The sequence below is a fragment of the Ruminococcus flavefaciens MA2007 genome (assembly GCF_000621845.1).
Classification (GTDB): Bacteria; Bacillota; Clostridia; order Oscillospirales; family Ruminococcaceae; genus Ruminococcus; species Ruminococcus flavefaciens_E.
In genome coordinates, this window is sequence record NZ_KK211354.1 from 144,404 (window position 1) to 344,278 (window position 199,875).

Here is a 199,875-nt window from a genome sequence, read left to right on the forward strand (position 1 = left end):
CAACGCAAAGCGCTCCGACAAGGCTTTCCCCATGAAGTCTCCCGAGATATGCATGGAGCTGGGCGGAAAGCTTCTTGAAAAGTTCCCGCACCTGTCCGTTGACGTCAAGAACCCCGAAGTTACGGTAACTGTTGAGATACGCGACGAGAACGCCTTTGTTCACGCAGAGAACATCAAGGGAGCAGGCGGACTTCCCGTTGGCAGCAGCGGCAAGGCTATGCTTCTTCTTTCGGGCGGTATCGATAGCCCCGTTGCAGGCTATATGATGGCAAAGCGCGGCGTTCACATCGCGGCTATCCACTATGTCAGCCCTCCCTACACATCTGACCGAGCACAGCTCAAGGTCGAGGAACTCTGCCAGAAGCTTACCGACTACTGCGGAGGTATCGCATTCTACTGCGTACCTTTCACGGAGCTTCAGGAGGCTATCAAGGACAACTGCCCCGAGGAGTTCTTTACTATTATAATGAGAAGACTCATGATGGAGATAGCTCAGCGTATCGCCGCAAAGGACAACTGCCTTGCCCTTATCACAGGCGAGAGCGTGGGACAGGTGGCAAGCCAGACAATGGCGGCTATGGTCTGCACAGACGCGGTATGCCGCATACCTGTGTTCCGTCCCTGCGTTGGCATGGACAAGACCGAGATAATCGAGATAGCACGTAAGATAGACACATTCGATATATCGGTACAGCCCTATGAGGACTGCTGTACAGTATTCACCCCACGTCACCCCAAGGTAAGACCTCAGCTTTCAGACATCGAAAAGGCACAGAACAGCTTCGATTTTGAACCGCTTATACAGAAGGCTGTTGAAAACACAGAGATGAAGACCTTTAATTTTGGAGATTGATTTTTTAAGTATTTTACAAAACTATCACTTAATTTTTGTGGAATGTTGACTAAAGAAAGAGTGAGTATTTAGTGGTAAGCAGTAAATTTTCTGAATGTGACACCGAAAAACTTGACAAGACCGTTGAAAATGTTGTAAAATTATTAGAACGAAAGGGTTTGACTATTGCTACAGCGGAGAGCTGTACGGGAGGACTCCTTTCGGAGCTTATAACATCAGTATCGGGCGCGTCTGCGGTCTTTGAGCTTGGGATATGCACATATTCTCAGCGGATAAAGACAGAGTTTCTGGGAGTTCCCGCCGAGGTCATACAAGAGTTCGGCGTGGTGAGCGAGGAAACAGCACTGAGCATGGTCAAGGGACTAAAAAAACGCTCGGGAGCAGATGTGTGCGTTTCCGTAACGGGTATCGCAGGTCCATCGGGCGGAACTGCGGATACTCCTGTGGGAACGGTGTATATCGGTTTCGATATCTGCGGCAGTCAGTTTGTAAGACTGCCAGAATTATGGAAGCTGAGCGATATGAGCAGAACGAATATCAGACGATGTGCGGCTGCTTATGCGTTTGGTACGATTGAAAAAATACTGATGGAGGCGAGTAAAGACTGATGAGCGAAAAAATAACCGACGGCAGCTCAGAAGCTCAGCGCAGAGCTGAGAAGATAAAGGCTATCAGAAGGTCTATCCGCAGTGAAGCGGAAGTCGCTCCGATGACTTATGAAAATAAATCAGACAGCGAGCGCTCTGAGAGCATGGCTGACCGCATTGCAAGAGTAAAGGAAAAACATAATGCAACTGCGGCGGATATACTTGACGAGCTCGACAAAGCAATAGCAAGAGAAAAGGCAGACGCAGAAAGATTAGCTGCACAGCAGGCAGAGGCTGAAGCAAAGGCTAAGGCAAACGCTTCTCCCGATATCTCTGATATACTCCCTGCACTGGAAACTCCCGCACATGAGGAACTCCAGGAGCTGGCGGAGGAAGTAGCCGAGGACTTCACAGAGGTCAGCGGTGATATCACGGGATATACGGAGGACTTTACCGAGGCTGAGGCAGAGGCGGAAGCTTGCGAAGCAGAAGTAAACAACGCGTATGCACAGGAGGCAGAGACTGAAAGTGTGACGGAGGAAAAGGACGAAGAAACTATGATCTTTACTCCGATCAGTCATGCTGCCGAAACAAAACAGACGGAAGAGCCTGTTCGCCCTCTTCATCGTGTACATGAGGACAAAGCTCCTGAGCCAATTATTCGGGCGGCTGCGGAGACGACCTCCGAAGAGACGAAAAAGCCTTCCAAAAAGAAGAAAAAGAAGAAGAAAAAAACCTTTAAACAGCGCCTGCTGGACCTGTTCCCTCAAAAGGGGGACAGGCTCGGTGAGCGCATAAGAAAGATCGTTTTCCTCGGTTCTGTCGTTGCGATAGTTGTCTGCGGCTACATAGTAGGAGACTACTACTATGACCTGTGGTCAAGCAAGCGCAAGACCAGAGACCTTATGGAAATGTATGAGATATACGGAGATCAGGAGGCTCCCAAGGAGGAGCAGCCCATTGATGACCGTGTGAGATATCTCGATATGCTGCCCGGCGCACGCAAGCTCTGGGAGCAGAACCACGATATCGTCGGAGTCATCACTATCCCCAATACCCCGATAAATAACCCTGTCATGCAGGCAGAGGACAATTACAAGTATCTGGATAAGAAGTTCGACCTGTCAGATAACATTGCAGGCGAGCTGTTCCTTGATTACAGAAACCATTTCGATGAGGTCGGCGAGGACGGCTACTTAACGTGCGAGAACTCGGATAACCTTATCATCTACGGACATAATATGTACGACGACCAGATGTTTGGCTGTCTCAAGTATTATAACTGGAGAGAGGATTATTACGGATTACACCCCGTTATAAACCTCAGATCAAATTACGAAAACTACAAATATAAGATATTCGCATTCTTTATTCTTGACGCAGAGGACGAATCGGATACAAAGTTCGATTGCTGGAACAAACTTGACTTCGACGGCGAAGAGGATTTCTACAACTTCGTCAACGAGGCTAAGAGAAGATCGATACGCCTTAACAAGGTGGACGTTAAGTACGGCGATCAGCTGCTTACCCTTTCAACCTGCAATACTACTCTTGCAGATGAGGAAAGAGGACGTATCATTATAATGGCAAGACGTGTGCGCGAAGACGAGGATCCTATTGCAGGTACTCAGGACAGCGTGCGTAACCCAAATATAAAGTGGCCTAATCTCTATTATGAGAACCATTCGGACGCAAGATATGATCCGAATGCTCCATTTGAGCCATACGGACCTGCGGAGGCGAAGGATAAATAATGAACAAACCTGTAAAAATAATCTCAGCCTGTGCTGCCTGTGCAGCGGCTGTAGGACTTGGCATCTACGCTGTAGTGATAAGCAAGGACAAGAAAGCTGTCCCGATATACAGCGATGTAGTCGAGACCACTGCTACTGTGGAGGCTACAACAAAGGAGCTTCCCGATGACCTTGCTGAAAAATACGGTTATGTGCCGTCTCAGCTTGGCATGACGGACAGAGCAAAGTCCCTCATGCACGTCAATAAGGACGTCGTAGGCTGGATAAAGGTAGACGGTCTTCAGATCGACTACCCCATAGTCAAGGATCCGGGAAGTATCTCCTCGGATATGGCTTTTTACGGCGGAAGGGACTACTACCCGAACTTCTTCTACCTCGATAATGATCTTTACAGACAGTACGACGAGAGAGGTTCGCTGTTCCTTGATTACCGCGACAATTTCGGCGCTTTGGAAAGCGAGCAGTCCGAGAATCAGGTGATATACGGTCACGCTTGGTGGAACGGCGAAATGCTTGGCTGCACAAGAGAGTACCGACTGAATCCCGATTTCTACTGGAAGAACCCGTTCATTCACGTAAGCTCCAATTACAAGGATTACGATTACGTTATCTTCGCTATCCTTGTTACCAGCGGAACCTACGATGAGACAGACTTCCACTACTGGGATATGGAAGACCTGAGCTCGGAGGAGGATTTCAATTTCTATGTCGACAAATGCAAGAGCCGCTGGCTCTATGATACAGGAGTCGATGTGAAATACGGCGACAAGCTCATTACCCTGTCTACCTGCTATTCGGACGTGGATAATTCACGATTCCTCGTTGTGGGAAGACGTCTCAGGGACGGCGAGGTCGCAGGCGATACAAATTCGATAAAGCGTACTGAGTCATGGTTACAGGCTCAGAAAGCAAAGGAAGCCGAAAAAGCAGCTGAGGAACAGGCTCAGCAGTAAGCGAACTCTTATATTTTTTCAATAAAGGAGAGCGTTATGAAGGTACAGACAATGCTTAAACGAGCGGCAGCTGTGGCTTCGGGAGTACTTGTGCTCTCGGCGTCTGTTAGCATGAAGACTGCGGACAGCTCTTTGTCAGCCGAGGAAACTTCGGCTGCGGAAACTGCTGCGGCAGAAAGCGAAACAGCTGCGGAGACCGAAACAGCTTCTGAGCTGGCTTCGGAGAACGCAGAGGAAGAGCCGAAAATGCCTGAGGATTGGGAGAAAGCTGATATCAGCGATTACGATTCCAGCCTCACTCTTATAAGCTATGAGCTCGCAACGCCTGAAATGGCGAAGGTGGGCGAACCTGTTGATCCATATGCAGGGCTTTCCGAAGAAGAGCGCAAGGCTCTTGAGGAAACAATTGCCAAGAAAAAGAGCGCGTTGAAAAAAGCAACGCCTACATTATCAAAGAATGCGGCTAAGAGCCGCACCAAAGAGCCTACAGCAGTCGATATCAAAACTTCGGGTGCGGCAGTAGGCGATATACCGCCGTCTCAGGAAGGTCAGAGCGTTGAAGCCAAGCCCGGTGAATTCGCATTCGTGACATACGGTTGGGGACACGGCGTCGGTATGAGCCAGAACGGCGCAAACTTCTATGCAAGCTGCGCAGGCTGGACATATCAGGATATCCTGTACCACTATTATCCTGGTACAGAACTTATGAATACAGGAATGACCGATGAGGAGGAGCTGACGATCGCTCATGAGCCCGCAGGCGATACCCTCAAGGTCGTATCTGAGATAGTTAACCGCGAGGTTGGCGGTAGCTTCGCATATGAAGCTATCAAGGCCCAGGCAGTTGCAGTATATACTTATATAAAGTATAACGGCGACGATTCAAAGGACCTGAGAGGCAAGGCCGATCCTCCGCAGATAGTCATCGACGCCTGCAATGAGGTCCTCGGCGAGGCTCTTTACTATGAAGGCGATTATGCGCTGACAGTATTCTCCGCTTCAAGCGGCGGCTGCTCCGCAAATTGCTATGACGTATTCTATGAGGATCGTCCGTACCTCAGAAGCGTTCCAAGCGACTATGACGCCGCTTACGATCCGCACTGGGGAACAGTTACATATATGACTGCTGACGCGGTGAAGAAAAAGCTTGAAGCAGCTTACCACATCACCCTCTCAGATGATCCCGCAAACTGGATACAGCCCGTTTACTCAGAGGAGACAGGCTACGTTACTTCTGTAAACATAGACGGACAGACAACTGCGAAGGGCTATCCCTTCTCAATGATGATGGGACTTAAATCATCGAAATTCAATCTGACATATACATATGATTGATACGGCTTAAAGCCGAATGATACAAGGAACAAAAGGAATAAGTCTTTGGATAGTGGGGCACAGTCTCATTATATCCGAAGGCTTATTTCTCCTTTTGGGTGAAAAAAGGTGGAGCCGTGAGGTGAAAAAAACTGTTTTTGACCTTGAAAGGTGAAGAAAGGTGAAAACTTTAAAAATAATTTAACAAAGATAAAAACGTTTGTTTCGTTTCTCTTTAAACAATGGTTAATGATTAAACAAAATCCATAAAAAATAGCCTTTTTTGTGGAGTAATATTGGAAATACCCACCATTGACCTTATCTCTAAATAATGATAAAATATGTTTAGGGTGAAAAAAGGTGATTGGATGTGAAATTTTCCAAATTAGGGTGAATCATTCCTAAGGTTAAAGAGAAAGCGAGGCGAAATTCTATGGCAGATCTGTTATGCGGTACATATTACCCAAGTATAGATCAGAAGGGCCGTATGAGTTTCCCGACTAAGCTCCGAGACGTACTTGGTGCTGAGTTTTTCCTTTGCCAGGGACATGATGACGCCTATATCGCCGTTTACTCGCCGCAAGCATTCCAGGATTACTGCGAAAAGCTTAATTCTATTAAAGGTAAGAATGGTTCTGACATTAGACGTAAGCTTCTTGCAGGTGCTGATAAGCAGGTCCCCGACAAACAGGGACGTATCTTTATCACACAGCAGCTCAGAGATCATGCCGGTATAACTGACGAAGTCGTTGTTATCGGCGCTAATAACAGAGCTGAGATCTGGAATAAGTCCAAGTGGGAAGAATTCAACAGCAGTATCACTCAGGACGAGATCAACGATGCTCTTGCTGACCTCGTTATCTGATACAGACGTTTTTGTCTTTGTTGCCGATCAGTTTCGGAAATAAGGAGAGTTTTGCTTGATGGAATTTACCCATATACCTGTAATGCTTGAGGAATGTATTGAAGGGCTTAACATTCGTCCCGACGGTATCTATGTTGACGGTACTGCGGGCGGTGCAGGTCACTCCTCTGCAATCGCCTCTCATTTGAATGAAAATGGAAGGCTCATCGCTCTTGACAGAGATCCCGACGCAGTTGCTGTTGCAACAGAGCGCCTGTCGGTCTACAAGAATGCAATGGTAGTTCACAGGAACTATTCAGAGATAAGAGCGGTCCTCGATGAACTTGATATAGACTATGCCGACGGTATCCTTATGGACCTTGGCGTTTCGTCATTTCAGCTCGATGAGGGAAGCAGAGGTTTCTCGTACCACTCCGACGCTCCGCTCGATATGAGAATGAGCAAGGAGGGAATGAGCGCTGCCGATGTGGTCAATACTTATTCCGAGCAGGAACTGGCAAGGATAATATTTGAGTACGGGGAAGAAAAATTCTCCCGAAAAATAGCCTCAAATATAATCCGTGCAAGAGAAAGCTCGCCGATAATGACTACTACTCAGCTGGCAGACATCATCAGAGAAAGCGTTCCCCAGAAGGCGAGACGTGAAAAGAACCCATGCAAAAAGACCTTTCAGGCAATAAGAATTGCAGTCAACGGAGAATTTGAGCACCTTGAAAAAGGGCTCGACGACGCATTCCACAGTCTGAGGGCAGGCGGACGCCTTGCAGTAATAACCTTCCATTCCCTCGAAGACAGAATAGTAAAGAAAAAATTCGCGGAATGGTGCAAAGGCTGCATTTGTCCACCGGATTTTCCCCAGTGTGTATGCGGACACAAGCCGCAGGGAAAACTTGTAAACAGAAAGCCGTTAGAGGCTAAAGAAAAGGAACTCGAAAGAAACAACAGAAGCAGAAGCGCGAAGCTCAGAATAATAGAAAGGAGTGCGGAAAGCAATGGCTGAAAACACTGTACGCTATTATATGGATGAAAGCTATGACGATGCCGATTCGGACGAGATGACCGAAGCAGGTGACGCTATGCAGAATGACTCTGAGCAGAAGCCCGAGATACAGATGAGAAAGACCGAAGCCCGAAGCGGTTCGGTTTTCAAGATAATATGTGTATCACTGTTAGCTGCCGCGCTGCTGGGCTCGGTTATCTATTCTCTTGACAAGAGAAATACGGCATACAACAAGGTGTCGGCTCTTCAGGAGAAGCTTGATAGCGTCGCAGCCGAAAATGTAAGACTCCAGTCTGAACTTGACGGAAAAATGTCGGCTAAGAGCATAGAGGAATATGCAAAGTCGATAGGAATGGAAAAGATAGATTCCACACAGATAAAATACATCCAGATTCAGACAGGCGACGTCGTTACTATTCCAGAGCAGGAAAAAGGCATAATTGCGAAAATAAAGTCCTTTTTCGATAAATGCGTGGAATATTTCAGAGGGTAGTACCAATATATATATAACAAAAGGGCTGCCCGCATAATTAATGAATACTATCGGCAACGAAAAAATATATATTAATGCCGAGGTCATATGTAGAACACGGAGATACAGCGGGTGATCGGAATATCGGATGTGCAGTTCCCGGGCTCTGGGCGAAATAGGGCTCGGGGACGGTATGTCCACGCTTGAATAGCGATAAATCCTTCGTCGTATCAAAACAAAAGGACATCCTGAAAAGATAAATAAGATGTTCAGAGGCGGGGCACATTACAACCCTGCCCTTTTTATTTATATAAATTGTCACGGAAAGGAAGTTTCTCAGTGATAAATACAAATCCCTCAAATGCAATGAGGTTCAGATCAAAGATAGTTATGACTGCCGCTTTCAGTGTGCTTTTTGCGGCTGTAGCAGGCAATTTTTTCAAAATATCAGTTCTTGACAACAAGAAATATCAGAATATGGCTAACGACCAGCACTTCGGTTCGGTAAGCATATCAGCCCACAGAGGCTCTATCTACGACTCAAAGGGCGTTGCTTTTGCCAAGAGCGCTACGGTTTATAAGATATTCATAGATCCCAAGAGCTTCAAGGAGGACCTTGAAAGACTGGAAAAGCTTATAAACAAGCGTACAGTGGATATAGCCAACGGCACATATACTCCCGTTCTTGATGAGGCAGGCAACGACAAGAATAAGCTCCCTGCGTCCATTGACGAATTCAAGAACGACGCAGTGACCTTCCTCTCGGTAAAGCTTGGCATAACTCCTGAGGAGATAACAAAGGCTATGGATCAGGACACCCAGTATATCGTTCTTCAGGAACAGGTTGAAAAGCCTATCGCTGACGAGATAGACAATTACTTCAACGAGTGGGGCTTTGTTTCCATAAGAAACGAGGAAGACACAAAGCGCTATTATCCGCAGAAGGACCTTGCCGCTTCTGTTATCGGCTTTACTAACGGAAACGTTGCTTACGGTATCGAGTCTTCTTATGATAAGTATCTCTCTGGTGTTGACGGCAGGACCATATCCGCTGTGGACTCAAACGGAAATGCTCTCCCTTACAGATATTCCAAGACCTTTGAGCCCAAGGAGGGCAACGACGTATACCTTACTATAGACAGAGAGATACAGTATATACTTGAAAAGAACTTAGAGGAAATGGTAAGGACTCATTACGTCAAGAACCGTGCCTGCGCTATCCTTATGGATCCGAAAACAGGCGCTGTTTACGGTATGGCTACATATCCTACCTTTGATCTCAACGAGCCGTTCAAGATATCGGATCAGACTATATTCAATAAGATATTCGCAGAAAAGAATATCACCGATCCTACGGAAAAGGATTTCAAGGAATATACTCCCGAAGCCAGAGAGCGTATGTGGAAGAATAAGTGCATAACAGAGACCTATGAGCCCGGTTCTGTATACAAGGTCATTACAAGCTCTGCGGCTATCGAGGAGAATGTCATAGATATCGAGCATGACAGCTTCTACTGCGAGGGCTTCAAGAAATTTGAAGGTCATAAGGCTAATATCGACTGCTGGAAGCTTCCTCCCGGTCATGGTATGCAGACATTTCAGGAGGCTCTTACAAACTCCTGCAACCCTGCTTTCATGGATATCGGCGCAAAGCTGGGCAAGGATAAATTCTGCTATTACTTTGACGCATTCGGCTTCAGAGAGCCTACAGGAATAGACCTTCCTGCCGAGGTAGGCGGCAACAATATCAGCGCTGATAAAATGTCTCCTGTCGATCTTGCAGTTAGTGCTTTCGGACAGTGCGAGACTATCACTCCTATGGAAATGATAACAGCCTGCTGTGCTTCAATAAACGGCGGATATCTGCTGAAGCCTTATGTAGTTGACAAGGTAGTCGACAGCGACGGAAACATCGTTTTCAAAAACGAGCGTACCGTTAGGAGACAGGTAATATCCGAGGATACCTCCGCTAAGATGAGGAACGCTCTCTACAACGTTGTAGTCGGAAACGGCGCAGGCAACGTTAATATCAAGGGCTATGCTATCGGCGGCAAATCTGGTACATCTCAGCGACTCAGCGAGACCTCCCGTTACGAGGAGATAAAGGAGCAGGAGGACGCTGCTTTGCAGGAATACGGCGCTTCGTATGTGTGCTTTACTCCTGCGGACGATCCCGAACTGATACTTCTGGTACTGGCGGATATGCCTGACAAGAACGGCGACCTCTACTACGGAAGCAAGTGTGCTGTGCCTACTGCAAGAGAGATACTCACAGAGGTACTCCCGTATCTCGGCAAGAGCCCTGAGTACAATGAGCAGGAGCTCAAGAATCTTGACGTCAAGGTTCCGCTTCTCAAGGGCGCAAGCATTGACGACGCGATAAAGACTCTTGACGGCATGGGTGTTAAGTATGAGAAGATAGGCAACGGCATCGAGGTAGTCGAACAGTCTCCGCTGACAGGAAAGGCTATAGCCAAGGACGGCTGTGTATACCTGTATACCGAAAAGGTGAACTATGCGGATACTCTGGTGACAGTTCCTTATCTGTACGGCTGCTCGCCAAGCGTTGCAAACCAGATAATCAACGACAGCGGTCTGAACTATACCACAAAGGGCGCTTCTATCGAGCGTGACGGCGCTACGGTAAACAGCCAGTCCATTCAGGAGGGCAAACAGGTTCCGAGAGGTACTACCATAGAGCTTGAATTCATGGTAAACGAGATGAGCGACTGATTTATTCAGCCAAAAAACTATTACAGATAAAATAAATATTACTGAACAAAAGAAAGACAGGAGGCAGACACAATGAAATTATGCGATCTTATCGAAAACAACGCCGTTACTGCTATAGGCGATACCGAGATAAGCTCAGTTACCGACGACACACGCAAGGTCACCGAGGGAAGCCTCTTTGTCTGCGTGAAGGGCGGCAGCTTCGACGGACACACAGCAGCTAAAGAAATGCTGGAAAAGGGCGCGGCGGCTGTAGTCTGTGAGCGCGACCTCGGGCTGGGAGACAGGCAGATAATCACAGAGAACTCCCGAAAGCTATACGGTCAGATATGCTCGGCATGGTTCGGTCACCCCGAGCGCAAAATGAAAATGATAGGCGTTACGGGAACTAACGGAAAAACTACTATCACCAATGTAATAAAGCATATCCTTATGAAGAACGGGCATAAAACAGGGCTCGTCGGAACGATACAGAACGAAATAGGAGATGAGATACTCCACACTGACAACACAACTCCGATGGCGTATGATTTCATGGGGCTGCTGGCAAAGATGGCAGATGCGGGATGTGAGTATGTTGTCATGGAGGTCTCCTCCTTCGGTCTGTGTCAGTACAGGATAGGCTCCTCATATTTCGATGTGGCTGTGTTCACAAATCTCACTCAGGATCATCTGGACTACCACAAGGATATGGAGGACTATTATCAGGCAAAGAAAATGCTCTTTGATATCTGCGACTGCGCTGTCATCAATGCGGACGACGACTACGGCAGACGTCTCTTCGGCGAGGTGAGCTGCAAGAAGCTGGGCTTCAGCGTCAGAGAGAATGCGGACTTTTATGCCGACGGCATAAAGATAAAGTCCACAGGTTCCAGCTTCTGGTTCTGCAACGGCGACAAGTCACACCTTATCAAGACAAGAATGCCGGGACTTTTCAATGTATCGAACATTACGGCAGCGATCGCTGCCTGCCTCGAAGCAGGTCTGACTATCGAGAATATCATACCTGCTGTTGAGGAATACAACGGAGTCAAGGGACGGTGTGAGGTGATCCCCACAGGCAGGGACTTTACAGTAATCTGCGACTACGCGCACACTCCCGACGCTGTGGAGAATATCCTGCGGAGCGTTAAGGAGTACACCGAAAACGACCTTATCTGCCTTTTCGGCTGCGGCGGAAACCGCGACGCGGCTAAGCGCCCGAAAATGGCTAAGGCTGCGGCGAAATACGCCGACAAGCTCATAGTTACATCGGATAATCCCCGAAATGAAGAGCCCGAAGCTATCATCAAGGATATCCTTGCAGGTCTTGAGGGCACAGATGTGAACTATGATGTTGTAGTTGACAGAAAAGAAGCGATTTTTCATGCCTTGAAAATTGCTGAGAAAGGTGATATAATAGTACTTGCCGGCAAGGGACATGAGGATTATCAGATACTTGCAGGCATGGAGCACATACACTTCGACGAGCGTGAGATAGTCGCCGAAGGGTTAAAGCTTCTTGATAAATAAAATAAAACTGGAGTTGTTATTTTAAATGTCTTTCTGGGTAGTAAATCTCATAACTGCACTTTTATCATTCGTTATTGCAGGAGTTTCGGGTATTTTTCTTGTTCCGTTCCTGCATAAGATCAAATTCGGTCAGCCGATAAAGACTGTGGACGGTCCGAAATGGCACGAGAAGAAGCAGGGAACTCCTACAATGGGCGGTTTCATGTTCATAATCTCAACTGTCCTGACCTCAATTGCAGGCTATTGGATATACAGGTGGAAAACAGGGATCGACACAACGGATAAGGCGAGCTTCAAGCCCTTTTATCTGCTGCTGGCGGTAGTTCTCTTCTCTGTAGCATTCGGCGTTATCGGTTTTATCGACGACTATACAAAGGTTGCCAGAAAGAACAACGACGGACTTACTCCGTGGCAGAAGATAGCTATCCAGCTTGTGGTATCAGTTGGATTCCTTGCTGCCATACACTTCTTCGGTGACGGTGCTACAAGTATCGACCTCGGCTTCTGGAGAAGCCCCTCACTGGGAATATTCTATTATATATTGATGATACCTGTGATTATTTACCTCACAAATGCGGTAAACCTCACAGACGGCGTGGACGGTCTCTGCGGCTCGGTAACATTCGTGGCAATGCTGATATTCACAGTATGCTGCTCTATCCTCAAGCAGAATGAGATGACCTGCTTCACAATGGCTCTTGCAGGCGGCTGTCTGGGATTCCTTCTCTGGAACCTCAACCCTGCAAAGTGCTTCATGGGCGATACGGGCTCTATGTTCCTCGGCGCAGCCGTAACAGGCATGGGACTTATCCTCCACAAGCACCTGCTGCTTCTCCTTGTTGCTCTCGTGTACATTATCGAGGCGCTTTCTGTTGTTATACAGGTCAGCTATTTCAAGTACACAAAGAAGAAGTACGGAGAGGGCAGACGTATATTCAAGATGACTCCTATTCACCACCACTTTGAAATGAGCGGATTCAGCGAGTACAAGATAGTGATAACTTTTTCGCTCTTCGGCATTATTTTCGGAGTTCTGGGCATAATTACACTGTTAGTTTTCTGAATCACATATATTTAAGGAGAAAAAATGGCGTCAAGCAATTCACAGACACAAAGCCGCTTTGCCAAGTATAATCCCTTTTCGGGAGGCAGGCGCGGAGACCTGAGCCTTTCGTTCTTCGCTTATGTTATGATCTTGCTGGTCGTGGGTATCGTAATGATGTCCTCGGCAAGCTATGCATGGGCATACAGCGAGCACGGCGGCGACGGTCTGTTTTATGCAAAAAAACAAGCGAAAAATGCCTTAGTCGGCTTTGCCGCTATGCTTTTTTTTATGAAAATGGACTATCACAACTTCAAGAACCTGAAGCTGCCCGTACTTAAAAAGCTTAACATAGCAAGCCTTATGTATATCGTCGGCGCAGTACTGCTGATAGCCGTTCTTTTTATCGGTAACGACGAGGGCGGTACTATGGGCGCACGACGCTGGATAGACATCGGACCTCTGAACCTACAGCCCTCCGAGGTGGCGAAGCTGGCACTCATCATCTTTTTTGCCTACAGCATGGAGCGCGACGGCAAGAATATGAACACCTTCAAGACAGGTATCCTCAAATATTCGATGATACTGGGCTTGTATGTGCTGCTCATCGGTCTTGAGAAGCATATCTCGGGTATTATCCTTATCAGCACTATCGCCGTAGCTATGATACTCTGCGGCGGCGTCAACAAGAAGCATTTCATCGGTCTCGGAGCGGCAGTTCTCGGACTGGCGATAGCCTATATTTCATGGCAGGCACAGGTCCCCGACAGCTACGTTGCGGTACGTATAAAGTCATGGAAGGATCCCTTTGCCGATAAGCTCAACGATACATGGCAGACCGCAAACTCACTTATCGCTATCGGCTCGGGCGGACTTTTCGGTCTTGGTCTGGGAAACTCCCGTCAGAAGTACCTCTACCTCCCTGAGACAAAGAACGACTTCGTTTTCCCCATTGTCTGCGAGGAGCTTGGCTTCGCAGGAGCTCTTGCTATCATAATCGTATTCTTCCTTCTTATTGTTGAAGGCTATTCTATCGCAGTCCGCTGCAAGGACCGCTTCGGTATGCTCATCGCAGTCGGCATAACCACTCAGATAGGCATACAGACTGTCCTCAACCTTGCCGTTGTAAGCAATCTGATACCGAATACAGGTATCAGCCTGCCGTTTTTCAGCTACGGCGGAACGGCGCTTATCATGCAGCTGGCGGAAATGGGTATCATGCTGAATATTTCTCAGCACAGGTATTATCCCGACGAAGCGCCCAAACAGAAAAAGACTAAGAATGCGGCTCAGAGCAGTCCCAAGGCAGAGCCGAAAGGAGCATAAGTATGAGAGTTCTCATTGCCTGCGGAGGCACAGGCGGTCATATAAATCCGGGGCTTGCCATTGCTGATATCATAAAGAGCAAGTATCCCGACGCGGAGTTCCTATTTGCAGGCACTCCTAAGGGCATGGAAGCAAAGCTGGTCCCTGCGGCAGGCTACAAGCTTGAAACTATCAAGGTGGCAGGCTTCCAAAGAAAGATATCCCTTGAAAATATCGGCAGGAACGCCAAGGCAGTGGCTTACCTTGTTACCTCGGGTTCAAGAGCAAAGCAGATAATAGAGGGCTTCAAGCCCGATATCGCTATCGGTACAGGCGGCTATGCGGCAGGTCCTGTGATACGCAAGGCTGCAAGAATGGGCATACCTACCGCTATCCATGAGCAGAATGCCTATCCGGGCGTAACGAATAAGCTCCTCTCGAAAGAGGTGGACTACGTTATGCTCACAGTTAAAGAGGCTCTCAAGTTCATGGACGAGAGCAAGTTCGAGCACAGCGTTACGGGACTTCCCGTAAGAAGCAATATCAACACCATGAGCCGCGAGGAGGCACGAAAGAAGCTGGGCTTTGACGACAGTTTCACTATACTTTCATTCGGCGGCAGTCTCGGTGCAGGCTGTATTAACGAGACCATGACCGAGGTCATCAAGTGGCACACAGGTAAAAAGCTTAATATAAACCATATCCACGGCTACGGCGGCATGGGAAAGGAGACCTTCCCGCAGGCTATGAAAGCCGCAGGCATACCGCTGAAATCCGACAGGCTTCGCATTACCGAGTACATAAACGATATGGACGTTTGTCTTGCGGCGGCTGACCTTGTTATCTGCCGCTCGGGAGCTTCCACACTGGCGGAGCTTGAAGCCGCAGGCAAGGCTTCGATACTTATCCCGTCGCCTATCGTTGCAGGAAATCACCAGTATCACAATGCAATGGTTCTCGGCAACGCAGGAGCTGCTGTAGTTATTGAGCAGAAAGACGTTACCAACGAGCGCATGATAGCCGAGATAGAAAAGCTCTACGGTGACAGCGCAAAAGTAAAGTCCATGTCCGAAAGTGCGGCAAAGCTGCATCTTACGGATACAAATGAACGCATACTTGCGGTAATTGAGAAATTACTTGCAAAAAACAAATGAATCAAAGTTGAGAGTTAAGAATTGAGAGTTGAAAGTTATGGTGTCGTCTGCGACGACAAAATTTAAATAATGTGAGCGAAACGAACACATCAACTCTCAACTCTACACTCTCAACTCTCAACTGTAAATCATTTTTGTAACATATCTCTCATTTGAAGCATACTATACATAAAAATGCTGTGAGGTGGTATGATGCAGAAATTTGTAATTACAGGCGGCAGACGCCTTTGCGGTGAGCTTGCCCTACAGGGCAGCAAAAACAGCTCCCTGCCAATAATGGCGGCGGCGCTCCTGTGCTGCGGCGATTGTACGCTGCACAGCTGTCCCAAGCTTACCGACGTTTATGCAGCCGCAAGGATACTCAACTGTGTGGGCTGCAAATGCAGCTTTGAGGGCAATACCGCGGTGATAAACTCCGAAAACATCGGAAGTACCGAGATATCCGAGGAGCTCATGCGTGAAATGCGCTCGTCCATAATCTTTATGGGAGCTATGCTTGGCAGGGCAGGAGAATGTACTGTCAGCGTCCCGGGGGGCTGCGAACTGGGACCTCGTCCCATAGATATGCACCTTGCCGCTCTCAGAAAAATGGGAGTGGATATCCGCGAAAGCGGCGGCAGTATCATCTGCAAGGCTCCTTCGGGCAGAGCAAAGGGAGCTAAGATATCCCTTGCGTTCCCGTCGGTGGGAGCTACCGAAAATATCATACTCTGCGCGGTTACGGCAGACGGTGAGACCGTCATAAACAATGCCGCCCGTGAGCCCGAGATATGCGACCTCTGCGGCTTTCTGCGAAGCTGCGGCGCTGACATATCAGGGGACGGCGAAAGCCGTATCATAATCAACGGAAAAAAACAGCTTCACGGCTGTGAATATACAATAATGCCCGACAGGATAGTCTGTGCGACCTATCTTTCAATGGTGGCGGCGACAAAGGGCGAGCTTATACTTACAAATGCCTGCGTTCCCGAAACAGAGCCTTTTTTATCGGTTCTGGAGCAGACGGGGTGCAGTATTTATACATCTGAAAAGAAAATATACCTTCGCAGCGGTTCGCGGCTGAGAGCCGTCAGAGACAGGATAAGGACCATGCCCCACCCGGGCTTTCCCACTGACGCTCAGGCTGTGCTAATGGCTGCGCTTTGTGTTGCTGACGGCACCAGCGTTTTCGAGGAGAATATCTTCGACTGCCGCTATCGTCATGCCGACGCTCTGGTAAAAATGGGCGCGGATATACAGGTGCTGGGCAAGGTGGCTGTCATAAAAGGCAGGGAAGGCCTCCACGGGGCAAACGTTGAGGCTACAGACCTGCGGGGCGGTGCAGCTATGGTCATCGCGGCTCTCTGTGCAGAGGGGAGTTCCGAGATAAGCCGTATCTGCCACATTGACAGAGGATATGAAAAAATGGAAGAAGCCGTAGGACTTCTCGGCGGAGCTATGCGCCGCGTCTGAGGCGGAAGGAATCAGGAGAAAATATGAAAGACGTCGAAAAAACAAATGTGGAGAGGCAGAACAGCCGCAAGCGTATCAGACGCCGCAAACGTATGATGAATGTTTACGGTCTTGTAGTGCTTCTGCTGGTGCTTACTGCGGGTATAACCATAAGCTATACGTTCTTGTTCAATATAAATGAGATACGTGTGGCAGGTCAGTCGGATATGTATTCCGCTGAGGAGATAGTTGCGGCTTCGGGCATCAACAAGGGAGACAATCTGCTGAGGCTTGACTGCGAAAAGAGCGAGCAGATGATACTTGACTCGCTTCTCTACGTTGAGACAGCAAAGGTGGACAGAGACTTCCCGTCATCGCTGGATATCACAGTAACAAAGTGCATACCTGCATTTAATGTCAATTACGGCGAGGGAACACTTCTTGTCAGCAAAAAGGGCAAGATACTGGCTGATAACGGCTTCATAACCGACGGACTTCCTATTATATACGGCTTTGATCCTGCAGATCATACTCCCGGTAAGGCTGCCGCTTCGGAAAACGAGCACAAGAACGACGCCTTCCATGAGCTTATATCAAGCATGACTGCCAAGAACGACAACAGTATAATGACCGTTGATATGAGCGACGAACACGCTATCATAGTAAACTACAAGAACGGCATGATATTCAAAATGGGCAACTGGAACGACGTTGAATACAAGCTGAATCTTGCCGATACTGTAATGCAGGACGAGACAGTCAAGGGCAAAAAGGGCTATCTGACTATGATAGGCACCAAGCAGTGCAGCTTCAGAACCAGCGACGGTCCTGTGGCAGTGCCCGGTGCGGAGGAGGCTACAACTCAGCCTATGACCGACGAGTACGGTTTCCCTGTGATAAAGAGCGAGCACGATCCGAAGCAGGAGGAAATGCTCAACGATTTCAATAATAACCGTGCTACTACAGAGCCGACTACAGCCGCACAGCAGTGGACAGACAACAGCGTATATAACGACGGAAGTCAGTGGAGCGACAACAGCTATCAGCAGGATAACCAGTGGACTGATAACAGCCAGTGGACTGCCGATAACAGCTGGACCGACCAGAGCACTCAGTGGTCTGACAACAGCGGAGATACAGCAAATTATGACAGCAATTCTGTAAATCAGTGGTAAACGGCTCTTAATGAGTGTAAAAAAACATGAGAATTTACCGCCTGTTATTGTTTATTTCGCTGAAAATAAAAAATGTTTTATTAGGACTTGAAAAAATCATGCCATTATGCTAAAATATAAAGTGTATTTATAGGCTAATATATAAATTTGATAAATTAAGGATAATTTAAATAGTAGGAGGAGTTCAAATGTCAGATTTCAATTATGAGGAAACACTCGAACCCGATGTTAATATAAAGGTCATCGGTGTCGGCGGCGGCGGCGGAAACGCTGTAAACTGCATGGTAGATTCGGGTGTCAATAATATAGAGTATATCGCTATAAACACAGACGCCAAGGCTCTCAACAAGTCAAAGGCTACTACAAGAATACCGATCGGTGCTAAGCTCACAAAGGGCAGAGGCGCCGGAAACAAGCCTGAGATCGGTCAGCGCAGTGCTGAAGAGAACCGCGACGAGATCGAGACACACCTCAAGGGTGCTGATATGATCTTCATCACAGCCGGCATGGGCGGCGGTACAGGTACAGGAGCTGCTCCTGTAGTTGCTAAGATCGCTAAGGAAATGGATATCCTTACTGTTGCTGTTGTTACAAAGCCTTTCCTCTTCGAGAGAGAGCAGAAAATGGCACAGGCTGAAAGAGGTATCGCAGAGCTCAGAAAGTATGTTGATTCTCTTATCGTTATCCCTAACGAGAGACTTCTCGTTGGTCTCGATAAGCCACTTACAATGCTCCAGTCATTCGCACTTTCAGATGACGTGCTCAAGACAGGTGTAAAGAGCATCTCTGATCTTATCGTAGAAGAGGGCTACATAAACCTCGACTTCGCAGACGTTTCAACTATCATGAGAAACGCAGGCTATGCTCACATGGCTATCGGTCACGGTACAGGCAAGGACAAGGCAAGAGACGCAGCAAACGCTGTTATCTCCAGCCCGCTTCTCGAAACATCTATCTCGGGTGCTAAGAGACTCCTTATCAATATCGCAATGTCAGAGGATATTCTTTCTTCCGATGTTGACGCAGCTACAAAGATGATCACAGATACAGCTGCTGACGGTGTTGAGTTCATCTTCGGTACAGCATTCAAGGAAGATATGCAGGACGAGATGACTATCACTGTTATCGCTGCAGGCTTCGACGATATGGACGCTGCAAACGACGCTGCTGTTGAGGGAGCTTCAGTTGAGAATCCTGAGGACGAGATAATCCCTATAGACAATCCTCTTATTGACGGACTTGGCTTCGGCGCACCAAGCGCATCAAGCGCACCTGCAAAGCCTGCTGCTTCAAATCAGGATTACGACCTTGACGACATCTTCAAGATGCTCGGCAACTAATAAGAAAATGAGCGGCTCGAATGAGCCGCTTTTTTATTTGAGCATGAATATGCTCCTGAGCCCGAGGACAGTCCTCGGGCTTTGGCTTTTTATAAAAATGCACAAATCCATATTTCGTATAGCATTTGTGTTTACAAATTGTAACTATTTACATTAATATAACGTATTAAGCTAAAGGAATTGACTGTAAATTTAACACGTAGTATATTTTAAAGCAATTTTATAGTAATTTGCACTAAAATCAATCCAAATTTTCTACATTTCAATAGTTGAAATAATATAATTATTATGATATAATTTATATAAGGCAAAATCATCAGAACCTGTATTCATGGACTGTGAAGGCTTTTTTATATGCAATATCACCAAAGCGGAACCTTCACCGAATCTGAATATGGGTTCTTATTCCTTAATTTTTTACCTCGGTATCAATCGAGGGGAATGGAGAGTACCATGAGCGAACCAACACCAACCGTATTAAGAGAAACCAAGATCGGTCAGAAGGGATTTATCAAAGAGGACGTTATTACATACCTCGATGAGCTTAATTCTAAGATAGTTGCCCTTGAGGACGAGCTTAAAGCGTCTAAGGAAAGCAGTTCATCTGCTGATCCCGAGGAGATAACTAAATATAAAAATCAAGTTGAGAACCTTCAGGAGAAGCTCAATACCTCCAACAACGCTCTCAGAGCTGCTAAGAAGGAAAATGAAGAGCTCCAGAAAACTATCAATCAGCTCAAGGCACAGGGCGGCGGTGCAGGAAATGCACAGGCTACTGCTGCTTTAGAGGCTGCTAAGAAGGAAATAGACGCACTCAAGGAACAGCTCAAGAATGCTGAGGCTAAGGCTGCTCAGGGTGCTGCTAATCCTCAGGCTAACGCTCAGACAACTGCTGCTCTTGAAGCTGCTAAGAAGGAGATCGAGGATCTCAGAAACAGACTCAGAGCTGCTGAGCAGAAGGCTGCTCAGGGCGGTGCTGCCGTTGCTGCAGGCGGAGCTGCTGACGCAGAGCTTGCAAAGGCTAAGCAGGAGATCGCTAAGATCTCAGAAGAGCTGGCTGCAAAGACAAAGCAGATCGCTGACATCAATGCTAAGCTTGAGGCTAAGACTCGTGAAGTAAACGACAAGAATACAGAGATATCCAAGCTCAACGACGAGATCGCTGATCTCAAGGAGAACTCTGCTCCTACATTCGATATGGGCGCACTCTTTACCGAGGCTCAGAAGAACGTTGTTCAGATCCAGAACAAGGCTAAGCAGGAGGCTGAAGCTGTTACCAAGGAGGCTAACGATAAGGCTGCTCAGGTAACTAAGGAGGCTGACGAAAAGGCTGCCCTCGTTACTAAGGAGGCTAACGACAACGCTGCTAAGGTAACCAAGGAAGCTAACGACAAGGCTGCTCAGGTTGTCAAGGAAGCTAACGCAGAGGCTGAAAAGGCTGTTGCTAACGCTAACCGCGCTGCTGAGACCTGCATCAAGGAAGCTAACGATCAGGCTCGCAATACTGTAAACGAGGCTAACGCTCACGCTGATAAGGTAAACGAGATGTCCAAGACAGTCCGTGAAATGCTCCTTACAGAGATCGAGAGCATCAACAGCAAGTTCACAGATATCGCTTCTGTTCTCAATAACCTTACAAACCAGTGCTCAGGCAGAATGAACGACGCTCAGAATATCATCGGCGAAGCTCGCAAGGCTATCGACGTTCACAAGAATGAGCCTGCTGTAAAGAAGATGGATCCTCCAAAGGCTGAATTCACACCTTCAAAGGCTCCAAAGGCTGACGCTGAGACTTACGCTAAGACAGCTGCTGAGATCAAGACTCCTGATCCGTTTGCAGGCGTAGGCAACTTCAATAAGAACAATAACAACAACAATAATAATAACAACAATAACTTCAACAACAATAATAATAACAATAACAACAAGCCTGCACAGAACAACAACGTTCAGAACGCTGCTCAGAATCAGCAGAACAAGCCTCCGCAGGGCAACAAGAGCGCTAACTTCAACTTTGATATGGCTGAGCTCTTAAAGGCTGCTGAGGAAGAGGCTGCTAAGGAATCAGAATAATCAATAAACGTTATTTCCTGTTCCCTCGGGATATTCCCGAGGGGCGGGGATAATATCGACTTGTATGGGAAATGCAGATTGTTGGGTGGATATCTTGCTTGATTTGGATTTCAATTTGAATGAATTGAACAGCAAAACAGATGAAGAGCTGGCTGTGCTCGGTAAGACCGATAAATCAGCTTCCGCAGTCCTCATCTCGCGCTTTTCTAAGCTTATTTTTATTAAATCGGAAATTTATGCAAACTCAGAGACCGACAGCGATGACCTGTACCAGGAGGGCATGATAAGCCTTTTAAAGGCTATCGAAGCCTTCAATCCCAAAAAAGGCGTGAAATTCTCTACCTTTGCCGAGGTCTGTATCGTCAACCGTATGAGAACAGTGTCTAAAAAATCGGTCAGGGACTTCTCCTTTGCCGAAAGGATAGACGACGAAGAAGCCGCTGATGTGCTGTCAGATGAGGAAACTCCCGAAAGCATTTATTTTTACAAAGAATTTTTTTCCGAGCTGTGGAAGGACATCTGCTCGGTGCTTTCTCTTACTGAGCTCAATGTGCTCACCCTCTGCGTGCAGGGAATGAGCTACAGAGACGCCGCTGAAAAGCTGGAGATGACAGAGAAATCTGTTGATAATGCCATGCAGCGTGCAAGAAGAAAAATACGTGCGCTCATGCATGATACAAATTGAAATATGACCGTGTAGCTCAACCCAGAAGAGCGTTGTTTTACAAAGATGTGGGTGTAAATCCAACCGTGGTCGAAAATAATTAAGCGAGGTATTGTACTATGTACGAAGACAAGACATTAGTTTGCAAGGAGTGCGGAAACGAGTTCATTTTCTCCGCAGGCGAACAGGAATTTTATGCAGAGAAAGGCTTCGTGAACGAGCCCCAGAGATGCAAATCATGTCGTGATGCAAGAAAGAACGCAGGCAAGGCTGAGCGCACGATGTACACAGCAGTTTGCGCTTCATGCGGCGGCGAAGCAAAGGTTCCTTTTGAGCCAAAGGAAGGCCGCGCTGTTTATTGCAGCGATTGCTTTGCCAAGATGAACGAGGCATAATTAATGAGACCGAAAGCACAGTCGGAAACGGCTGTGCTTGGTTTTGTTTATGCGTACTGCTCGGCAGTGCGCTATTTTAATGATAATGAGGTACAATAATGCTTGATAACAGACTGAAAAAAATTGCCGAGCTGGTAAGCGGCGAGGGTATCGCCTGTGATGTGGGAACAGACCACGCTTATCTTGCGGCTGAGCTCATAAACAGCGGAAAATGCAGCAAGGTCATCGCCTCCGACGTTAAGGAGGGACCGCTTGAAGCTGCAAGGAATACCGTGGAAAGGTACGGTATACAGGACAAGGTTGAGCTGGTGCTCTCCAACGGACTTGAAAATGTTGACCTTAATGGCGTTACCGATGTTGTCATCGCCGGTATGGGCGGTGAGACTATTGCCGATATAATCGGTAATTCCACAGCTGAAAAGCCCGATGATCTGAGGTTTATCCTACAGCCTATGACAAAGTCGGAGCTACTGAGAAAAAAGCTCAATGAATATCAGTACGAGATCACGGCGGAGTACGCTGTTGAGGAAAAGGACAAGATATATGTCATTATGGTCGCCGAGAGGTCATCGGAGTGGACTAAGCTTACCGAGAGCGAGGCTCTGTACGGCTTTTTTGACGACAATGACGAGACAGCAAAGAAATATCGCCGCCGTGAAGCCGAAAGGCTTGCGAAGGTAAGCGACTCACTCAAAAAGGCAGGAGATGCGAATGGGGCAGGACATTATTCCGCACTTTCGCAAAAAATGGAGAGCGGAGCTGATATCGCAGAGATATCGGAAATATACTGCTTCCTTGATAGCATTTATCCCTTCGGAGCACAGGAAAAGTGGGATAACTCGGGACTTCTTGTGGAGAATTACGATATGAAGTGCAGCAAGGTCCTGCTGTCTCTGGATATCACAAATAAGGCTATAAACGAAGCTTTTGAAAAGGGTGCGGAGCTTATCATTTCCCACCACCCTGTTATATTTGAGCCGAGAAAACGCATTACACGAAACGATCCTGTATACAGGCTTATCGAGAACGGCATAGGAGCTTTATGTATGCATACGAACCTTGATATCGCGGCAGGCGGTACCAACGGCGTTATACTGCAAAAGCTCACCGAAAAGCTCGACATTTCAGGCGAGCCTGAGCCTTTTGAGGAGCTTGGCGGCGATAATTCGCTGGGCTGGATAATCGAGCTCAATGAAGAGATATTGCCGAAGAAGCTGGCTGAGCTCTGCAAGGGCATATTCGGCTGCGAGTACGTCCGCACAAGCAAAAGAGTGAGAAGAATAAAAAAGCTTGCTTTCTGTTCGGGCTCGGGCGGCTCTATGCTTGGACTTGCGGCTGAAAAGGGCTGCGACGCCCTCATAACAGGCGACGTGAAGCACGACGTATGGATAGACGCCAATAACATGGATATAGCGGTTCTGGACTGCGGACATTTCCACACCGAGAACCTTGTGCTCTGGGAGCTCCGCCGTGTACTGGAGGAGAGATTCCCGCGGCTTGATATCGAGATAGCAGAGAGCTCTGCCGATCCCTGCGAGTATGTCTGAGGTGAGACCATGAGTGTATTCATATGCCCCGTATGCGGCGAAAAGCTGGAAATTACGGGAAATACATACCTGTGCTCAAAGGGGCACAGTTTCGACAGGGCAAAGAGCGGCTATGTGAATCTGCTGCTATCAAAGCATATCGGCAAGACCGTCCACGGCGACAACAAGCTCATGGTGCAGGCGAGGAGAAGCTTTCTCGACAAGGGCTACTATGCGCCCCTGTGCGACGCGCTGTGTGAAGCTGTGATAAAGAACATAAACGGACAGACGATTCTTGACGCAGGCTGCGGTGAGGGATACTACACCTCCGCAATAATTGGTAAGCTTGAAGCCGAAAATAAAGCGGCTCAGGTCTGCGGCATAGACATCTCAAAGGCTGCTGTGGAGTACTCCGCGAAACGATGTAAGTCCGCAGAGCTTGCCGTTGCAAGCGTTTTCCACATACCCGTGGCTGAAAGCTCCTGTGATATGCTGGTGACTCTTTTTGCGCCCTACTGCGGCGAGGAGTTCCTTCGCGTGCTGAAAAAAGACGGCGTAATGATAATGGCTATACCCTCCGCAGACCACCTGTGGGAGCTGAAAAAGGCGATATACGATACTCCCTACAAGAACGAGGTGAAGCCCTACGAGCTGGAGGGCTTCGGGCTCATTGAGAAGAAGCATATCAAATATGACATGGAACTTGATTCGCAGGAGGATATCGACGCGCTGTTTTCCATGACTCCCTACTATTACAGGACAGGCAGGGAGCAGCAGGAGCGACTTGCAGGCTTAGGACAGCTTACAACAACGGCTGATTTTGAGCTCCTTGTATACCGCAAATTTTGATTAGCAATATTTCGCACAAAAAGCTATAATATAATTGTAATGAACGGCTTTTGTGCGGAGCAATAAGAACGCAGCGATGCTCAGGCTTCTGCGTTCATTTTTATGTAAAGGAATGATTCTATGGCTCTGGACGGAGCTTTCTTATATGCTGTTAAAAGCGAGCTCATGCCTCTTATCGGCGGCAGAGTGGAGAAGATACATCAGCCCTCCCGTGAGGAGGTCATCATCTCCATACGCACCCGAAGCGGCAGCAAAAAGCTTTATATCTCGGCGAATGCGGGCAGTGCAAGAGTCCACATAACAGAGAATAATGTGGACAATCCCCAGACGCCGCCTATGTTCTGTATGCTGCTGCGAAAAAGGCTTGGCAGCGGCAAGCTCATCGACATCAGGCAGGACGGCTTGGAGCGCATACTCTTTCTGGATTTTGAGTGCGTAAACGAGCTTGGGGATATCGTGACCATAACTCTTGCCTGCGAGATAATGGGACGGTGTTCAAACCTCATTATCATAAACAGCGAGGGAAAGGTCATCGACAGTATCAAGCGCGTAGACGAGGATATGTCCCGTGAGCGACTGGTGCTACCGGGCATGAAGTACACACTTCCGCCGAGAGACGACAGACTGAATTTTCTCACGGCTGAGCCCGAGGAAATTGTTTCAAGACTGAAAAACACTGAGCCTAAGGAGCTTTCAAAGGCTCTGATACGCATTTTCGAGGGAATCTCCCCCATACTTGCAAGAGAATGGGCGTTTTTTGCGGGCAGGGGAGCACACATCGAAACTGACACCATAACAGCTGACCAGCAGGACAGGCTTCTCTTTGCTGTTAAGCGCACACGCCAGCAGCTAACGAGCGGCGAATGTTGTTTCTCGGCGGTCAGCGACAAGGAAGGACAGCTAAAGGACTTCTCATTCATTCGGCTTTCGCAGTTCGGCACCCTCATGTACACCAAGGAGCTGGGCAGCGCTTCGGAGCTTCTGGACTATTTCTACTCCGAGCGTGACCGTGCAGCCCGTACAAAGCAGCGTGCCAACGACCTGTTCAAGCTGCTTATGAACCTCACAGACCGTACTTCAAGACGTATCGCTGCGCAGCGGGACGAGCTGGCAGCCTGCGCCGACAAGGAGCACGCAAAGCTGTGCGGAGACCTTATCTCGGCTAATATGTACCGTATCCAGAAGGGCGACAGCTCAGTTACCGTAGAGAACTTCTACGACGAAAGCTGTCCGCAGGTGACTATTTCTCTGGACGTGAGAAAGACGCCTGCACAGAATGCGCAGCATTACTACAGCGAGTACAAGAAATCCGTTACCGCAGAGGAAAAGCTTGCAGAGCAGATAAGCAAAGGCGAGGAGGAGCTGCAATATCTTGAAAGCGTCTTCGACGCGCTGACAAGAGCTTCTTCCGAGAACGACATAATACAGCTCCGACTGGAGCTGAAGGAGCAGGGCTATGTCCGCTATGCAGGCGGCAAGGCTAAGCCTCCCAAGGCACTGCCGCCTGTGGAATACAAGTCAAGCGACGGTTTTTCTATACTGGTGGGCAGAAACAACAAGCAAAACGACCAGCTGAGTCTGAAATTTGCCGAAAAAACAGATATATGGCTCCATACTCAGCTCATCACAGGCTCTCACGTACTGATACTCACAGACGGCGAGACGCCGCCCGAAAGAACTATAGAAGAGGCGGCAGTCATAGCGGCTGTGAACAGCAAGGGCAGGGATTCGGGACTTGTGCCCGTTGACCATTGTCTTGCAAGATACGTCAAGAAGCCTGCTGGCGCAAAGCCGGGAAAGGTCATATTCACAAACTACAAGACCATATTTGTCAAGCCCGATACAGAGCTTGAACAGAGATTGAAGGTGTGATATGAACAAACGGCTCGACGCGGAATTTTTTCACAGGGACGTGCTGGAGGCGGCACCTGACCTTGTGGGAAAGATACTTGTCCATAAGCTTCCCGACGGCACCGAGCTCCGCGAGCGTATCGCAGAGACAGAAGCCTACAGAGGCGAGGAGGACAAGGGCTGCCACGCTGCAAAGGGCAGAACAAAACGCACAGAGCTCCTCTACGGAGAGAGCGGCGTTATTTACGTGTACCTGTGTTACGGTATGCACTGGCTGATGAACGTCATTACAGGCGAAAATGACCAGCCGCAGGGATTACTTATTCGGGCAGGCAAAAAATATAACGGACCTGCCAAACTAACAAAAAATATGAAAGTCGACGGAAGCTTCAACGGTGTTTCACTCAGAGATAATGAGGAGATATGGTTTGAGGACGACGGATACCGCCCGAAGATAAGGACTGCTCCGCGTGTAGGCATAGATTACGCAGGAGAGTACTGGAAAGATATAGAGTGGCGGTTTATAGACGACGGGGAGTTGATACTGTGAACATACGCTGTATAGGCTGTAATTCTATTTATGACAGCAGCTCTGTATTTCGCAGAGCCGCGGCTAATGAGTATATGCTCATGCTTATGCACAGCCGCTGTAGGTTTGACATCAACGGGCTTACTATGAGAACGCCCGCAGACACACTTATCGTGCTGGACGGAAGATATCCTGTGGTGTACTCCGCCGAAGAGAGCCCTCTCGTTTGCGATTGGGTATGCTTCGACGCTGAGGACGAGCAGGAATTCATGGATTCGCTGGAACTTATGTATAACCGCCCTCTTAACGCTGTGGACACGGAGTTTGTTTCCCAGCTTATAAGAAATGTAGCCAATGAGTTCTATTCGCTTGAGTCGCGCAGACTCAAAATGCTGGACAGCCTCATGAGGATACTTCTTGTAAAGGTGGGAGAGACCACGGTGCGCAGAGAGGCGCCTGTGCAGACTGCCGAGCCCCATTACGGGCTGCTGGTTGAGCTGCGCGAGAAGATATACCGCAATCCGCAGATGAAATGGAATGTGGACGCAATGGCGGCATATGTGAATATGTCCCGTTCATATTTCCAGCATCTCTACCGCGAGACCTTCGGCGTTTCATGCATCGCCGATGTGATAAGCGGCAAGATAGAAAAAGCAAAAGAGATACTCAGTGAGACAGGCTGCACCGTTTCTCAGGTGGCTGCAATGTGCGGCTATGACAACGAGGAACACTTCATGCGCCAGTTCAAAAAGGTAGTGGGGATAACCCCGACTAAATACAGAAAACAGGCATAATCGGCTAATATTCCCCATTTATTGCTTACACTGTTCAATTATTGCTCAATTTGCGCTTTTTCAAGCTTGTTTATTAATACTAAATTCATAAAGTTTAAGATGTGATAGACAAGTGAACGGTTTTTCAGATATTTTCCACATACGGTTTTGTGCAATTTTTCAAGGCTTATTTTGCTTGTATTTCTGAAAAATCGCGCAATATAGCCAGATATAGAAGTTATAATATTTAATTTAGCAACAAATCAAAAAATGGTGATTTTTTGGAAAAATTAAGACTATTTTAAGAAAAGGCTCCTATAATATAATCAAAAGATACGAAAGGAGTGTGAGCTCCGAGCAGTTAGGTACTGCTGCGGAGGCGATTATGGCTATTAATACATTCGCTCGCAAAGAGATAAAGTTTCTCCTTAATATGGATCAGTATCACGGGCTTATGGAGGTCATATCCGAGTATATGAACCCAGATAAGTTCTGTATTGGCGGCAAGGAATACGGCATCTACAATATTTACTACGATACACCCGACGATTACCTCATCAGAGAATCACTCTCCAAGCCTTACTATAAAGAAAAGATAAGGCTGCGCAGTTATTATTCACCTGCTGCGCCCGACGATACGGTATTTCTTGAGATAAAAAAGAAAATAGGCGGTATCGTTACCAAGAGAAGAGTTTCAATGACGCTGGAGGAATCCGATGCGTATTTCCGTGACCGCTCAAAGCCTGAATTTACCAAGTATATCACAGAGCAGGTATTCAGAGAGCTCGATGTGTTTCTTGACAACTATCCAATAGCTCCCAAGCAGTACATCAGCTACCAGAGAGAAGCATTCTTCGGTAAGGACGATCACGATTTCCGCCTTACATTCGACAGAAAGATCACCGAGCGCCGCTATGACCTCGGATTAAACTACGAAAGCTACGGCAACTACATAATAGGCGCAGACCAGAGACTTATGGAAGTCAAGGTATCAAATGCGATCCCTGATTGGCTTGTAAAGAAGCTTTCGGAGCTTCAGATCTACAAGACAAGTTTCTCAAAGTACGGCAGGGCATACCAGAATTTTGTAAAGAGTCAGCTTGAGGACGCTCAGCAGACCGACGGTCGCAGACGTATTTACATTTCGGGTATTTCTATGATAAAAAATAATGTTTTGATGAACAGGAGCGTTTGATTTTTATGTTTGAACACGGTTTTTTTGGAAATGTACTTTCAAAGTACTATGAGTCTGATTCGATAATCAACAGCAGCGATTCGGCTCTTGGCACTATCAAGCCCGGAGAATTCTTCCTCTGCGTTGGTGCGGCACTCTTGATAGGATTCCTTATCAGTCTTATCTACATCGTTACTCACAGAAAGGAAGGCTACTCTCAGAGCTATGTTCTCACAATGATCATGCTTCCTACTATAGTATCGCTTATCCTTCTTCTTATCAACACCACAGCAGGAGCTCTCAGCCTTGCAGGTGCATTCACACTTGTCAGGTTCCGAAGCGTTGCGGGCGATCCGAAGGACATAGCCTACATATTCTTTGCAATGGCAGCAGGTGTTGCCTGCGGTATCGGCTACCTCGGATTTGCTATCGTATTCTTTGTTATCCTCGGCATTGTAATGTTTATCCTCAGTGAGACAGACTTCGGCGGCTGCAAGAAGAGACACATGACTCTCAAGATAGCTATCCCCGAGAACCTCGATTATCAGGGCGTTTTCGAGCCTGTACTTGCAAGATATACTACTTTCCACAAGCTCAGAAGAGTTAAGACAACTAACTTCGGTACTCTCTTTGAGCTCATCTACAGCGTTGATGTTCTCGACAACATCGACCAGAAGAAATTCGTTGACGAGCTCCGCGCACTCAACGGCAATATGACTATCAATCTTGTCTTCTTCAAGTATGACGACAAGATCTATGAAAACTAATAAACAGACTAAATACTATAGAAAACCCTCTCCTACGTTTGCCAGACTTAATAACCTTTATTGAGTCTGGCAAATTTTATATCAGGGGGCTTCTAAAGGGGAAAAGGAGAAATTATTATGAAGTATTCAAGACTTTTGGCAGCAGCGGCAGCAGTAACAATGATATTCAGCGGCTATTCCTGCGGAAAGGACGACAATAAAGCATCGTCTGACGTCAACGACAGCACTGTTTCAGACAGCGCAGAGACTACCGAAAAGAAGAGCTCAAAGGACTCGAAATCATCTAAAACAGACAAAAAAGACGGCGAAAAGACAACTACCGAAAAGAAAGACGAGAAATCAGACAAGAAGACTACCACAACAAAGGCAGGGGAGAAGAAGTCAGATACGACTACAACTGCCAAGAAAGACAGCTCCGACAAGGGCGGAAACAACTCAGGCGGCGGTTCTTCAAATAATAACGATAATAATAACTCCTCACAGGGCGGCTCCAATAACGAGAGCGGCGGCTCAGGCGATGAGGTAAAGGAATATACCGCGGAGATAACTCTCGGCGGAACTCCAAAGGTAACAGGCAGCAACGTAAAGGTAGACGGCGGTGTTGTGACTATCACAGCAGGAGGAGACTATCTCTTCACAGGCAATATGGATAACGGACAGATACGTGTTAATACGGGCGCTTCCGAGGACAAGGTAACAGTAGTCCTCAACGGCGTCAATATCTCAAATCCAAGCGCTCCTGCTATATTCATAGAGGAGGCTAAGCGCTGTACCATAAAGCCAAAGGAGGGCTCTGTAAACTACGTCAGCAGTGACGTGGCTAAGAAAGGCGTACAGGATACGGGAGCTATCTTCTCCAACGATACCGTAAGGCTCAAGGGCAACGGCGAGCTTAACGTTACAGCTACAGCTTCTCACGGTATCAACGCAGACGACGATGTTGTCATCGAAAGCGGTACATATAATATTGACTCCAGAAAGTCAGGTATTATCGCAAACGATGATATTACAATAAACGAGGGCAGACTTAATATAAAGGGCGGTACGAACGGTCTCAAATCCAAGGGCACTATCAATATAAACGGCGGCTACAGCGTTGTTTCAGGCGGTACCAAGGAGGAGAAGAGCTCTATCTACGCAGGCAGCACCTTCAGCTACACAGGCGGCTATCTCTATGCCGCAGGCAACAAGGTCTCTGTGCCCACATACAGCGAGACTCCGTACATCGTGGCTGATCTGGGCGAAACAGTTGGTGCAGGCGGCTCTGTTGAGTTCTTCCTTAACGGAAACAGCATGATAACCATGAATCCTCATAACGATTTCCGCTGCGTGATGATGCTTGCTCCCGAGGTGAGCGGCGGCAGCAGTTTTGCTGTATCAGTAAATGGAAACAGAAGTCAGGATTTCAGCGTTTCCAATGAAGCAAATCAGTTTTCATTAAAATAAAAAAATGATACTTGATATGCTTGCTTTGTGTAAAGCAGTTAATGAGTGTCAAAGCTGAAATGGAAAAGTCAAAAATAAACTAAAAGTTAATAAGTAATATCCTAAAACATATTTACAAAAAATTAACTGTGAAAAATGCAAAAATTCAAGTAAAAGTACACTAAAGTATATTTTAGTGTACTTTTCTTTATTGTAAAGAACGCGGATTTGCAATATAATAATATCAGCAAATGAAGATTATTGGTATTCAATATCAAGTACCCTCCCCTCTCATGTGCTTGATATTGTGTATTAGTTCACTTGCACGCCATAGAAATAGTTTTGTCAAGTAATAAAACTAACCCCTTTCATTTGTAATTTTTTCATGTTTTCTATTCTCAATAACTTTTTTTAACTTATTAATCTATGGCTCGACCTACAGTGCTAAGCGATGAAAATCGTTTGGGTCGAATTCTCCGCTCCTTGTGAGCGGACTTTTTTTACTCTGTGAAACTTGCGTGAAATATTATATAATCCGCTTGACAAATTCTATAATCCGTGATATTATATATATAACAACAGAAGGGAAGTGATGTACCCGTGAAAAAAAGCGTTTACAGTCTCGTCCTTATGGACGACGTTATAAAAGCCGTAGACCAGCAGGCGTACAGGCTGGGGACGAGCCGCTCCAATCTCATAAATCAGATACTTGCCGAGCATTTATCCTGCGTGACTCCCGAAATGCGTATGAGGGAGATATTCGGTCAGGTAGCTGAGCTGGTCAGCAGCAGCTTCTGCGTGCAGGAGCAGCGCTCACCGTCGCTGATGACGGTTCGGACGGCTCTGGAATACAAATACCGACCTACCATTAATTATAAGGTTGAGCTTGAACGTGCTCCTGCGGAGTATCTCGGTACTCTGCGAGTGAGTATCAGGACTCAGAGCGCGGCGCTGATAGATATGTTCCACAGCTTCTTTGCCTACAGGGCAAAGCTGGAAAACGCCTATCTGTCAAGGCTTGGCGTGGACAGCTACAGCTGTGAGATAGGTGAGGGCAGCTTCGCAAGAAAGCTTATAAATACCCGTACCCTTGGTCCCGAGGAGGCAGGTGCCGCAATAGGCGAGTACATCAAGGACCTTGACCGCGCGGTAAAGACTTACTTTGCCGCACCCAAGGAGTTCGGTGAAAGCGCTCCCTTACTGGAAAAAAATTACCGCTCTATGCTTGAAAAGTACATTATTTAGTAAAGCGGATAAGAGCTTATATAAGTATTGAAAGGAGAATAATTATGAATGCTGAAAAATTAACTCAGAAGTCCATTGACGCCGTTAGAAAGGCTCAGAGCATAGCCGTTATGAAGTCAAATTCCGTCATTGAGCCCATACATCTCCTTGCAGGACTTGTTCGGCAGGAGAACGGTCTTATCCCTCAGCTTCTGAAAAAAATGAATATAGACGAGGATATTTTTGACGGTGAGATTGAGAAGAAGATAGATACTCTCCCAAAGGTCACTGGAAGCGGCAGAAGCAGTAATCTCGGTATCTCTGCGGAGTGTGACCGTGTTCTCACAGCCGCCGAGAGTATCGCTTCAAATATGAAAGACGAGTACGTTTCTGTGGAACACCTGATGCTTTCACTTATTGACAGCAAGGACAGGGACGTTTCACAGCTTCTTACTACCTTTAATATCACTAAGGACTCGTTTCTCAGCGCTCTTATGTCCGTCAGAGGAAATACCAGAGTCACCAATGAGAACCCCGAGGACACCTACGACGTCCTCACAAAATACGGTCAGGAGCTTGTCGGGCTCGCCCGCAGAAACAAGCTCGATCCCGTTATCGGACGTGACAGCGAGATACGAAACGTTATCCGCATACTGTCAAGAAAGACGAAAAACAACCCTGTGCTCATCGGTGAGCCAGGCGTCGGAAAAACTGCCATTGCAGAGGGACTTGCCCTGCGTATCGTGGCAGGAGACGTTCCCGACAGCCTTAAAGACCGCAAGGTCTTCTCACTTGATATGGGAGCTCTCGTCGCAGGAGCAAAGTACCGCGGCGAGTTCGAGGAGCGTCTGAAGGCTGTCCTCAATGAGATAAAGAACAGCAACGGTCAGATACTTCTGTTTATTGATGAGCTTCACACTATCGTCGGTGCAGGCAAGACCGACGGCGCTATGGACGCAGGCAACCTCTTAAAGCCTATGCTGGCAAGGGGCGAGCTCCACTGCATCGGCGCTACCACACTCAACGAGTACCGTCAGTACATTGAGAAAGATCCTGCACTCGAAAGACGTTTCCAGCCTGTTATGGTTGACGAGCCAAGCGTTGAGGATACTATTTCTATCCTCCGTGGTCTGAAAGAGCGCTACGAGGTATTCCACGGCGTTAAGATAAGCGATAACGCGCTTATTTCTGCGGCTGTGCTGTCCAACAGATACATCACCGACAGATTCCTCCCCGACAAGGCTATCGACCTTATAGACGAAGCCTGCGCTACTATACGTACCGAAATGGACTCCATGCCTACTGAGCTGGACGTTATCTCCCGTAAGATAGTTCAGCTTGAAATTGAAGAAGCCGCCCTCAAAAAGGAAAGCGACAATATCTCACAGGAGCACCTTGAGGAAATTCAAAAAGAGCTTGCAGAGCTTCGCGAGAAGTTCAAGGGCATGAAGGCAAAGTGGGAGAACGAAAAGAACGATATTTCCGCTGTTCAGAAGCTCCGTGAGGAGATAGAGCGCACAGGCGGCGAGATAGAAAAGGCAGAGCGTGAGTACGACCTCAACAAGGCGGCAGAGCTGAAATACGGCAAGCTCCCACAGCTTCAGAAAGAGCTGGAGGAGCTTGAAAAGCAGGCTGAGCATGATGTTGAAAACGGCAGACTGCTCCGTGACAAGGTAACTGAGGACGAAATTGCAAAGATAGTATGCCGCTGGACGGGTATCCCTGTTTCAAAGCTCATGGAGGGCGAAAAGGAGAAGATACTGGGACTGGAGGGACTGCTCCACAAGAGAGTCATCGGACAGGACGAAGCGGTCACAAAGGTCAGCGAAGCTATACTCCGTTCAAGGGCTGGCATACAGGCTCCCGACAGACCTATCGGCTCGTTCCTCTTTCTCGGACCTACAGGTGTGGGCAAGACCGAGCTTGCAAAGGCGCTTTCCGAGATACTTTTTGACGACGAGAGAAATATTATCCGTATCGACATGAGCGAATACATGGAGAAATTCAGCGTAAGCCGTCTCATCGGAGCGCCTCCAGGATACGTTGGCTATGACGAGGGCGGTCAGCTCACAGAAGCAGTCCGCAGAAAGCCTTATTCGGTAGTTCTCTTTGACGAGATAGAAAAGGCTCACCCCGATGTGTTCAATATACTGCTGCAAGTTCTTGATGACGGACGTATCACCGATTCACAGGGCAGAACAGTGGATTTCAAGAACACTATCATTATTCTGACTTCTAACCTCGGTTCGCCGTATATCCTTGATGGTATCGACGAAAACGGCGAGATAACCGATGAAGCCCGCGCACAGGTGGAGGGACTGCTGAAAACGCAGTTCAGACCAGAGTTCCTCAACCGTCTTGATGAGATAATCTTCTACAAGCCGCTGGCTAAGACGGAGATAATCAAGATAGTTGACCTTATGCTGGCTGACCTGCAAAAGCGTCTTGACGACAAGCATATCCGCATAAATGTCAGCGAAGCGGCTAAGAACTACATCGTTGACTGCGGCTACGATCCGAACTTCGGTGCAAGACCGCTGAGAAGATTTATCCAGCGCAACGTTGAGACTCTGGCGGCAAAGCGTATCATAGGCGGTAATCTGACAGCAGGTGACGTCATTGATATTGACCTTGACGCAAACGGCAAGCTTGCTGCAACATGATAAAAAAGCTCCCGAGAGCAATACGCTTTCGGGAGCTTTTGTTTGTATGCTGAATCCATGAACGGGATTCCAAAGGGACTGTGTTCCTTTGGCAGAGTCCAGAGGCAGCGCCTCTGGTGGGGTGTGGGGCAAAGCCCCGCAGTTACGAAGCGCTCCGCAAGAGAGGGCGTCCCTAATATTACTTTAAGCGCCTTTTACAAGCAGCTTTCTCAGTGCAACGAGGTCGAAAATGTCAATATTTCCGTCGCCGTTTACGTCGCCCATATCAGGCGTTGTAAGCTTTCCTGCGCCGATGATGTACTTCTGGAGCATTACAAGGTCTGCAACCTTTACTTCGCCGTCGCCGTTTACGTCGCCCATTACCTCAGCGCCCTTTGTGCCGTATACTGCAAGCTCCGCGATATTGCACAGGAACACATCGTCCTTGCTCAGCGGACTTGTGGGAGCTCCCGTAGGCACCTCATAGCGCACATAGCGGGCTTTCAGATTCTCGAACTCTTCGGTATAGTTCATTCTGTAAGCAGGCTTGTTTTCCACGGTATAAACCTTTGTCCAGCTCTGTCCGTCATTTGACACGCTTATGAATCCGTCTATCATGCGGTACTCATAGCCCTCACGAGGGCAGAAGCCGATATTGCCGATGCTGCAAACGCTGCCCAGATCGAGCTGTACGTAGCCGCCTTCAAGACCGTCGAAGTATGTGCTGAGGTCGCCGTCGTAAGCCTTTTCGTAGCTTACAGAAGCCGTATCCTTCCATGATTTGCTGCCCTCAGCGGCAACAGGTGTGAGTTTGTCGTACTTTGGCTTTGTGCTCTGTGAAGCTTTTGTTCCGTAGAGAGCTATCTCCGCGATGTTGGCGCAGTATGCGCTGTCTGGATTGTCGCTGTTCTGCGGAGCTCCTGTCGGCACTTCATACCTTATATAACGAGCCTGCGTATCCCCTGAAAGTGCAGTCGCATAATGCATACCCGAAGATGGTTTGCTTTTCACGGTATAAAGTGTGGTCCAGTTTGTGCCGTCCGCAGAAGCCTTGAACATTCCGTCTGTCATGCGGTATTCGTAGCCGCCTCTCGGAGCGTAGCCTATAGCGGTAATGTCATAAAGCTCGCCTAAGTCTACCTGTAACCAGCCGTCAGCGACACCGTCAAAGTAGGTGCCTGTGCTGCCGTCGAAAGCCTTGGCATAGCCTGTTGAAGCGTCGCTCTTCCATGAGTCGGAGCCGCTTATCATGCCTGATGTGATGTCGATTTTATCGGTGAGAGTTGTTCCGCCCTTGACTCCGTCGATTATGAAAGTTGTAACGGAATTGCCTGCAAGGGAAGTCTTGAGGGCTCCGCCGCTGATGTCTATAGTACCTGCGTCAGCCCAGTTCTCGGAATTGCTTGTGCGTATCACCTTTGCGCTTGTACCGCACTGGCTGAACTGTGAAAGGTCATAGACCATATCCGACTTGCCCGATGAGGTATTATATGATACGATGACCAGCTGTCCGTTTTTCGCGTCAAAGGCAGCCAGTGTATTGCCCGAGGATTTCAGCATTGTCATACCTGGACGGATATATCTTGTGTACTGTCCGAAGCAGTAGTACTTCTTGGAGAGAACTATCTCGTTCTTGTCGTGGTCTGCAACGGCTGTGCCCCAGAAGCCCTTGGTCATATCAACCATGCCCGAGTCCTTTTTGCCGTTGTAGCCTGTTGAGCTAACGTGCTTGTCGATTACCTGCCAGAGTATCCACGCTGACGAATTAAGTCCGTTGCAGTCAGTGGTGATACGCTCCGAAAGCCAGAGTCCGGGAGCCATAGCACCTGCATTCTGACCTGCTGTGCCGTTGCCGTCCACCTCGCTCATCCAGAGATTCCTGCCTGCGTTAATGGCAGTATTTTTCAGCTGTGTACGCTGACTTCCGCCGTATGTATGTGTGTCGATACGTCCGATAAGAGCCTTTGTGGTATCGGACATCTTGTTCCAAGAGCTTATCTGAGTGTCGATGATAGACTCGTCGTTTGCGCTTATGATAATATCGTTGAGATTGCGTTTTTTCAGTGACTTTGCAAGCTCCTGATATATCTTGTCCATGGAAGCGCCCTGGTCGAAGTGACAGCCTTCCTGCTTAGCGCTGTAGGCGCCCCAGTAGTTGGTGTAGGGCTCGTTCATGGGAGTGATACTCTGAACGTGAATGCCCCAGTCGTTTTCGTAGTGGGCAGTTACTTCCGCGAGGTACTCCGCAAAATCTGTATATTTATCGTCGCGGAGATTATTCTTTCCCGAGTTCTTATTTCCTGAGCTGCAGCCGCTCTGCGTCATGTAGTAGGGCGGAGAGTTTGAGAACATCTCCACTATCATGTCGTCGCCTGCGGCTTCGATACATTTGCGGAGCACGTTACGCTGATTGGCGTCAGCGTTCCAGTCGTAGGTGACTGCGCCGTTGTTGTACTTGGTATAGCCAGGCATATTGGAGTCTGTACGTGTGATGTGGTCATGAGTAGGATCATCGCCTCCGCCTATATTGAAGCGAGCGATATTAAGGCGCAGACCGTTGTCGCCGTAGAAGGTGTCGGCGGCTTTCTGCGCGAGGGTGTCCGAATAGCCCACACGGTTCGCCCACCAGCACAGAGAGGTGCCCCAGCCCTCGAATTTACCGCCGTTTATGTCGTAAACGTCGTAAGGTGAAAGGCTGATGTTAGTTGCAGCACTCGCTTCAAATGCAGGCAGAGCAGAAGTCATAGATGTCAGGACTGCGATTGCCGCAGCAGCCGAACATATCTTGCGTAAAATTTTCATTTCCCAATTCTCCTTTATTTTAAATTTCCGTCCGCGGATACAAATCCTATATATATTATACCGCAACATTTGGAAAAAGTAAATAAAAAACCGCAATAATTGAGAATTATATGATATGATTTTTCTAATACAGCATAAATAATATATATTATGCACAATATGTTATGTCAATTATGACGCTCTCAGCCTATAGCATAGTTTGCTGCCGTGGCAGCTGTTCTATTTGGTTTTATGTTATAAGCAAGGTGCCTGTACTGCTTTTAGGCACTGAGATAAATTGATGATATAGTTTTTTTGCTGTGCTTGTTGCTATTTGGGGATTTATATGCTATAATCAAAATTGCAGTGCCGTCGCCGTGCAGAGGCGGAGCGGAGCTCCGCCTGACGGTTTCGCACATTATAAAAAATGAAAACTTTGTATTCGGCAGCGAAACCGTCGGACGCAGGCGTCCCTGCACGGCTTCAATGCTGCTATACTGCAATAAATACAAGCTTTGAGAAAGGAAAACTATGAGCGCTTACGTTGAGTTTAAGAATGTAAAAAAGACCTACAAGTCGGGCGAGGTAGAGGTCCACGCCCTTAACGACGTAAACTTTGAGATAAACAAGGGAGAGTTCTGCGTTATAGTGGGAGCTTCGGGTGCAGGAAAGACAACTATCCTCAATATACTTGGCGGAATGGACACGCTTACCTCGGGCAGCGTATTCCTTGATGGTACGGAGATATCAGCACTGAGCAAGAAGAAGCTCACTGCCTACAGGCGTTATGATGTGGGCTTTGTGTTCCAGTTCTACAATCTTGTCCAGAACCTGACTGCGCTTGAAAACGTGGAGCTTGCAGCTCAGATATGCCGCGAGCCCCTTGACGCCGCAAAGGTTCTTGAACAGGTGGGACTTTCCGAGCGTACCAAGAATTTCCCTGCACAGCTTTCGGGCGGCGAGCAGCAGCGAGTTGCAATAGCGCGAGCTCTCGCCAAGAATCCTAAGCTCCTGCTCTGCGATGAGCCAACAGGCGCTCTGGACTACGCTACAGGCAAGCAGGTACTGAAGCTTTTGCAGGACACCTGCCGCAAAAACGGCATGACAGTCGTGGTCATCACCCACAATCAGGCACTTACGCCAATGGCTGACCGCATAATCACAGTCAGCAGCGGAACTATCTCAGGCGTGAAAATGAACGACAATATCGTAGATATTGCCGATATCGAGTGGTGACGCTATGGGTTCGGCAGTAAGAAAGAACGCTCTCCGAGAGATAAGGGGAACGTTTGGCAGATTCTTCGCAATAATGGCTATAATAGCTCTTGGAGTAGGCTTCTTTACGGGAGTAAGGATAGTTACTCCTGCTATGGTGAATACGGTAAACAAATTCCTTGATGAGAATCAGTTTTATGATTACAGGCTTCTCTCGTCCATTGGCTGGGAGGAAGAGGACGTTGAGGACTTCAAAAGCCGCCCCGAGGTTCGCTATGCTGAGGGCTCATATACCCTTGATATACTCACGGCTGGCTCACGGGAGTACGTTCTGAGAGCTCATTCACTTACCGATAATCTCAATGGTATCCGCCTTACTGAGGGCAGACTTCCGCAGAATGAGAATGAGTGCGTTATCGAGAACGGCAAATTCAAGATCGGCGGGACAATCACTCTTTCCGAGGATAACTCCGACAGCGTGAAAAACGCGCTGAAAAGCGACAAATTCACCATTGTCGGCTATGCGGATTCCTCAATGTACATCAATTTCGAGCGCGGAACGACTTCTGTCGGAAACGGCGAGATATCCGCATTTGTCTATCTTCCTAAAGAAGCTTTCGACCTTGACGTTTATACCGAGGTCTATGTGCGTTTTGCTCAGGATCTCGAGATATACTCCGACGAGTATGAGACATTTATGGAAGGCAGGGACAAGCAGTGGGAGGATTACTGCCGTGAACGTGCTGATCTGCGCTTCGACAGGCTTTACAGCGAAGCCGAGGACAAGCTCAGCGACGGCAGACATGAGCTTGAAAAGAACCGCGCAGACGGTCAGGAAAAGCTTGACAAGGCAAAGTCCGACCTTGACAGCGGCAAGGCTCAGCTGGATGAGCAGCTTGCACAGCTTGAGCAGATAAAGGACATAGCTCCCGACCAGTATTCCGCCGGCATGGAGCAGTACAACGCCGCCTATGCCGATTACGAAAAGGGGCTTGCGGACTATGAGAGCTCCAAGGCTGACTTCGACAAGCAGATAGCCGACGCCGAAGCGGAGCTGAAAAAGGGCGAAAACGACCTGAGCTCACTGAAAAAGCCCGATATTTACGTCCTTGACAGAAATACCAACATCGGCTACGCCTGCTTTGAGAGCGATTCCGAGATAGTCGCGCAGGTAGCCCGTGTTTTCCCCATATTTTTCATTCTGGTTGCAGCTCTGGTCTGCATGACCATAATGAGCCGCATGGTTGAGGAGCAGCGCACTCAGATAGGCGTTTTCAAGGCGCTGGGCTACTCCGAGGGCACTGTTATGGGCAAGTTCATATTCTATGCAGGACTTGCGGCTATAATTGGCTGTGTGCTGGGCTACAGCCTTGGCACCTACATCTTCCCGAAGATAATCTGGAAGACCTACACCCTCATGTACATTCAGCTGCCTATCGGCTACCTGTTCGATAAACAGCTTGCCCTCATAGCTCTGGCAGTATCGCTGATATGCTCGGTGGGCGTGACATGGTTCAGCTGCCGAGTGGAGCTCTCCGAGACAGCGGCAAGCCTTATGAGACCAAAAGCACCAAAGGCAGGCAAGCGCGTACTTCTTGAATACGTGACACCTGTGTGGAAAAGGCTTAAATTCCTGCAAAAAGTCTCAATACGAAACATTTTCCGCTACAAAAAGCGTCTGTTTATGATGATACTTGGTATCGGCGGCTGTACGGCTCTGCTGGTGACAGGCTTCGGACTAAAGGACTCTATCGCAGGCTTTGCGGAAACTCAGTACAGCGAGATACAGGTCGCCGACGCATCGGCTAATCTCCGCAATGTAGGAGATGTTCTCCCCGAGGAGCTGACTAACGTGCTCAATGAGAATACCGAGGACTACACTCTGCTTTATACGGGAGCATGGGATCTGCTCTACGGCAAAAAGGTCAAGAGCGTCACTGTAAATGCTGCGGATTCCTTTGATAGTATGGAGAAATACTTCGACCTCCACACGGTCAAGGGGGAGAAGCTGATTCCGCCTGCTGAGGGCGAGGCTATCGTCAGCCACAGTATTGCGGAGCGCTACGGCATAAAAACGGGCAGTATGATGAAGCTCCGCGACGAGAATATGCGCGAGCTCAATGTAAAGGTCACGGGAGTTTTCGAGAATCACGTATATAATGTGGTATTTCTCGGCAGGGAGACTATGGAAAAGCAGCTCGGCGAGTCCGTTCCCGTGAACTACGCTTTCCTCAACTTCAAGGAGGGGGCTGACACCTACAAAACCACGGCTGCACTGTCGAAAAACGGCAATATCACCGCAGTTATGGTCTTTGCCGACCTCAAGGAGCGTCTCAGCAAAATGATGAGCAGCCTTGACTACATCGTGCTTATAGTTATCGTCTGCGCCGCAGGTCTGGCATTTATCGTTCTGTACAGTCTTACCAATATAAATATAACAGAACGTGTCCGCGAGATAGCCACAATTAAAGTTCTGGGCTTTTTCAGGCATGAGACATCATCTTATGTGCTCCGCGAAAATCTGGCGCTCACCGCCTTTGGTACGATAGTAGGACTGGGCGTGGGAATACTGCTCCATGCCTTTGTAATGGCTCAGATACGGGTGGACTTAGTGGACTTCAGCGTCCGTATATTGCCGAAAAGCTTCCTTTTCAGCACCCTGCTCACATTCCTTTTCAACTTCATCGTTGACCTGTTCATGGTACTGAAATTGGAGCGCATCAACATGGCTGAATCACTTAAATCTATCGAGTAGCTTAAATGCAAGATTGAAAATCACACCTCATTCAAATTGAGGTGTGATTTTTTGTGCAAGGTTCTGAATATACACAATAAATCATAGCGCTAATTGACATTTTGGTAGATTTGTGATATAATATGGTTGAGCCAATATGGGGCTCTGGGGATTGTATCGATGTTATCGATAAGGAGAAAACTGAATGAATTACAAGATCAGAAGAGGCGTACTCAAAAGGTACAAAGACGAAAAAGGCGTTACCGAGATCTTTATTCCCGATAATGTCGGAATTATCGACGAGGGCGCTTTCAGTGGCTGTACGAACCTTGTAAGGATACTTGTACCCGAGACAGTGCAGGTCATTTCGGATACTGCGTTCAGCGGCTGTGAGAACCTCAGGTCTATCAATCTTCCTGAAAGCACTATCAGGCTTGGTTGGTACGCATTCCGTGGCTGTCATCATCTTGCTGATCTCACCATTCCCTCCACTTTACAGGAGATAGGTCAGCACGCCTTTGCAGGCTGCAGCGATCTTTCCACAGTAAAGGTCATTCACGATGACAGAGTGTATGAATTCGTGATAAATGGTGAGCTTGACAACAAAAAGTGGCAGCAGATAAGACACTCGTTAAGCCACGAAAACAAATCAATAGCTGTATAACTTAACCCCCGTCCGTAATAATGGGCGGGGTGTTTTCTTGCCATAGGATTGACAATTCTGTCAGCCTATGGTATTATTTTTTCCGTAGGAAAAATTTTTTTTGAAATTTCTGTAACGTTTGTACGCGGACGGAGTCTTATAGTTGAAGGCGGTGAGAAGTTTGGACAAGATCGAAGAGCTCTATAACGATTATTTCCACGATGTATACCTGTATATACGGTCACTGTCCGCGGACGAACATCTCGCCGAGGACATCACACAGGAAACTTTTTTCAAGGCGATGAAGTCCGTTGACAGCTTCCGCGGAGACTGTGATATAAGGGTATGGCTGTGTCAGATAGCAAAGAATCTGCTGTTCACACACAGCAAAAAGAGCAAGCGGTTCACGGGAGAGGATATCCCCGAGACCGTTCCCGACAGTACAGTATCCGTAGAGGAAAGACTTGCTGATACTCAGCAGACTATGGAGATACATAAAGTGCTCCATAAACTGAGTGAGCCATACAAGGAAGTCTTTACCCTGAGAGTTTTCGGGGAACTGAGCTTCCGTCAGATAGGCGACATATTCGGCAAGACCGAGAGCTGGGCGCGAGTGTCCTTCCACCGTGCAAAGCTGAAGATAATAGAAGAACTGGAGGTACAGAAATGAGCAAGAATTGTGATATGATAAAGGACCTGTTGCCACTGTATGCCGACGATGTGTGCAGCGAGGAGAGCAGAAAAGCAGTCGAGGAGCACATCAAAGAGTGCGCAGAATGCAAGGGTGAGCTGGAAAAGCTCCGCAGGAGCGTCACTGTAAGCCCTAAAAACGACGCAGATGTGCTAAAGCGTATAAAGAGACGCCTGCGCATCGAGAAGCTTGTAGTGGGACTTATAAGTGTTCTGGCTATATGCGGAGCGTTGATAATAGGACTTGTGTATCTTATCAATTCCGACACGTCAATGGATATGGAAAAGTATGACATACTTAACAATGTTTCCGTGACAGAGCATGATAACGCAGTATGGCTCAATATAAAGGGCTCTGCTGTGGGATTTTTCAGAGTTCACCCCACAATAAGCGATACTGATGGTAAACATTTACTATATGATGAGGATTTTGACAGAAATAAGAAAAACGGCTACGGTGTCACCCTTATGCAGCGTAAGATAGACAGCTTTGCTATTTCTCGCCAAGGATCGCCGTTCGGCGTTGAGCAGAAGCTGTTTGATCTGGACGAAAAGGAAAGTATGACTAAGGTATTTTACTATGATGACAAGAACAATAAAGAATATATCTTATGGGAGCGTGGTACAAATGACTGAGAGAAAATTCAATATACCGCTGATACTGCTTGCGGCAGCTTCATTTGCAATAGGCTTTTTCGGATTTGCTGTAGAGAGCATAGTCCTTGCTGTGGGAGTTATTATAGCTTCGGTAAAGCTTCGTGAGAAGTATCTCATAAAGATACCTGTGTCCATATGTATTATATCTATTGTTGCTTCGGGAGCTTTCCTTGCGCTTATGATATATCATTCAAGTCAGGGTATGTCTTCTTCAAGCTATTGGCTGATAAAGCTTTTATTCGGCAGTCCGTAATAAAAGAGCGAGGGTTTAATCGCAATACTTATATAGAAGCTTATAGTTAATTATGGGGGAAACCTTTCTGAGGAAAGGTTATCCCCCATACCCCTTTCCAAAGACTTTTATCTGGTTTTTTCGCAGATAGGGCGCACCATAAATAAAAAAGACCTGCAAAAATGCAGGTGCGCCCTATCTGAGAAAAAACAAAACGAAAGTTTTAGGGAGAGAGTTTGAGAGAAGCCCCTTTTTCAAAAGGGGTTCTCTCAATAATAATTATAAAATTTCTGTATGAGCACTGTGGTTAAAACTCTCGCTCTTTTATACTGTAAGTTCTAGCTGATTTCCTTCAATGCCGATGATACAGCTCTCGTAATAGCCGTCGCCTGTAGTCCGCGGACCGCTGAGGACTTTATATCCGTCGGCTTTCAGACGCGCTGTCAGCTCATCGACTTTTTCCTTGCTGCCGAGACTGAATGCTATGTGGATATATCCCGTCCTTGCCACAGCATTTTCGCAGCTTTCAAGCTGCGGACGAGTCATTATCTCCAGTCTTGCTCCGTCGTCGAAGCTGAGAAAATATGAGCGGAAATCCGTAGTTTTATTATGGTAGCCGCTGTTTGATGAAGCTCCCAGATACTTCACAAAGAAGTCCCTTGCTACTTCAAGGTCGCTGACGTACATAGCAATGTGTTCTATCTTCATAATATCATTCATATTGGGCAAGAATACGCTGAGCCACCTCAAGACGAGTCTGGCGGTTGTTCATTGCCTGTTTTTCGATGTATTTGTGAGCCTGTGGTTCGGTGAATTTAAGGTATTTCATAAGTGTAGTCTTGGCGCGGTTGATAGTCCTCATTTCCTCGATACGGCTGAGTATATCCGCGCTTTCCTTTTTGACTCCTGCCATACGGGCACGGGCGGAAAGCACCAGCCTGATAGTACGCTGCAATATCTCACGTGTATAAGGTCTGGCAATGACGTTCACGCCGCTGTCGGAGACTCTGTCGGCTATCTCGTCCGTAGCATCTCCGCCGCAGATGAGTATAATTCCTGCCGATGTGGTCTCGGCTATCATTTCCGCAAGCTCCTGTCCGAATTCGTCGGGCAGGGGCGTATTTATTATGACCAGCTCGGGCTCACTCTCGTTTTTCACAAGCCGCCGCGCTTCACTTCCGCTGACCGCTGAAGCTATCCTGCCGCAGCCCTCAATGCGCAGAAGCTGCTCGGCAAGCTCTGTTATCTCCTGCCTTGCTGATACTATAAGCGCTCTGTCCATTGCTTACCTCACACGAATTTGAAATAGGAATCTTCCTCGAATTTATCCTTGTCGGCAGCAGCTGCGTAGTCGCGGAGCTGTCTGTCCAGCTGAGCAAAAATGCTGCTTCTTATCTCAGGGGAGAGAGTGCGCTTTACGAAGTCGCTTTCCTTTGCGATAGCGGCAGCCTCTTCGAGAGAGGAGGGGAGCTTCTGGAAAAGGTCGCTTTCCTCGCCGCTGTGCATAGCGCTTTCAAAGAGAGCACAGTCCTTTGACTGTATACCCTCGATACCTGCGGCAAGAATCAGCTTGAATGTAATATACGGATTGCAGCAGGCGTCTGCGGAGCGCAGTTCAATTCGGGGAGTTATACCCACGGGCTTAGGTACGCGGATAAGCTGTGCGCAGTTTTCCGACGACCAGTTGATATACTTGGGTGCAAATCCGATTCCGAAGCGCTTGTAGGAGTTAGTGGTGCTGTTGAGAAATGCGGTTATCTCTCTCATTCTGCCGAGTATGCCCGAGATGAAGCACCTGCCCTCAAAAGGCATAGCGTCGATATCGTTGCCGATGATGTTCTCGCCGCCCTTTTTGATACTTATGGAAATGCTGATAGCGCTTCCGTGCTCGTCGGGGAGGGGCTTGGGCATGAACGAAGCAAAAAGACCGTTCTGTGCGGCAATGGACTTAACTACGGTCTTGTAGTGTACCATATTGTCAGCCGCTGTGATAGGCTCGCTCTCGCGGAACTCTATCTCGTTCTGCGCAGGACCGTGCTTATGACATGAGCTTTTAGGGCTCATGCCCATTTCTTCAAGTGAGAGACAAATCTCACGTCTCGCATTCTCGCACTTGTCAAGGGGAGCAACATCGAGGTAGCCGCCCTTGTCGTGAGGTATTTTTGTAGGCTCGCCGCGCTCGTCCAGTTCAAAGAGGTAGAACTCGCATTTCGTGCCCATTTCGCAGGAATACCCGTCCAGACGGAGCTGATTGATGTAGTTGGTAAGCTCAGTACGCATATCGCCCACGTAGTCGCTTCCGTCGGTGTTTTTCAGCGAGCAGAAGAAGCGGACAACGCGTCCCGACTTAGGTCTCCACGGGAGAACGGAAAGAGTGGAGATATCGGGCACAAGGAGCAGGTCCGAGCAGCCCTCGGCGATACATGAAGCGTCGAAAGGGATACCGTATTCAAATGCTCTCGGCAGCTCGTTGGGCATGATAGCCACGTTTTTAAGGTTGCCGAACATATCGCAGAAAGTAAGTCTTATAAATTTTACGTCGTTCTCTTCAACGAATTTCAGTATCTCTTTAGGAGAAAAGCTCATTGAAAGACCTCCAATTAAAATTTGTAGGGGACGGCGTCCTCGACGTCCCGTCAGCCCTTAGCCTTTAGCCGTTAGCTATTAGAACTAAGAGCTAAGAACTAAGAACTATTGTAAGGGCGAGTTCTGCTCGCCCGTGTTTAACGCTGCAAATTAAGAAAAATCAATTGTAGGGGACGGCGTACTCGGCGTTCCGCCAGCTATTAGAATTAAGAACTATGCAGGTATGGTGTTTATTTATCCTTATCCATAAATACTCTTGAACCCGTTGCGCCTTTTTGTCCCTGATACTTTCCGCAGTAGGGATTCAGCGCATGGTCGTCCATTTTAGCGAACACAAGCTGTCCGACTCTCCGTCCGCACTGAAGCTCTATAGCGCAGCGGTTGGCGTTGAAAAGCTCCAGAGTTATCTCGCCCTTGAAGCCGGGATCAACCCAGCCTGCATTCTGTATAAACAAGCCCATACGTCCGAGGGAGCTCCTGCCCTCTACAAATGCAGTAAGGTCGTCGGGGAGCTCGAAATACTCCATAGTCGTTGCAAGGACGAACTGCCCCGGCAGCAGGAGATATTTTTCTGCGGTAATGGTCTTGTACTTTATCTCACTGCTCAGAGTGATTATGCCTGTTGGAGTATCCTCCACAACGCTGAATGTGTTGCCGAGTCTTACGTCAACGCTTGCAGGCTGTATCTGATCGTCGGTTATCGGTTCGATGACAAGTGACTTTTCTTTGAGCATTCGGGAGATAGTTTTATCGGATAATATCATAAGTGAAACCTTTCAGTAGTATTCAGTGAATTTCGTTTATAGCTTAGCCTCATATTCTTCTCTGAGTATGGAGAAGTAGTGTCTGCCCACGTATTCGCCGTTCATAAAGAAATAGTCACGCAGAGTACCCTCATATGTAAAGCCGCATTTCTCTATAACACGCCTTGAAGGCTTGTTGATAGTCTTGGTGCATATCTGGACCTTGTGCAGATTTATCCTGTCGAAGCCGAAAGCGATAACAGCCTTTGTAGCTTCGGTAGCATATCCTCTGCACTGGAACTCGGCGCCGATACAGTATTCTATCTCGGCGAAATGGTTCTTGCTGTCCACAAGGAAATACGCGATCTGACCTATGCACTCGCCCGAAGCTTTTTCAATTACAGCCCAGCGGTAATAGTCAGGTCTTTCGTATGAGCCGATGTATTTGTCCAGCAGTTCTTTAACTTCTTCTTTTGTGGAATATACAGGCTCTGAATACATGGACTGGATTTTCTCGTCAGCTATCCAGTTCCTCAGCATTGAATCATCGTCTGAGTATTCAAATCTCCTGAGTATGAGCCTGTCTGTTGTAATAGTATCTGTACCGTTATGAGTAAGCATTTTTTTCTCCATTCGATATGATATTTAGTGCGGATACTATCCGCACTAAAACTAATAACTCAGATCACACATTGAAGCGGAACAGAACTATATCTCCGTCCTGCATAACGTATTCCTTGCCCTCAAGGCGTACAAGTCCCTTTTCCTTGGCGGCAGCCATGCTTCCGCAAGCCATAAGGTCATCGTAGGAGATTACCTCCGCACGGATAAAGCCCTTCTCAAAGTCGGTGTGTATCTTGCCTGCTGCCTGCGGAGCCTTGGTGCCTTTTGTGATAGTCCATGCGCGGACCTCCTGCTTGCCTGCGGTAAGGTAGGAGATAAGACCGAGAAGCGAATAGCCCTCCTTGATGATACGGTTGAGACCTGATACCTCAAGACCGAGCTCGCTGAGGAACATAGCCTTGTCCTCGTCGCCCATGTCGGAGATCTCAGCCTCTATCTGTGCGCAGATAGGCAGTACAGCTGAGTGCTCCTCCTCTGCGAGAGCGCAGACAGCCTTGTAATTCTCGTTTGTTTCGATATTGTTAGTGAAGTCGTCCTCGCTGAGGTTGGCCGCATAGATAACGGGCTTTGCGGACAGCAGGGGAGTTGACTTTATAAGCTCGCGCTCTTCGTCTGTGAAGTCAAAGCCTCTTGCGGACTTGCCGTTTTCAAGGTGAGCCTTTAATCTTTCAAGGAACTCAGCCTCTGCAAGGTACTTCTTGTCGCCCTTTGCAGCCTTCTTAGCGCGGTCGATACGTCTTTCAACCATTTCGATATCGGAGAAGATGAGCTCTAAGTTGATAGTTTCGATATCGCGGAGAGGATTGATGCTGCCGTCAACGTGAATGATATTAGGATCCTCGAAGCAGCGTACAACGTGAACGATAGCGTCCACCTCGCGGATATCCGCAAGGAACTTGTTTCCCAGTCCCTCGCCCTTTGAAGCGCCCTTTACCAGACCTGCTATATCAACGAATTCCAGTGTAGCAGGAGTGAACTTATCAGGCTCGTACATCTCAGCAAGCTTGTCCAGTCTCTCATCGGGAACTGATACAATGCCTACGTTCTTCTCGATAGTACAGAATGGGTAGTTCGCAGATTCTGCACCTGCGTTTGTGAGTGCGTTAAAAAGTGTGCTTTTGCCTACATTAGGCAAACCGACCATACCAAGTTTCATATTTGATTCTTACCTTTCTTATCATATGTTTCCCCGCTTTGACTATGATGTTTATACAGGGATTTTTTATCTGCTCATTGAGAGAACCCCTTTTGAAAAAGGGGCTTCTCTCAAACTCTCTCCCTAAAACTTTCGTTTTGTTTTTTCTCTGATAGGGTGCACCTGCATTTTGCAGGATTATTTCATTTATAAAGCGCCCTATCTGAGAAAAAAACAGATAAAAGTCTTTGGAAAGGGGTATGGGGGTGACTCCCCGCAGTGCGGGGAGATGTCACGCAGTGACAGAGGGGCGCGCCTCCGTCAGAGGAACCTTTCTTCAGAAAGGGTTCCCCCGATAAGTGATTATAAGTTCCTGTATTAGCATCATAGCTAAAGGCGGGGAAGATTAAACATTAAGTGCTTGCGTAAGTTATTCTCTTGTTATTTACAAGTGAACTTACTGTGGAGTTCTGTATCTGGACATCGCCGCTGCTTGTGCCGATATCCTTAGGATTGCCTGCGTTGACAGTCATGGACACCTTAGAGTCGATGATAGTGAGGTTTCCTGAGCCCAAAGCGTCTCCGATACCTGTTACCTCATCGCCCTCGGAGTCAATGGTTATCTCCGCATTTTTTATCTTAGTATTGACGCTGCCCTTCATAGCACCGATACAGGAGTGCTTGCCCGAGCGCATTTTCATATTGATAGTACCCTGCTTGATGTAGATACTGCCTTCGCCCTCTTCGAGAACGCCGATACCTACTGCCTGAGCGCCTGTGCATGACATGGTTATATCCGCACCTGAGCTTATGGTAGCGATACCCTTGCAGCTGCCGATACCCGTTACCTTGATACCCGAGATAGTGATATCCAGCTTGCAGTTCTCACCGATATCGATATTGGCGTCGCCGTTGAAACTTCCGACAGCAAGTCCGTTATGGGAGTACATGAATATCTTTATATTGCCCGAGCGCAGGTCGATATCCGAATCGTCATCGTTATGACCTCCGCCAATGCACATGGACTCGACGCTGTTGGAGATTATCTCAAGATTTCCGCTGAAATCAATGATTATATCGCCGTAGCCGTGGTCGTAATCGTTGCCGATACCGATACCCTCAGAGGCGTAGCAGTCGATAGTGAGGTCGCCCTTGCCGCCGAGAACGAACTGTGAGCCCATAGGCACGTAGATACCCGAGTAGCTCAGCTTGTTGCTCTTGACAACGTTGAGCTCCAGACGCGCGTACTCGCCCACGGAGATAGTAGGCTTGCTGTTGCCGCTTATCATGTTTACGTTTTTCAGCGTAAGCTCGCAGCTGTGATTGTCCATAATGGAGATATTCATCTTCACAGGCTTGTCGGGGTCGCCGACGATAGTTAGCTTGCTCTGATAAATGTGGATATCGGTGTATTTTTCCAGCGCCAGCTTCAGGAGGTCGAGCTCCGTATCATTCTGTGCTGCGTAAATCTTCTTTACGCCGTCGGGACGTGTTTCAAGATTGGTCTTGATTATCTCGTCCTTGATATCCGCAGATATGCTGTTGAGAAGCAGGGGCTTAGGCTTTGAAGTGTAATAGCCCTGCACAAGGTCAACGCCGAGACGGATAACGGTTTTCAGCTCCTGCACGGTCTCAACGCCCTCAGCAAGGGATTTCAGCTGATTCTCGTGACAGAATTCGATTACAGACGTTACCAGCTGCTGCTTTTTCAGGTCGTTCTGGATATCGCTTATGAGGGAGCGGTCTATCTTTATGTAATCGGGAGAATAGTGCAGCAGGTTTGACGAGTTGGAATAGCCTGTGCCGTAATCGTCTATAGCAAGGGTAGTGTGTGCAAAGCCGCAGCGCTTTTTAAGCGTTTCGATGCTCTCTGCCGTAGCCGCAGATTCCTCGACGATCTCGATAACTGTCTTTTCAAGGAGCTCGCCGTAGGTCAGGTACAGCTCGTTGAAGTCCTCATCGGAAAGGAGATTGTTTGAAAGGCAGTTTATAAACAGCTTGCGGTTCTCGAAAACCTGCTGATTATCGCTGAGAAGCTTCATAACGTTGAAGAAGGTCAGCTTCTCGATAGCGTAAAGGTCGTTCTGTGCCGCAGCTATTTTAAGTATCTGATTCGGCGTCATCTTGATATCGCCGATAGTTCGCATAAGAGCCTCATATCCTACGATCTCGCCCTTCTGAGTTTCAACGATAGGCTGGAGATGATATGTAAGGAGATTCTCCTGCACTATACGGGAGAATGTCTGGGCATTGCGGTAAGAGTCCTTTTCGTGGACGTAATTCTCCTCGGAGAACCAGTTTATAACTGCGCGTTTTGAGGTCTTAGCCTCGAAAAGTGCGAACTCCGAGTAATTTACCAGCATATTGAAGTCAGAGGCTTCCTCGGGATATGAAGCGCAGCCGATGGACAGGCTTATCCTGCTCTTGTCGGAGATGTCGATTATCTCGCCGAAATCATCGGTGAGGATACAGTTCTGCACAGCCTCGTCCATGCTGTTGAGGATATTGTAAATGCTCATCTTGTCGCTGTCGCGGAAGAAGACGCATATCTCATAGTTTGACTTTGAGCCGATTATGAGAGTATCGCTGGCAAAGCCCTTCAGCGCTTCGGCTACCGATGTTATGCAGCTGTTGGTGTTGTCAACAGTGAGATAAGAGCCCAGCTTATCTATGCCGTTTATGTAGATAGTGGCAAGGCAGCCGTGCTGAACATCGGGGAGTATCTGCTTTATCTTCTGTGAGAACGATGGGAAAGAGGGCAGTCTTGTGATAGGATCGTACTCCACAAAAGCCTTCTTGTCGCTGAGTTCTGACATCTGGCGGGTAAAGTCCTGAATGAAGCCCAGCCATTCGTCGCTGCTCTCATAGATGTTCATTTTTATAAAACGAGTTGTATTTCCGTCAGTAAACTTGTAAATGTGTTTTTGTCCCTCTACAGGGCATTTTGATATCTTTTCGAGAAGATTGAAGAACTCGAATTCGTTTATCTTTTCACTCGGGCAGCCGAGCATATGACAGGCGGCTGAATCAAGATAAGCAGCCTTGTCCTTTGCAATATATGTAAATGCACCAATATTGCCGACAAACTGCTGGAATACCTGCCAATCATGGCTTAACACGGGCGGAGTCTGGCTAAAATCAAATATACTCATACTCACTCCTTTTTGCCTGCGGATAAGGTGATTTTCCGCGGCGCTGCCTGACTTCTGACGGTGAACAGGCGACCGTGATAACGTACATTCTATACATATTCATTATACCACATTGTTTCGGAAATAGCAATACTCGTACCCAAAACTATAATGTAAATTTTTTGCGGTCAGAAGCCATTAGTCCTTAGCCCTTAGCCTTTAGCTTGTAGGGGGCGATGCCCACATCGCCCCGTGTGACTTTATATTAATAAACGGGCTGATGTGGGCATCAGCCCCTACAACACTCTCAGCTCTAAACTGAAAAAGCCGCCATTTCTGGCGGCTTTGGAAATACTGATATATGTATCAGTCAAGGAAGTCCTTGACCTTTTTGCTTCTGCTTGGGTGACGGAGCTTTCTCAGCGCCTTTGCCTCTATCTGGCGGATACGCTCACGGGTTACATCGAAGCGCTGTCCTACCTCTTCAAGAGTACGTGACTTGCCGTCCTCAAGGCCGAAACGGAGCTTCAGTACCTTTGCCTCACGGTCTGTAAGTGTAGCGAGGACTTCATTGAGCTGCTCCTTGAGGAGAGTATGTGAAGCTGCCTCGGCAGGTGCCGGAGCGTCATCGTCGGGGATAAAGTCACCAAGGTGGCTGTCCTCCTCCTCACCGATAGGAGTTTCAAGGGATACAGGATCCTGAGCCACACGCATTATCTCACGGACCTTGTCCACAGGCATATTGAGCTTGTCTGCTATCTCCTCGGGGCTTGGATCGTGGCCGTTCTCGTGGAGAAGCTGGCTGGAAACCTTCTTGACCTTGGTGATAGTTTCTACCATATGAACAGGGATACGGATAGTTCTTGCCTGATCTGCGATAGCACGGGTTATAGCCTGTCTTATCCACCATGTAGCGTATGTGGAGAACTTGAAGCCCTTGGTGTAGTCGAACTTTTCAACAGCCTTTATAAGACCGAGGTTGCCTTCCTGAATGAGGTCGAGGAACTGCATACCTCTGCCTACGTACTTCTTGGCGATAGATACAACAAGACGGAGGTTAGCCTCGGAAAGTCTCTTCTTAGCGTAAGGATCGCCCTTAGCCATTCTCTGGGCAAGCTCGATCTCCTCCTCGGTTGTAAGAAGCGGAACTCGTCCTATTTCCTTGAGGTATATCTTTACAGGATCGTCGATAGCGATTCCCTCTGTTGAGAGAGCCATTTCCAGATCGTCTGTCAGTGTGGAATCCAGACCTATTTTAAGGTCTGCGTCAAGGTTCATATCCTCGACTATCTCGATATTGAGGTTTTCACAGTTGTCATAGAAGGTATTTATCTGGTCAACGTCAAAGTCAAGCTCCTCCAATGCGTCGGTTATCTCCTTTGTGGTGAGCTTTCCGTTGGTTTTGCCCTGTTCCATTAAGGCTTCGATAGTATTTTTCTTTTCCATATTTTATATCCTCCTATTTGTTTTTAGAGCGGAAGAGCTCCAGCAGCTCATCGTTGCTGAGTTCTCCGTCTGCTTTGGGTATGCTGCTTTTCAGTACCTGTGCGCAGTCCGCAACAACGTCCCGCGTTACTGCGACTTCGCGCTTTTTAGCTGTTATTCCGCTTATTCTTCCCATTTCCTCCGTGGAAAATTCATCGGAGAGAAGTGACATTGAGAATTTATCGGAATTTTTCATTCGCTCCAGCAGCGCCTTGTAGACCTTTTTATTGAATGCGGTCACGAAGCACTCTGGGGGCGCCAGCTTTTCCACGTCCTCATATTCCTGAGGGCGCTTCAGCAGGTAGCTGATTATAGTTTCCTCGGCACGGGCTTCCTTTTTGTTGGAAACGGCGTCGGGGTTGATATCATCGCGTATGTACGAGGTCTTAGCCTTTATGGCACGCCACTCGCTGTTCTTGGCGTTTTTGCTGTTCTTTTGCAGCATTGCGTCAATATGGGTTTTCAGTACCTGTACGGGTATATCGCACTTTTTGGACGTTCTTGATATGTAGACCTCGCGTTCAAGGGGCGATTCTATGCCTGCAAGGACTCTTGATGTTCGTTTGAGGAGCTCCACTCGTCCTATTTCGGTGGTAAGGTCGAGACCGTCCTCGCACTTGTCCAGCATGAAGTCGTTGGCGTCGTTGGAGCTGTCGATGAGCATTCGGAAGCGGTCACGCCCGAATTTTTTGATATACTCGTCGGGATCCTTTGCGCCCTCCATGTGGAGTATCTTGGTTCGCAGACCAACGTCTGCAAAGTGATTGATAGCCTTTTGAGTAGCCTTTTGTCCTGCGCCGTCGCTGTCGTAGGCGACTACTACTTCCTCGGCGTAATGGCTTATGAGCCGCGCCTGATCGGGAGTTATGGCAGTTCCCAGCGTAGCCACAACGTTCTCGAAGCCTGCCTGATTCACGGCTATTACGTCCATATATCCCTCGCATAGTATCAGCCGCTTGGCGTTTGAGTTCTTTGCGAAGTTCATGGAGAACAGGTTAGAGCCCTTGTCGAATACGGGAGTTTTTCCCGTGTTCAGGTATTTCGGCTGTGAGTCGTCAAGGACTCGTCCGCCGAAGCCGATTATGTTGCCGCGGAGGTCAACGATAGGGAACATAACGCGCTTTCGGAACATATCGAAGGTGCGTCCGTTCTTCATTCCTGCCAGCCATGCGTCAGCCATTTCCTCGTCGGAGTAGCCTTTGGAGCGCAGTACATCGGTGAGCTCATTCCATGAGTCGGAAGCGTAGCCGAGACCGTACTTCTTTATGGTCTGGGGAGTAAGCTTTCTGTTTGCGAAATATTGCAGTCCTGCCTTGTCCTTGCCCTTGAACAGGTTGGTGTAGTAGAAATTTGCGGCAATGCGGTTCATCTCGTAGATACGGGTTTTACGCTTTGCGTAGCCGCTGTCCTTATTGCCGTAGGCAGGGACTTCCAAACCTGCCCTCTGCGCAAGAAGCTTTACAGCCTCGGGAAAGGTCAGGTTCTCTATCTTCATTATGAAGGTGATGACGTCGCCGCCTGCGCCGCAGCCGAAGCAGTAAAAGTTCTGGGTATCGGTGAAAATGGTGCAGGAGGGAGTTTTTTCGGAATGAAATGGACAGGAGCAGACATAATTGCGCCCTCGCCTTATGACATTGACGTAGCCGCCCATAACTGTCTCGATAGGGTTGGCATTTCGCAGATTATAGAGAAATTCGTCGTTCTGAGGCATATCCTACCTCACTTCCAGAATTTCGGCACGAAAAGCTCTGTATACAGGTCAACGGCGTACTCGTCGCTCATTCCCGATATGTAGTCGCAGACAGCTCTGTCAGGATCTGAGAGCTTGATGATGTTGCGGTATTCTTCAGGGAGCTTGTCCGTGTGCTCGATAAAGTAGGCATAGAGCTTGCGCACAAGCTGTTCAGCCTTGCCCTCCTCCTGTTTAGCGGCAGGATTGGTGTAGACCTTGTCGAACATGAACTTTTTGAGCTCGTCGTGAGCCTTTCGTATATCGGGCGCAAAATCTATATCCACAGCTCCGTGCCCGATAACGGAGGCTATGAGAGTGGTAATTCTCTTGGTCTTGGTATTCCCGAGGGCTATAACACAGCTTCTTGGCAGGTCGTTTGGTGAGAGTATGCCTGCACGGATAGAGTCCTCGATATCATGGTTTATGTAGGCGATAGTGTCAGCAAGACGGACTATATTGCCTTCTTTGGTGTCAGCTACCATATTTGTGTGGCAAAGTATGCCGTTTCTGACAGCATGAGTGAGGTTAAGTCCCTTGCCTTTTTTTTCAAGGACTTCCACCACGCGGACGCTCTGCTCATAGTGCTTGAAGCCGTGGGGGCATATCTCATTGAGAGTTCTCTCGCCGCAGTGTCCGAAAGGGGAGTGCCCTAAGTCGTGACCGAGGGCAATAGCCTCTGTCAGGTCCTCGTTTAGGCGCATACCTCGGGAAATAGTCCTTGCTATCTGTGATACCTCAAGGGTATGGGTAAGGCGTGTTCTGTAGTGGTCTCCCACAGGGGACAGGAAAACCTGAGTTTTACGCTTTAGCCTGCGGAATGAATTGCAGTGGAGTATGCGGTCGCGGTCACGCTGGAACTCGGTGCGGTAGGGGCACTTGTCCTCATAGCGGTCGCGCTTTGTGCCGACCTCGTCTATGCTTGCGCAGGCGTATTTGCTGAGTATACCTGCTTCGCTTATCTCGATCTGTTCGCGTACTGTCATACTTGCTCCCCCACTTTGCAGAAAAATTTAAGCGGAAGATCATCCGCCGAAAAAGTGCCTACATAATACTTATACTAAAACGGGACAAAAAACCCTTTATTTTTATCAGGAAATTTTTTTCACAGAGGAAAAATCTTCAAAAAGCTCGCCCATATCCTCGATTTCGGCAGTTCCGTTGGTCACCTCGGTGAGCTCTTTTTTCAGGGCGTCAAGCTTTTCCGAGAGAACAAGTATCTCAAGGGTGACATCGCTGCCGAAGTCAGAATCCACGGTGATAGTGTCGTAATTGGGCAGGAGATAGGATATCTTGCCGTACATACCGTAGTCTGCGGTTATTTTCAGGCGGTGACACAGGCACATATCCATGATGTGAGCCGCGTCGCAGGCAAGAGAAGCCGCATGAGAGTAGGCTCTCACAAGACCGCCGCCGCCAAGAAGTATTCCGCCGAAATAACGGGTGACTACCACACAGACATCGGTGAGACCGCGCTTTTTCAGCACGTCGAGCACGGGGACTCCTGCGGTGCCCTGAGGCTCGCCGTCATCGGAATAACGGGAAATATTGTCCTCGCGGAGGATATATGCGTAAACGTTGTGCTTAGCCTTGCGGTGCTCGGCTTTTATGGAATTTATAAAGGCTACCGCCTCGTCGTTGGTCTTAACAGGGGAGATATAGCCGATGAACTCCGAGCGCTTTTCTATGAACGAAGCCTTGGCATTTTCGGAAATTGTCAGATAGTTCATAATACTTACCTATGTACGAAAAGCCCCGTCAATGACGGGGCTTGTGGATTACTTGTCCATATTGAAACGCTTCTTGAATCTGTCAACACGTCCGCCTGTATCAACAAGCTTCTGCTTACCAGTATAGAAAGGATGGCACTTTGAGCAGATTTCAACCTTGATGTTTTCCTTTGTAGACATAGTCTCGATCACGTTACCGCAGTGGCAGGTAATTGTGGTCTTCTTGAACTCAGGATGGATTCCCTCTTTCACGATTTTCACCTCTTTACATTAATTTGTAGATCGTGCAGCCCATCATTTCCCTTAGACAGTAGTGCCGAATATACATTACAGTAATAAATTATATCACACTGTGCCGTGTGTGTCAAGCCTTTTATGATTTTATTTTATTTTTTAACTCTTGCGGCTTTAAATTCTCCAAGATCGTAGAATGTCATATTGCTTGTATCCTTTGGTATATTCTCCTCGGTGAAGAACACATACAGGGCGTCGCTTCTGCCCTTGCCCGATGTGAGGAGCCTGTACTGCTCGTCGGCGTATTCGGCAAGAACATCGTAATCGGAACGCGCAAGATAGAAGCTACTGAGCTTTATCTTATCTTCTGAAGCGAGAGCTGCTGTCTCGAAATACAGACTCATATAGGTCTTGTAATCCTGCGGAAGCGGCAGGAAAATGATCTCATCTGCGCCCTTTGAAGCCTTATCCCATTCCTCTCTGCTGATAGAGATATAATTGTCATTTGGGACGTTGTACTGTTTGTTCAGCTCGCTTTGATAGTTGCGGAGATCCATTATATTGAGCCATACGCATATGGTTACTGCGGCGGCTGCCGAATGTCTGTCCAGCTTGTTCACCAGCCACAGCGCTGTTGTCATGACGATCATACAGGGCAGCCATATGAATCTTCCTGATGCGCGGAATATGGAGAAAGCTCCGAGTATAAGGCGCGGAAGCTTTATATCTATGAGGACGTTCTGATTTATCACAACGGTAGTGCTGACAGCCCACATAAAGCTTACGATGAACACCAGCAGGAATGTGTTTATCTGTACGCGGTGTGTTTTGCGGTATTCACGGATATTCTTCAAAGCCCTGCCCTCTCTGCGTTCAAGGCGGCTCAATGCAATTATTATACCGAGGAAACAGCATACCAGCATACCAAGTCCGAGGTAGCCGTAGCCCTCGCCCTGATCTCTTGCGGTATTTAGCATACGAAGGTACTTTGAGTGTCCCATGCTGTTGAAGAAGGTATTGAGATTTGCGGAATACATACCGAATCCGCCGTCAACGTAGTTTCCGCTGCCGTAAAATGCTCCTATTATCCATAGGCTGAGTACGGAACAGATTGTTGATGAACCGAATGTGATAACGGCGCGCAAACGGTTTTTGTCTATGAACACAGTGAGTATCATATATCCGACCATGACGATGTATATCATCGGCAGGAAATAGATGTGTACAAGTGTTGCCAGTACGCATAGAGCCGACCATAAGGCAACAGATGTGAAGCGGTGCTTGTACTGCTTCTTGTGGTCGAGAGCAAGTATCAGCGCCGCGATTATGAGCCATATTGCGGCAAGAGTGTTGTGCTGACCTACTCGGTTTATGGACGGGAAGAACGCTGAATAGAACAGCGAGCCGACAGATGTGAAATAAATGCTCGGGTTTATGCGCCTCAGAAGCGAAGCTCCCATTCCGCCGTTAAGAGCAAAGCATACCACGCCCCAGAGTCCGAAATACTGGAAGTTCTCGGGGATAACAGGGGAGAGAAGCTTGAATATTATGGCGAACAGCGGCAGTGAATCGGTATACATACATGAGACCATGCCGTCGGAGCTTATACCGTCGGTGAGTCCTATGGGGAATGTCCACGGAGTGTTTCTGAAATATACCCAGCCAAGGTGGTGCTGAGTGACATCTCCTATATTCTTGAATATCCAGCACGTATTTGTAGGATCGATGATATTTATACCGAATATCCAAATGAATACAATAGCGCCGAGAATAGCTCCGATGAGAAATGTCAGGATCGGTGGTTTGTCTTTTTTCATTCTGTTTCTCCTGTTGTTTAAATGTGATTGAGCAGCAGTGCATGAACTCAGCTCTTTTCTGTAATAAAGGGCGGACTTCAGTCCGCCCTGTTATTTATTATTATTACTTCATGCTCTGTGTGAAATCTGCGTATATCTTCTGCTCGATAACTTCGGCTTCTGCCTTTGAAGCTGCCTTTGCAGTGATATATGTCTTTATCTTGGGCTCTGTACCCGATGGACGAACTATAGCCTTGCAGCCGTTCTCCAGATAGAATGCAAGAACATTTGACTTTGGAAGTGTGAGCTCCTTGACCTCGCCTGTAGCGATATTCTTGGATGTGCTTGCCTTGTAGTCCTCGAAGCGTTCTACCTTTAAGCCGCCGATGGCTGTGGGGTGGTTGTTGCGGAGACCTGTCATTATCTCTTCCATGTGCTTCATTCCGCTCTCGCCATCGAACTCGAAGCTGTAGAGAGTCTGGAGGAACATACCGTACTTTTTGTACATATTCTCGCGAGCCTGAATGAGAGTGATGCCCTGTGTGCGGTAGTATGCAGCCATTTCACAGATAAGCATCGAAGCGTCAACTGCGTCCTTGTCTCTTACGTAGCCGCCCGAAAGGTAGCCGTAGCTCTCCTCAAAGCCGAATATATAGCGGTTCTCCTCGCCCTTAGCCTCAAGGAAGCCGATCTGCTCGCCGATGAACTTGAAGCCTGTGAGGACATCTATTACCTCTACGCCGTATTCCTTTGCGATGAGGTTTACGATATCGGTAGTAACTATAGTTTTTACTGTGATAGGATTTTTCGGCATTGTGCCCTTCTTGATACGCTGTGAGCAGATGTACTCAAGAAGCATAGCTCCTACCTCGTTGCCCGAGAAGAGAGCGTAGCCGCCCTTGCCGTCGGGAACTGCGATACCTACACGGTCACAGTCGGGATCGGTAGCAAGAAGAAGGTCGGGCTTTACCTTTTCGCAGTAGCTGAGACCTACCTGTAATGCCTCGCGTATCTCGGGGTTCGGATAAGGGCAGGTAGTGAAGTTTCCGTCGGGATTCTCCTGTTCCTTTACTACTGTTACGTCTGTAATGCCGATGCGCTTTAAGATCTCGCGTACAGGCTTGTTTCCTGTGCCGTTGAGAGGAGTGTATACAACTTTGAGTCCGCTTGAAGCACAGAGATCTGTGTTTATACCCTCTGCAAGGACTCTCTTGTAGAATTCCTCGATAACGCTGTCGTCTATATAAGAAATATTGCCTGCGGCTAACTCCTTGTCGAAATCGGAGTGCTTTACGCCGCTGAACATATCCAGAGAATTTATCTTTTCAAGGATTATCTCGGCACCTCTGAGAGTTATCTGGCAGCCGTCCTCGCCGTAAACCTTGTAGCCGTTGTACTTGGCCGGGTTGTGGCTTGCTGTTACCATGATACCGCCCTGACACTTGAGTGCGCGTACTGCCCATGAAAGGCATGGTGTAGGCATTAACTGCTTGTAGATATGTACCTTTATGCCGTTTGCTGCAAGTACCTCTGCGGCAGCCTTTGAGAACACGTCGCTCTTGATACGGCTGTCATAGGAGATAGCTACGCTTGGGTTCTTGTACTCCTGATTGAGGTAGTCCGCAAAGCCCTGTGTAGCGCGTCTTACGGTATATATATTCATTCGATTGGTTCCTGCGCCGATAACACCTCTCAGACCGCCCGTACCGAATTCGAGGTCACGGTAAAATCTGTCGTTGATCGCTTCGCTGTCGCCCTTAATCCCCTCGAGCTCAGCCTTTAAGTCGGGATCTTCCTTTGCGTTTTCACACCAAAGGCTATAAAGTTCCATTTCTGACATTATAATACCTCCTGAACAGATATATAGATATTATAGCACATAATAACAGTTTTGGGAATAGCTTTTTTTGAAAATTTCCAAATTTTTTGATTTAATCAGTTCACAATCGCTGCTATATGGCTAAATATAAAGGTTTGACAGCGTTATATCAAATTTAAATATAAGTATTTTTGATTGTATATAATACTACTTGTATACGCAAAATTGGCAGCCCAATTGGGCTGCCAAAGTGTCTTAATCGCCGAAAGATACGCCGATATCGCGTGCTGCGATGACCAGATGATTCTCTGTATCGACGAATTTTGTCTTTCCTGCTATGTCCTCAAGCTTGTTTGAGGTTATTTTATTGCCTATTTTAGCCACTGTTCTGCCATAGCGCTCCTTTGCTATGAGGTAGGCTGCGTGAACTCCGAACTGAGTGGAGAGTACGCGGTCATAAGCGCTTGGAGCGCCTCCTCTGAGCATATGTCCGGGGACGCATACACGGGCTTCAAGGCCTGTATTATGCTGTATCTGAGCTGCAATGCGGCTTGTAGCCGTGAGTATTCCTGCCTCTGCACGCTTCTTTGCACGTTCCTTTTTCTTCATCTGAGCCTCGTTGATATCGAAAGCTCCCTCTGCAACAGCAATGATTGAGAATGTCTTGCCGCTGGCGCTTCTTGCCATTACAGCGTCGCATACCTTGTCGATATCATAAGGTATTTCGGGGATTATGATAACGTCCGCGCCGCCTGCGATACCTGCATTCAGTGTGAGCCAGCCAGCCTTATTTCCCATTATCTCGCAGAGGAGAACTCGCGAGTGGCTTGCGGCTGTGGTGTGAAGTCTGTCAAGAACATCTGTGGCGATGTCAACTGCGGTATGGAAGCCGAAGGTAACATCTGTGCCGTAGATATCGTTGTCGATAGTCTTGGGAAGTCCGATAACGTTGAGTCCTTCATCTGAAAGGAGCTTGGAGGTCTTGTGAGTGCCGTTTCCGCCCAGTGTAAGGAGACAGTCCAGCTTCTGCTTCTTGTAGGTCTCCTTCATATTTTTGACCTTGTCGATGTTATCCTCGCCGATGACCTGCATCATCTTGAATGGCTGACGCTTTGTGCCGAAGATAGTTCCGCCCTGTGTGAGTATTCCCGAGAATGAGGAAGGGGACATCTCCTTGCAGAGATTGTTGATAAGTCCGTAATAGCCGTTGGAAATTCCGACTATCTCAACATTGTCCTCGCCGAAGCGCTCGTAGCAAGCCTTTGCAACGCCGCGTATAGTTGCGTTGAGTCCCGGGCAGTCACCGCCGCTTGTGAGGATTCCGATACGTCTTTTCATAGTAATGACCTCCGTGATAACGTGATAATTCTAAAGCGCTATCTTTTTGTGTCGATATCGCGCCTTACATTCTGTTCAAACAGTTCCTGTATCTTTTCAGGGGGCATAGGCTTGCCGTAGAGGTAGCCCTGTCCGTAGTCACAGCCTGCGGAACGCAGGATACTCTGCTGTCCGTTGTTTTCGATACCCTCTGCGATAGTCTCTATCTTCTTGGATTTTGCGATACGTATTACCGCTGAAACTATCTCAAAGGAGATATTGTCGTGCTCGATGTCGATTATGAACGAGCGGTCCAGCTTCAGCAGGGTAATAGGGAGTATCTGGAGATATCTCAGTGAAGAATAGCCTGTGCCGAAGTCGTCCATGGCAAGCTTTACGCCAAGCTCGCGGAGACGGTTCATCTGGTCTATTGCAAAGTCGATATCCTTGAGTGCGAGAGTTTCGGTAAGCTCTACTTCAAGCCACTGAGGCGGCAGAGCTGAACGCGCGAGGGCTTCGTAGACCTTGTCCTTGAGGTCGGTCTGATAGAAGTCTGATGACGCGAAGTTTATTGACATGACTATAGGCGGATAGCCCATTTTCTGCCACAGCTTGTTCTGACGGCAGCCCTCGTTAAGCACAAATTCGCTTATCTTTCCGATAAGGTGAGAGCTCTCCGCGATAGGCACGAATGCATCGGGAGAGATAACGGTGCCGTCTGGCTTTATCCAGCGGATAAGAGCCTCTACGCCCATTATCCTGCCTGTATTGAGGTCTATCTTAGGCTGGTAGTAGAGCTGGAGCTCGTTGTTCTCGATAGCAAGAGCAAGAGCCTTTTCAAGCTCAGTATCACCGATAATAGAGTCGTGCATACTCGGCTCATAGCCGCAGATGCTGCTCTGTGTGCCGTCATTGGATTTGAGTGCAAATTCGGCGTGCTCCATAACTTCGAGGAAAGACCTGCCGTCCTCGGGCATTTTGGAGAAGCCTGCCGAGCAGGTAAGGCTTATTGAAGCAAGCTCGTCGACTGCAAGCTTTGCAAACTCGTCCTGTATGGACTTAACAGTCCTTGTGGGCATTTCGTCGTCACCGTAGTCTCTCAGCAGCAGGGCGAAATTATCGCCGCTTATTCTGGCTGCAAGACCGCCGGGAGTGACGAATTTATAAAGTATATGAGCAAAGTTTTTCAGAATATAGTTTCCGTTTGAATAGCCGCAGGTATCGTTTATGATGTGGAAGCGGTCTATATCCAGAACGATTATCCAGAATGAATAGTCCAGCACCTTGCAGGAGTCGTAAATCTCCTGTCCTGTAACCACAAGCTTGTTGCGGTTGGCAATTTCGGTGACCTCGTCGATGTACGCAAGGCGCTCGATGAGGATATCCTTTTCATGCTCCTCGGTAACATCGATAACAGCTCCGCCGAAAAGCGGCAGGCTGTTGCCTGTACTGGTTATTGACTTGAAGCGGTGTGAGAACCAGCGGTAGTTGCCGTCGGCGCTTCTCAGCCTTATCTCGATGTTCTTGACGTCGGAGGTATCGCGGCTGCGGACTGCTCCGTCAAACTGTATCCTGTCGTTGGGGTGTATCAGAGCGCGGTATTCGTTGATATTGACCGTACCGCTCTTCAAGCCCAGCATATTGACCATTTCGGGTGAGACTCTGAACACCTTCTTATCGGTGCTCATTACAAGTCCTATCTCTGCAAGCTCCATAGCCGAATGGAAGAAGTCGTTGGCGTTTGCAAGATTTACACGCATTTTCTTCAGCTCGGTGAGGTTGAAGCCTGTGCTGAGATATACTGCACGTTTTTTATATTTCTTGACCTGTGAGGTGCTCCATGCGATAGAAACGAATGCGCCGCTGGGATTGCGGAATGTGGACTCATAGGAGTTGCTGCCCACTATCTTGCTGAGAGCTGTGGGATCGGGAGTATTTATGCCGAATGCAGTCCATACGCCCTCCTTTTTGTCCGAATAATCCGCTGTAATGCCTAAAAGGTCGCGGAGCTTTTTATTTATATAGACATATTCAAAGTCATCTGACCAGATTATCATCTCTGTATTGAGATTTTCGGTTATCTTGATTATGTCCTTTTCGTCCACAGAGGTCTTTTTATTCTTATATATCCAGCCCGATATCGCAAGTATCAGAGTTGCGCATACCATTGTACAAACGTAAATGATAAGCGCCATTCTGGCGTTTTCGGGAACATTTATGCAGTAGCCTATTACGACAGCGCTTGCAGCAACGATGATAAGAGCGGCTGCAAGGGGATTGAAGCTTCGTGTACGTGAGCTGCTTCTGAGTTTCTGCTGTGCTTGGTTATTCATAGGCACCGCCTCCCTTCGTTTACACTTACCCAAGTACATTATAGCAAAAATTACTGAAAATGTCAATTGTAAATTTACGGGCTCTAACAAATTTGATAAAATTGACGGAAAAACTCATAAAAATATCACTTTATATACACTTTTATCAGATATAATGTTATAATATAAACGTAGGACAGCGAAAAGCTGTTCGTTGTATGTTTTAGACAGAATTGTTAAATTCAAATACACGGAGGGAAAAATATGGCACACATTTTAGTTGTTGACGACGAAATAAACATAAGAAAGGTCGTGCGCGAGTATGCCGAATTCGAGGGATATGAGGTAACAGAAGCCGAAAACGGCATGGAGGCTGTGAATTTCTGCCACGATAACGACTATGACCTTATCATTATGGACGTTATGATGCCGAGACTTGACGGCTATTCCGCCTGCAAGGAGATACATAAGACCAAGAATATCCCCGTTATCATGCTTTCTGCAAGAGGCGAGGAGTACGACAAGCTCTTCGGCTTTGAGATAGGCGTTGACGATTATGTGGTAAAGCCTTTTTCTCCAAAGGAGCTTATGGCTCGTGTAAAGGTAGTTCTCAAGAGGAATACCCACAAGGAGGAGGAAGCTGTTCCCGATAAATTTACATTCGAGGGACTTGAAGTGGATATCGCAGGACGCGAGGTCTATGTAAACGGTCAGAAGGCTTCCATGACTCCCAAGGAGTACGACCTGTTATTCTACCTTGTAAAGAACAAGAATATCGCTCTTTCAAGGGACAGGCTCCTTGAAGAAGTATGGGGCTATGACTTCTTCGGCGACGACAGAACTGTTGATACCCATATCAAAATGCTCCGCAACAGTCTCGGAGAGTACCGTAAATACATCGTTACACTGAGAGGAATGGGATATAAGTTTGAAGCCGATTAAGCAGTTCAGGCGCGTAGGCAGCAGGATACCGCTCCGCTTTACCATATGGCTGTATTTCGTGCTGTTTACCGTTGCAGTATTTGCGCTTATCTGGGTATTTCAGATATTTTTCTTCGAGAAATTCTACGAAAAGATGAGGATACAGTCAACGGCTGCAAGCATGGACTCCATAGCCGAGATCTATAACAGCGCAGACAGGCAGAATAACTATGAGACTGTTCTGGAGATACTGTCAGATGATGAAGAGAAGGAAAAGCTCTATGCTGCCGTTGTGGATACGGGAGACGACGAAGACCTCTGCGTTGAGGTACTGGACAAATACGGCCGTGAGATGATGAAAAAGCACGTCATGGGCGAATGTATCATACACGACAGGGGCATAAACAGCGGCGTACTGTTAAACAGTATTGATGATTCGGAAAAAGGCGTCATCATAAAGAAGGTCAAGCACCCCCGAAGCGGCAGCTATATGCTGGTATACGGCTGTGCTCTCGGTGATCCTAAAGCTCCCGACGGTTATCTGCTGTTAAATGCGGCTCTCGTACCTGTGGGAGCTACAGTAAAGATAATCAAAAGCCAGCTCATGACCATTACTATTATCTTAATAATACTGGCATTTATCATATCGCTGTACCTGTCAAAGAGGATATCTGCTCCTATAGACAGGATAACAAAGTCTGCGGAGATACTGGCTAAGGGCGATTTCAATACGAAATTCGACGGAAGGGGCTATCTCGAAGCCAAAAAGCTGGCGGATACCCTTACCTATGCGGAAAAGGAGCTCTCAAAGGTGGATACCATGCAGAGAGACCTTATCGCCAATGTTTCCCATGACCTGAGGACTCCGCTGACCATGCTGAAAGCCTATGCGGAGATGATACGCGACCTTTCGGGAGATAACCCCGTCAAGCGCAACGAGCACCTTGAAATTATCATCAGCGAGACCGACAGACTGGCGCTTCTTGTAAACGATATGCTTGACCTGTCAAAGCTGGAGAGCGGCAAGCAGAAGCTGAATCCTACAGAGTTCGGCATAAGTGCAAAGCTCAGCGAGATAATGGACAGATTCAGGGGACTTTCAGAGAAAAACGGCTATCATATACATTTTACTCCCGATGAGGAGAGAATGGTGTACTGCGACGTGGTCAAGATAGAGCAGGTAATCTACAACTTGATAAACAATGCGATAAACTACACAGGCGAGGACAAGCAGGTATTTGTCCGTCAGATAAATACCGAGGACGGCGTACTTGTTGAGGTAGAGGATACGGGCGACGGTATCGAGGAGGACAAGATAAAGCTCATCTTCGATAAGTATTATCGCTCCGAGAACCATAAACGAGAGGTAGTGGGCACAGGTCTGGGACTTTCTATCGTCAAGGCTGTGCTGAAAATGCACAATTACGATTACGGTGTGCGCAGTACTCTCGGAAAGGGCTCTACATTCTGGTTCAAAATAAGCGATGTGAAGAAATAAGCGGCGTTCCTTTGAACCTGTAAAGAGTTACATTCAAGCAGAAAATGTAATAACTGGGACTAATTCGGTTACAATTCTGTACGGCTGGTATAAATAAGGTGGACACAGGAAATTTGTATTGTGCATAATCAATAGTATTCAAAATTTTATGTTGATAAGTTTCTGTTCTGTTCTGCTGACAATTTCACAAAAAATACATAATAATATGCTATAATATAATTGCTGAGGGAGAAGAATCCCGAAGCTGATTTTCATGGTAGTTTAATGTTTACCCCAACATTAAATTATTAAATCCCCAATAATCCCTATATCATGGCAGATGAGCTTCCTTAAAAGGAGGCTCATTTGTTTTGCGGAAAAAAATTGTTGCACTCGGGAAATATCCTATTGACAAATTTCCGACAATAGTGTATAATACATTGGAAACCTTATCAAGAGCGGCGGAGGTACAGGACCTGTGAAGCCGCAGCAACCCGAACGTAATGAGTCGAAGGTGCTAATTCCTGCGGTTTTATCCGAAAGATGAGGACATTGGGCAACTATGGCTTCTCTTCGGAATGAGAAGTCATTTTTTATATTTCAGGAGGTTTTTTTATGAGTAAATGCTTTTTCACATCTGAATCGGTAACTGAGGGACATCCCGATAAGATCTGCGACCAGATCTCTGACGCTGTTCTCGACGCTATCCTCGAGCAGGACAAGCTGGGACGTGTTGCCTGCGAGACCTGCGTAACTACAGGTATGGTCCTCTGTATGGGCGAGATAACTACATCGGCTGATATCGATATCCCTAAGATAGCTCGTCAGGTAATCATCGACATCGGCTACGACAGAGCTAAGTACGGCTTCGACGGTCACACCTGCTCTATTCTCACATCTATCGACGAGCAGTCTCCCGATATCGCTATGGGTGTAAATGAGGCTTTCGAGTACAGAGAGGAAAACGACAAGTCCGACGGACTTTCAAACGGCGCAGGCGATCAGGGTATCATGTTCGGTTATGCCTGCAATGAGACTCCAGAGCTTATGCCGCTTCCTATCTCACTGGCTCACAAGCTTGCTCTGAAGCTTACAGAAGTACGCAAGGACGGCACACTCCGTTATCTCCGTCCCGACGGAAAGTCACAGGTTACTGTTGAGTACGACAACGGCAAGCCCGTAAGAGTTGACGCAGTTGTTGTTTCTTCTCAGCATTCTGCCGATATCTCCCTCAAACAGCTCCGCAAGGACATCGAGGAGTACGTTATCAAGGCAGTTATCCCTGCTGACCTTATGGACAAGAACACAAAGATATTCATCAATCCTACAGGACGTTTCGTAGTAGGCGGTCCTCAGGGCGACAGCGGTCTTACAGGACGTAAGATAATCGTTGATACATACGGCGGATATTCACGTCACGGCGGCGGAGCTTTCAGCGGTAAGGATCCGACAAAGGTCGACAGAAGCGCTGCTTATGCTTCACGTTATATCGCTAAGAACATCGTTGCAGCAGGTCTTGCTGACAAGTGCGAGGTTCAGCTCTCATACGCTATCGGCGTTGCTAAGCCAATTTCTATCCTTGTTGATACATTCGGCACAGGCAAGGTAGACGAGGAGAAGCTCTCAGAGGCTGTTTCAAAGGTATTCGACCTTCGTCCTACAGCTATCATCGAAATGCTCGACCTCAGAAAGCCCCAGTACAGACAGCTTGCTGCTTACGGTCATATGGGACGTGAGGAGCTCGGCGTTGCATGGGAAAAGACAGACAGAGTTGACGCTCTCAAGGCTGCTCTCAAGTAATTGCATATAAATATTGCTCGAAGTCGGTTGACTTCGGGCTTTTTGCTTGTTGTTGACTTTTTATTTTGTCCATGATATAATTTCAATATAGTAAAATAGTTATCGGAAAATCTCTTTTAAGGAGTTATTTATGGGTATACCGTTTAGAAATACGGCTGGATTTGGAAAAAGAATGGAATACAATCTGGTTGGAAAAATGTTAATGGAAGGATTAGATGTTTATCTTCCATTAGTTGATGACCATGGAGTTGATTGTGTCATTAAGAAACAAGATGGTACTTTTATAGAGGTACAAATAAAAGCCCGTTCAAGAGAAGTAGCAAAGGGAGATGCCGCTTTGTTTGCTGCTATTTCTCATAAACCTACTGAAAATTTCTATTTTGTTTTTTATTCTGAAAGACTTGATACGATGTGGATTCTTTCATCTGAGGAGTTTTTGCAGGAATGTATTACAAATAGAACTGGCAAAAATGCGGGAAAACACAGTATATGGTTCAACGGGAGTAAAAAAGACAAAGCTGCTAATGATAAGACCGAATACTGTAAACCTCAATTTGAAAAATATATTGAAACAGATTTTTCGAGATTCCATTGAATTAACTTTAAAGTATGTTAGCCGCCTGTCTGAGACAGGCGGCTTTTCATTGACATTTCCGCGGCATTGTGATATAATTCCCGTATATCGGGAGAATGAACTCCCGAAAAATCAAAATATCGGAGGTTATTATGAGATTAGACGGTTTCGGACTATTAGTTGAAGATATGGGAAAAATGATAAGATTTTACAGGGATGTCCTTGGTTTTGAAATAAAAGAGGACGAAAACACCTCAAATGTTTATCTGCTCAAGGACGGTACGCTGTTCCTGCTTTATGGGCGTAAGGACTTCGAGAAGATGACCAATCGAAAATACGAATACCTCAAGGGCGTCAACGGACACTTTGAGCTTGCCCTCTATGTGGATACCTATGAGGAGGTTGATAAGGAGTACGAAAGAGTCATCGGAATGGGTGCGAAGCCCATATTAGAGCCTACTACAGAACCGTGGGGACAGAGGACCTGCTATATCGCCGATCCCGAGGGCAATCTTATTGAAATTGGCTCGTTCAACAGACCGTTTCAGCATTGACAGCTAACGGCTATTTATAGCCCTTTACGCCGTCGGGCTTCATTTCGGGGAGAAGTCCGCTTGAACGTATTGAAAAGCCGCCCTCAGCGCCGATGATTATATGGTCTGCAAGAACTGCTCCCAGTGTGGAGAGGGCTTTCAGAGCATTGCGGGTGAACAGCATATCGCTGTCCGAGGGCTTGGCTTCGCCGTGTGGGTGATTGTGGGCTATGAAGAATATGTCGCAGTCGCTTTTTATGGCAAATTCCGCGATATCCCGATAGGAGGACGATACACGGGAGGCTGTGCCGAATGCGAGCACCTTGGTAGCGCATATGCGGAAACGGCTGCTCACCGCCGTCATTATCAGCTTTTCGCCTACAGCTCCGATAAAATGGCTGGCGAAATAATCAATTGCCGCCCTGGAGCTGTTGAGAGTCTTTATTGCGAAGCGCTCTGAGTACAGAGAACGGCTGATACAGGGGATAAGCCGCAGAAGAACGGCGGTCTGCTCGTTGACGCGGTTATCCTTCATAAGAAGCGTGGTGTCTGCGTCGGCAAGTGCGTTCACGCTGCCGTATTCGCCGAGAAGCTCCGCGGCAAGCACAGCAGGCTCGTCTGCCTGTGCATAAGTGAGCAGGAGCTCCAGTCTTTCGTGCTCTGTGAGCCCGTCAAAGCCGTCATTATGATATTTTTCGAGAAGCTGCTCCCTGCGCAGCTTTTTATTTTTGTCAGCCATATTCAGAACGCAAATGCGCCGCTGCCGCGCATTGAGAAGCATCTGCCGCCGCCGTATATGACCAGGTCGCTGAAGCCTATGCCTATTGCCGACAGCAGCTCCCCGAAAATACAGGCGATACGGTAGTCCTCATCTTTGGGTATGGCAATGCCTTTTCCGTGGTTTATGCCGATACAGACTGCGGCGGCTCCGCTTTTCAGCAGCATTGCCGCAAGCTCCTTTGGTGTGATGCTGTCGCTTAAAAGCTCGTCTATGGGCAGAGTTACGGTGCGCATTAGCTCGGAGCGTGTTGAAAGGCAGAGAATATTGCATATTCTGGCATTTATGCCCTTGAATTGCTGTGAAATGCAGTCGCAGAGCTGTTTGCGGTCGGAAAGAGTCTCACTGCTGTGGGAGCTCCGCATATAGCTTAGTCCGAAGTCGTTTATGAGTTTGAGGAATACAGCGCCGCCTGCGCCTACGCCTTTGACTTCGCGGAGCTTTTCCTCGCCTGCTGAAAGCACCTTGCTGAGATTGCCGAATTGGTCGGTAAGGTCGTGGGCGATACCGTTGGTATTTACCACGGGACGGGCATAAAACAGTATCAGCTCTAAAAGCTCATGCTCAAAGAGCCCGTCCTGCCCCGAGGAGAGAAAGCGCTGTCTCATGCGGCTTCTGTGTCCTGCGTGAGTATTTTTGTCGTTCATATATATTACTCCTTGATGAAATCAGAACTCAGTGCTGTTTTGGCTTGTTCAGCTCCTTGATGTTTGTCCTGCCGAGGATGTAATCCACGGAAACGCCGTAGAAGTCTGCGAGTATCAGCAAATGCTCCACGGGAATAGTCTGGAAGCCTCTTTCATAGCGTGAATAAACGGTCTGACTTGTGTGCAGGAGCTGGGCTATCTTGGTCTGGGATAAGTCCATATCCTCACGCAGGTCTCTTAATCTTTGAAAGTGCATATTATCACCTCGTAATGTCAGGCTTTAGAACCTTTTGGTACTATTGACTTTAACACATACAGAGGTCAATGTGCATATTTTAGTACTTGCTGGTACTAAAAAGCTTGCTGACAGCCCGAAAACAGTCTGATTCCGAGCCTTTTCTCCGCGCTGTGAATATAAAAACGGAATTTTTTTCCGTGAATGTTGATATGTTCATAATTTTATGCTATAATGATATAAATATATACTCTGTTTGCGCTTTTTTATATCAAACTGTCATAAAAACTGCACTTTTGCTTCAAATCAGTTTTTCTTCTATTCGCTTCATTTCTGTAAACAAAACTGTATATAGCCAAGGGGGGGACAGAGATGATCAGATATACTGATTTCTGTTTTGGTGTTGCATTGTCAGCTTTATTGATCTGTTTCGGAAATCTGGCGTTTACTATACTTGACGGTCATACAAGAAAGCCGCAGAACCGTATTTATATGTCGCTTCTTATGCTTCTTGCCGTCAACGCCGTTTGCGAAATGATCAACGTCCGCGTGGGAGAATATGATATGAGCTCGGAAGTGGCTTTTATGATAACGCGGTCGTCAAAATACGTTTATTTCCTTAGCCACGGTCTTATTGCACCTGTGCTGTACTACTACCTGTCCTTTGTTATAGGACGTTCTGTAGGCTTTAGGTGCAGTTCCGGTGCTTCGCGGAAGGAAAAGCTCCGTGTGATGATCTCATGGGCGATAGTTATCGTTTCCGAGTTTATTGTCGCCATAAATCCGCTGACGCACTGGAGCTGGTACTACACAGAGGAAAGAGTTTTCCACAGAGCATGGGGCGAATACATATTTATCTATATCACTTCGGGCTTATGGATAATCGCAGCCTTTATAATGTGCATGAAGTCGTGGAATATCCTTTCTAAGGGGCGCAAGCGCTCTATCGCCATATGCTTTCTGCTGGCTGTAGTGGGCGTGTGCTTACAGCTCTTCATACCGCAGCTCAGAGTAGAGATACTCATTGAATCTATAGGCTTTTCGGGAGTCCTGCTCTTTATCGAGAACGAGGACGACCGCAAGAACGTTGAGCTTGACGTTTATAATTCGGCGGCTTTCGAGCTTGACCTTAAAGCCAATCTGAAAAACAAAATACCTGTAAAAATACTTATAATACGCAATATCCGCTTCGATAAGACTGCAAATACAGTCGTTTTCGGAAGAATGAACCGTGACCTTATCATAAAAGAGGTATCGGAATACCTTGGAACTGTGATACAGCGCTATTTTATCTATTCTGTGGGACACGGCAGATTTGCTCTTGCTCTTTACGATTATACCGATAAAGAGGCACATGAGCTTGCAGAGACTATCAATAAGCGCTTTCAGCAGCAATGGAATGTAAACGGTATTGATATCATCGTTTCTTCGAGAATTATGCTTGTAAATGTTCCCGAACGTGCTAAAAACGTGGAGGAGGTCATTTATATCGCCGAGTGTCCTATCCCCGAGCTTATGGAGGAGCGTATCATCGAGGGCAAGTCCCTTGACTGGATAATCCGCCGCTCCGCTGTTGAAAAGGCAGTTACCCACGGTCTGGACAAGGGCAGCTTCGAGGTCTATTATCAGCCTACATACAATATCGACAAGACACTTCACGGCGCAGAGGCGCTTCTGCGCATGAACGACAAGGACATGGGAATAATCTATCCCGACGAGTTCATACCTATTGCTGAACAGCTCGGTATCATCGATGTTATTGACGAATTTGTGCTGAAAGAGGTCTGCAAGTTCATATTTACGGGCATTCCTCAGAAAAACGGCATGGACTGCATAAATGTCAATCTTTCGGTGCTGGAGTGTATGAAAGAGGGCTTTGCGGAATATGTCAGCGGAGTTGTTGAAGCCGAGGGCATACGCAAAAAGATGATAAACTTTGAGATAACCGAGTCCGTTGCCGCAAAGGACTATGACCACCTTGCCGATGTCATCGAGCAGCTAAAGCGTGAGGGATTCAAGTTCTCTATCGACGATTACGGTACGGGATACTCAAATATGTCGTCGCTGTTCTCGCTGGGAGCTGATATCATAAAGATAGACAAGAGCATACTCTGGAACGCCGAAAAGAGCGAGCTGGGCATGACTCTGCTGAAAACTTCTATAGATATGGTCCATAAAATGCAGAAAAAGGCTCTCATGGAGGGCGTTGAGACAGAGCAGCAGATAGAGATACTTAAAAAGCTGGGCTGCGAGTATCTGCAGGGCTATTACTTCTCAAAGCCGCTGCCAAAGAATGAATTTATAAGGCTTATCGAGAATAACTGAGAGCATTTGCTGTTACAGGCATAAAAAAGCTTCGTTTTACACAAGTAAAACGAAGCTTTTATGTTTTTATGCGCTTATACTCTGTCGGCAATTTCGAGTATCATCTTTTCGGTCTTTTCCCAGCCGATACACGGATCGGTAATGGACTTTCCGTAGATGTGCTCGTCTACCTTCTGGTTGCCGTCCTCGATGTAGCTCTCTATCATGAAGCCCTTTACAAGCTTGCGGATACTGTCGTTGTAATTGCGGCTGCTGAGGACTTCCTTGACGATACGTGGCTGTTCGAGGTGCTTCTTGCCTGAGTTGCAGTGGTTTGTGTCAACTATGCAGGCAGGATTCTGGAAGCCCTTTGACTCGTAGAACTCGTTGAGGAGCTGGAGATGCTCATAGTGATAGTTTGGCATACTCTGGCTGTGGTGGTTCTCATAGCCTCTGAGGATAGCGTGAGCAAGGGGATTGCCCTCGGTAACTACCTCCCAGCCTCTGTAAAGGAAAGTGTGTCCCGACTGAGCAGCTTCGATAGAGTTCATAAGAACAGGCATACTGCCGCTTACGGGGTTCTTCATTCCGACAGGCACGTTGAGTCCGCTGGCTGTGAGTCTGTGCTGCTGGTTTTCAACAGAACGTGCACCGATAGCAACATAGCCTAAGAGGTCGTTGATATAGCGGTGGTTCTCAGGGTAGAGCATTTCGTCGGCACAGGTGAAGCCTGTCTCCTGTATAGCTCTCAGGTGCATTCTTCTGATAGCAACGATACCCTTGTACATATCGGGCTTCTGGCTGGGATCGGGCTGGTGGAGCATTCCCTTGTAGCCCTTGCCTGTGGTACGGGGCTTGTTTGTGTATATTCTTGGTACGATGAGTATTCTGTCCTTGACCTTTTCCTGAACGCCTCTGAGACGTGTGATGTAGTCTATAACGCTGTCCTCGATGTCAGCTGAGCATGGTCCGATGATGAGAAGCAATCTGTCGTTTTCGCCTCTGATGACTTGTGCGATCTCTTCGTTTCTCGCAGCAATTACCTTGCTGAGCTCTTCCGATACGGGGTATTCGCTTTTGACCTCGGCAGGTATCGGGAGCTTGCACTTGAAATTCATATTCATAGCTTTTTTATCCTTTCTGGCGCAATGCAAAATTTCTAAATCATTATAGCACATATATTTTGAAATAGCAATACTCGCGGTGAATTCTATGTCATTATTATTGCTTTAGTACGAAAAAATGAGCTTTACACCTTGCTATTCATCTAAATTTGTGGTACAATTATATGGTAAATAATATGCTGAAAGGCTAAGGGGGAGCTTTTTATGTCAGAAGTGAACGTATTAGATAATACCACAGGCTGGGTGTTTATCCTTGTCGGGATATTGGTGATTCTTATCGGAGCAGTTATGCTCGCGGTTTTTGTGTGGCTGGGGTTCAAGCGTCCCAAGTACAGAAAAGAGCATTTTACAGGGCATACAACGGGTACTGTTGAGCGTATGTCGAATATTTACAGCTGTAATATCCGCGTACCGCTTGTAAGCTATTCTGTGGAAGGACAGACCTATAAAGTGGCAGGTCCGCGCTTTGCAGCCTGCACCACAGTATTTGCCGATGTGGCAGGTATGCAGGTGCTCAGCGGCGGCTCGAATATCACCGTTGACGGGGAGCTTCCCACTGTGGTGAAAATGAAGGGCAATGCGGCTGCGGCACAGGCGGCTATGGAGTCAAGATACCCCGTGGGAAAGAGCGTTGATGTTTTCTATGATCCCGATAAACCGAAGAAAGCCTTTGTTGAGCGTGACGCTCCGCTGTCGAAAACACTTTCAACTATTCTTTCCGCTGTCAGCGCCGCAGTGAGTGTGATCGGACTTGTGATCCTTATCATCGGCATTGTCGCTCTCACAAGATAAAAAGTACATATCAAGCCGCAGAGTTTGCGTTCTGCGGCTTTTTCATTGACAGGGGAGAGCTGCTGTGGCACAATTCCAATATAATAACAGAACGGAGAACGTTTATGAGTGATATCTGGGGAGCATTCCGCTTCATGGTTGCAGGTACAAATAAAGTACATATAATATGGTTCGGCGTGATACTGCTTGTAATGCTGATACTGGCTGTGCTTCATCACCGCTGGAAGCATTACGAAAAGGAAATGAAGCTTTGGAAAAAGCTTTGTCTCATACCGCTGGGTATAACTACAGTCCACTATTTCATATATGTTTCGGGAGACGATTCTTTCCTGCAATGTTATACTTCTATTTATCTCACGGCTATATTGGCGCTTCTCCCTATGCTGTGCGCAGATATGAAAAAGGGCTACAGAGTAACTGCGGCGATAGTCGGAGTTATTTCCGCTGTATTCTTTCTGTTTTTCAGCACATCGGCGATTGATCCCAATAACTTTGCACGGAAAAGCTACACAAAGTCCTTTCACGCATTGGTTAAGGAGCTTGACAGGAGCTACGTGCTGAAAGAGTGGAAAGAAATAGACTTTTTCGCACTTGAGGAGAAATATATGCCGCAGGTAAGTGAAGCGGAGCAGGAGAAGGATCCTGCCAAGTTTGCCGACGCGGTGGATATGTTCTGCATGGAGCTTCACGACGGTCATGTAAGTGTGCATTGTCATTACGACCATGATAAGTACCAGTCTGCATTTTTGATGAGGGACTACGGTCTTTCCATGATAAAGCTTGACAGCGGAGAGGTCATTGCTGTATGTACTGATAAGTCGGTCAATGAGCTTGGCATAGAGGACGGAACTGTCATCACCCAATGGGACGGCGAGGACGTTTTGCAGGCTGCGGAGAGCATGGAATGCGGTCAGCCTGTAAAAGAAAACGATGATAGAGAAGCATTGTTGGAGCTGTCGGGAAAAGGCGGCGAAACTGTTAAGGTAACGTTTGGGGATAAGAACGGCAGGGAGCAGACCGCGGAGCTCCACGCTCATGACGATGAACATACTTATGACGACGCCTTCAATGCCTTCATGCACTGTCCCGAGAGTTTAGGAGAGCTGGTAAATTCTAATTTCAGCACGAAAATGCTGGACGACAAATGCGGATATCTTGTGCTCAGCGTCGAGACCACAGGCGGCAGTATCCATGATAAAATCTGCTTCAACAAAGGGGAGTGCAAGTGGGCAAGAAAGATGTTCCGCGAAAAGCTGAGCAGACTGAAAGAGCAGGGAATGGAGTACCTTGTTATTGATATGCGCAATAATATGGGCGGCTGCGGAGCTGTGGGCTATGAGCTCTGCGCACTTCTCGGCAGTGAGGATATCTACGCCACAGGCTTGGGCGTCCGCAAAAACGGTGAATACAAACGCTTGACCACTCAGACGATACACTGCACAGGCGAATTTGCCGATTTAAAGGTGGTTGTTCTCACTAACGGCGGTTGCATAAGCGCAGGGGACAGCACAGCCCAGTGCCTTTCAAAGCTGTCCAATGTTACCCTTGCAGGTATCACTAATCCGAGCGGCAGCGGACAGATAACAGGGGGCTGCTGTGTGCTGTCTGAGGGCATAGTCAGCGTGAATTATCCTGTGGGACTTATGCTCAATGAAAATGACGAGCCCGATATCGACACCCGTGCAGACAGGATAAGCCGTAATCCTGTGGAGGTTCGTATACCTCTTGACTATGACGCTGCTATGAAGATATTCCGCGATAAAGAGGACTATGAGCTGAGCTGGGCTGTGAACTATCTCGAAGAAAATGATAAATAAACGCAAAAAAGCTCCACTATGTTTATCTGTTATACTGATATAGAAGCTTATAGTTATTTATGGGGGAAACCTTTCTGAGGAAAGGGTTTCCCCCATACCCCTTTCCAAAGACTTTTATCTGGTTTTTTCACAGATAGGGCGCTCCATAGATAAAAAAAGCCCTGCAAAATGCAGGTGCGCCCTATCTGTGAAAAAACAAAACGAAAGTTTTAGGGAGAGAGTTTGAGAGAAGCCCCTTTTTCAAAAGGGGTTCTCTCAATAATAAACATAAAACTTCTATATAAGTATCATGGATAAACATAGTGGAGCTTTTTTGTATTATCAGCCGTTTACGATTTTTTCTCTTCTGAAAAGCTTTCCTATAATAACAATTCCTAACAGGGCGGCAGCAATATTGATCCCGAATGTTATTCCTGCATTTGCCCATGAATAGTTGAGCTTTATACCGTCCTGAAGTAGTTTTACCGAATTCCATACAGGGATTATGTAGTTTTTTGCTCCAAGCTTTTCAACATTTGACGCAAAGCTGTCGCTGGAGCACAGTAAAGAAGGTATCATTACGATAAGCAGAAGTATAGGCGAAAGCTGTGTTGCCTGTTTTACGTCCTTGGCAACTGTGGAAATAATAAGGAGTATTACCGCAAATACGAATGCACCTGTAATAACTGCTCCCAGAAGCAATGCATAATCTGATATACTGTAGCTGGTGTTTTCTGCTATCGCTAATGCCTCTGAGAACTTTGGCAGAGATAACGCCATTCCTGCAAAAGCCGAACAGCTTGAGATTATAGCGACTAAAAGTATTGAGATGGATTTTCCTGCCGCAAGACTTTCACGTCTTATTGGAGTTATCAGCATGGTGTTGAGGAAGCCCTTTTCCTTGTCGCCTGCGATAGAGTTTGCTGCAAGATTCATACAAACCATATATACAGCCATGAATACCATAAGTGGTATTATTCCGCTAAGAAGATTTCTCAGCATTGCCGCCTTATCCACAAGATCATATTCTATATCAGTTGATTCATTGAAAGTGAATATACGTGGCTGCATTGCAGTGAATATAACTGTGGCTTTGGAGTACAGCTCCATAGAGGAGTCTTTATCGGAATTATAGAAAATATCTATATTTGACAGCGAATTTGTATCTTCCGAGCCCATTTTGAAGTCATCGGGGAATATCATAAGCATATCCGCGTCTTTGCTCTTGACCTGTGATTTATATTTTTCAATGTCATTATCGGGAGCAGGCTTTATGCCGAGCTCGTCAAGGGCGGAGCTGAATTCCGCAGGTGCATTTATGCTGTATGCAATGATCGATTTGTTATCCTGTACTGTGCTATCCTCACGCATACCGGACCACATTGCCGACATAAGCATACCATATCCGAATACTATAGCGAAGGGCAGGATAAACATCTGCATTAATATCGCCTTATCGCTGAAAAAGGCTCTTATTTCTTTTTTTGCAACTGTAATAATATCTCTCATGGTCACACCTCATCTTTTCCGCCGTTAAGGCTTGTATAAATATCGTAGAAAGCGTCCTCGAGGGAGCGTCCCTGCATGAGGTTTTCCAGTGTATCGTCTGCAACTATCTTGCCGTCCATTATCATGGCGGCTCTGTCACAGACCTTTTCTACGAGGTCGAAGAGGTGAGTGGAGATTATTACGCACTTGCCGTTTTTCTTCATATTGAGTATGAACTCGCGTACCTCGCGGGCAGCGATGATGTCAAGTCCGTTTGTTGGCTCGTCAAGAATTACGAACTTAGGATCGTGGATAACCGAAATTACCAGAGATACCTTTTGTCTCTGTCCCTGTGAGAGCTTAGAAATAGTAGTATCAGCGAATTTGTTTATGCCAAACTCGTCAAAGAGCAGCTTTTTGCGCTTTTCCGCTGTGTCCTTAGAAACGTGGTAAAGCTCTGCGAAGAAGTCGAACATGATGTTAGGTGTGGACTTCATATCGGGTTTTAGGTCGGTAGTAAGGAATGCCAGCTGTGAGCGTATCTCCTCGGGAGACTTGACGGCGCTGACTTCATTATAGAAAGCGTCACCGCTGTCGGGAGCAATAAGAGTTGCAAGCATACGCATAGTAGTTGTTTTGCCTGCGCCGTTAGGTCCGATAAGACCGAAAACTTCGCCTGATTTTGCGGTAAAGCTGATACCGTCAACGGCTACCTTTTTCTTTTCTTTTATGCCGAGAGCTTTTCGTTGTTTTTCACTTATTGTGAAAGTTTTTACGAGGTTTTGTACTTTCAGTGTTTCCATTTTATCCTCCATAATTATGTTTTATGCTGCGGCATTGCCACAGCAGTGTGTATATACATTATATACATTGTCGGTGAGTTTGTCAAGTCTTTAGCAAAAAATATGGAAATTTTTTACTGTGGAGTAAATGGCAGAAAAAGGATATCTGTGTTTTCTATAGCCGAAAAAGCAAACTTTGGTTAAAAAATAAATTTTTCTAAAATCTATTGACAGCTTCGAGCGGTTCTGATATAATTATTATGTTGTGATTAGCTCATAACAGAATATAGGGGTATAGCTCAGTTGGTAGAGCAGCGGTCTCCAAAACCGCGTGCCGAGGGTTCAAGTCCTTCTGCCCCTGCCAAGTTGAAAGCTGCATTTTTGATACAAATTGTATAAAATGTAGCTTTTTCTTTTGTTAATAAGAACGATAGCGTATGTTTTGATACATACGCTATTTTTTATATATTTACTTTTATCGATATGTAATGTCAGTTTCACCACAAAACAATGATTATTGGAAAAGCTAATAAGTTCTATCATCCTGTAACAGATACGCCTTATAATTATACTGCGTATCACAGTTATTGTCTGATACGAAATAGTTATTATAGTTCGGAATAATACCTGAGAAATTCCTCTGTACAGGCGGTTTTATACATTGGCGCGGACTGCCACACAAGCTCGCCCTCGCATTCAAGGCTGAGCACGTAGCCGTCGCACTGATTCCAGCCGTATAAAAGATAATCTCTGCCGTTATGGGAAAAGCTCAGCTCATCGTCCGAAATAATGGCTTTTCTGAGTTCATTCGTGCTCATAGTTATGCTCCGTATATTCTTTCAGTTTTGCTTTGAGATACTCATATCTCTCATGTTTCTCAGTTTTTGAGAAGTGTACTTCTCTGAACTGCTCGGGATTTTCAGTATAGTCAAGTATTTCATCACCGAACTGTTCGCTTGTAAGGTCGAATACCACATCTCCCACAACATTGTAGCAGTGGTAATTTCCTTTTGGTCTGGGGACTCCGTAAACCTTTCCTCCGAAGATATCCTGCGCTAAAAAAGCGGTTATGGCGCACTGCCCGAGAGTTATATTCTCCTTGCTCCACTTGATGCGCAGACGGGGAGCGCAGGTGTACTCGCACCATATCTCTGTAAGGGCGTCATATAGCTTCTGCGGCGTATCTATGCCCTTGAAGTCGTTATTTATCGGCGGTACCAAAGCGGTTTCCCAGCCGTAGAAATTATAGCTCATAATTCACCTCATATATACATTGCGTCCATTGCCGTGATATACTCAAGGGGCGGAACGAAAGTGCCCTTATGGCGGTCTCCGCGATAGACCTCTCTGCCGTGTTTGTAGGCGATGACCTGCGCCATTGGAAACGGTATCCACACGCCGTCATCAAGGGGCTTTGTGGCAAAAATAATGCCGTTTTCAAGCCTTTTGAAGCAAAGCGTATTTTTCAGATTCTTGTGTACATAGAGCATATTGCCGTCGTATATCATCAGATTCAGCTTGTTCCGCGGAGCGTTCTCCACTATGAATTTATTGACTACCTCAAAGCGTTCATGCTCCTTGGGAACAGCCCGTGAGATATGCTCATTCATATAGTCGAGAAGTGAAAGGAAGAAGCGCTCGGAGTCCGTATCTCCCTGCTGTGCGGCAGAATAACGATGATTATGTCTGCCGTTGAAGATAGTGCCGTTGTGGATAAGAGTCCATTCTCTGCCCGAAATATCCTTTCCCGTGAATGGGTGGCAGTTGTTCTCGTTTATAGAACCGACGGTGGCAAATCTTATATGTGCGAGGAGATTTTTCTGTGGAGCAAGACTATATATCATATCGCCGAGAAAACTGCTCTCACTGGCGCAGACAGGCTCTTTCAGAATGACTCTGCTGCCGTTTTCGTACATCATTCCCCAGCCGTGGGGATTGCTTCTGCTGTGAGCAAAAAAACTGCGCAGATAGTCCGATATATCCGTATTCTTTTCAGAGGTGAAGCCCAGAAGCTCGCACATTTATTTCACCGCCTTGTCTGATTATCAATTACTTTGCAGAAGCCGATACAATTGAGGTTTTGAAATGATTTCTGCCGAGTATTTTTTCTTTCTCAAATGCAATTATTTCAAGTGCCTTTTCGTTGTCCGAGAAATGCTTTTCCATTTCCTCGATGACCTCAAGTCCGCGCTCTAAAAGCTTTGTATCGGGCTCAAGAAGTGCCGCATTTTTATGGTCGCGGACAGCCTTTTCCTGGAGCTCGGGAGCAAAGTCGAAATCGGCTTGCGAGAGCAGATAGAGAATAAGCAGATGAGCAAATTCAAGGTCTCTGCTGTCGATTCCGAGAGCTGCGGAGGGATTGAGGTCGAACATTCTCAGCTCGATGTGGTCAACGCCCTTTGCTGCAAGATTTTCAAGGGTATTCACGCCCTTTGGTTTAAGGCGTATGGGCAGGTACAGCTCGCTTGCGGAGTACAGTGAGCCCGTCACGATATGCTTCTTGATACTGCCTGTGAACGTCTTTAAGCTCCTGTGGTCGAGTATGGGCAGGAATTTGTTCCAGTAGCCCCGTTTGCTGTTTCGCAGGGACGAATACTCACTCATAATTATACCGCTTTTTCCGTCCTTGTCAAGTGAAGCGTCATAATATGGACTTGCCGCCGTAAGCAGCACCAGAAGCCAGCTGTGCACCATGAGCTGCTTGTAAAGCCTGAGATAAAACTCGTCGCGGAATGTATGGAAGTCCTCGTTATTTGTATTGAGCTCGCGGAGAAATTCCTCTGCAAATGAGAAATTGAAGTGTATCCCCGAGAAAAGCATTAGCTTTTTGCCGTATTTCTGTTGTAATACCTCACGGTATGCACGTTTCGAGGAATGGTCGCCTGTGAAGTCTGCAATGGGTATATCCTTCTCGCTGTCAAAGTGTGGAGGGTTGCTGTACAGCCAAATGCTCTCGCCGTTTTTGGCAAGCTCCTCACGGGTTCTTTTGTCAAGCTCCGCAAGGGCTTCAATAGCCTCGTCAACGCTGTGGCAGACAGGAGTTACGAGCTCCACCTGATTCTCGCAGAAGTCACGGGTGATATGCTCGTCATTGCCGAAAGGGTGGGGAGTCTGAGCAAGTCTGCCCTGACCGTCCACACGGAGAGTTTCACGCTCAATGCCGAATTTTCCGCTGTAATAATATTTACTTGTGGTCATAAATATCACCTCAGATATCTGTAATTCTTACCTGCCGCACATTTTTTATCCTGCGGAGCCTGCGGGAAACAGCTTCATCTTCGGAAGCAGTCTCAAAGCAGATATCGGCAGTAAAATGCGAAACAAGGGTATTCTGTTCGTCTGTCACTACATTGGCTGTATGAGTTATTATGTTGCCGTTAAGGCGTCTGATGACGTTGGAAATCTCGCCGACAAGACCTATCCTGTCAAGGGATATCACTTCAATTCTTTTCATATGATTCCTCCTGCAAATAAAAATAGTCTGCCTCCGCGGCAGACTGTTTGCTTACAGGCAGAAAAAGCCTATGATACAGAAAGCACGGGGCTCGTTATACAAATATTCATTTTACACATATGTACCTGCATAACAAACACCTCCGTTAATACATACTGATTTACTATGTTTATATTATACTATAATTAGCATACTTTGTCAATAGGATTTCTGTGAATTGGTTATTGACTTTTACTCTTGCCGGTTATATAATCATATTATAACAAGCTGCAAGCCTGCTGTTCCTCGTCAAAAAGCTCGGTTATAGCCGGATCATCGCCGCATATAGGACAGGACGGAACTCTTTTCGGCAGTTTTACCCTGCGCCATTCCATTTTAAGTCCGTCGAATATGAGCATACTTCCTGTGAGAAGCTCCCCCTGACCTGTGTTGTACTTCACGGCTTCAAGAGCCTGCATGGAACCTATTATACCAGCCATAGCGCCGATAACTCCTGCTTCACGGCAGCTGGGGACTGCGTCCTTCGGCGGCGGAGCTTCAAATATACAGCGGTAGCAGGGACCTTTATCGGGGACATATGTCATAAGCTGCCCCTCAAAGCGCAGGATACCTGCGTGACAAAAGGGCTTGCGTCCAAGGATGCAGGCGTCGTTTATGAGGAACTTTGTGGGGAAGTTGTCCGCGCCGTCGATTATGAAGTCGTAATCTGCTATCATAGCCGCGATGTTTTTGCTGTTTACGTATTCGTGATATGTGATAACTTCAACATCGGGATTGAGGGCTTTTATGGTCTCGGCAGCGGACTGTACCTTTGTTTTGCCCACATCATCGGTGGTGTGTATTATCTGCCTTTGCAGGTTTGAAAGCTCCACGTTATCGCAGTCGGCAATGCCGATAGTTCCCACGCCTGCGGCTGCAAGGTACATGGCGGCAGGTGCGCCGAGACCTCCTGCGCCAATGATGAGCACCTTTGCGGCAAGGAGCTTCTTCTGCCCCCTTACGCCTATTTCTTTTAATGTGATGTGTCTCGAATAGCGTTCGAGCTGTTGGTCTGTTAAAGCCATTTTTGCCTCCCGAAAGGAAATTGATATGAAAAGTATAAATGCGGCGGAGTTATCCGCTCTTGATATGGAAAAAGTGCTTCTTCTCGATATAAGGAGCCGCGAAGAATTTGAAAACAACGGTATAAAAGGCTCGGTAAACGTGCCCTTTGACGAGATTTCAACGAGACTATCAAAGCTCCCCAAGGATAAGCCTGTCTACGTACTGTGCAGGACAGGGGACCTCAGCGAAGAAGTCGCCGAGATACTGGAAGACCGAGGATATGACGTATATAATGTGGAGGGCGGTCACGCCGCATATATCGTAAGTCTTGCAAGTGCAAAGCTGTAAACGTAATTCCTACTTGTTTAATAAGTATAGCATATACACATGAGCTTTTCAAGGGCGTCGGGTATAGCTTTTTTCTATAATCTGCAATGGCTTTTTTGCATTGGACAAACCGCTTTCTGTGTGATATACTAAAGCCACACCAAACGAAAGGAGCGGTGAAAATGAAAAACAGAATATCCTGTATGCTTGGTATGCTCCGCTCCATCGTCAGGGGGACAGACCGAATGTGCAGCACGGGACGATGTTAAAACGGGAACCATTTTTAGCTGAAGCATTAAGTGTATAACCTCCTAAAACAATACATTTAAACGGAATGACAAAACAGCTTCTTCTATAACGAAGAACAAAAACGCTCGGGCTTTCATCAGGTTCGGGCGTTTTTTATTGAGCTTATCCCAAATTCTGTGTAAACGAAAATAGTGCAATAATAAAGTTTGGGATGAGACCGATTGTGGAAGCAGTCGGTCTTATCTGCATAACAGCCGCCTCACATACTACTGACACATTAATACGTACCTTTATACAACGAAACGAATAATTAATCAAATGAGAGTTGATGGATTATACTGCTTGAAAATGAATCAAAAGATGCCTTGCCTTTGAGCATAGCCTTGAACTGAGTAAAAATGGGGAACATTGTTTTTATTAGTGGAGCAAAAGCCGCAATCAACGTAAAATCGGAAGATAATATTGCTTTTTCAGTATAACTATGATATAATGTATGTAAAGATTTACTCAGGATTCTTCGCATTTTCATCAACGAATGACACAGACTGCTGCCGTATCGTACAAGTGCAGCTTTCACGTATAGTCCTTTAGCATCTGAAAGGAACAGGCATTGACCGTGAAGCACTCCGTACAGGCAAGGACTGCGGTAAGATATATAAATACGGGCTGAGTTATCAGGTTATGTTTACGGGGGGTAAGAAATAATGGATTCGATAAAAACAATAAACACCAATAGAAGCGCTTACTGGGATAATATGAAAGGTGTGCTAATGCTTTTGGTGGTATTCGCACACATCTTGTTTCAGCTTCAGGATTATTCGGATACGATAAACAGTACCGTAGATTACATATATATGTTTCATATGCCGGCGTTTGTTTTTATTTCAGGCTACTTTGGAAAAAGTGAACGCTCGCACAGCTTTGAAAGCATTATCAAGCTTGTTTTTCTCTTTTTTATTTTCAACAGCATAATAGGCTTCATCTACGGATTTAAATCCCTATTGCAGCCGATGTTCTCTTATTGGTACCTTATCGCGCTGATCGCATGGCGGCTTACTGCACATCATATTGCAAAATTCAAGGATATCAATCTAATACTTTTTATCATCGCATTGTTTGCAGGTTTTTATTCTTCTATTGACAATACGTTTTCAGCAGCGAGGATCATCGGCTTTTATCCGTTTTATATGAGCGGCTATCTGCTGTCAGCGGAAAAAAGTGATAAGCTATGCCGGAAGAAATATACTAAAAAACTGCTGTCAGGCTCACTTTGTTTGATCGGTTCAGCTGTTTTAATGTATATCGGGTATCACTTTTTTTATTATACCGACAATGCGCTTCAGATGGCAGCATATGAAGATTCGGTAGATGCTTTTGGCAGGATAGTACTTTACGTGATCGCTTTCCTTGCGATATATGCACTAAGATGCTTTACGCCGCAGAATAAAATTCCTTTTATCACAATGTTTGGACGGAATTCTTTATGGATATATGTTTCCCACAGACCTTTCACCTTATTGATAAGCGATCATATAAAAGGTATTGGAACCGGCTATATAATGATGATTTCCGTAATATCAGCGCTTGCAATATGTTTGATCTTCGGTAATGACTTTATCTGCAAGTATTTTAAGCATTTTATGGACGGCGGAGCTGCAATATTCACATCGGACAGAGGAAAAAAGACTTCTTTCTCACAGATAGCTGCGCTTATGGTTTCACTTGGCTTTATAGTATCTGCTCTTGTAAAATCATATGCAGGTGTGAGCAAAGCTGACATTATAAAGCTGATAAAAGGGGAATATAATGGAGATGATGAAGCGAAAAATACCGAGAACGACTATGGCGAAGAGGCTATCTACCCGATAATGACTGATGAACAGGAAAAGGAATTCAATAATGCGTTCCGTATAACTTTTGCGGGAGACCTGATACTGCTTGAAGATCAGGTAAAACGTGCATACAATGGCAGTGAATATGACTTTACAGATGTTTTTGAATATGCACAGCCATATATTTCCTCCGCTGATTATGCAATAGGTGTATTTGAAGGTCCTATGGCAGGCGAAAAGGCAGGGTATACCTCAAGCAATTTTAATGACGGAAAAGAGCTATATCTCAATTTCCCCGATTCTTTTGCATCAGATGTCAAAAAAGCTGGCTTTGATCTTGTGACTACTGCCAATAATCATCTTCTTGACAAAGGCGAGGAAGGAGCCCTCAGAACGATAGATATTCTTGATAAGATCGGTCTTGACCATACAGGTTCTTACAGATCTGCTGAGGATAAGGAAGAAAACCGTGTGAAACTGATAGAATGTCAGGGGATAAAAATGGCAGTTCTCTCTTATACATACGGAAGCAACCATATTAACGACAACTGGCTGATAGACGGCAGATATTCCTATCTGACCTCTGTCATATCCAATACGGAGGGAGAGCGCTTTGAAAAGCTCAGACAGTCGGTTGAAGAAGATTTCCAAAAGGCACGGTCTATGTCACCTGATCTGATCGTAGTCTTACCGCATATCGGCACTCAATTCTCAAATGAGGCAGACGAGACTCAGAAAAAATGGTTTGATATTTTCATAGAGAATGGAGCGGATATCATTCTCGGTGATCATCCTCATGTAGTTGAACCTGTACAGATAGAAAACAACAATGGAAAAAATGTATTTATCAGTTATTGTCCCGGAAACTTTGCGAATATCTATCGTGAGGATCAGGGTGATACAAGTATGCTGATAGATGTTTACATTGACCGTGATACCAAAAAAGTGATCGGAGGAAGTATCGTTCCGCTGTATACACACGCAAGGGCAGATGGCAATTACCGTGCAGTTTCCCATACATGAGATCATGTTCAAAAAAGAACTGAGGGAGCAGCTTACCACTGATGATATCGACAAAGCAGCCGAGTCCAATGCACTTATAACCAATGTGGTATTCAGACACGAAATGGATATTTCGTCCGTTACAGAGCGCTATTACTTCAACGAAAACGGTTTTATCCGTTCCAAGGCTGAGGGACTGGACATAACGGAAGAAATGAAGTCAGGTGTCCTTTACTCAGCTATGAAAAAGGCTGATTCGATATGCTTTATCGGCGACAGCGTTACTGAAGGAACAAAAAACGGCGGCTGTCCGTGGTATGAACCGATAGAGAAATATTTTAAGGACAAACAGATCATGAATTACTCAAAAGGCAGCTGTACTGTGTCTTATATGACAGAACGCGCCGATAATATCCCAAAGGCTCAGCTCTATGTTATCGCTCTTGGTACAAATGATGTGAGATACCGCGATGATGCAGTTTGCGCAATGACTGCGAATGATTATATACTGGAGATCGAATCGCTCAGATCAAAGCTGTCAACGCTATCGCCTGATTCAGACTTCGTTTTCATTGCACCGTGGTATTCCACAGACGGAGATCCGTTCTGTTTGCTTTCTTTTGCAGAAAAAACTGACCTGAACGATGAATACTCTTCAGCGCTTGAACAATACTGCAAAGAGCATTCATACAGTTTCATAAATGCTAATACCTATATCAGAGACAAACTTACTGTAATGCCTGATAAGACCTATCTTCTTGACCACATACACCCGAATGCTTCAAAGGGAGTTGTAATGTATTCCGAAGCAGTTCTGTCGTATCAAGAATAAGAAAACAGACAGCTCCCGATATGGGAGCTGTTTTTTCTTCTGTTTATGTGAGCATTTAATTGACTTATAAAATACAGAAAAAATATTAAATGCTATCTTATCGGTGATACAGAAATTGAGCTTTCACGTTTTTATTCTTTGATATTCTTGACTTTTGTGCCGATATGCTGTAAAATAAAGGTATCATTTCAAGCAATGACACACGGAGGGGTATTAAAACGAATATTATCAAAAAAGCAATGTCTGCTCTTGCAGCTGCCGCAGTTCTTGCAGTCGGCTCTTCTGCGCCTGCTATAGCTGCAACTACAGGCGATCTTAACAACGACGGCGTCATCGACTCATTCGATCTGGTATTATGCCGAAAGAACCTGATTACCATGTTTTCGGGCGGACAGGCTGATATGCTGGGCGATATCGACGGCAACGGCTCTATCCAGATAAACGACCTTGTACTGCTTCAGAAGTATGTGCTGGGTTCGATAAAGTAGTTCCCGCAGGCATCAGCTGCGACAACGACTGTTACTGCGACCACCACAACTTCTTCTGCACCTGTTGTTACTACAACTACAACTGTCAACAGCGGTGACAGCTACATGAAGAAAATGGCGGCGGATATTCATCTTCACGAGGACAGCTCCGTTACCGAGAAAAAGGGCGGTGTTGATTACGGAAAGATTGAGAAAAAGACCTATTACTCCAAGGACGCCGAGTGCGAAAAGAATCTCAATATCCTGCTCCCACCCGGCTACGACGGCAGTCAGAAGTATCCCGTAATGTATGTTTTCCACGGTATTTTCGGCTCTGAGGACTCCATGACAGACGACAGCATGAAGATACAGACTATGCTGGGAAATCTCGTTGCTTCGGGCGAAGCTGAGAAAATGATAATCGTATTTCCGCAGATGTTCACCACAAAGGACAGAAGCCTTTTCCCTGCATTTACAAATGAATCCTCACGGGCTTACGACGCTGTACGTGAAGACCTTGAAAACAGCATAATGCCCTTTATGAAGGAAAACTACTCGATAAAAACAGACAGGGAGAATACTGCTGTTACAGGCTTCTCAATGGGCGGCAGAGAGGCTCTCTATGTTGGTGTTACCAGACCTCAGCTCTACGGCTACGTTGGCGGAGTTTGCCCTGCTCCCGGTATATTCCCAACTGTCGACGGCAATATGACTCATGAGGGCTGTATGTCACCCAGCGAGTTCTGCTTCGGTTCAGCTCCGAGCCCATATGTGCTTATGATAACCTGCACGCGGTTTGACGGTACTGTAGGCGACGCTCCCGAGAGCTACCACAAGGCTCTTGAGCAGAACAGCGTTGAGCATATCTGGCATGAGCTTACCGACGGCGACCACGGTTCCATATCCGTAAGAGCGCATATGTATAACTTCCTGAGATACGCATTTAAAGCATAACTAACAAAGAGGCTCATTCGAGCCTCTTTTTCACTTGTTTTGAGAATTGCCTTTATGAGAAAAAGCTGATACACCTGCATTTTCAGGGAATAAATGAATAATTTTGAACGCAGGCAAACGCGATGTATTGCATTATTTTTTATATAATGCTATAATAAATATCTGCGGTACACAAGCCGTATACTTCATTACTAAAGGAGCGATGAAAATGTCGATATGGAATCCGTGGCATGGCTGTCACAAGATAAGTGCAGGCTGTGCGAATTGCTACGTTTACCGCAGGGACGAAAGTATCGGCAAGGACGCTTCCATTGTTGCAAAGACTGGAGATTACGATCTGCCGCTGAAAAAGAACCGTCAGGGACAGTACAAGCTGACCGCTGAGGACGGAATTGTATTTGCCTGCATGACGTCGGACTTCTTCCTTGAAGACGCCGATGAATGGCGGCAGGGCTGCTGGGACATGATACGTCAGCGTCAGGATCTTCATTTTCACATTATAACCAAGAGGATAGACCGCTTTGCTCAGTGCATACCGTCCGACTGGGGAGACGGCTGGGACAATGTTACCATATGCTGCACCTGTGAAAATCAGGACAGAACTGACTACAGACTGCCGATATTTCTGAGTCTGCACATAAAGCACCGCGAAGTCATCTGCGAGCCCATGATAGGGGAGATAAACATGGAAAAGTACCTTGCAAAGGGACTTATTGAGCACGTCAGCTGCGGCGGTGAATCAGGGGATAATGCTCGTCCCTGTGATCTCAGGTGGATACAGGAGGTTCGCCGTGAATGTATCCGCTGTGCAGTGCCATTCACGTTCAGACAGACGGGAGCTGTATTCATTAAAGACGGCAGGACCTATCATTTAGACCGAAAGCTCCACATATCACAGGCGAAAAAGTCAGGCTACAGCTATATCCCCAATATGGGCATGGCAGACGCGATAAAATACAAGCTTCCTGACAGGGGAGCGCTCTTTGCCAGACTAAGCAGGTCGGATTTCAGAAACAGATTCCATTTGTCGGCAAAGGATAAGGCTTATGTGACTGAAAAGGGAATTGATACCATACGAAGTCACGCACGGGATTTCGTAGAAAAGCGGCTTTCAGCGGAGAATCCAGAAAACGACGGCAAGCAGACTCCCATGAAAGGTCACCCTGTATTCATAGCGCAGCACGCAGCTGCCTGCTGCTGTAGGAGCTGTCTCGAAAAGTGGCATAATATCCCGTCGGGAAAGGTCCTGACAGAAGGGGAGCGCTCCTATATAGTAGATGTCCTTATGGACTGGATAGAAAGGGAAATGCACCTATAGGACTGAATCCAATACATATTATAAAAGGACGGCATGAAAGCCGTCCTTTTTTGCATTAATTATGAGTATTTCGTAACTGCCTGTGATATCGTTCAGGTGTTCAAGCCTTGTATTACAGTCTTTCTGAGCTCTACCATGTCGAATATATCAGCTGTGCCGTCAATGTTCAAATCAGCCTGCACGGCTTGTTCCTGTGACATTATTTCCTTGCCGAGGATATGCTTTTGCAGTATAACAAGGTCTGCGACGTTTATAGAGCCGTCCTTATTGATATCGCCCAGACTATAGCTTACGGGCGGTTCAACAGTACTTTTGCCCACAGCCATAACTATATAATTAACGCACTTATATGTCTGTCCGTTGCTGCCGAGGGATATCTTATCGCCTGCCTTTACGTCTTTTTTGTACATCATAAAGCTAACGTCGTTATCAGACGTGCAAAGCGTCCTCATCAGCGTATAATCGCTGAGCCAGTCGGGAACATTCTCCACACGGCTGTCCAGTCCCACATACAGGGACATATCGCTGCCAGCCTCAAATGTTGCCGCTTCGCCTGTTGTGCCCTTTGCGTCACATGAGGTTAGAAGCTGCTCTGCGCCTTCGAGCTGGAGCTCTGAGAATTTGAAAGTTCTGTCACCGAATACAGGTGAGCCTACAGCCGCAGTTGATATCTGCCAGAAATCGGGATTTGCCTGTGAAGTGACCTGAACGTTTTTGAAGAGCTTGCCGCTGAGGGGGACAGCGTCCCTGCCGAATACGAAGCTGTCCAGATTTACAATGTAGCCGTCGCCGCCCGTAAACTTTATATACAGGTCGTGAGTTCCCGTAAGCTTTGATATGCCTGCTTCTATCTCCTCAAATGTATCGAGGCTGCCGTTGCCTGCATAGCTTACCTTTGCCGCAGGAGAGCCGCTCATGCTGTCGAGATACAGCTCCATAACAGTTGGATTTCCTGCAATCTTAGCACTGAAGCTTTGAGCGCCGCTGCCGAAGTTTATTTGTTCGTACTTTACCCAGCTTCCGTTTTGGATATGGTCTATAACGCCGACGCCTGTTCCCTCCGTAGTCTCTATGCCGTTCTGATCGCTGAAATGCTCTGCTTCGATAGTCTCAAAGGCAGAAACTGTCGTTACAGGAGTGAAATTTCCGCCTGTAGGGGAGAGCTTCACAACGCCCTGTGGGAATGAATCCACGGTAAGGTCGTTTATGTAGTACTCGATGTTCATGTAGCCCTGACCGCAGTAGTCTCCTGCGTAGTCATCGGGATCGTTGGGATCAAGACCTCGTGCAAGCTCCCAGCTGTCGTCCATGCCGTCGTTGTCAGCGTCGGTTATCTCCTTTTTTGTAACAGGTGAGGGATAGCTGTAGGTCACGCCGCACTTGATATTGTACTTGCTGAGGTTGGCTTCTGAGCCGTCAAATGCTGCAGTACCGCTGCACTGTCCCGTGCCGTTCTTTGTATCGCTTGCGCACTGCTTGTCGATAGCTGTACGCTTATCGGGAGAGATACCGTTGCCTGCGAAGCTGATTACATGGTCGTAGGCAGCCGCCGCACTCTCGGCAGTATTTGCAGTGGACACATTCTCGCCGTTGATATTGATAGGGAATGAGGTGCCGCTGTACAGGTTGTTCTTGGATATGCCGATACCGTCCTTGACGGTGACTCCCGACCAGTTATCACCTGTAACGCTGTGGAATGAGCCGTCCTTGTTGATAAGGCGGTTTCCTGCGCAGTATACCTTGAAATTCTCGGGCTTGGTAGTGCTGTCCACATACATATAGTGATAGCCGCCTGTGGTGGAGTTGCCTGCTTTCAGGGTATTATTGACGTAATTCAGGTGACCTATGGTGCCGTATGCGGTCTGATAGCCCCAGTCGTAGATGATATTGTTGGTGAAGTCCGCCGTGTACTGGTCAGGCACCTTGCCGCGGAAGTTTCTGGAAACGTTATGGATAATGAGGTTATGGTCAAAGGTCAGGTCGCCCTTGCCCATCATTATTCCGAATCCGTGGAGTCCCTTTTTGTGACCGCCCCATGAGTCCGCAGGACCTATGACGGAGTATTGCACGGTATAGTTGGTGTTATTGGAGTAAAGTCCCCATTGCTCGTCTGTTGTCCAGCCCATGGAGCAGTGGTCGATTATTGAGTTTGAACCCTTTGCGCCGCCCCATGCGTCGTTGCCTGAGTCCGTGGAAGCATATGGACCTGGACGGGAGCTGATGTAACGGCAGATGATATTGTCTCCCGACATACCCATTTTGTAGTTTTTCAGCGTGATGCCCGAGCCTCCCGGAGCAGTCTGACCTGCCACGGTGACATTGCCTGAGCAAAGGATATTGCCCTTTAATTCGATAGTTCCGCTTACGTCAAAAACGACGATACGTCCCGATTTGCTTACGGCGTCGCGGAATGAGCCCTCGCCGCTGTCATTAAGGTTTGTAACGTGGTATACCTCGCCGCCGCGTCCGCCTGTAGCGTATTTGCCGCCGCCTACAGCTCCGGGGAATGCGAGGATACTGCCTGCCGCCGTAGCCGTCACAGCAGGACTGCCTATGGGAGCAATGCCCGAAGCTCCCGAGAAAACGGTGAGAATGCTGACGGCAAGAGCCGCCGCTCTTTTGAATTGTCTGTTCATTTTAATATCCTCCCAAAAAAAGCCGATATTCTCTATATTAACATTATACATGATATTTCAAGCAATTTCAATGAAATATAGTACTTTTTAACTGCTTTTCGTGGAATATTACACCTTGTGTCCTCATTTGCATACTTGCTCTATAATAAAAACCGTGTTTTTTATAAAAACACGGTTTGTGGCTTTATTATTTTTCTTCGATAAATATTCCTGTCAGCTTCGGCACGTTGAATCGGCTGGTGAACAGCTTGCATTTGCAAAGAAATTCGTAGAATATGTGTCTGCCCTGTCCTGAAAGAGATTCATAATTGCCCTGACCTTTCGCAAGTATCACGTCGGAATGGTCAAGTACATTTTTCGCTTCATCGGGCAGCATTTCGTATATTGTTCCTGCAACAGCTTCACCGTTGGAGATTATCTCGGCTTCCGCATCAAGTCCCACATATTTTGCGTCCTCAGCGGTTGCGTCATTGAGAACATTGTCGCCGCGCACCATAGCTCTGACTGTCAGATGAGGAAATCTCAATTTAAGCTGTTCAAGCATGAGCTTGTCGAGAACTATTTCTCCGCAGTTGTCACATATCAGCAGAAATGTCTTTGCATCGGTACATTCGCGGAGAAATGATTCGTAGGTTTTTCTGTCATCTTCGCGCATTTCTGTATTGCTGAACAGTGAGAGAAATTCATCGCGGTCTACGCTGTTCATAGCTCCGAAGTCTATGTAATTGCCTGCCCGTGACATCATCATCGCCTTTGCCAGCGGTTCTTCCGCGGAGTTTATCTCATGCCGCAGACTATCCTCCATAGCAAGGACAAGGTCGTTGTACTGTTTCTTGATAATACTGTAATCTGCGCCCTTACCGAAGTACCTGACGTGTACCTTATTGAAAAGGTATACCATGTATGGACTGGTATCAGTTTCTTTTCGGTTGTCAAGGAGCGCTTTTATCTCGGCAAGGTATTCGGTATTATCAGTCTTGTTTTTCTGACGTTTATACAAGCATTCAGCGCAGCTCTGTGATATTCGCATATTTTTCTCCTTAATTCTTTCAGATAATAATATTATATCAGATCAACACCGTCAGGTCAACCAGTGACACAGAAAAGCAGGAAGCCCGAAAGTGATCCGTGAGGACCTCTTTCGGGCTGTATTTAAAGTGTGATACCTGAAACGCTTGTTAATTAACCTTTGATAGTGCTGCGGATTACCTCGAAGCGCTTGAGCAGGAAGTCGATAACGGAAACGCTGTTGTTACCGAACATTCCGCCGCCTCCGCCGCCGCCGTTCCAGTTGAAACCGCCGCCGAAGCCGCCTTCAAATGCCCAGCTCTGTTCAAAGTCTGCTGAACCTTCCGCTGCGTCGGGCTCATCAGAGTTGAACTGGAAGTTCCACTGATTATTGCCCTGCTGTCCGCCCCAAGGGTTCTGCTGTCCCTGCTGAGGATTCTGCTGCTGACCGCCCCATGGGTTCTGCTGTCCCTGCTGTGGGTTCTGCTGCTGACCGCCCCATGGGTTCTGCTGTCCCTGCTGTGGATTCTGCTGCTGACCGCCCCAAGGATTCTGCTGACCGCCGCCTACCTGAAGTCCGTTTGCACTCTTGGTAGTTGATGTTACGAACTGGTCTACAGAGAATGCAAATCTTGGATCAGCCTCAACGTGAGGACGTATCAGCTGAGAATAGTTTGCAACGTACTGCTCGATATTCTTGTAGTAATTCATTATCTCGTTTACATAGCCTACGTACAGATCGTAATACTCAGGGATCTGGAGAAGCTTTGCAAAAGGACGGTTGTCAACAGTTGCATTGTAAAGGCTTGTATTGATGTCTGAGTTTACGGAGCTTGCACCGTCCATGAATATGCCGAGGCAGAGGTTGTAGTCCCAGCCTACGAAATAGTGCTTGCCGCCTGTGTACATGAGGTAGTAGTTATGTGCCAGTGAGCCGTTATAGCTGTCGTAGTTGCACATTACGGAGTTTACAGCGAATCCCTTGAGGAAGCTTGGAACGTCAATGATGTCCTCGATGAACTTGTAGTTTGAGGTGTTCATCTTGTTGATAGCTGATTTGAGCTCTTCAAGGTGCTGGAGCTGCTCGTCGTTGCCGAACTTGAGGTCGAGGTTGTTGACAGGCATCTTCTCGGTGAAGGTGCTGTAGCTGTCGCCTCCGCCCATGCCGCCCCACATACCGCCGCCGCCTGCCTGATTGCTTCTTTCGGTAGCCTTGTAGAGGTTGGAGTCATCGTCGATAGCATAGCGCTCAGCAAGTGTAGTGCCGGGCTGCTCAAGAGCATAGTAGAAGCTGTAGAGCTTGCCGTTTAAGTACATATCAGAGTAGCTGCTCTTGGGAGCTACACCGTCTATAGTGTACATTGCGTCGTAACAGATAAGGTCTCTCATGCATGAAGCGTCTGAGTAGAAGTTGTTCATGCAGAATTCTGTAAGACCGTGATAGTTGTTGAGCTTTTCGTATTTATCCAGCTTGAAGCGGAAGCTGTATTTGCCGTTGTTTACCATCATACGTGAGCTGTTGCCCTTGGTTCTGATACCAACGTTCTTGATCTCCTCGCCGTCGATAACGAGATCGCAGGGATACCATTCTTCCTTCTGAGCAGCTGCCATAAATGCGTTCCAGTCGCTTTCGGACATCTTGACATCTATCTTATGTACCTGACTAAGGTCGAAGAAGCTGCTGTAGAGCTGTTCCTCGTTCTCCATGTCGTTGTTTACGTCCTTGTATGCAGCAGGCTTGCCGCCCTTGAATGTGCTGCCTGAGCTGTGCTTCTGCTTGATACCGCCTGCGAAGAGCTTATAATCGCCGCTGCCTATCTCAGGAGAAGAAACTATAGCGTACTTATACTTCTTGGCTGTATTCTGGTCGAAGAGCACCTTGTTTGAGGAATCGGTAAGAGTGATAGGATTGTTCTTTGACCACTCCTTAGCGAAGTCTATCACAAGAGTGTTCTGTTCTGTAGATGTAAGGTTCTCGCACTGGTTGTCTGTAGCTGTAGCGAGGAGCTCGCCGCCTGTGATACCGATAGTGCCTGCGCTTGTGAGTCCCTTGTCGCCGAATGCAGCGATCTTGCCGCCTGAGATATTGATAGTTGTCTCAGCCTGTATAGCGTCATTGCCGCACTTGATATTTACTTCGCCGCCCTCGATATCTACATTGCCCTTTGATGACTTGAGACCGTCACCCTGAGACTTGATATTGAGCTGACCGCCCTTTACGAGAACAGAGGTCTTGCCCTTTACAGCGTCGTTAGCCTCGGTCTCGTTGAGAGTGTCGATATTTGTAGTACCGCCTGTGAACTTGATATCGTTGTTGCAGACGATAGCGGGCTGAACGTTTGCGGTGATATTGAGGACACCTGTGCCTGCGTCGCCGCCCTTGATTGTGAGGTCGTCCTTGGCTTCGATAACAGCGTTTGTCTGATCGTCGCCGCCGTAAGGTGAAGTACCGTCGGAAACTGTATTCTCTGTGCCGTCAGCAAGAGTGATAGATGTCTTGTCTGCGTTCTTGATAAGAACAGCAGGAGCGTTCTTGCCTGTGATGTTCACGCCGTTGAATACAAGCTTTACCGTATCGGGATCAGCCTTGTCGTCGGGAACTTCAACGTATATCTGTCCGTCATTGAGAGTACCGTCGATAGTGTAATTACCTGAATGAGAGATAGTTACCTTAGAGCCGTTAGCCTCGGCGTACTTGCCCTCTACCTGAATAGAAGAGCCCTTGAGGTGTATCTTGGTATCTACGTCCTCCTTGGGGAGAGTTGTAACTGTCTCCTTTGGAGCTGTTGTAGTAGCTGTAGTAGTTGTCTGTGTTTCGGTAACAGTGGTAGTTGTGGTGCTGCTCTGTACATTGCTGCTGTAGCTCTCGGGAAGCTCACTTATCATGCCGAGGAGATAGCGCTGTACGGAGAGAGCGTCGTTTGAGGTAAGACCGTTGCCGCGCTCTGAAACGTCGGCTAATTCTGCGCCCTCAGCGGTGAGGCGCTTTTCGCTTGTGCCTGTAGTGCCGTACTTTGAAGGATTAGCCAGAGACTGCATAATGAGCACGCAGTCGGACATATCCACAGTGCCGTCAAGATTGGCGTCGCCGTACAGCTTGTCAGCAGCCGAGCCGCTGAGCGTTACCGCCGCAGCCGAGCCGACGATACAGGCAGAAAGTATGCCTGCAATTAAGCTTTTCTTCTTCATTTTAATTCCTCCTAAAAAATAATATCATGAAGTCGGTGTTAATTCGGCGTTAATATATGATTACATAATAATGAATAAATCTTAAAATAATCTTAAACTTACCTTAAAAGAGCTGTTTTTTACAGCATTATGTTCAGAAAAAACGTAAAAAGGTGTATTTGCTCTATACAATATAGCTGTTGATTAAAAATATAAGCGCAGCAGAGCAAGCTGCTGCGCAGATTTAGTAATAATTATTTAAGTACAATCGAATAACTCGGGGTGGGTATTGAGCAGAAGCTCCGCCGCTTTATGTGCCTGTTCGGACATAGCTTCTATGGAGAAGATGTAAACGTCGCTTGGTCCCATGAAGACCTTGATGACTTTGGTGTCCATCATCTTGTATTCGCCGTTCTGAGTCCTGTATTGGAATGGCAGCTGGAAGTACCTGTGATTGATCTTGTTCATGCGCTCGCGGATAGTAGAGGGCTCCATGAATTGCAGGAATCTCTCCCTGTCGCATTCTGCCACCTCGTTTTCGGCAAAGCGTCTGATAGCTTCGTCAAGCGGGAGCTGGGTGTATTCCTCACTGAAGCCGAACTTTGAATACAGTCTTGTAATAACGGTGTTTTTCACGGGATCAATGACAGAGATATGGTCATAGGTGTCTATCAGCATTCTGCTGTATTTTTCAAAGAGGTCGTTGGTAGACTTGTCCACATCGCCGCCGTAGGTCTGTATGCTTGCGGCGAGCATGGCTTTGCCGTCGGTCTCGGCGATACATTTAGTATAGTACGTAAAGTACACGCCGTTGATGAGGTGATCCTCCTTGACTATCTCGCCTGTCTTGATAGAGAAGTCCACCTGCTCGATCATATCGGGGTAGTAGCCCCTGTCCATTTCGTTGATAGTTTTTATCAGTTCGTCCACGGTGCTGAAGCCTATACGCTGTAAGCCCTTCTCGTAAGCCTCGTTCTTATAAAGGAGCTCGACCTGTTCGCCGCGCTGCTCGATAAGTGCGAGTGCTGTGGAATTTTCGCGGATAAAGCCGTAATCGCCGCTTTCTATCTGCTCGTTGGTGAGATCGTTCAGCGGATCGGGGCTGAGGAAGTTTATCTGACCTACTGCGTTCCAGTAGTGATTCTCCGCAGGATCCTCGACTTCCAGCTTTGACTCGGAGATATACTTTATATAAAGGTCGCCGTCCATAGGCTTTGAGTAGTAGAAGCCCTGCAGCATTTCGCAGCCGATATTTCGGAGGAAAGTCATCTGCTCCTTTGTCTCTACGCCCTCAGCAAGAGTGTGCATACCTATCGCCTTAGCCATATTCATGACCGAAGCCAGTATCTTCTTGGAGCGTATACCGATATCGCTGAGGAATCGCATATCTATTTTCAGAACGTCGAAGCTGTAGTCCTTGAGCACGTTCAGCGAGGAGTATCCGCTGCCGAAATCGTCCATGAAGATAGCGAAGCCCGCGTCGTGGAAACTGTCAAAGATACGGCGGAAATATGCGGTATTATCAAGCATTACGCTCTCGGTTATCTCGATGTGTATAGCCGTGGACGGCACATCGTACTTTGCGAGAGTCTTTGAAATGGCGTCCAGCATATCTATTTCGTCAAAGTCAAGACGGGACAGATTAATGGAGAACGGGTGCAGAGGAAGTCCGCGCTTTTTCATTTCATTATAGGTAACGCAGATATTATCAAGAATAGCCAGATCCAGCTTATGGATAAGGTGGTATTTCTCCAGTACATTAATAAAAAGGAAAGGGGAGAGGAGCCCCACAACGGGATCCTGCCAGCGGGCGAGAGCCTCGACGCTGCAAATCCTTTCGGTAAGAGTACGGATAACGGGCTGATAATAAGCCTTTACGAAGCCTTGGTCCAGTGCGGTTTCAAAGTTATTTACGATATATTGTTCGTCGATATGCTGCATAATCATTCTCCTTTGCTATGAGATGACGAAATATAGCAAAACGTATTTCGATAATTTATTATAACATATGATACAGAAAAAATCAATATTTTAGACAAAATTTATGAATTATTCATTTTTGGACGACGTCACATTATATATGTAGGGGCGAACATTGTTCGCCCGTGAAAAACATAAATATGCGGTTGCATTTGGAAAATACAGGTGTATTTGTGAAACGGGCGCACACTGTGCGCCCCTACAATTGGGACATTAAAATCATGATAAAATACGAAACGTATAGAAAAATCGAATTAATACAAAAATATGGCAATTACTGTTTGTGAAAGGAAATATTCGTTTATACAAGATGTAATTGCTGCGTTAGATAAAAGGTGCAGAAAAACTACTTTTCATTGTGAAAATTGCTGAATTATATGGAAAATTATGAATTTTTCAAAAAATCCGTTGACAAATAGTAGAAATTAAGCTATAATATGATTGTAAACAAAAAGTATAACGCACGAGGCAAAATTAAAGAGGCAAAAGGCAGCCGAGCCTATTCTCGGTAATCTATTATGAAAGGAAAATGACCTATGATGAAAACTAATGCTAAAAGAAAGAACAGCGCAGTTAAGAAGCTTATACCGGCTGCTGGAATGCTCGCTTTATCAGCTTCGATGCTCGCAACATCCACCTACGCGTGGTTCACAATGAGCCGTGAAGTTAGTGTAGTAGGAATGACAATGAAGACACAGATTGGTGCTAACTTGCTTATTGCAAGCAGCAATGCTTCTGGTGCTTATGGTTCAAAGCAGCTTAGCCAGAGCCGTTCTGCTTTACTTGAGCCTGTTTCAACTATTAATGCAACAAATGAGTCGTTTTACTATACAGTAAATGCTGATGCACTTGGTGATGCAAAGGTAGATTCGTATACGAATTACTCAGAAACTGTAGCTGCTCAGATTACAGCACTATCTAACACATATGCAAACAAATCTGCATATGATAAGAACTTCAATTCGACTTATGATGTTGTTGATTCAAATACAACGGCTACAGCGGGCACATATGCTCCTGCATATGGTTATGTTGATTATGTTTTCTATCTGAAAGCAACAGGTGCTGACACATATGATACGTTGAATATGACAAAATGTGAATTAGTTTACAAAAACGGCGGCTCAAATCAGGTAATCGGTGTTGGTGACAGCAAGACTGGTGATCAGGCATGGCGTGTAGCTATTTTTGCTACTGATATTACCGCACAGGGCGGTAAGGGTGACGACGCAGAAATTAATGAAGTTGCGGTTAGCGCGATTGATCCTGCTGCATCTGGAAACACCCCAATTTCTATTTTAAAACTTGACGGTGCTACGAATTTTACATCTGGAAAGGCTGTTAATAGCGGTACTACTTTAGATACGGTTGTAAGTGCTGATCAGGCGGTAACGCTTATAAATAATCTTACTGCTGGCGCAGAAAAGTATTACAAGGTTACTGCAAGAGTATGGCTTGAAGGTGAAGATAATACTTGTACTAATACCACTTATGCAACTCTTGACTCCAATTGGTCTCTCAATCTTAAATTTGAGTTAGAGGCTGATGGTACAAATGCTGTAACAAAAATCGGCAGCGCAGGAGATTGGACTGATTTAAGCCCTGTTATAAACTAATCTAATAAGTTTTAATTCTACAGGCACATATAACTCATAAAAATCCCTCACACAAGCTTCCTCCAAATTAGTTTGAAAGCCTAAATAATGATCTATGAACTCAAAATGGCGATGGCATGAGAGATTCATGATAATCCCTAAAAATAGCTTCTCATAATAATTCCTCCATAAAGGGTTTTAAAGACCTATCCGATATGCTTAAAACCGTCGGTGGATCGGCGGCTATGAATAAGATTTTAAGTCATCATAGGTTCCTAAAGCCTCTATAACATAACACCCCCCTCGCGTAATGTGAGGGGGCTCTGTTTTGCAGGGATATGTTTTTCTATATGCCGCCGAAATTTTATTGTTAGTATATCTGAAAAGAAATATACGTTATGTATTAATTTTGACTCCGAAATTAGGCTTATTTGCACAAACATTACAAATGGTAAAGGCTGTTATTGTCGATTATGTCCATTGAAAATGATATATGAAAATGATATAATAAAGTAGAGATACTATGCGCTAACAGGCTAACTATGCCCTTTAGCAGCTTCTTTTAAAGGTGGTGATCACGGTGAGCGCTAAGGCTTTTGATGCTCTTTCTAAGTCCTCTGTCGTCAGCTCAAACCCTCAGACTGCACAAAGTCAGGTAAACCAAGATGATGAGGACAGAAAAAAACTTTTAGCCATTCGTAAAAGAAATCTCATTCGCTTCGGCTCACTCGCCGTGCTCGCCTTCGTCGTCTGGCTGTTTGCTACTATCGCGTGGTTTACAAGCAATAAGGACGTCGGCGGCTCAGGTATGGGGGTGAAGGTAGAAGCAGGCTCATATGAATTGCGCTTCAGAGGTGATAATATCGGAGCGTTGAGCTATACTGCAGGTACGCCTGTAGATGGTGTTACTCCGTATACTTCAACTGATATTTATCGAAAGGTCACTCCAACCTCAGATTATGCATATAATCTTCCCGACGGTACAAGACAGAATATCGAGGGAACGAATTATTATGATACTGATGGCGGACACCCTAAAGTCATTCTGAGACTGGATATGGATCAGCTCGATAGTAATTATTCCGGTTCGGATTATCTTGCTCCTGATAAGGAAAAGGGATTGAATCCGGGGGCAGAGGGCATTATTCAGTTCTGGGTAGTGCCGAAGAAAAGTGGAACACTGACAGCAAAGTTTTCGCTCAATATTAATGGTTATACAGCTGTACAAAGCGATTCTGCACCATTTGATGTGACTTCTTTAACTTTGATCCCTGCGTCCCAGCCTCCTTTAGGTGATAGTTCTACTGAGGCTGAGCGAGAAGCATATGATAAAAAAGCAGCTGAAATACAAGCTGTGGAGTTCCTTAGAGCACATATACTTTTTTTTAAGGGTGAATATGTAAATGAAGGTACTGAAGAAGAACCTGATTATAAATGGGTTTACACGGATTTCATGAATGATGATCTGCTTGATCCTCAAAATGCAGGACTTTACACTTTTACCTTTGAGAATGCTGTTCAGGGCGAACCTATAGAAGTTCGTATCCGCTGGGTGTGGTCAAATACTTTCAAACAGATGGTTCTTAGCGGTGATGCAAATGCTCCGGCAGTAACAATTGATTATACAGTTCGTGCTGCGATACAAAAATATGCATATGAGCACTATAATAATATCTTCAAAGATGTTAATCTTGCAACTGTACAAAGTAAAATGATGAAATTAAAGGATGGTTCTGAAACAGAATACGAATTTGATGCTGCTACACTAAACACGGGTACGAACCTTGACGATCTTAGCCGCGGTTACAATAGAGCCGACTCAGAAGTAGGCAAGCGCGTCCGCTATATGCTTTTAATGCTTGGTGCAGAGTGAATTCAGAGTTTAAAGTTTAACGAAAGGAGATGTGCTATGAAATCTGTTAAAAAGGTTTGGAAATCTATCTCAAAAAAGCAGAAAATACAGTTCGTTATAGCAGTCTCCTTGACGCTTTTGCTTACAGTTCAGGTTCCTGTTATGGCATGGTTCCGTAATCGGAGAGAGGCTGCACGTTTGGAACGCATAAACTCTACGAATACACTTTTTATTACAGCAGCACACCGTGAGGATGTTACAAATCTTGTAATGGATGATATTACGGTTGACGGAAAATGGATTGTTGAAAACGATAACGAAACCAAGATGCTATACCAGGATTATGTTTTTTGTGTCGCTGGTGACTATGTTGAGGATTTTACATTACAGCTTACTCACACAACGAACAATCCGTATACATATGAGATTTTTGAAGCTGATCCGACTGGTGGTGCGCCAGGAGCTGGCGAGTTCAAAGGCCGTGATTATGTGGTATATAAAGTTACGGATACATGGCCTCCTGAACTTACAGAGATGGAAGATAATGAAAATACTGCTGAAGTTACAGCAAATGGTGAAACCGTTATTTATTATCGAATTCGTAAGATAAACGGCAAGCCAGTGACTTTGAACCAGACTGTGAAAAAAGATAATAACAATACTGATATTGAGATTAATACTTATTCCTATACAGTTGGCAGTACTCCAAAAACTGTTATTTTTGATGGACATTACTTGAACATGCAAGCCACTGGTGATAATGCAGGAAAAGCAAATAATGATTATAACAAGTACAATTACGATACTTATGACTATTTTGATCCAAATGTACAACCACTTTACTGGCAATGTACGAATATTCCAGGCAGTAACGGTACAAGCAAAAATGCTTTTTATCACGAATATATCCTTCGTGTCTATTTTAATAACGCAACAACTACCTATAAAGATACGGATGCTGTGTATATTACCGCAATAGGAAACGGTTAAATTTGAGTAGTGGAAAGGAAGTGAAACCGCTATGGAAAAATTCAAGAGCTTTATGAAGAAATATTGGATAAGCGTATGGTTGATATTAGTAGCTATGGCGGTTATCACTGTATATGTTTCTGCTGAGTATATTCAGGATCAAAATCGTGTTAAGCGAGTGATCGCCAATATGGGTGATACCGGCAAACGCTTTTCATCTGATCGCTTGAATCCAACGGATAGCATTACGCCTTACGAAGTTCCCTTTTCTACGGAAGGCGATGATCTGTGCCCTATTGCTTTTCAAATCTATAATCACAGTCTCACTGATTCGAGTAAAAAATATCAAGGTGAGATCTATTACGAGATTACAGCGAAGCTCACAGATCATAATGGCGAAACTATCACTATGTATGATGATAATCCAGATACAACAAATATCCCATCATTACCTGGAAGCTCATATGGATTTAAAAAAGGTGATGCTCCTTCATATACATTTTTTGCAAATGTGAATGACATGCTTTCATTAGACGGTCACTTTGAAAGCAATGAAGAAAATGACAATCATCTTTATTATATTTGCATACCGCGCACTATGACTACAGTAGCTAACGATGATAAGGTATATATTGAATTAGTCGCCACTCCTTATGCGGATAGCAATTATACTCGGCCGCTTACAGATATAGATGTTCTAAAAGCTCGACTTAGTGTATCATCGCAGTCAAAGTCTGTTGAGAGCGGATGGAGCGGCAGCTTTCAGGATTCGACACGTACCGATTTGGATGGATTAAACTTTGTCTTTTCAGGAAGCGGAACATCAAAGCTTGTTTTGAGTTATAGAGCGGATTTGTTTGAGGTAAATAAGTTCTTCCTTGATGCTCACAGCAGTGAGCATGACAGCAAATTCACTTATGAAAATGGATATTATTATGAATATGAAACAGCCACTGTAAATGGTGAAGAAGTAAAAACTTGGAAAAAATATGCAGCTCCAAGTGGTGAAAGTTGGAAAACAATTATTATTGACGCAGATTCAGAAGATGAAAAACGTTATGATATTCAGCTATATATGAATAATGCTGATACAGAAAATTATTTGACGAATAGAGAGCTTGACTGGAATAATAAAATTAGCAATTATTTCCATTATAACGCAAATGCTCCGGCAACAGCTGTCACGAGTTGATGTATCATAACGTATTCGTTTCATATATGATTTGGGAGTGAGGCAAATGAAAAAATACATGTTTATTAAAAGAAACAAATACAGAAAGCGCAGTTTCATAAAGAGGCTGTGCAGCGTTGTTGTTGCCTCTATTATTTTTACTACAAGTATGCCTACTGTTCTTTGGGATAATTTATCTTCCATTCAGTTAACCGCTCATGCAGCAAATAAGGATAGTTTCACTCCGTATACAGACACAATCTATGATATTAATGCAGCATCCGATGGTCAGGATGATGGTAAATACTCTATTGAAAAACCTGATGATCTTGTTAAATATTCTAAATGCTATATTTCATTTCCTGATAAACATCAGAATGATATTCTTGAACTTGGCTTCGCAGCTGGAGACACCACGGTTGCAGCAACAGATTTCATTGCACTTGGAACTGAAGAATACCCATTTAAAGGTACGATCATCACTGCTGCTGCTTCGCTCAATAAGCTGAATCTCCCAGAGGCTTTATTTGACTATGTGGCTGATACTGCTAAAATTGTGGAAAGTGATGCTGAAAATGCGGGTCCGTCATATATCAGAATAGCACGTATGACCAATAATACAAATGAACCTATACTTGCTCGTCATGTTTGTCATGATCCGGTTGCTCCCACAACTATTCTCGTTGGTGAAAACACTGAAACATGGAATGGAAACACCTGGCAGGTTCAGATTGAAACTTATTCAGACGGAACCAATGCGGCTAAAAACAATAATTATGCCGGAATCATTGGCGAGATGCAAAAGGGTTCAAAGATGCAGCTTGACCTGAGAGATGGGACTTCTGCTGAAATTAAAGGAGATTTTGATCTTGGTCGTATTTGTGGCAGCATGGGGAGAGACACCATGCTGACAGTGAATTCGATTGAAGGAATTACGACATATAATGACGAAGTGCCTCCGGTGGCTACTACGGTAAACAATGATTCGTATGGAATCAATACTTCATCCGGCAATGTTGGAGGTATTGTTGGAAGCATGGATAATGGTTCTGTACTTGTGGTAAAGCAAGCACCGGCTAATACTGCGGCGACCATTAGTGGGGGCGGCTACGCTGGCGGTATTGTCGGTAAGAATGACGGTGGATTTGTAGATACATCTGCGATTTCAAGTTATTCTATTGGCGGAACGATTACCGGAATCACCGGTGCTGGTGGTTTGTTTGGTTATAACCGTCCGCTGTTTGATGATCCGAGAACAGATTCGACCGAAACCTCTGTTACTTATGACCTCGCTAACTATAGCGTAAGTGCAACTGTTAGCGGAAGCGGAAACATAGGCGGTCTGTTCGGTGAACTGGTGAACAAATCAGTCATCATAACAGACGAAGTAAAAAATGCTGAAACAGGCGAAGTCACTACACCGGAGAGCCGTACAGATGCGGCAGGCGGAACGATTGAGATAAAAAAGACTTCTAGTTCAAACACCATTACTGTGACCAATTCCGGTTCTGCAGCCAATTTGGGCGGAATTGCCGGAAAATATACTCCGTTTTCCCTTACTGAAACTCTGTCTGTATCGAATGTGACTGTTAGTGTCACAAACAACGGTTCATATTCAGAAAACTGCGGCGGCGGTATCGGTCTTGTCGGTGTATCCAATGATACAGCATCCCTCGCCTATGTGAGCTTCAACAATTTCATTGCGACTGCAACAAACTGCGGAAGCAAATATTTTGGCGGTATGGTCGGCAAGGGTGATGAATCTTTTGTTGATGCAAATACAGTAACGATTAATGCAAATAATTTCCGCGGTGGTGCTGCTGTCGGCTGTATGGCACGCGGCGTACTGAAACTTTCCGGAACCGTAAACTTTGCAAGCGCAATGCCGGCGCAGACCAATGTGGATGCGATCCGAGAAGGACAGATTGTAGGCTATCGTGATGATGCGCTGGTTTATTATGATGGTGCGGCTTCCAATCTTTCAATCAGTGACAGGAGAGTTGACAATATCGGTACATGGGGCGATATTCTCATTCTGGACGGCACGAAGATAGCGAAGAGTGCTGTGCTATCAGAGGGTACTCATTCAATTACAATGGTTGCTCCCTCTGCATCTATCACTACACCTGCTACCTATGCAAGACAGGCGCTTGCCCTGCAAATTGCATACAGCAATAACCCGATTATCACAAACAGCACGGTTCCTGCACCTTCTTCTATTTCATTTGGAGCGTCCGCAAATATTGATCTTACCAATACCGGTCTTAGAGGTTTAACACGTGATAATAAGATAAATGCCAATGATACTAAATGTGATTATTCCGGAAACATTACAGGTAACAGCGCAACAGTAAAACTCTATATTGAGAACATAGGCGGTAATCCTGTCTATCGTCATTCCTATAACGGCATGCTTGGAATTGCAGATAGTGTTACTATCGGCAGCATAACATTTGACGGAAAGATGAACCTTCAGCCGTGCGTAGAGATGTATGCAGGTATGGCTGCAGCGACTTCTAAAACAAGTTTTACTGCTAATAATGTCAATGTTGCTACAAGCGGAACAGCAGCAAATGTTGTATTCACAACGCATTATGATGTCAGCGGCGATAATAAGTGGGGCAGCAAAGAACTGTATCTCGGCAGACTTGTCGGAAATGTCAGCGGTAGTGTTTCAGTAACTGACGGAACTTACAGCGGCACTGTATCAGGCGATGCTACTTCTGAGGAAAGCTGCTACGGAGGTATTGTCGGTAGAATCAAAGGCACGACATCTTCTGCATTTTCCGGAGTGACAATCAGCGGCTCTATGTCTAATACTGGTGCAAACGAAAAACAGAAGATCGGTGGACTCGTTGCAGAGATCGTGAAGGGCACCAGTGAAAGTAGATTGAATCTTGACAACATTACACTCAGCAGTCTCACTGTTAACGGAAATGCAAGTGGCTCCTGCGGCGGTCTGCTTGGTTATGCATGGTACAATACAAATGTGCAGGGTGTGGATGTCAACTCGGCTGAGAACGGAATGACGATCACTGTTGCCGGTACGAACAAGGTATCCGTAAAAAACGGCGCAGAAATACCTGCAATTCAAAATGGTGCAACCGCTGGTCTTGTCTACTGTGCGACAGGCAGATGGCTTGTTAATTCTATTGCATTCAGCGGTTTTACCGTAGATATGAATTCAGCTTCTTCGTTTGGTATGCTTGTGAATCAGGGACGAAGCGGAGATGACGGCATCTATCTGCTTCTTCCGAGCGGCTTTACCTATACGATCTCCGGAAATCCGTTTTCTGCTCATACAGGTGTCTATGATGAACTGGTCGCATACAGTTCTTCCGGTGATGTGACTGCAAACGGTCAGGGCATTGTCTCTATTCATACAAGAAATGTGGCTGACACAGCGTTCGTTGATGCTCTTGTCATGAACGGGAATGGAGCAGCAAACACCTATACCGCAAGGACCACACTTGGTCAAGGTAAATCTAATCCTAACACGAGATATTATTATAATCTTGATACTGATACAAGACTTTCTGCTAAATTAATTGAGATATCGTCCAGTCCTCAAAAGAGACTAATGAGTTGGGGGCTTAATCAGTATGCCTGCAGTAATATTAAGAAATACTTTGGAAATCCTTTTTCTTCAGTAATTACAACAGCAACGTATGATATGACTGGTTATAGCTGGTATCCGGTTGATGTGGATTCCACGCTTGAAGTCAACGGCACATTCAAATTCTATAACAGCGAAATCGAAAAGAATATTCAGAACAGGGCAAAAACAAAGTTTTCAACTCTTTCTAACACTACACAGCATTATCTTATGCAGAATGCGCTGTTCAATAATGTTAATAGCAAGCTAACTGTTGGCACAGTTACATTACAAGGTAATGTAGGAAAGGCAAACGGTGTATCTGGTGCGCTCGTTTTCGGAACTGTAAAGGGTACAGCATCTTCAGATGCCGGCACTGCAGAGGTCAAAGTAACAGGCGGTATTACACTGGAAGGCATTCATGTGCATAACTTTAATTCGGCAAGTGAGAGCGAATATGCTCCCTTGCTCATCAACCAAACAAGCGACTTCTCTAAGCTGACAATAAAAAATGTTTTTGTTGCAAGAGATGGTTCTTATAAGACGAGCACGGTTGATACCTTGAAAACCAAATATAATGTTTTGGGTAATTCGGAAAGTACTACTTATTATTCTGCAACCACTTATCCTAAAATCGCAACCAGTCTAATCGGAAACGCTGGCGTTGACGCAAACTCTAAAAATATCAATGTTTCTTTTGAGGAGATTCAGCTTGACGGAAGAAAGAGCAGCATACTCAGCGATCTGACAACAGCTTACCATTCTGAAGTATCTCTTTTCACTAAGGCAACTCTGCTGAATAAGCTTCAGTATCAGTCCGGCGGCGGTACATATAACTTTGAAAAGTCTGAGGACTGGACTGGAGACAATCATACTCCCGTTAAAGTTACATACGGCTCTGAGATCAGCGACTCGACAGAGAGAAAAGAAAACTTCGGCAAAGAATTCTGGTACTACGGAAGTCAGAGCAAGATTGAAAGTACCGGTTATATAACCGGAGATTATATTCTTCCTGAAACAAATACTCCTTCAAGCGGAACCGCCGATGCAGTTACGACTAATGATGTTGTGTCATGGACAGCACCGTATGATTTCAGCGGATTTCTCCCATATGTTTATACAAAATACATTGGCGCTGCTAACGCTGGTGTTGAGGGGGCACATCAGTTAAAAGTTAATCATTATGCTGCTGGATTCAGTGGCTGTGGTACTTATAATGATCCATATGTTATAACAAGTGAAACGGAGCTTGTCAATATTACAAAGCTTCTTAATGCCGGAACAGATATTTCATTTATAAATATCCCTACAACAGGAAGTGGTTCTTCCATTACAGATGATATTACTTTAAGCGGCGAAAATACAATTGCCAAATCAACAACATGGCATACGCAGCATGGTACATATAAACCTGTAACGGTAGGTGAAGTAACCAAATACTATCTTGACGGTGATACATCTAAGGATTATGTTACTGTGGAAATGCTCCGCACATATCTTGCAGGTGCATATTATAAGATAAACAATAACATTGTGATTAGCAGTTCTGAATTTAACGGGCTTGGCAATATCAGTAACGAAGATGATAAATTTGCTGTATTCCGCGGTGTGATCGTTGGTTCCGGAAATGAAACGATAACTAACAAAACGCAGTATCCACTCATTGCATCAAGCTACGGCAGCGTTGTTAAAGGTCTGACTTTTCAAGTAGGTGATTCCACAAACAATGCTACAATAAACAAAAGCAATGGGACAGCTACAACAAAGTTCACGCCTTATAGCGGCGGCTGCGCTTATTACGGTGCGGTCATCGGTCAGATTTTCGGCGGCGATAATATCATCGACAATGTATATGTCAATTTTGATAATGCAACGGTAACAATCAGTGGCAATGCGGCTCATGTTATCCCTGTCGGCGGCTATGTCGGCGTGGTACTGAACGGCGGCTTGTATTTCCGCAATATGGCTACAAATAATAATATCGCAGGTTTACCGAATGACAAGACATTCAAAGGTACGGAGCATCTGATCACAAAAGAAGAGACTGTTGACGGTCAGACTGTTACAAAGCCGAACATGAAATATCTCTATGTGAATCCGATTATTGGTCGTGTGATGAATGGCTTTGCGATTTATGAGACGATGAGCAATAATCCTGATACCGCAACTGACAGCGGCAAATTCCGCCCGTTCGATGATGGTACAAGAACTTATCCTGACGGTTCAAAGGTATATCAGAAGGATGATGGTAGTTTTGTAGAGGTTGCTGAGGGGGCGACAATTGATCAGAGTCCTGTCGGAGTCACAATGAAGAACGGCACGAAGAATTATTCGATTGCGGATATCAATAGAAATGATACTGCGAATAATTTTACAATGACAGCGCCTTCTGGAGGATATCCTGGTGATGCTGGATCAATTATTAGCGTTTCCAACGCGCAATCACTTTTTATTGTTTCTCTGGTTACGGAAGCGGGACTTGGTACATCCATAAATTGCAAATATGATGACACAAATAACTTGCTTAAACCTTATACCAATTATATGGCAACACGCCTTTCAGATTATGAATATGTGGGAAATGCTTCGTTGACTGGAAGCGCGCCTTCTGGATTGATTGCGAATCCTGCTACTGATGCAGATAAGGCGAAAAACGATTATTATATTTCTACTGGCGATATACATTCGGATTCAAATTCTAATTCTACAAAAGTGCCGCATTTGATAAAGACGTATACTCCATATGGTAATTCATCACATCCTTATCCTGCATTTAATCTTGCGGCGTTTACCGATATTACTATAGGTTCCGAGCTTTATCTTAACATGGAATTGTCGGATTCGGGTGATACAACCTATTATATGCCGGACGGCTTTAGAGGTTTAGGTTGCCTGCTGCTTGGCCAAGAAAGCTGGCACACTAACTATCGGCTTTTTAATACTATGTGCCTGTATAGTTTTAACGGTAACGACAGGAAAATCTCCATGAATATGCAACTCTTGCTTTATAGTAGTGATAACTATGGTACACCTAGTGAAAACCAGGCATATCTTAAAACCGGCTATGGTTTTTTCAATGCCGTACGCTCAAATTACAATAATGATGCTACTCATAAATTCAAAGACCTAACGCTGAAGGGGTCGGTTAAGTTTGACCTTATAGACAGTACTAAGGGCGATTCAATAGTTTATAATTCTGAAAATCTTAAACAAAATGCGCGCCCTGCAGTAGGTGGCTTTATTGGAGCGCCTGGTGTTGATACACAGGTAAACAGTACTAGTGACGGCGGCGGCGGCTCTATGTATTTTGAGAACATCAGAATAGAAAACATTTCTGTATATGGTGTGAAGTATGCAGGTGGAATCGTAGGGTGTTCTAATGCTGGAGCTAGTAATGGATCGATTGTCTATTACTTTAAAGGGTGCAGTGCTGATAATATAACAGTTAAGGCAGGACAGTCTGCAGGTGGAATGATGGGCTATGTCCGAAATATGTATTCTGTAATTGATGCGGATTTTGAAGGCAAAGAATATGGCGTTATTGAGATAATGTCGATGTCAAAATCAGGTTTTAATGATAGTAAGGAGGGCATGCCAACATCAGGTGGTCTCGTTGGTGATTATGGCGGTGATAAAGCTAATGGAAATCTTAAAATTAAAAATGTTACTGTTAAGAATGCATCCAGTATTTCAAAGGGTGTAATCTGCAGTGACACAACCTTGAATTCTGAATACCCTCGTATTGGTGGCATTTTGGGCGGTGCAAGCAGAAACGGAAAAATTGAGTATTCCAATGTAAAGGTTTCCAATATTGATTTTAATGGAATGTGTATTGGAGGATTAATCGGTTATTGTGGAGGTGGTAATCCAGTTACAATAACAGATGCATCGGTTTTTTCGGATCAAGGCTGCGAAATGAAAAATTATCGCAATAATGATAATAATGCCTGCGGAGGATTAATTGGATATCTAAACAAAAGTGCTGTAACAACAATTAAAAATGCGACAGTAACTGGATATACAATTTCATCTCCTAAAAATGCTGGCGGACTTATCGGTAGAAAGCTTGTTGCAAACCAAAATGTTGTAGTGAACAACATTGCTATAAAAAACACCACAATCACTGCTTCTTCTCAAAAAAGTGGTGCTTTGATAGGCGATCTTTATGATGGCGCATTACTTGGTTATAATATATTAACAGATAATGTTGCATTATCAGCCGGACAATATTGCGGTCAGATTGTCGGCAATAACAACAATACAGTTATAAAAATAGTCGGCTTCTCCCGCCAAGGTACAGGCATTCAGGCTAAAATGGTCGGCAACAAGAATGCGAATGCTACGGATCAATATGGCAAAAACGGCTACGTTGTTTTCTCTGACTACAAGGGCTTGTCACTCAACAGCCCTAACATGGAATTCTCAACAATTCCCAACAATGTTACGAATGTCGGCTCTGCGTCACCTTATGTCAATGTCAATCCAAAGCGTGGCGTATCGTCTGACGGCATATTCTTGACAAGTGACGGCGTTTATAACAGCTCGAATGATTCCGCTTATGCAAGCTCTGCGATTGGACAGATCATTTCGGATGCTTCTGGAACAAGTGAGGCAAAGAGATATCAGTCCTATAACAATACTGCAAGTGAAGGATATCCATTGACATCCAATAATGCGAATGATACTACAATGCGGGGGTTGCTGCGCGATCAGAAGAAGTATACCACATACAAAGCAGCACGCACTTCAACGAATCTTCCGCCAGAATTGTATAATATGCCTGTCCTTGTTGTGGATGATATCAGCTCAGATAACACAACCAAGCTGGTGAATACCTATCTGCGGCTGCTGACAAACACAAACTTTAATTATGCAGCGTTGAATGGAGCTATCGGTAAGGTCAGACTTGCAACTTGCACTTATATCAAGTCAGGTGATGATTACAATCTCAGCGCAGAATACTCTACTGATAATATCACAGGTGTAAACCTGAAGCTTGATACACAGAATGCGGCGTTTAAAATCGGAGGCGCATATGATAACAGTGATAAGAGCAAAGAGCAGTTTACGCTGATAGATGTTGAATTTTATGATCCGAACGATACAAATAAGGTTGCTTATCATCTGTATGTTCCTGTCTTCGTCAAGAAAATGCTTCACTTTAAATTCACATCGGCAGCTATTTCTGGCACGACGTACCGTACTGTACCTTATGAGGATGCGCTTAAAAACTTCGGACGTACAGCAATCATTGAAAATCTTGGTAATCCAATTACAATGCAATTCAGCTGGACTTATGAGCAGAAATTCACTGAATGGATGGATCTTATCAATGCAGGTGAAAAAATAAACCGTGCCTATAATAAGCAATTGGAGTTCACTGACCATACAGCGCCGCTTGGCTTGCCGACTGGTACTCAAATGGTGCTTGTTGATGCGAATCGAAATAATCCGAGCTATTATGCCGATAAGACTACATCTGATCTTATATCATATGATACTGATCGTGCGATTACTTGCCTGAATCTGGATGTATTTAAGAAGTCTGACAATATGACATCGTTTACTCCGATAGAATTCAATGACTTCTTTGATGTTCTTGATTCGGAGCCTACAACTGATGTCGACAGTTACACTCAAACATCGAACTACTTTGTTGATGCATCCTCAAATTTAACAGATGCCACAATAAGAACCAACAGTGGCACATACTATAAACCATGCACATCTGGAACAAGCGGTGCGAAGAAGCTTTATATACGATATAAATCTGGAATGTCTAACGATTCGGATCAGTTAGTTGAAACCTATTATTTGACATTCTTCACGCCTGCACCAACTCCAACAGATACAGGTGTTTATCATCTGGAGTTTAACGGACCTAAAACATTTGGCGGAACAGAGTATCCCTCGAATTATACAAACAGAATTGAAACTCACATTTTTACCGGAGACATATTTGAAAATTCTTGCACAATTACAACATCTGGCTCTTCCGAGATGTCAGCAAAAGGAAACAACTCTTTAACAGCAACGATGACTGCGAATGTTGGCTTAAAAGCAGCTGCCGGAAGTATCATCAAAACGTTCATTAATTATAATTCGGTAAGTATTTATCAGAGCTTTTTGATGCAGCTTAATCAAAGCTATTACACAGATGATGCTATGAATAACCTGACATTTGAAAAAGGCATTGCTGATGGTAGTGATCCACAAGTCGAAGTGAATTTGTATACTGTAAACGGTACGTCACTGGATTTGATCCATAATTCGCAACCTAATTCACAAACTTTAGCTGGTATGAGCGGTGCTAATGCAATAATCAATGCGAACTACCTGGAACTGAGAAGTCTCGTGAACTTGAAAAGTTATTTGTATACTGCGTATATCGCTTACCAAAATAATACTGCATCAGATACGAAATTTCCAATAGTTGCAACGGTTAAATTGACATATTCAGATGATGATAAGATTCAAGCTCAATTCCCTGAGAATACGAATCCTGAATCTGAAAAGGGACAATATATTGGAACAAATGTCACAGGATCCTCTAACATTTCATCGCAGGCTGCTGCCGCGGCATACAGTAAAACAAGCAAACCAGGCAGCGACGATGCCAAGTATTATCGTAAGACAACAAAGAAGGCTACTTTAAGTTATTACTCAGCTGATACTGAAGAAATAGTGGTAACTCCTGCTCATGATGAGGTTCAAGCGGTGACAGAGACTCGAATGATTGCTGAAAACAAATATGAGCAATTGGGCATCAATGCAATTGAAGCTGATGTTGATCAAAGCGGAATCAGTGTTCTTAACATGAAAACGCAAGCTGACTACAACATTCTGAATCTGTCAGATGAGGCAAAGGATAGTATTAAGAGCATGAAGGTTACGGTAAGTCTTCGCCGAAAAGCAGATTATGAGGATACAGGTAAACTTCCGATTGAGCAGTTCTTTGTTCCGAATTCGCTTACACTTTATCAAAAGGAGATTGATGCGGAAAACCCAGATACATTTACCAAAACAACAAGTACAGACACAGACTTTGTTTACTATGTAGATTGTACGAAGGACGATTTCTCAGGCAATATCTATTATATCCCGATTTGCTTCCAGGTTTATACTGGAGATAATAACAAGTTTGAGGATACAACCTATGGCGCTAATGTCCATCGTTACTACTCAAATTACATGGTGAAAATCAAGGTCGAACTGTATGATGAAACAGAAGGAAACGGCAAAATGATACCAGGATCAGATATAGACGATCATATCATTTATACGAATACTAAGATTTATTCTGATATTGTACCTAATTCACCTCCAGTTTCATCACCATAAACCCGTAATACAAAAAGCGGCTCCTTGGAAGTCCAAACAACTTCCAAGGAGCCGCTTATTCTATTATGTCACACTGCTCATGCAGTTTCAGGAAACGATGATTTAAACACGTCTTTCCGTTTAGTCGCGGTTTTCAAGGCGTCTGTCGTTCTTAGGGTGATTCTTGTAGTATTCTCTCTTGTCTACATACATATTCTCGTCAGCCAATCTCATTGCAGTTCGTATATCACAGCCCGATGATACATAATGATATCCGACAGCAAGGCTGACATCGTTGGACATATCCATATGGGCTCTGAGTGCCTGTATTTTTTTATCGAACTTTTCTTTTGTACAGTTTGTTACTATCACGACGAATTCATCACCGCCTGCGCGGTATACTTCGTCTTCTACGAATATCTCCTGTAGCAGGATACCTGCTTTTTTCAGAAGAATATCTCCTGCACTGTGTCCCTGCGTATCGTTCATGACCTTCAAGCCGTTCAGGTCGGTAAACACGATACCAAAGGGAACAGAGATGTATTCCTCACCGTTGACGATAGCAGTAATGCGGTTGTTCATGGCATTTCTGTTCTGTACACCTGTCAGCATATCGGTGAATCCGAAGAACTCCAAGCGCTTGACCATATTGTAGTTCGCTATCTGAGAGGATATGAAATAGGTCGTCAGTTCCAGTATTTCCTTTATCTGAAATACCATATCCGTGTCATAATTTGTAGCCCAGATAAATCCCATGATCTCGCCGTTATACTGAAGCGGGAACATAACAACGCTTTTTACTCCTGCCTCATCAAGTGTCAGCCACCACATATGATTGATCCTGCTGATATGCTCCATGTCTTTTTCGTCCTTGATGATAATGCAGTCGCTCTCACCGAGGGTTTCGAGCCATGATAAAGCAAGATCATAGAAATTGATAAAATCCGTAGCTGTTTTCAGTGTGCTTTTTTCTCTGACGCTTTTTGCCAGAATGGAACAGGTTCCGTTGCTTTGGTTCAGAAGCATGATAGTGCATACTTCCGCCTTACACAGTTCACGGATATCATGTACGACTTCTGAAAGCGTCGAACTGAAATCATTTGCACCGTGCAGCTTTATACAGGTACGCAGCACCTCATCTGAAGCTCCCGGCGAATGGGAGGAGGTCAGGCATACATGGGCAGCGTCGGTCATCTGAGTGGAATATGCACAGTAGCAGAGGTTGCCGTCTTCATAATCTATCGGGATAACGAACACATTGAACCAGAGATTGAGTTTGCTGGGATGAACGAATGTGTGAACAGGCTCTTTCAGTACTGCCGCTCTGTAGCACAGGTCTTCAAAGTTTGTATCCTTCGGGATATAATCGGAATAAAGAGAGTTTGGAACAAACTTATTATTATCTTTCATGGACATACCCGGAACCACTTCATATTTCGGGTGCTCTACGACATCTATATATTTTTTATTGCCTGCAACCACACGTATTTCTCCATATTTGCCGTCGGGAGTTTTTTCAACGGATAGTATACTTGTCATGGGATAATAGCTGTCTGCAACTTTCTGAAAATCCATAAAAACTCCTTTCCGCATAAGGAACGAATAGTTCTGACGCAACTATACCGCCCAAATACCAGTGTGATTACTTATATATATTATGTAATATTCCAGTGAAAATAACAATAGACAAATTGTAAAATCAGCTAAAAAAGTATTTGGGAAGGAGTATGGTAAGATGTCGCTTGTCAGGGAAGCCTTTTTTCAGAAAGGCTTCCCCATAACAACTATAAGCTTATATATTGTGTTGAGTATAATGTCGGGAAATATTGAGTCTTACGTATAGTCTATAGTAACAGGTCTTTTTATTTCCGAGCCGTTTACGATAACTCTATGTCGGCTGTTTTTAATGATGATGTTTTCGTCGGGAGCAAATGTCTCCTTGCCGAGAGCCGACCTTACGTCCACCTTTGTATCGGAGTCTGAAAGCATTATATGAGTATCCTCGCTGTATCCGCCGAAGGCAAGAGCTTCCTGACCGATAGTCTCGATATGGAGGTGACAATCCCTCAGAGAGATATCCGAGCTTTTATAAAGAGCTCCGAAGCAGGTGGAATTATCCGCCATAGTATTGAGTACAAGGCTGACCTGTTCGGTTTTTATTGAAGCCTTGTCGCCGTTGAGAGTGCCGAATACCGTCAGGCATTTGCCGTGGGCATAGAAGTTTATCGCGCTCTTGATTATGGTTATATCGGCGCTGTTTTCAAGTGAGCCTATAAAGGTTCCGATACTTGCCGAGAAATCGGTCTCTATGTGGCAGGTGCTTATCACGATATTGACTTCGCCCTTGATAGCGCCTATGCCGACCTCGGTCTCGGTATTGACATTGAGGTTGTACTCTCCGCGGTTTATATGGATATTTCCGCCGTATCCCGAACCGATACATATGCCGTCTTTTCCGCGGCAGCTGATATTGATGGGACCGTCCTGCTCGAAGATAAGCTCGCCGTGGCGTGAAGAGTGGTCGTTGCCTATGCCGTAGGATTCTGCGGCGTTAAGGTCAATATTCAGCGCACCGTCGCCCTCGATAATGAGCTTTGAGGATTCGGGTACCTGTATACCCGACTCAAACAGTGTATTAGTGCCCACAAGTACGAGAGTAACGTTTGAGTTTTCGCCAAGCTCGATACAGGGACGGTTCTTGACATTGGCAAAATAAACGTCCTCCAAGGTTATGCGCCCTCTGTAATCAGGCTCGATACGCATATGTATATTGGTCTTCATCTGTGGAGTACCTATTATAGAGATATCCTTGTAGACCATTTCATCGTGTCCGATAACGATATCCGTACAGCCGTCCTTCTCAAGCTTTGCAAGTGAGACGCGGTTTGTCTTGCCTGCGGTATAGATATGCTTGACATTGCCGTCGATATGCTCCTGATGATACTGTTTTATCTCGCTGCGGCATTTTTCGTCAATCTGACTGATGATATCAGCGGACGGCCTTGCGGTATAGAAACCCTGAATAAGGTCAGCTCCGAGGTGTATCACAGTCTGGAGCTCCTTTGCGGTCTCGACGCCCTCTGCAAGAGCCTTTATGCCGTTGTCATGGCAGAAGTCGATTATCTCGCGGACGAAATGCTGCTTCTGAGGGTATTCATGTATATCGCTGAGCAAAGAGCGGTCTATCTTGACGAAATCGGGCATATAGCGCAGCAGATTGCTGACGTTGGAATAGCCTGTGCCATAGTCGTCAACAGCGATGTTGATATGCATCTTTTCAAAGTTTGTCTTGAGTATTTCAAGGTCTGAGTCCTTTAGCTCGGCTTCTTCGGTAAGCTCAACGACTACCTTGCCTGCATGAGCGGCAAGCGACTTGTCCAGTTCTGAGGTCGCTTCTTCGCCTACGCTGACGCCGGGGATACTGTTGATGAACACCTTTTTATCGCCCAGCTCATTTGTCTTTTGGTCTATGAGACTGAGAACGTTCATGAATGTAGCGCGTTCAACATCGGGCAGGCGCTCCTGCATAGCCGCATATTTTAAAATAGAAAGGGGAGATACCTTTGACTCGGTTCGCGCCCTCATAAGAGCTTCAAAAGCATAGACGCTTCCGTCAACAGCGCTTACAATAGGCTGGAAATAGTAGTCCAGCAGGTTTTCGTCCAGTATCCTTGTAACAAGCTGATACTGGGCTTTTTCGTTTGTATCAAGACTCTCATAGGCGTGGCTTGTGACTGCGAACTTGCTGCTGTGGAGTCGTTCAAGCTGCTCCTGCATATTTTTCAACATAAGATTGCGGCGCAGAATCTCAAAGCCCCTGCAAACAGAGCTTATCCACAGTCTGTATGTCTCGTCGTAGCTTCGCAGCTTGTCTCCGTAACTTAAAACTGCATATCCGAAGCACTCGCTCTCGTAGAAAACGGGAGTGAAGAAATAAGCCGTAGGATAGCCGCGCTCCTCGTCAAGGTCGGGGAGCATTTCCGCCGTTTCAAAGCTCTCATCAAGACCTGCGATGTTGTTCTTGCGGTCGCTGCAATAGCGTATAGCGTGTATCATGCGCTTGGGATAACCGTTGTTTTTATGGTGTATGCCATGAGAGGCGCTTTTCCATTCGCTTGATATGCAGAGGTGGAATTCCTTTGCGTCGTGTATCTGATACACATAGGAATAGACCGTGCTGAGGTATTCCTGCACGGAGGACTGTAAAATAAGGTTCTCGTCCATTGTATTGAAAACCGAGTGATATCTCTCCTCGGAGATATCTGTACCCCAGTCGTCACGCTTTATCTGATAATGGGGCATGGACTCGCAGCTGCAGCCGCAGCTTTCACCGAGAAGCATCTTGGATCTCAGCTTGAAGGAATCTGGTATCTTGCCCTTTATCCAGTCCATGAGAAAATGGAATGCATATTCTCCGAATTCCTCGGCAGGGATAAGAGCCGAGGTTATGGGCTTTGGACTGGTCTGTCCCTCAAAGGTGGAATCATAGCCTATAACGGCTATGTCCTCGGGGACGCGTATACCTCTCTTCGCAAAAGCCTTGCAGAGTCCGATAGCCATCTGGTCATTTGCGCAGGCAACGGCGTCAGGCAGCTTTTTCCCGTCAGCAAGGAGCTCCTCTGCGCATATCTCTCCGCTCTGATACCAGAAATCACCGTAGATTATGCGGCTCTCGGGAACCTCAAGACCTGCCTTTGCCATAGCGTCACGGTAAGCCTGCAAGCGCTCCTTGGAGTGCTTATGCCATTTCTTGCCTGACAGATAGGCTATATCCTTGCAGCCGTGAACTTCTATAAGATGTGTTACAAGGTCAAAGACCGCGGAATAGCAGTCTGTGCATATGCTTGGGAACAGGTCGCTCTCTTTTTCGATGACAACTATGCGGTTGTCGAAGAAATCCTTTAGATAAAGCTCCAGATTATCTGCGGCGTTTTCTGTCTGGATACTGTCTTTAAGTATGACAGCGCCGTCGAATTTCTCGGGATTCATAAGTGAGAAGATATTGGCTTCGCCCTGTTCGCGCTCCCGTGTATCCTGATATTTGCGGTACATTGAAAAGATACATACGTCATAGCCCTGCGAAAAAGCCTCTTTAAGAAAGCCGCTGATAAAACGGCTCTGGTATGATTCGTCTGCCTGTCCCACAAATAAAGCTATTCTTTTTCTGTGTTCGATCATGCATATCCCTTCCTTTAACAGGTGATTTATCTCAATACATAGATTTATCATTAATCATTCAGAATACATATTATTAACTATTATATATTATATCATAAAAAGTTTTGAATTTCATGGAGAATTATTGTATATGTTAAATAAGTTGAGAAACGTTTTGCGGCTATATGAGGACGTATAGCTCCTGTCTATAATAAACGATAGTCCTTTCGTATTGGACAATAGCCTATAGGTATGGTATGATTAGTTCATCAAAGGAAAACAGGAGTGAATAACATGAGAAATTACAGAAATATCACCAATTCGGAGCGAATGCGATGTCGTGATTGAATCGTCCGAAAGAATAATGAGTTTATAGTTTTTAAGATTTGAAAGGTGATAAATATGAATAACAAGGCTAAATACATTTCTATACTTGCAGCATTCTCGCTGCTCACAGGCTGCGGAGCATTAAACAGCAGCTCCAACAGCACAGAAACAGGCACACAGGCAAAGACAGAGGCTTCCACAGCGGCAGACACCACAACAGACTGTTGTGAGGGCAAGGAAAAGGACTGCTGCAAGGAGGAACCGAAGGACTGCTGCGGAGACAGCGCTGAGGCAGTTATCGGCAAGCCCGAAAAGACCGACATCAACATCGGCTACCTGAATTCAACAGCTCATCTTCTTGCATTCGTTGCTGCTGAGGAGGGCTACTTCAAGGAAGAGGGACTCAACGTTACTCTCACACAGTTCTCCAGCGCAGCAGAGCTGGTAAACGGTCTTGAATCCGACAAGCTTGACGTTGCGTTCATAGGCTCGGTACCGACTCTCACATTCCTCAGTCAGGGACATGATATCTCGGTCATCGGCGGAGCAATGACAAACGGTCACGGCTACGTTATCAAGTCTGAATTTGCAGACAAGGACGAACAGGGCGTTGAGATACTCAAGGGCAGAAACGTTGCTTCCGTAAAGAACAGCGTTCAGGACGCAGAGCTCCAGATACTTCTCAAGAATGCACACATTGAGATAGGCGAGGGCGCTGACAAGGTAAATATCGTTTACTTTGACAGCCAGAAGGACGCTTATGCAGCTCTTCTCAACAAGAATATCGACGCAGCTTCGGCATATTCGCCATACACTTCACTTGCAAAGTCACAGGGCTACAAGGTAGTTTACTACTGCGCACATGAAAAGGCACTGGAGAACCAGCCATGCTGCCGTCAGGTCGCAAAGACTTCTGCTGTAAAGGATAACCCCAACACATTCACAGCTCTCGAAAGAGCATTTATAAAGGCTTACCACCTTACACAGAGCGACCACGCAAAAACAATAAAGGACGTTAAGAAATACATCGACATAGAGGAAGATTTCATCGAAACAGAGGTTTACGGCGGCTTCAGCGTATCAAGCCCCGATCCTGACAAGCAGGGTACTCTGACTCTTAAAGATACTATCGTAGAGCTTGGTTACACCGAGGACTTCGATATTGAGCCGCACTACAACACAGACATCTACAAGAAAGCGCTTGACAGCATTTTAGCTGAGAGCGAAGATGACATCTACTCATCATTAAAGGAGCATTTTGATGACTACGAATAAAATTGAGATAAAAGACCTTACGGTCAATTACATTGAAAACAAACGAAGCTTCAACGCCCTCCACGACGTATCATTCGGAGTGGGCAGGGGAGAGTTCGTAAGCGTTATCGGAGCCAGCGGCTGCGGAAAGTCCACGCTTCTCAGCGTACTTGAGGGACTTTATACTCCCGCAGGCGGCTCGGTACAGATAGACGGCAAGGAGCTTCACGGCACAGGCACAGAGCGCGGAGTGGTATTTCAGCACTACTCCCTGTTCCCGTGGATGACTACAAGAAAGAACATCGAGTTCGGCATAAAGCAGTCACGCCACGACGTAAAGCGCAGCGAACGCGCTAAGATAGCAGACGAGTTCCTCACAAAGGTTGGACTTACAGGCTTCGGCAGCAAGTATCCCTCACAGCTCTCAGGCGGTATGCAGCAGAGAGCAGCTATTGCAAGAGCTCTTGCAATGGATACCGAGATACTCCTCATGGACGAACCGTTCTCCGCTATCGACGCAAAGAACCGCGTTATATTGCAGGAGCTTCTCCTTAAATTATGGGAGGGCGACGGCACCGAGGAGCGCAAGACAGTTGTTTTCGTAACTCACGATATCGACGAGGCTATACTTCTTTCCGATAAGATAGTAGTTCTCACAGCTCACCCGGGTACAGTAAACGAGGTAGTGAACGTTCCTTTTGAGCGCCCCCGCAGACGTGAGGACTTAGTAAAGACAGACGAGTACGGAAAGTTCCGCAACAGGCTCCTGTCACTGCTCTACAGCGATATTGCCGCGCGTATCGGCGGAGATGAGGTGGTACTATGACATTCAGAAAACGCTACCTCCGCATAACACATCTGCTGTTCATAGCACTGCTGCTGATACAGCTTCTTCCCGACAAGTCCACAAAGGACGTATTCACAAGCTCACTCATTATATTTGCAGTAGGACTTGAAATCATAGTCCTTGCCGCTTCTTCATTTATCAAAAAGGAAGAGGGACTGTCGCTTCTTCTGGATATAACAGGATTTGTATACGTGCTTCTTGCAGTATGGTCACTGGCAACGGCAAAATACAACGTGCTCAACGACCTGCTTTTCCCTGCACCCGGCAAGGTGATACATCAGTTTACCGAGGACAGGTCGGCTATCCTCACTAATATAGTCAGCTCTCTCGGAACTACTGTCAAGGGCTTTATCCTTGCAGCTGTAGTGGCTATCCCACTGGGACTTTTCATAGGCTGGAGCGCAAGAGTTGGCGGAGCTGCCACATACATCACAAAGTTTTTCAGCTCAATACCGCCTATAGTTTACATTCCTTACGGAATAGCACTTCTCCCAACATTCAAGTCAGTATCCGTATTCGTTATCTTCCTCGCAACATTCTGGCCTGTATTCGCAGGAACCATGAGCGGAGTTCTCGGCGTTGACAAGAAGATAATCGACTCGGCAAAGGTACTCAACGTAAGCAAGCCCGAAATGCTGTTCAGAGTAATACTTCCTGCGTCATTACAGCAGATATTCCTCGGCTGCAATCAGGGACTCAGCGTATCATTCATACTCCTCACATCTGCGGAGATGATAGGCGCAAGGGACGGAATGGGCTACTATGTCAAGTATTATTCGGACTTCGGCGACTATACACGTGCTATCACAGGACTTCTCGTTATCGGTTTTGTAGTAATAGGAGTTACTTTCCTGTTCAATAAGCTCCAGAACCGACTTTTAAGGTGGAAACGATGAGCGCAGAGCCTGCGCCCCCTTCCCACGTTGGCGCTCGTAAACTCGCTCACTCTTATCAATGTCGATGATCGTACATCGCTTACAGAACATTTTACACGTGCGGATAATATCCGCCCCTACAGCGCAGAGCCTACGCTCCTTTAAGGTGGAAAAAATGAAAAAATATAAGATGATAAAGCCAGAGAGCGATGATTGTTCGTTCTTTGGCTTTCTTTATTTTAGTTGGGAGTTGAGAGCAAAGCTTGTAGGGGCGCCCTTTGGGCGTCCGTTATTCCCGTTGCAAATAAAATTGCCGTGTGTAGGGGGCGATGCCTACATCGCCCCGTTGGTTTACGTAATAATTGGTCGGGCTGATGTGGGGGACTCCCTGTAGTACAGGGAGATGTCAGCAGAGCTGACAGAGGGTACGGGTGCCTGTTAGGCATCAGCTCCTACAGAGTGTTATTCATCATTTAACCGTAAACCTCGGGCGGACAATATCTTCCTCCTACAGGTTTTACAAAATCTATAAAACCTACAGGAATAATAGAATAATTCTATAACTATCGCTGAATATAGTCTAAACCTATTGACAATGTATGCTAATCATGTTATAATGCATATAGTTCAGATAGGAATACAAGAGATTAACGAAAAGGAGTGCTGAACATGAGAACTAATATGATGTGTTGTATGCAGTGTTGTTGTATGAACAAGTCAAACGATATCCGTATTCTGCATACCTATGCTCAGCGATGTTGCGTCATCTCCTGACTTTAAGCGAGTAAAATGTTATGCGTAGAATGCGAATGTCATTCTGCGCATTTTTTATTAGGGAGAATTTACTATGGTCAATGAAAGAGAAAGCGTTACCGCTAAGATATGCGCCTTTGTTAGAGCCTGGCACTCAAACAGGGCGCGGCAGAAGATATACGACGACTACCTTGCCTATGATATGCTCGGCAAGGAGGAATACGACAGCATTTACGAGCTCATCAGCAGCGGACTGGACGGCTCACAGCGGTTCAGCCGTGAGGACACCGAGCAGGTCATCAGCGAGTACTTCGCACCAATACCGCTGTCAAGGATACACTTCAATGAGAGCAGGCTGGCGGACTTCGCAAAGGAAAACGGTAAGATACAGTACGTCATCTGCGGAGCAGGCTCTGATACCTTTGCATTCCGCAACGATAACGAGAACATCGAGGTTTTCGAGATAGACCACCCCGACACTCAGCGCTACAAGCTGGAAAAGATTCGGGAGCTTGAATGGAATATCCGCGATAATGTCCACTATGTGCCTGTTGACTTCGAGCGCGAGCGAATGTGCGACAAGCTTCTTGCAGCAGGCTTTGATCCGAAGAAAAAGACCTTTTTCAGTATCCTCGGAGTTACCTATTACCTTACGCTGGACGTATTCACGGATACCTTGAAGCAAATGGCGGAGCTTTCAGCTCTCGGCAGCGAATTGGTCTTTGACTATCCCATAAAAACAGGGGAGTTCCCCAGACGTGTTGAACGTCTCGAACAGATAACCGAGGGCATGGGCGAGGTCATGCGCGGCGGATATGATTACAATGAAGTATCAAGAGCGCTGTACTCTCTCGGCTTTCAGATAGACACATATATGCCGCCTGAAAAGGTGCAGAGCGAGTATTTCGACGGCAGAGACGACGGCTTGAAGGCATTTGAAAACGTGAGCCTGATATCTGCAAGCTACACCGCAGGCTACGATTACGAATAAACGTCATTAACCATATATTTTGTAGGGGGCGATGCCCACATCGCCCCGCAATTAACGAATTATGTCAGACGGGCTGATGTGGGCATCAGCCCCTACAGAAAAGGAGAATTATTATGAGCAATTATAAAAATACAGAAACCACACTTATCCACGGAGGCATCTCCATTGACGAGCGCACAGGCGCTGTAAATATCCCGATATACCAGACCTCTACTTACAAGCAGGACGGTCTCGGTAAAATGCGCGGCTATGAGTACTCCCGTACAGGCAACCCCACCCGTGAAGCTCTCGAAGCTCTTATCAGAGACCTTGAAGGCGGCGTTGCTGGCTTTGCATTCGGCTCGGGAATGGCTGCTCTTACCGCAGTTCTCAGCCTGCTTCACAGCGGCGACAGAGTTCTTATCTCCAGCAACGTTTACGGCGGCACATTCCGCCTGCTGAGCAAGGTATTCGACCACTTTAACATCACATACACTATCGCAGACACTACAGACCTTGCAGTTTACGAGAGCCAGATAAGCTCCGACGTAAAGGCGGTCATCATCGAAAGCCCTGCAAATCCGCTCATGACAGTTACCGATATAAAGGCAGTCGCAGAGGTGTCCCACAAGCACGGACTTCTCGTCATCGTGGACAACACATTCATGACGCCGTATCTTCAGAAGCCCCTTGAGCTTGGCGCTGATATCGTAGTCCACAGCGCTACTAAGTACCTCGGCGGTCACAGCGACGTTGTTTCGGGACTTGCAGTTGTAAACTCAAAGGAGCTTGCAGAAAAGATAGCATTTATCCAGAATTCCACAGGCGGAGTCCTCGGACCTTTCGATTCGTTCCTGCTTATCCGCGGTATAAAAACTCTTGCAGTCCGCATGGACAGACACGTTGAGAATGCGGAGAAGATAGCAAAGCTCCTTGAAAATCACAAGGCAGTAAAAAGCGTCTACTACCCGGGGCTTGAAAGCAGTCAGGGCTATGAGATAAACCGCAGACAGGCTAAGAACGGCGGAGCTATGATATCATTCGAGCTTCACGAAAACTATGACATAAACGCATTCTTTGAGAGCTTGGAGCTTGTCTCACTGGCTGAGAGCCTCGGCGGCGTGGAGTCACTTGTATGCCACCCCTCATCAATGACACACGCTTCCATTCCTGCCGATATCAGAAAGAAAGTCGGCATAACCGACGGACTTATCCGTTTATCAGTCGGAATAGAAAATATTGAGGATATTATCGCAGATATCGAACAGGCTATTGCAAAATCAGAGAGAAAGTGAGATAATATATATGAGATACTATGATTCAATGCAGGCTCTCATCGGAGATACACCTCTGGTAAGGCTTGGAAATCTCGTTCAGAATGAGGGCGTGAACGTCTTTGCGAAGCTGGAGCTCTACAATCCCTCGGGCAGCGTCAAGGACAGAACAGGTCTCTACATGATAAACGACGCCGAGAAAAAAGGGCTTCTTAAAAAGGGCGGCACTATCGTTGAAGCAACCGCAGGAAACACAGGTCTTGGCATAGCATTTGCGGCTCTGAACCGCGGCTACAGGATAATATTTGTAGTTCCCACGAAATTCTCAGCCGAGAAGCAGTCTCTCCTCCGCGCACTGGGGGCAGAGGTCATAAATACTCCCCGTGAAAAGGGAATGCTGGGAGCTGTTGCAAAGGCTGAGGAGATAAAGGCTCAGATACCCGGATCTATCTCACTGGAGCAGTTCAAGAATCAGAGCAATCCGCTTGCACATTACGAAACTACAGGCAGGGAGATATTTGAATCTCTCGACGGCAGGATAGACTACATAGTTGCAGGCGCAGGCAGCGGCGGCACCTATACGGGAATACTCCGCTATATCAAGGAGCGCGTACCAAATGCAAAGGGCATACTTGCAGATCCTGTAGGCTCTACTATGGGCGGCGGAGAGCATTCTGACTACAACATCGAGGGTATCGGAAACGACTTCATCGCAGAGACAATGGATATGTCCCTTGTGGACAAGGTAATCAAGATAAACGACGAAGAGGCTTTCAATACAGCCCGTCTGCTGGCAAAGACCGAGGGCGTTATCGCAGGCTCCTCATCGGGAGCGGCTATGTCGGCAGTCATTAAGCTCATCGAAAGCGGCGCAAAGGGCAATATCGTAACTGTGTTCCCCGACCGCGGAGACCGCTATTTCAGCACAGGGCTATTTGATTAGTGAGCAGAAGAACTAAGAACTATGTGTAGGGGACGGCGTCCTCGACGTCCCGTCTGAGAATTAATGGAGGTACACAATGACTTTACAGCAGCTTAAATACATACTTGCAATATCTGCAACAGGCTCAATGAACAAAGCGGCTGAGCAGCTTTACGTGTCTCAGCCCTCACTGACGTCGTCAGTGCAGGAGCTTGAAAAGGAGATAGGTATCAAGATATTCAACCGCAGCGGCAGGGGAGTTACCCTTACCAATGACGGTGCTGAGTTCATACAGTATGCCCGTCAGGTGGTAGGCCAGTTCGACGTTCTTGCTGAGAAATATATCAGCAAGGGTAATGTGAAAAAGAAGTTCGGAGTGTCCACTCAGCATTACTCCTTTGCGGTAAAGGCTTTCGTGGAAATGGTCAAGGAGTTCGACACAGCGGAGTACGAATTTGCAGTCCGCGAGACCAAGACTGCCGAGGTCATCAGCGATGTTGCCACAATGCGAAGCGAGATAGGCATTATCTACCTCAACGACTTCAACCGCAAGTCCATAACCAAGCTGCTGCATTCAAACGGTCTGGAGTTCCATACGCTGACAAAGTGCAGTCCCTTCGTTTACCTGTGGAAAGGACACCCACTTGCAAAGGAAAAGAAGATAACCTTTGAGCAGCTTGCGGATTATCCCTGCCTTTCATTCGAGCAGGGCGACAACAGCACATTCTATCTGGCTGAGGAGCTTCTCAGCACTGCCGACTATCAGCGTACTATCAAGGCTAACGACAGAGCTACAATGCTGAACCTGATGATAGGACTGAACGGCTATACACTGTGCTCGGGAATCATCTGCGAGGAGCTCAACGGCAGCGACTACATCGCCGTTCCCTTTGAGGACGACTCCGACGAGATAATGGAAATAGGCTATATCACGCTGAAAAACGTGATACTCAGCGAAATGGCAGAGATATACATCGACGAGATAAAGGCTTATCTTAATATCACTTGAAAGCCATTTATATAAGCTATAGTCTTAGCTTATAACCCGGAATAACCCTTTGGTATTGGACAAATGTCATCAAGGGGTGTATAATTAAAACATACCAAACAGATATATATTATAGAATATGGAGGATAAATACAATGAGCAGAGATATCAATAATAAATTCTGGAACGAGGAGCTTGAAACTCTTCCCCGTGAGGAACTGGAAAAGAGACAGCTTGAAGACCTGAAGGAGATCGTGAAGTTTGCATACGACAACGCTCCTTACTACAAGCGTTCGTTTGATGAAGCAGGTGTAAAGCCCGAGGACATCAAGACTCTCAAGGACATCGAGAAGTTCCCGTTCATCAACAAGAAAACACAGCGCGACACTCAGGGCGTTGGTTCATTCCTCGGCGAGCTGGCAGCAGTTCCCGAAGAGGACGTAGTTTTCATCTCAACATCATCGGGTTCCACAGGCGTACCTACAATGAGCCCATTCACAAAGAAGGACTTCGACGAGTTTCAGGACACTGAGAGCCGCTGGTTCTGGCAGATAGGAATGAGACCGAATGACCGCTACGTACACGCTCTCAACTTCTCACTCTACGTTGGCGGACCTGACGTAATCGGCGCACAGAACCTTGGTGCATTATGTATCTGGGGCGGTACTCTCCCCAGCGAGAGACTTCTCTTCATACTTAAAACATATCAGCCTACAGTTATCTGGACTTCGCCTTCCTACGCATGGCAGCTCGGTGAAAAGGCTCTCAAGGCAGGCTACGATCCAAAGAAGGACTTCAACATCAAGAAGATAATCGTTGCAGGTGAGCTCGGAGGTTCTATCGACGCTACAAGAAAGGCTATCGAGGAGATATGGGGCGCAGAGGTATTTGACTTCTACGGTCTGTCCGATATTTTCGGTGCCTGCGCTGCACAGTGCGAATACCACGACGGACTTCACATCGCTGAGAACCATATCCTTGTTGAAACAGTTGATATCCACACAGGCGAGGTTCTTGAACCAGGTCAGACAGGTGAGCTTGTATTCACAACTCTCCGCAAGCACGCAAGACCTCTTATCAGATTCAAGACAGGCGATATCGGACGCATTGACACAACAAAATGCCGCTGCGGACGTACACACGGCAGGATCAGCATTCTCGGCAGAAAGGACGATATGTTCATCGTTTCCGCTGTTAATGTATTCCCAAGCGATATCGAGGCTGTTATCCGTGAGCAGAGCGACCTGACAGGCGAGTACCTTATCCGTATCTTCGAGAAGGACTTCACAAGCAAGTATGCTGTTGAGGTAGAGAAAGCAACAGGCGTTGCCAAGGACGACGAAACAGTAGCAGCAGAGGTAAGTGCAGCACTCAAGGCTCGTATCGGTGTTAAGCCTGCAAGAGTAGTAGTTCACCCTGACGGCGGTCTGAATACACGTTCCGAGCACAAGTCCAGAAGAGTTATCGACGAGAGAAATATTGACTACAATATATAATAATGTTATAATATAAGAGATGATTGTAGGGGCTGATGCCTACATCAGCCCGTAAAAATCGGTGCGATGTGGACATCGCCCCCTACAAATTATTTTTGTAGGGGCGGATATTATCCGCCCGATTCATTTAATATTTTTTAAGGAGAAAAAATATGCCAGAACTTTCAAACCGAACAGCGACTTTTACCGATTCTGTCATAAGACGTATGACGAGAATTTCCAATAAATACGGCGCAGTAAATCTTTCCCAGGGCTTTCCCGACTTCGAGCCGCCAAAGGAGATACTTGACCGCCTTGCAGAGGTCACACGGGAGGACTTCCACCAGTATTCCATAACATGGGGAGCTCAGAATTTCCGCGAGGCTCTTGCCGAGAAGCAGTCCCGTCTTATGGGACGTCAGATAGATCCCAACGGTGAGATAGTAGTCACCTGCGGAAGCACAGAAGCCATGATGGCGGCAATGATGTCCGTTACAAATCCGGGAGACAAGGTAATCGTGTTCTCGCCCTTTTATGAGAACTACGGCGCAGACACCATTCTTTCGGGAGCTGAGCCAATCTACGTTCCACTGATACCGCCTGCATTCAGCTTTGACGCAGACGTGCTTGAAGCCGCTTTCAAGCAGCACCCCAAGGCTTTGATTCTCTGCAATCCTTCTAATCCATGCGGTAAGGTGTTCACCCTTGAAGAGCTTCAGATAATCGCAGATCTTGCCAAGAAGTACGACACATTCGTTATCACAGACGAGGTTTACGAGCACATCGTTTATGCGCCCCATAAGCACGTTTACTTTGCAAGCCTGCCCGATATGTGGGAGAGAACTATCTCCTGCTCATCGCTTTCAAAGACCTACTCCATAACAGGCTGGAGACTGGGCTATGTCATAGCTCCGCCGCATATCATAGATACTGTGAAAAAGGTGCATGACTTCCTTACAGTAGGCGCTGCTGCACCATTGCAGGAGGCTGCCGTTACGGGACTCCGCTTCGGCGACGATTACTACAAGTGGTTACAGGACAAGTATACCGAGAAGCGCGACCTTTTCCTCCGCGGACTTGACGACATCGGCATACAGCATACCGTGCCTGAGGGAGCTTACTACATACTTCTCGATATTTCGGAGTTCGGCTACAAGAGCGACCTTGTATTCTGTGAAAAGCTTGCAGAATATGTGGGCGTGGGAGCAGTTCCCGGTTCCAGCTTCTTCAAGGAGCCTGAAAACCGCTACATAAGATTCCACTATGCAAAGAAGAACGAAACTCTCGAAAATGCACTGAACCGACTTAACGATATAAGAAAGAAAATGCCCAAGGAATGAGTTTTTCATTTGCTCATATCGTATCTGAATAAAAAAATCCGCAGTTCATAAACCAGAGCTGCGGCTTTTTGTTGTATTGTCAAAAGAACTGTGATATAATAATTACATAGCTTTGGTACATAACAATGCAGAAAAGGATATGAGGTAAAAATGAACAAGATAATCGACATTTCTCAGGAGGTATTCTCCTGCAAGGTGTTCCCTGGGGATCCAGCGCCGCAGAACACGCAGCTATTAAGCGTAACAAAAGGCGACATATGCAATCTGACACAGCTCTCGATGTGCGCTCATAACGGAACTCACGCTGACGCGCCGTTCCATTTTCTCAATGACGGAAAGACCATAGACCAGCTGGGACTTGTTCCCTTTGTGGGGGACTGCTTTGTGGCGCGTCATGACGGCAATGTTACGGCAGCTGACGCAGCAGGCATAATGGAAAAAGCCAAATCAGCAGGCGCGGCTGAGCGCATACTTATCGCAGGAAAAGCCATAGTAACTGCCGAGGCAGCCCGTATTTTTGCAGAGGCAGGCATAAAGCTACTCGGAAACGAAAGCCAGACAGTAGGTCCCGAGGACGCGCCAAAGGAAGTGCATCTTATCCTGCTTGGAGCTGAGGTCGTTCTGCTGGAGGGGATAGTGCTTGACAATGTTGACGAGGGAAGATACTTCCTCAGTGCAGCTCCGCTTAATTTAGGCGGCTGTGACGGAGCTCCATGCAGAGCATATCTCATAAAGTAAGGCAAAAGCTTTGAAGCACTAATAAATAGCATGAAAAGTCCGATGATTCGGACTTTTTTCTTTTGTGAAACTCTGCTTAGGCTATAGCATTTCCCTATAACCTATGATAAATCTATCGTATTGGACACCTACGAAAAACAGGTGTATAATTAATACATATTAAAACGATAGGAGAAATGGTATGAAAGAGATTCTATGGCTCGGAAGAGGCGGTCAGGGCGCATTTACAGCCGCAAAGCTTCTCGGAGCAGCCTATACGATAGATGATGACGATAAGTATGCTCTTGCATTTCCGTCATTCGGTCCCGAGCGCCGCGGAGCTCCCGTAAGAGCATTCACCAAGCTTGATACAAAGCCTGTTGTGGACAGAAGCCAGACCAAAAAGGCTGACTATATCGTTATCCTCGATGATACACTGTACAGTCCTCAGCTTCTTGAACTGCTGAAAGACAGCGGAAAAATAATAGCCAATTCCAAGAACGATATAAGCGGAGTCTGTACCTTTGACGCTGAGAAAATAGCCGCAGAATTCAGACTTCCCACAGTAAATACAGTTATGTTCGGGCTTCTTATCGGGCTTTCGGGAGTCGTTTCGTCTGACAATGCAGCAGAAGCTATAAAAGGCTATATGCCGCAGAAAATACAGGAGCGCAATATCAATGCGCTTCTCAGAGCTGTTCAGGAGGTGGCAAAGTGAGACCGCATATCAGAGAGAAAAAGAGCTTCACATTCGATGAAGTTCCCGAGAATACGTCATTTGAAGCAGGCTATCTCACTACCGTCAACAGCGGCTGGCGAAGCATAAGACCTGTTATAAACAGCGCAAAATGCGTGGGCTGTGAGCAGTGCTATCTCTACTGTCCCGACGGAGTTATATCCATACAGGACGGCAAGGCAGTCATCGACTACGATTTCTGCAAGGGCTGCGGAATATGCGCGAAAATATGTAAGATAAAGGCAATAGAAATGGAGGCGGAGCGCAAATGAGCAAAAAATTCTTATCAGGCAACGAGGCTTTTGCCGAGGGCATACGCCTTGCACGTCCGCAGGTCATTTCGGCTTACCCTATAACTCCACAGACCATAGTTGTTGAGCGCCTTTCGGAAATGGTTGAGGACGGCAGTCTCAACGCTGAATACGTACACGTTGAGTCCGAGCATTCGGCTATGTCATGCGCTATAGGAGCAAGCGCCGCAGGCGCGAGAGCCTTTACGGCGACCTCCTCTCAGGGACTTCTCTACATGGCTGAATGTCTCTACTATGCATCGGGCGGACGTTTCCCCATAGTAATGATGAACGCAGACCGTTCAACTGCTCTGCCGTGGAATATCTACGGCGACCAGCGCGACAGCCTTTCACAGCTGGACAGCGGCTGGATTCAGGCATACGCCGAAAATTCTCAGGAGGCTCTTGACCTTGCGCTCATGAGCTACAGGATAGCTGAGGACAAGCGCGTTTCCACGCCCTATATGGCTAATCTGGACGGCTTTGTGCTTACACATACATACGAAACAGTGGATATCCCCGAAAGGGAACAGGCAGACAGGTTCCTGCCGCCCTATGAGACCGACAACCGCATAGACCTTGAGTCTCCCAAGAATATGGCGTTCTCAGCAGGTCCCGATACAAACTATATCTTCAAATACAAGGAGCATGAGGGCGTACTTGCGGCTCGTGAAGTCATTGCCGAGACTGAAAAGGCTTTTGCCGAGATATTCGGCAGGAAATACACAGGACTGCTTGAAAATTACCGTACCGAGGACGCTGACTACATTATCGTTACTCTGGGCAGTATCGCAGGTCTCTGCCGCGAAACTGCGGATAAGCTCTGCGAAAATGGCGTAAAGGCAGGCGTTGTCCGCATTCGCTACATGAGACCATTTCCAAATGCTGAGATAGCTGATGTACTGCGCAATGCCAAGGCATATGCAGTTCTTGAAAAGGACATCAGCTTCGGCAATGAGGGAACGGTTTTCACCAATGTTAATTCCGCCCTGAAAAAGGCAGGAGCTGACGTAAAGGGCTATAACTTCATCGGCGGTCTGGGCGGACGTAATATTTCCGCTTCTGATATTGAAAAGATATACAATGACATCGCAAATGGCACGGAAAGTGTCAATTTTATAGGAATAGGAGGCGAGAGCAATGGCAAATAAGGTTGCAGACAGCATTTCCCGTGAGGAATTTTTCTACGGACACAAAGCCTGTGCAGGCTGCGGCGGAAGTCTTGCTGTAAGAGCGGCTCTGAAGGTCCTCGGACCAAATGCGGTATCGGTTCTGCCTGCGGGCTGTATGTCGGCAGTAGGCTTTAACTTCCCACAGCTTTGCTTCTCAAACAACTCCATAATCTCGACCTTTGCAGGTACAGCCTCCATGCTCACAGGCGTCGAAGCAGGTCTCCGCGCAAGGGGAATAAAGGATTTCACGGCAGTTGGCTTTGCAGGTGACGGCGGTACGGCAGATATCGGTATACAGGCTCTTTCGGGAGCTATTGACCGCAATGACAATATCATCTATATCTGCTACGACAACGAAGCCTACATGAATACGGGCATACAGAAAAGCGGTCTCACGCCTTTCGGTGCAAAGACCACAACTACTCCGGCAGGAAAGAATATCCACGGAAATATCCGTCCCAAGAAGAATATGTTCGAGATAGCCGCAGCACATGATATCCCCTATGCTGCAACTGCAAGCGTGGGTTATATCTACGATTTCATTCAGAAGGTGCAGAAGGCTTCACAGATTCAGGGTACAAAGTATATCCACGTGATCGCTCCATGTCCTACAGGCTGGGGAGTTGCTCCCGACGAGACTGTTGAGATAGCCAAGGAGGTCGTTGACTGCGGACTGTGGTATCTTGCGGAGTACGAAAACGGCGAATTCAAGCTCAATCACAAGCCTAAGGAGTTCACCAGCGTCGAGGCTTATCTGAAAAAGCAGGGACGCTTCAAGCACCTTACCGACGAGGATATAGAGGTGATAACGGCTTCAAGGGATAAGAAATGGGAGTTTATCGGCAAAAACTTTGCGGTTTAAACTCATGTGCACAGAATAAAAAAGCTTTGAATACAAGCAGTAATATCTGCGTCAACATCAACTGACGGTAAAATTTGTTTATAAATTATTAATTCAATCTGACTAAGAATGTGTTATAATAATATCTATAATATTTTTATAGGCAAATTATCACCGAAAAGAGTTGACAATGATATGATGAACTATACTGATAAAATGACGCACAACACCGAAGCAAATTCTACAGTACAGCATAACTGCGCTCTTTTTAAGATAGGATAGATGTAATAAGTGTTCTCAGAGGGATAAGTGTTTCCTTTGAGGACGCTTTTTATTTGAACATATAATTCTTCTGAAAGGGGGGCAATCCATGAATATAATAATAGAATTTATCGGACAGAGCTACATGACGCTGATGCTGCTTCTGGGACTTGTGATCATAATGCTTGTAAACCGACGCATAAAGATAGACGGAGTTCAGTACGTATGGGCGATAGCAAGCCTTGTATTCATCATTACCGTATGTGAATACGTGGAATACTGGTGCGACACATATAATAAGCCTATATGGATAAGATACGTAAAATCGGCGATAACCTACTCGCTGAATCCGCTGCTCATATTGCTGGAGCTTTATCTTATCGCTCCCATAAAGCATAAATTCCTGCTGATTATACCATACATAATAAACGTGGCATTGGCGGTATCTGACCTTTTCGGCACTAATTTTATCTATGCCTACACAGAAGACCATAATTTTATTTCTGGAAAGCTGAAAGTGGTACCTGCCATAGTCGTATGCTTCTATATCCTGCTGCTGGCCTTTTATTCCAACTATTTTATCAGAAACGACGAGCGTTCAAAGGCGATAATAGTATTCTTTATGTCTTTTAGCACCATAATCACTGTCTATCTGGAATACGAAAACATTATCGTCAATCACACTACCGATATAGCCGCAATGGAAATGCTGATATACTATTTCTATCTTGCGGCGATACATCACAGCAAGGTACAGCAGAAGCTCCACGCAAGCGAGCTTGCGCGTGAAAGGCAGAACAACGAGCTTCTTATGGCACAGATACAGCCGCATTTTATCAATAATTCACTGCTTGCCATACAGGCGAGGTGCATGGATTATCCCGAGATATACGACAGTATCAGAAATTTTTCACGGTATTTGCGGTCAAATTTCGACAACATAGGCAATACTCACCCTATCACCTTTGAGCAGGAGCTGAAAAACATCAAGGCTTATCTTGCCCTTGAAAAAATGAACTTCGGTGACAGGCTCACAGTGGAATACGATATTGACAACGAGGACTTCATGCTTCCTGCTCTCAGCGTTGAACCCCTTGTGGAGAACGCAGTTCGGCACGGAGTAGCCGCAAGAGAGAACGGCGGCGTTGTACAGATAATACAGCGCGACGAGGAGAGCGGCATAATTATTGAAGTCCGCGATATCGGACAGGGAAAGCTCAATCTGACAGAAAAACAGGAAAAACGCCGCGGTATCGGAGTTGCCAACGTCCGAGCAAGACTTGCGGTCAATAATAAGGGCACTCTGGAGCTTATTCCCGAGGATAACGGATACTGTGCCAGAATTTTTCTCAAAGATATAAGATATGCTAATGAAAAAGGGGAGAATGATGTATGATAACCGTATTTGCAGACGATAACGAGTCATCAAGACGCATGATGAAAATGGTGATGAACTCCATTGATCCTATGGGCTCGCATTATTTTGCGGAAAATGCCGCCAAAGCCATTGACCTTGTGGCTGAGCATAATCCCGATGTGCTTTTCCTTGACATTGAAATGCCTGGGCTCAGCGGTATTGAAGCTGCCAATCACCTTAAACAGGTACAGCCTGAGCTCAATGTCATATTCGTTACGGGACACCCCGAATATGCAAGGGACGCTCTGCGCCTGTATTGCAGCGGCTTTATCGAAAAGCCCTATGACGAATACGATGTGCTGGAGGCTCTGAAGCACCTGCGCTATCCCTTGAAGCAGACTATTTCACCGCTGGTTGTGCGCTGTGACGGGCATTTCGCAGTATTCTTCAAGGGTGAGCCCTTTACATTCAAGCGCAGGCTTACTATGGAGCTTTTTGCGTATCTGGTCTATAAAAACGGCGCTATGTGTACAAACGGCGACCTGCTTGGCATACTTTGGGACGGTGATCCAGAAAAGGGAGACCACCTGCGTCAATTGGTCAAGGATATGAGGGACTGCTTCGATAATGCAGGCATTAGCGATATAATCATAAAGCGCCACGGCAGTCTCGGACTGAATACAAGCGCCTATGAGCTCAAAGGCGATACGGCTTCTATTAATGAGGAATTCAACTGGATATAAGCATATTGTATACTGTTTAACCTACTATTGGATATACGGTTTGTAAAATATAATGGAGCGAAACTACAGTTTAGCGGCATTGTTTACAAAATGTTAATTAAAAATTAACTGAATATTCATAAACACTATACTTTGTGTAACGCATTTGTCACAGGCGGTATGGTATAATATAATCAAGTTAAAGGAAAGTTTATAGAGGCTATAACATATATTTAAAAGTCATAAACCATTACCCCACATTTCGGCATACCCCATTATCCAAAAGGCTGAAAAGCCAAAATCAAGATATGAAAGTGAATCATGGTTCACTTTCTTTCTTGACTCAATTAACCATAAGCGGCTGCGCAATAGTGTAGTCGCTTTTTATTTTTTTATTGGAATTGAAGGTGCAGCTCCATAATGAGTAAAAAATGTTGCGCTTCAGCCTTAAAAGTGGTATAATAAGAGCAAAACGAAAGAGGGCGCGATATGGAAAAGATAAAAAAACGCAGACAGATGCGTATTATGGGAATTATAATGATAGTTATCGGCGTTGGTGTACTCTCTGTCTATGGGTACAGGAAGATAAGCCGTGAAATATATCTCCGCAGACTGCTTAAAGATAATATCAATTTCGAGATACCTTGCCTTTATATAAAAGTACCTGTTCTTGAGGGAACAGGTTCAAAACAGCTTCAGGTCTCGGCAGGACATTTTGAAGGTACAGGAGCTCTCGGCAAGGGCAATTATTGTATCTGCGGTCATAACAGTACCGTATATGCCGAGATATTCAACGACCTTGACAAGATAAAGATAGGCGATAAGATGTATCTTGCGGATATTGACGAAAAGCGCACGAAATATGAGTATATCGTAACGGAATACAGTATAGTCGAGCCCGATAATGTCAGTGTTCTGAATGATTTCGGCGATAACAGGCTCACTGTTATATCGTGCACCGATGACGGTAAACAGCGTCAGGTAGTTGTCGGAAAGCTTAAAGAATAGCATATAAAACTAAAACCACACGTTTAACCCGCAACATTTATATAAAAGGTTATAGCTATTAATGGGGGAAACCTTTCTGAGGAAAGCGTTTCCCCCATACCCCTTTCTAAAGACTTTTATCTGTTTTTTTCACAGATAGGGCGCTTCGTAAATAAAAAAGCTTTGATAATATATGGAGCGCCCTATCTGCGAAAAAACAAAACGAAAGTTTTAGGGAGAGAGTTTGAGAGAAGCCCCTTTTTCAAAAGGGGTTCTCTCAATAATAAGCATAAAACCCCTATATAAGTGTTGTGGATAACGTGTGGTTTTAATTATATAAGGAGGGGAAGGTTACTTTAAAATTGAACGGAATCTCTTCATTGCTTCAACGGTATTTTCCTTGTTGTTGAAGGCTGTCAGTCTGAACCAGTTATTGCCGTTCTGACCGAAGCCTGCACCGGGAGTTCCTACGACGCCTGCCTTTTCAAGCAGGAAATCGAAGAACTGCCAGCTGTCCATGCCGAATGGGCACTCGAACCAGATGTAAGGGGAGTTGATACCGCCTGTATAGCGTATTCCAAGCTCTGTCATGGTATCTGAGATTATCTTTGCATTCTCCATATAATGAGCTATCATGGCTTTTGCTTCTGCCATGCCTGCTTCGCTGAAAACAGCTGCTGCGGCACGCTGTACGATGTAGGGAACGCCGTTGAATTTGGTGCACTGACGGCGGTTCCACATCTTGTTAAGGCTCATTTCTCTGCCGTCTGCTGACTTTGAGGTTATAGCCTTTGGAACTATGGTATATCCGCAGCGTGTACCCGTAAAGCCTGCGGTCTTGGACAGGGAGCAGAACTCCACAGCGCACTTCTCTGCGCCCTCTATCTCATAGATGCTGTGTGGGAGTTCACTGTCCGAGATAAAGCACTCGTAAGCCGAATCAAAGAGTATAACAGCGTCGTTTTTGAGGGCATAATCCACCCATTCGCGGAGCTGAGCCCTGTTGTAGCAGGCTCCCGTAGGATTGTTAGGGGAGCAGATATAGATTATATCAGCGTGAACGCTCTTATCGGGCATAGGCAGGAAGTTGTTTTCCGCAGTTCCGTTGATAAAGACGATGTTTCTGGCATTCATGGTATTTGTATCCACGTAAACGGGGTACACAGGATCGGGTATCAGAACTGTGTTATCCTTTGAGAAAAGGTCGGTGATGTTACCTGTGTCGGACTTAGCGCCGTCGGAAACGAATATCTCGTCGGTGTCAAGCTCCACGCCGAATGTCTTGTAATGTCCCTGAATAGCCTTGCGGAGAAAATCATATCCTTGCTCGGGACCGTATCCGCGGAAGCTCTCGGCTTTGCCCATTTCATCAGCGGCGGAGTGCATAGCCTCCACTACAGTTTTTCCGAGGGGCAGGGTAACGTCGCCGATACCAAGACGAATTACTGATCTGTCGGGATTTTTCTGCTGAAATACAGAAACACGTTTAGCTACCTCGCTAAAGAGGTAGCTTTCTTTTAATTCTAAAAAATTTTCATTGAATTTAGCCATTGTAATACTCTCCGTCAAATGTAAATTCCGCAGGACCTGTCATGTAGATGTGACCGTCCTCCGCGTTCCATTCTATTGTCAGCTGACCGCCAAGCAGGTCTACCGTTACGGGCTCCCGTGGACTGATACCGTTAAGACAAGCCGCCGCAACAGTTCCGCAGGTGCCTGTTCCGCAGGCAAGGGTTTCTCCTGTACCGCGCTCCCATACGCGCATTTTCAGATGCGTGGGGGAGAGAACGTTTACGAACTCGATATTAGCCTTGTGTGGGAAGTGTGCGTCCTGCTCGAAAACTCTGCCGTATTTCTCAACTTCAAATGTGCTGACGTCTTCATCTATAAAAGCTACGGCATGGGGATTTCCCATTGATACGCAGGTAAATGTGAACTCTCTGCCGAATGCTGAAAGCTTCAGGTCTTTAACAGGGGATACATCAGCTGTAACAGGTATCTCAACAGCCTCTGTTATGGGAGCTCCCATATCAACTGTAAGGGTACGTGCGATATCGTTTTCGTCGGTATTGACGGTTATCAGCTTTATGCCTGCCAGCGTTTCAACGGATATCTCTTTTTTGTGGATAATATCTCTGTCGTAGACGTATTTTGCCACACAGCGAATGGCATTGCCACACATCTCGGACTCGCTGCCGTCAGGATTGAACATACGCATTTTGCAGTCGGCTGTCTTACTCGGACATATCAGCACCAGACCGTCAGAGCCGATACCGAAGTGTCTGTCGCTTATCGCGCAGGCAAGCTGCTGGGGAGAGCTTACGCTCTCCTCAAAACAGTTTACGTACACGTAATCATTGCCGCAGCCCTGCATTTTTGTAAATCTCATTTATATCACACTCCGAAAAGAAGCTTGTCATATGTCGGGAATGGGTAATAGTCCTCAGCTGTCATAGTTTCAGCCTTGTCAGCAGCTGCACGGAGCTTATCCATTGCAGGGAGCATAGTGTCGCGGACGAACTCGGAAGCCTTGATGATAACATCTATCTTCTTGAAGTCTGCAACAGCCTTTTCAAGCTTGCTTGTTGCAGCGTCCATTTCGTCGATGAGCTCTGAAAGGTCTGTAACAAGCTTTGTTTCATACTTGCAGGCTACCTTGGATACGCTCTTCTTAACGGATACAGCAGAAGCAGTATCAGCTGCGAATTTAGCAACAGCAGGGATAATTTCCTTGCGAGCCATGTCTATCATTGTAACAGCCTCGATGTTGACTGTCTTGATGTAGTTCTCAAGCATAATATCGCAGCGTGAGAATATCTCGGCTTCTGTGAAGATACCGTGAGATGTGAGCATTTCCACGTTCTTCTTGTCGCAGATGTGAGGCATAGCGTCAGCAGTGGTCTTATAGTTGCAGAGACCGCGCTTCTCAGCTTCCTTTATCCATGCGTCATCGTAGCCGTTGCCGTTGAAGATGATTCTCTTGTGCTCCTTGATCGTCTTCCTGATAAGGTCGTGGAGCGCCTTGTTGAAGTCCTTAGCCTTTTCAAGCTTGTCTGCGAACTGTTTGAGTTCCTCAGCAACAGCAGCATTGAGGTGAATGTTAGCGCATGAAATACTGTTGGAAGAACCGAGCATACGGAACTCGAACTTGTTTCCTGTAAATGCGAATGGGGAAGTTCTGTTACGGTCAGTGGAATCCTTGCTGAACTTAGGCAGAACATCAACGCCAAGCTGCATTTTTTCTTTCTTTGTGCCGCCGTATGGCTTATCAGCTTCGATAGCGTCCAGAACTGCGGTGAGCTCGTCGCCGAGGAAGATAGAGATAACAGCAGGCGGAGCTTCATTAGCACCAAGTCTGTGGTCGTTGCCTGCAGTTGCAACGGACAATCTCAGAAGATCCTGATAATCGTCAACAGCCTTGATAACAGCTGCAAGGAAGAGCAGGAACTGTGCGTTCTCAGCAGGTGTTTCGCCCGGTGAGAGGAGGTTCTCGCCCTGGTCTGTGGAGATAGACCAGTTGTTGTGCTTACCCGAACCGTTTACGCCTGCGAATGGCTTTTCGTGAAGCAGGCAAACGAGGTTGTGGCGGAGAGCGACCTTCTGCATTACCTCCATAGTGAGCTGGTTGTGGTCGGCAGCAATATTTGTTGTATCGTAAATAGGAGCAAGCTCGTGCTGTGCAGGAGCAACTTCGTTATGCTTGGTCTTTGCAAGGATACCAAGCTTCCACAGTTCCTTGTCAAGGTCTGCCATGTACTCTGCAACTCTTGGCTTAATAGAGCCGAAGTAGTGGTCGTCCATTTCCTGTCCCTTAGGAGGCATAGCACCGAAAAGAGTACGTCCTGTCATAATAAGGTCCTTACGTTTTTTCCACATATCGCGGTCAACAAGGAAATATTCCTGCTCTGGACCAACGGAAGTCTTAACGCTCTTGACGCTTGTGTTTCCGAAGAGCTTCAATATACGCAGAGCCTGCTTGTTGATAGCTTCCATAGAACGGAGAAGCGGAACTTTCTTATCAAGTGCTTCACCTGTGTATGAACAGAATGCTGTAGGAATGTACAGAGTGCCATCCTTGATGAAAGCGTATGAAGTAGGATCCCACGCCGTATAGCCTCTTGCTTCAAATGTAGCACGAAGTCCGCCAGAAGGGAATGATGAAGCGTCAGGCTCGCCCTTAACGAGCTCCTTGCCCGAGAACTCCATGATAACACGTCCGTCGGGTGCAGGTGAGATGAAGCTGTCGTGCTTCTCGGCTGTAACGCCTGTCATTGGCTGGAACCAGTGTGTATAGTGAGTAGCGCCCTTTTCAATAGCCCAGTCCTTCATAGCAGCTGCAACTGCATTTGCTACGGATATATCAAGAGGAGTACCTCTGTCTATCGTTCTTTTCAGTGATTTGTACACCTTTTCAGAAAGCATTGCTTTCATTATCCTGTCGTCGAATACCATTGAGCCAAAATAATCTGTTACCTTTTCCATAATAAAATCCTCCTTAGTTGTTTTCGAGCGAAGCTCTTATAAAATCCGCAAACAGCTTGTGCGGTTTGTTTGGTCTTGATTTGAATTCGGGGTGGAACTGAACTCCCACGAACCACGGGTGTGTTGGGAGCTCTACTATTTCAACCAGCTTTTCGTCCGGTGAAAGTCCTGCAATGTGAAGTCCGTTTGAAGTCAGTATCTTGCGGTATGCGTTGTTGAATTCATAACGGTGGCGGTGGCGCTCATAAATGAGCTCATCGCCGTATATCTCGCGGCATCTGGATCCCTCGCTAAGCTTGCAGGGATACAGACCAAGACGCATGGTGCCGCCTTTCTGGTCGATGTTTCTCTGTTCGTCCATGATGTCGATAACGGGATAAGGAGTTTCTCCGAACTCTGCTGAATTTGCACCGTTCAGCTTGCAGACGTTTCTCGCATATTCAATGACTGACATCTGCATACCAAGACATATTCCGAAGAACGGCACATTATTCTCACGGGCATAGCGGATAGTTTCTATCATGCCCTCAACTCCTCGATGGCCGAAGCCGCCTGGAACTATCAGTCCGCTGCAATCTGCGAATTTTTCCGCAGCATTCTCGGCTGTTACCTCCTCGGAGTCTATCCATTTTATATCCACAGCCGCATCGTTTACGATACCGCCGTGACGGAGCGCCTCTGCTACTGATAAATAAGCGTCGTGGAGCTCCACATATTTTCCAACAAGTCCTATAGTTACATTTTTGTGTGCGCTTTCAGCTCTGTGAACCATTTCCGTCCACTCTGTCAGGTCGGGAGCATTGTCTGTGAGCCCGAGATGACGGCATACCGAGTGAGCAAGTCCCTCGTTTTCCAGCCACAGCGGAACTTCATACAGTGACGGAGCTGTCAGGTTCTGGATAACGTCCTCCTTGCGGATATTGCAGAAGAGGGCTATTTTTTCAGCCATATCGTCGGGGATGCGTTTTTCTGTTCGGCAAACGATGATATCAGGCTGTATGCCTATTGAAAGAAGCTCCTTTGTGGAGTGCTGGGTGGGCTTGGATTTCAGCTCCTCAGAGCCTGCGATATAGGGAACAAGGGTAACGTGTATGTAGCATACGTTCTCGCGTCCCTGCTCGGTGCCTACCTGACGTATAGCCTCAAGGAAAGGCGTTGACTCGATATCTCCGACTGTACCGCCTATCTCAGTGATGACTACGTCTGCATTTGCTTCATTAGCCGCGCTGTAGACTCTGTCCTTTATCTCGTTGGTGATGTGTGGGATTACCTGAACCGTACCTCCGAGATAGTCACCGCGGCGCTCCTTTGTGATTACGTTCCAGTAAATTTTGCCTGTAGTCACATTGGAGTGAACCGACAGATTCTCGTCTACGAAACGCTCATAGTGACCGAGATCAAGGTCGGTCTCAGCGCCGTCGTCGGTAACGAATACCTCACCATGCTGGAAAGGTGACATAGTTCCCGGATCGACGTTGATGTAGGGATCAAACTTCTGAATGGTGACCTTATAGCCGCGCTGTTTGAGAAGTCTTCCCAATGAAGCTGCCGTGATACCCTTGCCGAGTCCCGAAACGACTCCGCCTGTTACAAAAATGAACTTTGACATTTGCATATGCTCCTTGAAATACATTTATGATAAAGGCTGTCTGCGGATACTGGGAGATTTTTAAGATATACATTTTGTTTTATCCGCAGACGCCCTTGTCAGCTTATGCTTTTTCCCACTCTGCCGAATCGTGGAGTGCGTTGTAGCCCTCTTCGCCTGTTCTGATCTTGATTACGTTCTCAATGTCATAGATGAACATCTTGCCGTCGCCATAGTTGCCTGTATAGAGAGCTGTTTTTGCTGCTGCAACTACCTTTTCTACAGGTACTGCGCATACTGCAATTTCAGCCTTGACTTTCGGGAGCAGATTCATTTCAACACTTGCACCACGGTAGTAATTCTTCTGTCCGTTCTGCATACCGCAGCCGAGGACGTTTGTTACTGTGATACCCTTTACGTCGATAGCCTCCATAGCTTCGATGAACTGCTGGAGCTTCTGCTGCTTGAATATGACTACGATGTTTGTGAGCTTTGCTGCGCCGTCAGGTGAAGGAACTGAGTAGTTCTCAACTTCAACTGCCTTGTCAACTGGAACAGCAGGTGTTCCGGGAGTGCCGACTTTCTTTACGCTCTTTGCGTCGTCCTTTGTATAGCCCTTCATGCCGATGTCTGTAAGTGCAGGAGCGAAGTCTGCATAAGAGGAAATAAGACCGTGTTCTGTAACGTCAAGACCGAGTATCTCTTCCTGCTCGGAAGCACGGAGACCGATAGTCTTTTTGATTAAGACGAATACAAATGCCATTGAGATTGCTGTGAAAGTTGCGATAGCAACGAAGCCTGTGAGCTGTCTGCCAAGAAGTCCAAAGCCGCCGCCGTAGAAAAGACCTGCAAGCTGGTCACCGTTCTGGTCAACCAGTGAATAACCGGGAACCTCAGGATTTGCAAGGAGACCAACTGCGATTGTTCCCCATATACCGTTCATCATGTGAACTGCAACTGCACCAACAGGATCGTCGATGTGGAGCTTGTAGTCGAGGAACCATACGCCGAAGCATACGAGGAGACCTGAAACGATACCAACTATTGTAGCGCCAAAGCAGTCTGTTACATCACATGGAGCTGTGATACCTACAAGACCTGCCAGTGAAGCGTTAAGACACATTGAAACATCGGGCTTGCCGTATTTTACCCATGTGAATATCATGCAGGTAACTGTTGCGATTGCAGGAGCAACTGTTGTTGTAAGGAATACTGAGCCAAGCTGGTCGATAGAAGTACAAGCTGCACCGTTGAATCCGTACCAGCCGAACCAGAGGATGAAACATCCGAGAGCACCGATTGTAAGGTTGTGACCGGGGATAGCGTTTACCTTGACTTCGCCGTCCTTGGTCTTGTGGAATTTACCGATTCTTGGTCCGAGGATAGCCGCACCTGCGAGAGCTGCGATACCGCCGACCATGTGGATATGTGCTGAACCTGCGAAATCGTGGAAGCCCCACTGGCTGAGCCAGCCGCCGCCCCAGCCCCAGTGAGCCTCGATAGGATAAACGACTGCACTGATGATAGCTGAGTAAACACAGTAGGATAAGAACTTTGTACGTTCAGCCATTGCACCAGAAACGATAGTAGCTGTCGTTGCACAGAATACAAGGTTGAATACGAAATTTGACCAGTCGAATGAGCCATAGGAAGTGAAAATATCAAATCCGGGCTGTCCGATTATACCGACGAGGTCCTCACCGAAGAGAAGACCGAAGCCTATAAGAATGAAAACAACTGTACCGATACAGAAGTCCATTAAGTTCTTCATAATGATATTGCCTGCATTCTTTGCACGGGTGAAGCCTGTCTCCACCATTGCGAAGCCTGCCTGCATAAAGAATACGAGAGCAGCGCCGATAAGGAACCATACGCCAAAGACTATACCATTTGTCTCGTCCATGGCTTGTTGTAAAATTGTCTGAGAGTCCATAGAAATACCTCCTTGATAAATTACAGCATAAATTTCAAAAGGGTGTACGACGCACTGATACCTCAGTACATCATACACCCCTTTGTGTATGGAATTAGCGCTATAAACCAAAAAAGAGAGCTACGGACTCCATATCCGCAGCTCCCTTGCTGTTTACAATGCCATTATAGCCCTTTCATCAGCGTTTGTCAATAGCTTTTTTCAACTTTGTCAGAAATCAATATATTTTTGCTGCTTTAAACGCGAAAAGCACTTGCATTTTGACAAAAGTGATGATTTCAGCCTGATTTTACGTATTTTTTTGAAAAAGGCTCTTGACAATGCTGGTTTAAAGTGCTAAGATAGTATACAAGAACAAAGACGTTTCGTCAGGCTATCTGTCTGTTGAAACGTCTTTTTTATTATGCGATACGGATCAATGGCGCTCCGAATCGGAAAGGCAAGTGAAAGACATGGATAACTTTAGAGATGAAGCTCCATACGAGCAGCAGGGACTTTACGATCCCAGATTTGAACATGATAACTGCGGCATTGGTGCTGTAGTAAATATCAAGGGAGAGCAGTCAAGATACGTAGTGGACAGCGCTCTTACTATTGTTGAAAAGCTTGAGCACCGTGCAGGCAAGGACGCTGAGGGCAAAACAGGCGACGGCGTTGGCATTATGGTGCAGATGCCCTACAGCTTCTTTATAAGTGAGGCAGAAAAGCTCGGTCATGATATCGGCGGCGAGGGTGATTTCGGTGTGGGAATGTTCTTCTTCCCCCAGAATGAAATGAAGCGCGGTCAGGCAATGAAGCTCTTTGAGCTTATTATAAAGAAGAACGGCATGGAATTCATCTGCTGGAGAGACGTTCCTGTATCTTCTGATATCCTCGGACAGAAGGCGCTTGACAGTATGCCCTATATCATGCAGGCTTTTGTAAAGCGTCCCGAAAAATGTTCTAAGGGACTTGACTTTGACAGAAAGCTCTTTATTGCAAGACGTGAATTCGAGCATTCAAATGAAAACACCTATGTCTGCTCACTTTCCAGCCGTACTATTGTATATAAGGGTATGTTCCTCGTTGATGAGCTGAGAAAGTTTTACACAGACTTACAGAGCGAGGAATTCAAGTCTGCTATCGCTACAGTTCATTCCCGTTTTTCAACAAATACCAATCCGAGCTGGCAGAAGGCTCACCCAAACCGCTTTATCGTCCACAACGGCGAGATAAATACTATCACAGGCAATGCCGATAAAATGCTTGCACGTGAAGAGAGCATGACCTGTGAAGCTCTGAAAAGCGATATGTACAAGATACTTCCTGCTATAAATGTAAACGGTTCGGACTCAGCAAGACTGGACAACGCACTTGAATTTATGGTAATGTCGGGAATGCCGCTTCCTCTTGCAGTCATGATAACCATTCCCGAGCCATGGAAGAACGACAAGACCATTTCCAAGTCAAAATACGACCTTTATCAGTACTACGCTACCATGATGGAGCCATGGGACGGACCTGCTTCTATCATTTTCTCAGACGGTGAGGTAATGGGAGCTGTTCTTGACAGAAACGGTCTCCGTCCGTCAAGATACTGCGTAACAAGCGACGGTTTCCTTATTCTTTCCTCGGAAACAGGCTGTATTGATATATCTCCCGAAAAGATAATCAAAAAGGACAGACTCCGCCCCGGCAAGATGCTCCTTGCTGATACAAAGCAGGGACGTATCATCGAGGACGATGAGATAAAGAGCACTTATGCTTCACGCCAGCCCTACGGTGAGTGGCTGGACGCTAACCTTGTACGTCTTCACGATCTTCATATCCCGAACAAGGGCGTTGAGACCTACTCGGCAGACCAGCTTGCGAAGCTTCAGAAGGCATTCGGCTATTCATACGAAGATATACGTACAAGTATTCTTCCAATGGCTGAAAAAGGCGGAGAGCCTATCGCATCTATGGGCAGCGATATTCCGCTTCCCCCTCTTGACAAGCAGTCGCCTCCGCTGTTCAACTACTTCCGTCAGCTCTTTGCGCAGGTAACGAATCCTCCTTTTGACGCTATCCGTGAGGAAGTAGTAACAGATACCAGCGTTTACATCGGCAAGGACGGCAATATCCTTGAAGAGCGTCCCGAGAACTGCCACGTTCTCAAGATAGAGAATCCTATCCTTACAGAGACTGATATGCTCAAGATAAAGGCTCTGAACAGGGACGGCCTGAAAAGTGCAGTTATTCCTATCACATATTATATAGGAACATCACTGGAAAAGGCTGTAGAGCGCCTGTTTATCGAAGCTGACAAGGCTTACCGCGACGGAGCTTCTATACTGATACTCTCTGACCGCGGCGTTGACGAGTTCCACTGCCCGATACCGTCTCTCCTTGCAGTTGCAGCTCTCCAACAGCACCTTGTTTCCACGAAAAAGCGCACAGCAGTTGCAATGATACTTGAATCCGCAGAGCCCCGTGAGGTACATCATTTTGCAGCACTTCTCGGCTATGGTGCCTGCGCAGTCAATCCTTATCTTGCACACGAGACTATCCGCTCTCTCATTGAGGACGGCACACTTGACAAGGACTTCTACGCAGCAGAGGACGACTACAACAGCGCTATTCTCCACGGTATCGTCAAGATAGCTTCAAAAATGGGTATCTCCACTATCCAGTCCTATCAGGGAAGCAAGCTCTTTGAAGCAGTCGGTATCTCAAAGGAACTTATCGACAGCTATTTTGCAGGAACAGTCAGCCGTATCGGCGGCATTGGTCTCAGCGATATAAGCAAGCGCACAGAGAAGCTCCACACAGCAGCATTCGATCCTCTCGGACTTACTGTGAATGCAAATATCGGCAGCGCAGGCAGCCACAAGCTCCGCAGCGGCAAGTCAGATCACCTTTACACTCCCGAGACAATACATCTGCTCCAGCAGGCAGCATGGACGGGAAATTACAATACATTCAAGGCATACACCGCAGCTATCACACGTGAGGACAACGAGCTCACCCTCAGAAGTCTCCTTGACTTCAACTATCCCGAGGACGGCGGTATCGCCATTGACGAGGTAGAGTCCGTTGGGAGTATCTGCAAGCGCTTCAAGACAGGCGCTATGTCCTACGGTTCGATCTCTCAGGAAGCTCACGAGTGCATGGCTATGGCTATGAACAGCATCGGCGGCAAGTCCAACAGCGGTGAGGGCGGCGAAAGCCCCGAGAGACTGAAATCCGACCGCTGCTCAGCTATCAAGCAGGTAGCTTCGGGACGTTTCGGCGTAACAAGCGAATACCTCGTTTCCGCACAGGAGATTCAGATAAAAATGGCACAGGGCGCAAAGCCCGGCGAGGGCGGTCATCTGCCCTCAGGCAAGGTATATCCTTGGATAGCAAAGACTCGTCATTCAACTGCAGGCGTGGGACTTATCTCGCCTCCGCCTCACCATGATATCTACTCTATCGAAGACCTTGCACAGCTCATCTATGACCTGAAAAATGCCAACGACAAGGCTCGTATCTCAGTAAAGCTTGTTTCGGAAGCAGGCGTGGGAACAGTTGCAGCAGGCGTTGCAAAGGCAGGCGCACAGGTGATCCTCATTTCAGGCTATGACGGCGGTACAGGTGCAGCTCCAAAGAGCTCTATCTACAACGCAGGACTTCCATGGGAGCTCGGACTTGCAGAGGCGCATCAGACTCTCATGCTCAACGGCCTCCGTTCAAGAGTCCGCATAGAGACTGACGGTAAGCTCATGACAGGACGCGACGTTCTTGTAGCGGCACTTCTCGGCGCTGAGGAATTCGGCTTTGCAACAGCTCCGCTGGTAACAATGGGCTGCGTAATGATGAGAGTCTGCAACCTTGATACCTGCCCGATGGGCATAGCAACTCAGAATCCCGAGCTCCGCAAGCGTTTCCGCGGCAAGCCCGAGTACATCGTGAACTTCATGCACTTTATCGCACAGGAGCTCCGCGAGTACATGGCAAAGCTTGGAATACGCACAGTTGACGAGCTTGTAGGACGTACAGACCTTCTGAAAACAAAGGCAAGCGCAGCTGAAAACAACATAGATTTTTCAAATATCCTTGCAAATAATCAGACAACAGAAAAAACTCACTTCGATTCAGCTGATATTTTTGATTTTGAGCTTGACAGCACCATAGACAGACGTGTTATAATAAAGAAGCTGGGAGCTGCGCTGAAAAACGGCACTTCCAAGAGCATTTCCATTGACGTTGTGAACACAGACCGCTCTGTGGGAACACTTACAGGCGCAGAGATAACCCGTATCCACGGCGAAAACGTTCTTGCTGACGATACATTCACAGTAAAATGTACAGGCAGCGGCGGACAGTCCTTCGGCGCATTCATTCCTAAGGGACTAACGCTGGAGCTCAGCGGCGACAGCAACGACTACTTCGGCAAGGGACTTTCGGGCGGAAAGCTTGTGCTTTCACCTCCGAAAAACTCAGCATTCAAGGCTGACGAGAACATCATCGTCGGAAACGTTGCACTCTACGGTGCGACCTCGGGCAAGGCGTTCATCAGCGGTATCGCAGGCGAGCGCTTCTGCGTAAGAAATTCGGGAGCTATCGCTGTCTGTGAGGGCGTGGGCGACCACGGCTGCGAGTACATGACAGGCGGACGCGCTGTTATCCTCGGCGGCACAGGCAAGAACTTCGCCGCAGGTATGTCGGGCGGAATCGCATATGTTCTTGATGAGAACCACGACCTCTACACCCGTCTCAACAAGGCTCTGGTATCCCTTGAGTCGGTTGAAAACGAAGTTGATATCGCAGAGCTTAAATCAATGATAACCGAGCACGCAGAAGCTACAGGCTCCGAAAAGGCAAAGGCTATACTTGCTGAATTTGAGCGCTATCTGCCATGCTTCAAGAAGATAATCCCACACGATTACGCAAAGATACAGAAAACAGTAAGGTCTCTTGAGCTGTCAGGAGTATCTCATGAAAAGGCTGAGATAGAAGCCTTTGAGCTTATCAGAAAGGAGGCGTGAGCCATGGGAAAAGCAACAGGATTTCTTGAATATACAAGAACAGAAGCAGCTGGAAAGGAGCCGCTGGAACGAATCAAGGACTTTAACGAGTTCCATGTGCCGCTCAGCGACGAGCAGCGCAAGGTACAGGCTTCACGCTGTATGGACTGCGGAGTGCCATTCTGTCAGAACGGAAAAATGCTCTGCGGAATGGTTTCGGGCTGTCCGCTGAACAACCTCATTCCCGAGTGGAACGACCTCATTTATCACGGACAGAAGGAGCAGGCGCTGAGCCGTCTGCTGATGACAAACAACTTCCCCGAGTTCACATCGAGGGTATGTCCCGCACTCTGCGAAAAGGCTTGTATCTGCGGAGTTTACGACAGCCCTGTTACCGTAAAGGAAAACGAGAACTCTATCATCGAGTACGGCTTTGAAAGCGGACTTATCAAGCCGCAGCCGCCGACAGTTCGCAGCGGCAAGCGCGTTGCAGTTATCGGCTCAGGTCCTTCGGGACTTGCCGCCGCTGATACGCTGAACAGACGCGGTCACAGCGTAACCGTTTTCGAGCGCTCCGACAGAGTAGGCGGACTTCTCATGTACGGTATCCCAAATATGAAGCTGGAAAAGCACATCATCGAGCGCCGTGCCGAGCTTATGAGAGCAGAGGGCGTGGAGTTCGCAGTAAATTCAAATGTTGGCGATAACATCTCCGCAGAGGATATAAAGAGCGGCTTTGACGCTGTTGTACTTGCCTGCGGTTCGTCAAATCCCCGTGATATCAAGGCAGAGGGACGCGACGCAGAGGGCATTTACTTTGCTGTGGACTTCCTGAAAGCTACCACAAAGAGCCTGCTTGACTCAAAGCTGACTGACGGAAAATATATTTCCGCAAAGGATAAGAACGTAGTTATCATCGGCGGCGGTGACACAGGAAACGACTGCGTCGGAACTTCTGTACGCCACGGCTGCAAGTCCGTAACACAGCTTGAAATGATGCCTAAGCTCCCCGACGAGAGAGCCGAGAACAATCCGTTCCCGCAGTACCCGAGAGTCTGCAAGACTGACTACGGTCAGGAGGAGGCTATCGCGGTATTCGGTCACGATCCGAGAATCTACTGCACCACCGTCAAGGAGTTCATCAAGGACGAAAAGGGTGCATTATCGGCAGTAAAGACTGTAAAGCTGGAATTCGTACAGGACGAGGCAAGCGGCAGAAGAGTTCCAAAGGAGATAGCAGGCAGCGAGGAGATACTTCCTTGTGAGCTGTGCCTTATCGCCGCAGGATTCCTCGGCTGTCAGAGCTATGTTGCCGAGGCTTTCGGCGTAGAGCTGGATCAGCGCACCAATGTGAAAACTGCTCCAAACAATCACAAGACCAACGTTGAAAAGGTATTCACCGCAGGCGATATGCACATCGGACAGTCACTGGTAGTCCGCGCTATACGCGAGGGACGTGACGCCGCAGCTGAGGTGGATCAGTACCTTATGGGCTACACCAATCTAAAATAAAGGAGAACGATATGATCTATTCAGAAAATGAGATTTTGCAGTATATCGAGGAAAACGATGTGAAGTTCGTGAAGCTGACCTTCTGCGACCTTCGCGGCAGACTTAAAAACATATCCATTCTTTCATCTGAGCTGGCGGTAACATTCGAGCGCGGACTGCGCATTGCCGCAAAGAAGATAGCAGGCTTTGAAGCCGCAAAGGGCAGGGACCTTTTCCTGTTCCCTGACGCTCAGACCATGACTGTACTGCCGTGGAGACCACAGCAGGGCAGGGTTATCCGTATGTTCTGCTATATCAGATACAAGGACGGCTCTCCATTTGAGGGCGACAGCCGCTATTTCCTGAAAAAGGCTATGAAAGCTGCTATATCGGCAGGCTACTGCTTCCGTTTCGGAACCTCCTGCGAGTTTACTCTCTTTCTGAAAGATGAAAACGGTCTTCCTACAAAGACTCCCCATGATTACGCAGGCTACTGCGATACCGCTCCCGATGATAAGGGCGAGAATATCCGCCGTGACGTGTGTCTTACCTTGGAGCAGATGGGCATTCAGCCTGTTTCCTCACGCCACGAGAGCGGCTGCGGACAGCATGAGATAGACTTCAATTCCTCCTCTGCGCTGAAAGCTGCTGACACATTCCTCAGCTTCAAATCCGCTGTAAAATCCGTAGCCGAAACTCACGGAGTTCATGCAAGCTTCATGCCGAAGCCCGTAAAGGACGACTGCGGAAACGGTATGCACATAAGCTTTACCGTGTTCCCTGACAGCGATTTCTTAGAGGAACATACTTCTGAGTGCGGAGACATTGTAAAGAGTGCCGCCGCAGGTGTTATGCAGCATATCCGCGAGTTTACGATGTTTACCAACAGCACAGTTAATTCCTACAGCAGACTGGGCGAGTTTACAGCTCCCCGTGATATAATCTGGTCTGACGAGGAGGGCTCGCAGCTTATTCGTATGTCACCTGACAGCGACGATGTTTCCGTTGAGCTGAGGGCTGCCGACTGCGTCTGCGATCCGTATTTTGTGCTGGGACTTATGATCTATTCCGCAATGGAGGGCATAGCCTCAGGAGCAAAGCTGCCCAAGAAAAACAGCGGTAAGGAGCGGCTTCCCGAGACTCTTGAAGAAGCGACCGATATCGCTGAGAAGTCTGAGTTCCTGAAAAAATATATACCTGAGAATACACTTGAAGTCCTTATCAACAACAGCCGCGAGGATTGGAAGGAATACACCTCCGCCTTTGATAAGGACGCATTCGAGGATAAAAAGTATTTCTGTTCGCTTTAATGGAGGTTCATTTTGGAAAAGATCCTTGTAGTTTCAAGTAATAAGAATGCTACTGAAACACTTCTTGATTTTCTCCGTGGATCGTTCAAATGCACTCCAAAGATAGTCGAATCGGCTTATCAGGCGAAAACTCATCTTGAATCCGATCTGCTGACAGAGCTTGTTATGATAAATTCGCCCCTTATGGACGAATCGGGAGTTGAGTTTGCCGAGTATGTCACAGAAAATACAACGGCGAACTGCATTCTGCTCATTAAGGCTGAAACTGCCGAAAAGATAAGTGAACGCGCTGAAAATGCAGGAGTTATCATCGTAGGCAAGCCCTTCAGCAAAACTGTGCTGTATCAGATAGTCAGAACGGTAGATATCGCGGTGAACCGCTCTGCCGAGCTTTATCTCAGAAATGCACGTCTTGAAGAAAAGCTGAATGAGATACAGAACATAGACAAGGCGAAGTTCATGCTCATGGAGTACAAGGGCATGACTGAGAGCGAGGCGCACGCCTATATCGAGCAGTACGCTATGAATAAGCGCAAAAAGAAGAGTATAGCCGCTCTTGCCATAATCGACAAGCTCAGCGAGCAGTATCTGTAGAGGTGCGAAATGTTTGACACGATACACGAAGAATGCGGAGTTTTCGGCATTTTCGAGAATAAAACAGCCAATGTTGCTGCTTCTGTATATTTTGGTCTGTACGCTCTTCAGCACAGAGGGCAGGAGAGCTGCGGTATAACCGTCTGCGACGACGGTGTGTTCCGCCATAAACGGGCTGACGGACTGGTATCCGAGGTCTTTACCCGTGAGGAGCTTGACAAGCTGGGCAGCGGTAATATGGCAGTTGGACACGTCCGCTATTCCACAACGGGCGGTCACAACCACAACAATATCCAGCCCCTTGTTATCCGCCACATCAAGGGCAATATGGCTCTTGTCCACAATGGCAACCTTGTCAATGCGGCGGAGCTCCGCCGTTCCTTCGAGATGTCGGGAGCTATATTCCACGGTACATCGGACACCGAGGCGATAGCCTATTCGATTGTCCGCGAGAGACTGACAAGCAGCTCCACCGAGCAGGCTGTAGAGCGTGCAATGCCTTTTATAAAGGGAGCTTACTCCTGTATACTTATGACGGCGACCAAGCTTGTAGCATTCCGCGATCCTGACGGTTTCCGTCCGCTGTGCATAGGCAAGACACATGACGGCGCCTATGTTGTGGCTTCTGAGTCCTGCGCCCTTGAAACAGTAGGCGCGGAGTTCATACGCGACGTTGAAGCAGGGGAGATAGTGGTCATAGATAAGGACGGTCTGCGCTCTATAACCACTAACTGCGGAAACAAAAAGCATATCTGCATTTTCGAGTACATCTACTTTGCGCGTCCCGATTCGGTCATTGAGGGCATTTCAGTTCATCACGCAAGGCTGAAAGCAGGGGAGCTCCTTGCAAAGCACAGTCACGTAGATGCTGATATCGTCATCGGAGTTCCCGATTCGGGACTTGACGCGGCTCTTGGCTATGCGAATGCCAGCGGCATACCCTACGGCATCGGCTTCATCAAGAATAAATACATCGGACGAAGCTTCATTCAGCCCGACCAGAATCAGCGCGAGAACGCTGTAAAGATAAAGCTGAACGCAGTCCGTGAGAGCGTTGAGGGCAAGCGTGTCATAATGATAGACGATTCGATAGTCCGCGGCACTACCAGTGCCCGTATCGTGCGGCTTCTCCGCGAAGCAGGCGCTAAAGAGGTGCACGTCCGTATCTCGTCGCCGCCGTTCCTGCACTCCTGCTACTTCGGAACGGATATCGACTCCGAAGAGAATCTCATCGCAGGCAAGTGCAACTCAACGGAAGAGATAGCGGAATATATCGGTGCAGACAGTCTCGGCTATCTGCCTGTAGAATGTCTCGGAGACCTTGTGGACAACAGGTTCGGCTGCTGCAAGGGCTGCTTTACGGGAGAATATCCCGTTGATACTTCGGGAGCAGGCTATAAGAATAAATTTGACGAAAAAATTCATAAATAGGGGCGGATATTATCCGCCCGTGTGTGGGAGCGCAAATCAATGGCGATCTGCGCTTTATAGATCACCTATTATTCGGAGGGAAATACTATGTGTACGATAATGGCATACTGCGGCGTCAGCGGCGGTACAGGAAAGGTCATGGAAGGACTGAAAGCGACGGTGTCACGCGGTCCTGACGACCAGAGAATAGTTAAGGTGCCTGACGGTATCCTCGGCTTTCAGAGGCTTTCCATAATGGGACTTACTCCCGAGGGAATGCAGCCCTTTGAGCTTGACGGAGACTTTGTAGTCTGCAACGGCGAGCTTTACGGATTTCGCCCTCTCAGGGAAAAGCTCATTGATATGGGCTATGTTTTCAGAAGCGACAGCGACTGCGAGATAATCCTGCCCCTGTACAGGGAGTACGGAACAGATATGTTCGCAATGCTTGACGCAGAGTTCGCCTGTGTGATATATGACAGCACCGAGCGACAGTTCATCGCAGCCCGTGATCCGATAGGCATTCGTCCGCTGTACTACGGCAAGTCCGAGGACGGCACAATGGCTTTTGCCAGCGAACCGAAGAACCTTGTCAAGTGCTGTGAAAAGATAATGCCTTTTCCGCCCGGACATTACTACAAGGACGGAAAATTCCACTGCTACTGCGATATTACAGCAGTTGATAAGGTTATACACGACGACTTGGATACAGTCTGCAAAAATATCCATGATAAGCTTGCTGCTGGCGTTAAGAAGCGCCTTGACGCCGATGCAAAGGTAGGATTCCTGCTGTCGGGCGGTCTTGATTCTTCTCTTGTCTGCGCAATTTCACAGCGTGAGAGCGACAAGCCGATAAGAACATTTGCAATTGGAATGAATACCGACGCAATAGACCTCAAATACGCAAAGCAGGTGGCAGACTACATCGGCAGCGAACATACCGAGGTCATTATCACCAAGGACGACGTAATCAACGCCCTTGATGAGGTAATACATCTTCTTGGTACATACGATATCACAACTATCCGTGCCAGCATGGGAATGTATCTGCTTTGCAAGGCTATCCATGAGCAGACCGATATCCGCGTGCTTCTGACAGGCGAGATATCCGACGAGCTCTTCGGCTATAAGTATACGGACTTTGCTCCTTCAGCAGAGGCATTTCAGGCAGAGTCAGTAAAGCGCGTTCATGAGCTCCATATGTACGATGTTCTCCGTGCGGACCGCTGTATATCAGTAAATTCTCTTGAAGCGAGAGTGCCCTTCGGAGACATTGATTTCGTGAAATACGTCATGGCTATCGATCCCGAGATGAAGCTGAACAAGTACAACAAGGGCAAGTATCTGCTTCGTCATGCATTCGAGGGAGACTATCTGCCTCACGATATCCTTTACCGTGAAAAGGCAGCTTTCTCCGACGCTGTAGGACACTCAATGGTGGACTACCTTAAGGAATATGCCGAAAACTATTACTCAGACGAGGAGTTCGAGCTTGACTGTACAAAATATGCTCATTCCAAGCCGTTCACCAAGGAGTCTCTGCTCTATCGTGAGATTTTCGAGAAGTATTATCCGAAAAACAGCGAAATGATAGTAGATTTCTGGATGCCCAACAAGGAGTGGAAGGGCTGCAACGTAGATGATCCCTCAGCCCGTGTACTCTCAAACTATGGCGAGAGCGGAAAATAATCGCAATAACAAAGCCGCAGGGGAGACCTGCGGCTGTTTTATGTGTATCTGAATGTATCAGTAATTCTGAAAGATGTTCATTTGTTAATGCTGAGTTCGATACTGAAAACGCTGCCTGCGCCCACCTCGGATTCAGCCTTGCAAACGCCGTTATGCTGGCTGACTATCTGCTTTACGATAGCAAGTCCCAGTCCCGAAACGCCTTTGCCGCTGCGCTGACGCTTTGTGTAGTATCTGTCCCATATGTGTTCAAGCTCCTCGGGAGCGATACCGCTGCCGTGGTCTGATATCTTGATTATAGCCTTGTCATTATCAGTTCTCAGCGATATGCCTAACCATTTGTCCTCGCCTGCATGGCGGACAGCGTTATCCAGCAGGTTGTAAATCGCTCTTTGCAGCCGTGAGACATTGCCTTTGATGTGGATATCATCGGCGATATTCCGCTCAAAGACGTAGCCGTCCTTGGAATACAGTTTATCGAAGCTGTCAGCAACAGAAGCTACAGTTTCGCTGAGATCAACGTCATTCATCACAGCTTCGCTGTCGGACATCTGAAGCTCTGAATATTCAAGTATCTCGTTTACAAGAGCGGTGAGCCTGTCCGTTTCCTCAACGATAACAGCAACGTCCTCGGCGCACTGCTTCTCGTCCTCACGGGAAATATCCCTTATCATTTCGGCGTATCCCTTTATCATAGTCAGGGGAGTACGCAGGTCATGGGATACGTTTGCAAGGAGCTCGTTCTGAAATTCCCTGTTCTTTTTCAGCTTTTCGGAAGTGGTATCAAGGGTTTTGTTCAGCTCGTCAAGCTCCGTACAGAAGCCCTCACTGAACTCCGCATCATTATCCTTTTCGCCAAGCTTATGAGCCTTCTCGCCCAGCTGTGAAACAGGCTTTGAAAAGCTCTTTGACATGAACAGCGCCAGCACAAAAGCTATGATAATCGACAGCAGCGTTACCCATATGAGCTGTATGCGAATGATACGGGCAGTGGAGCCTACTGCATTAAGAGTAGTCCCCACATAAAGAACGGCTTTTTCGTCGCTGCCGTAGAAATCTATGAGTCTGCCGTAAACGTAAATATCATCGTTTTTCAGCTCGGCTTCACCGTTGTCGGAAGCGTTTACAGCACTGAGGAATTCGGTGTAGTTCTCGGGAAGCTCCCTGTAATGGAAACGCATTTCCTTGCCATTGCCGTTATATGGCATTTCAAGTCTTTCATCCTTGAACTTATGTCCTTTTTTGTATTCGTCGGAGCTGTACAGGATATTCCCGTCAGTATCGGTCACGAATACAAGTATGGAATTACTCCGCGAAATATCGTCAATATATGACGTGATATCGCTGCTCTGACTTTCCGAGGAGATCTTATCAGCTACTTTTACAGTGTTTCTGATTATCATGCCGTTGTAGAATTTTTGCAGGAAAACTGTCTGCAAAAGCCACAGAACAGTGAATATGACAACTGTAAAAAACATGAACCAGCTGAGCAGCTTTTTTCGGAATGAATTTGTTTTACGTTTCAAATTTATATCCCACCCCTCGCACTGTTTTTATGCTGTCGCGGTATGCTCCAAGCTTGCTGCGGAGAAGCTTTATCTGCCAGTCAACAGTTCTGTCAACGCCGAAGCTGTCATAGCCCCACACTTCGTTGAGTATCCTGTCACGGGAAAGAACAATGCCCTTATTCTTTACGAGAATGAGAAAAAGAGCGTATTCTTTTGCGGTAAGGTCAGCCTTTTCGCCGTCTATCAGCACAGTCCTGCCGAGAGTGTCTATATCTATGCCGTCAACGACTATATGTCTGCTGTCTGTACCGTCAGTCTTTGGTACAGGCTTTCGGCTTATGACGACCTTGATACGTGCTATAAGCTCCATGGGAGAAAAGGGCTTCGTTACATAGTCGTCAATACCTACCTCGAAGCCGAAGAGCTTGTCGAACTCCGTACCTCTTGCGGAGAGCATTATCACGGGGATATCCTTGAACTCCTTTATCTTCTTGCAGGCTGTGAAGCCGTCAGTATCGGGCATCATAACGTCCATGATTATGACGTCGAAATCCTCTTTTTTGCACTTGTCTATGGCTTCTCGTCCGTCAGAAGCTGTAACGATATCATATCCCTCACGCTGAACGTAGCGGCTTATGAGGGTTACTATGTTGTGTTCATCGTCAACTATGAGTATCTTCGGCATGGTACACCTCCGCAGTATTTATTGTTAATATTATACACGAAAAGCGCCCTTTTGTAAAGAGCGCCTTTGTTTCAGCATGCAGGTCTGCCGCCGAAGCCTCCGCCCATGCCGCCGTTCATTCCGCCTCGCATACCGCCGCCCATCATGCTCTGAGGTATCTCTGAGACTTCCTGTCCGTTGACTATGATTGTACCGCCGTTGAATTCGGCAGTTCTGTCGTAGTCAAATGAGGACATCTGAGCTGTAACATTTATCGTTCCGCCGTTAACATATATCGAGCCGTTGGAGTCTATTGCGTCCGTATCGCCCTGACCTACTGAAACATTTACGTTTCCGCCGTTGAAAACTATTGCTGTTTCGTAAGCATTTGTATTTGTTACAGCGTTTATTCCGTCATCGCTGGCATCTATAGTGATATTGCCGTCGTTGATAACTATGTATGTAGCTTCAAGACCTTCTGCGGCTGTGATATCGAAGTCGCCGCCGTCTATCTGAAGAACTGCACAAGCCTGTATGCCGTCGCTTACGCTGTTGATAGTGAACGAACCGTCCGAGATAGTGATACTTCCCTCAGTTTCGTCATTCTCGCAGTGGAAACCGTCCTTGTTTGTGGTGATATTGAAGGTTCCGTCGTAAACCGAGATTGTGTCATTTGCTTCAAAAGCGTCCAGAGCGGATTTTACATTGTATGTGCCGCCTGTTATCTTCATATCGTCCTTGCAGGTGATACCGTTGCCGTAATAAGAGGTAACATTCAGAGTGCCTGTGCCGTTGAGTACAAGGTCGTCCTTGGAGTAGATAACTGCGTCGGTATTGTTCTCGCTGTCAGTTGTGAACTGTCCGCTGACTGTGAGGGTATTCTCGCTGTCTGTAGTGGTTATGAATACTTTATCTGCCGAAAGTACATATATAGCAGGGAAGTCCTCATTCTCAATGTCAACGCCGTCCAGTACAAGCTGTACCTTTGCGGAATCTTCAGCGTTGATCCTGATAGTGCAGTTTTCAGCACTGCCGCTTATAGTATACACGCCCTCTTCGGTGATGTCAATGGTCTTGTTGTCTGCAACAGTTATGTTCTGAGCTTCACTTGTATCTGCGGTCTGCTCAAGGTCACGCTTTGTAAATGTGGTTTCCTCAGTATTGTTTGAAAGCTGCTTTATCTCAGCGGAATCGTTATTCTCAGAAGAGGTTTTATCTGCCTTTGCAGTCTTTTCTGCGGTTTCAGCGCTGTCTGAAACAGCAGTCTTTGCATTTGTGCCTGTCGATGTGTTTTCGGATATTGAACTATTATTTCCGCAGCCTGTCATGTAAACTGCCATTGCTGCCATTAAAAAGGCTGAAGCTATATAATTTTTTTTCATAATGATACTTCCTTTCATCGGGAGAGTTGTGTTTGTTTCTATGATTGTATTATATCGCAGATATTTGAAGATAAAATGGAACGAAAGTGGAATGTCAGCCTTTTACTGTGGAATTTGCAGAAGCATTATGTGACAGGAATGTGAAAACGCAGATACAAGCATTTCATTTTTGTGCAAAACTGCCTTTGCTTTTTTCTTGAAAAGGTGCTATAATAAAGCAAGAGAACGTGTAGCAGTTACTGCGTAAGTCCAGTTGCTTGCTGCACGTTCTATTTTTTTTCGAGGTGATATTGATGTATAATGTGGGAGACATTGTTATGTACGGGACATTCGGCATATGTAAGGTCACAGCTATAGAAAAGCGTGATTTTACGGGAGAGGAGCAGGAGTACTATATACTCAGGCATACAAATTCAGAAAAAAACACTTTCTATGTTCCTGTAAATAATGAAGCTGCTCTTGGCAATATGCATTATGTATGCTCAAAGGCTGAAGTTGACGAGCTTATCTCACATATGAATTCACATGACATGATATGGATTGACAACGATATGCAGCGCAAAGCAGAATACAGCCGTATCATAAAGGACGCTGACAAGCACGATATGATAAGCCTGATAAAAACTTTGTATCTTCGCCGCAAGGAGCTTGCCGAAAGCGGAAAGAAGCTCCGTACCGCTGACGAGAATTATCTTAATCTTGCAGAGAATATGCTCTTTGAGGAGTTTGCCTACGCTCTTGACATTGACAGAAGCGAAGTTGTTGAATATATCGAAAAGCATATCGCATAAACTTTGTGCAAAACTGCCTTTGAAAAATTCTGAAATAATTGATATAATTAGTACATAACGAGTAGCAATTCTGCGTAAGTCCGGTTATTGCTGCTCGTTTTATTATTTTTATGGAGGTCGATCATAATGAAAAGGATCAAAGAAGCGTGTATCTGCCAGACACTGCATTTTATGCTGAAGGAGGACGCTCCGCGGGATTACGCTGCAAGACTTGTAAAGGAAGAAATAGAAAAGTACAAGGAGTCACTTGAAAAAACAGGTACAAAGTACAGAATTATCGAAGAAACACCGCAGTCTGACGGCTCGGTCATCATCAAGATAAAGAAGCAGTACAACGCCTCGCCCGTTGGCTCATATCTCGACTGATACAACTATAATAAATAGAGCCGCAGGGGAGACCTGCGGCTTTAATTCTATTCTACATATTTCTCGGAAAATAAATAAGTCTCTCAGCGGAAATTAACCATTCTTTCGGTATGCTATATAGCTTGCTGTGAGGTTTATGTATTTCAGTGAGGTATGTGCCGATTATAATATGTGCCATAATGCTGATTTTGGCTTATGCGGAACGGAAATCAGGTGTGCCATTAGACCATAGATTATAAGAACGAGTTTTTGAAATGAGTCGGAAGTTAGTTTTTATAAGCGGCATTAAAATCTTCACCATTATTCAGGTTATCGAATAGTTCCAGCAATCCTTTCTGACCATGAATCTCCATCCATTCGCTGACTTCATGTTTTGCATTCAGATAACGGAAACGCCTGTCCTCTACAGGACCTGCATAAAATTCAGAACCTGTATCCATATCTTCAAGAGGAACCGTGTTTTTTCCGTTATCGGTCTGTTCAATCCACGCATCAAGCCCGTATTGCTTACGATAATCATTTTGCGTGGCAAGTCCCTCATCAAACCATGTGGGAATACTTTTCAGGGCTTTCATATTCAGGCGAGTGTGCAGCTCTGCATGAGTGAATTCATGTGCTATGATGTCGATATTCAGATATTCATCTGAAACAGAAATGTAGTTTTTTTTCGCATATGAGGTTCGCGTATCATGATCTCCGCCGAGCTTTGAAAGCAGCTTATCATCATCACAGATAATTATGAACGTCGTATTTGTTTCGGTGCATTGTAATTCCCCGAAAAATGCTCTGTCCCGTTCCAGTGCTTCTTCCGTGAGCTGAATCGCCTCTTTGATATCACCGGAATAGTTTTTGTTCACATAAATATGATCTGCTGCTTTTTCAAAGGAACTACGGTACGGAACTGACATTCGATATCCTAACCCCGTAAATTGAAAAATATAGACAGCCGCCAATAACAACAGCAGTATCAAAGAAATGCAACAGCATAATATGATTTTCTTTTTCTTAGTTTTCATGATAATATTGATTCCTCCAGTCGATTCAGATTGATATATTTTTTTTACCGAGATCATTTTATCAGAATCAGAACATACTCAACATAAAACAAAAGCCCGAATAATCGGACTTCATAAGTAGTGCGGGTGACAGGACTTGAACCTGCACACCTTACGGCATTAGAACCTAAATCTAACGTGTCTGCCAATTTCACCACACCCGCATATTCAATTTTGACCGCCTAATCAGACTGCCGACAGGGACAGTTTTACAACTCCAATGTCGTAGCGCAACCTAAATCTGACGTGTCTGACAGTTTCACCACATCCGCATAGACCAACAAAAGTAATTATACTCTAAAAATAGATTTTTGTCAAGAGAAAAAAAGAGGAGCTCAAACAGCTCCTCAGTTTTATTTTATTCAGGCCTTTTCGATTTCCTCGGCTTTTACAGCAGCCTCTTCAGCAGGTGCATTTACAGTTGTGTCCTTAACTTCATTTTCGGCAGCGTTCTGTTCTGCGGGCTGTTCAGGCTTAGCAGCTTCTTCTGCATGCGGAGCAGGAGCGTTCTGAACAGGCTGAGCAACAGGAGCAGGCTGTGGAACCGGAGCAACAGGAGCGGCAGGAGCCGCCGGAGCTGACGGTGCAGGAGCTGCAGGCTTCTTGTTTTTCTCGGAATTCTTGTTTTCTGCCTCTTCCTTTTCGGTGCGGTCGCCCTTTGACTCGATATAGAGCTCATCGTCGGCAATACTGCCCACAAATCTGAGCTGTTTTACAGGAATTCTCTTTAAAGGAGAATATATAAAAGCTTTACATGAATAATTCTGTTCAACGAGGCCTCTTTTTTCGCAAAGAACGCGATTTCCGTCCTTTGTTCTCTTACCGTACATACAGTAATCGCACTTAGGCTCTATTTTTTTATCAAAATATTTAGCCCCGCCCTGGAAAAATGAGAATAAACCCATTAATAATCACCTCAAAAATAAATCTAAAAATAGTATATCACAAATAAAAGATTTTGTCCAGTGATTTTTGAAAAATTATATAAATTCTTTAAAAAACGGCTTGACCATTGTATAAGCTGTACAAAATGAGCAGGAATATTTGTTTTATAATACTAACCAAATAAGATTGACATTTTTGTATCAAAGTGGTATGATAAATACAGCGGAAGTCAGGATTTATTCTGGTTTTGGCTGGTTTAATAATATTGTTTTCGGGCAGCAGGGTGAAAACTCTGTTATCGGATGGCAGTTGCACAGTATAACTATACAGGTAAGCTCCGTCCGTTTTTGGGCGGATTTTTTTGTATACTGCCGTTTTTCTGCCGAAGGGAGGAGAAATGGAAAAAAAAAGAATTGCCGTTGCGGCTATAGTCATTGACGAACAGTCCGCGGCAGTAGAGGTGAACAACGTACTTCACGACTACAGTGATATTATAATTGGTCGCATGGGGCTTCCTTACAAAGAGCGAGGGATATCCCTCATCTCAGTGGCGCTTGACGCAGAACCCGATGTTATCAGCAGTCTCACGGGAAGACTTGGGCAGATACAGGGCGTATCTGTAAAAGCAGCTATATCGAAGAAGTGACAGGAGAGTTTTATGAGAAGAAACGACCGCGAGATAACCGACAGCGAGCAGATAAAGAGCTTCATTTCGGCTGAAAAGATAATTCGTATCGGTTTCTGTGATAACGGAGAGGTTTATATTGTACCTGTGAATTATGGCTTTTCGTCAGATGATACAGGATATACTTTCTATTTTCACGGCGCAAAGGCGGGAAGAAAATATGAGCTTGCACAAGCGTGTCCGTCTGTGGGCTTTGAGATAGACGGCAGATATGAGCTTATATCTGCTGATACCGCCTGCGGCCATTCAGCGAAGTTTTGCAGCGTTATCGGTACGGGAGTCCTTTCGCTTATTGAGGGCTCAGAAGAAAAGAAAGCCGCTCTTGAATATGTTATGAAGCAGTCGGCAGGCAGAACGGGACTTGAATATTCCGAGGAAGTTCTTTCGCGGACTGCGGTATTTAAACTTGAAGTAAATACAATGTCTTGCAAGGCTAAATAATAAAGGAGAAAGATGAATATGTATGATGTAAAATCTTTAAAGGCAGAAGAATTTATAAACGATGAGGAGATAATGGCTACACTGGAATATGCTGAGCAGAACAAGCATAACCGTGAACTCATCGAGCAGATACTTGAAAAGGCAAAGCCGAGAAAAACAGGCAGGGGAGTAGAATGCGCAGGACTTACTCACCGTGAGGCAAGTGTGCTTCTTGCCTGTGATATCCCGGAGATGACAGAGAAGATGTACAAGCTTGCAAAGGAGATAAAGCAGGCATTTTACGGCAACAGAATAGTTATGTTTGCTCCGCTTTATCTTTCAAATTATTGCGTAAACAAGTGCGTATACTGTCCATATCATATGCAGAATAAGGAAATACCGCGCAAGAAGCTGACTCAGGAGGAAGTTCGTCAGGAGGTCATCGCACTTCAGGATATGGGACACAAGCGTCTTGCAATCGAGTCAGGCGAGGATCCTGTGAACAATCCTATCGAGTATATCCTCGAATGTATCAAGACTATCTATTCCATCAAGCACAAGAACGGAGCTATCCGCCGTGTAAATGTAAATATCGCAGCAACTACAGTTGAAAACTACCGCAAGCTCAAGGAAGCAGGCATAGGTACATATATCCTCTTCCAGGAGACCTACCATAAGGAGAGCTACGAGAAGCTCCACCCCGCAGGACCAAAGCACAACTATGCATACCACACAGAAGCTATGGACAGAGCTATGGAGGGCGGTATCGACGATGTAGGTCTTGGCGTTCTCTTCGGACTTGACAAGTACAAGTACGAATTCGCAGGACTTCTCATGCACGCCGAGCACCTTGAAGCTGTTCACGGCGTAGGTCCGCACACTATCAGCGTTCCTCGTATCAGAAGAGCTTCGGATATCGATCCGAGCGTATTTGACAACGGTATCGACGATGATACCTTTGCAAAGCTTGTAGCTTGTATCAGAATCGCAGTTCCTTATACAGGCATGATAATCTCCACCCGTGAGAGCGAAGCCTGTCGTGAAAAGGTTCTCGGACTTGGTGTGTCCCAGATATCAGGCGGTTCAAGAACATCTGTCGGCGGTTATGCAGGCTATACTCCCGAGGACAGACCACACGATACAGAGCAGTTCGACGTATCCGACCAGCGCTCTCTCGATGAAGTAGTAAAGTGGCTCATGGACGGCGGCTATATCCCGTCATTCTGCACAGCCTGCTACCGCGAGGGACGTACAGGAGACCGCTTCATGGCACTGTGTAAGGTAGGACAGATACAGAACTGCTGTCACCCTAACGCTCTTATGACATTGCAGGAGTACCTCTCGGACTATGCTTCACCCGAAACAAAGGCAGTAGGAGAGGCGCTTATTGCCAAGGAGATACAGAATGTTCCCGATGAAAAGCGCCGTCAGCGTGCTATTGAGTACCTTGACAGCATAAAGAACGGCGGTCAGCGCGATTTCAGATTCTGATGTTTAAGCCTGAGAGTGAAAAAAGCTCTCAGGCTTTTTCGCAAAAATACATTTGACAAATTAGAGCCAATGTGCTAAAATAAACCATAACACCATTATAAATAAAGGAGACCTTGTAATGTTTGCAGCATTAATGCTTTTAGCGGCTAATTCACCGCAGACGGGAGACAGATTCCCGAGGGGCGTACTGTTCATAATTATCGCAGCTGCGATTCTTCTTGCAGTGGGAACTGCGATATTTGCCAAGAAAAACGGCGGCGACAGCGACGACGATGATGAAGAATGATTTCGCGGCAGCTGCTTTTGCAGCTGCCCGATTTTTATCTGTACGACTAAATCATAATTTAATGCAATAACTTACCGAGCCCATGAACGGGATTCCAAAGGGACTGTGTTCCTTTGGCGGAGTGACTCCCCATAAAATGGGGAGATGTCCGTAGGACAGAGGGGACGTACCGGTAAGGTCAGAGGCGGCGCCTCTGGTGGGGTGTGGGGCAAGCTTAACAAGCCCGTCCCCTTTGTCGCCGTGCGACATCTCCCCACACTGTGGGGAGTAACCCCACAGTTACGAAGCGCTCCTAACAGGAGCGAGTACCCTCTGTCAGCTACGCTGACATCTCCCTGTACCACAGGGAGTAACCGCAAAGGGTGAATCAAAAAACAGTCCAGTGGACTGCTTTTTGAGAGGGTGACTCCCTACAGTGTAGGGAGATGTCCAAAGGACAGAGGGTGCCGGACACGATTAGTGTCGCCCTGCAAGAGAGGGCGTTCCCTAAATGGGACGTCGAGGACGCCGTCCCCTACATTTTTCAGCGGGCGGATAATATCCGCCCCTACAAACATAAAACTGATTTATTGCATATGATTCTTTTCAGTGCCAAAGATAACATATAATGATAGTGAAAGGAGGCGGAGCCTGTGGAGCTTTTATGCAGGATATGCGGCGAAATATTGCAGCCCGATGACGATACGGGCGTATGCGACTGCGAAAGCTGCGGTTCGAGACAGACCTATCCTATGGGATATGACAGCGAAAGACTTGAAATATTCAACAAAGCACGCAGTCTTCGCCAGAAAACGGACTTTGAGGGCGCGGAAAAGCTGCTTGTTCAGCTCTGTGCCGAGGTTCCCGACGAGCCCGAGGGCTTCTGGGAGCTTGTTCTGTGCCGCTGCGGAATAGTTTACGAGAACGGCGATTCTGCGGTAAAAGTTCCCGTATGCCGCCGAGCTTCGCTGACGCCTGTGACAGAGGAGGTGAACTACCTTACCGCCATAGCCTATGCCACTGACGAACAAAAGGCGGTATACTGCCGTGAAGCTGCTGCTATTGACGTTCTGCGCCGCGAGTTTGTGGAGCGAGTTGGCAACGGCGAGCGCTACGACGTGTTCATTTGCGGCAGTTCGTCCGAAAAGGGAGAAAGTGTCGCTTCCGAGATATACGACCAGCTCTGCGAGGAGGGCTTCAGCGTGTTCTACGCTCCAAAGTCCATTAAGGAAGTCAGCGGCAGAGCAGGGGAGCTTTATATAAATGCGGCTATAAATTCAGCAGAAGCCCTGCTTGTAGTCTGCGCTGATCCCGAGGGCTTTGCGCAGCCGCACATGAAAAGCCAGTGGAGCAGATGTGCTTCGGCAGTCCGAAAGGACGGCGAAAAGCTGCTTATCACCTGTATAAGCGGCGTTTCCGAGGGAGATATCCCCGAGGAGCTATCTGACTATCCTGTCATGGATATGGAAAAGCTGGGCTTCATGGCGGAGGTCATAAGGCTTATCCGCCGCAGGGACAGCGGACACAGCGCTTCAGCGCGTAAAGCTCCCGAAAAGCTTATCCGCAGAATGAATATTTTCCTTGCAGACGAGGATTTTGAAGCTGCCGAGGAGTACTGCGATATTATCCTTGACGCTTCTCCCGAATGCTGGCAGGCTCACTGGGCACGGTTCCTTGCGTATAACGGCTGCCGAAACAACGGTGACCTGCTGCTGGAAGAAGTTGTGGAGAGCTTTGCATCTGATTATATAGAGCATTTCGGCTATGATTTTGCCGAGGACGATGTATTCGGAGCACAGCTTGCTCAGCTTTTAGGCGATTCGCCGCGAAAAGCCCTTGAATACGCTGAGGACGACGAAAAACTGAACCTTGAGACAGTATACGAGCGTTTTGTGAACGCTGTCAGGGACGCAGTTTTCAACAGGGAACAGGAAAACATCGAGACCGAGGAAAAGCAGGAGCTTGAAGAGATGCGCCGCCGCCATGACGAGGAGGAGGAGCGTAAAACTGCTGCCGAGAACAAAAAACAGGCGATACGAAACCGTTATATCACCTATGCGGCTGTTATATTCACGGTGCTCATTATAATATGTGTAAAGTTCAGCAGCATACTGGCTGGCGCACTTATTGTAATAATGATAATTGTTTCGGTGCTTGTTCTCGGAGGGCTGAACAGAAAAGACTGACTTCCGCTTGTGAGGTGATGATATGCTTCTTGGATTTGAGGAATTATGCAGGAAGGAAGTTATAGACATCTCCACGGGAGAGCGGCTGGGCTTTATCGACGATATAGAGCTTGATATCGAAAGCGGCACCGTGAAGTCGCTTATCATATACGGCGGAGCACGGTTTCTTGGATTTTTCGGCAGGGAAGAGGACTCCGTGATAGCCTGCTCGGAAATAAAGGTCATAGGTGACGACGTGGTGCTTGTGGAGCGTCCTAAGGATAGCCTGCATATGAAATCAACAAAAAAAGGGAGAAATAGTTTTTTAAGTTTGTTGAAATAAACACTGCAAAAAAGCTTGAAATACTTGCCTGTATATGATATAATATTAAGGCAATTCGCACGGCTGTACTTTCGGCGGTTGGTGCGCAGATATCTGCGTTGCTGCTGAGTTAAGTCGGTCGGAGGATTAATATTAACCAATTTTAAGGAGGACTACACCATGGGAGTAGTATCAATGAAGCAGCTTCTTGAGGCTGGCGTACACTTCGGACACCAGACAAGAAGATGGAACCCGAAAATGGCACCATACATTTTCACAGAGAGAAACGGAATCTACATCATCGACCTTCAGAAGACAGTTAAGAAGCTCGAGGACGCTTATATGTTCGTTCGCGACATCGCTTCACAGGGCGGCGAGGTACTTTTCGTAGGTACAAAGAAGCAGGCTGGCGATTCCGTTAAGGAAGAAGCTACAAGAGCAGGCGCACACTATGTAAACGCAAGATGGCTGGGCGGTATGCTCACCAACTTCAAGACAATCCAGACAAGAATCAAGAGACTTGAGCAGCTCCACACAATGGAAGAGGACGGCACATTCGCTCTTCTCCCTAAGAAGGAAGTTGTTAAGCTCAACCTTGAAATAGAGAAGCTCGAGAAGTTCCTCGGCGGTATCAAGACAATGAAGAAGCTCCCGGCAGCACTCTTCATCGTTGATCCACGCAAGGAAAAGATCGCTGTTGCTGAGGCTAAGAAGCTCAACATCCCGATCGTTGCTATCGTAGATACAAACTGCGATCCTGACGAAGTTGATTACGTTATCCCAGGTAACGACGACGCTATCAGAGCTGTAAAGCTTATCGCAGGCACAATCGCTAACGCTGTTATCGAAGGCAGACAGGGCGATGACGCTACAGCTGCACAGGAGGCTCCTGCTGAGGAAGCTGAGAGCGCTGAGGCTGACGCTGAATAATCATAAAACAATGAAAACAATCAAAAACCCGAACTAACCCTTCGGGTTTTTGCGGATTTAATAATAATTAGGAGGTATTTACAATGGGTAAGGTATCCGTTGCTGAAATTAAAGATCTTATGAAGTCCACAGGCGTTGGTATGATGGACTGTAAGAAGGCTCTCGAAGAGAACGATGGCGATATGGACAAGGCTATCGAGTTCCTCAGAGAAAAAGGACTTGCTACACAGGCTAAGAAGAGCGGCAGAGCTGCTGCTGAGGGCGTAGTTACAGCTGTTGTAAACGGCGAGGTAGGCGTTCTCCTCGAAGTAAACACAGAGACTGACTTCGCTGCTAACACAGACGATATCAGAAACTTCGTTGCTAACGTAGCAAACACTATCATTGAGAAGAATCCTGCTGACGTTGAGGCTCTCAAGAATATGCCTATCAGCGGCGGCAATGGCACAGTAGGCGAGGCTCTCACAGAGCTCGCTGGCATGAAGATCAGAGAGAACATCGTTATCCGTCGTTTCGTAAGACTCGAGGGCAAGCTTGCTTCTTATATCCACAACAACGGCAGCATCGGTGTTATGGTAAAGATGGACACAGACCTTTCTGCTGATCAGGTAGCTGCTATCGGTAAGGACGTTGCTATGCAGTCTGCTGCTCTCAACGCTCCATACGTAAGAAGAGAGGACGTTCCTGCTGAGGTTATCGAGAACGAGAAGAAGATCATGCTCGCTCAGATGGCTGAGGATCCTAAGATGGCTTCCAAGCCCGAGCAGGTTCGCGTAAAGATCGTTGAAGGCAAGGTTGGCAAGTACTACAGCGAGAACTGCCTCCTCGAGCAGGCTTTCGTTAAGGACGACAAGCTCACAGTTCAGGGCTATGTTGACGCAGAGGCTAAGAAGCTCGGCGGTTCTATCAAGGTCGTTGACGTTGTTCGTTACGAGCGCGGCGAGGGCGTTGAGAAGAAGGAAGAGAATTTTGCTGACGAGATCGCTAACATGATCAAGTAATCAAAGCTTTTACAGACAGCGGCGGAATAATCCTGCCGCTGTTTTTACTTATCAACAGAAAAAACAGCTTTTTTATATAGATATAGCGATTAATTGGACAAATTTTCCACATTATAACACCTGTATTATTGTAAGATGTTACAATAATACAGGTTTTTTTTCGTATGGTTTTCCCTTGAAGTAATTTGGAAAATATGTTATAATAGTTTTAATTGGATAATATGCTCAAAAGTATGAGGTACTGTAATATGAATGAAAGAATTAGTAAACTCGCAGGTTCTGTCGGCAGAGTCATTGTAGGTAAAAAGGACACGGTAATCAAGCTGATAGCCGCACTGTTATGTGAAGGTCATGTTCTTCTTGAGGACGTTCCCGGCGTTGGCAAAACTCAGCTGATAACCGCTCTATCACGTTCAATAGGCGGAAAATTCAACCGTATCCAGCTTACTCCCGACGTTATGCCCTCGGATATTGCTGGCTTTACTATGCTCGATTCAAATAAGGGCGACTTTGTTTACCGCGACGGTGCGGTAATGTGTAATTTCCTCCTTGCGGACGAGATAAACCGTGCCTCGCCGAAGGTACAGTCGGCTCTGCTTGAGGCTATGGAGGAGCGCCAGATAAGTCTTGACGGCGTTACCCACAAGCTCCCGAAGCCGTTCCTCGTTATGGCAACTCAGAACCCTGTAGAGACCTACGGTACTTTCCACCTTCCCGAGGCTCAGATGGACAGATTCTTCATGAAGCTGTCTATGGGCTATCCCTCAATGGAGGAGGAAGTACAGATACTTGAAAGAACAGAGCTCAACAATCCTATTGTTAATATAGAAGAACCTGTAATGCACGTTGAAGATATCATCGCAATGCAGCAGGAGGTAAAGCAGGTCCGCGTCAGCGACGCTGTCAAGGAGTACATCGTTGATATCGTTGCGGCAACAAGAGCGGACAGAAATACCGTTCTCGGCATAAGCCCCCGCGGAAGCATAGCGCTTTTCAAGGCGGCAAAGGCTTATGCGTACATCTACGAGAGAGACTATGTAACTCCAGATGATGTAAAGAATACGGCTGTTTCGGTTCTCTCTCACAGAATAATACTTTCACCGCAGGGCAAAACTGCCTTTGGCTCAGGCGAGGCATATGTGGAAAATGTCCTCAAAAACTGTCCTGTTCCTGCTATGAGCTGAATATGAAGCATTTCAAGAGTATTATAAGCGTACTTGCAGTTGCTTTTCTGGTCTATATCTTCACTTTCTATATCGACGGCGAAATGGGTATCATTCTGCTGGCATTCGTGGCGTTTGCGCCCCTTGTGTCGCTTTTTATCACCCTTTACGCAAGAAATCGCATCAAGGTAAGCTTCAGCTGTGACGCCTATGTGCCAAAGGGCAGCAAGCTCTTTGTCGATGTAAAAGTTGAGAAAACAGGTGTATTTCCGGTTTCAATAGTGGAAATATGCCCCTATGCTACTGAAATTTTTGCTCAGGACATAAAAAAGCGCAAGCTAAGTATGCTCAATGAGAACAAACGCCGCTTCAGATTAGAGGTTGACGCTCTTGTGGGCGGAAACGGTGAGATAGGTATAAAAGCGGTTTATTCCTGCGGATTTCTCGGATTTATGAAGTTTGCGGTGAAAACTCCGCTCCCTCAGCCTGTTTCCGTAGGCGTTATACCGCCAATTCCCGAGGTCAAGTCCTCAACTCAGCTTTTCCGTTCCATTGCGGACGTTGTGCTCACAAGCGATGACGATGAGGAAAACGATACAGCCATGCTGTTCTCGGCAAATACCTCTCCAGGCTATGAGCACCGCGAATACGAGCAGGGCGATCCGCTGAAACGCATAAACTGGAAGCTTTCATCGAAAAAGCAGAAGCTTATGGTACGTCTGGACGAGGCTGCCGCTTCGGTACAGCCTGTTCTGATACTCGACCTTTACAGAAATGGCGCGATCCCGCCCGTAAACGCTGTAAGAGGCGAGGAACAGCTTATCCGCTCGGTATTCGGCTTGCTTGACCTGCTGGTAAAGCAGGGTATCGCCTGCAATTTCGTATACCGCACCAGCACTGGCGAGACTGCCTGCGAAAGCGTGGATAATCCCGATTATCCGAATCAGCTCCTGCTGAAAATACTTGCTATAAAGGTTGTACCCGATAAGCGTATCGACCTTTCTCATAATACAGGTTCATTCTGTGCCTGTGTAGTTGCTACTACCGACGCAGGTCCGGGCTTTTCAGAGGTTACCCGTTATATCGAGGAGCCTGATAACACAAGCATTATCGGACTCTCCATTGCGTCTGTAAATTCCACATCCTTTAAAATGTGGTATCTTGATGAAGATAATAATTTCAAACTGGTATAAATATGAATGAGACCAAAAACAAAAATTTCGATCTGAAAGCGTTCCTGCTGAGAACGCTCACAGACCCCGTGCTGTGGTACACGATTCTGATAATGACATCGCTCATGTATCATTACCGCAACCGCGATACCACAAAGACCGATAATCAGGGATATATCTTTGCGCTGGGCTGGGGACTGTGCAGTTTTTTCCTCGGCTGGATAATGTTCAGAATATTTGATTTCATGAAAAAGCATAATTTCCTCGGCTTTTTCATGTATGCGGCTCTTGTTGTCGTATTCGGCGCGGGAGTCCGTGAGGCGATCAACATAGGTAAAAAGGACTATTCTATCCTATGGGGACTTTGGTTCCTTACACCGCAGGATACCATGAGCTTCAACTTCTGGTATGCGGCTGCCTTTTATCTGTTGTTCATGCTTTTCATGGGCTCGGTAATTTACTATTTTACGCGCATAAGATACAGGATATTCATGAATTTCCTGATATTCATCATTCCTTTCTCCATTTACGGTAAGGAATATGAAAAAATGCCCACAGTATTCATTATTCTTCTGGCTGTGGGATATATACTTCTCATGGTCTACTACAGACAGCTTACGGATACCGAAAGCACGGTATTCGTGGAAAGAAGAAAATCATGGAAGCCAATTGCGGTCTATGCCGTGATCTTTGCGGCGGCGGCGGCTATTTTTCCGAAGCCTGCTGTCGTGGCGGACAGAACTGTCCTCGAAACTCTCATCGACGCCGATCAGTTCACTGATAAGCTCAATGCGATGATAGACATTTTCCGTGATACCACTACGGGAGAACAGTTCCGCTCAAATAACGATGATACCCTCATCTATGAGGTAAGAGCAGACGGTCCTCTGAGGATCAAGACTGCTACTCATTCCACCTACAGCTATCAGGACGATAAGTGGAGCATTGAGGATATGGACAGCAGATTTAGCACCAAGAAAGGCGATGTTCCTGTTGATATCGGCTGTCATATGGGGATCGCAGGCGCTGTTCTCGAAGCGGCTTCTATCGACAGTGAGTTTGCCGAGAAATACGGGCTTACAGAGTTTGTGGAGAACGGCCTTGACGAGCCTGATATCAGAGAGGCTGAATTCTACAGCTTATTCGGACGCGCAGGCATAACCAAGGGCACGGATATGGCTCCTGTACCGCAGTTTGCCATAGCTATGACTGATTCTACAAGAAAGCATGACGTAGTCCGTCTTCGCGGCGGCACGGTCTATGCTGTAGATAAGTATTTTGCCACAGATGAATTTTTTTCATTTGTTTATGATGATGATACCTTCTTCATGAGCGCTGAAAACAACAAATTCATCAATAAGCTGGCAGAATGCGATTATGAGGAGCTTCTCCTTGACGCAAGCTTTATCCTCGACGAAAACCTTACTGACGAAAGCTCAGAGGATTATGTGCAGAAATGCAGATATATCGACATAGACTATATGCTCTATGACGATTATCAGGAGTATCTTCTTGATTACGGCGGAAAAAGCAACATAAAGGCTCTTTCCGACGAGATAACAAAGGGCTGTCAGACAGAATACGAAAAGGCTAAGGCGATAGAGCGGTATTTTTATAATAACGACTACGTCTATAACCTTAAATACAAAAAAGAAAAGGGCGAAAACGCAGAAGACTTCCTGTTCAGTACAAAAACAGGCGTCTGCTACGAATACGCCACTGCAATGGTGCTTCTTGCACGTGCCGCAGGTATCCCCGCAAGATACTGCGAGGGCTACAATATGACTCATAATGAGGGCGGCAGATTTGTGGGCAGTACCAATTATTCGATCCGCGCAAAGGACTTGCACGGCTTCCCCGAGCTTTATATAAGGGGCTATGGCTGGGCAAGCTTTGAGCCTACCGTTGCCGATATTGTGGAAACGGGCAATAAAAAAGCCTCGACTGCTACGGATATGCTTTCATATGCAGGCCTGATGATACTGGCAGGCGCAATGCTGGTACTGCTGTTTGCATTCGTATATCCCATGCTGTCACATAAATGGTTCATTTTCAGAGGAAAAAAACGCAATCCGAATGACGCTGTCAGAGCTGTAATGCACAGGATTTGCAAGGTCTATGGTATCGAAAACGTCAATACCTCAAATGAGGCGGCGGCTCTCGTACATGAGATGTCGGGCGCAGATATCACGGATACTGCTGAGTTATTCGACAGGTCGGTCTACGGCAGTGTTACTCTGAGTGAGCAAGAAAAAGAAAAGGCGATGAACGAATATATCAGAGCATATGATGAGTTCAGAGAAGCCAGAAAAAGGAGACGCATAAAAAGCCGATAACGTAAATACGGAGGTTGGATTATGCGAACTGTAAAAGAAAAAGGAATATTTTCTGTCCTGCTTGCATTTTTTATCCTTATCGGAATGCTTGCGGGAGCGTGTCAGACGAATAACAAGGCTCATGCAGCCGACGACTTCAGACTCTGGAGACAGAATGACGAGCGCTGGGGCAGCTATGCTATCGGCGGTTCTACAGTGCGCAGCTCAGGCTGCTACATAACCTCTATCGCAATGGCTGCGGTTGCTTCGGGAGCTAAGGATACCGAAAGCTTTGATCCGGGTGTGTTTGCAAAGACTCTCAATGATATGAAGGCTTTCAATCAGTGGGGCGGACTCAGTGCGTGGGGCTCCGTCAACAAGGCTATCCCCGAGGTAAGCATCGCTACGGCAAATCTGAACTTCAAGTCGGATACTCAGAGCGGAAAGGCTTCTGAGATAAAGGAATATCTCGACAAGGGACTTTACGTTATATGCAATGTGGGCGGACACTGGGTGTATATCGACGGTATCATCGGTGACGACGTGTATATGGCTGATCCTGCCAAGGACGAGATACTCATGTTTGAGGCATATGATAACAAGAATATAACAGTTTTTCAGGCGATCAAGGGCAAGAATCCGTATAAAGGCTTCACACCTCTTGAAATACCGGAAAAAGATACCGAAACTTCTACAGTAACTTCCTCTATAACAACTACAGCGGCTGCTGCGCTGACAACTACAACAGCAGTGCAGACTAAAGCCAAAACAACAACTGTCACAACAACAAAAGCGCAGACCACTCCGCGCCCTGCCGTTACTACGGTGACTTATAAGGCAGGAGAGTATTACTGCTCCGACAGCGTGCCTGTAAAGGTATGGTCGGACATTAAGGCTCAAAAGGACGCTATAGCTTCACTTTCATACGGAAACGTTGTCAGGGTGCTCAGCGTCAGCGGAACAGTGGGCGAGGTGAAAATAGGCGGCAGAAACGGCTATGTTGAGCTGACAAAGCTTGAATATGCAGGCGAGCCCGAAGAATATGAAGCAGGCGACGTTAATAACGACGGCAGCTTCGATACCTATGACTTAGCGCTTATAAACGAGTACCTCAACAGTCTCGGCAAGCTGCCCGAGGGTATCTCAGTGCTTACAACCTCGGAGATAGCTGCTGCTGATATCAGCGGCGACGGCATTGTTGATAACAATGATGTGCTCTTATATCTTATGCTTATTTGCAATTAAGGAGTAATTTAACTAATGGAATGGACAGAAGTCAACATTTATACCACTACCGAGGGCATTGAGCTTCTCTGCTCAAAGCTGGGAGACATCGGCATCAAGGGCTTTTCCATAAAGGATCCCGAGGATTTCAAGGAGTTCCTTGAAAATAAGAACGGTCAGTGGGACTATATCGACGACGACCTTATGGGACTTTCCGAGTGTGAGACCTGCGTCACGGTCTATATACCGACAAACGGTCAGGGAGCAGAAATGCTCATCGCTATCAAGTCCATGCTTGCCGAGATGAAGGCAGCCGATACCGAGGGCGCTTACGGCAGACTTGAAGCCGAAATGTCAAGTATCCGCGAGGAGGACTGGGCTAACAACTGGAAGCAGTACTTCAAGCCCTTCAAGGTAGGCGAAAAGCTGGTCATCAAGCCCTCATGGGAGGAGTATGACAACTCCGACGGCAGGATAATCCTTGAAATTGATCCTGCTTCAAGCTTCGGCACAGGCAAGCACCATACCACAAGGCTTTGTCTTGAGGTACTGGAAAAGTACCTGAATAAGGGCGACAAGCTTCTGGATATGGGCTGCGGCAGCGGTATACTCTCTATCGGAGCTATGCTTTTAGGCGCAAAGAGCGCTGTTGCAGTGGATATCGAGGAAAATGCGGCGGTAACTGCTCTTGAAAATGCAGTCAAGAACCACATTTCACCCGATGTTTACAAGACCTACTTCGGCAATATCCTTACCGACGAGAAGCTTGCCGATGAGATAGACGACAAGTATGACATAATCGCAGCAAATATCGTTGCGGACGTACTCATCGCCATGAAGGAAAGCTTCCTGCGCTACCTTAAAAAAGGCGGTATCCTCATTGTTTCGGGTATCATCGAGGAGCGTATGGACGAGGTCATAGACGCGCTGAAGTCTGTTGGCTTCAAGGAGCCTGAGCCCGAAGTCCGCGAGGGCTGGGCAGCAGTTAAATTCACAGTTTAATATTATGCAGAGCATATATTGATATCATCAAATTAAGGAGAATAGAAAATGGGAATTTTCAAGAAGAAAAACAACAATAATCAGAAGACAGAGGAAGTTCAGAATACTGATATAAGAGCTGACATAAAGAGCATGGTGCTCGAAAACCTCAACGAGAAGCTGAAGGGTACTCTCTATGATGACTGTGTCATTATGCCAAAGGGCTTTACCATTGATGTTCAGGTAGGCAAGGCAGATGAAACTGATGGTGTACTTATACTTCAGACTATCTTTATCGTAAAGCACGACGACTTCGACGAGCCCCTTATCGAGCCTGTTGACTCACAGGGCAAGGACGAGACAGAGGCTGCTAAAATGGCTGTAGAAATATTCTACGGCGGCGTATGGCACCCGCTCGACCAGTCTATCGCAAAGAAAAATCCACAGTATGTACCTGTTGATTTTCTCAGACAGCACTACGATTTCGATATGTACTGCCAGTCTGTAGTAAGAATAGGCGTTAAGGACAAGCCGCCAACGATGCTGGTTAACTTCATCAGCACAGAGATACCTAAGTATCTGGGCTCAAAGAAGTACTACTGGCTGAGAATATATCTTGCAAAGTACAAGGAGAAGAAGATAATCGAGGTCCGTATGAACGGCTCTGTGCTTGTAGAGCTTCCTAAGTACTTTGAGAAGTATGTTGAAGAAGAAATGTTTGCTGATGAGACCTTTGTTTCAGAGAAGCAGTACGCTATCTTCGTTCAGCGTGAGGACGACCAGTGCCCGTTCGACAAGGAGCTGGTAATGAACGCTGCAAGAGAGACTATCAGCATGATGGAGAAGATAAACAACCACGACGAGTATGTTGCAATGGCTGACAAGCTCGAGGAGCTGGTCGGCGGCAACAAGGGACTTGCAGGCGAGATAAGAGTATTTATCCCCGAGATATTTGCAAAGTTCACACTGGGCTACCGTGAGGGCGACAGCCTCTTCCTCCTTGAGGGCGAGGGCGACGCACAGCAGAGCATCGAGTTCAAGAAAACTCAGCTCCGTACCTATTTCTATCTCCAGCAGGCTATACTTGAATATCTCAGCACAAACCCGAGTCAGGAGAACGTAACACGTATCGTTACAAACAGCGTTGCTTTCAGAGAACTCAAGAGAGCTATCGACACTGCTAAGGAGCAGGGCAAGGAGATCAAGCCAAACGACCTCTATGTTCCGGGTACAAGCTATAAGATAGGCGAGGAGAACTACAGAGTCTGGTAAGCTGAATATTTCACTGCATAAAAACGCATTTTCCCCCGCCGCAGGCGGGGGAATGACATATAAGCCCCAAAATCTTTTGGCTATATTGAAAGTAAATGATTTTGCATAGGGAATATTGCAAAAAAAGCTTGACAAAGCCGTATCTTTGTGATAAAATATTATTGCCGCTTGTAAACAGGCTTTAAAGTTGTGCGCTCACACGCCTGTAACAGCGAGTTTATTGAAAAGGCAGGTGCCACAATATGTACGCAGTTATTGAAACCGGCGGAAAGCAGTATCAGGTAAACGAGGGAGATATCATCTTCATCGAGAAGCTCGCAGCTGAGGCTGATGAGACAGTTACTTTCGACAAGGTAGTAGCTCTCGGAGCAGACGATGGACTCAAGATCGGTACACCTTATGTTGACGGTGCAGCTGTAAGCGCAAAGGTTCTGAAGAACGGCAAGGCTAAGAAGATCACTGTTTTCACTTACAAGCCTAAGAAGGGTGAAAAGAGAAAGCAGGGACACAGACAGCCTTACACTCAGGTCAAGATCGAAGCTATCAAGGCTTGATCATGATCCGCGCAGAATTTTATGAAAAGCAGGGACTTCTGACAGGCTTTAAGTTCAGCGGCCACTCAGGCTATGCCGAGAGCGGAAAGGACGTTGTCTGTGCGGCTGTTTCATCAGCGGTACAGCTTACTGCAAATATCCTCGATGAATTCGGTTTGAAGCCGCAGGTGACTGTGGGGGATAACGTTATCGAATGTATCTGCGGTGACGGGGGAGAGATACCTTCGCGTCTGCTGAGTGTTTTAAAACAGCACTTTGAGGCTATACTGGAAGAGTACCCTAACACGATCAAAATCACTATTTCGGAGGTGTAAGTATGTTTAAAATTAGTATGCAGTTCTTTGCTCATAAGAAGGGCGGCGGATCCACAAAGAACGGACGTGACTCTGAGGCTAAGAGACTTGGCGTTAAGAGAGCAGACGGTCAGTTTGTTAAGGCTGGCAACATTCTCGTTCGTCAGAGAGGAACACATATCCACCCTGGTAACGGTGTCGGCATCGGTTCAGATGATACATTATTCGCTACAGTAAGCGGTAAGGTAAAGTTTGAGCGTTACGGACGTGACCGTAAGAAGGTTTCTGTTTACGAGATTGAGCAGTAACAGCCATAACGTGACAATAAATCCCGAGCTTTCGCTTGGGATTTTTCTTTAGAAACGGAGGACGGAAATGTTCGTTGATCAGGCGAAAATAATGATCAAAGCAGGTGACGGCGGCGACGGCGCTGTATCGTTTCACCGCGAAAAGTATGTAGCGGCAGGCGGTCCCGACGGCGGCGACGGCGGACGCGGCGGAGATGTGATTTTTCAGGTCGATGATAATTTCTCGACTCTGATAGATTTCAGGTATAAGAGGAAATATGTGGCTGACCGCGGGGAAAACGGCAGCGGTAGAAACTGCACGGGAAAAAGCGCACAGCCCCTTATTATAAAGGTGCCGAGAGGTACTGTAATACGCGACGCAAAGAGCGGCAGGATAATGGCGGATATGTCCACGGACGAGCCTAAGGTCCTTGCAAAAGGCGGACAGGGCGGCAAGGGCAATGTCCACTTTGCTACCTCAACACGCCAGATACCAAAATTCGCAAAGCCGGGCTATCCTGGCGAGGAGTTCGAGGTGACTCTGGAGCTGAAGCTCCTTGCGGACGTAGGACTTGTGGGATACCCCAACGTCGGAAAATCCACACTTATCTCTGTTGTCAGCGCAGCAAAGCCAAAGATAGCAAATTACCATTTTACTACTCTCACTCCTGTTCTCGGAGTTGTAAGGGTAGAGGAGGAGAAGTCCTTCGTAATGGCTGATATCCCCGGACTTATCGAGGGCGCAGGCGACGGCGTAGGACTGGGACATGAGTTCCTCAGACACGTCGAGCGCTGTAGGCTTATAGTCCATGTAGTCGATGTTTCAGGCATTGAGGGACGTGATCCCTGCGAGGATTTCGACGTTATAAACGCGGAGCTTGCCAAGTTCAACGAGGAGCTTGCAGAGCGTCCTCAGATAGTGGCTGCCAATAAATCAGATATGGCGACTGAGGAGCAGATAGAAAAGTTCCGCAAATATATAGAGGACAAGAATATACCATTTTTCTGCATATCGGCTGCAACAACTCAGGGCACATCGGAGCTTGTGAAAAAGATATCCGAAGTGCTTGACACACTGCCGCCTATAAAGGAATTCGAGGCAGAGCCCATACCGCAGGAGGAGCTTGACGAGATGCTGGGCGTTGACAAGAAGTTCGAGATAACAGTCGAGGACGATGTCTACTTCGTTGACGCACCGTGGATACAGCCTATCATGCGTACTGTTGATCCCGACGACTATTCGTCGCTCCAGTATTTCCAGCGTGTGCTTATCAACAGCGGCATTATCGCAAAGCTTGAGGAAATGGGCATACAGGAGGGCGACACCGTAAGCCTTGAGGGCTTCGAGTTCGACTTTGTAAACTGATATGAGCACAGAAAAACTTACCGAGCGTGAAGCTAATTCATACAGTCCGCTGACTCTTGCATTTCTGGGAGACAGCGTTTACGATACCCTTGTGAGGGAGTATCTGCTTCGTCGGGCAAATATGCCTGTTGCGAAGCTCCATTCCGCAAAGATAAAGCTTGTTTGTGCGGAGTTCCAGTCAAAGGCGTATGACCTTGTAGCTGAGAAGCTCAGCAACCATGAGCTTGCGGTGCTGAAAAGAGGCAGGAATGCCACGGGAAATACAGTTCCCAAGCACGCCGACGCTGCGGAATACCGCAGAGCTACGGCGCTGGAGTGCCTTTTCGGCTATCTCTATCTCACAGGCGGAAATGAACGTATTAGGGAACTGTTTGAACTTATTATAAATTCAAATATAAACGAAAATGAACAGATAGGAGTGTAAACTATGTCAGGTCATTCAAAATGGAACAATATCAAACGTAAAAAGGAAGCTACCGACGCTGCAAAGGGCAAGATTTTCACCAAGATCGGACGTGAGATCACCGTTGTAGTTAAGGAGGGCGGTCCCGATCCTAACAACAACAGCAAGCTTCGTGACCTTATCGCCAAGGCAAAGTCCAACAACGTGCCTAACGACAATATCGAGCGTATCATCAAGAAGGCAGCAGGCGACGGCGACAAGAACAACTATGAGAACATCACCTACGAGGGATACGGTCCTAACGGCGTAGCTGTTATCGTAGAGTGTCTTACAGACAACAGAAACAGAACAGCAGGCGAGGTTCGTCACTATTTCGATAAGTTCGGCGGCAACCTCGGTACTATCGGCTGTGTATCATTCATGTTCACAAACAAGGGTATCGTTATCCTTGAGAACACAGGTTTCGACGAGGACAAGGTAATGGAAGACGTATTCGAGTTCGGCGGCGAGGACTTCGACATCAACGAGGAAACAGTTGAGATCGAGTGCGCTCCCGAGAGCGTTCACGCTCTCCGCGAGGGACTTACAGAAAAGGGCTATAATGTAATTTCTGCCGAGTCTGAGATGATACCTTCTACTTATACAACTCTCACAGACGAGGATCATATCAAGAAGATGAATCTTCTCCTTGAGCACCTCGAAGAGAACGACGACGTTCAGAACGTTTACCATAACTGGGAAATGCCTGACGAAGAATAATGACATAAGGGACGGTTTGCGCCGTCCCTTAATTGTTTTTATATGCTAACTGTAATATATTGACAGGCGCTGAAATACAATGTATAATAAGCATTGTTATGTGAGGGAGTAGTTAACATACGAAAGTGTGCGGCAAGCCGACATACTAACGCGAAAGCGTTCGGTTTTGCCTTAAATAATGAGACTCATGTACGGCTTTATCGTCGTACCTGAGTGAGGTTCGGGTACAATGGTATCCGAATTTTTTTTATGAGAGGACGTTTTTTATGAGTTTAGCCGAACTTCTGCTTATCTCCGTTGGTCTTGCAATGGACGCATTTTCAGTATCAGTCTGTAAGGGGCTGAGTATGAAAAAGCTCAATTTAAAGGGCGGAGTCATAACAGCTTTGTTCTTCGGTGTATTTCAGGGAATAATGCCTGTTATAGGATATTTTCTCGGGAGCCGCTTCGCAGACATAATAAGCTCGTTCAGCCATTGGGTGTCATTCGGACTTCTTGCCTTTATCGGCGGAAAGATGATAATTGAAGCTATAAAGGACGATGAGCAGGACGAAGCATACAAGGAGTACAGGCTCGACTTTAAGGAACTCACACTGCTTGCCATAGCAACAAGCATTGACGCACTTGCGGTAGGAATAGTTTTTGCCGCAGAAAAAACAGACCTGTTGTTCTCAGTCACTATGATAGGCGCGATAACCTTTGCCCTTTCACTTGTGGGAGTTTTCGTCGGTCACAAGTTCGGCAGCAAATATGAGAAAAAAGCCGAGATAGCAGGCGGAACTATACTTATACTCATAGGCTTGAAGCTTCTTCTCGAAGGTCTTGGCGTTATATAAAAGAAAAAGGACTGCAAGGGGAGCCCCCTTTGGCGGAATCGCAGGTTACCAAATATGAGCCGTTACTTTACGGCTCGGTAGCCCGCTTTTTCCGTTAAGGGGAGCAGCCTAAAAGCAGTCCTTTTTTGTTATGTTTATTCGGGTGAAGAAGTCATTTCCGCCTTGCCTGTTATGTCGCAGAGACCGAGGAGATACTTCTGGATATGGAGTGCGTCCTCAGTAGTGAGACCGTCGCCTGTGTTCCATACATCGGCATTTGTTCTGCCCTTTTCAGTGATATGGTTGTCATCTGTACCGTTTATATCGAACTTGTTAGGATTTGCAAGAGCCTGCATGATAAGAACTACATCTGACATATCAACATTTCCGTCGCTGTTGGCGTCGCCGTAAGTTATCTCAGACTTTGTGAGATAAACATTATGGTAGATTTTGTGCTGAACGCCGTCGTCCTCGGTAGTGTAGTCGTCCTTGCTGAATGTGTAAGGCGAACCTTCCTTAACGCCGTTTATACTGAAGCTGCAAACCTTAGCGTCCTTGTACTTCTCATAGCTTATGATAGCAGGATTAGCTGCGGAGGTATCTATCTGTGAGATTGGACCTGTTACTCCGCCGTCCTCATATACGATATTCCATGCTCCCATAACGACAGCGTCGTTTACGAGCTCCTTTGTTGCCTTGTCATAGACTCTTACAACGTGTGAATAAGGTCTTACATCATCGGGATATACCTTTTTAGCGACCTTAACTGTGTAATAAGCGGTACCGTCCTTTACCTCGCTTGTGATATCGTCCTCACTGAGCTTATACGCAAAGCCGTTGTAGATATTCTGAACTATCTGGAAATCGCTTATATTTGTAATGCCCTCAAAGTTTTTGATACCCTTGAAATCAACTTTCTTTGGGTTTGCTGATTTTGTATCCACAGGGAATCCGGATACTCTTGAAGAACCGTTTTCAATAATGGTATCCTTAGCGCTGAGGTAAACGTCGTTGATAAGCTTGCCTGACGCCTTGTCAACAACGCTTATCTCATAAGCCATTACAGCTGTTGTAGATGTTGTTGAAAGGATAGGAGCTGTAGTTGCAGACGTTGTTGTTACAGAAGAAGTTGTTGTGGCAGTTTCAGATGTGGTAGTTGTTGTAGTCTCACTGCCCTCAGCATTCCATACAGCCTTGAACGAGATACCAATGCCAGGCTGTGCTCCCTCAATAAGGAAATCCTCGCCTGCCTGATATATCTTATCATCTCTCTGCCAGCCGCCGAATGTATAGCCGTCTCTCTTGACTGTACACTCCGGAACCTGTATTGTTGTATCTGTCTTGCCCTTTACTCTGATATCGTCTTTGCTTGAGCCTGTATTAGCAAAGAATACAATAGTGTAATTGATAGGGTTCCAGATAGGAGTCATAACAACATCGTTTGCAGGCATAACGAACTTCTGGTCGCATTTGTAATCCTGACCGTCAGTTTCGCAGTGCCAGCCGATGATATTGAATCCGCTTCTGGAGAAACGGTCGTTGCTCTGAAGATTTACCGCACCTGTTTCCATTACCTCATATTCCTGCTTTACAGCACCGTTTATTCTGTCGGCGTCTCCGACGGTGTAGGTAAGCTTGTACTTCTTGCACCAGTTTGGCTCAAGAGTGATGTCCTCATCGCCCACAACGATGTACTGCTGACCTGCAAAGACGTGGGTGCCGTCTGTCCAGCCGCTCTGAGTATATCCGCTGCGTGGGAAAACGTTCATAGGTATCTCTACAAGAGCGCCTGCACGGACTTTCTCGCCGGGAACCATTTTTTCATAGTCCTCGCGTACTTCGCCGTCGATAACAACGCTGAATTTTACGGTGTGGTAGACCTTGTCATCTTTTTTTTGCCACACAGGGGTGATAGTAACATCGTGATTGGGGATATGGTAAACTCGTCCGCCGATATAGCCGTAAACATTATCGTCGGTCCAGCCCTTGAAGTAGTAGCCCTCTCTTTGGAGCTCGGCTGTAGGTATTATAAGGGTAGAATCAAAAGTGCCTTCTCTATCCTTGATATCGGGTACGTTTCCGTCGTCGTCGGGAACGATAGTTACATCGTCGCCCAGCTCAAAATGTACTTTATATGTCTTTTCTTCGGTGTCAGCTCCGAAGCTGTAATTGAAGCTAACGGAGCACACGGCGATAACTGCGGAAGAAGCAGCCGCCGTCAGTTTTTTGATGATCGTGTTCATAAGCCCTCCCATTCGGCAAGAAGCCGACTGAGTATCCGCGTCAGGTCAAACGAATCAGTTAAGACGGGATACTATCTGAATGAATTAGTGTTTGGATCGTATACATAACCTATCTTTTCAAGCTTTGAGCTGATATCGTCCGCAGAGGTGCAAAGACTCTTGCACAGCTCCTCAAAGGACGGGTATTCGTCACGAAGAAGCGTATTGATATAGCTTAATAAAATAACGGGATCATTCGGTAAACTCATAAGTTCCTCCTTGTCTGAAACGGCGATGTCAATGTTTAACAGAACGCAGTGCAGGACATTCTGTCATGAAGCTGCCGGGCTTCACCTGACATTTTCTGAAGTGATTTTTTTCTGTCTTTTATCAGGCGATAATGGCTAAGCATCAGCCGAAAAAACGTGCGTTATGTATATATTATAAGTTTACTATACAATACTAAAATTGATTTGTCAATAAAATGAAGAGCTTATGTTTTGTGAATTTTATGTAAATAAGTATTATCTTGTAAGTTTTGATTTTGCAAGCTTTTTTTCAAGCCGAAGGGGTATCGTTTGGGGTATAAATACTTGGCAAAACGTTAAAATCAAAAGAGCTCATAATTTGTTCATAAAAGAATCAAATTAATATTTCAGAAAACTCTGACATTTGTACAAGTGGGGATACTTTTTAACTAAACCTATCGGCACACTAAGAGACTTGACAGTTGTAAAACTTATTTTGCGCCGAGTGGTCACTATTAGCTATAATTGTGCAAAATATACAGTAATTTTGGGGCTAATTAGGCTAAAATGGCGATAGCAATTTTTCGCGTTTTATGTTATAATACATAAGATATGTGAGATATGATATTTTGTCTCATAAATTTTTTATGGTCGACATTGTTACATTTTTCACAGCTAATACACAAGGAGGTCCATTAAATGAATTCAGCTAAATCAACTGTTCCCTTCAAGGGTACTCCAGAGCAGGAGGCTGAGCTCCTCAAGGTCATCGAAGAAAAGAAGAACGACAAGGGTGCTCTTATGCCTATCCTTCAGAAGGCTCAGGAAATTTACGGCTACCTTCCAATTGAGGTCCAGGCAATTATTTCCGACAACACAGGTATCCCGCTCGAGAAGATCTACGGCGTTGTAACTTTCTACGCTCAGTTCTCACTGTATCCAAAGGGAGAGTACACAATCTCTGTCTGTCTCGGTACAGCTTGCTATGTTAAAGGTTCAGGAGATATCTACAATAAGCTTCAGGAAAAGCTTGGAATAGGCGGAGGCGAGTGCACTCCAGACGGTAAGTTCTCACTTGACGCCTGCCGCTGCATCGGTGCCTGCGGTCTTGCACCTGTCCTCACAGTAAACGAGGACGTTTACGGACGTCTTACTGTTGACGACGTAGATAAGATCATTGAAAAATACGCTTGATTCCAAACATTACCATTTAGGAGGTTAATTTATGAAAACTCTTGAAGAACTCAAGGTTGTCAGAGACAGCATGAAGGGCGAAGTTGCTCTCAGAACACATGGCAATGCTTCTTCAAAATATGAAAGACACGTCCTTGTCTGCGGCGGTACAGGATGTACATCTTCAGGCTCACCAAAGATCATTGAGGAGCTCGAAAAGCAGTTTGCAGATAAGGGACTTACAGATAAGGTACAGATCGTTAAGACAGGATGCTTCGGTCTCTGTGAGCGCGGTCCTATCATGATCGTATACCCGGAGGGTTCTTTCTACTCACGTGTTAAGGTAGACGAGATCCCACGTATCGTTGATGAGCACCTCATCGGCGGCAACCCTGTTAAGGAGTTCCTCTATGAGGAGACAGTTGCAGGCGACGAGATCAAGTCTCTCGACGATACTTCGTTCTACAAAAAGCAGCACCGTGTAGCTCTCAGAAACTGCGGTGTTATCAATCCTGAAAATATCAACGAGTACATAGGACGTGACGGTTATGAGGCTCTCGGTAAGGTCCTCACAACTATGACTCCTGAGGACGTTATCCAGACAATCCTCGATTCAGGTCTCCGCGGAAGAGGCGGCGGCGGATTCCCCACAGGTATGAAGTGGAAGCTTGCCCGCAACATCGTTCCGAACGCTGACCAGAAGTACGTTTGCTGTAACGCTGACGAGGGCGATCCGGGTGCATTCATGGACCGTTCAGTACTCGAGGGCGACCCCCATGTTGTACTTGAGGCTATGGCTATCGCAGGTTATGCTATCGGCGCAACACAGGGTTATATTTATGTCCGCGCTGAGTATCCTATCGCTGTTGAGCGTCTTAACATCGCTATCAAGCAGGCTCGTGAGAACGGTATGCTCGGCAAGAACATCTTCGGAACAGATTTCTGCTTCGATATCGACCTCCGTCTCGGTGCAGGCGCTTTCGTTTGCGGTGAGGAGACAGCTCTTATGACATCTATCGAGGGCAACCGCGGCGAGCCCCGTCCAAGACCTCCTTTCCCAGCTGAAAAAGGTCTTTTCCAGAAGCCAACTATCCTCAACAATGTTGAGACATATGCTAATATCCCACAGATAATCCTCAACGGTGCAGAGTGGTTCGCATCAATGGGTACCGAGAAGTCAAAGGGTACTAAGGTATTCGCTCTCGGCGGCAAGATCAAGAACACAGGTCTCGTTGAAGTTCCTATGGGTACAACACTCCGCGAAGTTATCGAAGAGATCGGCGGCGGTATCCCTAACGGCAAGAAGTTCAAGGCTGCTCAGACAGGCGGTCCTTCAGGCGGATGTATCGATCCTTCAAACTTCGATATCCCGATCGACTACGATAACCTCATCGGTATCGGTTCAATGATGGGTTCAGGCGGACTTATCGTTATGGACGAAGATAACTGTATGGTTGATATCGCTAAGTTCTTCCTCGAATTCACTGTTGACGAGTCATGCGGTAAGTGTACACCATGCCGTATCGGTACTAAGAGAATGTGGGAGATACTTGACAAGATCACAAAGGGCAAGGGAACTCTTGAGGACCTCGACAAGCTTGAAGAGCTGGCTTACCACATCAAGGCTAACTCTCTCTGCGGTCTCGGTCAGACAGCTCCAAACCCTGTTCTCTCCACACTCAGATGCTTCCGTGACGAGTACATCGCTCACGTTGTTGACAAGAAGTGTCCTGCTGGCGTATGTAAGGACCTCCTCAGCTTCGAGATCGAAAAGGACAAGTGTATCGGCTGCGGTATGTGTGCTAAGCAGTGTCCTGCTTCCGCTATCACAAGAACTGACTATATCGCTCCAGGCAAGAAGCTTGCTGCAATGGAGATCGACAAGACTAAGTGCGTGAAGTGCGGTGCTTGTATCGCTACATGTAAGTTCAAGGCAATCATCAAGAAGTAAGCGGAGGAATAGTAATGGAAAATATTACAGTAAAAATCAACGGTGTTGAATTAGAAGTCCCCAAGGGCACTACTGTTCTTGAAGCTGCTCACATGGCTGGATTTGAGATTCCTACACTTTGCTATATGAAAGAGATCAACGAGATCGGTGCCTGCCGTATCTGCGTTACTGAGGTAAACGAGGGCAGAGGCTTCCGTCTGGTTGCAGGCTGCGTATACCCATGTTCCAACAATATGGAGATCCTCACAAACTCTCCAAAGGTAATCGAGTCAAGAAAGAGAACTCTCGAGCTCATTCTTTCAACTCATGACAGAAAGTGCCTCTCCTGCGTAAGAAGCGGCAACTGCGAGCTCCAGAAGCTTGCTAAGGACTACGGCGTTGAGGACGCTACAGTTTACGACGGCGTTAAGAACGAGTACGAGGTAGACAATTCTGCTCCTCATATGTACCGTGACAATAACAAGTGTATCCTTTGCCGCCGCTGCGTAGCAGTATGTGCAAAGACACAGGGCATCGGCGTTATCGGCGCTAACGAGCGTGGATTCAAGACATATATCGGTTCTGCATTCGACATGGGACTCGGCGAGACAAGCTGCGTATCCTGCGGACAGTGTATCGCAGTATGTCCTGTAGGCGCTCTCTCTGAGAAGGACTACACTAAGGAAGTTATGGCAGCTATCGCTGATCCTGAGAAGACTGTTCTCGTTCAGACAGCTCCTGCTGTTCGTGCAGGTCTCGGCGAGTGCTTCGGCAATCCTATCGGCACAAATGCTGAGGGTAAAATGGTGGCAGCTCTCAGAAGACTCGGCTTTGACAAGGTATTCGATACAGACTTTGCTGCTGACCTTACAATCATGGAAGAGGCTAACGAGTTCCTCGATCGTTTCAAGAACGGCGGAACACTTCCTCTTATCACATCCTGCTCACCCGGTTGGGTCAAGTTCTGTGAGCACTACTATCCTGATCTTCTCGATCACCTTTCAACATGTAAGTCACCTCAGCAGATGTTCGGTGCTACAGCTAAGACATACTGGGCTCAGAAGATGGGTATCGATCCCAAGAATATCGTTATGGTATCTATCATGCCATGTACTGCTAAGAAGTTCGAGATCGGCAGACCTGATCAGAGCGCAGCAGGCGTTCCTGATGTTGATTACGCTCTCACAACTCGTGAGCTGGGCAGAATGATCGAGCGTGCAGGTATCCTCTTCAACTCACTTCCTGAGGAGAAGTTCGACGATCCGCTGGGAATCTCAACTGGTGCCGGCGTTATCTTCGGTGCTACAGGCGGAGTTATGGAAGCAGCTCTCAGAACTGCTGTATATACACTCACAGGCGAGAACGTTACAGACCTTCCTGAGGTTCGCGGAACAAAGGATATCAAGGAAGCAACATACAACGTTGCAGGTACAGATGTAAATGTTATCGTTACAAGCGGTCTTGCTAACGCAAGAAAGGTTCTTGACAGCATCAGAGACGGCAGCTGCAAGGCTCAGTTCATCGAGATCATGGCTTGTCCCGGCGGCTGTGTAAACGGCGGCGGTCAGCCACAGGTTCCAATGGGCGTAAGAAACTTCGTTGACATCAGAGAAGAGAGAGCTAAGGTTCTCTACAACCTCGACAAGTCAATGCCTCTCCGTCAGTCTCACGAGAACCCTGCTATCAAGAAGGTTTATGAGGAATTCTTCGAGAAGCCGGGCAGCCACAAGGCTCATGAGGTTCTCCACACTTCTTACATCAAGAGAAAAGTAAACGAGATATAAAAAACAGCTGAATTCATTAAAAGAGCGGGCAAATAAGTCCGCTCTTTTTGTTGACAGAAGCCGAAAAATATGGTATAATATGAAAAATACTATTTTTTTCTGCAAGGGGGGCGATTTAATGGATAATGTTTGTGAGTATTGCGCGACTAAAGTCGTAAAAGGAACTCTTGTGACTCCTTATGCGGTACAGTTTTATCCCGAAGGAGAAGAGATGAAGCTGAAACCAAAGAGAAGTCAGGTCATTTGTGACGCCTGCCCGCAGTGCGGACATATCCAGAATATCAGATTAAAGAATCCGGAGAACATCATGAAATACCGCTACACGATACTGGACGAATGATATTTCGGAATAATTTGAAAAAATTTGCAGATACTGCTTCTGAAAGGAAGTGGTCTCATGCAAACAGATCTTAACAAAAGCCAGACCCGCATGAATCTCATGCGGGCTTTTGCTGGTGAGTGCCAGTCACGCCAGAGATATTATCAGGCGGCGCTTATAGCTCAGCAGCAGAAACTTATCGGACTTGAGCGTATGTTCAGGTTCACAGCCGAGCAGGAGGAACGCCATGCAATGGTGTTCTGGAAGCTTATGAAGGACGCCGCAGGACAGACAGTTGACGTTACCGCAGGCTATCCTGCCGATGTGTTCGAGGATATCGGGCAGCTTCTTGACGCTTCGCAGAAGGAAGAGGAAAAGGAGCACGTAGTTGTATATCCCGATTTTGCACGTATCGCAGACGACGATGGCTTCACCGAGGCAGCTCGGAAGTTCCGCGCCATAGCCGAGATAGAAAAGGAGCATGGTACTCGGTTTGCTTACTATGCAGGGCTCTACCGTGAGGGCAGGCTCTTCCGCAGCGACGATACCCAGCAGCGCTGGATATGTCTTAACTGCGGTCATATCCATGTGGGCAGCGAGCCGCCGCAGGAGTGTCCTGTGTGCAGTGCCGAGCAAGGATACTTTATCCGTGAGGAAGAAGCGGCGTTCACTTCTTGTGAGGTAACAGGAAAATAGAAAAAGGACGGCGTGAGCCGTCCTTTTTGATGTAAGCTTGTGCTATTCTTGATGTTCTTTTTTCAGATTTCGCATAATGAACAGGAAAACTCCAAGTTCAACGAGAAACGTTGCTAACCATGAAATTGTGTATGAGAAGTAAAGGCTTTGCAGAGAGTGGTATTTCGGGATCCTGAACACGCCGAATATCCAGCCCAGCCTTATGCCGACAACGCCTATAACGGTTATGAGCATAGGCAGCACAGAGCGTCCAAGACCGCGGATAAGTCCTGTAGTCACGTCCATAAGTCCGCAGAGGAAGTATGGTATCATGATATAGGTCATACGTATCATGCCGTATTTTATAGCCTCCTCGGAGTCTGTGAGGTATATGGACAGCAGCGGTCTGCCAAAGAACAGCGCCGTGAGTCCAAGAGTCATACCGGTGCAGAACACAGCGATAAGGCATATCCACATTATCTTTTTGATTCGGTCAAGCTTGCCTGCACCGTAGTTCTGACCTGTGAAGTTCAGCGAGGTCTGACTGTAGGAGTTCATCGAGGTATATACGAAGCCCTCGATGTTCTGAGCGGCTGAATTGCCTGACAGAACAACGTGTCCAAGTGTGTTTCCGAATTCGTTGATAGAGGACTGTATGATTACATTGGAAATTGCAAATATTGACGACTGTAGTCCCGCAGGGAAACCTATCTGTATTATACGCTTGAGCTGTCTGCCGTAAATCTTCATCTTTTTCAGCTCCAGCTTGCAGGCGTCCTCTCTTTTCATAAGAGCGCGGACTATGAGCGCCGCTGAAAGAGCCTGTGAAAGGGAAGTGGCAAGTGCTACTCCTGCTACCTCCATTTTCAGTGCGATAACAAAGAAAAGATTGAGTATTACATTGAGTACGCCTGCAATTGTAAGGAAGTAAAGCGGACTCTTTGTGTCTCCTGCGGCACGGAGTATCGCCGAGCCGAAGTTATAGAGCATACTGGGGATAGTTCCGCAGAAGTATATCTTCATGTATGCCGCCGAGAGGGGCAGTACATTTGCTGGAGTATCCATCATTTTCAGAAAAGTACCCGAGAAAAGCACACCGATTACGGTGAGGAAAGCTCCGCTTATAAATGCGGCAGGTATCGCCGTGTGGACTGTCCTGCGGACGTCCTCAGCCCTGCCCGAGCCTATGCCGTGAGCAACTGTAACGCCTGCGCCGACTGACAGACCGATGAAAAGGTTTACCATAAGGTTTATAAGAGCGCCTGTTGCACCCACAGCGCCGACGGAGATATCACCGCAGCACCGTCCTACCACTACAAGGTCGGCAGCATTGAAAAGAAGCTGCAAAACGCCTGTGAGAATGATAGGGATAGTATAAAGAATTATCTTGCTGACCAGAGGTCCCTCGCACATATCCGAGGTTTTGCTCTGCATAAAAAAGACTCCTAACTGCCGCTGAGTAACTGAGCGCTGCGGCTGACGCATATGAGGTCACAAAAAAGCCCCCGAAGGGACTTTTTTAATCGTCTGTATTTTTTTTGATCCTTGCGATCTCCTGTTCCTTTTTCCACAGGAAGCTTATATGAGCCTCCGTGCCGTTCTGTATTCTCTTGAAATTTTCGATATGTTTGAAGAGAATGACCAGTGCCACAACGGAAAGTATAGCCGTACCGACGGGATCGCCCGTGATAAGAGCGTATATCATAGTGAATATCACAGAGCCTGTAACAGGCACAACGCATACATAGTCCATAGAGAAGCCCAGTATCATCTCAAAGCCGAGAAGCAGTACAAATACGATCGGATTGAATGCGAGGATAGTTCCGCCCAGAGAAGCCAGACCTTTTCCGCCGTGGAATCTCATAATGGCAGGAAAGATATGTCCCAGAATACAGCATGAACCTGCAAGGATTTTTGCAAATCTGAGCTGTGGGAACAGATAAGCACCTAAAAGTGAGGCTGCAACAGCCTTGAAGATGTCGAAAAGGGCAACAAAAAGACCTGCTTTCTTTCCGACAGTGATAACAGTGTTTGAAGCTCCCGCGTTTCCCGAGCCTCTCTGACGAATATCGAATCCCTTTAGCTTTGAGATAATGAAAGCAGGGTTGATATTTCCGAAGAGATAGCCGATAAGAGCACATAAAACGACCTGCATAACGCCCTCCCCTGTGAATAAGGCAGTATGACTGCCTTGTTAAAAAAATGACTAACCACATCTATAATACTAATATAATATCATATTTCCCTCAAAAAGTAAATACCCGATAGAGAATTTTTTACAGTTATATGGTTAAATAATAAAAATATATCTTCAGCCGTTTCGTTTTTGAGACATCAAGCGATTAGTATTAATGAAAGGGCAAATACCAATTATCATGTACATGGTAAGGAGTGAGACAAAATGAATGAAAATGATCTTGTGCAGCTGATAAAATCTGCTCCCGAAAGGGGACAGCGAGCCTTTTACGACAAATACTTCAACTACGTCTATACTATAGTTTATGCAAAGCTTAAATGTTATGCAAAGCCCGAGGATATAGACGAATGTGTGGGAGACGTCTTTGCTCACTGCTTTTTCTATTTTGATAAGCATGAAGACATAAATGGCAGCCTTAAAGCCTTTGTGGCGGCGGTTGCGCGTAATAAGGCAGTTGATACATACAGGAGAGTAGCACGTCACAAGGAGCGTAATGTTTCCATTGAGGAAACAGGGGAGCTGGTCTCGGAGGAAAACGTTGCAGAGTCCTCAGAAACCACAGAGATGCGGCGGCTTCTGTACGATAAGGTCAGTGAGCTGGGCGAGCCCGACTCTACAATAATAATACAGAAGTATTTCTACGGACGAAGCTCCAAGGAGATCGCCAGGATAGTTGAGCTTTCAGCGGATAATGTCCGCGCAAGGGGCAGCCGTGCGGTGAAAAAGCTGCGCGAGCTGTTATTGCAGGCAGGCTTTGCCAGATAGGAGGATAGGATATGAAAGACGAGCTTGATATGATTTTCAGCGACAAGGATTCGGACATAGAGAAGATTTCTTCGAGGTATAAGGCAGTGGACGACAAGAGAAAAGAAAAGATATATGAAATAAGCAAAAGAAAGTATGATATACTGAAGGCAGGGGAGAGCGCAGCTTCCGATGACGGCTTCATCGTCAGCGCAGAGGGCGTAGAGCGCTACAGCCGTCCCAAGCTTTACAGGTATTTTTCCGCAGCAGCGGCTGCTTTGGTACTATTTGGCGGAGCATTCGGCGGCGTAATGCTTTCCCGTTCGTCAAAGGTTCAGCACATGAGCTCAAGCAGCAATACCGGCGTAACGGAGGCAACTTCCGAAGGCGTGACAAAAGCTGATATTTTCAGCGATGATACTGTTGTGGATAAGCTTCTCAGCAATGTTGAGCTGATACAGAGAGCTCAGTATCCCGAAACAAATACAATTGACCTTTCGGACGAGATATGGTTCAACAGTGACGAATTCGTTCCCGAGGTGGGCAAGCAAATGAGTATCACCAAGTATTATTACGCAGTTAAAGATGAAAGACTTGATACATGGAAGGAATTAGATGCTTTTTTCACTGATACCTTTATAAAAGCTTCCCGTGAAAGGTATGTTGGTCCTGATATCGGCAGCTATGAGGTAGGCCATGATTTCAAGGACGATCCGTTTGCTAACAAGTATTTACTGACGTTTATCCTTTATAATGATAAAGTCTATGCAAAGAGCCTTTGCGAGCCTGATAAGTGCTATGCATACGGATTTGACGGCTTGTATAATTTCAGCAATTACAAGCTTGTCTCGTCCGAGTTTGAAAAGGGCGGTTCGACGCTTATTATAAACGGCGATAGTATTATTGAAGACCTTGAAGTGGGCTCTCTCGAAAAGCTGGTGACCTGCACCAGAGAATATGAAAGACCTGACGGACAGAGGATAGTTGCGAATATAGAGCTTCTTCCCGAGGACGGCGTATGGAAAGTAGCTTCATTCTCGGTCAAGATGAAAAACGAAGAAGACCAGAATGCTCACAACAGCAATAATGAGCTTCCGACTGTCGAAGCGCCTTCCAACGACGGCGAGTTTGCACAGTTACAGCTCCATGAAGAGAAAAAGTATTATAATACAGCCGAAACAAGCAGCTTGCTGGCAGAGCTGGACAATGCATGGAATAACGGCACATACAGATTCAAAAAGGTAGATACAGAGAAGTACGCGCAGCAGATATGGAATGCAGGCGGTTTTGACGAGCTTAATACCCTTGAAAACAAGAGCTTTATCTATCATATGATGTGGAACAGCTATAACTACTTCGATTCGGCAGATATTACATATAATATACGCGGCGAGCACGGAAGCAATGTATGGAGCGATGAAGTGCACAGCTTTGCAGATAACAGAGGCAAATACTACAGGATAGAAAGCGAGATCGATAATTATCTGGAACACGGACTCGGTACAACTTACCTGTATGACGGTATATCTACATCAGTCAATGAAAATGAAAAGACATATTATGAATGGTACTATGAATTCTTTGATTATCTTGACAGATATATGCCCGACCAATACCGCTGGATAAAGGTTTATGATGAGGAAACAGGCGAGCCTGTTCAGCAGAATACATACCATGTGAATGTGGAAAATGAATATATACTGTATCCGGGTGCAGGAGATTTTTACGAATTTGATAAATGGTATATCGAAGGCGTAGAGGAGATACTCGGCAGACAATGCGCAGCTATCAGCTACACAGAAGGTGATTATTCACTTGAAATGCTTATTGATATGAGGACGGGTATAGTAATGAGGTATACAAAAGACTTTGCTGATATAGGTCAGATAGACACTATGAAAGTTACAAGCCTTGTTCTTAATGAGCCTGTAGAGCACAAATATTTTGACAAGACGGGCTATACAAAAGAACGTGATGATACTATTTACAACGATAACTAAAAAAATCCCCTTTGCGAAAGCAAAGGGGATAATTTTTGTATTCCGAAAACCCCTGGCTCTGCCAGGGGTTCAAAGAAGCTTTAGCTATGAGTAGAAAAAGAAAACCTCCCATGTTATAATGGTAATGGTCTGCCAACCAAACTGAAAATAACAAAGGAGGTATCGTCATGAAACGAGACGATATAAATAGTTTAGCACATTCCAAGTGGAATTGCAAGTATCATATAGTGTTTGCACCGAAGTATAGACGAATGGTGATTTATAGTCAGATAAAAACTGATATAGGAAAGATACTAAGAAGGTTATGTGAACAAAAAGGAG

At 46.5% G+C, this 199,875-nt stretch carries 157 protein-coding genes, 2 tRNA genes and 1 riboswitch (1 of these 160 running past the window's edge); of the genes, 109 read left to right on the plus strand and 50 right to left on the minus strand.

What is annotated here, in order from left to right:
* The 29 genes from thiI to clpB all read left to right on the plus strand — a co-directional run.
* Window positions 1-853: the 3' portion of a tRNA uracil 4-sulfurtransferase ThiI gene (thiI, locus tag T497_RS0112245; RefSeq protein WP_028515853.1), read on the plus strand. It extends 326 nt beyond the left edge of the window; only the last 853 of its 1,179 coding nucleotides appear in the window; the start codon falls outside the window, past its left edge; it ends in the stop codon at window positions 851-853.
* 71 nt (window positions 854-924) lie between these two features.
* Entirely contained in the window at window positions 925-1,461 is a 537-nt protein-coding gene (locus T497_RS0112250; protein WP_028515854.1) for a CinA family protein, read from the plus strand.
* Window positions 1,461-3,194, plus strand: coding sequence for a class B sortase (locus T497_RS0112255; RefSeq protein ID WP_028515855.1), 1,734 nt, complete (start codon window positions 1,461-1,463; stop codon window positions 3,192-3,194). The genes T497_RS0112250 and T497_RS0112255 overlap by 1 nt, the downstream gene beginning before the upstream one ends.
* Complete coding sequence (locus tag T497_RS0112260; RefSeq protein WP_028515856.1) at window positions 3,194-4,147, plus strand: class B sortase; 954 nt, start codon at window positions 3,194-3,196, stop codon at window positions 4,145-4,147. The genes T497_RS0112255 and T497_RS0112260 overlap by 1 nt, the downstream gene beginning before the upstream one ends.
* A gap of 36 nt (window positions 4,148-4,183) precedes the next feature.
* Window positions 4,184-5,482 carry a SpoIID/LytB domain-containing protein gene (locus T497_RS0112265; RefSeq protein WP_028515857.1) on the plus strand — a complete coding sequence of 433 codons (1,299 nt, stop codon included), beginning with the start codon at window positions 4,184-4,186 and terminating at the stop codon, window positions 5,480-5,482.
* A gap of 412 nt (window positions 5,483-5,894) precedes the next feature.
* Window positions 5,895-6,326, plus strand: coding sequence for a division/cell wall cluster transcriptional repressor MraZ (locus T497_RS0112270; protein ID WP_028515858.1), 432 nt, complete (start codon window positions 5,895-5,897; stop codon window positions 6,324-6,326).
* A gap of 58 nt (window positions 6,327-6,384) precedes the next feature.
* A complete protein-coding gene (gene rsmH, locus T497_RS0112275) occupies window positions 6,385-7,326 on the plus strand; it encodes a 16S rRNA (cytosine(1402)-N(4))-methyltransferase RsmH (RefSeq protein WP_028515859.1) in 942 nt (313 codons plus the stop codon).
* Entirely contained in the window at window positions 7,319-7,819 is a 501-nt protein-coding gene (locus tag T497_RS0112280) for a hypothetical protein (RefSeq protein ID WP_028515860.1), read from the plus strand. Before rsmH ends, T497_RS0112280 begins: the two co-directional genes overlap by 8 nt.
* Before the next feature lie 318 nt (window positions 7,820-8,137).
* A complete protein-coding gene (locus T497_RS0112285; RefSeq protein ID WP_028515861.1) occupies window positions 8,138-10,531 on the plus strand; it encodes a penicillin-binding transpeptidase domain-containing protein in 2,394 nt (797 codons plus the stop codon).
* Window positions 10,532-10,603: 72 nt separating this feature from the next.
* A complete protein-coding gene (locus T497_RS0112290) occupies window positions 10,604-12,043 on the plus strand; it encodes a UDP-N-acetylmuramoyl-L-alanyl-D-glutamate--2,6-diaminopimelate ligase (RefSeq protein WP_028515862.1) in 1,440 nt (479 codons plus the stop codon).
* A gap of 25 nt (window positions 12,044-12,068) precedes the next feature.
* On the plus strand, window positions 12,069-13,106 hold the full coding sequence (mraY, locus tag T497_RS0112295) for a phospho-N-acetylmuramoyl-pentapeptide-transferase (RefSeq protein ID WP_028515863.1): 1,038 nt from the start codon (window positions 12,069-12,071) through the stop codon (window positions 13,104-13,106).
* A gap of 24 nt (window positions 13,107-13,130) precedes the next feature.
* Window positions 13,131-14,411, plus strand: coding sequence for an FtsW/RodA/SpoVE family cell cycle protein (locus T497_RS16845; protein ID WP_037325059.1), 1,281 nt, complete (start codon window positions 13,131-13,133; stop codon window positions 14,409-14,411).
* 2 nt (window positions 14,412-14,413) lie between these two features.
* The gene (gene murG / locus T497_RS0112305; protein WP_028515864.1) at window positions 14,414-15,544 is read left to right on the plus strand and encodes an undecaprenyldiphospho-muramoylpentapeptide beta-N-acetylglucosaminyltransferase; all 1,131 of its coding nucleotides are present in this window, start codon (window positions 14,414-14,416) and stop codon (window positions 15,542-15,544) included.
* A 192-nt stretch (window positions 15,545-15,736) separates the two neighbouring features.
* Complete coding sequence (murA, locus tag T497_RS0112310) at window positions 15,737-16,996, plus strand: UDP-N-acetylglucosamine 1-carboxyvinyltransferase (protein WP_028515865.1); 1,260 nt, start codon at window positions 15,737-15,739, stop codon at window positions 16,994-16,996.
* A gap of 23 nt (window positions 16,997-17,019) precedes the next feature.
* A complete protein-coding gene (locus tag T497_RS16850; RefSeq protein ID WP_051530664.1) occupies window positions 17,020-18,150 on the plus strand; it encodes a cell division protein FtsQ/DivIB in 1,131 nt (376 codons plus the stop codon).
* 188 nt (window positions 18,151-18,338) lie between these two features.
* A complete protein-coding gene (gene ftsZ / locus T497_RS0112320; RefSeq protein WP_028515866.1) occupies window positions 18,339-19,490 on the plus strand; it encodes a cell division protein FtsZ in 1,152 nt (383 codons plus the stop codon).
* A gap of 453 nt (window positions 19,491-19,943) precedes the next feature.
* Window positions 19,944-21,563 (plus strand): hypothetical protein, encoded by a 1,620-nt coding sequence (locus T497_RS0112325; RefSeq protein WP_028515867.1) that lies wholly within the window; start codon window positions 19,944-19,946, stop codon window positions 21,561-21,563.
* An 85-nt stretch (window positions 21,564-21,648) separates the two neighbouring features.
* Entirely contained in the window at window positions 21,649-22,248 is a 600-nt protein-coding gene (locus tag T497_RS0112330) for a sigma-70 family RNA polymerase sigma factor (RefSeq protein WP_242840017.1), read from the plus strand.
* Window positions 22,249-22,346: 98 nt separating this feature from the next.
* Window positions 22,347-22,622 (plus strand): zinc-ribbon domain containing protein, encoded by a 276-nt coding sequence (locus tag T497_RS0112335; protein ID WP_028515869.1) that lies wholly within the window; start codon window positions 22,347-22,349, stop codon window positions 22,620-22,622.
* Window positions 22,623-22,720: 98 nt separating this feature from the next.
* Complete coding sequence (locus T497_RS17710; RefSeq protein ID WP_051530665.1) at window positions 22,721-24,169, plus strand: Nif3-like dinuclear metal center hexameric protein; 1,449 nt, start codon at window positions 22,721-22,723, stop codon at window positions 24,167-24,169.
* Between the two features lie 9 nt (window positions 24,170-24,178).
* Window positions 24,179-24,997, plus strand: a complete 819-nt coding sequence (locus T497_RS0112345) for a putative RNA methyltransferase (RefSeq protein WP_028515871.1) — start codon at window positions 24,179-24,181, stop codon at window positions 24,995-24,997.
* Window positions 24,998-25,117: 120 nt separating this feature from the next.
* On the plus strand, window positions 25,118-26,869 hold the full coding sequence (locus T497_RS0112350) for an Rqc2 family fibronectin-binding protein (protein WP_028515872.1): 1,752 nt from the start codon (window positions 25,118-25,120) through the stop codon (window positions 26,867-26,869).
* Window position 26,870: 1 nt separating this feature from the next.
* Window positions 26,871-27,398, plus strand: coding sequence for a DNA-3-methyladenine glycosylase (locus tag T497_RS0112355; protein ID WP_028515873.1), 528 nt, complete (start codon window positions 26,871-26,873; stop codon window positions 27,396-27,398).
* Window positions 27,395-28,171, plus strand: coding sequence for a helix-turn-helix domain-containing protein (locus tag T497_RS0112360; protein ID WP_028515874.1), 777 nt, complete (start codon window positions 27,395-27,397; stop codon window positions 28,169-28,171). Before T497_RS0112355 ends, T497_RS0112360 begins: the two co-directional genes overlap by 4 nt.
* 364 nt (window positions 28,172-28,535) lie before the next feature.
* Complete coding sequence (locus tag T497_RS0112365; RefSeq protein ID WP_028515875.1) at window positions 28,536-29,345, plus strand: polyphosphate polymerase domain-containing protein; 810 nt, start codon at window positions 28,536-28,538, stop codon at window positions 29,343-29,345.
* Window positions 29,346-29,350: 5 nt separating this feature from the next.
* The gene (locus T497_RS0112370; protein ID WP_028515876.1) at window positions 29,351-30,091 is read left to right on the plus strand and encodes a DUF4956 domain-containing protein; all 741 of its coding nucleotides are present in this window, start codon (window positions 29,351-29,353) and stop codon (window positions 30,089-30,091) included.
* 117 nt (window positions 30,092-30,208) lie between these two features.
* Window positions 30,209-31,537, plus strand: coding sequence for a carbohydrate-binding domain-containing protein (locus T497_RS0112375; protein WP_028515877.1), 1,329 nt, complete (start codon window positions 30,209-30,211; stop codon window positions 31,535-31,537).
* A gap of 579 nt (window positions 31,538-32,116) precedes the next feature.
* Window positions 32,117-32,761 carry a hypothetical protein gene (locus T497_RS16855; RefSeq protein WP_051530666.1) on the plus strand — a complete coding sequence of 215 codons (645 nt, stop codon included), beginning with the start codon at window positions 32,117-32,119 and terminating at the stop codon, window positions 32,759-32,761.
* Window positions 32,762-32,805: 44 nt separating this feature from the next.
* Window positions 32,806-35,403: an ATP-dependent chaperone ClpB gene (gene clpB / locus T497_RS0112385; RefSeq protein WP_028515878.1), complete on the plus strand. Its 2,598-nt coding sequence runs from the start codon at window positions 32,806-32,808 to the stop codon at window positions 35,401-35,403.
* Between the two features lie 183 nt (window positions 35,404-35,586).
* On the opposite strand, the gene T497_RS0112390 is transcribed toward clpB, so the two are convergent.
* Entirely contained in the window at window positions 35,587-38,184 is a 2,598-nt protein-coding gene (locus tag T497_RS0112390; RefSeq protein ID WP_028515879.1) for a discoidin domain-containing protein, read from the minus strand.
* 510 nt (window positions 38,185-38,694) lie between these two features.
* Here T497_RS0112390 and T497_RS0112395 point away from each other — a divergent pair.
* The 6 genes from T497_RS0112395 (at window position 38,695) to T497_RS0112420 (ending at window position 44,355) form a co-directional block, all read left to right on the plus strand.
* Window positions 38,695-39,399, plus strand: coding sequence for an ABC transporter ATP-binding protein (locus tag T497_RS0112395; RefSeq protein WP_028515880.1), 705 nt, complete (start codon window positions 38,695-38,697; stop codon window positions 39,397-39,399).
* 4 nt (window positions 39,400-39,403) lie between these two features.
* Entirely contained in the window at window positions 39,404-42,133 is a 2,730-nt protein-coding gene (locus T497_RS0112400; protein ID WP_028515881.1) for an FtsX-like permease family protein, read from the plus strand.
* A 184-nt stretch (window positions 42,134-42,317) separates the two neighbouring features.
* On the plus strand, window positions 42,318-42,776 hold the full coding sequence (locus T497_RS16860) for a leucine-rich repeat domain-containing protein (RefSeq protein WP_051530667.1): 459 nt from the start codon (window positions 42,318-42,320) through the stop codon (window positions 42,774-42,776).
* Between the two features lie 160 nt (window positions 42,777-42,936).
* The gene (locus T497_RS0112410; RefSeq protein WP_028515882.1) at window positions 42,937-43,425 is read left to right on the plus strand and encodes an RNA polymerase sigma factor; all 489 of its coding nucleotides are present in this window, start codon (window positions 42,937-42,939) and stop codon (window positions 43,423-43,425) included.
* On the plus strand, window positions 43,422-44,081 hold the full coding sequence (locus tag T497_RS17715; RefSeq protein WP_051530668.1) for an anti-sigma factor family protein: 660 nt from the start codon (window positions 43,422-43,424) through the stop codon (window positions 44,079-44,081). Before T497_RS0112410 ends, T497_RS17715 begins: the two co-directional genes overlap by 4 nt.
* On the plus strand, window positions 44,074-44,355 hold the full coding sequence (locus T497_RS0112420) for a hypothetical protein (RefSeq protein ID WP_028515883.1): 282 nt from the start codon (window positions 44,074-44,076) through the stop codon (window positions 44,353-44,355). Before T497_RS17715 ends, T497_RS0112420 begins: the two co-directional genes overlap by 8 nt.
* 303 nt (window positions 44,356-44,658) lie before the next feature.
* Here T497_RS0112420 and T497_RS0112425 read toward each other — a convergent pair whose 3' ends face one another.
* The 16 genes from T497_RS0112425 to T497_RS0112500 form a co-directional block, all read right to left on the minus strand.
* Complete coding sequence (locus tag T497_RS0112425; RefSeq protein ID WP_028515884.1) at window positions 44,659-45,042, minus strand: VOC family protein; 384 nt, start codon at window positions 45,040-45,042, stop codon at window positions 44,659-44,661.
* Between the two features lie 4 nt (window positions 45,043-45,046).
* On the minus strand, window positions 45,047-45,616 hold the full coding sequence (locus tag T497_RS0112430; protein WP_028515885.1) for an ANTAR domain-containing response regulator: 570 nt from the start codon (window positions 45,614-45,616) through the stop codon (window positions 45,047-45,049).
* A gap of 8 nt (window positions 45,617-45,624) precedes the next feature.
* Window positions 45,625-46,920 carry a glutamine synthetase family protein gene (locus T497_RS0112435; RefSeq protein ID WP_028515886.1) on the minus strand — a complete coding sequence of 432 codons (1,296 nt, stop codon included), beginning with the start codon at window positions 46,918-46,920 and terminating at the stop codon, window positions 45,625-45,627.
* Window positions 46,921-47,150: 230 nt separating this feature from the next.
* Window positions 47,151-47,684 carry a dCTP deaminase gene (gene dcd, locus T497_RS0112440; RefSeq protein WP_028515887.1) on the minus strand — a complete coding sequence of 178 codons (534 nt, stop codon included), beginning with the start codon at window positions 47,682-47,684 and terminating at the stop codon, window positions 47,151-47,153.
* Between the two features lie 36 nt (window positions 47,685-47,720).
* Complete coding sequence (locus T497_RS0112445) at window positions 47,721-48,284, minus strand: GNAT family N-acetyltransferase (RefSeq protein WP_028515888.1); 564 nt, start codon at window positions 48,282-48,284, stop codon at window positions 47,721-47,723.
* 64 nt (window positions 48,285-48,348) lie between these two features.
* The gene (gene ychF / locus T497_RS0112450) at window positions 48,349-49,443 is read right to left on the minus strand and encodes a redox-regulated ATPase YchF (protein WP_028515889.1); all 1,095 of its coding nucleotides are present in this window, start codon (window positions 49,441-49,443) and stop codon (window positions 48,349-48,351) included.
* Between the two features lie 392 nt (window positions 49,444-49,835).
* Window positions 49,836-52,574 carry a bifunctional diguanylate cyclase/phosphodiesterase gene (locus T497_RS0112455; RefSeq protein WP_028515890.1) on the minus strand — a complete coding sequence of 913 codons (2,739 nt, stop codon included), beginning with the start codon at window positions 52,572-52,574 and terminating at the stop codon, window positions 49,836-49,838.
* Between the two features lie 345 nt (window positions 52,575-52,919).
* Window positions 52,920-53,999: an RNA polymerase sigma factor RpoD gene (rpoD, locus tag T497_RS0112460; protein WP_028515891.1), complete on the minus strand. Its 1,080-nt coding sequence runs from the start codon at window positions 53,997-53,999 to the stop codon at window positions 52,920-52,922.
* Window positions 54,000-54,012: 13 nt separating this feature from the next.
* Window positions 54,013-55,749 (minus strand): DNA primase, encoded by a 1,737-nt coding sequence (gene dnaG / locus T497_RS0112465; RefSeq protein WP_028515892.1) that lies wholly within the window; start codon window positions 55,747-55,749, stop codon window positions 54,013-54,015.
* 8 nt (window positions 55,750-55,757) lie between these two features.
* Window positions 55,758-56,753 carry a deoxyguanosinetriphosphate triphosphohydrolase gene (locus T497_RS0112470; RefSeq protein ID WP_028515893.1) on the minus strand — a complete coding sequence of 332 codons (996 nt, stop codon included), beginning with the start codon at window positions 56,751-56,753 and terminating at the stop codon, window positions 55,758-55,760.
* Between the two features lie 105 nt (window positions 56,754-56,858).
* Window positions 56,859-57,497, minus strand: coding sequence for a YigZ family protein (locus T497_RS0112475; RefSeq protein WP_028515894.1), 639 nt, complete (start codon window positions 57,495-57,497; stop codon window positions 56,859-56,861).
* Window positions 57,498-57,545: 48 nt separating this feature from the next.
* Window positions 57,546-57,749: a 50S ribosomal protein L31 gene (rpmE, locus tag T497_RS0112480; RefSeq protein WP_019678077.1), complete on the minus strand. Its 204-nt coding sequence runs from the start codon at window positions 57,747-57,749 to the stop codon at window positions 57,546-57,548.
* Between the two features lie 134 nt (window positions 57,750-57,883).
* A complete protein-coding gene (locus T497_RS0112485) occupies window positions 57,884-59,548 on the minus strand; it encodes a DUF6311 domain-containing protein (RefSeq protein WP_028515895.1) in 1,665 nt (554 codons plus the stop codon).
* Between the two features lie 103 nt (window positions 59,549-59,651).
* Window positions 59,652-61,367 carry a phospho-sugar mutase gene (locus T497_RS0112490; protein WP_028515896.1) on the minus strand — a complete coding sequence of 572 codons (1,716 nt, stop codon included), beginning with the start codon at window positions 61,365-61,367 and terminating at the stop codon, window positions 59,652-59,654.
* A gap of 234 nt (window positions 61,368-61,601) precedes the next feature.
* Entirely contained in the window at window positions 61,602-62,684 is a 1,083-nt protein-coding gene (locus T497_RS0112495; protein ID WP_028515897.1) for a 6-phosphofructokinase, read from the minus strand.
* Between the two features lie 38 nt (window positions 62,685-62,722).
* Window positions 62,723-64,996, minus strand: a complete 2,274-nt coding sequence (locus T497_RS0112500; protein WP_028515898.1) for a sensor domain-containing protein — start codon at window positions 64,994-64,996, stop codon at window positions 62,723-62,725.
* A 243-nt stretch (window positions 64,997-65,239) separates the two neighbouring features.
* Here T497_RS0112500 and T497_RS0112505 point away from each other — a divergent pair, with 243 nt between their 5' ends.
* The 5 genes from T497_RS0112505 (at window position 65,240) to T497_RS0112525 (ending at window position 70,301) form a co-directional block, all read left to right on the plus strand.
* The gene (locus T497_RS0112505; protein WP_028515899.1) at window positions 65,240-65,917 is read left to right on the plus strand and encodes a response regulator transcription factor; all 678 of its coding nucleotides are present in this window, start codon (window positions 65,240-65,242) and stop codon (window positions 65,915-65,917) included.
* On the plus strand, window positions 65,904-67,394 hold the full coding sequence (locus T497_RS0112510) for a HAMP domain-containing sensor histidine kinase (RefSeq protein WP_242840013.1): 1,491 nt from the start codon (window positions 65,904-65,906) through the stop codon (window positions 67,392-67,394). The genes T497_RS0112505 and T497_RS0112510 overlap by 14 nt, the downstream gene beginning before the upstream one ends.
* Before the next feature lie 425 nt (window positions 67,395-67,819).
* A riboswitch (SAM riboswitch) is annotated at window positions 67,820-67,923 on the plus strand.
* Window positions 67,924-67,988: 65 nt separating this feature from the next.
* Window positions 67,989-69,173 (plus strand): methionine adenosyltransferase, encoded by a 1,185-nt coding sequence (gene metK, locus T497_RS0112515; RefSeq protein ID WP_028515901.1) that lies wholly within the window; start codon window positions 67,989-67,991, stop codon window positions 69,171-69,173.
* Between the two features lie 130 nt (window positions 69,174-69,303).
* Window positions 69,304-69,768: a hypothetical protein gene (locus T497_RS0112520; RefSeq protein ID WP_028515902.1), complete on the plus strand. Its 465-nt coding sequence runs from the start codon at window positions 69,304-69,306 to the stop codon at window positions 69,766-69,768.
* A gap of 131 nt (window positions 69,769-69,899) precedes the next feature.
* On the plus strand, window positions 69,900-70,301 hold the full coding sequence (locus tag T497_RS0112525) for a VOC family protein (RefSeq protein WP_028515903.1): 402 nt from the start codon (window positions 69,900-69,902) through the stop codon (window positions 70,299-70,301).
* A 10-nt stretch (window positions 70,302-70,311) separates the two neighbouring features.
* Here the strand turns inward: T497_RS0112525 and T497_RS0112530 are convergent, their stop codons facing one another.
* The 3 genes from T497_RS0112530 to T497_RS0112540 are packed head-to-tail and all read right to left on the minus strand — an operon-like array spanning window position 70,312 to window position 71,961.
* Entirely contained in the window at window positions 70,312-71,019 is a 708-nt protein-coding gene (locus T497_RS0112530; protein ID WP_028515904.1) for a JAB domain-containing protein, read from the minus strand.
* Between the two features lie 2 nt (window positions 71,020-71,021).
* Window positions 71,022-71,705: a JAB domain-containing protein gene (locus T497_RS17720; protein ID WP_028515905.1), complete on the minus strand. Its 684-nt coding sequence runs from the start codon at window positions 71,703-71,705 to the stop codon at window positions 71,022-71,024.
* 28 nt (window positions 71,706-71,733) lie between these two features.
* The gene (locus tag T497_RS0112540; RefSeq protein ID WP_028515906.1) at window positions 71,734-71,961 is read right to left on the minus strand and encodes a helix-turn-helix domain-containing protein; all 228 of its coding nucleotides are present in this window, start codon (window positions 71,959-71,961) and stop codon (window positions 71,734-71,736) included.
* Window positions 71,962-72,312: 351 nt separating this feature from the next.
* Between T497_RS0112540 and T497_RS0112545 the strand changes: the two genes are divergently transcribed.
* Window positions 72,313-74,265, plus strand: a complete 1,953-nt coding sequence (locus tag T497_RS0112545) for an EAL domain-containing protein (RefSeq protein ID WP_028515907.1) — start codon at window positions 72,313-72,315, stop codon at window positions 74,263-74,265.
* Between the two features lie 74 nt (window positions 74,266-74,339).
* Here the strand turns inward: T497_RS0112545 and T497_RS0112550 are convergent, their stop codons facing one another.
* A complete protein-coding gene (locus T497_RS0112550) occupies window positions 74,340-75,368 on the minus strand; it encodes a 3-deoxy-7-phosphoheptulonate synthase (RefSeq protein WP_028515908.1) in 1,029 nt (342 codons plus the stop codon).
* A 204-nt stretch (window positions 75,369-75,572) separates the two neighbouring features.
* Between T497_RS0112550 and T497_RS0112555 the strand changes: the two genes are divergently transcribed.
* Together T497_RS0112555 and T497_RS0112560 are read left to right on the plus strand one after the other, a co-directional pair.
* Entirely contained in the window at window positions 75,573-76,160 is a 588-nt protein-coding gene (locus T497_RS0112555) for a DUF3592 domain-containing protein (protein WP_028515909.1), read from the plus strand.
* 104 nt (window positions 76,161-76,264) lie between these two features.
* Window positions 76,265-77,977 (plus strand): S41 family peptidase, encoded by a 1,713-nt coding sequence (locus T497_RS0112560; RefSeq protein WP_028515910.1) that lies wholly within the window; start codon window positions 76,265-76,267, stop codon window positions 77,975-77,977.
* Window positions 77,978-78,298: 321 nt separating this feature from the next.
* On the opposite strand, the gene T497_RS0112565 is transcribed toward T497_RS0112560, so the two are convergent.
* Both T497_RS0112565 and T497_RS0112570 read right to left on the minus strand, forming a co-directional pair.
* Window positions 78,299-79,465 (minus strand): ABC transporter permease, encoded by a 1,167-nt coding sequence (locus T497_RS0112565; protein ID WP_028515911.1) that lies wholly within the window; start codon window positions 79,463-79,465, stop codon window positions 78,299-78,301.
* Window positions 79,466-79,467: 2 nt separating this feature from the next.
* Window positions 79,468-80,247, minus strand: a complete 780-nt coding sequence (locus T497_RS0112570; RefSeq protein ID WP_028515912.1) for an ABC transporter ATP-binding protein — start codon at window positions 80,245-80,247, stop codon at window positions 79,468-79,470.
* Window positions 80,248-80,514: 267 nt separating this feature from the next.
* Here T497_RS0112570 and T497_RS0112575 point away from each other — a divergent pair.
* Window positions 80,515-80,590, plus strand: a tRNA-Trp gene (locus tag T497_RS0112575).
* Window positions 80,591-80,834: 244 nt separating this feature from the next.
* On the opposite strand, the gene T497_RS0112580 is transcribed toward T497_RS0112575, so the two are convergent.
* The 6 genes from T497_RS0112580 to T497_RS0112605 form a co-directional block, all read right to left on the minus strand.
* Complete coding sequence (locus tag T497_RS0112580) at window positions 80,835-81,044, minus strand: hypothetical protein (protein WP_028515913.1); 210 nt, start codon at window positions 81,042-81,044, stop codon at window positions 80,835-80,837.
* Window positions 81,031-81,480, minus strand: coding sequence for a YunG family protein (locus T497_RS0112585; protein ID WP_028515914.1), 450 nt, complete (start codon window positions 81,478-81,480; stop codon window positions 81,031-81,033). The genes T497_RS0112580 and T497_RS0112585 overlap by 14 nt, the downstream gene beginning before the upstream one ends.
* 8 nt (window positions 81,481-81,488) lie before the next feature.
* On the minus strand, window positions 81,489-82,247 hold the full coding sequence (locus T497_RS0112590) for a class II glutamine amidotransferase (RefSeq protein ID WP_028515915.1): 759 nt from the start codon (window positions 82,245-82,247) through the stop codon (window positions 81,489-81,491).
* Between the two features lie 28 nt (window positions 82,248-82,275).
* Complete coding sequence (locus tag T497_RS16875; RefSeq protein ID WP_051530670.1) at window positions 82,276-83,424, minus strand: glutathione synthase; 1,149 nt, start codon at window positions 83,422-83,424, stop codon at window positions 82,276-82,278.
* 10 nt (window positions 83,425-83,434) lie between these two features.
* Window positions 83,435-83,680, minus strand: coding sequence for an ACT domain-containing protein (locus T497_RS0112600; RefSeq protein ID WP_028515916.1), 246 nt, complete (start codon window positions 83,678-83,680; stop codon window positions 83,435-83,437).
* Window positions 83,681-83,937: 257 nt separating this feature from the next.
* Window positions 83,938-84,744, minus strand: coding sequence for a HesA/MoeB/ThiF family protein (locus T497_RS0112605; RefSeq protein ID WP_028515917.1), 807 nt, complete (start codon window positions 84,742-84,744; stop codon window positions 83,938-83,940).
* Between the two features lie 25 nt (window positions 84,745-84,769).
* Here T497_RS0112605 and T497_RS0112610 point away from each other — a divergent pair, with 25 nt between their 5' ends.
* The 6 genes from T497_RS0112610 (at window position 84,770) to T497_RS18990 (ending at window position 91,705) form a co-directional block, all read left to right on the plus strand.
* Complete coding sequence (locus tag T497_RS0112610) at window positions 84,770-85,072, plus strand: rhodanese-like domain-containing protein (protein WP_051530671.1); 303 nt, start codon at window positions 84,770-84,772, stop codon at window positions 85,070-85,072.
* A gap of 932 nt (window positions 85,073-86,004) precedes the next feature.
* Complete coding sequence (locus T497_RS18965; RefSeq protein ID WP_028515919.1) at window positions 86,005-88,155, plus strand: CapA family protein; 2,151 nt, start codon at window positions 86,005-86,007, stop codon at window positions 88,153-88,155.
* Window positions 88,156-88,159: 4 nt separating this feature from the next.
* Window positions 88,160-88,966, plus strand: coding sequence for an SGNH/GDSL hydrolase family protein (locus T497_RS0112620; RefSeq protein ID WP_196243044.1), 807 nt, complete (start codon window positions 88,160-88,162; stop codon window positions 88,964-88,966).
* A gap of 239 nt (window positions 88,967-89,205) precedes the next feature.
* Entirely contained in the window at window positions 89,206-89,454 is a 249-nt protein-coding gene (locus tag T497_RS0112625; protein ID WP_028515921.1) for a dockerin type I repeat-containing protein, read from the plus strand.
* Window positions 89,455-89,559: 105 nt separating this feature from the next.
* Window positions 89,560-90,387, plus strand: a complete 828-nt coding sequence (locus tag T497_RS0112630) for an alpha/beta hydrolase (RefSeq protein WP_028515922.1) — start codon at window positions 89,560-89,562, stop codon at window positions 90,385-90,387.
* Window positions 90,388-90,595: 208 nt separating this feature from the next.
* Window positions 90,596-91,705, plus strand: coding sequence for a DUF5131 family protein (locus T497_RS18990; protein WP_080693378.1), 1,110 nt, complete (start codon window positions 90,596-90,598; stop codon window positions 91,703-91,705).
* 92 nt (window positions 91,706-91,797) lie between these two features.
* Here the strand turns inward: T497_RS18990 and T497_RS18140 are convergent, their stop codons facing one another.
* The 4 genes from T497_RS18140 to T497_RS17730 all read right to left on the minus strand — a co-directional run bounded on the left by T497_RS18140 (window position 91,798) and on the right by T497_RS17730 (window position 100,458).
* On the minus strand, window positions 91,798-94,341 hold the full coding sequence (locus T497_RS18140; RefSeq protein ID WP_028515923.1) for a carbohydrate-binding protein: 2,544 nt from the start codon (window positions 94,339-94,341) through the stop codon (window positions 91,798-91,800).
* Window positions 94,342-94,528: 187 nt separating this feature from the next.
* A complete protein-coding gene (locus T497_RS0112645; RefSeq protein ID WP_028515924.1) occupies window positions 94,529-95,371 on the minus strand; it encodes a damage-control phosphatase ARMT1 family protein in 843 nt (280 codons plus the stop codon).
* A 152-nt stretch (window positions 95,372-95,523) separates the two neighbouring features.
* A complete protein-coding gene (locus T497_RS0112650; protein WP_028515925.1) occupies window positions 95,524-98,538 on the minus strand; it encodes a carbohydrate-binding domain-containing protein in 3,015 nt (1,004 codons plus the stop codon).
* A gap of 237 nt (window positions 98,539-98,775) precedes the next feature.
* The gene (locus T497_RS17730) at window positions 98,776-100,458 is read right to left on the minus strand and encodes an EAL domain-containing protein (protein WP_051530672.1); all 1,683 of its coding nucleotides are present in this window, start codon (window positions 100,456-100,458) and stop codon (window positions 98,776-98,778) included.
* A gap of 575 nt (window positions 100,459-101,033) precedes the next feature.
* Here T497_RS17730 and T497_RS0112660 point away from each other — a divergent pair.
* From T497_RS0112660 to T497_RS0112685, 5 genes are all read left to right on the plus strand, one after another.
* Window positions 101,034-102,113 carry a hypothetical protein gene (locus T497_RS0112660; protein WP_028515926.1) on the plus strand — a complete coding sequence of 360 codons (1,080 nt, stop codon included), beginning with the start codon at window positions 101,034-101,036 and terminating at the stop codon, window positions 102,111-102,113.
* A gap of 559 nt (window positions 102,114-102,672) precedes the next feature.
* Window positions 102,673-103,965, plus strand: coding sequence for a hypothetical protein (locus T497_RS0112670; protein ID WP_028515927.1), 1,293 nt, complete (start codon window positions 102,673-102,675; stop codon window positions 103,963-103,965).
* Between the two features lie 36 nt (window positions 103,966-104,001).
* On the plus strand, window positions 104,002-104,934 hold the full coding sequence (locus T497_RS0112675) for a hypothetical protein (protein WP_028515928.1): 933 nt from the start codon (window positions 104,002-104,004) through the stop codon (window positions 104,932-104,934).
* A 31-nt stretch (window positions 104,935-104,965) separates the two neighbouring features.
* Window positions 104,966-106,105: a hypothetical protein gene (locus T497_RS0112680; protein WP_028515929.1), complete on the plus strand. Its 1,140-nt coding sequence runs from the start codon at window positions 104,966-104,968 to the stop codon at window positions 106,103-106,105.
* Window positions 106,106-106,151: 46 nt separating this feature from the next.
* The gene (locus T497_RS0112685; protein ID WP_028515930.1) at window positions 106,152-117,020 is read left to right on the plus strand and encodes a hypothetical protein; all 10,869 of its coding nucleotides are present in this window, start codon (window positions 106,152-106,154) and stop codon (window positions 117,018-117,020) included.
* A 120-nt stretch (window positions 117,021-117,140) separates the two neighbouring features.
* On the opposite strand, the gene T497_RS0112690 is transcribed toward T497_RS0112685, so the two are convergent.
* Together T497_RS0112690 and T497_RS17735 are read right to left on the minus strand one after the other, a co-directional pair.
* Window positions 117,141-118,574: a GGDEF domain-containing protein gene (locus T497_RS0112690; protein WP_028515931.1), complete on the minus strand. Its 1,434-nt coding sequence runs from the start codon at window positions 118,572-118,574 to the stop codon at window positions 117,141-117,143.
* 258 nt (window positions 118,575-118,832) lie between these two features.
* Window positions 118,833-122,177: an EAL domain-containing protein gene (locus T497_RS17735; RefSeq protein WP_051530673.1), complete on the minus strand. Its 3,345-nt coding sequence runs from the start codon at window positions 122,175-122,177 to the stop codon at window positions 118,833-118,835.
* Window positions 122,178-122,558: 381 nt separating this feature from the next.
* Here T497_RS17735 and T497_RS0112705 point away from each other — a divergent pair, with 381 nt between their 5' ends.
* The 17 genes from T497_RS0112705 to T497_RS16900 all read left to right on the plus strand — a co-directional run bounded on the left by T497_RS0112705 (window position 122,559) and on the right by T497_RS16900 (window position 140,285).
* The gene (locus T497_RS0112705; protein ID WP_028515932.1) at window positions 122,559-123,758 is read left to right on the plus strand and encodes an ABC transporter substrate-binding protein; all 1,200 of its coding nucleotides are present in this window, start codon (window positions 122,559-122,561) and stop codon (window positions 123,756-123,758) included.
* Complete coding sequence (locus T497_RS0112710) at window positions 123,745-124,563, plus strand: ABC transporter ATP-binding protein (RefSeq protein ID WP_028515933.1); 819 nt, start codon at window positions 123,745-123,747, stop codon at window positions 124,561-124,563. Before T497_RS0112705 ends, T497_RS0112710 begins: the two co-directional genes overlap by 14 nt.
* The gene (locus tag T497_RS0112715) at window positions 124,560-125,480 is read left to right on the plus strand and encodes an ABC transporter permease (RefSeq protein WP_028515934.1); all 921 of its coding nucleotides are present in this window, start codon (window positions 124,560-124,562) and stop codon (window positions 125,478-125,480) included. The genes T497_RS0112710 and T497_RS0112715 overlap by 4 nt, the downstream gene beginning before the upstream one ends.
* Before the next feature lie 826 nt (window positions 125,481-126,306).
* Complete coding sequence (locus T497_RS0112725; RefSeq protein WP_028515936.1) at window positions 126,307-127,203, plus strand: class I SAM-dependent methyltransferase; 897 nt, start codon at window positions 126,307-126,309, stop codon at window positions 127,201-127,203.
* Between the two features lie 113 nt (window positions 127,204-127,316).
* Window positions 127,317-128,477, plus strand: coding sequence for a trans-sulfuration enzyme family protein (locus tag T497_RS0112730; RefSeq protein WP_028515937.1), 1,161 nt, complete (start codon window positions 127,317-127,319; stop codon window positions 128,475-128,477).
* Window positions 128,478-128,487: 10 nt separating this feature from the next.
* The gene (locus T497_RS0112735) at window positions 128,488-129,399 is read left to right on the plus strand and encodes a PLP-dependent cysteine synthase family protein (RefSeq protein ID WP_028515938.1); all 912 of its coding nucleotides are present in this window, start codon (window positions 128,488-128,490) and stop codon (window positions 129,397-129,399) included.
* 76 nt (window positions 129,400-129,475) lie between these two features.
* On the plus strand, window positions 129,476-130,387 hold the full coding sequence (locus T497_RS0112740) for a LysR family transcriptional regulator (protein WP_028515939.1): 912 nt from the start codon (window positions 129,476-129,478) through the stop codon (window positions 130,385-130,387).
* A 134-nt stretch (window positions 130,388-130,521) separates the two neighbouring features.
* Entirely contained in the window at window positions 130,522-131,862 is a 1,341-nt protein-coding gene (locus tag T497_RS0112745; protein WP_028515940.1) for a phenylacetate--CoA ligase family protein, read from the plus strand.
* Window positions 131,863-132,014: 152 nt separating this feature from the next.
* Window positions 132,015-133,181 carry a pyridoxal phosphate-dependent aminotransferase gene (locus T497_RS0112750; RefSeq protein WP_028515941.1) on the plus strand — a complete coding sequence of 389 codons (1,167 nt, stop codon included), beginning with the start codon at window positions 132,015-132,017 and terminating at the stop codon, window positions 133,179-133,181.
* Window positions 133,182-133,331: 150 nt separating this feature from the next.
* On the plus strand, window positions 133,332-133,919 hold the full coding sequence (locus T497_RS0112755; RefSeq protein WP_028515942.1) for a cyclase family protein: 588 nt from the start codon (window positions 133,332-133,334) through the stop codon (window positions 133,917-133,919).
* A gap of 181 nt (window positions 133,920-134,100) precedes the next feature.
* On the plus strand, window positions 134,101-134,616 hold the full coding sequence (locus tag T497_RS0112760) for a 2-oxoacid:acceptor oxidoreductase family protein (protein ID WP_028515943.1): 516 nt from the start codon (window positions 134,101-134,103) through the stop codon (window positions 134,614-134,616).
* Window positions 134,613-134,906 carry a 4Fe-4S binding protein gene (locus tag T497_RS0112765; RefSeq protein ID WP_028515944.1) on the plus strand — a complete coding sequence of 98 codons (294 nt, stop codon included), beginning with the start codon at window positions 134,613-134,615 and terminating at the stop codon, window positions 134,904-134,906. The genes T497_RS0112760 and T497_RS0112765 overlap by 4 nt, the downstream gene beginning before the upstream one ends.
* Entirely contained in the window at window positions 134,903-136,075 is a 1,173-nt protein-coding gene (locus tag T497_RS0112770) for a transketolase C-terminal domain-containing protein (protein WP_028515945.1), read from the plus strand. The genes T497_RS0112765 and T497_RS0112770 overlap by 4 nt, the downstream gene beginning before the upstream one ends.
* On the plus strand, window positions 136,065-136,958 hold the full coding sequence (locus T497_RS0112775; protein ID WP_028515946.1) for a thiamine pyrophosphate-dependent enzyme: 894 nt from the start codon (window positions 136,065-136,067) through the stop codon (window positions 136,956-136,958). Before T497_RS0112770 ends, T497_RS0112775 begins: the two co-directional genes overlap by 11 nt.
* 349 nt (window positions 136,959-137,307) lie before the next feature.
* Window positions 137,308-138,594 (plus strand): sensor histidine kinase, encoded by a 1,287-nt coding sequence (locus T497_RS0112780; RefSeq protein ID WP_028515947.1) that lies wholly within the window; start codon window positions 137,308-137,310, stop codon window positions 138,592-138,594.
* Entirely contained in the window at window positions 138,591-139,298 is a 708-nt protein-coding gene (locus T497_RS16895) for a LytR/AlgR family response regulator transcription factor (protein WP_051530674.1), read from the plus strand. The genes T497_RS0112780 and T497_RS16895 overlap by 4 nt, the downstream gene beginning before the upstream one ends.
* Window positions 139,299-139,766: 468 nt before the next feature.
* On the plus strand, window positions 139,767-140,285 hold the full coding sequence (locus T497_RS16900) for a class D sortase (RefSeq protein ID WP_051530675.1): 519 nt from the start codon (window positions 139,767-139,769) through the stop codon (window positions 140,283-140,285).
* Window positions 140,286-140,615: 330 nt separating this feature from the next.
* Here the strand turns inward: T497_RS16900 and T497_RS0112795 are convergent, their stop codons facing one another.
* The 5 genes from T497_RS0112795 to T497_RS0112815 all read right to left on the minus strand — a co-directional run bounded on the left by T497_RS0112795 (window position 140,616) and on the right by T497_RS0112815 (window position 148,267).
* Window positions 140,616-141,815, minus strand: a complete 1,200-nt coding sequence (locus T497_RS0112795) for an LL-diaminopimelate aminotransferase (protein WP_028515948.1) — start codon at window positions 141,813-141,815, stop codon at window positions 140,616-140,618.
* Window positions 141,808-142,653 carry a diaminopimelate epimerase gene (gene dapF, locus T497_RS0112800; protein ID WP_028515949.1) on the minus strand — a complete coding sequence of 282 codons (846 nt, stop codon included), beginning with the start codon at window positions 142,651-142,653 and terminating at the stop codon, window positions 141,808-141,810. The genes T497_RS0112795 and dapF overlap by 8 nt, the downstream gene beginning before the upstream one ends.
* Before the next feature lie 5 nt (window positions 142,654-142,658).
* Window positions 142,659-144,746 (minus strand): glutamine synthetase III, encoded by a 2,088-nt coding sequence (locus tag T497_RS0112805; protein WP_028515950.1) that lies wholly within the window; start codon window positions 144,744-144,746, stop codon window positions 142,659-142,661.
* A 13-nt stretch (window positions 144,747-144,759) separates the two neighbouring features.
* Window positions 144,760-146,355 carry a CTP synthase gene (locus T497_RS0112810; protein WP_028515951.1) on the minus strand — a complete coding sequence of 532 codons (1,596 nt, stop codon included), beginning with the start codon at window positions 146,353-146,355 and terminating at the stop codon, window positions 144,760-144,762.
* A 103-nt stretch (window positions 146,356-146,458) separates the two neighbouring features.
* On the minus strand, window positions 146,459-148,267 hold the full coding sequence (locus T497_RS0112815) for an ammonium transporter (RefSeq protein ID WP_028515952.1): 1,809 nt from the start codon (window positions 148,265-148,267) through the stop codon (window positions 146,459-146,461).
* Between the two features lie 452 nt (window positions 148,268-148,719).
* On the opposite strand from T497_RS0112815, the gene gltB reads away from it, so the two are divergent.
* The 6 genes from gltB to asnB all read left to right on the plus strand — a co-directional run bounded on the left by gltB (window position 148,720) and on the right by asnB (window position 159,728).
* Window positions 148,720-153,255 carry a glutamate synthase large subunit gene (gene gltB, locus T497_RS0112820; protein ID WP_028515953.1) on the plus strand — a complete coding sequence of 1,512 codons (4,536 nt, stop codon included), beginning with the start codon at window positions 148,720-148,722 and terminating at the stop codon, window positions 153,253-153,255.
* Window positions 153,256-153,258: 3 nt separating this feature from the next.
* Window positions 153,259-154,746, plus strand: a complete 1,488-nt coding sequence (locus T497_RS0112825; RefSeq protein WP_028515954.1) for a glutamate synthase subunit beta — start codon at window positions 153,259-153,261, stop codon at window positions 154,744-154,746.
* An 11-nt stretch (window positions 154,747-154,757) separates the two neighbouring features.
* On the plus strand, window positions 154,758-156,035 hold the full coding sequence (locus T497_RS0112830; RefSeq protein ID WP_028515955.1) for a glutamine synthetase family protein: 1,278 nt from the start codon (window positions 154,758-154,760) through the stop codon (window positions 156,033-156,035).
* Window positions 156,036-156,047: 12 nt separating this feature from the next.
* Complete coding sequence (locus T497_RS0112835; RefSeq protein WP_028515956.1) at window positions 156,048-156,629, plus strand: ANTAR domain-containing response regulator; 582 nt, start codon at window positions 156,048-156,050, stop codon at window positions 156,627-156,629.
* Between the two features lie 9 nt (window positions 156,630-156,638).
* Window positions 156,639-158,060, plus strand: a complete 1,422-nt coding sequence (gene purF / locus T497_RS0112840; protein ID WP_028515957.1) for an amidophosphoribosyltransferase — start codon at window positions 156,639-156,641, stop codon at window positions 158,058-158,060.
* Between the two features lie 87 nt (window positions 158,061-158,147).
* Window positions 158,148-159,728, plus strand: a complete 1,581-nt coding sequence (gene asnB, locus T497_RS0112845; protein ID WP_028515958.1) for an asparagine synthase B — start codon at window positions 158,148-158,150, stop codon at window positions 159,726-159,728.
* A gap of 77 nt (window positions 159,729-159,805) precedes the next feature.
* Here asnB and T497_RS0112850 read toward each other — a convergent pair whose 3' ends face one another.
* The 3 genes from T497_RS0112850 to T497_RS16905 form a co-directional block, all read right to left on the minus strand.
* Window positions 159,806-161,254 (minus strand): sensor histidine kinase, encoded by a 1,449-nt coding sequence (locus T497_RS0112850; RefSeq protein WP_028515959.1) that lies wholly within the window; start codon window positions 161,252-161,254, stop codon window positions 159,806-159,808.
* The gene (locus T497_RS0112855; RefSeq protein ID WP_028515960.1) at window positions 161,244-161,921 is read right to left on the minus strand and encodes a response regulator transcription factor; all 678 of its coding nucleotides are present in this window, start codon (window positions 161,919-161,921) and stop codon (window positions 161,244-161,246) included. Before T497_RS0112855 ends, T497_RS0112850 begins: the two co-directional genes overlap by 11 nt.
* A gap of 71 nt (window positions 161,922-161,992) precedes the next feature.
* Window positions 161,993-163,282, minus strand: a complete 1,290-nt coding sequence (locus T497_RS16905) for a carbohydrate-binding domain-containing protein (protein WP_037325074.1) — start codon at window positions 163,280-163,282, stop codon at window positions 161,993-161,995.
* Between the two features lie 293 nt (window positions 163,283-163,575).
* Here T497_RS16905 and T497_RS0112865 point away from each other — a divergent pair, with 293 nt between their 5' ends.
* Both T497_RS0112865 and T497_RS0112870 read left to right on the plus strand, forming a co-directional pair.
* Complete coding sequence (locus tag T497_RS0112865) at window positions 163,576-164,073, plus strand: CarD family transcriptional regulator (RefSeq protein WP_028515961.1); 498 nt, start codon at window positions 163,576-163,578, stop codon at window positions 164,071-164,073.
* A 126-nt stretch (window positions 164,074-164,199) separates the two neighbouring features.
* A complete protein-coding gene (locus T497_RS0112870; RefSeq protein ID WP_028515962.1) occupies window positions 164,200-164,439 on the plus strand; it encodes a hypothetical protein in 240 nt (79 codons plus the stop codon).
* Between the two features lie 266 nt (window positions 164,440-164,705).
* Here the strand turns inward: T497_RS0112870 and T497_RS0112875 are convergent, their stop codons facing one another.
* The 3 genes from T497_RS0112875 to T497_RS18870 form a co-directional block, all read right to left on the minus strand.
* Window positions 164,706-165,455 carry a hypothetical protein gene (locus T497_RS0112875; protein WP_028515963.1) on the minus strand — a complete coding sequence of 250 codons (750 nt, stop codon included), beginning with the start codon at window positions 165,453-165,455 and terminating at the stop codon, window positions 164,706-164,708.
* A 121-nt stretch (window positions 165,456-165,576) separates the two neighbouring features.
* A tRNA-Leu gene (locus T497_RS0112880) sits at window positions 165,577-165,658 on the minus strand.
* A gap of 198 nt (window positions 165,659-165,856) precedes the next feature.
* On the minus strand, window positions 165,857-166,324 hold the full coding sequence (locus T497_RS18870) for a hypothetical protein (protein WP_242840016.1): 468 nt from the start codon (window positions 166,322-166,324) through the stop codon (window positions 165,857-165,859).
* Window positions 166,325-166,776: 452 nt separating this feature from the next.
* Between T497_RS18870 and T497_RS0112890 the strand changes: the two genes are divergently transcribed.
* The 21 genes from T497_RS0112890 to T497_RS0112995 all read left to right on the plus strand — a co-directional run bounded on the left by T497_RS0112890 (window position 166,777) and on the right by T497_RS0112995 (window position 186,283).
* Window positions 166,777-167,025, plus strand: a complete 249-nt coding sequence (locus T497_RS0112890; RefSeq protein WP_028515964.1) for a TM1266 family iron-only hydrogenase system putative regulator — start codon at window positions 166,777-166,779, stop codon at window positions 167,023-167,025.
* A gap of 12 nt (window positions 167,026-167,037) precedes the next feature.
* The gene (locus tag T497_RS0112895; protein WP_028515965.1) at window positions 167,038-167,505 is read left to right on the plus strand and encodes a pyridoxamine 5'-phosphate oxidase family protein; all 468 of its coding nucleotides are present in this window, start codon (window positions 167,038-167,040) and stop codon (window positions 167,503-167,505) included.
* An 18-nt stretch (window positions 167,506-167,523) separates the two neighbouring features.
* A complete protein-coding gene (gene hydG / locus T497_RS0112900) occupies window positions 167,524-168,975 on the plus strand; it encodes a [FeFe] hydrogenase H-cluster radical SAM maturase HydG (protein ID WP_080693382.1) in 1,452 nt (483 codons plus the stop codon).
* A 118-nt stretch (window positions 168,976-169,093) separates the two neighbouring features.
* Window positions 169,094-169,261: a hypothetical protein gene (locus T497_RS18585; RefSeq protein ID WP_196243045.1), complete on the plus strand. Its 168-nt coding sequence runs from the start codon at window positions 169,094-169,096 to the stop codon at window positions 169,259-169,261.
* Window positions 169,262-169,893: 632 nt separating this feature from the next.
* Complete coding sequence (locus T497_RS0112915) at window positions 169,894-171,426, plus strand: TIR domain-containing protein (RefSeq protein WP_028515968.1); 1,533 nt, start codon at window positions 169,894-169,896, stop codon at window positions 171,424-171,426.
* Between the two features lie 22 nt (window positions 171,427-171,448).
* Entirely contained in the window at window positions 171,449-171,748 is a 300-nt protein-coding gene (locus tag T497_RS0112920) for a YlmC/YmxH family sporulation protein (protein ID WP_028515969.1), read from the plus strand.
* A gap of 159 nt (window positions 171,749-171,907) precedes the next feature.
* Window positions 171,908-172,657 carry a 30S ribosomal protein S2 gene (rpsB, locus tag T497_RS0112925; RefSeq protein ID WP_028515970.1) on the plus strand — a complete coding sequence of 250 codons (750 nt, stop codon included), beginning with the start codon at window positions 171,908-171,910 and terminating at the stop codon, window positions 172,655-172,657.
* Window positions 172,658-172,740: 83 nt separating this feature from the next.
* A complete protein-coding gene (tsf, locus tag T497_RS0112930; protein ID WP_028515971.1) occupies window positions 172,741-173,658 on the plus strand; it encodes a translation elongation factor Ts in 918 nt (305 codons plus the stop codon).
* 248 nt (window positions 173,659-173,906) lie between these two features.
* Window positions 173,907-174,842, plus strand: coding sequence for an AAA family ATPase (locus tag T497_RS0112935; protein ID WP_037325078.1), 936 nt, complete (start codon window positions 173,907-173,909; stop codon window positions 174,840-174,842).
* A gap of 2 nt (window positions 174,843-174,844) precedes the next feature.
* Entirely contained in the window at window positions 174,845-176,014 is a 1,170-nt protein-coding gene (locus T497_RS0112940; RefSeq protein WP_028515973.1) for a DUF58 domain-containing protein, read from the plus strand.
* Between the two features lie 2 nt (window positions 176,015-176,016).
* A complete protein-coding gene (locus T497_RS0112945; protein ID WP_028515974.1) occupies window positions 176,017-178,329 on the plus strand; it encodes a transglutaminase domain-containing protein in 2,313 nt (770 codons plus the stop codon).
* 21 nt (window positions 178,330-178,350) lie between these two features.
* Window positions 178,351-179,553, plus strand: coding sequence for a dockerin type I repeat-containing protein (locus T497_RS0112950; RefSeq protein ID WP_028515975.1), 1,203 nt, complete (start codon window positions 178,351-178,353; stop codon window positions 179,551-179,553).
* A 15-nt stretch (window positions 179,554-179,568) separates the two neighbouring features.
* Entirely contained in the window at window positions 179,569-180,534 is a 966-nt protein-coding gene (gene prmA / locus T497_RS0112955; protein ID WP_028515976.1) for a 50S ribosomal protein L11 methyltransferase, read from the plus strand.
* A gap of 48 nt (window positions 180,535-180,582) precedes the next feature.
* On the plus strand, window positions 180,583-181,785 hold the full coding sequence (locus tag T497_RS0112960; protein ID WP_028515977.1) for a DUF6348 family protein: 1,203 nt from the start codon (window positions 180,583-180,585) through the stop codon (window positions 181,783-181,785).
* Window positions 181,786-182,027: 242 nt separating this feature from the next.
* Window positions 182,028-182,339: a 50S ribosomal protein L21 gene (rplU, locus tag T497_RS0112965; protein WP_028515978.1), complete on the plus strand. Its 312-nt coding sequence runs from the start codon at window positions 182,028-182,030 to the stop codon at window positions 182,337-182,339.
* Between the two features lie 2 nt (window positions 182,340-182,341).
* Window positions 182,342-182,653: a ribosomal-processing cysteine protease Prp gene (locus tag T497_RS0112970; RefSeq protein WP_028515979.1), complete on the plus strand. Its 312-nt coding sequence runs from the start codon at window positions 182,342-182,344 to the stop codon at window positions 182,651-182,653.
* Between the two features lie 2 nt (window positions 182,654-182,655).
* Complete coding sequence (gene rpmA / locus T497_RS0112975; RefSeq protein ID WP_024859281.1) at window positions 182,656-182,940, plus strand: 50S ribosomal protein L27; 285 nt, start codon at window positions 182,656-182,658, stop codon at window positions 182,938-182,940.
* A gap of 67 nt (window positions 182,941-183,007) precedes the next feature.
* On the plus strand, window positions 183,008-184,285 hold the full coding sequence (gene obgE / locus T497_RS0112980; RefSeq protein WP_028515980.1) for a GTPase ObgE: 1,278 nt from the start codon (window positions 183,008-183,010) through the stop codon (window positions 184,283-184,285).
* A 1-nt stretch (window position 184,286) separates the two neighbouring features.
* Complete coding sequence (locus T497_RS0112985; protein ID WP_028515981.1) at window positions 184,287-184,709, plus strand: Mini-ribonuclease 3; 423 nt, start codon at window positions 184,287-184,289, stop codon at window positions 184,707-184,709.
* Between the two features lie 3 nt (window positions 184,710-184,712).
* Window positions 184,713-185,447 carry a YebC/PmpR family DNA-binding transcriptional regulator gene (locus T497_RS0112990; RefSeq protein WP_028515982.1) on the plus strand — a complete coding sequence of 245 codons (735 nt, stop codon included), beginning with the start codon at window positions 184,713-184,715 and terminating at the stop codon, window positions 185,445-185,447.
* Window positions 185,448-185,713: 266 nt separating this feature from the next.
* Complete coding sequence (locus T497_RS0112995) at window positions 185,714-186,283, plus strand: manganese efflux pump MntP (protein WP_028515983.1); 570 nt, start codon at window positions 185,714-185,716, stop codon at window positions 186,281-186,283.
* A 134-nt stretch (window positions 186,284-186,417) separates the two neighbouring features.
* Here the strand turns inward: T497_RS0112995 and T497_RS0113000 are convergent, their stop codons facing one another.
* Window positions 186,418-188,505, minus strand: a complete 2,088-nt coding sequence (locus T497_RS0113000; RefSeq protein ID WP_028515984.1) for a dockerin type I repeat-containing protein — start codon at window positions 188,503-188,505, stop codon at window positions 186,418-186,420.
* Window positions 188,506-188,576: 71 nt separating this feature from the next.
* Window positions 188,577-188,753, minus strand: a complete 177-nt coding sequence (locus T497_RS18145) for a DUF4250 domain-containing protein (protein WP_072300154.1) — start codon at window positions 188,751-188,753, stop codon at window positions 188,577-188,579.
* A gap of 678 nt (window positions 188,754-189,431) precedes the next feature.
* Here T497_RS18145 and T497_RS0113010 point away from each other — a divergent pair.
* The 5 genes from T497_RS0113010 (at window position 189,432) to T497_RS0113030 (ending at window position 194,634) form a co-directional block, all read left to right on the plus strand.
* Window positions 189,432-189,926 (plus strand): complex I 24 kDa subunit family protein, encoded by a 495-nt coding sequence (locus tag T497_RS0113010; protein ID WP_024859289.1) that lies wholly within the window; start codon window positions 189,432-189,434, stop codon window positions 189,924-189,926.
* Between the two features lie 70 nt (window positions 189,927-189,996).
* On the plus strand, window positions 189,997-191,856 hold the full coding sequence (locus tag T497_RS0113015; RefSeq protein ID WP_051530678.1) for an NADH-quinone oxidoreductase subunit NuoF: 1,860 nt from the start codon (window positions 189,997-189,999) through the stop codon (window positions 191,854-191,856).
* A gap of 14 nt (window positions 191,857-191,870) precedes the next feature.
* Window positions 191,871-193,619: an NADH-dependent [FeFe] hydrogenase, group A6 gene (locus T497_RS0113020; RefSeq protein ID WP_028515986.1), complete on the plus strand. Its 1,749-nt coding sequence runs from the start codon at window positions 191,871-191,873 to the stop codon at window positions 193,617-193,619.
* Between the two features lie 118 nt (window positions 193,620-193,737).
* Window positions 193,738-193,959, plus strand: coding sequence for a hypothetical protein (locus T497_RS0113025; protein WP_028515987.1), 222 nt, complete (start codon window positions 193,738-193,740; stop codon window positions 193,957-193,959).
* A gap of 57 nt (window positions 193,960-194,016) precedes the next feature.
* A complete protein-coding gene (locus T497_RS0113030) occupies window positions 194,017-194,634 on the plus strand; it encodes a rubrerythrin family protein (RefSeq protein WP_028515988.1) in 618 nt (205 codons plus the stop codon).
* A gap of 42 nt (window positions 194,635-194,676) precedes the next feature.
* Here T497_RS0113030 and T497_RS0113035 read toward each other — a convergent pair whose 3' ends face one another.
* Window positions 194,677-196,047, minus strand: coding sequence for an MATE family efflux transporter (locus T497_RS0113035; protein WP_028515989.1), 1,371 nt, complete (start codon window positions 196,045-196,047; stop codon window positions 194,677-194,679).
* An 85-nt stretch (window positions 196,048-196,132) separates the two neighbouring features.
* Window positions 196,133-196,768, minus strand: coding sequence for a glycerol-3-phosphate acyltransferase (locus T497_RS0113040; RefSeq protein WP_028515990.1), 636 nt, complete (start codon window positions 196,766-196,768; stop codon window positions 196,133-196,135).
* A 246-nt stretch (window positions 196,769-197,014) separates the two neighbouring features.
* Here T497_RS0113040 and T497_RS0113045 point away from each other — a divergent pair, with 246 nt between their 5' ends.
* From T497_RS0113045 to T497_RS16915, 3 genes are all read left to right on the plus strand, one after another.
* Window positions 197,015-197,575, plus strand: coding sequence for an RNA polymerase sigma factor (locus tag T497_RS0113045; RefSeq protein ID WP_028515991.1), 561 nt, complete (start codon window positions 197,015-197,017; stop codon window positions 197,573-197,575).
* Between the two features lie 11 nt (window positions 197,576-197,586).
* Complete coding sequence (locus T497_RS0113050) at window positions 197,587-199,554, plus strand: hypothetical protein (RefSeq protein WP_028515992.1); 1,968 nt, start codon at window positions 197,587-197,589, stop codon at window positions 199,552-199,554.
* A gap of 167 nt (window positions 199,555-199,721) precedes the next feature.
* The coding region (locus T497_RS16915) for a transposase (RefSeq protein WP_037324588.1) at window positions 199,722-199,875 on the plus strand (154 nt) is incomplete at its 3' end.

Bases quoted from the DNA above. Each gene is read 5' to 3' on its own strand.
- rpsB (WP_028515970.1), top strand. From the start codon at position 171,908: ATGGGAGTAGTATCAATGAAGCAGCTTCTTGAGGCTGGCGTACACTTC.
- T497_RS16850 (WP_051530664.1), top strand. From the start codon at position 17,020: ATGAAAGACGTCGAAAAAACAAATGTGGAGAGGCAGAACAGCCGCAAG.
- T497_RS0112375 (WP_028515877.1), top strand. From the start codon at position 30,209: ATGAAGTATTCAAGACTTTTGGCAGCAGCGGCAGCAGTAACAATGATA.
- T497_RS16845 (WP_037325059.1), top strand. From the start codon at position 13,131: ATGGCGTCAAGCAATTCACAGACACAAAGCCGCTTTGCCAAGTATAAT.
- T497_RS0112760 (WP_028515943.1), top strand. From the start codon at position 134,101: ATGAAAGAGATTCTATGGCTCGGAAGAGGCGGTCAGGGCGCATTTACA.
- T497_RS0113025 (WP_028515987.1), top strand. From the start codon at position 193,738: ATGGATAATGTTTGTGAGTATTGCGCGACTAAAGTCGTAAAAGGAACT.
- dnaG (WP_028515892.1), bottom strand. From the start codon at position 55,749: ATGCCTCAGAACGACGAATTTCTCTATAATCTGCGAAATGCCAACCCT.
- rpmA (WP_024859281.1), top strand. From the start codon at position 182,656: ATGTTTAAAATTAGTATGCAGTTCTTTGCTCATAAGAAGGGCGGCGGA.
- T497_RS0112605 (WP_028515917.1), bottom strand. From the start codon at position 84,744: ATGGCTTTAACAGACCAACAGCTCGAACGCTATTCGAGACACATCACA.
- T497_RS0112710 (WP_028515933.1), top strand. From the start codon at position 123,745: ATGACTACGAATAAAATTGAGATAAAAGACCTTACGGTCAATTACATT.
- ychF (WP_028515889.1), bottom strand. From the start codon at position 49,443: ATGAAACTTGGTATGGTCGGTTTGCCTAATGTAGGCAAAAGCACACTT.
- T497_RS0113000 (WP_028515984.1), bottom strand. From the start codon at position 188,505: ATGAACACGATCATCAAAAAACTGACGGCGGCTGCTTCTTCCGCAGTT.
- T497_RS0112940 (WP_028515973.1), top strand. From the start codon at position 174,845: ATGAAGCATTTCAAGAGTATTATAAGCGTACTTGCAGTTGCTTTTCTG.
- T497_RS16900 (WP_051530675.1), top strand. From the start codon at position 139,767: ATGGAAAAGATAAAAAAACGCAGACAGATGCGTATTATGGGAATTATA.
- T497_RS0112815 (WP_028515952.1), bottom strand. From the start codon at position 148,267: ATGGACTCTCAGACAATTTTACAACAAGCCATGGACGAGACAAATGGT.
- T497_RS0112985 (WP_028515981.1), top strand. From the start codon at position 184,287: ATGAGCACAGAAAAACTTACCGAGCGTGAAGCTAATTCATACAGTCCG.
- T497_RS0112740 (WP_028515939.1), top strand. From the start codon at position 129,476: ATGACTTTACAGCAGCTTAAATACATACTTGCAATATCTGCAACAGGC.
- T497_RS18145 (WP_072300154.1), bottom strand. From the start codon at position 188,753: ATGAGTTTACCGAATGATCCCGTTATTTTATTAAGCTATATCAATACG.
- T497_RS0112485 (WP_028515895.1), bottom strand. From the start codon at position 59,548: ATGAAAAAAGACAAACCACCGATCCTGACATTTCTCATCGGAGCTATT.
- T497_RS0112580 (WP_028515913.1), bottom strand. From the start codon at position 81,044: ATGAGCACGAATGAACTCAGAAAAGCCATTATTTCGGACGATGAGCTG.
- rpoD (WP_028515891.1), bottom strand. From the start codon at position 53,999: ATGGAAAAGAAAAATACTATCGAAGCCTTAATGGAACAGGGCAAAACC.
- T497_RS0112505 (WP_028515899.1), top strand. From the start codon at position 65,240: ATGGCACACATTTTAGTTGTTGACGACGAAATAAACATAAGAAAGGTC.
- T497_RS17715 (WP_051530668.1), top strand. From the start codon at position 43,422: ATGAGCAAGAATTGTGATATGATAAAGGACCTGTTGCCACTGTATGCC.
- clpB (WP_028515878.1), top strand. From the start codon at position 32,806: ATGAATGCTGAAAAATTAACTCAGAAGTCCATTGACGCCGTTAGAAAG.
- T497_RS0112270 (WP_028515858.1), top strand. From the start codon at position 5,895: ATGGCAGATCTGTTATGCGGTACATATTACCCAAGTATAGATCAGAAG.
- T497_RS0112870 (WP_028515962.1), top strand. From the start codon at position 164,200: ATGAAAAGGATCAAAGAAGCGTGTATCTGCCAGACACTGCATTTTATG.
- T497_RS0112590 (WP_028515915.1), bottom strand. From the start codon at position 82,247: ATGTGCGAGCTTCTGGGCTTCACCTCTGAAAAGAATACGGATATATCG.
- T497_RS0113015 (WP_051530678.1), top strand. From the start codon at position 189,997: ATGAAGGGCGAAGTTGCTCTCAGAACACATGGCAATGCTTCTTCAAAA.
- T497_RS0112960 (WP_028515977.1), top strand. From the start codon at position 180,583: ATGGGAATTTTCAAGAAGAAAAACAACAATAATCAGAAGACAGAGGAA.
- T497_RS0112745 (WP_028515940.1), top strand. From the start codon at position 130,522: ATGAGCAGAGATATCAATAATAAATTCTGGAACGAGGAGCTTGAAACT.
- T497_RS0112935 (WP_037325078.1), top strand. From the start codon at position 173,907: ATGAATGAAAGAATTAGTAAACTCGCAGGTTCTGTCGGCAGAGTCATT.
- T497_RS18870 (WP_242840016.1), bottom strand. From the start codon at position 166,324: ATGTACGGTAAGAGAACAAAGGACGGAAATCGCGTTCTTTGCGAAAAA.
- T497_RS0112540 (WP_028515906.1), bottom strand. From the start codon at position 71,961: ATGCACTTTCAAAGATTAAGAGACCTGCGTGAGGATATGGACTTATCC.
- T497_RS0112400 (WP_028515881.1), top strand. From the start codon at position 39,404: ATGGGTTCGGCAGTAAGAAAGAACGCTCTCCGAGAGATAAGGGGAACG.
- T497_RS17730 (WP_051530672.1), bottom strand. From the start codon at position 100,458: ATGCAGCATATCGACGAACAATATATCGTAAATAACTTTGAAACCGCA.
- tsf (WP_028515971.1), top strand. From the start codon at position 172,741: ATGGGTAAGGTATCCGTTGCTGAAATTAAAGATCTTATGAAGTCCACA.
- T497_RS0113030 (WP_028515988.1), top strand. From the start codon at position 194,017: ATGCAAACAGATCTTAACAAAAGCCAGACCCGCATGAATCTCATGCGG.
- T497_RS0112770 (WP_028515945.1), top strand. From the start codon at position 134,903: ATGAGCAAAAAATTCTTATCAGGCAACGAGGCTTTTGCCGAGGGCATA.
- T497_RS0112775 (WP_028515946.1), top strand. From the start codon at position 136,065: ATGGCAAATAAGGTTGCAGACAGCATTTCCCGTGAGGAATTTTTCTAC.
- T497_RS16895 (WP_051530674.1), top strand. From the start codon at position 138,591: ATGATAACCGTATTTGCAGACGATAACGAGTCATCAAGACGCATGATG.
- T497_RS0112690 (WP_028515931.1), bottom strand. From the start codon at position 118,574: ATGGATTTTCAGAAAGTTGCAGACAGCTATTATCCCATGACAAGTATA.
- T497_RS0112755 (WP_028515942.1), top strand. From the start codon at position 133,332: ATGAACAAGATAATCGACATTTCTCAGGAGGTATTCTCCTGCAAGGTG.
- T497_RS0112920 (WP_028515969.1), top strand. From the start codon at position 171,449: ATGCTTCTTGGATTTGAGGAATTATGCAGGAAGGAAGTTATAGACATC.
- T497_RS0112645 (WP_028515924.1), bottom strand. From the start codon at position 95,371: ATGCGAATATCACAGAGCTGCGCTGAATGCTTGTATAAACGTCAGAAA.
- T497_RS0112280 (WP_028515860.1), top strand. From the start codon at position 7,319: ATGGCTGAAAACACTGTACGCTATTATATGGATGAAAGCTATGACGAT.
- T497_RS0112625 (WP_028515921.1), top strand. From the start codon at position 89,206: ATGTCTGCTCTTGCAGCTGCCGCAGTTCTTGCAGTCGGCTCTTCTGCG.
- T497_RS0112610 (WP_051530671.1), top strand. From the start codon at position 84,770: ATGAAAAGTATAAATGCGGCGGAGTTATCCGCTCTTGATATGGAAAAA.
- T497_RS16860 (WP_051530667.1), top strand. From the start codon at position 42,318: ATGAATTACAAGATCAGAAGAGGCGTACTCAAAAGGTACAAAGACGAA.
- T497_RS0112825 (WP_028515954.1), top strand. From the start codon at position 153,259: ATGGGAAAAGCAACAGGATTTCTTGAATATACAAGAACAGAAGCAGCT.
- T497_RS0113050 (WP_028515992.1), top strand. From the start codon at position 197,587: ATGAAAGACGAGCTTGATATGATTTTCAGCGACAAGGATTCGGACATA.
- T497_RS18990 (WP_080693378.1), top strand. From the start codon at position 90,596: ATGTCGATATGGAATCCGTGGCATGGCTGTCACAAGATAAGTGCAGGC.
- T497_RS0113045 (WP_028515991.1), top strand. From the start codon at position 197,015: ATGAATGAAAATGATCTTGTGCAGCTGATAAAATCTGCTCCCGAAAGG.
- T497_RS0112715 (WP_028515934.1), top strand. From the start codon at position 124,560: ATGACATTCAGAAAACGCTACCTCCGCATAACACATCTGCTGTTCATA.
- ftsZ (WP_028515866.1), top strand. From the start codon at position 18,339: ATGTCAGATTTCAATTATGAGGAAACACTCGAACCCGATGTTAATATA.
- T497_RS0112810 (WP_028515951.1), bottom strand. From the start codon at position 146,355: ATGTCAAAGTTCATTTTTGTAACAGGCGGAGTCGTTTCGGGACTCGGC.
- metK (WP_028515901.1), top strand. From the start codon at position 67,989: ATGAGTAAATGCTTTTTCACATCTGAATCGGTAACTGAGGGACATCCC.
- T497_RS0113010 (WP_024859289.1), top strand. From the start codon at position 189,432: ATGAATTCAGCTAAATCAACTGTTCCCTTCAAGGGTACTCCAGAGCAG.
- T497_RS0112555 (WP_028515909.1), top strand. From the start codon at position 75,573: ATGTCAGAAGTGAACGTATTAGATAATACCACAGGCTGGGTGTTTATC.
- T497_RS0112545 (WP_028515907.1), top strand. From the start codon at position 72,313: ATGATCAGATATACTGATTTCTGTTTTGGTGTTGCATTGTCAGCTTTA.
- T497_RS0112660 (WP_028515926.1), top strand. From the start codon at position 101,034: ATGATGAAAACTAATGCTAAAAGAAAGAACAGCGCAGTTAAGAAGCTT.
- T497_RS0112875 (WP_028515963.1), bottom strand. From the start codon at position 165,455: ATGAAAACTAAGAAAAAGAAAATCATATTATGCTGTTGCATTTCTTTG.
- T497_RS0112365 (WP_028515875.1), top strand. From the start codon at position 28,536: ATGGCTATTAATACATTCGCTCGCAAAGAGATAAAGTTTCTCCTTAAT.
- T497_RS0112260 (WP_028515856.1), top strand. From the start codon at position 3,194: ATGAACAAACCTGTAAAAATAATCTCAGCCTGTGCTGCCTGTGCAGCG.
- T497_RS0112420 (WP_028515883.1), top strand. From the start codon at position 44,074: ATGACTGAGAGAAAATTCAATATACCGCTGATACTGCTTGCGGCAGCT.
- T497_RS0112475 (WP_028515894.1), bottom strand. From the start codon at position 57,497: ATGAACTATCTGACAATTTCCGAAAATGCCAAGGCTTCGTTCATAGAA.
- T497_RS16875 (WP_051530670.1), bottom strand. From the start codon at position 83,424: ATGACCACAAGTAAATATTATTACAGCGGAAAATTCGGCATTGAGCGT.
- T497_RS18585 (WP_196243045.1), top strand. From the start codon at position 169,094: ATGTTTGCAGCATTAATGCTTTTAGCGGCTAATTCACCGCAGACGGGA.
- T497_RS0112445 (WP_028515888.1), bottom strand. From the start codon at position 48,284: ATGCTTACTCATAACGGTACAGATACTATTACAACAGACAGGCTCATA.
- T497_RS0112585 (WP_028515914.1), bottom strand. From the start codon at position 81,480: ATGAGCTATAATTTCTACGGCTGGGAAACCGCTTTGGTACCGCCGATA.
- prmA (WP_028515976.1), top strand. From the start codon at position 179,569: ATGGAATGGACAGAAGTCAACATTTATACCACTACCGAGGGCATTGAG.
- T497_RS0112350 (WP_028515872.1), top strand. From the start codon at position 25,118: ATGGCTCTGGACGGAGCTTTCTTATATGCTGTTAAAAGCGAGCTCATG.
- T497_RS0113035 (WP_028515989.1), bottom strand. From the start codon at position 196,047: ATGCAGAGCAAAACCTCGGATATGTGCGAGGGACCTCTGGTCAGCAAG.
- dapF (WP_028515949.1), bottom strand. From the start codon at position 142,653: ATGAGATTTACAAAAATGCAGGGCTGCGGCAATGATTACGTGTACGTA.
- T497_RS0112735 (WP_028515938.1), top strand. From the start codon at position 128,488: ATGAGATACTATGATTCAATGCAGGCTCTCATCGGAGATACACCTCTG.
- T497_RS0112430 (WP_028515885.1), bottom strand. From the start codon at position 45,616: ATGGACAGAGCGCTTATAGTATCAGCAAGGCAGGAGATAACAGAGCTT.
- T497_RS0112390 (WP_028515879.1), bottom strand. From the start codon at position 38,184: ATGAAAATTTTACGCAAGATATGTTCGGCTGCTGCGGCAATCGCAGTC.
- hydG (WP_080693382.1), top strand. From the start codon at position 167,524: ATGTATGATGTAAAATCTTTAAAGGCAGAAGAATTTATAAACGATGAG.
- murA (WP_028515865.1), top strand. From the start codon at position 15,737: ATGCAGAAATTTGTAATTACAGGCGGCAGACGCCTTTGCGGTGAGCTT.
- T497_RS0113020 (WP_028515986.1), top strand. From the start codon at position 191,871: ATGGAAAATATTACAGTAAAAATCAACGGTGTTGAATTAGAAGTCCCC.
- T497_RS0112530 (WP_028515904.1), bottom strand. From the start codon at position 71,019: ATGGCTGACAAAAATAAAAAGCTGCGCAGGGAGCAGCTTCTCGAAAAA.
- T497_RS0112995 (WP_028515983.1), top strand. From the start codon at position 185,714: ATGAGTTTAGCCGAACTTCTGCTTATCTCCGTTGGTCTTGCAATGGAC.
- T497_RS0113040 (WP_028515990.1), bottom strand. From the start codon at position 196,768: ATGCAGGTCGTTTTATGTGCTCTTATCGGCTATCTCTTCGGAAATATC.
- asnB (WP_028515958.1), top strand. From the start codon at position 158,148: ATGTGTACGATAATGGCATACTGCGGCGTCAGCGGCGGTACAGGAAAG.
- T497_RS0112855 (WP_028515960.1), bottom strand. From the start codon at position 161,921: ATGCCGAAGATACTCATAGTTGACGATGAACACAACATAGTAACCCTC.
- T497_RS0112950 (WP_028515975.1), top strand. From the start codon at position 178,351: ATGCGAACTGTAAAAGAAAAAGGAATATTTTCTGTCCTGCTTGCATTT.
- T497_RS0112525 (WP_028515903.1), top strand. From the start codon at position 69,900: ATGAGATTAGACGGTTTCGGACTATTAGTTGAAGATATGGGAAAAATG.
- T497_RS0112370 (WP_028515876.1), top strand. From the start codon at position 29,351: ATGTTTGAACACGGTTTTTTTGGAAATGTACTTTCAAAGTACTATGAG.
- T497_RS0112435 (WP_028515886.1), bottom strand. From the start codon at position 46,920: ATGAGCTTTTCTCCTAAAGAGATACTGAAATTCGTTGAAGAGAACGAC.
- T497_RS0112455 (WP_028515890.1), bottom strand. From the start codon at position 52,574: ATGAGTATATTTGATTTTAGCCAGACTCCGCCCGTGTTAAGCCATGAT.
- T497_RS0112865 (WP_028515961.1), top strand. From the start codon at position 163,576: ATGTATAATGTGGGAGACATTGTTATGTACGGGACATTCGGCATATGT.
- T497_RS0112945 (WP_028515974.1), top strand. From the start codon at position 176,017: ATGAATGAGACCAAAAACAAAAATTTCGATCTGAAAGCGTTCCTGCTG.
- T497_RS0112560 (WP_028515910.1), top strand. From the start codon at position 76,265: ATGAGTGATATCTGGGGAGCATTCCGCTTCATGGTTGCAGGTACAAAT.
- T497_RS0112620 (WP_196243044.1), top strand. From the start codon at position 88,160: ATGTTCAAAAAAGAACTGAGGGAGCAGCTTACCACTGATGATATCGAC.
- T497_RS0112570 (WP_028515912.1), bottom strand. From the start codon at position 80,247: ATGGAAACACTGAAAGTACAAAACCTCGTAAAAACTTTCACAATAAGT.
- T497_RS0112600 (WP_028515916.1), bottom strand. From the start codon at position 83,680: ATGAAAAGAATTGAAGTGATATCCCTTGACAGGATAGGTCTTGTCGGC.
- T497_RS0112630 (WP_028515922.1), top strand. From the start codon at position 89,560: ATGAAGAAAATGGCGGCGGATATTCATCTTCACGAGGACAGCTCCGTT.
- T497_RS0112565 (WP_028515911.1), bottom strand. From the start codon at position 79,465: ATGAGAGATATTATTACAGTTGCAAAAAAAGAAATAAGAGCCTTTTTC.
- T497_RS0112290 (WP_028515862.1), top strand. From the start codon at position 10,604: ATGAAATTATGCGATCTTATCGAAAACAACGCCGTTACTGCTATAGGC.
- T497_RS0112520 (WP_028515902.1), top strand. From the start codon at position 69,304: ATGGGTATACCGTTTAGAAATACGGCTGGATTTGGAAAAAGAATGGAA.
- dcd (WP_028515887.1), bottom strand. From the start codon at position 47,684: ATGATATTATCCGATAAAACTATCTCCCGAATGCTCAAAGAAAAGTCA.
- T497_RS0112675 (WP_028515928.1), top strand. From the start codon at position 104,002: ATGAAATCTGTTAAAAAGGTTTGGAAATCTATCTCAAAAAAGCAGAAA.
- T497_RS17735 (WP_051530673.1), bottom strand. From the start codon at position 122,177: ATGATCGAACACAGAAAAAGAATAGCTTTATTTGTGGGACAGGCAGAC.
- T497_RS18965 (WP_028515919.1), top strand. From the start codon at position 86,005: ATGGATTCGATAAAAACAATAAACACCAATAGAAGCGCTTACTGGGAT.
- obgE (WP_028515980.1), top strand. From the start codon at position 183,008: ATGTTCGTTGATCAGGCGAAAATAATGATCAAAGCAGGTGACGGCGGC.
- T497_RS17710 (WP_051530665.1), top strand. From the start codon at position 22,721: ATGCTTGATAACAGACTGAAAAAAATTGCCGAGCTGGTAAGCGGCGAG.
- T497_RS18140 (WP_028515923.1), bottom strand. From the start codon at position 94,341: ATGAACAGACAATTCAAAAGAGCGGCGGCTCTTGCCGTCAGCATTCTC.
- T497_RS0112795 (WP_028515948.1), bottom strand. From the start codon at position 141,815: ATGGCTAAATTCAATGAAAATTTTTTAGAATTAAAAGAAAGCTACCTC.
- T497_RS0112265 (WP_028515857.1), top strand. From the start codon at position 4,184: ATGAAGGTACAGACAATGCTTAAACGAGCGGCAGCTGTGGCTTCGGGA.
- T497_RS0112895 (WP_028515965.1), top strand. From the start codon at position 167,038: ATGAGAAGAAACGACCGCGAGATAACCGACAGCGAGCAGATAAAGAGC.
- T497_RS16905 (WP_037325074.1), bottom strand. From the start codon at position 163,282: ATGAAAAAAAATTATATAGCTTCAGCCTTTTTAATGGCAGCAATGGCA.
- T497_RS17720 (WP_028515905.1), bottom strand. From the start codon at position 71,705: ATGAACGACAAAAATACTCACGCAGGACACAGAAGCCGCATGAGACAG.
- rplU (WP_028515978.1), top strand. From the start codon at position 182,028: ATGTACGCAGTTATTGAAACCGGCGGAAAGCAGTATCAGGTAAACGAG.
- T497_RS0112705 (WP_028515932.1), top strand. From the start codon at position 122,559: ATGAATAACAAGGCTAAATACATTTCTATACTTGCAGCATTCTCGCTG.
- T497_RS0112550 (WP_028515908.1), bottom strand. From the start codon at position 75,368: ATGAATATGAATTTCAAGTGCAAGCTCCCGATACCTGCCGAGGTCAAA.
- T497_RS0112255 (WP_028515855.1), top strand. From the start codon at position 1,461: ATGAGCGAAAAAATAACCGACGGCAGCTCAGAAGCTCAGCGCAGAGCT.
- T497_RS0112345 (WP_028515871.1), top strand. From the start codon at position 24,179: ATGAGTGTATTCATATGCCCCGTATGCGGCGAAAAGCTGGAAATTACG.
- T497_RS0112990 (WP_028515982.1), top strand. From the start codon at position 184,713: ATGTCAGGTCATTCAAAATGGAACAATATCAAACGTAAAAAGGAAGCT.
- T497_RS0112730 (WP_028515937.1), top strand. From the start codon at position 127,317: ATGAGCAATTATAAAAATACAGAAACCACACTTATCCACGGAGGCATC.
- mraY (WP_028515863.1), top strand. From the start codon at position 12,069: ATGTCTTTCTGGGTAGTAAATCTCATAACTGCACTTTTATCATTCGTT.
- T497_RS0112355 (WP_028515873.1), top strand. From the start codon at position 26,871: ATGAACAAACGGCTCGACGCGGAATTTTTTCACAGGGACGTGCTGGAG.
- purF (WP_028515957.1), top strand. From the start codon at position 156,639: ATGTTTGACACGATACACGAAGAATGCGGAGTTTTCGGCATTTTCGAG.
- T497_RS0112685 (WP_028515930.1), top strand. From the start codon at position 106,152: ATGAAAAAATACATGTTTATTAAAAGAAACAAATACAGAAAGCGCAGT.
- T497_RS0112395 (WP_028515880.1), top strand. From the start codon at position 38,695: ATGAGCGCTTACGTTGAGTTTAAGAATGTAAAAAAGACCTACAAGTCG.
- T497_RS0112335 (WP_028515869.1), top strand. From the start codon at position 22,347: ATGTACGAAGACAAGACATTAGTTTGCAAGGAGTGCGGAAACGAGTTC.
- T497_RS0112500 (WP_028515898.1), bottom strand. From the start codon at position 64,996: ATGAATAACCAAGCACAGCAGAAACTCAGAAGCAGCTCACGTACACGA.
- gltB (WP_028515953.1), top strand. From the start codon at position 148,720: ATGGATAACTTTAGAGATGAAGCTCCATACGAGCAGCAGGGACTTTAC.
- T497_RS0112495 (WP_028515897.1), bottom strand. From the start codon at position 62,684: ATGAAAAGACGTATCGGAATCCTCACAAGCGGCGGTGACTGCCCGGGA.
- T497_RS0112490 (WP_028515896.1), bottom strand. From the start codon at position 61,367: ATGTCAGAAATGGAACTTTATAGCCTTTGGTGTGAAAACGCAAAGGAA.
- T497_RS0112425 (WP_028515884.1), bottom strand. From the start codon at position 45,042: ATGAAGATAGAACACATTGCTATGTACGTCAGCGACCTTGAAGTAGCA.
- T497_RS0112780 (WP_028515947.1), top strand. From the start codon at position 137,308: ATGAATATAATAATAGAATTTATCGGACAGAGCTACATGACGCTGATG.
- T497_RS0112805 (WP_028515950.1), bottom strand. From the start codon at position 144,746: ATGGAAAAGGTAACAGATTATTTTGGCTCAATGGTATTCGACGACAGG.
- T497_RS0112470 (WP_028515893.1), bottom strand. From the start codon at position 56,753: ATGACAGTACGCGAACAGATCGAGATAAGCGAAGCAGGTATACTCAGC.
- T497_RS0112650 (WP_028515925.1), bottom strand. From the start codon at position 98,538: ATGAAGAAGAAAAGCTTAATTGCAGGCATACTTTCTGCCTGTATCGTC.
- T497_RS0112680 (WP_028515929.1), top strand. From the start codon at position 104,966: ATGGAAAAATTCAAGAGCTTTATGAAGAAATATTGGATAAGCGTATGG.
- T497_RS0112890 (WP_028515964.1), top strand. From the start codon at position 166,777: ATGGAAAAAAAAAGAATTGCCGTTGCGGCTATAGTCATTGACGAACAG.
- T497_RS0112830 (WP_028515955.1), top strand. From the start codon at position 154,758: ATGATCTATTCAGAAAATGAGATTTTGCAGTATATCGAGGAAAACGAT.
- rsmH (WP_028515859.1), top strand. From the start codon at position 6,385: ATGGAATTTACCCATATACCTGTAATGCTTGAGGAATGTATTGAAGGG.
- T497_RS0112725 (WP_028515936.1), top strand. From the start codon at position 126,307: ATGGTCAATGAAAGAGAAAGCGTTACCGCTAAGATATGCGCCTTTGTT.
- T497_RS0112970 (WP_028515979.1), top strand. From the start codon at position 182,342: ATGATCCGCGCAGAATTTTATGAAAAGCAGGGACTTCTGACAGGCTTT.
- T497_RS0112325 (WP_028515867.1), top strand. From the start codon at position 19,944: ATGAGCGAACCAACACCAACCGTATTAAGAGAAACCAAGATCGGTCAG.
- T497_RS0112750 (WP_028515941.1), top strand. From the start codon at position 132,015: ATGCCAGAACTTTCAAACCGAACAGCGACTTTTACCGATTCTGTCATA.
- murG (WP_028515864.1), top strand. From the start codon at position 14,414: ATGAGAGTTCTCATTGCCTGCGGAGGCACAGGCGGTCATATAAATCCG.